At 49.7% G+C, this 230,686-nt stretch carries 207 protein-coding genes and 1 pseudogene (1 of these 208 only partly in view); 131 read left to right on the top strand and 77 right to left on the bottom strand.

Going from position 1 to position 230,686, the window contains the following annotated elements; translation table 11 throughout:
* The 5 genes from LK536_RS35385 to LK536_RS35365 all read left to right on the top strand — a co-directional run.
* Window positions 1-452: the 3' portion of an SIS domain-containing protein gene (locus LK536_RS35385; RefSeq protein ID WP_227794689.1), read on the top strand. It extends 655 nt beyond the left edge of the window; only the last 452 of its 1,107 coding nucleotides appear in the window; its start codon lies off the left edge, out of view; the stop codon is at window positions 450-452.
* A 15-nt stretch (window positions 453-467) separates the two neighbouring features.
* The gene (locus LK536_RS35380; RefSeq protein ID WP_120057422.1) at window positions 468-857 is read left to right on the top strand and encodes a PTS sugar transporter subunit IIA; all 390 of its coding nucleotides are present in this window, start codon (window positions 468-470) and stop codon (window positions 855-857) included.
* A gap of 33 nt (window positions 858-890) precedes the next feature.
* Window positions 891-1,316, top strand: a complete 426-nt coding sequence (locus LK536_RS35375) for a PTS sugar transporter subunit IIB (RefSeq protein ID WP_008723465.1) — start codon at window positions 891-893, stop codon at window positions 1,314-1,316.
* Window positions 1,317-1,342: 26 nt separating this feature from the next.
* A complete protein-coding gene (locus LK536_RS35370; protein ID WP_227794688.1) occupies window positions 1,343-3,235 on the top strand; it encodes a BglG family transcription antiterminator in 1,893 nt (630 codons plus the stop codon).
* Between the two features lie 116 nt (window positions 3,236-3,351).
* Complete coding sequence (locus tag LK536_RS35365; RefSeq protein ID WP_227794687.1) at window positions 3,352-4,494, top strand: acyltransferase family protein; 1,143 nt, start codon at window positions 3,352-3,354, stop codon at window positions 4,492-4,494.
* On the opposite strand, the gene LK536_RS35360 is transcribed toward LK536_RS35365, so the two are convergent.
* Genes LK536_RS35360 through LK536_RS35345 form a run of 4 tightly spaced genes read right to left on the bottom strand, consistent with a single transcriptional unit; the run spans window position 4,472 to window position 6,711 of the window.
* Window positions 4,472-4,657 carry a PspC domain-containing protein gene (locus LK536_RS35360; protein WP_008723471.1) on the bottom strand — a complete coding sequence of 62 codons (186 nt, stop codon included), beginning with the start codon at window positions 4,655-4,657 and terminating at the stop codon, window positions 4,472-4,474. The two genes, LK536_RS35365 and LK536_RS35360, sit on opposite strands and share 23 nt — an antisense overlap.
* 16 nt (window positions 4,658-4,673) lie before the next feature.
* A complete protein-coding gene (locus LK536_RS35355) occupies window positions 4,674-5,504 on the bottom strand; it encodes a DUF4097 family beta strand repeat-containing protein (protein WP_008723473.1) in 831 nt (276 codons plus the stop codon).
* The gene (locus LK536_RS35350; protein WP_227794686.1) at window positions 5,501-6,394 is read right to left on the bottom strand and encodes a DUF1700 domain-containing protein; all 894 of its coding nucleotides are present in this window, start codon (window positions 6,392-6,394) and stop codon (window positions 5,501-5,503) included. Before LK536_RS35350 ends, LK536_RS35355 begins: the two co-directional genes overlap by 4 nt.
* Window positions 6,391-6,711 carry a PadR family transcriptional regulator gene (locus LK536_RS35345; RefSeq protein WP_008723478.1) on the bottom strand — a complete coding sequence of 107 codons (321 nt, stop codon included), beginning with the start codon at window positions 6,709-6,711 and terminating at the stop codon, window positions 6,391-6,393. Before LK536_RS35345 ends, LK536_RS35350 begins: the two co-directional genes overlap by 4 nt.
* A 399-nt stretch (window positions 6,712-7,110) precedes the next feature.
* Here LK536_RS35345 and LK536_RS35340 point away from each other — a divergent pair, with 399 nt between their 5' ends.
* Complete coding sequence (locus LK536_RS35340) at window positions 7,111-8,046, top strand: AEC family transporter (protein WP_227794685.1); 936 nt, start codon at window positions 7,111-7,113, stop codon at window positions 8,044-8,046.
* On the opposite strand, the gene LK536_RS35335 is transcribed toward LK536_RS35340, so the two are convergent.
* Together LK536_RS35335 and LK536_RS35330 are read right to left on the bottom strand one after the other, a co-directional pair.
* Window positions 7,994-9,541 (bottom strand): response regulator, encoded by a 1,548-nt coding sequence (locus LK536_RS35335; protein ID WP_227794684.1) that lies wholly within the window; start codon window positions 9,539-9,541, stop codon window positions 7,994-7,996. The two genes, LK536_RS35340 and LK536_RS35335, sit on opposite strands and share 53 nt — an antisense overlap.
* Complete coding sequence (locus LK536_RS35330) at window positions 9,534-11,249, bottom strand: sensor histidine kinase (protein WP_008723485.1); 1,716 nt, start codon at window positions 11,247-11,249, stop codon at window positions 9,534-9,536. The genes LK536_RS35335 and LK536_RS35330 overlap by 8 nt, the downstream gene beginning before the upstream one ends.
* A gap of 206 nt (window positions 11,250-11,455) precedes the next feature.
* Here LK536_RS35330 and LK536_RS35325 point away from each other — a divergent pair, with 206 nt between their 5' ends.
* The 7 genes from LK536_RS35325 (at window position 11,456) to LK536_RS35295 (ending at window position 19,232) form a co-directional block, all read left to right on the top strand.
* A complete protein-coding gene (locus LK536_RS35325) occupies window positions 11,456-12,523 on the top strand; it encodes an ABC transporter substrate-binding protein (protein ID WP_227794683.1) in 1,068 nt (355 codons plus the stop codon).
* 103 nt (window positions 12,524-12,626) lie between these two features.
* Complete coding sequence (locus LK536_RS35320; protein WP_227794682.1) at window positions 12,627-14,135, top strand: sugar ABC transporter ATP-binding protein; 1,509 nt, start codon at window positions 12,627-12,629, stop codon at window positions 14,133-14,135.
* Between the two features lie 2 nt (window positions 14,136-14,137).
* Window positions 14,138-15,094 carry an ABC transporter permease gene (locus LK536_RS35315; RefSeq protein ID WP_227794681.1) on the top strand — a complete coding sequence of 319 codons (957 nt, stop codon included), beginning with the start codon at window positions 14,138-14,140 and terminating at the stop codon, window positions 15,092-15,094.
* 11 nt (window positions 15,095-15,105) lie between these two features.
* Complete coding sequence (locus LK536_RS35310; RefSeq protein WP_227794680.1) at window positions 15,106-16,101, top strand: ABC transporter permease; 996 nt, start codon at window positions 15,106-15,108, stop codon at window positions 16,099-16,101.
* Window positions 16,102-16,118: 17 nt separating this feature from the next.
* Complete coding sequence (locus tag LK536_RS35305; protein ID WP_227794679.1) at window positions 16,119-17,633, top strand: FGGY-family carbohydrate kinase; 1,515 nt, start codon at window positions 16,119-16,121, stop codon at window positions 17,631-17,633.
* Window positions 17,634-17,654: 21 nt separating this feature from the next.
* On the top strand, window positions 17,655-18,287 hold the full coding sequence (gene hxlA, locus LK536_RS35300; protein ID WP_008723500.1) for a 3-hexulose-6-phosphate synthase: 633 nt from the start codon (window positions 17,655-17,657) through the stop codon (window positions 18,285-18,287).
* A 78-nt stretch (window positions 18,288-18,365) separates the two neighbouring features.
* Complete coding sequence (locus LK536_RS35295; protein ID WP_227794678.1) at window positions 18,366-19,232, top strand: L-ribulose-5-phosphate 3-epimerase; 867 nt, start codon at window positions 18,366-18,368, stop codon at window positions 19,230-19,232.
* A gap of 110 nt (window positions 19,233-19,342) precedes the next feature.
* Here the strand turns inward: LK536_RS35295 and LK536_RS35290 are convergent, their stop codons facing one another.
* On the bottom strand, window positions 19,343-21,316 hold the full coding sequence (locus LK536_RS35290) for an oxidoreductase (RefSeq protein WP_227794677.1): 1,974 nt from the start codon (window positions 21,314-21,316) through the stop codon (window positions 19,343-19,345).
* 310 nt (window positions 21,317-21,626) lie between these two features.
* Between LK536_RS35290 and LK536_RS35285 the strand changes: the two genes are divergently transcribed.
* Entirely contained in the window at window positions 21,627-22,979 is a 1,353-nt protein-coding gene (locus LK536_RS35285) for a sodium-dependent transporter (protein ID WP_227794676.1), read from the top strand.
* A gap of 295 nt (window positions 22,980-23,274) precedes the next feature.
* Window positions 23,275-23,652 (top strand): DUF6465 family protein, encoded by a 378-nt coding sequence (locus tag LK536_RS35280; RefSeq protein ID WP_227794675.1) that lies wholly within the window; start codon window positions 23,275-23,277, stop codon window positions 23,650-23,652.
* Between the two features lie 90 nt (window positions 23,653-23,742).
* Here LK536_RS35280 and LK536_RS35275 read toward each other — a convergent pair whose 3' ends face one another.
* The 5 genes from LK536_RS35275 to LK536_RS35255 form a co-directional block, all read right to left on the bottom strand.
* The gene (locus LK536_RS35275) at window positions 23,743-24,915 is read right to left on the bottom strand and encodes a Gfo/Idh/MocA family protein (RefSeq protein WP_227794674.1); all 1,173 of its coding nucleotides are present in this window, start codon (window positions 24,913-24,915) and stop codon (window positions 23,743-23,745) included.
* Between the two features lie 5 nt (window positions 24,916-24,920).
* Window positions 24,921-26,000 (bottom strand): Gfo/Idh/MocA family protein, encoded by a 1,080-nt coding sequence (locus LK536_RS35270; protein WP_227794673.1) that lies wholly within the window; start codon window positions 25,998-26,000, stop codon window positions 24,921-24,923.
* 12 nt (window positions 26,001-26,012) lie between these two features.
* Window positions 26,013-27,293 carry a TRAP transporter large permease gene (locus LK536_RS35265; RefSeq protein ID WP_227794672.1) on the bottom strand — a complete coding sequence of 427 codons (1,281 nt, stop codon included), beginning with the start codon at window positions 27,291-27,293 and terminating at the stop codon, window positions 26,013-26,015.
* Window positions 27,290-27,805 (bottom strand): TRAP transporter small permease, encoded by a 516-nt coding sequence (locus LK536_RS35260; RefSeq protein ID WP_227794671.1) that lies wholly within the window; start codon window positions 27,803-27,805, stop codon window positions 27,290-27,292. The genes LK536_RS35265 and LK536_RS35260 overlap by 4 nt, the downstream gene beginning before the upstream one ends.
* A 69-nt stretch (window positions 27,806-27,874) precedes the next feature.
* The gene (locus LK536_RS35255) at window positions 27,875-28,954 is read right to left on the bottom strand and encodes a TRAP transporter substrate-binding protein (protein WP_227794670.1); all 1,080 of its coding nucleotides are present in this window, start codon (window positions 28,952-28,954) and stop codon (window positions 27,875-27,877) included.
* Window positions 28,955-29,145: 191 nt separating this feature from the next.
* Between LK536_RS35255 and LK536_RS35250 the strand changes: the two genes are divergently transcribed.
* Window positions 29,146-30,009, top strand: a complete 864-nt coding sequence (locus LK536_RS35250; RefSeq protein ID WP_227794669.1) for a helix-turn-helix transcriptional regulator — start codon at window positions 29,146-29,148, stop codon at window positions 30,007-30,009.
* Window positions 30,010-30,017: 8 nt separating this feature from the next.
* Here LK536_RS35250 and LK536_RS35245 read toward each other — a convergent pair whose 3' ends face one another.
* Window positions 30,018-33,023, bottom strand: coding sequence for an insulinase family protein (locus LK536_RS35245; protein ID WP_227794668.1), 3,006 nt, complete (start codon window positions 33,021-33,023; stop codon window positions 30,018-30,020).
* Window positions 33,024-33,765: 742 nt separating this feature from the next.
* On the opposite strand from LK536_RS35245, the gene LK536_RS35240 reads away from it, so the two are divergent.
* The 8 genes from LK536_RS35240 to LK536_RS35205 all read left to right on the top strand — a co-directional run bounded on the left by LK536_RS35240 (window position 33,766) and on the right by LK536_RS35205 (window position 42,709).
* Window positions 33,766-34,503: a Crp/Fnr family transcriptional regulator gene (locus LK536_RS35240; protein ID WP_008723514.1), complete on the top strand. Its 738-nt coding sequence runs from the start codon at window positions 33,766-33,768 to the stop codon at window positions 34,501-34,503.
* Window positions 34,500-34,802: a hypothetical protein gene (locus tag LK536_RS35235; RefSeq protein ID WP_227794667.1), complete on the top strand. Its 303-nt coding sequence runs from the start codon at window positions 34,500-34,502 to the stop codon at window positions 34,800-34,802. The genes LK536_RS35240 and LK536_RS35235 overlap by 4 nt, the downstream gene beginning before the upstream one ends.
* Before the next feature lie 178 nt (window positions 34,803-34,980).
* The gene (locus LK536_RS35230) at window positions 34,981-36,009 is read left to right on the top strand and encodes a BMP family lipoprotein (RefSeq protein WP_227794666.1); all 1,029 of its coding nucleotides are present in this window, start codon (window positions 34,981-34,983) and stop codon (window positions 36,007-36,009) included.
* Window positions 36,010-36,043: 34 nt separating this feature from the next.
* Window positions 36,044-37,564, top strand: coding sequence for an ABC transporter ATP-binding protein (locus LK536_RS35225; RefSeq protein WP_227794665.1), 1,521 nt, complete (start codon window positions 36,044-36,046; stop codon window positions 37,562-37,564).
* A complete protein-coding gene (locus LK536_RS35220; protein WP_227794664.1) occupies window positions 37,557-38,618 on the top strand; it encodes an ABC transporter permease in 1,062 nt (353 codons plus the stop codon). The genes LK536_RS35225 and LK536_RS35220 overlap by 8 nt, the downstream gene beginning before the upstream one ends.
* On the top strand, window positions 38,615-39,541 hold the full coding sequence (locus LK536_RS35215) for an ABC transporter permease (RefSeq protein WP_025484502.1): 927 nt from the start codon (window positions 38,615-38,617) through the stop codon (window positions 39,539-39,541). Before LK536_RS35220 ends, LK536_RS35215 begins: the two co-directional genes overlap by 4 nt.
* 13 nt (window positions 39,542-39,554) lie before the next feature.
* Complete coding sequence (locus tag LK536_RS35210; protein WP_025484501.1) at window positions 39,555-41,084, top strand: sulfatase family protein; 1,530 nt, start codon at window positions 39,555-39,557, stop codon at window positions 41,082-41,084.
* Between the two features lie 71 nt (window positions 41,085-41,155).
* Entirely contained in the window at window positions 41,156-42,709 is a 1,554-nt protein-coding gene (locus tag LK536_RS35205) for a sulfatase family protein (RefSeq protein WP_025484500.1), read from the top strand.
* A 47-nt stretch (window positions 42,710-42,756) separates the two neighbouring features.
* On the opposite strand, the gene LK536_RS35200 is transcribed toward LK536_RS35205, so the two are convergent.
* The 6 genes from LK536_RS35200 to LK536_RS35175 all read right to left on the bottom strand — a co-directional run bounded on the left by LK536_RS35200 (window position 42,757) and on the right by LK536_RS35175 (window position 48,397).
* Complete coding sequence (locus LK536_RS35200; protein WP_227794663.1) at window positions 42,757-43,524, bottom strand: hypothetical protein; 768 nt, start codon at window positions 43,522-43,524, stop codon at window positions 42,757-42,759.
* Complete coding sequence (locus LK536_RS35195; protein ID WP_227794662.1) at window positions 43,521-44,240, bottom strand: ABC transporter ATP-binding protein; 720 nt, start codon at window positions 44,238-44,240, stop codon at window positions 43,521-43,523. The genes LK536_RS35200 and LK536_RS35195 overlap by 4 nt, the downstream gene beginning before the upstream one ends.
* Complete coding sequence (locus LK536_RS35190; RefSeq protein ID WP_120057406.1) at window positions 44,241-45,068, bottom strand: ABC transporter permease; 828 nt, start codon at window positions 45,066-45,068, stop codon at window positions 44,241-44,243.
* Window positions 45,052-45,972 carry a molybdate ABC transporter substrate-binding protein gene (gene modA, locus LK536_RS35185; protein WP_120057405.1) on the bottom strand — a complete coding sequence of 307 codons (921 nt, stop codon included), beginning with the start codon at window positions 45,970-45,972 and terminating at the stop codon, window positions 45,052-45,054. Before modA ends, LK536_RS35190 begins: the two co-directional genes overlap by 17 nt.
* Window positions 45,973-46,230: 258 nt before the next feature.
* Window positions 46,231-47,253 carry a hypothetical protein gene (locus LK536_RS35180; RefSeq protein ID WP_227794661.1) on the bottom strand — a complete coding sequence of 341 codons (1,023 nt, stop codon included), beginning with the start codon at window positions 47,251-47,253 and terminating at the stop codon, window positions 46,231-46,233.
* Entirely contained in the window at window positions 47,246-48,397 is a 1,152-nt protein-coding gene (locus tag LK536_RS35175) for an AAA family ATPase (protein WP_227794660.1), read from the bottom strand. Before LK536_RS35175 ends, LK536_RS35180 begins: the two co-directional genes overlap by 8 nt.
* 281 nt (window positions 48,398-48,678) lie before the next feature.
* Between LK536_RS35175 and LK536_RS35170 the strand changes: the two genes are divergently transcribed.
* Entirely contained in the window at window positions 48,679-50,466 is a 1,788-nt protein-coding gene (locus LK536_RS35170) for a sensor histidine kinase (RefSeq protein ID WP_025484493.1), read from the top strand.
* A gap of 48 nt (window positions 50,467-50,514) precedes the next feature.
* Complete coding sequence (locus LK536_RS35165; protein ID WP_227794659.1) at window positions 50,515-52,131, top strand: response regulator transcription factor; 1,617 nt, start codon at window positions 50,515-50,517, stop codon at window positions 52,129-52,131.
* Window positions 52,132-52,135: 4 nt separating this feature from the next.
* Here the strand turns inward: LK536_RS35165 and LK536_RS35160 are convergent, their stop codons facing one another.
* Window positions 52,136-53,077: a hypothetical protein gene (locus tag LK536_RS35160; RefSeq protein ID WP_227794658.1), complete on the bottom strand. Its 942-nt coding sequence runs from the start codon at window positions 53,075-53,077 to the stop codon at window positions 52,136-52,138.
* 387 nt (window positions 53,078-53,464) lie between these two features.
* Between LK536_RS35160 and LK536_RS35155 the strand changes: the two genes are divergently transcribed.
* The 6 genes from LK536_RS35155 (at window position 53,465) to LK536_RS35130 (ending at window position 61,851) form a co-directional block, all read left to right on the top strand.
* Window positions 53,465-54,847 carry an ABC transporter substrate-binding protein gene (locus tag LK536_RS35155; RefSeq protein WP_227794657.1) on the top strand — a complete coding sequence of 461 codons (1,383 nt, stop codon included), beginning with the start codon at window positions 53,465-53,467 and terminating at the stop codon, window positions 54,845-54,847.
* A gap of 102 nt (window positions 54,848-54,949) precedes the next feature.
* A complete protein-coding gene (locus LK536_RS35150) occupies window positions 54,950-55,834 on the top strand; it encodes a carbohydrate ABC transporter permease (RefSeq protein ID WP_227794777.1) in 885 nt (294 codons plus the stop codon).
* A gap of 11 nt (window positions 55,835-55,845) precedes the next feature.
* Window positions 55,846-56,673: a carbohydrate ABC transporter permease gene (locus LK536_RS35145; RefSeq protein ID WP_227794656.1), complete on the top strand. Its 828-nt coding sequence runs from the start codon at window positions 55,846-55,848 to the stop codon at window positions 56,671-56,673.
* Window positions 56,674-56,696: 23 nt separating this feature from the next.
* The gene (locus LK536_RS35140; RefSeq protein ID WP_008723548.1) at window positions 56,697-57,104 is read left to right on the top strand and encodes a VOC family protein; all 408 of its coding nucleotides are present in this window, start codon (window positions 56,697-56,699) and stop codon (window positions 57,102-57,104) included.
* A gap of 29 nt (window positions 57,105-57,133) precedes the next feature.
* Window positions 57,134-58,474 carry a hypothetical protein gene (locus LK536_RS35135; protein WP_227794655.1) on the top strand — a complete coding sequence of 447 codons (1,341 nt, stop codon included), beginning with the start codon at window positions 57,134-57,136 and terminating at the stop codon, window positions 58,472-58,474.
* A gap of 50 nt (window positions 58,475-58,524) precedes the next feature.
* Complete coding sequence (locus tag LK536_RS35130; protein WP_227794654.1) at window positions 58,525-61,851, top strand: DUF5107 domain-containing protein; 3,327 nt, start codon at window positions 58,525-58,527, stop codon at window positions 61,849-61,851.
* Window positions 61,852-61,923: 72 nt separating this feature from the next.
* Here LK536_RS35130 and LK536_RS35125 read toward each other — a convergent pair whose 3' ends face one another.
* The 7 genes from LK536_RS35125 to abc-f form a co-directional block, all read right to left on the bottom strand.
* A complete protein-coding gene (locus LK536_RS35125) occupies window positions 61,924-63,330 on the bottom strand; it encodes a sodium:solute symporter family protein (RefSeq protein WP_120057398.1) in 1,407 nt (468 codons plus the stop codon).
* Between the two features lie 19 nt (window positions 63,331-63,349).
* Window positions 63,350-63,673, bottom strand: coding sequence for a hypothetical protein (locus tag LK536_RS35120; protein WP_227794653.1), 324 nt, complete (start codon window positions 63,671-63,673; stop codon window positions 63,350-63,352).
* Window positions 63,674-63,684: 11 nt separating this feature from the next.
* A complete protein-coding gene (locus LK536_RS35115) occupies window positions 63,685-65,046 on the bottom strand; it encodes a TRAP transporter large permease subunit (RefSeq protein WP_025484481.1) in 1,362 nt (453 codons plus the stop codon).
* A 102-nt stretch (window positions 65,047-65,148) separates the two neighbouring features.
* On the bottom strand, window positions 65,149-65,472 hold the full coding sequence (locus tag LK536_RS35110; RefSeq protein WP_008723558.1) for a DUF4387 domain-containing protein: 324 nt from the start codon (window positions 65,470-65,472) through the stop codon (window positions 65,149-65,151).
* Window positions 65,473-65,487: 15 nt separating this feature from the next.
* A complete protein-coding gene (locus tag LK536_RS35105) occupies window positions 65,488-66,858 on the bottom strand; it encodes an acyclic terpene utilization AtuA family protein (protein WP_025484478.1) in 1,371 nt (456 codons plus the stop codon).
* 368 nt (window positions 66,859-67,226) lie between these two features.
* Complete coding sequence (locus tag LK536_RS35100) at window positions 67,227-67,955, bottom strand: GntR family transcriptional regulator (RefSeq protein WP_008723562.1); 729 nt, start codon at window positions 67,953-67,955, stop codon at window positions 67,227-67,229.
* A gap of 168 nt (window positions 67,956-68,123) precedes the next feature.
* A complete protein-coding gene (abc-f, locus tag LK536_RS35095; RefSeq protein ID WP_227794652.1) occupies window positions 68,124-69,554 on the bottom strand; it encodes a ribosomal protection-like ABC-F family protein in 1,431 nt (476 codons plus the stop codon).
* A 610-nt stretch (window positions 69,555-70,164) separates the two neighbouring features.
* On the opposite strand from abc-f, the gene LK536_RS35090 reads away from it, so the two are divergent.
* Window positions 70,165-71,571: a PhoH family protein gene (locus LK536_RS35090; protein WP_227794651.1), complete on the top strand. Its 1,407-nt coding sequence runs from the start codon at window positions 70,165-70,167 to the stop codon at window positions 71,569-71,571.
* Between the two features lie 220 nt (window positions 71,572-71,791).
* A complete protein-coding gene (locus LK536_RS35085; protein ID WP_331472052.1) occupies window positions 71,792-72,157 on the top strand; it encodes a hypothetical protein in 366 nt (121 codons plus the stop codon).
* A gap of 143 nt (window positions 72,158-72,300) precedes the next feature.
* Here the strand turns inward: LK536_RS35085 and LK536_RS35080 are convergent, their stop codons facing one another.
* The 4 genes from LK536_RS35080 to LK536_RS35065 form a co-directional block, all read right to left on the bottom strand.
* Window positions 72,301-73,209, bottom strand: coding sequence for a dihydrodipicolinate synthase family protein (locus LK536_RS35080; RefSeq protein WP_227794649.1), 909 nt, complete (start codon window positions 73,207-73,209; stop codon window positions 72,301-72,303).
* A gap of 43 nt (window positions 73,210-73,252) precedes the next feature.
* Window positions 73,253-74,032 carry a sugar phosphate isomerase/epimerase family protein gene (locus LK536_RS35075; protein ID WP_227794648.1) on the bottom strand — a complete coding sequence of 260 codons (780 nt, stop codon included), beginning with the start codon at window positions 74,030-74,032 and terminating at the stop codon, window positions 73,253-73,255.
* An 11-nt stretch (window positions 74,033-74,043) separates the two neighbouring features.
* Entirely contained in the window at window positions 74,044-75,051 is a 1,008-nt protein-coding gene (locus tag LK536_RS35070; RefSeq protein ID WP_227794647.1) for a zinc-dependent alcohol dehydrogenase, read from the bottom strand.
* 71 nt (window positions 75,052-75,122) lie between these two features.
* Window positions 75,123-76,127 carry a LacI family DNA-binding transcriptional regulator gene (locus LK536_RS35065; RefSeq protein ID WP_008723574.1) on the bottom strand — a complete coding sequence of 335 codons (1,005 nt, stop codon included), beginning with the start codon at window positions 76,125-76,127 and terminating at the stop codon, window positions 75,123-75,125.
* Between the two features lie 481 nt (window positions 76,128-76,608).
* Between LK536_RS35065 and LK536_RS35060 the strand changes: the two genes are divergently transcribed.
* The 7 genes from LK536_RS35060 to LK536_RS35030 are packed head-to-tail and all read left to right on the top strand — an operon-like array spanning window position 76,609 to window position 83,290.
* Window positions 76,609-77,109 carry a TRAP transporter small permease gene (locus tag LK536_RS35060; protein ID WP_227794646.1) on the top strand — a complete coding sequence of 167 codons (501 nt, stop codon included), beginning with the start codon at window positions 76,609-76,611 and terminating at the stop codon, window positions 77,107-77,109.
* A gap of 31 nt (window positions 77,110-77,140) precedes the next feature.
* Entirely contained in the window at window positions 77,141-78,445 is a 1,305-nt protein-coding gene (locus LK536_RS35055) for a TRAP transporter large permease (RefSeq protein WP_008723579.1), read from the top strand.
* A 22-nt stretch (window positions 78,446-78,467) separates the two neighbouring features.
* Window positions 78,468-79,412, top strand: a complete 945-nt coding sequence (locus LK536_RS35050) for a Gfo/Idh/MocA family protein (protein ID WP_227794645.1) — start codon at window positions 78,468-78,470, stop codon at window positions 79,410-79,412.
* Between the two features lie 11 nt (window positions 79,413-79,423).
* Complete coding sequence (locus LK536_RS35045) at window positions 79,424-80,308, top strand: sugar phosphate isomerase/epimerase family protein (RefSeq protein WP_227794644.1); 885 nt, start codon at window positions 79,424-79,426, stop codon at window positions 80,306-80,308.
* A 22-nt stretch (window positions 80,309-80,330) separates the two neighbouring features.
* Window positions 80,331-81,446, top strand: coding sequence for a TRAP transporter substrate-binding protein (locus tag LK536_RS35040; protein ID WP_008723584.1), 1,116 nt, complete (start codon window positions 80,331-80,333; stop codon window positions 81,444-81,446).
* Window positions 81,447-81,494: 48 nt separating this feature from the next.
* The gene (locus LK536_RS35035; RefSeq protein WP_227794643.1) at window positions 81,495-82,307 is read left to right on the top strand and encodes a sugar phosphate isomerase/epimerase family protein; all 813 of its coding nucleotides are present in this window, start codon (window positions 81,495-81,497) and stop codon (window positions 82,305-82,307) included.
* Window positions 82,308-82,312: 5 nt separating this feature from the next.
* Complete coding sequence (locus LK536_RS35030; protein ID WP_025484463.1) at window positions 82,313-83,290, top strand: Gfo/Idh/MocA family protein; 978 nt, start codon at window positions 82,313-82,315, stop codon at window positions 83,288-83,290.
* 69 nt (window positions 83,291-83,359) lie between these two features.
* On the opposite strand, the gene LK536_RS35025 is transcribed toward LK536_RS35030, so the two are convergent.
* Window positions 83,360-84,262 (bottom strand): AraC family transcriptional regulator, encoded by a 903-nt coding sequence (locus LK536_RS35025; RefSeq protein ID WP_008723590.1) that lies wholly within the window; start codon window positions 84,260-84,262, stop codon window positions 83,360-83,362.
* Between the two features lie 220 nt (window positions 84,263-84,482).
* Between LK536_RS35025 and gnpA the strand changes: the two genes are divergently transcribed.
* Window positions 84,483-86,789: a 1,3-beta-galactosyl-N-acetylhexosamine phosphorylase gene (gene gnpA, locus LK536_RS35020; protein WP_227794642.1), complete on the top strand. Its 2,307-nt coding sequence runs from the start codon at window positions 84,483-84,485 to the stop codon at window positions 86,787-86,789.
* A gap of 147 nt (window positions 86,790-86,936) precedes the next feature.
* On the opposite strand, the gene LK536_RS35015 is transcribed toward gnpA, so the two are convergent.
* Window positions 86,937-87,596, bottom strand: coding sequence for a suppressor of fused domain protein (locus tag LK536_RS35015; RefSeq protein WP_227794641.1), 660 nt, complete (start codon window positions 87,594-87,596; stop codon window positions 86,937-86,939).
* Between the two features lie 261 nt (window positions 87,597-87,857).
* Here LK536_RS35015 and LK536_RS35010 point away from each other — a divergent pair, with 261 nt between their 5' ends.
* The 5 genes from LK536_RS35010 to LK536_RS34990 all read left to right on the top strand — a co-directional run bounded on the left by LK536_RS35010 (window position 87,858) and on the right by LK536_RS34990 (window position 93,160).
* Window positions 87,858-89,186: an ABC transporter substrate-binding protein gene (locus tag LK536_RS35010; RefSeq protein ID WP_008723596.1), complete on the top strand. Its 1,329-nt coding sequence runs from the start codon at window positions 87,858-87,860 to the stop codon at window positions 89,184-89,186.
* A gap of 94 nt (window positions 89,187-89,280) precedes the next feature.
* Complete coding sequence (locus tag LK536_RS35005; RefSeq protein WP_008723598.1) at window positions 89,281-90,186, top strand: carbohydrate ABC transporter permease; 906 nt, start codon at window positions 89,281-89,283, stop codon at window positions 90,184-90,186.
* 17 nt (window positions 90,187-90,203) lie between these two features.
* The gene (locus tag LK536_RS35000) at window positions 90,204-91,094 is read left to right on the top strand and encodes a carbohydrate ABC transporter permease (protein ID WP_025484460.1); all 891 of its coding nucleotides are present in this window, start codon (window positions 90,204-90,206) and stop codon (window positions 91,092-91,094) included.
* 35 nt (window positions 91,095-91,129) lie between these two features.
* Window positions 91,130-92,056 (top strand): nucleotidyltransferase family protein, encoded by a 927-nt coding sequence (locus LK536_RS34995; RefSeq protein WP_008723602.1) that lies wholly within the window; start codon window positions 91,130-91,132, stop codon window positions 92,054-92,056.
* A gap of 3 nt (window positions 92,057-92,059) precedes the next feature.
* Window positions 92,060-93,160: a phosphotransferase enzyme family protein gene (locus tag LK536_RS34990; protein ID WP_040382024.1), complete on the top strand. Its 1,101-nt coding sequence runs from the start codon at window positions 92,060-92,062 to the stop codon at window positions 93,158-93,160.
* A gap of 230 nt (window positions 93,161-93,390) precedes the next feature.
* On the opposite strand, the gene LK536_RS34985 is transcribed toward LK536_RS34990, so the two are convergent.
* Entirely contained in the window at window positions 93,391-95,523 is a 2,133-nt protein-coding gene (locus tag LK536_RS34985; RefSeq protein WP_227794640.1) for a helix-turn-helix transcriptional regulator, read from the bottom strand.
* A gap of 198 nt (window positions 95,524-95,721) precedes the next feature.
* On the opposite strand from LK536_RS34985, the gene LK536_RS34980 reads away from it, so the two are divergent.
* From LK536_RS34980 to LK536_RS34955, 6 genes and pseudogenes are all read left to right on the top strand, one after another.
* Complete coding sequence (locus tag LK536_RS34980) at window positions 95,722-96,840, top strand: ABC transporter substrate-binding protein (RefSeq protein WP_025484446.1); 1,119 nt, start codon at window positions 95,722-95,724, stop codon at window positions 96,838-96,840.
* A 154-nt stretch (window positions 96,841-96,994) separates the two neighbouring features.
* Window positions 96,995-98,086, top strand: a complete 1,092-nt coding sequence (locus LK536_RS34975; protein WP_008723625.1) for an ABC transporter ATP-binding protein — start codon at window positions 96,995-96,997, stop codon at window positions 98,084-98,086.
* Window positions 98,083-99,816 (top strand): ABC transporter permease, encoded by a 1,734-nt coding sequence (locus LK536_RS34970; RefSeq protein ID WP_050927351.1) that lies wholly within the window; start codon window positions 98,083-98,085, stop codon window positions 99,814-99,816. Before LK536_RS34975 ends, LK536_RS34970 begins: the two co-directional genes overlap by 4 nt.
* Before the next feature lie 4 nt (window positions 99,817-99,820).
* The gene (locus tag LK536_RS34965; protein WP_025484445.1) at window positions 99,821-100,930 is read left to right on the top strand and encodes an ABC transporter ATP-binding protein; all 1,110 of its coding nucleotides are present in this window, start codon (window positions 99,821-99,823) and stop codon (window positions 100,928-100,930) included.
* A gap of 181 nt (window positions 100,931-101,111) precedes the next feature.
* A complete protein-coding gene (locus LK536_RS34960; protein ID WP_025484443.1) occupies window positions 101,112-101,909 on the top strand; it encodes a GntR family transcriptional regulator in 798 nt (265 codons plus the stop codon).
* Window positions 101,910-101,986: 77 nt separating this feature from the next.
* Window positions 101,987-102,088: pseudogene (locus tag LK536_RS34955) on the top strand (DUF6783 domain-containing protein); the annotation flags it as partial.
* Here the strand turns inward: LK536_RS34955 and LK536_RS34950 are convergent.
* The gene (locus LK536_RS34950; RefSeq protein WP_329602183.1) at window positions 102,050-102,136 is read right to left on the bottom strand and encodes a DUF6783 domain-containing protein; all 87 of its coding nucleotides are present in this window, start codon (window positions 102,134-102,136) and stop codon (window positions 102,050-102,052) included. The pseudogene LK536_RS34955 and the gene LK536_RS34950 sit on opposite strands and share 39 nt — an antisense overlap.
* Window positions 102,137-102,205: 69 nt before the next feature.
* Between LK536_RS34950 and LK536_RS34945 the strand changes: the two genes are divergently transcribed.
* The gene (locus LK536_RS34945; protein WP_008723633.1) at window positions 102,206-102,361 is read left to right on the top strand and encodes an AAA family ATPase; all 156 of its coding nucleotides are present in this window, start codon (window positions 102,206-102,208) and stop codon (window positions 102,359-102,361) included.
* Entirely contained in the window at window positions 102,309-102,992 is a 684-nt protein-coding gene (locus tag LK536_RS34940; RefSeq protein ID WP_420315202.1) for an ATP-binding protein, read from the top strand. The genes LK536_RS34945 and LK536_RS34940 overlap by 53 nt, the downstream gene beginning before the upstream one ends.
* 110 nt (window positions 102,993-103,102) lie before the next feature.
* Here LK536_RS34940 and LK536_RS34935 read toward each other — a convergent pair whose 3' ends face one another.
* Window positions 103,103-104,368, bottom strand: a complete 1,266-nt coding sequence (locus tag LK536_RS34935; protein ID WP_227794639.1) for an ROK family transcriptional regulator — start codon at window positions 104,366-104,368, stop codon at window positions 103,103-103,105.
* Window positions 104,369-104,687: 319 nt separating this feature from the next.
* On the opposite strand from LK536_RS34935, the gene LK536_RS34930 reads away from it, so the two are divergent.
* The 7 genes from LK536_RS34930 (at window position 104,688) to LK536_RS34900 (ending at window position 113,483) form a co-directional block, all read left to right on the top strand.
* Window positions 104,688-106,181, top strand: coding sequence for a sugar ABC transporter ATP-binding protein (locus LK536_RS34930; protein WP_227794638.1), 1,494 nt, complete (start codon window positions 104,688-104,690; stop codon window positions 106,179-106,181).
* Window position 106,182: 1 nt separating this feature from the next.
* Complete coding sequence (locus LK536_RS34925) at window positions 106,183-107,139, top strand: ABC transporter permease (RefSeq protein WP_227794637.1); 957 nt, start codon at window positions 106,183-106,185, stop codon at window positions 107,137-107,139.
* 18 nt (window positions 107,140-107,157) lie between these two features.
* Entirely contained in the window at window positions 107,158-108,198 is a 1,041-nt protein-coding gene (locus tag LK536_RS34920) for a sugar ABC transporter substrate-binding protein (RefSeq protein ID WP_227794636.1), read from the top strand.
* A gap of 19 nt (window positions 108,199-108,217) precedes the next feature.
* Window positions 108,218-110,473: a glycosyl hydrolase gene (locus tag LK536_RS34915; RefSeq protein WP_227794635.1), complete on the top strand. Its 2,256-nt coding sequence runs from the start codon at window positions 108,218-108,220 to the stop codon at window positions 110,471-110,473.
* Between the two features lie 307 nt (window positions 110,474-110,780).
* Window positions 110,781-111,158, top strand: a complete 378-nt coding sequence (locus LK536_RS34910; protein WP_008723649.1) for a BlaI/MecI/CopY family transcriptional regulator — start codon at window positions 110,781-110,783, stop codon at window positions 111,156-111,158.
* A gap of 1 nt (window position 111,159) precedes the next feature.
* Window positions 111,160-112,935, top strand: coding sequence for a M56 family metallopeptidase (locus LK536_RS34905; protein ID WP_227794634.1), 1,776 nt, complete (start codon window positions 111,160-111,162; stop codon window positions 112,933-112,935).
* A gap of 80 nt (window positions 112,936-113,015) precedes the next feature.
* Window positions 113,016-113,483, top strand: a complete 468-nt coding sequence (locus LK536_RS34900) for a GNAT family N-acetyltransferase (RefSeq protein WP_227794633.1) — start codon at window positions 113,016-113,018, stop codon at window positions 113,481-113,483.
* Window positions 113,484-113,744: 261 nt separating this feature from the next.
* Here LK536_RS34900 and LK536_RS34895 read toward each other — a convergent pair whose 3' ends face one another.
* Genes LK536_RS34895 through LK536_RS34885 form a run of 3 tightly spaced genes read right to left on the bottom strand, consistent with a single transcriptional unit; the run spans window position 113,745 to window position 115,750 of the window.
* Window positions 113,745-113,909 (bottom strand): hypothetical protein, encoded by a 165-nt coding sequence (locus tag LK536_RS34895; protein WP_168164735.1) that lies wholly within the window; start codon window positions 113,907-113,909, stop codon window positions 113,745-113,747.
* 17 nt (window positions 113,910-113,926) lie between these two features.
* Complete coding sequence (locus tag LK536_RS34890) at window positions 113,927-115,243, bottom strand: cytosine permease (protein ID WP_227794632.1); 1,317 nt, start codon at window positions 115,241-115,243, stop codon at window positions 113,927-113,929.
* Window positions 115,244-115,264: 21 nt separating this feature from the next.
* Window positions 115,265-115,750 (bottom strand): nucleoside deaminase, encoded by a 486-nt coding sequence (locus tag LK536_RS34885; RefSeq protein ID WP_025484426.1) that lies wholly within the window; start codon window positions 115,748-115,750, stop codon window positions 115,265-115,267.
* A gap of 310 nt (window positions 115,751-116,060) precedes the next feature.
* Between LK536_RS34885 and LK536_RS34880 the strand changes: the two genes are divergently transcribed.
* From LK536_RS34880 to LK536_RS34825, 12 genes are all read left to right on the top strand, one after another.
* Window positions 116,061-117,011, top strand: a complete 951-nt coding sequence (locus LK536_RS34880; RefSeq protein WP_227794631.1) for a phosphate ABC transporter substrate-binding protein — start codon at window positions 116,061-116,063, stop codon at window positions 117,009-117,011.
* A 27-nt stretch (window positions 117,012-117,038) separates the two neighbouring features.
* Window positions 117,039-117,977, top strand: coding sequence for a phosphate ABC transporter permease subunit PstC (gene pstC, locus LK536_RS34875; RefSeq protein WP_008723660.1), 939 nt, complete (start codon window positions 117,039-117,041; stop codon window positions 117,975-117,977).
* Window positions 117,967-118,908: a phosphate ABC transporter permease PstA gene (pstA, locus tag LK536_RS34870; RefSeq protein WP_331472048.1), complete on the top strand. Its 942-nt coding sequence runs from the start codon at window positions 117,967-117,969 to the stop codon at window positions 118,906-118,908. Before pstC ends, pstA begins: the two co-directional genes overlap by 11 nt.
* Window positions 118,909-118,969: 61 nt before the next feature.
* Window positions 118,970-119,731 carry a phosphate ABC transporter ATP-binding protein PstB gene (gene pstB / locus LK536_RS34865; RefSeq protein ID WP_008723664.1) on the top strand — a complete coding sequence of 254 codons (762 nt, stop codon included), beginning with the start codon at window positions 118,970-118,972 and terminating at the stop codon, window positions 119,729-119,731.
* A gap of 74 nt (window positions 119,732-119,805) precedes the next feature.
* Window positions 119,806-120,468, top strand: coding sequence for a phosphate signaling complex protein PhoU (phoU, locus tag LK536_RS34860; protein WP_034577076.1), 663 nt, complete (start codon window positions 119,806-119,808; stop codon window positions 120,466-120,468).
* 374 nt (window positions 120,469-120,842) lie between these two features.
* Complete coding sequence (locus tag LK536_RS34855) at window positions 120,843-122,732, top strand: BglG family transcription antiterminator (RefSeq protein ID WP_227794630.1); 1,890 nt, start codon at window positions 120,843-120,845, stop codon at window positions 122,730-122,732.
* Window positions 122,725-123,135, top strand: a complete 411-nt coding sequence (locus LK536_RS34850; protein WP_025484409.1) for a PTS sugar transporter subunit IIA — start codon at window positions 122,725-122,727, stop codon at window positions 123,133-123,135. The genes LK536_RS34855 and LK536_RS34850 overlap by 8 nt, the downstream gene beginning before the upstream one ends.
* A 36-nt stretch (window positions 123,136-123,171) precedes the next feature.
* Window positions 123,172-123,651 carry a PTS sugar transporter subunit IIB gene (locus LK536_RS34845; protein WP_025484408.1) on the top strand — a complete coding sequence of 160 codons (480 nt, stop codon included), beginning with the start codon at window positions 123,172-123,174 and terminating at the stop codon, window positions 123,649-123,651.
* A 110-nt stretch (window positions 123,652-123,761) separates the two neighbouring features.
* Window positions 123,762-124,994, top strand: a complete 1,233-nt coding sequence (locus tag LK536_RS34840; protein WP_120058464.1) for a M24 family metallopeptidase — start codon at window positions 123,762-123,764, stop codon at window positions 124,992-124,994.
* Between the two features lie 26 nt (window positions 124,995-125,020).
* Window positions 125,021-126,625, top strand: a complete 1,605-nt coding sequence (locus tag LK536_RS34835; RefSeq protein ID WP_051400611.1) for a PTS system mannose/fructose/sorbose family transporter subunit IID — start codon at window positions 125,021-125,023, stop codon at window positions 126,623-126,625.
* 373 nt (window positions 126,626-126,998) lie between these two features.
* Window positions 126,999-127,766, top strand: coding sequence for a type IV toxin-antitoxin system AbiEi family antitoxin domain-containing protein (locus tag LK536_RS34830; RefSeq protein ID WP_227794629.1), 768 nt, complete (start codon window positions 126,999-127,001; stop codon window positions 127,764-127,766).
* Complete coding sequence (locus LK536_RS34825) at window positions 127,753-128,694, top strand: nucleotidyl transferase AbiEii/AbiGii toxin family protein (RefSeq protein ID WP_227794628.1); 942 nt, start codon at window positions 127,753-127,755, stop codon at window positions 128,692-128,694. Before LK536_RS34830 ends, LK536_RS34825 begins: the two co-directional genes overlap by 14 nt.
* A 284-nt stretch (window positions 128,695-128,978) precedes the next feature.
* Here LK536_RS34825 and fsa read toward each other — a convergent pair whose 3' ends face one another.
* Complete coding sequence (gene fsa / locus LK536_RS34820; RefSeq protein ID WP_008723684.1) at window positions 128,979-129,632, bottom strand: fructose-6-phosphate aldolase; 654 nt, start codon at window positions 129,630-129,632, stop codon at window positions 128,979-128,981.
* A gap of 398 nt (window positions 129,633-130,030) precedes the next feature.
* Between fsa and LK536_RS34815 the strand changes: the two genes are divergently transcribed.
* Complete coding sequence (locus LK536_RS34815) at window positions 130,031-131,320, top strand: AAA family ATPase (RefSeq protein ID WP_227794627.1); 1,290 nt, start codon at window positions 130,031-130,033, stop codon at window positions 131,318-131,320.
* Window positions 131,321-131,447: 127 nt separating this feature from the next.
* Window positions 131,448-132,032 (top strand): HNH endonuclease family protein, encoded by a 585-nt coding sequence (locus LK536_RS34810; protein ID WP_506092083.1) that lies wholly within the window; start codon window positions 131,448-131,450, stop codon window positions 132,030-132,032.
* Window positions 132,033-132,087: 55 nt separating this feature from the next.
* On the opposite strand, the gene LK536_RS34805 is transcribed toward LK536_RS34810, so the two are convergent.
* Both LK536_RS34805 and LK536_RS34800 read right to left on the bottom strand, forming a co-directional pair.
* On the bottom strand, window positions 132,088-132,837 hold the full coding sequence (locus tag LK536_RS34805) for a DeoR/GlpR family DNA-binding transcription regulator (protein WP_008723686.1): 750 nt from the start codon (window positions 132,835-132,837) through the stop codon (window positions 132,088-132,090).
* A 1-nt stretch (window position 132,838) separates the two neighbouring features.
* A complete protein-coding gene (locus LK536_RS34800) occupies window positions 132,839-133,705 on the bottom strand; it encodes an alpha/beta hydrolase (protein WP_227794626.1) in 867 nt (288 codons plus the stop codon).
* Between the two features lie 241 nt (window positions 133,706-133,946).
* Here LK536_RS34800 and LK536_RS34795 point away from each other — a divergent pair, with 241 nt between their 5' ends.
* The 6 genes from LK536_RS34795 to hemZ all read left to right on the top strand — a co-directional run bounded on the left by LK536_RS34795 (window position 133,947) and on the right by hemZ (window position 142,808).
* Window positions 133,947-134,471, top strand: a complete 525-nt coding sequence (locus tag LK536_RS34795; RefSeq protein WP_008723691.1) for an adenine phosphoribosyltransferase — start codon at window positions 133,947-133,949, stop codon at window positions 134,469-134,471.
* A 213-nt stretch (window positions 134,472-134,684) separates the two neighbouring features.
* Window positions 134,685-136,136 carry an extracellular solute-binding protein gene (locus tag LK536_RS34790; RefSeq protein ID WP_120058466.1) on the top strand — a complete coding sequence of 484 codons (1,452 nt, stop codon included), beginning with the start codon at window positions 134,685-134,687 and terminating at the stop codon, window positions 136,134-136,136.
* Between the two features lie 39 nt (window positions 136,137-136,175).
* Entirely contained in the window at window positions 136,176-138,134 is a 1,959-nt protein-coding gene (locus LK536_RS34785) for a sensor domain-containing diguanylate cyclase (protein ID WP_227794625.1), read from the top strand.
* 96 nt (window positions 138,135-138,230) lie between these two features.
* Entirely contained in the window at window positions 138,231-140,516 is a 2,286-nt protein-coding gene (locus LK536_RS34780; protein ID WP_025484401.1) for a RelA/SpoT family protein, read from the top strand.
* A 116-nt stretch (window positions 140,517-140,632) separates the two neighbouring features.
* On the top strand, window positions 140,633-141,274 hold the full coding sequence (locus LK536_RS34775; RefSeq protein ID WP_008723701.1) for an MBL fold metallo-hydrolase: 642 nt from the start codon (window positions 140,633-140,635) through the stop codon (window positions 141,272-141,274).
* 16 nt (window positions 141,275-141,290) lie between these two features.
* Window positions 141,291-142,808, top strand: coding sequence for a coproporphyrinogen dehydrogenase HemZ (gene hemZ / locus LK536_RS34770; RefSeq protein WP_227794624.1), 1,518 nt, complete (start codon window positions 141,291-141,293; stop codon window positions 142,806-142,808).
* Window positions 142,809-142,811: 3 nt separating this feature from the next.
* On the opposite strand, the gene LK536_RS34765 is transcribed toward hemZ, so the two are convergent.
* A complete protein-coding gene (locus LK536_RS34765) occupies window positions 142,812-143,708 on the bottom strand; it encodes a LysR family transcriptional regulator (RefSeq protein ID WP_227794623.1) in 897 nt (298 codons plus the stop codon).
* A 95-nt stretch (window positions 143,709-143,803) separates the two neighbouring features.
* Between LK536_RS34765 and LK536_RS34760 the strand changes: the two genes are divergently transcribed.
* The 12 genes from LK536_RS34760 (at window position 143,804) to LK536_RS34705 (ending at window position 155,242) form a co-directional block, all read left to right on the top strand.
* On the top strand, window positions 143,804-144,520 hold the full coding sequence (locus tag LK536_RS34760) for an AzlC family ABC transporter permease (RefSeq protein ID WP_120058468.1): 717 nt from the start codon (window positions 143,804-143,806) through the stop codon (window positions 144,518-144,520).
* On the top strand, window positions 144,510-144,824 hold the full coding sequence (locus LK536_RS34755; protein ID WP_008723708.1) for a branched-chain amino acid transport AzlD family protein: 315 nt from the start codon (window positions 144,510-144,512) through the stop codon (window positions 144,822-144,824). The genes LK536_RS34760 and LK536_RS34755 overlap by 11 nt, the downstream gene beginning before the upstream one ends.
* 152 nt (window positions 144,825-144,976) lie before the next feature.
* On the top strand, window positions 144,977-145,936 hold the full coding sequence (locus LK536_RS34750; protein WP_227794622.1) for a uroporphyrinogen decarboxylase family protein: 960 nt from the start codon (window positions 144,977-144,979) through the stop codon (window positions 145,934-145,936).
* A gap of 85 nt (window positions 145,937-146,021) precedes the next feature.
* Window positions 146,022-147,446 carry an ABC transporter substrate-binding protein gene (locus LK536_RS34745; RefSeq protein ID WP_008723712.1) on the top strand — a complete coding sequence of 475 codons (1,425 nt, stop codon included), beginning with the start codon at window positions 146,022-146,024 and terminating at the stop codon, window positions 147,444-147,446.
* A 154-nt stretch (window positions 147,447-147,600) separates the two neighbouring features.
* Window positions 147,601-148,470 (top strand): carbohydrate ABC transporter permease, encoded by an 870-nt coding sequence (locus LK536_RS34740; RefSeq protein WP_025484396.1) that lies wholly within the window; start codon window positions 147,601-147,603, stop codon window positions 148,468-148,470.
* 12 nt (window positions 148,471-148,482) lie between these two features.
* Window positions 148,483-149,325 (top strand): carbohydrate ABC transporter permease, encoded by an 843-nt coding sequence (locus tag LK536_RS34735; RefSeq protein ID WP_008723716.1) that lies wholly within the window; start codon window positions 148,483-148,485, stop codon window positions 149,323-149,325.
* 299 nt (window positions 149,326-149,624) lie between these two features.
* A complete protein-coding gene (locus LK536_RS34730; RefSeq protein WP_227794621.1) occupies window positions 149,625-150,470 on the top strand; it encodes a tyrosine-type recombinase/integrase in 846 nt (281 codons plus the stop codon).
* A 305-nt stretch (window positions 150,471-150,775) separates the two neighbouring features.
* Window positions 150,776-151,243, top strand: a complete 468-nt coding sequence (locus LK536_RS34725) for a hypothetical protein (RefSeq protein ID WP_227794620.1) — start codon at window positions 150,776-150,778, stop codon at window positions 151,241-151,243.
* Window positions 151,227-151,496, top strand: a complete 270-nt coding sequence (locus LK536_RS34720; protein WP_008723735.1) for a hypothetical protein — start codon at window positions 151,227-151,229, stop codon at window positions 151,494-151,496. Before LK536_RS34725 ends, LK536_RS34720 begins: the two co-directional genes overlap by 17 nt.
* 252 nt (window positions 151,497-151,748) lie before the next feature.
* Window positions 151,749-153,014 (top strand): histidine--tRNA ligase, encoded by a 1,266-nt coding sequence (gene hisS, locus LK536_RS34715; protein WP_025484383.1) that lies wholly within the window; start codon window positions 151,749-151,751, stop codon window positions 153,012-153,014.
* A gap of 15 nt (window positions 153,015-153,029) precedes the next feature.
* Entirely contained in the window at window positions 153,030-154,838 is a 1,809-nt protein-coding gene (aspS, locus tag LK536_RS34710) for an aspartate--tRNA ligase (protein WP_025484382.1), read from the top strand.
* Complete coding sequence (locus LK536_RS34705; RefSeq protein ID WP_008723739.1) at window positions 154,835-155,242, top strand: VOC family protein; 408 nt, start codon at window positions 154,835-154,837, stop codon at window positions 155,240-155,242. The genes aspS and LK536_RS34705 overlap by 4 nt, the downstream gene beginning before the upstream one ends.
* A gap of 182 nt (window positions 155,243-155,424) precedes the next feature.
* Here the strand turns inward: LK536_RS34705 and LK536_RS34700 are convergent, their stop codons facing one another.
* Entirely contained in the window at window positions 155,425-157,416 is a 1,992-nt protein-coding gene (locus LK536_RS34700; protein WP_120058475.1) for a sigma 54-interacting transcriptional regulator, read from the bottom strand.
* A 265-nt stretch (window positions 157,417-157,681) separates the two neighbouring features.
* Between LK536_RS34700 and LK536_RS34695 the strand changes: the two genes are divergently transcribed.
* From LK536_RS34695 to LK536_RS34660, 8 genes are all read left to right on the top strand, one after another.
* Window positions 157,682-159,322 (top strand): ABC transporter substrate-binding protein, encoded by a 1,641-nt coding sequence (locus LK536_RS34695; RefSeq protein WP_025484379.1) that lies wholly within the window; start codon window positions 157,682-157,684, stop codon window positions 159,320-159,322.
* Between the two features lie 145 nt (window positions 159,323-159,467).
* Window positions 159,468-160,433 carry an ABC transporter permease gene (locus LK536_RS34690; protein WP_008723745.1) on the top strand — a complete coding sequence of 322 codons (966 nt, stop codon included), beginning with the start codon at window positions 159,468-159,470 and terminating at the stop codon, window positions 160,431-160,433.
* Between the two features lie 4 nt (window positions 160,434-160,437).
* Window positions 160,438-161,346 carry an ABC transporter permease gene (locus tag LK536_RS34685; protein WP_227794619.1) on the top strand — a complete coding sequence of 303 codons (909 nt, stop codon included), beginning with the start codon at window positions 160,438-160,440 and terminating at the stop codon, window positions 161,344-161,346.
* 14 nt (window positions 161,347-161,360) lie between these two features.
* Window positions 161,361-162,401 (top strand): ABC transporter ATP-binding protein, encoded by a 1,041-nt coding sequence (locus LK536_RS34680; protein WP_008723749.1) that lies wholly within the window; start codon window positions 161,361-161,363, stop codon window positions 162,399-162,401.
* Entirely contained in the window at window positions 162,401-163,396 is a 996-nt protein-coding gene (locus LK536_RS34675; protein ID WP_120058479.1) for an ABC transporter ATP-binding protein, read from the top strand. The genes LK536_RS34680 and LK536_RS34675 overlap by 1 nt, the downstream gene beginning before the upstream one ends.
* 62 nt (window positions 163,397-163,458) lie before the next feature.
* Window positions 163,459-164,694, top strand: a complete 1,236-nt coding sequence (locus LK536_RS34670) for an amidohydrolase (protein ID WP_227794618.1) — start codon at window positions 163,459-163,461, stop codon at window positions 164,692-164,694.
* An 11-nt stretch (window positions 164,695-164,705) separates the two neighbouring features.
* Window positions 164,706-165,875, top strand: a complete 1,170-nt coding sequence (gene iadA / locus LK536_RS34665; RefSeq protein WP_227794617.1) for a beta-aspartyl-peptidase — start codon at window positions 164,706-164,708, stop codon at window positions 165,873-165,875.
* Window positions 165,862-167,058, top strand: coding sequence for a M42 family metallopeptidase (locus tag LK536_RS34660; protein WP_331472037.1), 1,197 nt, complete (start codon window positions 165,862-165,864; stop codon window positions 167,056-167,058). The genes iadA and LK536_RS34660 overlap by 14 nt, the downstream gene beginning before the upstream one ends.
* Window positions 167,059-167,111: 53 nt before the next feature.
* On the opposite strand, the gene LK536_RS34655 is transcribed toward LK536_RS34660, so the two are convergent.
* On the bottom strand, window positions 167,112-168,635 hold the full coding sequence (locus LK536_RS34655; protein ID WP_506092082.1) for a helix-turn-helix domain-containing protein: 1,524 nt from the start codon (window positions 168,633-168,635) through the stop codon (window positions 167,112-167,114).
* A gap of 300 nt (window positions 168,636-168,935) precedes the next feature.
* Between LK536_RS34655 and LK536_RS34650 the strand changes: the two genes are divergently transcribed.
* From LK536_RS34650 to LK536_RS34605, 10 genes are all read left to right on the top strand, one after another.
* Window positions 168,936-169,901 carry an isocitrate lyase/PEP mutase family protein gene (locus LK536_RS34650; RefSeq protein ID WP_008723760.1) on the top strand — a complete coding sequence of 322 codons (966 nt, stop codon included), beginning with the start codon at window positions 168,936-168,938 and terminating at the stop codon, window positions 169,899-169,901.
* Between the two features lie 17 nt (window positions 169,902-169,918).
* The gene (locus LK536_RS34645) at window positions 169,919-171,556 is read left to right on the top strand and encodes an ABC transporter substrate-binding protein (RefSeq protein ID WP_227794616.1); all 1,638 of its coding nucleotides are present in this window, start codon (window positions 169,919-169,921) and stop codon (window positions 171,554-171,556) included.
* 85 nt (window positions 171,557-171,641) lie between these two features.
* Window positions 171,642-172,595 carry an ABC transporter permease gene (locus LK536_RS34640; RefSeq protein WP_008723764.1) on the top strand — a complete coding sequence of 318 codons (954 nt, stop codon included), beginning with the start codon at window positions 171,642-171,644 and terminating at the stop codon, window positions 172,593-172,595.
* Window positions 172,596-172,600: 5 nt separating this feature from the next.
* The gene (locus LK536_RS34635) at window positions 172,601-173,488 is read left to right on the top strand and encodes an ABC transporter permease (RefSeq protein WP_227794615.1); all 888 of its coding nucleotides are present in this window, start codon (window positions 172,601-172,603) and stop codon (window positions 173,486-173,488) included.
* The gene (locus tag LK536_RS34630) at window positions 173,489-175,516 is read left to right on the top strand and encodes a dipeptide ABC transporter ATP-binding protein (RefSeq protein ID WP_227794614.1); all 2,028 of its coding nucleotides are present in this window, start codon (window positions 173,489-173,491) and stop codon (window positions 175,514-175,516) included.
* Between the two features lie 27 nt (window positions 175,517-175,543).
* Window positions 175,544-176,845, top strand: a complete 1,302-nt coding sequence (locus LK536_RS34625) for a Na+/H+ antiporter NhaC family protein (protein WP_227794613.1) — start codon at window positions 175,544-175,546, stop codon at window positions 176,843-176,845.
* 886 nt (window positions 176,846-177,731) lie between these two features.
* Entirely contained in the window at window positions 177,732-178,091 is a 360-nt protein-coding gene (locus LK536_RS34620) for an ArsR/SmtB family transcription factor (RefSeq protein ID WP_008723775.1), read from the top strand.
* A gap of 41 nt (window positions 178,092-178,132) precedes the next feature.
* Window positions 178,133-178,351: a cation transporter gene (locus tag LK536_RS34615; protein WP_008723777.1), complete on the top strand. Its 219-nt coding sequence runs from the start codon at window positions 178,133-178,135 to the stop codon at window positions 178,349-178,351.
* A gap of 69 nt (window positions 178,352-178,420) precedes the next feature.
* The gene (locus LK536_RS34610; protein ID WP_227794612.1) at window positions 178,421-180,346 is read left to right on the top strand and encodes a heavy metal translocating P-type ATPase; all 1,926 of its coding nucleotides are present in this window, start codon (window positions 178,421-178,423) and stop codon (window positions 180,344-180,346) included.
* Window positions 180,347-180,554: 208 nt separating this feature from the next.
* Window positions 180,555-181,364 (top strand): hypothetical protein, encoded by an 810-nt coding sequence (locus LK536_RS34605; RefSeq protein WP_227794611.1) that lies wholly within the window; start codon window positions 180,555-180,557, stop codon window positions 181,362-181,364.
* A 259-nt stretch (window positions 181,365-181,623) separates the two neighbouring features.
* Here LK536_RS34605 and LK536_RS34600 read toward each other — a convergent pair whose 3' ends face one another.
* Both LK536_RS34600 and LK536_RS34595 read right to left on the bottom strand, forming a co-directional pair.
* On the bottom strand, window positions 181,624-182,193 hold the full coding sequence (locus LK536_RS34600; protein ID WP_008723780.1) for a nitroreductase family protein: 570 nt from the start codon (window positions 182,191-182,193) through the stop codon (window positions 181,624-181,626).
* Between the two features lie 37 nt (window positions 182,194-182,230).
* Window positions 182,231-182,617 (bottom strand): metal-dependent transcriptional regulator, encoded by a 387-nt coding sequence (locus LK536_RS34595; protein WP_008723782.1) that lies wholly within the window; start codon window positions 182,615-182,617, stop codon window positions 182,231-182,233.
* 217 nt (window positions 182,618-182,834) lie between these two features.
* Between LK536_RS34595 and LK536_RS34590 the strand changes: the two genes are divergently transcribed.
* Window positions 182,835-183,002: a FeoB-associated Cys-rich membrane protein gene (locus LK536_RS34590; RefSeq protein ID WP_008723785.1), complete on the top strand. Its 168-nt coding sequence runs from the start codon at window positions 182,835-182,837 to the stop codon at window positions 183,000-183,002.
* 108 nt (window positions 183,003-183,110) lie between these two features.
* Here the strand turns inward: LK536_RS34590 and LK536_RS34585 are convergent, their stop codons facing one another.
* Genes LK536_RS34585 through LK536_RS34540 form a run of 10 tightly spaced genes read right to left on the bottom strand, consistent with a single transcriptional unit; the run spans window position 183,111 to window position 192,763 of the window.
* Window positions 183,111-183,857: a glutamine amidotransferase gene (locus LK536_RS34585; protein WP_120058484.1), complete on the bottom strand. Its 747-nt coding sequence runs from the start codon at window positions 183,855-183,857 to the stop codon at window positions 183,111-183,113.
* Between the two features lie 58 nt (window positions 183,858-183,915).
* The gene (locus tag LK536_RS34580) at window positions 183,916-185,214 is read right to left on the bottom strand and encodes a M20 family metallopeptidase (protein WP_227794610.1); all 1,299 of its coding nucleotides are present in this window, start codon (window positions 185,212-185,214) and stop codon (window positions 183,916-183,918) included.
* A 39-nt stretch (window positions 185,215-185,253) separates the two neighbouring features.
* Complete coding sequence (locus tag LK536_RS34575) at window positions 185,254-185,727, bottom strand: ureidoglycolate lyase (RefSeq protein ID WP_227794609.1); 474 nt, start codon at window positions 185,725-185,727, stop codon at window positions 185,254-185,256.
* Window positions 185,724-186,221 (bottom strand): ureidoglycolate lyase, encoded by a 498-nt coding sequence (locus LK536_RS34570; protein WP_120058487.1) that lies wholly within the window; start codon window positions 186,219-186,221, stop codon window positions 185,724-185,726. Before LK536_RS34570 ends, LK536_RS34575 begins: the two co-directional genes overlap by 4 nt.
* Window positions 186,222-186,233: 12 nt before the next feature.
* Window positions 186,234-187,337 (bottom strand): autoinducer 2 ABC transporter substrate-binding protein, encoded by a 1,104-nt coding sequence (locus LK536_RS34565; RefSeq protein WP_227794608.1) that lies wholly within the window; start codon window positions 187,335-187,337, stop codon window positions 186,234-186,236.
* A gap of 25 nt (window positions 187,338-187,362) precedes the next feature.
* Entirely contained in the window at window positions 187,363-188,328 is a 966-nt protein-coding gene (locus LK536_RS34560) for an ABC transporter permease (RefSeq protein WP_120058489.1), read from the bottom strand.
* A complete protein-coding gene (locus tag LK536_RS34555; protein ID WP_227794607.1) occupies window positions 188,328-189,290 on the bottom strand; it encodes an ABC transporter permease in 963 nt (320 codons plus the stop codon). The genes LK536_RS34560 and LK536_RS34555 overlap by 1 nt, the downstream gene beginning before the upstream one ends.
* 13 nt (window positions 189,291-189,303) lie before the next feature.
* Window positions 189,304-190,794, bottom strand: a complete 1,491-nt coding sequence (locus tag LK536_RS34550; protein WP_120058491.1) for a sugar ABC transporter ATP-binding protein — start codon at window positions 190,792-190,794, stop codon at window positions 189,304-189,306.
* Window positions 190,795-190,814: 20 nt separating this feature from the next.
* Complete coding sequence (locus LK536_RS34545; RefSeq protein ID WP_120058492.1) at window positions 190,815-191,750, bottom strand: carbohydrate kinase family protein; 936 nt, start codon at window positions 191,748-191,750, stop codon at window positions 190,815-190,817.
* Complete coding sequence (locus LK536_RS34540) at window positions 191,750-192,763, bottom strand: ADP-ribosylglycohydrolase family protein (protein WP_120058493.1); 1,014 nt, start codon at window positions 192,761-192,763, stop codon at window positions 191,750-191,752. The genes LK536_RS34545 and LK536_RS34540 overlap by 1 nt, the downstream gene beginning before the upstream one ends.
* A gap of 65 nt (window positions 192,764-192,828) precedes the next feature.
* On the opposite strand from LK536_RS34540, the gene LK536_RS34535 reads away from it, so the two are divergent.
* Complete coding sequence (locus LK536_RS34535; RefSeq protein WP_227794606.1) at window positions 192,829-193,599, top strand: DeoR/GlpR family DNA-binding transcription regulator; 771 nt, start codon at window positions 192,829-192,831, stop codon at window positions 193,597-193,599.
* A gap of 283 nt (window positions 193,600-193,882) precedes the next feature.
* On the opposite strand, the gene LK536_RS34530 is transcribed toward LK536_RS34535, so the two are convergent.
* The 5 genes from LK536_RS34530 to LK536_RS34510 are packed head-to-tail and all read right to left on the bottom strand — an operon-like array spanning window position 193,883 to window position 198,297.
* Window positions 193,883-194,995, bottom strand: a complete 1,113-nt coding sequence (locus tag LK536_RS34530; protein ID WP_008723786.1) for an ABC transporter substrate-binding protein — start codon at window positions 194,993-194,995, stop codon at window positions 193,883-193,885.
* 29 nt (window positions 194,996-195,024) lie between these two features.
* Window positions 195,025-195,822 (bottom strand): ABC transporter permease, encoded by a 798-nt coding sequence (locus tag LK536_RS34525; protein ID WP_025484362.1) that lies wholly within the window; start codon window positions 195,820-195,822, stop codon window positions 195,025-195,027.
* The gene (locus LK536_RS34520; RefSeq protein WP_474911676.1) at window positions 195,822-196,682 is read right to left on the bottom strand and encodes an ABC transporter permease; all 861 of its coding nucleotides are present in this window, start codon (window positions 196,680-196,682) and stop codon (window positions 195,822-195,824) included. Before LK536_RS34520 ends, LK536_RS34525 begins: the two co-directional genes overlap by 1 nt.
* A complete protein-coding gene (potA, locus tag LK536_RS34515; protein ID WP_008723792.1) occupies window positions 196,654-197,730 on the bottom strand; it encodes a spermidine/putrescine ABC transporter ATP-binding protein in 1,077 nt (358 codons plus the stop codon). Before potA ends, LK536_RS34520 begins: the two co-directional genes overlap by 29 nt.
* Window positions 197,731-197,763: 33 nt before the next feature.
* Window positions 197,764-198,297 carry a helix-turn-helix domain-containing protein gene (locus tag LK536_RS34510; RefSeq protein WP_008723794.1) on the bottom strand — a complete coding sequence of 178 codons (534 nt, stop codon included), beginning with the start codon at window positions 198,295-198,297 and terminating at the stop codon, window positions 197,764-197,766.
* A gap of 291 nt (window positions 198,298-198,588) precedes the next feature.
* On the opposite strand from LK536_RS34510, the gene LK536_RS34505 reads away from it, so the two are divergent.
* The 3 genes from LK536_RS34505 to rpiB all read left to right on the top strand — a co-directional run bounded on the left by LK536_RS34505 (window position 198,589) and on the right by rpiB (window position 201,312).
* A complete protein-coding gene (locus LK536_RS34505) occupies window positions 198,589-199,647 on the top strand; it encodes a lactonase family protein (protein WP_227794605.1) in 1,059 nt (352 codons plus the stop codon).
* 6 nt (window positions 199,648-199,653) lie between these two features.
* Entirely contained in the window at window positions 199,654-200,784 is a 1,131-nt protein-coding gene (aroC, locus tag LK536_RS34500; protein WP_227794604.1) for a chorismate synthase, read from the top strand.
* 87 nt (window positions 200,785-200,871) lie between these two features.
* Entirely contained in the window at window positions 200,872-201,312 is a 441-nt protein-coding gene (gene rpiB / locus LK536_RS34495; protein ID WP_025484358.1) for a ribose 5-phosphate isomerase B, read from the top strand.
* Between the two features lie 52 nt (window positions 201,313-201,364).
* On the opposite strand, the gene LK536_RS34490 is transcribed toward rpiB, so the two are convergent.
* Genes LK536_RS34490 through LK536_RS34480 form a run of 3 tightly spaced genes read right to left on the bottom strand, consistent with a single transcriptional unit; the run spans window position 201,365 to window position 205,162 of the window.
* The gene (locus LK536_RS34490) at window positions 201,365-202,792 is read right to left on the bottom strand and encodes a Na+/H+ antiporter NhaC family protein (protein ID WP_227794603.1); all 1,428 of its coding nucleotides are present in this window, start codon (window positions 202,790-202,792) and stop codon (window positions 201,365-201,367) included.
* A gap of 24 nt (window positions 202,793-202,816) precedes the next feature.
* Complete coding sequence (locus LK536_RS34485) at window positions 202,817-203,995, bottom strand: MalY/PatB family protein (protein WP_227794602.1); 1,179 nt, start codon at window positions 203,993-203,995, stop codon at window positions 202,817-202,819.
* Between the two features lie 30 nt (window positions 203,996-204,025).
* The gene (locus LK536_RS34480) at window positions 204,026-205,162 is read right to left on the bottom strand and encodes an aminotransferase class I/II-fold pyridoxal phosphate-dependent enzyme (RefSeq protein WP_506092081.1); all 1,137 of its coding nucleotides are present in this window, start codon (window positions 205,160-205,162) and stop codon (window positions 204,026-204,028) included.
* A 248-nt stretch (window positions 205,163-205,410) separates the two neighbouring features.
* Between LK536_RS34480 and LK536_RS34475 the strand changes: the two genes are divergently transcribed.
* Entirely contained in the window at window positions 205,411-206,070 is a 660-nt protein-coding gene (locus LK536_RS34475; RefSeq protein WP_227794601.1) for a helix-turn-helix transcriptional regulator, read from the top strand.
* Window positions 206,071-206,180: 110 nt separating this feature from the next.
* Here the strand turns inward: LK536_RS34475 and rbr are convergent, their stop codons facing one another.
* On the bottom strand, window positions 206,181-206,720 hold the full coding sequence (rbr, locus tag LK536_RS34470; protein ID WP_227794600.1) for a rubrerythrin: 540 nt from the start codon (window positions 206,718-206,720) through the stop codon (window positions 206,181-206,183).
* A 195-nt stretch (window positions 206,721-206,915) separates the two neighbouring features.
* Window positions 206,916-207,461, bottom strand: coding sequence for an NADH peroxidase (locus tag LK536_RS34465; protein ID WP_008723813.1), 546 nt, complete (start codon window positions 207,459-207,461; stop codon window positions 206,916-206,918).
* A 270-nt stretch (window positions 207,462-207,731) separates the two neighbouring features.
* Between LK536_RS34465 and LK536_RS34460 the strand changes: the two genes are divergently transcribed.
* Window positions 207,732-209,360, top strand: a complete 1,629-nt coding sequence (locus LK536_RS34460) for a DEAD/DEAH box helicase (protein ID WP_227794599.1) — start codon at window positions 207,732-207,734, stop codon at window positions 209,358-209,360.
* A gap of 271 nt (window positions 209,361-209,631) precedes the next feature.
* On the opposite strand, the gene clpP is transcribed toward LK536_RS34460, so the two are convergent.
* The 3 genes from clpP to LK536_RS34445 form a co-directional block, all read right to left on the bottom strand.
* Window positions 209,632-210,222, bottom strand: a complete 591-nt coding sequence (clpP, locus tag LK536_RS34455; protein WP_118708353.1) for an ATP-dependent Clp endopeptidase proteolytic subunit ClpP — start codon at window positions 210,220-210,222, stop codon at window positions 209,632-209,634.
* Window positions 210,219-210,659 (bottom strand): helix-turn-helix domain-containing protein, encoded by a 441-nt coding sequence (locus LK536_RS34450; protein WP_227794598.1) that lies wholly within the window; start codon window positions 210,657-210,659, stop codon window positions 210,219-210,221. Before LK536_RS34450 ends, clpP begins: the two co-directional genes overlap by 4 nt.
* Window positions 210,660-210,987: 328 nt before the next feature.
* Window positions 210,988-211,533, bottom strand: coding sequence for an NADH peroxidase (locus tag LK536_RS34445; protein WP_008723821.1), 546 nt, complete (start codon window positions 211,531-211,533; stop codon window positions 210,988-210,990).
* A gap of 220 nt (window positions 211,534-211,753) precedes the next feature.
* Between LK536_RS34445 and LK536_RS34440 the strand changes: the two genes are divergently transcribed.
* Window positions 211,754-212,599 (top strand): MBL fold metallo-hydrolase, encoded by an 846-nt coding sequence (locus tag LK536_RS34440; RefSeq protein ID WP_331472017.1) that lies wholly within the window; start codon window positions 211,754-211,756, stop codon window positions 212,597-212,599.
* A 156-nt stretch (window positions 212,600-212,755) separates the two neighbouring features.
* On the opposite strand, the gene LK536_RS34435 is transcribed toward LK536_RS34440, so the two are convergent.
* Genes LK536_RS34435 through LK536_RS34415 form a run of 5 tightly spaced genes read right to left on the bottom strand, consistent with a single transcriptional unit; the run spans window position 212,756 to window position 218,455 of the window.
* Window positions 212,756-213,802 (bottom strand): hypothetical protein, encoded by a 1,047-nt coding sequence (locus LK536_RS34435; protein WP_227794597.1) that lies wholly within the window; start codon window positions 213,800-213,802, stop codon window positions 212,756-212,758.
* A complete protein-coding gene (locus LK536_RS34430) occupies window positions 213,789-215,366 on the bottom strand; it encodes an MBOAT family O-acyltransferase (protein WP_227794772.1) in 1,578 nt (525 codons plus the stop codon). The genes LK536_RS34435 and LK536_RS34430 overlap by 14 nt, the downstream gene beginning before the upstream one ends.
* 14 nt (window positions 215,367-215,380) lie before the next feature.
* Window positions 215,381-215,608 carry a phosphopantetheine-binding protein gene (locus LK536_RS34425; RefSeq protein WP_118708345.1) on the bottom strand — a complete coding sequence of 76 codons (228 nt, stop codon included), beginning with the start codon at window positions 215,606-215,608 and terminating at the stop codon, window positions 215,381-215,383.
* On the bottom strand, window positions 215,608-216,945 hold the full coding sequence (locus LK536_RS34420) for an alanine racemase (RefSeq protein WP_331472014.1): 1,338 nt from the start codon (window positions 216,943-216,945) through the stop codon (window positions 215,608-215,610). The genes LK536_RS34425 and LK536_RS34420 overlap by 1 nt, the downstream gene beginning before the upstream one ends.
* The gene (locus tag LK536_RS34415) at window positions 216,938-218,455 is read right to left on the bottom strand and encodes an amino acid adenylation domain-containing protein (protein ID WP_227794596.1); all 1,518 of its coding nucleotides are present in this window, start codon (window positions 218,453-218,455) and stop codon (window positions 216,938-216,940) included. Before LK536_RS34415 ends, LK536_RS34420 begins: the two co-directional genes overlap by 8 nt.
* Before the next feature lie 329 nt (window positions 218,456-218,784).
* Here LK536_RS34415 and LK536_RS34410 point away from each other — a divergent pair, with 329 nt between their 5' ends.
* The 11 genes from LK536_RS34410 (at window position 218,785) to LK536_RS34360 (ending at window position 229,358) form a co-directional block, all read left to right on the top strand.
* Window positions 218,785-219,258 carry an RpiB/LacA/LacB family sugar-phosphate isomerase gene (locus LK536_RS34410; RefSeq protein ID WP_227794595.1) on the top strand — a complete coding sequence of 158 codons (474 nt, stop codon included), beginning with the start codon at window positions 218,785-218,787 and terminating at the stop codon, window positions 219,256-219,258.
* 33 nt (window positions 219,259-219,291) lie between these two features.
* On the top strand, window positions 219,292-220,107 hold the full coding sequence (locus LK536_RS34405; RefSeq protein ID WP_227794770.1) for a sugar phosphate isomerase/epimerase family protein: 816 nt from the start codon (window positions 219,292-219,294) through the stop codon (window positions 220,105-220,107).
* A gap of 28 nt (window positions 220,108-220,135) precedes the next feature.
* Window positions 220,136-220,969, top strand: a complete 834-nt coding sequence (locus LK536_RS34400; protein WP_227794594.1) for a sugar phosphate isomerase/epimerase family protein — start codon at window positions 220,136-220,138, stop codon at window positions 220,967-220,969.
* A gap of 33 nt (window positions 220,970-221,002) precedes the next feature.
* Window positions 221,003-222,505 (top strand): sugar ABC transporter ATP-binding protein, encoded by a 1,503-nt coding sequence (locus LK536_RS34395; protein WP_227794593.1) that lies wholly within the window; start codon window positions 221,003-221,005, stop codon window positions 222,503-222,505.
* A 133-nt stretch (window positions 222,506-222,638) separates the two neighbouring features.
* Complete coding sequence (locus tag LK536_RS34390) at window positions 222,639-223,607, top strand: ABC transporter permease subunit (RefSeq protein WP_506092080.1); 969 nt, start codon at window positions 222,639-222,641, stop codon at window positions 223,605-223,607.
* 8 nt (window positions 223,608-223,615) lie between these two features.
* Complete coding sequence (locus LK536_RS34385; RefSeq protein WP_227794591.1) at window positions 223,616-224,650, top strand: substrate-binding domain-containing protein; 1,035 nt, start codon at window positions 223,616-223,618, stop codon at window positions 224,648-224,650.
* 38 nt (window positions 224,651-224,688) lie between these two features.
* Window positions 224,689-226,416 (top strand): M14 family metallopeptidase, encoded by a 1,728-nt coding sequence (locus LK536_RS34380; protein WP_227794590.1) that lies wholly within the window; start codon window positions 224,689-224,691, stop codon window positions 226,414-226,416.
* Between the two features lie 21 nt (window positions 226,417-226,437).
* Window positions 226,438-226,734 (top strand): cupin domain-containing protein, encoded by a 297-nt coding sequence (locus LK536_RS34375; protein ID WP_227794589.1) that lies wholly within the window; start codon window positions 226,438-226,440, stop codon window positions 226,732-226,734.
* A 26-nt stretch (window positions 226,735-226,760) separates the two neighbouring features.
* Window positions 226,761-227,531, top strand: a complete 771-nt coding sequence (locus LK536_RS34370; protein WP_227794588.1) for a 3-ketoacyl-ACP reductase — start codon at window positions 226,761-226,763, stop codon at window positions 227,529-227,531.
* Between the two features lie 182 nt (window positions 227,532-227,713).
* Window positions 227,714-228,772: a substrate-binding domain-containing protein gene (locus LK536_RS34365; protein WP_227794587.1), complete on the top strand. Its 1,059-nt coding sequence runs from the start codon at window positions 227,714-227,716 to the stop codon at window positions 228,770-228,772.
* Window positions 228,773-229,049: 277 nt separating this feature from the next.
* A complete protein-coding gene (locus LK536_RS34360; RefSeq protein WP_420315201.1) occupies window positions 229,050-229,358 on the top strand; it encodes an arginase family protein in 309 nt (102 codons plus the stop codon).
* Between the two features lie 145 nt (window positions 229,359-229,503).
* Here LK536_RS34360 and LK536_RS34355 read toward each other — a convergent pair whose 3' ends face one another.
* Together LK536_RS34355 and LK536_RS34350 are read right to left on the bottom strand one after the other, a co-directional pair.
* Complete coding sequence (locus tag LK536_RS34355) at window positions 229,504-230,049, bottom strand: NADH peroxidase (protein ID WP_008723835.1); 546 nt, start codon at window positions 230,047-230,049, stop codon at window positions 229,504-229,506.
* A gap of 124 nt (window positions 230,050-230,173) precedes the next feature.
* A complete protein-coding gene (locus LK536_RS34350; protein WP_008723837.1) occupies window positions 230,174-230,590 on the bottom strand; it encodes a Fur family transcriptional regulator in 417 nt (138 codons plus the stop codon).
* Between the last annotated feature and the right edge of the window lie 96 nt (window positions 230,591-230,686).

Genomic DNA, 230,686 nt, shown 5'->3' with positions numbered 1-230,686 from the left:
TGGAAGCTGACAGCTTCACCTTCCTGGGATATGGGGCCAACTATGCCACTGCGGTGGAAGGCGGGTTAAAGCTTTTGGAGACCACATTAAAGCCTTGTATGAGTTATGAGTGCGAGGAGTTCATGCATGGCCAGAACCAGCCTGTAAAAGAAGGGACCGTGCTGTTCTTCCTGTGTCCCAGGGAACCGGAGAGGGACCGGATGGATGAGCTTGTCCTGTGGTGCAGGAGGCATACCCGTAACTGCTTCATGGTGGCGTCCCCGGATGACCCGGTGACGGACGGGCATTCCATTGTCAGTGATTTTGTGGAATGTGAATTCCTGACAGCCATTGAGTATCTAATCCCGTTCCAGGTCTTAAGCCATGTTGCTGCCAGGGATATGGGGTTAAGTTCCGTGGTAGCCAATCATGACAATGCGGGCAAAGAGCTGAATGTGCGGTTTGAATCTTAACATGGGGGACGGAATATGCAGTATATAATAGCAACCCATGGCAGGCTGGCGCTGGGATATGTGGACACCATACGCCTGGTAACCCAGGTGGAGGGACTTCATGCAGTGTGCGCCTACATGGAAGATTCAGAATTTCCAGAGGACATGGAGCGGCTTTTAAACTCCTTTGCGCCCGGGGAACCGGTCATCGTATTTACGGATCTTCTGGGAGGGAGCGTGACCCAGAAGATTATGGAGCTATGGGCCGGAAGGGAACAGTTCCAGGTATTTGCAGGAGTTAACCTTCCTTTTGTGATAGAGACAATCCTAAGCGGTTCCATGCCATCCAGGGAGAGCATGGAGGATATGCTGGAACGCTCAAGGGAACAGATGGTGTGGGTGAACGGGTTACTTGGATGCGGATGAAGGTTCAAACAGACCCTGAGGTATGTATGACGGATGATAAGACTTCTTCGTGTGGATGACAGCTTCCTTTATGGAAAAAAAGCGTTACTGTGGATAAATGCAACACGTGCTAAGGTCATTGTCTTAATTGACAATGGCCTTAGATTCGATTATTTTGCCCAGAGCCTCCTTAACATGGCCTGCCCTTCCCAGGCAGAGCTGGTGTTCATGGATGTGGAGGAGGCCAGGGCTGCGGCCGTGCAGTACAGGAACTCCCGGGAACCGGTCATCATGGTGGCTGGGACATTTTCCCAGCTTCTTAAGCTGGCGCCCAGTCTGGAGGGGCTGGTCCGTGTGAACGTGGGGAGCGTGAGGGAGAGTTCCTCGGATGAACTGCAGGCGTTAAAAAAACTGAGGGAACAGGACATGGAATTTGAGATACGCGATCTGCCGGAGGATGTCCCGGTCCGGCTGGAATAGCGGAAAGGTAACAGGCTATGTATTTGATGAAGCGTCATAAGCAGTATCTGCACCTGCTGATGGACAGGGAAGGACCTGTTACCAGCAGGGAAATGGCCCTGGAGACAGGTGTCAGCCTGAGGACCGTTAAAACGGATATGGCCAAGCTGAATGAACTTTTAAAAGATTATGATGTGCGCATTATGTCAAAACCGGGCGCGGGCTACCGCCTTGCCCCCAATGACGGAGGAGGGTTAAAGCCCCTCAGCCTGCTGATGGAACAGATGCAGTATGAGCGGTCTGACCGTATACCGGACACCGGGCCGGAACGGGTGGAGTATATTGCGGGGAAGCTGCTGGCGCTGGATTATTATATCACCATGGAAGAACTGAGGCAGATACTCTATGTAAGCCGTTCCACCTTAAACCAGGACATGAGGCAGGTACGCAGGCTGCTGGAGCTTTATGGGCTGAAGGTGGTCCACGCATCCCACAAGGGGATACGCCTGCAGGGGACTGAGACAGCGCTCAGGCGCTGTATGGCAGAGCTGTTTTTCCGGAATGAGGGGAAATGGGAGAAGACCCCGGGTACAGGCCCCGGTGAAGAGCGGATCAGCCAGATACAGCACATCCTTAAGTCCAGGGCGGACGCATTGTGCGTCAGTTATCCCGAAGCCGTGGTAAGGGAGCTGGCCCTCCAGATTTACATAGCGGCCCAGAGGTGCCGGTTCAGGAAGGAGGTGGAATTTGACAGCTCCCTTCAGGTATCCCGCCGGTTCATGGACATGGCGGTCAGTATCAGCGACGGGCTGCGGGAGACAATGGGCATTTCCATGCCTGATATAGAAATCCATAACATGGCCTGCATGCTCCAGTTCCGAAGCCTTAAGGAAGAGACAGGGCCGGAGGATGACCGGTTTGACTGCGTGATCCGCAGGATGTTTCAGAGGATAGAGGAGAAATTCGGCCTGCGTTTCTCAGGGCAGGAGCAGCTGGCCCATTACTTAAAGCTTCACCTGCCGCGTATGGCGCAGCGGTGCAGGAACCGTATCCTGATTGAGAATCCGGTGCTCAATGATACCTTCTGCAACTACCCGCTGGCAGTGGATGTGGCAAATGTGGCTGTCCAGATGCTGGAACAGGAACTTGACATTAAGGTGAATTCCAATGAGTTCGGTTATCTGGCTGTTTATTTTAACATGTGTATCGTCACGTACGGGGAACGGCAGAACAAGACGCTGATACTGGTTTGTCCCGGCAGCAGGGCGGAGTCGGTGATGTATTTTACAGAACTGCAGGCATTGTTTGGAAACTATGTGAACACGCTCCTGACATGCAGGGTGGATGAACTGAAGTCCATGAAGTTTACCGGCAATGAGGTGATTGTCTCAACCGTACCACTGCATTTCCTTCCCGGCTATGTCAGATGGATCCATACGGGCTGTAACATCGTGGAAAGCTTTTCCGATATCATGGAGGCCCTTACATCCCTGCCCCTGGAGTCCTTTAATATTGACGAGTTCATGGACCCCAGCCTGTGGGTGACTGGGGCGGAGGCGGACACGCCGGATACGTACTTTGAATATCTGTTTGACACCCTTTGCGAGATGCAGATGATGGACTTTGGGGAGGCAAGGATATTATATGAAAATGTGGAGCGGTTCGGTCAGGAACTGGGGAACCAGGTTGCGCTTATAAGGGCGGAGAACCCCTTCCTGACCCCGTTCGTGCACGTGACATTCACAAAGGAACCGTTTTTGTGGGAACGGCAGTATGTGAAGGTCATCATATTCATGAATGTGTCGGACGGCAGCTATGAGTTCAGGAATGGGATATACAGTTTCCTGGGGAAATGGTACCGCCATAAGGAGAAGATTGAGGAGAGTATACGGTGCCCGGATTTCGGGCGGTTCATGGAGGGGATAAAGGGGAGAGGATGAGTTACGGTGACCATGAGGTGGGCCACGGTGACCATGACAGGTTGCATTCACGTAATATATGAATTATACTATCCTACAAAGAATGATATGGAACCGTAATACCAGTGGAGGAACCTATGCCGGACATGAAAAATACAGCTCCCGCTTCCGGGAAACAGATAAAAGGAAATGCCATCAACATGCAGTTTGCCGTCCTGTCCGCCCTGGGCATGTTTTTCGTGGTGGACGGGCATTTAAATAACAGCTACCTGGATATCGGAGGCCTGTTCCCCTACTATTCCTTCCACATGCCGTTGTTCGCCTTCATATCAGGCTACTTTTTCCGGCCGGGCAGTGAGGCCGGTCTTAGGGCGTATGCGAAGAGGAAGGCGGTCCGCCTTCTGGGGCCTTACATGGTCTATAACCTGGTATATGGAATCATCACCCAGTTCCTTCACGGGGCCGGGTTTGCTTTTGGGGGAAGCCTGAACCTGTATAACCTGTTCATAGAACCGTTCATGACAGGACACCAGTTTGAATATAACCTGGCTGCCTGGTTTGTTCCGGCCCTGTTCCTGGTGGAGATGGCCAATGTGTTCCTGCGGCGTATCCTTGGGAAGGCGGCGGGGAATGAATATGCAGTTACGGCTGTGTATATGGGGATTGGTATAGGAGGCATCAGCCTGGCCTTAAGCGGCAGGTATGGGCAGGGCTGGCTGACCCTGGTACGGATGATGTTCCTGCTTCCCTGTTACCAGTGGGGCACACTGTACAGGCAGAAGCTGGAGGAAAAGGACCGGGTGCCCGGCATATGGTACTTCGGGGTCCTTATGACCATCCAGCTGGGGCTGGCCGTATGGGGGCGTCCCCTGATTTACTCCGTGGCTTTCTGCAACGGTTTTACAGGATATATCCTCCCTTACATAACAGCTGCCACGGGAACCGCATTCTGGCTCAGGGTATCCCGCACAGCGGCCGCTGCGCTGAAGGACAGCCCGGCAGTCCGCTATTTCGGAAGCCATACATACGCGGTGATGATGCACCACATCATGGCGCTGATGGCCCTGAAGACCGTGTTTGCGGCATTTGCCAAATATACGCCGCTGTTTTCCGGGTTCAGCTTCGAACAATATAAGGCAGACCTTTGGTATTGTTATTTCCCAAAAGACCTGCCTCAGTTCAGGGTATTTTATTTGCTGTGGGCAATCACCCTGCCCCTTTTGTTCCAGTATATACTGGACTGGATAAGGCAGCGTCTTAACCCTCGTCCAAGGGTATGATAAGGGCCGCGATGAAATAGGCCAGGATACCGGGGCCGGAACAGATGAAGATGGCCCATATCAGGCGCACGATGGTGGGGTCAATGTTAAAATACTCCCCGATTCCGCCGCATACCCCGCACAGCATTTTGTTCGTATTGGAACGGTATAATTTTTTCTCCATGGTAATTCTCCTTTATCTATACGCTATCGCTAAAGTTAACAGTTATTGAGCCAACGCCGCACTCCAGTTCCATGTTGTAGGGTGCGTTGTTGTTGATATGGGTTTCGTGGGACAGCATGGTATAGCTGGAACCGCCCACCCGAATGGTGCCAACGCCGCATTCAATCCTGTAATTATAATCCTGTTCAGGATTGGCCAGGTTCAGGGTCACATCCCCGACCCCGGTTTCCAGTTCCACATCCCCGGCCACTGTTCCGGTAAAGGTAACAGCGCCCACGCCTGTGTCAATATCCAGCTTGTTGGTGTGTATCTGGCTGAACTGGCATTCGGCAGCGCCTATGTCCACGGAAATCTTATCAAACTCATAGTCCGTGGGAACCAGGACCTCTATGCGGATATCCTCGCCCCGGCGGTGTTTCTGTTCCCGCTTGATTTTCAGGGTGTCCTTATCCATGTAGCACTGGGTGGCGTTGTACTTATCATTTACATTGACTTCTATCTGGGAAATGTCTTCCTTTTCATATACGCGCAGGATGCATTTATCCACGTCTATATCCAGTTTCCTTGTGGAGGAAAATGCACCGGGATCCTGGTCATGATTCCCGTCCGGCCGCAGGGTGTCCTCGGTCCAGCTGACCCAGCCTTTACCGGAATTCCAGGTATCGGAAAAATCATCATTCCATCCATGATCCATATAATCGTCATCATCCCATACCATGGACCAGATGCGCCGGGGCAGATAGCTTGAGTACCTGCCTCCCAGGGCCGCGGATACAGAGGTGATGCCGATTCCTGCCAGCAGGAGTATAAGTCCGGTCAGCGCGCAGATCTTGATAAATCTTTTCATGGTTTCCTCCTTCCGTGAAGCAGACGGTTCAGGCTATTGACAATGCTGCGTATGAGGAAAGGGATGAACCTTCCGTAAAACAACACCGCAAGGGCCAGTAAAAGCACTCCCACGCCCAGGAATATAAGGCCGGTTCCTGATATGAGGAATCCGTTTAACGGGTGCATGAATATATGCACGATTCCATAGGGCACCATGGCAACACCGCTTATGAGCATGGCGATGGTCAGGACACCGATGAGTACCAGCGCACCCACCAGGATGCCAATCAGTCCGGCCACAATCCCCAGTGCGCCTCCGCCGATGCCCAGCAGTGCGGGTACGGCTACGATGATAAGGATGATCCACAGGATTACCTTAAGGGGACCGCTGGTCCTGGGACGGGAGCTGCCGTGGCTTCCCTGTGCGCCGTGGGGATTATCCTGCCAGCTGCCGTGGCTGTCCTGTGTGCCGTGGGGATTATCCTGCCAGCTGCTGCCCTGTGAGCCGTGGACGTTATCCCGCCAGCTGTTGCCCTGTGCGCCGTGGACACTATCCTGCCAGCCATCCTGGCGTTCCCTGCCATCCCGGCGTGATTCCTGCCACTCCGGTTCCCTGCCCTCAGGCAGGTCATACCGCTTGACAACCTGATAATTGGGATCCCTGAAGCGCTCATCCTTATAGCCGCTTTCCGTAAATTCACCTCCGTCCTCCAGATTTCCTGCGATATCGGAGCGGATGATGGAGGCAATCCGTTCAGGACTTCCAAGCTCCCGTACCACATCGGCTTCACGGTCCGTCCCGGCTTCATCAAAGTAATCCATGTAATACTGAAGCGCGTCTTCCTTGTCTTCGTCCTGAATATCCTGTAAGAGATACGCAAGCTCCTTCATAAACTCATCCCTGGTCATAGGTTAGCCTCCTTAAATATCTGGGATATCTTCTGTGAATAAGTTACCCATTCACCCCGGTACAAATTCAGCTGTACCCTCCCTTTTTCCGTAATCTTATAATATCTGCGGTTCCTGCCGTCAATGGCCATGTCGTAAACCTCCAGGCAGTCCTCCTTCTGAAGGCGCCGGAGCACGGGATATAGGGTGGATTCGGATATGTCAATGGCGCACCTCACATCCTGGGTAATCTTGTATCCGTATGTTCCATCCGCATCCTTTGAGACCACAGCAAGTACGATTGCGTCCAAAAGTGCAGACCCTGTGTTGAATATCATAAGCACCCCTCTGTTCTGTTGGTTAAATATTATTTGTCTCGTCATATTATATGTCGTATAATATATTTATACTATACAGCATATAATATTATATGTCAATAAAAGAAAATAAAAGATATTCAAAAGATAATGTCATATTTTCTTAAGTCTCTTTATAAACTATTTAGTAACTGGTCAAACTTAGGTCACAAATCCCAGGTATACTTTAACCATAAACAAGCAGTCAGAGCTTTTCATATAGATGCACATATATATAAGCCGGTGGGATTGGCAGGAGGCCTTTTCTACCGGCTCAACCTATTTTCAGGGGGTTTTTGGGCGAACCGTTGAAAATGCATTGAAAATACGTAAGGAATCAGATACAATGGATGAATCAATGTAAATGAAGAAGGTATAAGAATGAATGCAGGAATTATTGCAAAGCAGATGCTGATCCTGTTCCTTATGATGCTGACCGGCTATGCCGCATATAAGAGAGGGATTGTATCCAGGGAAGGCGCCAAGAGCCTTTCATCTGCAATTATCAACATTTTTAATCCATGCCTGATAATCTCAGGGGTCCTGAACAAGACAATTACATACAGTACGGCCATGGTTACGGAGAATCTGGTTCTGGTGGCTGTCTTTTTTGTTGTGCTGATACTGCTCAGCAAAGTATTTGCCAGGATTATGGGGCTTTCCGCAGCAGAGGTCAACTGCTACCGCCTGATGATGATATTCCCCAACCTGGGATTCATGGGGATTCCGCTGGTACGCAGCCTTTACGGTGAGGAGGCAGTCATCTTTGTGGCATTCTATATTGTGGGATATAACCTGCTGGTCTATTCCTACGGCATCCTCCTGGCTATGGGGAATGCCCCGGCAGCTGAAGGACAGAAGCGGGAGCTGCCATGGAAAAAGGTGTTTAACATAGGGACAGGTGCCTGTGCCATCGCCATCCTTATCTTTGCATTCCATATCCGTGTGCCGGAGGTGATGGGAACATTCGTGGACAGCGTGGGCAATGCCGCAGTACCGCTGTCCATGATGACCGTGGGAATCATGGTGGCCCAGTCCGATCTTCGGGAACTGGTGACGGATAAAAAGCAGCTGGTGCTTTCCGCCATCCGCCTGCTGGTCATTCCTGCCCTCTGTATCCCGCTGATGAAGATGATTCCCGTGGACCCGGTGTCCTACGGCATATTCATCCTTCTCATGGCCATGCCCGTGGGCAGCGTGGTGATGATGGTGGAAAAGGAGTATGGGACAACGGACGGGAGCATTTCCGCGAAGAGCATTGCGCTTACCTCGGTACTGTCGGTGGTGACGATTCCGTTGGTGACGTATCTGGCGTAGGCGGGACCTTGTTCAGGTTCCTGTATTCCAGGGGCGACATCCCCGTGTTCTTCCTGAACAGCTGGCAGAAGTAGGTGGAATTCAGATATCCGGACTGTTCTGCTATCTGGGCAATCTTCAGGTTCGTACCAACCAGGTTCACCTTGGCAAGTTCCATCCGTTTCCGGATGATATGGTTGATGACGGTTGTCTTGCAGTTATTGGAAAAAAGGGTAGAGAAATAAGCTGCGTTTAAGTGTACATGCTTTGCAATATCCGCCACGGACAGGTTGGGGTTGGACAGGTTGGCTTCTATATATTCCATGGCAGCGTGCAGGATGACGGAGGTGTTGGACTGGGATTCCTTATTCAGATGCTTAATACAGTTTTCAAGGAAGCCGCACAGCCGGTCCTTAATCTCGGGAATCTCATGGCTCATATAAATCTTCACCGCATAGGAGGCGGCCTGGACCTTGAATTCATCGGTGTGTATGTGGTTTGACAGTTTGTAAATCAGGTGATTGGCAAAATCCTTGATACTGTACATATTCATCTGTCCTTTTGCCAGGAAGGCGTCCAAAAGCGCGGTGGAGCCATGGATGTCTTTGTAAAGGACTGCGGAAGTCATTTCCTTAATCTGGTCGTCAAACAGCGCATAATTGGCATTATATTCCTGACCGGCATAATATATCCTGTTGTCAGAAACAATATAGCGCAGGTTCATGGTGTCAGATGCCTCGTTCAGGCCTTCCAGGATTCCCATCAGTCCATGGTGTGGTGTGCTTACCGCCACGCAGTATCCGGTGTACCCGGACAGGTAGTGTTCAAGGTCTTTATGCAGGCGTTCCGTATAATTGGATAGTTTTTCAATGTCCTCATGACATAAAAGGAAGACATGCTGGAAGTTCACATTAGGGAAAAAGAACTCTCCGGGATGTTTTTTGATTGCCTGGAAATAAATTTCCGCATCCAGCATGTATTGGGAACCGTTCAGGGACATAAGCGCGGCGGTATAGTATTGATTCTCCAAACTGTCAATCAGGTCCGTATGACCGAGAAAACGGTCCGACGGATATTCACCCCTGAGGACACTGTTGAGGATGGATTTTTCCGTGATGATCAGTTCCTTCAGCTTCCGTTTATCCGTAATGCTGGCAGCCGCCTTTTTTACCACGGTCAGAAGTTCATCCGGGTTCAGGGGTTTCAGCATATAGCCATAGGCTCCATAATCCATGGCTGTCTTCACATAGTCAAATTCTTCGAATCCGCTAATGACAATCACGCATATATGGGGATAGGATTCCTGGATTTTCTTTAATAAATCCAGGCCGTCCATAATGGGCATCCGCACATCCGTGATGACAATATCCGGCAGGTATTGTTCCAGGGCCTCGAATGCCTCCTTTCCGTTTTTGCAGCTGGCTACCACGGAAAAGCCGTTTTCTTCCCATGGAAGTGCATTTATGATACAGCGCCGTGTAAATGGCTCGTCGTCAGCAATGAGTATTTTAAACAATGACAGTTCCCTCCTTGTCAAGCAGTGGTATTTTTATTGTAACCAGGGTGTATTGGCGGCAGCAGCTTTCTATGGTGATTCCGTATTCATTTCCGTTGGAGAGCTTTATCCTTCTGTTTATGTTGAAGATGCCGTATCCCAGGCCCTGGTCCTTTTCCGGATGCTTATTAATATCACACAGGAAAGCATTCAGTTCATCTACTTTTTCTTTTGGGATCCCAATCCCGTCATCCTTTATGCGTATAGTGACATGATTCCCGTCCCTGACCGCAGTTACAAAGATATTCCCGCTCTGTGAAGGCGTCTGCAGGATACCGTGCTGGATGGAATTCTCCACAACCGGCTGAAGTATCAGTTTAGAGCAGTAATAAGACAATATCCCGGGGTCATCGATTTCTATGGAATAGTTAATACCCTGGTCATAGCGCACCCTCATGATTTCCAGATAAATCCTCATATGTTCAAATTCATCCTTAAGGCTGATAAGCGTCTTACCTCGGTTTAGGGACAGACGGAAAAATGTGGAGAAATCCATTAAAGTATTAAGGGCGGATTCAGAATCCTTCATCCGTATCTGCCATGCAATGATATCCAGGGTATTGTATAAAAAATGGGGATTGATCTGGGCCTGGAGGGCGGCGTACTGCGCCTTGCGTATCTCCTTTTCCTCCTGCTTGGAATTCTCTATGAGCATATTGATACGCTGGAGCATGGTGTTATAACCGGAGTAAAGGGTAAGGATATCGGATATCTCGGTGTTGGTCTCCATGGGTTTATCAAGGGTATTCATTTTAATGTGGGCCATATTGGTGGCAAGTATTGATATGGGGTAGGAAATTTTGTTATAGATTCCCCGGGAAGTCAATACGAATGTGACAATGATGATGAGAAGCATCGCAATGAATATACATACCAGCTCAGGCGGGAATGACAGGTTCAGGTTGGATGGACGTGTGTAAACCTCCAGCTGCCATCCGTTGCTTAAGGGCTGGCTGTAACTGCCTGTCCCTGCCAGTGCCTCGTCTCCCAGGCGCCAGATGGGGGTTCCGTCCTGGGTGATCCTGAAATAGGCGGGCTGTGAGGATACGTAATTCAGGGCATTGTTAAGGGCGGTCTGGTTCAGTTCAATTGCAATGATCCCGTTCACCTGGTTGGTGCTGATGTTGACCAGGGGCATGGTTACCACATAGAGGTCTGTTTCCAGCCGCCGGAATATGTTTGATTTAGGAAGGTGCCACCATGTGACGGGGCCTTTGCGTGCTGTCTGGTAAAATGGATTATCTACGATATCATGTTCCAATAATGTAAAATTACCGGACTTAAACTTCCTGCCGTCATCTAACAGGATGGCCAGGGGAAGCTCCTCCTCGGCATAAGACTGTACTAAAAAAGATGTTTTACAGTTGATATCCACTTTCTCTTTGTAGAATTCCGTAGTCTCCCGTTCAATATCAGTCCTCAGCATGGTCTGGATGTCATAATTTTTCGCAATGGAAGTGCAAAGGGATTCACAGGACAGCAGCAGGTTATCCAGTGATTCGCGGTAGTACAGGGACATCCGGGTTACTTCCATGTCATTGAGGTAGTCTATCTGGGTCTTGTATATGTAGCTTAAAAATGTTGTGATGAACAGGACATACACCATGAATATGATTATCAGATAGCGGAACAGGGTTTGGTTGATGGAATGCGCATTTTTTATTTTCATGTAGATATTTCCTCTTTTAAATGTAGAAATATATGATACGAGTTCAGGGATATTATACCAAATGTCAATAAAATTTCCATATAATCTAAAAAATAATACATAATTGCCAAAAAAACTTTATTTATTATAATCAGAAACTCCTGTAATATATGGTTATCAAGCAAAACAAGCAACACAGTAAAAAACAACAGGAGGTAAGGTAAGTTATGTTAAAAAAGTTATGGGGTACAATGCTTGCAGTGACACTGGTGTCCACATCCCTGATGGGATGCTCCACTGAAAGCGCAAAACCTGCGGCAACAGAAGCAGCAGCCCAGGCGTCTGAGGAGAAGACGGCTGCACCGGCAGCTGAAACACCGGCTGGGGAGACCGGGGCAAAGGCATCGGAGGACGGAGGGGAAAAGAAGCTGAAAATCGGATTTTCTGAATCCACCTACTCGGGGGCATGGAGGGTTGCAGAGGTTGAGGATGTTACAAAATATGCGGAACTGAACGGATATGAGTTAATCATGACCAATGCGGATTCCAACATTGAGAAGCAGATTGGGGACGTGGAGGACCTGATTGCACAAAAATGTGACCTGATTGTAATCGTTCCCGTGGATGCCAATGCGGTGGCGCCTGCCTTTGAGGCATGTAAGAGCGCCGGCATCCCGGTAATTGATATGGATACCCAGTATCTGGACGGAAAGTGGAAAGAGGACTTCATCACAACCATCCGTTCCGACCAGTACCAGCAGGGACAGGGCTGCGCCGAGTGGACGGTGGGTCATGTGGGGGACAAGGACACCACGGTATTGGAAATCACAGGTAATCCGGGACAGTCCGATGCACAGAACCGTTCCAGGGGCTTTAATGAATATGTGGCTGACCACGGCAACATTAAGGTAATCCAGCAGAACGGGGAGTGGTCCAGGGCAACAGCCCAGGAGGTTGTACAGAATGTTGCCCAGTCAGGACAGAAATTCGATGTGATTTACTGTCATTCAGATGAGATGGCGCTGGGAGCGCTTCTGGGATTAAAGCAGGCAGGACTTAAACCCAACGAGGATGTATGGATTGTGGCGGTAGACGGACAGAAAGAGGCCCTGGACGCCATTAAGGCAGATGAAATCGGCGCCATCATCACATGTACCCCTAAGGGCGGGGACGTCCTCTTTGACTGTATCAACAAGTACTTTGCAGGCGATGAGCTGGAGGAAGAATACTTTGTCCATCAGTCTACAATCACCACCGAAAATGTGGACGAGTTGTATGAAGTAGAAGGATTCTAAAAACAGTATGGTCTGATTCATATGGGAACTGCCGGAAACAGTTTTGACAACAGGGATTGTGAAGGTAGTTCCCTTATTCTGTCTAAAAGGAAGAGGTGGATTTGTGGAAAAGGAATTTCTTTTGGAAATGAAGAATATAAAAAAGTCCTTTGCAGGCGTGAATGCGCTGAAGGGGGTTAACTTTAACGTAAGGAAGGGCGAAATCCATGCGCTGATGGGAGAAAATGGGGCAGGGAAGTCCACGCTGATTAAGATACTGACCGGTGTCTATCAGGCGGACGAAGGCGAAATCCGTATGGATGGACAGCAGGTACATATAACGGATGTGCAGAAGGCGCAGAAGGCCGGTATCAGCCCGGTCTATCAGGAGCTAAACATGATTCCGTACCTGAGCGTGGCTGAGAATATTTTCTTAGGGCAGTATCCGAGGAATAAATCCGGAAATATTGAATGGGATAAGATGTATGCCGCGGCTGAAAAGATACTGGGGGATCTGGACTTGGATATTGATGTAAGGGAACAGTTAAATGGATTCGGCACAGCGACCCAGCAGATGATTTCCATTGCCAGGGCGGCAAGCAGGGAATGCAGGCTTCTGGTGCTGGACGAGCCGACTTCTTCCCTGGATGGCAATGAGGTGTCCCAGCTGTTTAAGATTGTGAACAAGCTGAAGGAGAAGGGGGTATCCGTTATTTTCATTACCCACCGGCTGGACGAGGTCTTTGAACTGACTGAGAGCATTACCATCTTAAAGGACGGGGAATATGTGGGCACATTTCCTACCGCAGACATGACAAAGGAAGAGCTTGTCACCAGGATGGTGGGCAGGAAGGTTGTGGAAGGAAGCAGGACCAGGGCGGTCCGGGAGATGAAAGGGGACTATTTTATTGAGGCTTCACATCTTGCCAAATTCCCCAAGGTCAGGGACGTATCCTTTGGCATCAAACCTGGGGAAATCCTGGGGATAGCAGGTTTATTAGGTTCGGGAAGGACCGAGACAGCCCAGCTTCTGTTCGGCTTTAGCCGGATGGATGCAGGAACCATCAAGATAAATGGAAAAGACACAGTAATCGCATCGCCCAAGGATGCCATAAGTAAGGGGATGGCATTCTGTACGGAAAACAGAAGGGAAGAGGGAATCATTCCCTACATGTCTGTGAAGAACAATATCGTAGTATCATCCATGAAAAAAATATCCCGAGGGATTGTGATAAATAGGAAGCTGCAGAACAAGGTGGTGGGCAGTTATATCAGTGCATTGAAGATTAAGACGCCCAATGACAGGCAGAGGATACGCTTCCTGTCAGGAGGGAACCAGCAGAAGGTAATACTTGCCAGGTGGATGGCCACGGATCCGAAACTGATCATACTGGACGAACCGACAAGGGGAATTGATGTGGGGGCCAAGCAGGAGGTTGAGAAGCTGGTGCTGGACTTTGCGGCACAGGGAATCAGCGTGATTTATATTTCCTCCGAACTGTCCGAGCTGGTGCGCAACTGCGACCGGATCATCGTCCTCAGGGACGGACGGAATGTGGGTGAGATTTCGGGGGATGAGATTAAGGAGCAGAGCATCATGGCAATGATAGCGGCTGAGAGTGAGGAGGGTTAAACATGGCGGTAAAAAACAACAAGCTATCCCTGGGAGAGGTGCTCCAGAAGTATGGGGCGGTCATATTCTTCTTCCTGCTGTTTGGCTTCAACTGCTTTTATACCAATAACTTTTTTAGTATACAGACAGTCTGGAACCTGTTTATCCAGTCCATGCCGGTCATACTGATTGCCATGGGACTTACCCTTGTCATTGCCACGGGTAATATTGATATTTCCGTTGGTTCCGGCATGGCCCTTGGTTCTGTTATCTTTTCCTTTATCGTGAAGTCAGGAGGTAATCCGGTGGCTGCCCTGGCCGGGGCTGCTGTGGTGGGAATGGCTGCAGGGGCCTTCTGCGGCGTCATGGTTGCCAGGTTTGAGGTGGAGTCCATGATAACAACCATGGCCATGATGTATATTTTAAGGGGAATTGCCAAGGTGGCATCCGGCGGCACTCCTATCAGCTACAACAATTCATCGGTCTCAGCCCTATCTTATTACCGGGTAGGCGGTGTGGTGCCAATCCATGTGGTTTGCGTGGCCGTGCTCCTGGCTGTCATCCTGTTCGTCATAGAGAAGACTTCCTTTGGCGTGTATCTGGAGGCCACGGGGGATAACCGGACAGCTGCCAGGATATCGGGAATCAATGTGGTTGCGGTTATTTTGATTACATATGTGGTCAGCGGCATGCTGGCGACCCTTGCGGGTATTGAACAGTGCATCATGGTTTCCAGCGCGGACGGTTCCAGCCTGGGGCTGAGCTATGAGTTTGACGCAATCGCATCCACGGTTGTGGGGGGAACGCCCATGAGGGGTGGAAAGCCCAATATCATAGGAACCCTGTGCGGCGCCTTGCTGCTGCAGCTGATAGTGATCATGGTCAACATGAATAACATATATTATGCAATTTCCCTTGTTATCAAAGCGCTGCTGATTTTCGGGGCGGTTTATCTGCAGCGTGTTGCAACAAAGAAATAGAGGTGGCGGCTATGAACGGTATTCTAAAAAAGATAAGACAGAGATTCAATGGTTATGGAGTCATCGTGGGCGTTGTCATTGTCATGATGGTAGGAACACTGCTGAACGGGGAATCCTTTCTGACCATCAACAATATCAGCAACGTGGGGAGGCAGGCAACCATACGGGGCCTTTTGGCATGCGGCATGGCGCTGGTCATCATGTCAGGCTCCATTGACTTAAGCGTCAGCACTTTGTTTGCATTCAGCGGATTCCTGTCCCTGTATTTCAGCAATTATTCGGCAGTGCTGGCATTCGTGATACCCATGGCAGCGGCGGCAGGCGTTGGGTTCATCAATGCCACCCTGATTGTAAAAGCCGGCTTTCATCCTTGGATTGTGACCATTGCCTCCCAGCTTGGCATACAGGGAATCCTTCTGATGATGACGCGGGGGGATACCTACAAGGCAGTCCATATAAGTCCCGGGTTTGCCACATTCGGCAAAATCATTTTTTTCCGCTATATCAGCATCTATCTGGTGATTTTCATCCTGACCTTTGTTGTCTTTGCGGTCCTGTTAAAGAAAAGGTCTGCCTTCAGGAATATCTATGCAGTTGGGGGGAACGAGGAGGCTGCAACCATGATGGGTATTAATGTATATAAGACAAGGCTTCTGGCACATATGCTGTGCAGCATGCTGGCCTGTCTGGCCGGAATCCTTCTGGTATCCAGGACAGAGGCGGCGTACCCCCTGGCGGGCACCAGTTATGAGATGTATGCCATAGCGGCCTGCGCCCTGGGAGGTATCTACCTTACGGGAGGCAGGGGGAAGATTATGGGAGCATTTGCCGGGGCATGGATCTTGGGCTTCCTGAACAACATTTTCAACATGCAGTCCTATGTGAATCCGTTGTGGGAACAGGTTGTAACAGGGCTGCTGCTGATTATCGTGGTTTTCTCCCAGTCAGCGAATGCAAAACAGATTTTCAAAAATATAAAGAAAAGCACATCCCGTGTATCTGTGTGAGATAGGGAGGGACAAGGATGGGAAGATATGTAATCGGAGTGGATAACGGAGGAACCTTTATAAAGGCTGCCATGTATGATGAACATGGCAGCATGGTATCCCTGGCAAGGGAAGCCAGCCGGACCATGATTCCGGAGCCTGGGCGTGTGGAGATTGACCTCAATGAACTATGGGCCATTAACTGCAGATGTATTGCCCGGGTGCTGGCAGAAAGCGGGGTTCCTGCAGGGGAAGTGGAATGTGTGGGTTTTGCAGGACAGGGTAAAGGAGTATATGCAGTGGATTCCAGCGGTAATGCATTCAGGAATGCCATTACATCCTCAGACAACCGGAGCTGGGAGTATACAAAACAGTGGGCGGAGGATGGGACCGTGGATAAGGTACGGCCCATGACCTGCCAGGGGCTTTATACGTCCCATCCTGTTTCCATCCTGGCCTGGATGAAGGACCATGAGCCTTGGAATTACCAAAAAATCCGGTGGGTATTCTCCATGAAGGATTTCCTGGTATACCGCATGACCGGGCAGGCTGTGTCGGACTGCTGCAACCAGTCCGGAGGCAGTTTCATGAACCTGTTTACCGGACAGTATGAAAAAAGCATCCTGGAGTATCTGGGAATATCCGAGGTTTATGAAAAACTGCCGCCCCTGTACCAGCCGGCCGATGTCTGCGGCACTGTCACAAAGGAGGCGGCCGTACAGACAGGCCTTAAAGCAGGAACACGGGTGGTGGCAGGCATGTTTGACGTTGACGCGTGTTCTGCGGCCATGGGCATGGTGTCCGGTGACCAGCTGTGTATGATGGCAGGGACATGCAGTGTTAACGCATATCTTGGCAGGAAGCCGGTTACAGACAAAAACATAGGCCTTAATTCCTTATACTGTATACCGGGATATTACTTTATTGAGGAGGGATCCAACACTTCCGCAGGGAATCTGGAGTGGGTCATAAAGGCGCTGTACCAGGATGAAGCAGAGGAATGCAGCCGGAATGGGAAACGTGTATATGATCAGTTAAACCAGGCCGTGGAGGGCATAGGGCCGGAGGAGGGTAAAGTGGTGTTCCTGCCATTCTTAAACGGTTCCATGGACAGCAGCAGAAGCCGCGGGGTATGGCTTGGTATGTCGCCTCTGGATACCAGGGAGCACATGGTGAGGGCAGCTTATGAGGGAGTTGTATTCTCTCACCGGTATCATGTGGAACGGCTTTTAAGGACACGGGAAACACCAAGGGCCATCCGGCTGTCAGGCGGTGTCACCAAATCCGATGTATGGCTCCAGATGTTCGCGGACATCCTGCAGCTGCCCATAGAGATTGTGGACGGGGCTGAACTGGGGGCAAAGGGAGCGGCCATTGCGGCTGCCATCGGAGCTGGTTTTTACCGCGATTTCATGGAGGCATCCGGGGGGACCGTGAAGATAAAGAAGGCGGTCATGCCCAACCAGGGCAGGAAGGCTGTATATGATGGGAAATATGGCAATTTTATAAAGACCATGAACGCGCTTCATGGTCTGTGGGAAGACATATTCTAAAATGAAAAGGAGAAAAGGGACATGGAATTACAGGTTGCACTTGATTGCAGGGATTTATCAGAGGCACTGGCGGTAATGGAGGAAATCTATCCATACGTGGATATCGCCGAATTGGGAACGCCGCTTATGTATAACGAGGGAACCAGGGCTGTCAGGGAGATGAAGAAAGCATTTCCGGACGTGAAAGTGCTGGCTGATATGAAACTTCTGGACGGAGGATATGACATTGCCAAGATTGCATATGAGGAGGGAGCGGATATTGTCACGGTAGCCGGGGTCACCAATGATTCTGTGATTGCCAGGGCAGTGGAGGCCGCCAGGGAATTTGGAAAAGAGTGTTTTGTGGACCTGATTTCCGTGGACGATATTGTGCAGCGTGCAGCAGAGGTGGACGCCCTGGGGGCAGACTGTATCGGCGTACATACCTCACATGATACCATTGCTGGCGGGAACCAGGCGCCCACCAAGGATTTAAGCCGGATTAAGGCAGTGATAAAGCGGGCCAGGACGTCCATATCAGGAGGGATTAAGGCGGAGTTCATTGACGATATCGTATCCTTTGGACCGGATGTGGTGATTGTGGGAAGCGGTATCATGCTGGCTGAGGATAAACGGGGGACGGCTAAGATGATATATGAGGCAATCCATGGATAGATGGCGGGATACTGTGCAAAAATCCGGGGCAGGATGTGATGTTGCAGGGAACAGTGGCGTGACAGAGGTGTAAGGCAGATGTGCAGATTAGGACATTATTCATTGGGGCTTTATGAAAAGGCCATACCTATGGGGCTTCCCTTCCGGGATAAGCTGAAAGCCGCCAGGATGGCAGGATATGATTTTGTGGAATTGAGTATCGATGAGACGCCCCAGAAGCTGGCCAGGCTGGAACTGGGAAACAGTGAGCGTATGGGTGTGATACGGGATATGCATGACACGGGAATTGCATTTCGCAGCATGTGTCTCAGCGGGCACAGGAAGTATCCGTTGGGAAGCAGCAACAAGGAGACAGAGGCCAGGGGAATGCAGATCATGAAAGAGGCAATCGGGCTGGCCGATGATTTGGGAATAAGGATTATCCAGCTTGCGGGATATGATGTGTATTATGAAGCCGGGAATGAAGATACCAGACAGAGGTTTGCAGAAAATATATGTAAATCCGTGGAGATGGCTGCTGCGTATGGAATCGTCCTGGGATTTGAGACAATGGAAACCGAATTCATGAACACAGTGGAGAAGGCCATGAAATATGTCAGGATGGCTGACAGCAGTTTCCTTACGGTTTACCCTGATTTGGGTAACATCACCAATGCCGCGAAAACACATGGAACGGGCGTGGAGGAAGATATACGCAGCGGCAAAGGCCATCTGTGCGCCATGCATTTAAAGGAGACAAAACCTGGGGTATTCAGGGAAGTTCCTTTTGGAAGGGGCCATGTGGATTTTGAAAATGGAATCAGGACCGCTTGGGAATGCGGGATACGCAGGTATGTGACTGAATTCTGGGATGTGGGCAGAGGAGAGTGGGAGGAGGACTTAAAGCAGGCAGCGGGTATGATGAGGGGGATACTTGACAGGCAGGTTGTGATGGAAAGAACTTAATATCTGTTTCTGTAAAAAACAAGTATCCGGTGCCGGAAATTCAGTATTGGCATCGGATACTTATTATATTTGGAATTGGAACCGCTGGTTAATATCAGTCAGCTTCCTGCTTACTCCAGGCCGTAGGCCGCTTCAAATCCGCTTCTCACCGCACCCTCAATCCTGCCGGGCTGTCCCGCGTCGCCCACAACCATTACGTTCCCGCATATTTCCTTACATGCTGCTTCCAATGGATTGACAGACTTTACCCCCATGGCCAGGACCACATAGTCAGATGGATATTCCTCCTGTGTCCCATCCTCCAGGTGTTCCAATATGGCGGCGCCCTTCTTGATTTCCAGCAGCTTGGTTTTTGGTTTATATGTAACATCATATTTGGAGAGCTTATCCATGGCGTCCAGATAGTGCTGAACATAAACGCCCTGTCCGATGGTGTCTAACATTTCCACGATTGTTACCTCATTGCCCCTGGCGCAGAGGAATTCTGCTGTTTCAAGGCCGGTGGCGCCAGAACCGATGACGGTCACTTTTTTGCCCTCCAGTACCTTTTCATTGCAGAGCACCTCTTTAAAGGTGATGGCTTCCTCCAGGCCGGAACCAGGGATGGAGGCTGGTTTAATGGGGGTACCGCCTGTTGCCAAAACGATGGCATAGGGTGAATAGGAGGCAATCAGCTCCAGGTCGGCTTCCGTGTTCACAATTATCTGTACATCGTGCTTCTTGAACTGTGACAGCTCATATTCCACAATCCAGTCCATTTTCTCCTTGTGGGGAGGACGGTCCGCTATATTAATCTGGCCGCCCACACGTCCTTCTTTTTCCAGGATGACAACATGGAAGCCGCGTTCACCCAGGACGCGCGCCGCCTCCAGTCCGCCCACCCCTGCGCCAACTATCACGACCGTCTTTCCCGCACCATCTTTTTTATAGCCCGGATACCTGTGCTCCCGGCCTGCCCTTGGGTTCACCGCACATTTTACAGGGCCTTTTCCCGCAATGGTGTCGCTGACCAAGGTCTCAAAGCAGAATGTACAGGAGATACAGCGGTTAATCTCTTTCTCCCGGCCTTCGGCGGCCTTCACGGCCCACTGGGGGTCGGCAACCACTGCGCGTCCAAGTCCCACGAAGTCCACCAGTCCCTCTTCCAGCATTTTCTCGGCAAACCAAGGTTCCTTGACCATGTTCACTGCAATGACCGGGATATTAACGGCTTTTTTGACAGCCAGGATCCGCTGGCTGCGGCAGCCCTGGGGATAGGTGGTGGGTTCTGACAGGGAGTTGAAGGATTCATAGATGCCATTGGAGACATTGATGAAATCCAGGCCCATTTTTTCCAGTTCCTTACATACCTTCACGCCATCCTCCAGGGTCAGGTACTCCTGGACGCCATTTGGCGCCAGCAGTTCATCTACCGTGAGGCGGATGCCCAGTACAAAGTCATTCCCGCACTCCCTGCGGATGCCCTGGATGATTTCCTTTACAAATTGAAGGCGCTTTTCAAAGGAGCCGCCAAACCGGTCCGTCCTCTGGTTCGTATAAGGGCTTAAGAACTGGGAAATCAGATAGCCGTGGGCGCCGTGAAGCTCGATTCCATCCACCCCGGCCTTTTGCGCGCGCACAGCCCCTGCCACGAATTTGCCAATGATGGCCTCTGCTTCCGCTGTTGTCATCTCATGGGTTTCCTGCTGACAGACGCCACAGGGCTTGGAGGAGGAAGACCACACAGGCTCATCGCCGTTTAAGTTGGAAAATGTCTCACGCCCCGGGTGATGAAGCTGGGCAAATACCTTTACGCCCTCCCCGTGGAGCGCTTCCACAGCCCTGGCCATGGGGGCAATCTGTTCATCCCGCGCAACGCTGGCCTGCCATGGGGCAGCAACCCCGTGTTCATCGTCCACCCTGGTATTTTCCAGGACAATCAGCCCAACACCGCCTTTGGCCCGCTCCATCAGATAGGCAAGGAAATCCTCCCCAATGCACTGCCTGTCATCCGATACACCCATTGCCAGGGCACACATGACAATCCGGTTCTTAAGTGTTACATTTCCAATGTTTCCCTTTGAAAATAAATGCGGATACCTCATATTACTCTCCTTTCAACTCCATGATATAGGTAAAAAAACAAATAGAGGCCCTGGGACGTAAATGTTCCCCGAAGCCTCTCTGCTAACCTGATTATACAATGGCCGCCACGGGTTGTCAATAAAATAACATTTAAGAAAAGCTGGCCTGTCCGGTATGGTCGAACCCATATTCATCTCCCTGGCTAACCGGCTTTTTTACTTTAAAGCTTTGACTAATTGGTGTAAATGGGGTACTATAATAAAGATGGCCTGTCATCCGGGATACCAAAACGGATATGGGCCATGAAAATTTACACCTAAAGGAGAAGTTATGATTAAGCAGAGAAGTAAGGGGCCTGCATCAGCACCCGTACACCAGAATGGCGGTTTTGGCAGTAGTTTTGGGTTTGTACTGGCATGTGTGGGTTCTGCCGTTGGAATGGGCAACATATGGATGTTCCCGTACCGTGTGGGACAGTATGGCGGCGGGGCATTCCTGATTCCTTATATTTTATTTATCGTTCTGTTTGGACTGGTGGGGCTGTCTGCAGAGTTCGCCATTGGCAGGCGGGCTAAGACAGGCACACTGGGCGCATATGAATATTGCTGGAACAGGATAGGAAAAAGCAGACTGGGCTATATCCTGGGCTGGATACCGCTGCTGGGGTCCTTGGGAATCGCCATTGGATATGCAATCATCGTTGGCTGGGTAGTCCGTGCACTGGCTGGTTCGGTTACCGGGGCAATCCTGACCGAGGATGCGGCCGCCTATTTCAGCCAGGCCACGGGGAATTTCGGAAGCGTGCCCTGGCATGTGCTGGTTATTATCATTGCCGCATCCATCCTGATGTTTGGCGCCACAAAGGGGATTGAGAAGATTAATAAGGTTCTTATGCCTTCCTTTTTTGTCCTGTTTGCCGTTCTGGCTATCCGCGTGGCATTCCTTCCGGGCGCGGTGGAGGGATATAAGTTCCTGTTCACACCGGACTGGAGTGATTTACTTAAGGTGGATACCTGGGTCATGGCCATGGGACAGGCATTTTTCTCACTGTCCATTACCGGGTCAGGCATGATTGTCTATGGAACATATCTGTCTAAGTCGGAGGACATACCGAAGGCGTCCATCCGCACAGCCTTTTTTGATACGGTTGCGGCCATGATGGCGGCGCTGGCCATCATGCCGGCTGTATTTGCCTTTGGGATCAAGCCCAATGCAGGTCCGCCCCTTATGTTCATCACCCTGCCCAATGTGTTCCGGCAGATGCCCATGGGCCGTCTGTTTGCAGGCCTGTTCTTCCTGTCCGTGGCCTTTGCTGGTATCACAAGCCTGATTAACATGTTTGAGGCGGTCAGCGAATCCTGGCAGACCAGGTTCCGCCTGTCCAGGAAGACGGCGGTTGCCCTTTGCAGCGGGATTGCGCTGCTGGTGGGCATTTTCCTGGAAGCTGAGCCTAACGTAGGTTCCTGGATGGATTTCATCACAATCATAGTGGTGCCATTTGGCGCCGTGCTGGGCGCGGTATCCATCTATTATGTGCTGGGATTTGGGGAAATAGCCAAGGAACTGAAGGAAGGCCGGGAAAAGCCGCTTGGAAGCTACTTTGGCCCGCTGTCTAAATATGTGTACGTGCCGCTGGCCGTGATTGTGTTTATTCTTGGGATTGTGTATGGCGGAATTGGGTGATTGATGTTACTGTATGGATATTGCGGGAATGCCGTGGCCTGGGTGGGAAGTATCCGGGCCGCGGTATTTTTGTATCTATTACGCTGCATTCAATCAGCGGCAGTATAGCTGCATGAATAACTATTCATTCACTAAAATGCCGTACAACCAGCATGCGAATTAAAAAGTAAACCGTTAATGCTACCAGAAATCCACACATAACCAACCTCAATTTGCATATCCGCGTCATTGACAGATATTGGGGATAGGCCGTATAATTTTCATAGAAAATGTATAAACGAAAAGAGGAAACGGAATGGCAAGACCAAGAAGGAATACAGCTGCGGCTGCAGCAAAAGTGGATACAGCGGAGACAGTGCAGGCAGTTAAGGAAGTAAGCGCCGTGTGCGCTGCTGGGGAGAAGGGCGCTGTCAGCGCGTCCGGACAGAAGAACACTGCTTGTGTGGCTGAGGAGAAGAACACCACCCATGAGGCAGGCAGAACCGTGGTTGTGGAGTTTGCAGGAAAGCAGATAATGGCTAAGGATGTCCTTCAGAAAGCCGAGGAGGCCTATCTGGTGGCCCACAAGGATGTTGAAATCAAGACCCTGGAGCTTTATATTTCACCAGAGCAGAATGCGGCCTACTATGTGGTGAACGGCGAGGCATCTGAGGATTTTGTGGTTCAGTTATAATAAAAAAGAATGATATGTAAAACGCCGCCTGTCCGGGAAAAATTCCTGGCAGGCGGCGTTTCATATAGCTTAAAAGCATTTCATCCTTCATTATTTCCCGACATCCCGCCCCAAGGTAATCTCTATCTGTTCAAAATTCTCCACGTTTTTCGTCTTATCAAAGAAATGCGGCATTGCCGGAACCATGGTGGATTTGCGGTAGAAGGCGTCATCCGGGGTTAGTGGAAGGCTGACCGGACGTTCCAATACAGAGGATTTATAGATAGCCGCGATCAGTTCAATTGCCTTGCGGCCCTCCTCACCGCTGGTAAGAAGTTCCTCCTCTCCCTTTATGGCATGGATGAAATTCTCAATCTGGGCTGCATGGCCCTCACGTTTCATCTCAGGAATGGCATGATAGGCGCGTTCCAACTGTTCCAGTGCAGACCTGTCTTCTTCCGGGAATCCATTGGGCATGGCCCTGGAGGAGGCGGGTTCCCAGGGGATGCTGAGCTTCCCTTTATCTGTCTGGAAAATCAGTTCCTGTTTCTCACCATGGTCTACGATGGATGTGGTAATCTGGGCCATGGCATGGGGATAGTTGAACACGGCGACTCCCACATCCTCCAGTTCAGAGTTGTGATGTCCCACATTTTTCATGCATGCCATGACTGAATCTGGCATACCCATCATCCATTGGAGAAGGTCGATGTGGTGTACGGAATGGCTGGTGAAACAGCCTCCTCCCTCGCTTTCCCAAGTGCCCCTCCACCACAGGTCATAGTAGTTCTCACCCCTCCACCACAGGGAATTGACGGTTGCATGGGTTATACGGCCGCCTTCCCCGGTCTTAATCATCTGGTGGATTCTCTGCATGGGAGTCTTGAAGCGGTTCTGACACACAACGCTCAGCAAACGTGCATTCTTTCCGGCAGCTTCCAGCATGCGGTCACATTCTTCCAGTGAACCGGCCATTGGCTTTTCCACTAATACATGGCAGCCGCTGTTCAGGGCCTTGATTGTTTCCTCACAGTGCAGTGATGGCGGCAGACAGATGGATACGATGTGAATCCCGCTCTCCCCTGTGCCTTTGGCCTGGATGGCCTCTTCCAGGTTTTTATAGACACTGGCTCCTTTTATCCCCTTTTTCTCCAGCAGCACTGCTGCCTTATCCTCATAGATATCACAGACTGCCCTGATTTCGCAGTCTTTTCCGAATTCCTTGTACGCATCCATGTGAATGCCTGCAATGGCTCCGGCTCCAACAATTGCGATTCCTAACATCTGCTTCACCCCTCAATTTTTTCGGCCGAAAGCTCGGCTTTGACAGCCAGCTCGATGGCCTTGAATTCTATCTCCTGGTCAAAGGCCGTATGGGTCCTGTCTAGACAGTCCCTGATTAACCTTCCAAAAAAAGGAAATCCAATAAGGCCTGCTGCTTTGATATGGCGCTCCCCCTCGTGATTCACAAGGTAAATGTGATCTCCTTCCCGGTCATTTGCCACGTCCAGGTACTTGCGTATCTCTATGTATCCGTCTGTTCCGATAATCAGGGTCCTCCCATCGCCCCAGGCACCCAGACCGTCAGGTGTGAACCAATCCAGCCTGGAATATGCTGTGGTTCCATTATCACAGGTCAGCATCATATCCCCGAAATCCTCAAAACCAGGCGTATTTTTATGTCCATAGTTTGCCACCCTGCTTTTTTCCACCACCGCGTCCCTGGCGCCGGCATAGATGAGGATCTGTTCAATCTGATGGCAGCCGATATCCACAAGAATACCTCCATACCTGGATTTGTCAAAGAACCAATCCGGACGTGTGGACACAGATGCGCGGTGGGGGCCCCAGCCCATGATGTTGATGACGCGGCCAATGGCATTTTCTGATAGCAGTTTCTCCGCATATACCGCGGCTTCCACATGGCGTCTCTCGCTATAGTACACCGCATATTTTCTGTTATATTTCCTTACGGCCGCCTTGGCAAGTTCCAGCTGTTCCAGGTTTATGAGAGGAGGTTTGTCCGTGAAATAATCCTTTCCCCTGGACATGGCCTTTAATCCCAGGTCACAGCGTTCCGATGGGATTGAGGCGGAAACAATCATTTTTATCCTGTCATCGTCCAGTATCTCTTCCGGTGAGGCGGCCGGCTTTGCTCCTGGATACCGGCGGCAGTATTCATCCAGCTTCTCTTTGTTGGAGTCATATACCTTATCTATCGTGGCCCCGGCCTCGGTCAGTCCGTTGCTCATGCCATATATATGGCCGTGGTCCAGCCCGATTACCCCTACCGGAAATTCTCCTTTACCGCATACAGGGGAGGAAATTCCCTTGGGTGCATAGTTCTGCCCATCTGCTTTTATCTGCATGTCCATCCTCCTTTAGTTCAAAAGTCCAGGTAAAAATGTAACTATGCCTGGCAGGAATACCATCAGGGCCACGGAAACCAGGATGACCAGAATATATGGCATCAATGGTTTTACACTCTTTTCCAGAGGCAGTCCGGCCACGCCGCAGGCAATGAAGAGGAATGTGCCTACCGGCGGGGTGATGGCACCAATCTGCATGACAACCACCATGATGACGCCGTAATGTATTGGGTCGAAGCCAAAGGCATTGCCCACGGATACCACGATTCCTGCGAACATGGCAATGAGGATGGTAGGATCCAGGAAACAGCCCAGGATTATGAATACAATGATTAAGAACAAGGTTGCCAGGTATGGATTGGCAAGGGTGTTGACTGCAAAGTCCAGCACTTCCTGCTGCAGCTGCATACGGACCAGAACATTGGCAAGGACTCCGGCTGCTGAGATGGTCATGAATACTACCGCTGTTGTGACGGCAGAATCTATGATGATTCGGGGGAGGTCGCTGATTTTAAGCTTCCTGGATACGAAGAAGCCGTATACCAGTCCGTAGGCTATGGCCAGGACACCTGACTCCGTGGGCGTTACGATACCAAATACAATACCCAGCAGTATGATGAGCGGCATGATTAAGGCTCCCAGGGAATTCCAGAATGTTTTAAGGAAATGTTTCAGTGAAAACGTTTCAATGGGTATATTGTATCCTCTCTTCCTGTAGGATACATAATTCACGCTGCATTGCAGGATTCCTATCAGGATACCCGGAACCAGGCCGCCTAAAAACAATTTTGCCACCGGTGTTTCTGTATAGAAGGAGTAGAGGATCATGGCAATACTAGGCGGTATGATTGGGCTTAACATGGAGGAACCGGCTGTTACTGCAACCGCGTAATCCTTGTCATAGCCCTGTTTTTCCATGGCGGGAATCAGCATTCCTCCGATTGCGGATGCATCTGCCGCCCCGGAACCCTGGATACCGCCAAACAGCATGGAGGTCAGGATATTCACATAGCCAAGGCCCCCTTTGAACTGCCCCACTGCCGCATTGGCAAAATCCACCAGTTTATCGGTAATCTGCGCTTTCATCATGATATTGCCCGCCAGAATGAAGAATGGAATAGCCATCAGGGAAAATGAATTCACGCTTCCGAACATACGGATGATTACCAATGAGAACGGGATATCCATAGCCACGATAAATATGATTGCTGTTATCAATGTGGACATAAAAATTGGAAATCCCAGAAATATGAAAAAAAGCAGAACCAGAAATACAAGCAAGGCCTGGATCATTTCCCCACCACCCCTTCCTTCTCAGTGTGTTTTTCTTTGTCTTCCCTGGCAAACAGCAGGATGCCATATTCCAGCATCAGGTAGGAACATCCCACCGGTATGGATGCATAAAACCAGGCAATGGTTACACCAGGAAGATTCTGTAGCATGTTGGTGGTATTTTTCATCACATGCATGGTACCGGCATATGTGACGGACGCCAGGGCGGCCATGACCACAAAGATGGCGCATTTCTTTACAATGCGCAGCTGGGCCGGCGTCAGGAAACGGTCCAGGAAAAACTGGACGCTTAGGTGTGATTCCTGCTTTACCCCCACGCTGGCTGCCAGAAATGCCACCCAGACAGCCATAAGACGTATGATTTCATCGCCCCAGGCAAAGGGCTTTAAGTCTGCGGAAGTAAAATATCTGAGTACTATCTGTACAAAACTCAGGATTACGATATACCCCAGCATGCCTATGATTACCATGGAGCGGATTTTATCCAGAATCCAATATATCTTTTTAAACATGTCCTGTCTCCTTATGAAAATTGCCGCGCAGCAGAGTATGGATGCTCTGGCTGGACGGCAATCGGGATTTTACTTCTGCGCTTCAAGAATCATATCAATAAAGGTGTTCCAGTTATCGCCCTTTGCCCTATATTCTTCAAGCATAGGAGCGCATGCTTCCTTCCACTTGTCAATATCCGCAATCTCCGTGATGACAACGCCTTCTGCTTTCATGTCCTCCAGCGCCTTGTCATTATCCTCATCATCAATCCGGGCCTGGTAGGCAACCGTCTCTTCCACGGATTCCATGATAATCTGCTGAAGGTCTTCTGGAAGCGCATCATACCAGTCCTTGTTGAAGAAATACATGATACATGCCATACAGTGGTTGGTGACAGCCAGATTTTTAGCATTGTCCTGGAACTTCATGGAGTTAATCATGGATGGGGAGGCTTCCATACCATCCATTACCTTTGTCTGAAGGGCAGTGTAGACCTCATTCCAGTCCATGGTGGTTCCGGATGCGCCCAGACAGTCAAACATGGATATGTATACATTGTTAGGGCCTCTCATCTTCAGTCCCTTCATATCCTCCAGCTTAGTGACAGGAGTAACAGTAAGCATGTCCCTGGCGCCCATGGACTGTCCGCCGCAGGCAATGAATCCATGCTGTTCCAGTCTCTTGGAAACTTCCGGCTCCATGGCTTTGATTACCTTGCGGTATTCCCCGTTATCCTTAAACAGGAACGGGAATTCAAACATCTGCAGTTCGGGCACCCATACTCCAGGGCCGGTCCCCGGCGCGGCGGCTACCATCTCGAGCGCTCCCGCCTGGCACATTTCAACCTGCTCGGACTGGCTTCCAAGTTCATTGCCGAAGTTGGCTGTGGTCTTAATCCTGCCGCCTGATTTTTCCTCCACTGTCTTACAGAAGAATTCCAGTGCGCGGCCAATGGTTCCTGTCTGGGCCTGATTGGATGAGGTGCGCAGTTCGTAAACCTTGCTGCTATCCGTTTTTGTTTTCGTTTTTGGCGCTTCCTCCTCCTGTCCGGCCTGCGCTGCCCCGGTCTGCTCTGAGGCTGCCTGAGTCTGCGCTGGTTTGGATGAACACCCGGCCATCATGGATGCTGCCATTACAACTGATAGTGTCAATAATGCTGCTTTTCTCATAAATGTCCTCCTTTGAAACCTTATCATTTTGTTTGTCATAATTATAACAAATGCAGGTATCCTTTCCCATAGTTATTAATGCGGAATACATTGTGATAAGTGCTATTGTGATTATTGAATATTCATAATATTTTGTTGTGTTTATTGGGATTTAATGTTAAATTAGATAATAAAGAGGGGGATTTTAAGGTATGAAATTAAAGACACGTCCATTTTTAACACACTCATATCATTTGGACTGTGACTACCGTGTCATGGTGTATTCTGATGTCAGTAACCAGAATATCTATAGCCACTCCCATGATTTTTTTGAAATGTACCTTTTGATATCGGGAAGGATAGTGTACAGTACGGCCGGGTCTGCTTTTTATCTGCAGCCTGGCGACTTCCTGTTCATCAACCGCCATCAGGAGCATTTTCCTAAGATGCTGGATCTGTCCATTCCATATGAGCGGCTGGCCCTTCAGGTGTCCCCGGATGTGCTGCGGGAATTGTCTGTCGGCGGGGTGGATTTATGCGAATGTTTTACAAATGATAATTTCCGCGTGTATCATTATCCCCATGCCATCCATTCCAAACTGCGCCTGCTGTTGGAGCAGTTAATCGGATTGAATGACAGTGGGGATATCTATGGGAAACAGGTTCTGGGACGCTGTTACCTGGCCGAATTCTTTGTGGAGGTGAATAAACATAATCATGACCCACAGATATTCACCTTCAGCAGGGATAACAAAGAGATGGGGATCATGGCGCTGGTGGACCAGTATTTCAGGGATCATATGGACCAGCAGATTACAGTTGCACAGCTGTCGGAATATTTCTATATGAACAGGTATTACTTCATGCACTGGTTTAAGGAGATATCCGGCATGACCATTTATCAATATATCCTGCACCTGCGGTTAAATGCGGCAGAAGATATGATTAAGAACGGCGTTTCTTTCATAAGCGCCAGCCAGCAGTGCGGGTTTGGGGATTATTCTAATTACTACCGGTGTTTTAAGAAGGAGTATGGGGTGGCGCCCAGGGAGTACTTTAAAAGAAGGGAAGGATAGTCCCTGGTCTATGGCCGGTAGGCGATGATTTCATCAAAACACCCAGCACTCCTTTGTATTGCCCGTTCATTTCCCACTGTCACAATCGGCCCCTGTTCCAGTAAGTCATGGATGATCTGCGATGCCTCGGCCTGGTGCTCCAGCCGGGCATTTTTAATGTCTGCAATCATAAAGTTAATCTGATCCGTGTCAATTCCAGCCATGGCCCGGCGCATGTACCGCATGCGGTTATTCAGGGTTCCGGCAGGCGGCAGGGCCTGGGCGTAGGCGCTCAGGATATAGCCGTCCAGGTCCTGTTGTGTCAGGGAAATGTCCATAAGCGCCTTTCCGGTATTGGAGAACAGCTCCAGGGTGGATCCGACTTCAGGGTCAGCGGTGCTCCACAAGGTAAAATATCCGGCCGGAATGTAGAAGTCAATCCCGCTGTCATACGCCCCGCCCTGATAGCGTATGGCAGGCTTCAGGTATTTGTCCGCACACGCCATGAGGAAGGGAAGATGCCTGCCTTTAAAACCGGGATTTCCACGGAAATCCCCCATCATGCGGGTTTCCTGGGCAGGGGCGTCCACGCATATGGCCAGTTTCTGCTTTTGGGGCGGCAGGATGAAGGCCGTGTACCGGGCCTGCGTGGTATGACAGGAATCCTTGTTTGCCGTGGGCCTGGCGGTATCTGACTGTTTGGTATCATGTTCTCTTTCAAGTCTGGTATCATAATCTCTTCCAAGCATACCCAGCTGTCTTATGGCTTCCTGTTCCACTTCCCCTAAGGCATCCGGGTTTGCGGAGGCCATGAATGTGAAACGGCTTCCGGATAATATGGCAGTGGAAATATGTCGCAGTGTGTCTGTTACCTTTCCGGCGTATTCCGGTTCCTCCCTCAGTTTGCTGGCCACATCTTTCAGGAAATAATAAACGTCCTGACTGTTGAGCAGGTTCCTGAACCTGCACTCCTGCCTGATATAGCCTTCCGCCAGGCTGAAGGACAGGGAGGATGCCATATCAGCCCGGGACAGGTCGTAATCAGGGAGATATTTTTCAAGGATACGCAGTATGGTGGGAATGTCATCGTATTCCCCTCCGCCTATAATATCCAGGAGGAAATCCAGGCTTTCGGCAAAGTCCGCGGTGAGTCCGTACCAGAACACGGTCATCATGGGACGGCTGTCGGCTCCGGCCGCAGAATCCAGATAGAGTTCGTCAAAGGTGCAGTCGTGGAGGTATTCCTGTTCCAGGGTCTTTTGCTGCTCCACTGTATACCGGCTTGTATCCAGCTCCGTCAGCAGCATCTGATACAGGGACAGGAATTTAAGCTCATCCCGGGGGATAAGGCTTAAATCAAAGTATATCTGGTAGCTTCCGACCGCATCCACGCTGGAGGGAGCAGTGTAGCTGGTTATGGTCCCAAATTCCCTTTTTTGAAAAGGAGCACCCGGCCCAGGGGCCGGAAGGTCTTTTGGATGTATGAGGAAATCCATATTGCCCCAGTCCAGGGAATTCCACTGACGGAAGGACTCCGTGTCCTTACACAGGCGGCGCCGTTCATCCATGGACATGGAATCCAGTGTTTCCTTCAGGTATTGTTCCTTTTCTTCCTCCAGTGCTTCTGCCATTCCGGGGCAGGGAACCGTTACGACAACGGCGCTGGTTTCAGGGGTAAGCGCCCGGGAAGCCAGCATTTTAAGGATGTCCTGGCTGTTGTCACCGGCGAATCTGCGGGAGGCCGTTTCGTAGAGCTGGAAATAGTCTGTTTTGCCTGTCTGGCTCCAATACCTTCCGATTTCCTCGGAAATGTTAAAGCCCAGATGGGAACCTTCCCTGGTTAATGCATCGCTTAGCCTGTTTTCCTTCATGGCTGCCTGGTACAGTTCATGGGCAACGCCATGGGCGCTGATTTCCTGCAGTGCGGACTGGATGGTACGGCAGAACGCCTCCTTCTGTTCCTCATCCCCATTCCTCAGACGGAACCGCAGGGACGGGCCGGGCAGGAGAAGGTCCAGATATACCTCCATCACGTTGTTGATTCCGGCTTCCCTTGCGCACCGGTGCCATGGAGAGGTGTCGCTGTCCAGAATGTCTGTAAATAAATCCCAATATATCAATTCCTCCTGGCTGCTGCCTGTAAGGTCGATGGCATAGTCAATGATGGAGGCCTGTTCCCTGGGACTGTCCGAGTAGGCAGGACTTTCAGCGGTAAGGGAACGTTTGCCTGGGACGGGCATCTGGTCCATGGCAGATAACAGGGAGCGGTGCGTACCTGTATAATGGGACAGGTGTTCCAGGTCAAGGAATTCAAGCACTGCCCGGTAATCCATATCCCCGTAAAGCACCATCAGGCAGTTAGAGTAGTCATAGCATCGGTTAAATGCCTCTTTCACAAGTTCAAATGTAAGTTCCCTGTAATGGAGATGAAGTCTTCCAAGGAGATTGGAAGAGGGAAGTCCCGGATACAGGGCTTTTGCCGTGAAGCTGTCGGCATTTTCCTGAAGGTCCGTGAGATGGCCCCAGTCCTCGCTGAGTACAGTGCCCTGCATGGACAGGGGACCCTCCGGGTCTTCCAGCTCCAGACGCAGCGCCTCCCGCAGATAGAAATTCCTCTCCTTCAGCGCATCCGGCTCCTCCATGCAGCACAGATACACATCCACCAGTTTTATGAGCTGTTCCTGGCTCAGCGTACATATGGGGTAACAGGTATATGTATTATCCGTAAGCCCGTTCATGAAGGTGGAATAGCTCTTGCTGTCCATGTCAAAGAAAATATCCCGGCTGGGATACTTGCGGCAGGAGGACAAAAGGAGGTGTTCCAGTATGTGGTTGGTGTCGGTCTCGTCAAACTGAGGCGTCCTGTAAATCAGGTTAAACCCCAGTTCCGGGTCATCGTTCTGTATAAATAAAAGCCGGGCGCCGCTGCGGGCGTGGTAAAACTCCACGGTCCGGGCACCCAGCATGTGTATGAATCCAAGTTCAGTCACGGTGAATCCTGATACGGTTTCCCCGGTTCCTGGCAAAGATACCATGATATGTCTCCTTTCACATGCAAACCTCACTATACTATAGCATTTTGCCCGGGGGTTTTGCAAGGAGTACCTATCCACAAAAACAAGAACCGAAGTGAAGGACGCTATTTTTTATGCATGTAAACAGGAGTTATTACTGCACATAGCATGATTACAAAGGTAAATAAATCGCCATATGTAACATACATGAGCACCAGCCCCTTTCTTTTGTATGAGTAGGCGGCTGGACATATCGCCCCATCGGTTCCCCAGGTAAATATATTATATTGTCATGATGCTGCCCGAATTAAGTGCCGGGGCCTGTCTCATTCAATCTTTGTGGAATCATTTCCTCTATATACTCCAATAAATCCCAATGCCGATAATTGTTCAAGTAATAAAAGCAGTTTAATATAAGAAATATCCATATATAAAAGTATGGATTGGTGTAATCAGTTTGCCAATGAAAAAGTACCAAAAATATCGTAAGGCTGATTCAACAAAGGACCTTTTCAGGAACAGGTTTGAATCTGATAAAGGTTTATGTGACATGTGTCATAGCAAACCAACCACGGGAAGCAGGCACGTAAAGTGCAATATGCACAAAGAATACCAGATAAATTCAATAATTTGCATAAAAATCATTTACTATGACACGTGTCATAGCAAAATGGCATAAAGTCCGCTATGCTTAAGACAACGTAATGATTTGAACTTAAGAACTTGAATATATGGCCATATGGAAGTCTAAGGAGAGAATACGATGCGTGAAAAGACAGACAGTACTTTATTAAACGTGATACAGCTGGTAAACCAGGAGAGCAGCAGGGGAACCCTGGACCTGGAAATGATAAAGCCGTATCTGAATGAGTTCATCCGCGCAAGGTTTGTGCCAAAGGGAGGATATATAACCACGGAGGATGTCATCATTAAGCGGGTTTATTACATCATCACAGGTTCCTTTTATGAACTTCGTTCCTCTGAACAGGGCAAGACAAATCTCCTGTCCAGGAAGAAGGCGCCGGAGTTCCTGGGCGTTGACCGGGCAGTGAATCCAAGGAAGGCAAGCCTTTCCACCAACCTGGCCCTTGAACCCTGTATCGTATTGGAGATAGACACCAATTATTTTGTTAAAAGCCTGAAGGAAAACGGAGAGCTGGGGCTGGAAATCATTAAAAATATCTGTGCAAAGCTGTCCAGGGCCTCCTACCGCTCAGACCATATCCTGTTCCACACCACCGGGGAAAAGCTGATGCTGTATATCATCCGGTACTGGGAGGAATATCACACTGGGGGAAATGAGTGCACGGTGGACGTAAAGAACATGTATATTGCAGATGATATTGGCGTCAGCACCAGGACATTGTACCGGGCGCTGAATGAGATGAAGGACCAGGGGCTTTTAAATGTGGTCAGGGGAAATATTGTGGTGACTTCTGCACAGATCCAGATGATACGCAGAAGATGCGAAAGTTTTATGGAAGGTGGTGACCTGGAGTGAAGATAATGGAAATATCGCTGGCCGTGGCCGAAGAAAAACAGGATAAATGGTATGATGAGGGGCATTTTAAATCCCTGCTCACCTCACTGCTGGAAGAAGGCAGGTATCTTCAGTGCAGGTATGAGGGCAACATCCTGATCCTTTCCGGGGATGCCAAGGCAGTGTTTGACGAAAGCGGGAACATGCTGGAGCTTTACGACCTGAAACAGGATGCGCAGAAGAACCTGGCGGGCAGGAAGGAAGCGGCGGAACTGGAGTTTGAAATGATTTTATTGCTGTCGAAGTTTAATATGGAGTAATCCTGGCGCGGGGAATTGGAAACCGGATAAACAGAGAATATGTAATTTGCAGATGATGGGATTGAAGAAGATACAGCTAAAGAAAAATTCAGTATGAAGAAGTAGCTATAGCACACAGAGAAGGAGAAGCCATATGATGAAGGGACATTTACATAAAAACGTAATAGGTTTACTTACAATGGGGTTACTTACAGCCGCCGCCATGGTCATGACGACCGCCTGTTCCGGCAGCGGGAACGGCGAGGTAAAGGCGCAGGAAACATCCGGCGCAGGCGGAACGGACATCCAGGCCGCGTTCATCGTGGACCGGCTGGGGGACAATGCCGCCAATGATGAGAGCTACCGGGGTATCCAGGAGTTTGAGGCAAAGACCGGCATAAAGGTTACCACCGTGGAAGCGCCGGAGCTGCAGGACCACGAGATCAACGCCCGTACCTTTGCACAGGAGGGGTATGACCTGATCATAGATGCGACCTCCTTTACGTCGGAGATTTACGAGGCACTGGCGCCTGAGTTCCCGGACAGCCACTTTGTAATCGTGGACGGCACTGTGGACGGCCAGGACAATGTCACCAGCCTCCGCTGCCGTCCTGAGGAAGCCGCATTCCTGACAGGCGCATTTAATGTCCTGATGAACCAGGAACTGGGAGGCGGTAACAAGGCGGCCTTCATCGGGGGCATGAGGAACCCGGACCTGGAGCGTTCCCAATACGGTTTTACGGCAGGGGCTGAATATGTAGGAGGAGAAGCGATCGTTGTATATGTGGGCAATTTTACCGATGTTGCGAAGGGCAAGGAAATCGCGCTCCAGCTTTACAACAATGGGATGAAGCTGGTGCAGGCATTTGCTGGCGGGGCCGGGATGGGCGTTTACCAGGCAGCGGAGTCGGTTGGGGAAGGCGTCTACGCAATCGGGGGTGCGGCAGGCCAGTTTAACCTGTCAGATTCCATCATTGCATCCCAGGTAAAGCTTACCGGCAATCCAATCTACGATGTATGCATGGAATTTTACGAGGGCGGCCTTGAGGGCGGTATCCGGCAGTTTGGGCTGAAGGAAGGCGCTGTGGGTATCAAGTATAACCCGCTCCATGAAGAGGAAGTGCCAGGGGACATCAAAACACAGCTGGAAGAGATACAGGGAAAGATTGTAAGCGGGGAAATCGTTCCTCCGTCCAACGAGGACAGCTTTCATGCATTTGGGAAGTAAGGACATTTAACGCTCATAGCAAGGGGGAACATACATGGATCCTGCAGTTGATATGAAGGGAATCACCATGCGCTTCGGCAAGGTGGTTGCCAATGACAAGGTGGATTTTTCAGTGGAAAAAGGAGAAATCCTTGCCCTGGTAGGGGAAAATGGGGCAGGAAAATCCACATTAATGAACATTCTTTACGGTCTTTACATCCCCACGGAGGGTACCATCCACATCAATGGGGAGAAGAAGGTATTCCACTCAGCCATCGATGCAATGGCGGCCGGGGTGGGGATGGTACACCAGCATTTTATGCTGATCCCAAGGCTTACGGTTACGGATAATATTGTACTGGGCCAAGAGCCTCACAAAGGAATCCGTTACAGCCATGGAAAGGCCAGGGAGGAGGTCCTGGAACTGTGCAGGCAGTACGACATGAAGCTGGATGTGGACAGCCGGGTGGCGGACATTTCCCTGGGAATGCAGCAGAGGGTGGAAATCATAAAGGCCCTGTACCGAAGGGCGGACATATTAATCCTGGATGAGCCGACGGCAGTCCTCACGCCCCAGGAGATTGACGAGCTGGGACGGATGCTTCAGAAGCTGAAGGCCATGGGGAAGACAATCATCATCATTACCCACAAGCTTCAGGAAGTCATTGATTTCAGCGACCGGGTAACCGTGTTAAGACAGGGAAAATGGATTGGTACCGTGAAGACACAGGAGACCACCGCGGAAGAGATTACGGAAATGATGGTGGGCAGAAGCGTCAGTCTGGGCGGCGGTAAGAAAGAGGTCATGTCCAGAGAGGATATCCTGGAACTGAGAGGCGTTTCTTACCACAATGGACAGAAGGAAAAGCTGAAGGATATTAACCTGAATGTCTGTAAAGGGGAAATCCTTGGAATCGCAGGCATTGACAACAGCGGCCAGAAGGAACTGACCGAGGTCATAACAGGCGTCCTGAAACCGTCGGCGGGACAGGTCCTGCTGAAAGGGCAGGAGATTACGGGACATGCTGTCTCCGACATCAGGAAACAGGGCGTGGGCTTCATTCCCCAGGACCGCCACAGGCATGGGCTTGCCCTAAGCCAGAACATAAGGGATAACCTGATCCTGGGCTATCAGAGGGAGAAGGAATATAACCAGAAGGGATGTTTCTTCAATGAAAAGGCGGTCAGCCGCGATGTGGAAGAGAAGATAAAGGAATTTGATATCCGGCCCGCGGACATGCAGCTTCTGGCCCAGGGACTGTCCGGGGGCAACCAGCAGAAGATCATCGTGGCAAGGGAGGTCAGCCATGCAGGCAGCCTGATCATTGCGGACCAGCCCACCAGAGGCGTGGATATCGGCGCCATTGAACTGATCCACAAAACCCTGGTGGATGCCAGGAATTCAGGCAAGGCCGTGCTGCTGGTTTCCCTGGAACTGGACGAGGTCATGATGCTTTCAGACCGGATTGCAGTCATGCATGATGGGGAAATCATGAAAATCCTTCCGGGAAACCAGGCCACCAGGGAGGAAATCGGCCTCTTAATGGCAGGAGGAAGGATGGCAGAAGATGAATAAAGGAAAAAAGGAAATAATGGCAAATGTACTGACGCCATTGGTCATTATATGCATGGCCTTTCTGTTTGCCTCGGTGCTGATATTGTCGGCGGGCTTTAACCCCGTGGCGGCGTTCTACCACCTTTTTGCAGGCGCCTTTGGGACGAAAGCCAGCTTAATCAACACAATCAATAAAGCGGTTCCCATTGCATTTGCAGGATTTGCAGTGGCCCTTTCCAAGAAAGCGGGCATTTTCAATATCGGTATCGAGGGGCAGCTGATATTCGGGGCATTTGGCAGCGTGCTGCCGGGCATTTTCTTAAAGGGACTTCCGGCGGTCATCCATATACCGGTCTGTCTTTTATCGGGGATGCTGTTCGGGGCCGCCTACGCCCTGCTCCCCACCCTGCTTTTCGTAAAGCGCGGCACCAACCTGATGGTGATGGGAATCATGATGAACAACATAGCCAGCCTTGTGATTACATATCTGATCGTGGGACCATTTGCAGGAAAGAATGCAACGGTCAGTTCTACCGAGATGGTGGAAGAAAGCGCATTCCTGCCCTATATCATCACAAAACCCAACAAGCTTTCCATTGGAATCCTGATTGTGTTCGCAGTGGCGTTCCTTATGTGGCTGTTCATCAACAAGACCAGCATTGGCTACGAGCTTAAGATGTGCGGCGCCAACCGTCAGGCCGCGCGTTATTCCGGGATTAAGGTGACATTCTATATGACGGCGGCCCTTTTACTGAGCGGCGCCCTGGGCGGCCTGGCAGGGGGAGTGGAAATCCTGGGGAATTATCACAGGATGTATGACAGCTTTTCGCCCGGCTATGGCTTTGACGGCATCCCCATCGCCCTTTTGACGGGCGGAAACCCCATTGGGGTGATTGCGGGAGCGCTGCTCTTTGGCGCACTGCGTGTGGGGGCCATGAAAATGCAGACCCAGGTAGGCGTTTCCACTGAAATCATAACCGTTATCCAGGGAACCCTGGTGGTCCTGATTGCATGTGAGTCCCTGATCCGTTTCCAACTGTCCAGGGCCGGCAGGAGAAAGGAGGAAAAAGCATGAACTCCATCGTAACCGTAATGCTGATATCCCTTCTGCGCCTGGCAATCCCCATTGTCATCTGCGGAATCGGAAACATGTACTGTGAAAAATCCGGCGTCATGAACCTGGGCGCGGAAGGAATGATGATATCCGGCGCCTTTGGCGCGGTAGCAGGGACCTATCTCACCGGAAGTCCCTGGCTGGGGGTCCTGTGCGGCCTGCTTGGCGGCCTGGCGGTGGGATTTGCCCATGGGCTTATCTGCGTGGAGTTTGGCGGATACCAGAACATCAGCGGCCTGGGGCTTAACATGCTGGCGGCAGGGCTTACCTCCTTTTGCTGCAGGAGCCTTTTTGGGACCGGCCTGTCCCCCGCCGTGGCATCCATCCAGACAACGCCTGTTTTAAAGGGAATACCGGGAATCGGCGGTTTCTTACAGCAGTTTTCCCCAATCGCATATATCACCATTGCCCTGGTGGCTGTTTCCTGGTATGTGGTGAAATATACAACGGCCGGACTCCGCATGACCGCCATTGGGGATGACCCCCAGACAGCGGTGACGGCCGGCATCGATATATGGAAGATACGCATGGGCTGCGTGATGCTCTGCGGCGCCCTGGCAGGACTGGCAGGAGCCTATATGTCCATCGGACAGCTGAACATTTTCATGGAGGATATGACCAATGGAAAAGGTATGCTGGCTGTCATTGCCGTGAAGATGGGAAGGTGGGAGCCAAAGCGCATCGTGCTCATCGCCCTGCTGTTCGGGTTCTTTGACGCGCTGCAGCTCCAGCTTCAGATGAACAATGCCTTCCATTTCCCGCCGGAGTTAATCCAGACCATCCCCTTTGTGGTGGGCATCCTGATACTGGCCATGGACTCTGTAACGGCTACCAATCCCCAGGCGCTGGCCAAACCATTTTTAAAGAATAAATATAAATTCTAAGGAGCAGATAATTGTGAGCAGAAGACCCAATATTGTATATATCTTAAATGACCATCAGGCTTTTTACGGCCATGGCCAAAATGGAAGCCAAGGACCAAAACGTCCCTGTTTTGAGAAGTTTGCGGCCGAAGGCGCTGAGTTCACCAACACCTACTGTGTATCGCCCATGTGCGGACCGGCCAGGCGCAGCATGCTGACCGGGCTATATCCCCATACCCATGGCCAGGTGCATAATGAAAATGACCCGGAGTACAAACATGAGGTATACCTGGATAACCTGGCGGCCGGGGGCTATAAGAACTACTATTTCGGAAAATGGCACGCAGGCCCGGGCTGTGCTTATGACCATCACTGCGAGGGCTTATCCGAAACCGGATACGGCAACCCCTACAACACCCAGGAATATGATGATTACCTGAAACGCCGCGGACTTCCAAGGGCCCAGCACAGGATAGAGCGGGTGTTTACCCAGGACGACTACGATAAGAAGCATTATTTCCCCAAGCTTGAGGAGGGAAAGCTTTACCAGTGCGAGGATTTCTGGTGCGGTGAACATGCCGTGGGCGTGACGGTGACGCCTAAGGAGACACATGAGGCGTTTTTCCTGGCCAATCTGGCCTGTGAACAGCTAGAGAAGCTGGCAGGGCAGAAGGGAGGGGAGGATGACCGGCCATTTACCCTGAGGGTGGATTTCTGGGGGCCGCACCAGCCCTTCTTCCCCACCCAGGAATTTTTAGACTGGTATAAGCCGGAGGATATAAAGGAATATCCCAGCTTCAGGAACGACCTTCACGACAAGCCATATACGCTGAAAATGGAAGCCAACCGTCCCCTGGGCGATGGTGAGAACATTATTTATCCCAACCCTCTGCCATGGGAGGACTGGCAGCAGATCCTTGCACACTGCTATGCCCATGGATCCCTTCTGGACGCGGCAGGCGGCCTGGTGGTGGATAAGATTAAGGAGCTGGGGTTGGATGAGGACACCCTGATAATCTGGAGCACGGACCACGGCGACGCCATTGCCTGCCAGGGAGGGCATTTTGATAAGGACTCCCATATGGCACAGGAGGTGATGCGGATTCCGCTGGCCATGCAGTGGAAGGATGTGATAGAACCGGGAATCAGGTGCAGCGAGCTGGTATTTACCTGTGACATCCCGGCCACCATGGCGGACGTGTCCATGTGCGCCTTCACCAATCCCATTGACGGAAAAAGCCTGATTCCCCTGACCCGCACGGGACAGGAGGGAGAGGATGCAAGGAAGTCCTGGCGCAAGGAACTGATGTGTGAAACCTACGGACACGGCTACGGTGTGACCATCATGGCGCGTATGGTAACGGACGGACGGTGGAAATACGTGTGCACGGACCATGGGCTGGATGAACTGTATGACCTTGAAAATGACCCTTACGAACTTAAGAATCTTGCGCTTTTAAAAGAGTATGGGGCTAAGAGGGAAGAGATGCGGGATATGCTCCGCAGACAGCAGGAGCTGACAGGCGACCCGGTGGCCATGGATCAGCTGATTGTGTGTGCGTAGGGTGTGACGGCTGGAATGGATATACGGACATGCATTGACCGGGGAGGTTTCTATATAAAAGGAGAGATATTATGGCCGATACAAAAAAGATGAACATTATCATGATCCTCAGCGATGACCAGGGCAGCTGGAGCCTGGGAAGCTACGGGAATCCGGAAATACATACGCCTGTGCTGGACCGGATGGCCGGGGAGGGCCTGCGGTTTGAGAACTTTTTCTGCACCAGTCCGGTGTGTTCGCCGGCCCGGGCATCCATCCTCACCGGGAAAATGCCCTCCCAGCACGGTGTCCTGGACTGGCTGGGCGGCGGAGCCATCAACAAAGAAGACTACCGTGGATTTAAGATTGACTACAGCCATGCGGTTCCATACCTGGCAGACCCCGAGGCCAGCAAAGGCAGGCAGGTGGATGGAAAAGTGGGCTTTGAGGAAACCCTGTCCTACCAGAAGTACATGAATTTTGAACGGGGGCCTGTATCCTACATGAGGGACCATCTGTGTTACACGGAAATCCTGGAACAGGGCGGGTATACCTGCGGCCTTGCAGGCAAATGGCATCTGGGCAATTCCTATGAATCCCAAAAAGGCTTTTCCTTCTGGGAGGTCATTGCCAGGGGCGGCACCAATTACATGCTTCCGGAATACATGAGGAACGGAAAGCCGGTCATAGAAGAGCGGTACGTGACGGACATCATTACGGACGACGCCCTGCGGTTTTTGGAGGACAACAAGGAAAAGCCCTTCTATCTCAGCGTCCATTACACGGCGCCCCATGACCCCTGGCTCAAGGAGGACCAGCCAAGGGAGATATGGGACCTTTACAATGACTGTGGGTTTTCTTATATCCCCAACCCGCCCCGCCATCCGTGGCAGGAAGCCAGGAGGACCCAGCCTGACGATGAGAAGCAGCGCAGGGAGTACATCCAGGGTTATTATACCTGCGTGACGGCCATGGACAGGAATATCGGCCGGATCATGGATTATCTGAAAGCCAGCCATCTGGATGAGAATACCATGGTGATTTTCCTGGCTGACAATGGCTTTAATATAGGCCACCACGGCGTGTGGGGAAAGGGAAATGCAACCTTCCCGCTGAATATGTATGAGAGTTCCGTAAAAGTCCCCTGCATTATCTGGGGCGCCGGGGTCAGGGGAGGTAAGGTGAATGAGGCCCTGGTAAGCCAGTACGATTTATTCCCCACCATTCTTGACGTGACGGATACCGTGAACCCGCAGGTGGAACAGTATATGGATTCCCTTCCCGGGACCAGCATGAAACCAATCCTAAGGGGAGAAAAGGAACAGATACGGGATGAAGTGGTGGTATATGAGGAATACGGCCCTGTGCGGATGATCCGCGACGACCGCTATAAACTGGTATACAGGACACCCTATGGACCGCATGAGCTGTTTGACTTAGAAAAAGACCCGGATGAGGAGCACAACTGCTTCGATGCCCCGGAGTACAGAGGTATTAAGGCGGACCTGTTCCAACGGCTTGAGAAATGGTTTGAGGCTTACACACTGGAAAAGTATGACGGCCGCAAATTCCCCGTGAAAGGGGATGGGCAGATGGAGCGGCTGGAGAAGTATGGTACTGAGACAACGGTGTTTAAATCGTTTTGAGTTTCATATGCGTTGACTGAGCCTGGCCGTCGCATTCACATCTGCCGTCACTGATACCGGTCGGCAAAACACAGCCGCGGCAGCCCAAGGAGGGCGGCGGCTCCGGCCAGGGTCGTCCCATAGAATAATATCTTATCCTTCAGGTAAAGGAAGTCCACGATGCTTCCGTTACAGACCGTACTTCCCGTGCAAAGCACCAGATCCGCCCAGCTGCAGATGGACCGGCTTACACAGGGAATCCCTCCGTCCTCTACCAGGACGCCGTAGCGCGTCTGACCGATATTCACAGGACTTAAATCAGCCGCCCGCACAGGAAATTGTCCGGACAGGCGCTCCAACAGGGACGGTTGGTAGCCAATCAGTCCAATCCTGGGTTGTCCGTATACGCTGGAAATATACTCCGCCGCATCCGCCGCGCACTGCTCCGGGCCGTCGCACCGGCAGTGGACCGTACATTCCACCTTCCCCAGGTGTTTCATCACGGCGTTGAGGGCGGCAATGAACAATCCGCGGTCATGGGAATCCTTCTCTATATCCAGGGCGCATATATCCTGAAGCGTCCCCTTAAAAACAGAAGGCGCATCTGTAAATGCCTGCCCAAGGGCGCCCATGCATTCGGCCTGGACCATCACGTCCTTGCCTGTTATGATTGGAAAATCCCTTCGCTCAGTAATCCCGATGGCTTCCTCCGGGGTCAGGGAACGTGTATTGATTTCCACCCTTTCCTTAAGGATTCCCTCCTTTTCCAACAGTCCTGAGAATCTGAATTTTAATTCCCTGTAAAATGTATCCGCTGTAATTGCATCTTCTATCATATCCTTTGATTCCTCCCAAGAAATTGTTCAACTTCATCGCTATAATGTCCATCCATGAGCCTGTCTGCCAAGACCACGGCCTTCAGCTGTCCGTCCAGCAGGATACCTACCCTGTGGGCCAGCATCCGGGCCTCGGTGAAATCATGGGTGACAAAGATAATGGTACACTGGAAACGTTCATGTATCTTCTTAAGTTCCAGGTAAAGCTGCTGCCTGGTAGCAGGGTCCAGGGCTGAGAACGGTTCGTCCAGAAGAAGGATTTCCGGTTTAAGGGCCAGCGCCCTGGCCAGTGCGGTGCGCTGGCTTTCCCCTCCGCTTAAGGTGCCGGGATACTGGTTCCTGATATGGGTTATGGACAGCATTTCCATAAGTGCGCCTGCCCTCCTGCCCTGCTCGTCCTTGGAGAAGCCGTGCATTTTCAGGCCGTATACGATGTTGTCATAAACCTTCATATGCGGAAATAGTCCGTGGTCCTGGTACACAAAGCCGAGCCTGCGGTTAAAGGGTGGGATATCCATGACGTCAACGCCGTCATAAAGGACAGAACCGCCGTTTCCCGGGAACATGCCCCCTATGGCCTCCAGCAGAACGGTCTTACCGGACCCTGTACGTCCCAGTATAGCAAAGATTTCCCCTTTTTCAATGGTAAGGGACAGGGGATTCAGTGTAAAACTTCCCCTCTTCACGGTAAAATTGTGGATAAGGATCTCTTTCACTTAATGTCCCACCTGCCTTTCACGTCCATAGGGGGATTTCCCAAGAACCTGGGCCAGCGCCAGGGTACAGCCGGAAATCATCAGCATGAGCATGGCTGTTGCCATGGCCGTTGGATTATTCCCGGTTGAGATGCTCAGATAGATGCTGCCTGGCAATGTCTCGGTTTTAAAACGGGTCACGCCCACCAGCATAAGGGTTGCCCCAAATTCCCCTAAAGCCCTGGACCAGGTCAGGATGAAGGCGCTGGTCAGGCTGCCCCGGCACAGGGGAAGGAGGATGGTAAGAAAGCATTTCCAAGGGGAGGCACCCAGGGTCTGTGCGATGAATTCAAGCCTTTGGTCCGACCCTTCAAAGGCGGTCCGGATTAAGCGGACCGCATATGGAAGGTTTACAAGGATATGGGCCATCACGATTCCCGCAGGTGAGAAAACCACTTTGAACCCTTGCTCCTTCAGCCATTTACCGGCAGGTGAAGAAAAGATGATAAGAAGGCTGAGTCCCAGAAGGATATAGGGAAGGGAGAGGGTAAGCTCAATCATCAGGCCGGACAGACGTTTAAATGGCATGTCTGTCCGTGTAAGGGCGTAGGCAGTGGGGAGCGCCAGGGCCATTACGATGACAGTGGATATACTGGCAGTGACAACGCTGAGACGGAAAGCGGATAAGATTTCCTCTGAACGTATGGTTTCGGCAAAGCAGGGAAGCCCGCTGACCATGACAGCGCTGATTGCGCTGCCGATGAAGAGTATCACCAGCAGCGCGGTCCCGATGGTTATGGCTGAGAATAAATCAAACCGTTTACGGCGTTTCCTATTCCACAATCTCATATCCGTATTTCATCCATATTTCTTTGGCGGCGTCAGTGTTTAAGTACTGGTTGAATGCATTAAGGGCGTCCTTATCCGAAGCGCAGCTTAAGGAAGCGGCAGGGATGGTCTTGATGTATGGTTCCAGGTCTTTTGTGTCCACGATTTCCACGCCCTGCGCGTCGCAGTTCTCCTTCCAGACAATGGCTGCATCGGCCTCGCCCGCTGCCAGGGCAGTGGACATCTGGGGCGCTGTGGCCGTGGTTGCCTCAATCTGCACCTGGTCAAAGATACCGGCATCGGTCATGGCCTTTTTGGCAATCTTGCCGATGGGAGTGGAATCCACATCCCCCATGATAAGACTTACGCCATCCCCGGCCAGGTCTGATAATCCCGTGATATTCTTGGGATTGCCGCTCTGCACTGCCAGGACGGGGATATGTTTAACCAAATCTTTTTTGCTCTCTACATAGGATTCCACCGGCTTCAGTTCATCCCCGGAGCCGGCAACAAACATGTCTCCTTCCTCGGAAGTGGTTATCTGTGACTGGATCTGGCCCGCGTTGGCATAGGTGGCATTTACCTCGCACCCCGTGGCGTTTTTGAATGCATCGGCGATTTCCTGGAACGGCTTTGTCATTCCGGCGCCGCAGTATATCATCAGGGTGTGGCCTGTGAGGTCGGGCAGGTTGGGAAGTTTTGCGGGCTTGGAAGTGTCTTTGGATGTATCCGCGCCAGACTGGCTGGTGCCGGATGCGCTGCTTTCTCCGGGAGCAGTGGTTTGTGCCGGTTCAGAAGTCTCCTGATCCTGGACCTGGGGCGTGGCGGCTGCCGGGGAACCGGCCTCATTGCCCTTTGCGCATCCACCTAATACGGATGCAATCAGTGATGCAGCTAAAAAAAACGCGACTGTTCTTTTTTTCATTGTAATACCCTCCAATTAGTAAATATAGTAATATTTACCATATTATAATGGAAAAGCGTTATTGTCAAGAAAGAATAACGGAAAACAATTTTTAAGGATATCACGAAATCATCCAAAGAATATTTAAGGAAAGGACAAACCGCTGTGGCAAAAATGAAGCAAAGCCAGAGGGAAAAACGCCTTCCGAATTTGCTTTCTGAAAGGCGTTTTGTCTACAATCTGTTGGGACAGGGGTATCTCCCTAATCCCAATCAGATACTATCTCATTGTTAAAGTAAAATTGTATTCTGCAACAAAGAAAATACAAGTATTTAGCACCCAAATAAATCCGTTTATTGTATCTTTACTAGAGGAATTCTGTATTTTTAAAATCTCTATAAAATCTATTTTGTCAAAACAGTCCCTATAGTCTTTTTCTTCTATTTGGTACTGTCCTTTCTGGATTCGGTTGGCCTTACAGATATTATGTAGAATTATCTGCTGAAAGATTTCCCGCATATATTGCCAGTAGGATTCTCCTCTATGTGCATATCCAAGTTTTGATATGATATCTAAAAACTGATATTTTGCGGTTGGTAACCTTTCATCCTTGATTACTTCCTGTAATAATTCCTGCAATACCACCTCAATATTCTTGTAATCAGAGATGGATAGAAGCGCATTATAACAGTTATATAAAATCTCCGTATTGTTTATGTCGAAGCGTTCGCTTAAAAGTTCCATAACTTTATGAGGAAACTCAACTGATTTTGCAATTACTGTTTCATTCCTGACAAGTCCCTTATACATAGCGCCCGGCTGCAGGGATACAGGTATTTTCCGCTCTGCATAATCCAAATCCGGCAACGCAATGAGATGTTGATAGGATTCAATCATTGGGTAGTTGATATACAATTTTCCTGTATCGGCAACATCCCTGAAATAGTTCTGCATCTCTAAAATCTTTGATTCGGAAAAGTTTGTATCATGACGTTCATAATCAAAAATCAAGATAATATTTGTAAAATCTTCTTTATGGCGGAGTGGATTCAATCTTTTCTTTTTGCTTATTACAAAAGGCAGATCAATATCGTCATCAATCCATTCCAAACCATATTCCTTAACAATGTCATCATAAAGCATGTATATGTTTGTACCATAAATCCATACATCGTTGATGTCAATCCGGATTTCAGGAAAGCATCTGAAAATAAGCCAAAACAACTCATTTTTCTCGTGCTTTCCCTCCACTATAATCAGACTTTGACCACGTATTCTGGTTTCACCTGTATAATCATTCATATTTTTCAAATTCTCCAGCGATGTACATTTTTTCAAGATTATGACCTTCCCGCAATTCTCTTAATGTAGCATTACAAAGAGCGGTCAGTGTCCCACTGCTTGATAAGATAAATAAGCAATCCGGTCTCATTAATCGGTTTGTCATCAGGTTGGTATTATGGGATGTCATGATTATCTGGCATTTCGGATAATTCCTTTTGAAAAATTTAATAACATTCTCAGCCATTTCATAATGATAAAAGGCATCAAATTCATCTAAATACACAAAAGAGGAACTTCTCAAGGTAGAAACAAATCTGCGATATAAATTGGTTAATGCCAGAGTACCGCTTGATGCATTTTTATAAAAAGGAATTAATTTATCATGGGAGAAATATAATTCCCTCTGTCCGTCTGGTAACTTTTTTAAAACCAGCTTACACTTAATTCCCATTGTATTAAGGAACTGCTCAAAATCCTCCAGATTGTCTTTCGCTTCCAAAGATTCAAAAAAACTGTCATTAAATCTAGAGAATCCAAACATTATGGTATTGCTTACTTTCAGCATTGTCATCCGTCTGATGAATTCAGACATTTTAATCAGCAAAGAATCATTTTTTAATGCTGTATTATTGATAATCCATCGTAAAAATGGTAACTTGAATTCCATTACATCTTCAGTTATGTTCCCATCATCCAATGACTGTAAATAACGGCCAATACTGGCAGTTTCCGCATTAATGAATTTAAGATTATCAAAATTGTATTTATCTTGGTAAAAGCTGCATTTATATATAGATATCCCATCAATAATTAACTCCTCATCGCGCAGATCAAAGTTTGAAAACCTGGTGTATCTATAAATGATTTCGTTATTATCAAATTGAAATGAATATGAAAAAGAGGCAAAATCTTCTGTTGCATCCGCATTAATAAAGATATCCTCATTTTTATATCCAATTTGAAATAACATTTTGGTTATGTCCATTATTGCATTTCCTAAATTTGTCTTTCCTGTTGCATTTCTTCCATAAATTATCATTTTACTAAGTATACCATCTGATATACAATCCGTACTGAACTGATAACCGGCGATATCCTCAAAGTTTATACTGATTTCATCCTTGAAATTTTTATAATTCCGTAACTTAAATGCTTTAAGCATATTATATGCCTCCTCTCAAGCATTATAATGATTAACCTATTCCATGAGTACAGTATAACCAATTTAATGACCATGCGCAACGGTCATCCGTAAAAAAATTACGGCATTATTTGACAAGGAGTGAAGCTTGGTATTATGGTATTTGGCCGCCGTAAACCATCTGCTATGATCCGGCTTATGCAGTGGGACCATCCCCGGACTTGTAAAAATCCAGGAAATACCGTATAGTAAGATTTAATATCGGGGTCTGCACATACAGCATTTAAGGCGGGGGAAAGCGTATGAAGGGATTGATTAAACAGCTAAAGTACAGGTTTTACCGTCAAAGCATTACGAAGAGGATCATCATTGTGATTACCATGCTCAGCATCCTGTCCAATGCGGTGTTTGTTGGAAGCGTATTCGTAATCATGAAGAACCAGCTGTTCAACAAGACAAAGCTGGATCATGAAAAGGACATTACCATGCTTGAAAAGGAACTGGAGATGTTCTTTAACGGAATCCGCAATGATGCGGTGTCCGTTCTGGTCAGTGACAGCTGCCAGACCCTCCTGTCCGATTCCGAAGAATTCCTGTCATCAGACACCGCGGTCCAATACCGCAAATACAAACTGATGCAGGGCACCATCATGAGCACCATAGGGCAAAGGCCGGAATACAATACCATTGCATTTTACGACCTGAATGGAAACTGCTATGCGGATGACCGTCTGATAGAATCCCAGGGATACCTTCTGCAGCAGCAGGAACGGGTCAGGGATTTCCTGGATTCAGATAAGAATGAATCTGTTGCGTTTATCCATAAAAGCCCATGGAGGAAGAAAAAGGAAAACGATTTTAAAGACTGTATCAGCTACCTGCGCAAGGTTTACAATAAGAACAAGGGACAGCTGATTGGCGTGGCGGAACTGGAGATACCCAACGAAGCCATTAAGGAGCTTTACAGGCCCATCATGGAAAACGGAAGCAGTATTTATCTTGTAAGCGGGGACTGCGTCCTGTCCGCAGGGGAGCCTCACATGCTTTACAGGAACCTGGCCACAGAGAACTGGTATGCACGTCTGAATCAGGAACAGCCGGAGGATGGGATGCAGATATTAAAGACCAGGAAGAATATTTTCTTTCAGAAACAGTATGCTGAATTTGGCTGGAGGATAGTGGACGAGGTGCCGACATACACATACATGCGCGATGTACAGCTGTACGCATTCATCGATATAATGATAGGCATACTGCTGCTGTTTGGCAATCTGTACATATCCAGGATATTGATTGCATCCATCACAAAGCCCCTTAGTAAAATCACCAACACAATCGTTGATATCGGAAAAGGCGATTATAACCAGCGTGTCCATGTTAAGGATGGCGGGGAGATTGGCACGTTGGCCAACGAGTTCAACCGGATGGTTGACAAAACCGAATTGCTCATGGAAAAAATCATTGAAAAGGAGGAGGAAAAGAGGGAATCAGAGCTATCATTGATCCAGATGCAGATGACCCCCCACTTTTTCTATAATATCCTGGAAAGTATCTGCGGCCTTATCGTGATGGATGATAAACGGACTGCAATCCATACCATCAGCCTTCTGTCCGGTTTTTACAGAGGGGTGCTGAATAAAGGCAAGGAGATTATTTCCATCGAAAAGGAATTGGATATTGCGGTCAATTATCTGGAAATCATGAAAATCTGCCATCCGGATAAATTTAAGTATGTGATTGACTGTCCTAAACCAGTTAAAAAGCAGAGCATCAATAAGCTGACGCTGCAGCCGATTTTGGAAAATGCCATCCATCATGGCTTTGACCAGATGCCGTCAGGAGGAATGATCTGTATTGCAGGAAGGCTGGAGGATCATAAGGTGATACTGGAAATCAGCGATAACGGAAAAGGGATTGGGATGGATTGTTTAAATGACAGGGACAGGGAGAAGGGGTTCCATATGGAGAGCTTCGGACTGGCCAATACGGATGAACGGATTAAACTTTATTTTGGCAGGGAATATGGAATATCCATCGTGGGGCAGCAGCGGGGAACCAGAATCAGGATTGAACTTCCCGCAATGGAATGAATTTACAAACACGCTTTTAGGTAAATAGTAAAATCAGGGGGAATGGGAATGCTCAAGGTAATGGTTGTGGATGATGAAATGCTGATCCGGAAGCGAATTATTCTGGGATTTGATTGGGAAGCCATGGGGTATGAAATTGAAGACGAGGCAGGGGATGGGGCAGGTGCCCTGGAGCTTTTTGCACAGAAGCAATATGACCTGGCCATTGTGGATATTGCCATGCCTGGCATGAATGGGATTGACCTGGTTAAAAAAATCCGGGAACTGCAGTATCAGACCCATATTATCTTTCTTACAGGCCACAGCGATTTTAAATACGCGCAGCAGGCAATCCAATACGGGGTTTATGATTATATCCTGAAGCCCATCCATGAAGAAGAGTTCATAGCGGTCCTGAAGAAACTTCACATAAAAATCGAAAAGGAAAACAGCCGGGCAGTCCTGTTTAACGAACTGGAGAAAAAGAAGGATTATATGGATGCGGTACTGCAGGCCAAGATCTTCAGCGATTATCTCCATGACGCCTCCAGACAGGATTTGGAGGAACTTATAAGGGAGTCCTTGGGGGAAGCGGGCATATGTGATGAAGATGCATACAGGATCATACTGCTGCGCATGGATCTGTTCCTGAAGGAACATGTGGAACCTTCAAAACAGGTAGAAATCGTACAGGAAGGCTGCAGGGGTGTGATTGGGAATCAGCCCTGCCTGGCTGTCTGTGATATATATGAGGATTATATGATTTTAATCCTTTCCTCGAACCATGACGGAAGGACAATCATATGGAAACAGGAAATCGAAAAGCTGACAGATGTTTTATGTAAAAATACCGGAGGCAGTGTACAGTGCGGTATCAGCCTTCTGCATAGTGGCACCGCACAGATGGGGAATGCGTATGCAGAAGCTTTTTCAGCTTTAAACAACGCTAAGATCCTGAAGGAAAAAACCCTTTCCTACCAGGTGGTAAAGGATAGGAAGAATATATATTATAAAATCCCCAATCAGGAGCTGAAGGACCTTCAGTATCACATAACGAAAAACAATTTTAAGGGCTGTCAGGAAATCATACGGAGAATCTTTAAGGAAATGACGGACCGCTGTGTGAACTTTGAATGTGTGGTCATGAACGTGAACCGGCTTTTCATGGAGATGGTGGATGCGGGTGTGGTTTCTGAACTGGATATCAGGCGCCTTCTCAATGGACGTCATGGGGCGGAACAGGTGCTTGATAATATGTCGGATATGGAAGAGATGGAGGAATGGTGCGGGAATGTGATCTACACTCTTCTGGAAGGGGAGATAAGGCTTTCCCTGGAAAGCAGGAGCCTGCCGGTTGTGGAGAAAACCTGCGGATATATCAGGGACAATTACAGGGACCCCGGGATGACCCAGACCCAGATTGCGGAGTCCATGTGTGTTTCGCCTTCCTACCTGAGCGGAATATTTAAAAAGACCATGGGCGTGACCATGGTCCAGTATCTTACCATGGTCAGGATGGAGGGCGCCAGGGAACTGCTGCTGGAATCTGAATATGATGTAAAGGATATTGCCGAGATGGTTGGGTATCATGACGAATATTATTTCAGCCGGTGCTTTAAACGCCAGTATGGGCTGTCCCCTATGCAGATCAGGAAGTTTTCGGATTCCAGGAGGATACGGACTTAGGGAATCAGCCATTATCCCCCGGATGGGTAAGCTTGTTATATATCTGTTCTGCACTGATTCCAGGATTATGGAGTATCAGATTATATATCCCCTCAATCACGGGCAGCGGTTCCATAAGGTCCTCTGCGATTTTGACTGCTGCCTGTCCCTTCCCTACTTTCCGCATTACCAGCGTTATCAGCTTTGTGTATTCCCCCTTCATGACACCTTGGCGCAGCCCGTTCTGGATGCCTTTTTCTATTCCGAGTATTTCCCGTTCCTCCAGTTTATCTGCAAACAATTCCATTAAAGCGTCACACATTTCCCGCACCTCCTGATATGTTTCCCAATTTGCCCGGATGATTAAATCCATGGCTGTTTCATATAACGGATTACGTTCCATTCCTTTATATGCATTTGCCAGTATCTCGATATCCTCATGCAGCGAAAGTCCGCTTCTCAGCCGGCTCAGCCACATATTATCTTCCTTTGACAGTTCCCTTATGACCAGGACCTGCACTGGGAACAAAAGGCCACGGATATAGTAGATTCCCGGATACTCCATCTCCATATCCACATCATAGGCATTCCTCAGATACGTTGAAAGCTTTCGGGGAAAATGCTCACCGGCCAGCGTCACTGTCACGTCTGACGGCAGGATTTCCATAACCCGTTCCGTGTTGGATTGGAAGATACATGCATACCCCATTACTTTGTAGAAGTCATTAACATTGACGTAATCCTTCATGGCTTTATATTCAACCACGTTATACCGGCGGAATATACGGCCGATGTTCTTTTGTATTTCCCTGCAGGATTCTTCCTTAACCACCAGGACATCAATCTGCAGTGGTTTGCGGGTCAGATTATACTCCGCATAGAACCTCAGGTAGTTCCTGTCTTTTCCAAGTTCAATCTGCAGCACGGCAAAGAACGCCGGATGCCATTGAAGCTTCCTTTTATCCATTCTCTTCTCCTTCCATTATAATAAAAACGCCCCTCATCTTCAATAGGTATTCTGAGGCATTCCCTGACACGCTGGATTTGTAACACACTGATATTCTGGCCGAAGAGGCCCAAACAGTACCGGATGCGGTACCAAAGACTGTCCTGTTAAAACCTCCGGGACAGCTGGAAGATTATTAACATCGGCAGAAGCCGTAAAGAATTCATGGATATAGTATAACCAATCAGATAACTGTACGCAAGGGCTGCTATAAAAAATTTACCAAAATGTACAAAAATACTCCATGGAAGTTTGATGTATAATTGTATATTATTAATTTATCACAAAAAGCCATGGCGATTTAGAAGGGTTAAATACAATGTGTACAATGATGAAGGAGAAGGGGATATGAAAAGAAAAATTACAGGAATGCTCATTGCATCAGCGCTTGCATGCTCACTTTTAGCAGGATGCCAAAAGGCGGATCCATCAGGCAATACCGGCACACAGGCGGGCGGGACCACTGCTGCGGGGACAGAGGCCCAGACGTCAGCCACGGATAAGGACGCGGTTAAGGTAAGGATCCTGACACGGTTCAGCAATCCTGATAGTGTACGTGAAAAATATTTTATGGATATGGTCGCAAAATTCCAGGAAGAGAATCCTGACATTCTTTTAGAGGATGTTTCCATTTCAGATGAGGAATCCCATGATACATTATTTAAGACATCTGTTGCAGCGGGCGACCCCATCGAGGTATTTAACTTCCTTGGATACGCGGCAAACCTGGACTATGTGAAGAACGGGGTGCTGGCGGACCTTTCCGGATTAATGGATGAGGATCCGGCATGGACTGAGGACTATATCGATGCCCTGTTTGCACCGGTGGACTACAGTGATTATGGTGTGGAAGGTATTTATGGAATCCCCAATGCACCTTATGGGGTCTGCTGTTTCTATAACAAGGCGTTGTTTGACAAGCTGAATATGGAGCTTCCGGAAAACTGGGAGGCAATTGAGAAGGCTGCGCCAATCCTGATTGATAATGGATATATCCCGATGGCGTTTGGCGCAAAGGATAACTACAGGGCAGGACATTTCCTGACAGCGCTTTCCATGAAGTATTATGGGGACCAGCTGAAGACAGATTTAATCAACGGGGATACGGCATGGAACAGCCCGGAAACGGTTGTATTAATTGACATGATGAAAAAATGGTACGATGAAGGGATTTTTGGAAGCAACAACCTGGCATATGATGCCAATGGGGAGCTGGCGAAACTGGAGAGCGGGGAGGCTGCCATCATTTTCTCAGGTTCATGGAACATTGCCACTGTAAATGAGTTTGAGAATGCATCTGACATTGTATGCAAAGGATTCCCGTACTTTGAGTCCAAGCCGGAATTTAAGGATGAGTGGATGGGCGGACCGGATGATTTCATGTCCATGACAGCCAAACCAGGGGATGACAATTATGAGGCTTCCGTGAGGGTGCTTAAGTTCTTTACTTCCCAGGAGTACTGGCAGGGACTGTACGAGGTACAGCAGGGCGGCGGAACATTCCCTGTGAAATTTGACGAGACAATAGAAGCAGATCCATTGACAACGGAATTTAATGAGTATTATTCCAGGGCGACCAATATGATAGGTGAAATCGAACAGTTTTCGCCCATGACCTCCCTTTTGGATACGGTCAGGACGGAAGTCACGACCATATTTGCAGGCGATTCCGCAGACGATATTGCGGACCGCATCCAGGCCGAGGTTGAGGCCTACGATGCAATGCAGTAGCCGGAGTCCAAAAATCTGCGCAAAGCTATATCAGGCATACGGTATGACGGGAGGAAAACCTCCCGTCAAAATTACAAAAGGGGGTGTCCGCATTTGAATGGCGTGACAAACAGGCGGCGCAGGATGGAGTGTGTGCTTCTCAGCCTGCCGGCGTTCCTGCTTTATTCTTGTGTATTCATATATCCGATGGTTTCCGTGTTCCGCCTGTCGTTTTTTAAATGGAACGGAATACCGAATTCACCGCTTCAGTATATCGGGCTGAGGAATTATACGGCCTTGTTCAAGGACCCGAAGTTCTTTACGGCCCTGACCAATGTTGGGATTTTTGTACTGTCCGGTTTTATCCTGATCCTTCCTGTTTCGCTGTTCCTGGCATCGGTAATCCAGTCAGAAGGCAGGGGAAAGCGTTTTTTAAAGACAAGTTATTTCATGCCCCAGGTCATCAGCCGTACAGCCATAGCGCTTATGTGGTATTTCCTGCTGTATCCTGAGGGCGGCCCCGTGGCAACCCTTATGGAATCCATTGGATTTCATGATATCAATGTAAACCTGCTGGGCAGTAAGACATACGCCATCTACGCCATTACATTTATTAACGCATGGACCTATGCCGGTTTTAATATGCTGATATTTTCAGCGGGCCTGACCGGTATCCCGAAGGATATTTATGAAGCAGCCGTGGTAGACGGGGTTACGCCCTGGCAGAAGTTCCAGTATATAACATTCCCCATGCTGAAGAACAGTTTCCAGATATTTACCTTAAACTGCATCATCGGTTCCATCACCACCTTTGAAATGGTCTATGTCACCACGGGAGGCGGCCCTGGAAATGCTTCTGAGGTATTCGGGACCCTGCTGTACAAGAATGCTTTTACATACAATAACTACGGTTATTCCAATGCCATGGGTTCATTCCTGATTGTGGCGTCATTCCTTGCCAGCGTGCTGCTGACCGGATTGTTTGCAAAAGCCAATCAGGATGATTAGGAGGTAAGGCCATGAAGAAATGTTCCATAGGTAAGGTTATCTACTGGATATTGGCGGTATTGTTCAGCGCTGTTTTTATTTATCCTGTTTATTTTACGGTGATATCTTCATTTAAGAATAATAATGAGATATGGAACACCATGTTTGCCATGCCGTCCGCCGTGGAATGGGGGAACTATATCTCGGCTGTCTTTGATGTGCAGATCATCAGGGCGGTAGCCAACTCATTTTTGTTTTCCATCGGCGCCTGTGTGGTAGTCATACTGTTGGTGACCATGGCGGCATATGTGGTGGCAAGGAAGCTTTTAAAATGTACAGGGTTCCTGCGGCTGTATTATCTGCTGGGCCTGATGATCCCGCCCTATGCCATGCTGATCCCCATTGTGACCATGTTTACCACGTTTCACTTAAGGGACAGATACCTGCCCATGATTTTCCTGTATGCGGCAATTAATTTCCCCATGAGCTTTTATCTGATAACTGGTTTTATCACCAGTATCAGCAAGGAGCTGGATGAGGCGGCCATCATGGATGGATGCAGCACGTTCGGCATTGTGTTCAGGATCATATTCCCCATAGCCAAGCCGGGTATATTCACAGGCGCGATCATGGCGTTTCTGGCAGTATACAATGAGCTGGTGTTTGCCAACACGCTGCTGACCAGCAAGGCCATGAAGACAATCTCCGTCCGCCTTCTGGGCCTTCAGGGGGAGCGCTTTACCAGCTACGGTCCCATGTTCGCAGCTATCGTCATGTCCATCGTGCCCATACTCATCATTTACCTGCTGTTCCAGGAAAAGATTGAGGGCGGCGCCGTGGCCGGAGCAGTCAAAGGATAATAAGGTTAAACAAGGAGGATTTTATGGTTAAGATAAAGGGTTTGCAGCATATAGGAATCCTGGTGCCGGATGTGGATGCGGCAGCCGGATGGTACACAGGGAAATCCGGTTTCCGTAAAAAGGCTGAGTTCATGGCGTCAGGAAGCCGTGTGATTTTTGTATATTCCCCGGAAAGCGGGGTACTCTGTGAACTGATAGAACGTCCCAAGGGAAGCGGTGAAGCAGAAGAGATAGAAAAAAATGGAGGCAGGATTGACCACATTGCCTATGAGGTGGAGGACCTGGAAACGGAATTTGAAGAGGCAAAGGCATGCGGTATGGAAATCATAGAAGGAATCGAACAGGTGCCGGAATTTTGGGAAAATGGATTTGCATATTTCCTGGTGTACTCCCCTGGCGGGGAAAAAGTTGAGTATTGCAAGGTTCTATAAGTAATCATCATAGCAAGGAGGAAACCGTAATGAGGAAGATGAAGGCGAATATCGTGCCGCTGCGTTTCCAGGATGCGGACGAAAAGGAATTTTACAGGATATTGGATGCTTTAAAGGAAATATATCAGGAGGAAGTGAGCTTTCTGGAGCCGCGGACGGCTGGCGATGAACTGCCTGAGGATGTGGATGCTGTGCTGTTCCCGGTTATGTGGACCAATGTATATACGGAAATGGACAAGCTGTTAAGGACCATCCATGTGCCGTCCATCGTGCTTACCACCACGGTGGGGGTATCGCTGATGTTTGACTGGGAAGCAGTGGCGTATATGAAGCAGAAGGGCCTTCAGGTATTCAACCCCCACAGTGTGGAGCTGGCGAAAACCGTATTTAAGGCCCTGGCCCTTAAGCGTGATATGAAACACCAGAAGTTCCTGGTATTCCACGATTCAAAGGGAGAGGGACTGATCCCGGAACAGTTTAAGATATTTTATTGGTGGAATGATGAGTGTATCCGCGACATGAAAGAGAAATTCGGTATCACCATTGTACATAAATCATATAAGGCCCTTGGGGAAAAGGCCAGGCTTATTCCTGACGATGCGGCCAGGGAGGAGATGGAACGCTGGGATTTCCATGAGGAGGTCCCCTATGAGCGCCCGGTCCTGTCTGCAATCAAGCTGTTCATGGCAATCCGCGACGAGGTGGATGCGGAGGGGGACGTGGTGGGCTGCGGCGCCAACTGCCTGAATGAGGGATTCTTCAGCGAGACAACACCCTGCCTTGCCTGGAGCCTCCTGTATCAGGACCGGGGGATTTTCTGGGTATGCGAAAGCGATACATCCTCCCTTATGACGGAATATCTCATAGGAAACACCATTGACTGTTCCCTGTTCACCACAAACATCTATCCCTTCCTGTCAGGCATGCCCGCCCTTTCCCATGAAAAAATCCAGGAGTTCCCTGATGTGGCGGATCCGGATGACCATGCCCTTCTGGTACACTGCGGTTATCTTGGCTGTGTGGCCCAGGCAATGGCAAAGAAATGGACCCTGCGCCCGCCGGTTTTGGGGTGGCATTCCTGGAACATAGTGGGGGAAAACTCCATTGTGGTTGATGCTGAGGTGGAAACAGGGGATATTACCCTGTGCAAACTCCGTTCTGATTTTAACGGCCTGTTTGTGGAAAAAGCAGTGCTGGAGGAGTATGTTCAGTATCCTGGCTCTGATTGCCGCAACGGCGGCCTGATACGCGTACCGGACGGATATAAACTGATGGAGGATATCTGTTCCCATCACATGGTTGTGACAACGGGTAAGAGAACCTGCCAGATGAAGGCGGTTGCTGAGATATTTGGTCTGGAAGTTTTTTGATATTTGATGTTTATGGAATATGATTAATGACCACATGGAGGAGCGTATACATGATTGGGAATGGAGAAGTCAAGGTATGGGAGGAATCCGTGGTGATTCCCACTTACAAGGTGGGGAAACCCAATAAGAATCCCATGTTTCTGGAAAAAAGGGTTTACCAGGGAAGCTGCGGCAAGGTATACCCTTATCCTGTAATAGAAAAAATATATGATGAGAAAGAAGACGTGACATACAGGGCAGTCTATTTGGAAAATAAATACCTGAAGGTCATGATACTGCCGGAACTTGGGGGCCGTATCCAGCGGGCCTATGATAAAACCAATGGGTATGATTTTGTTTACTACAATCACGTGATTAAGCCCGCTTTGGTGGGACTTTTGGGACCGTGGATCAGCGGAGGCATTGAATTCAACTGGCCCCAGCATCACAGGCCCACCACCTTCATGGAGGTGGACCGTATGCTTTCAGACAACCCGGACGGTTCCAAATCCGTGCTCTGCAATGACGTGGACCAGATGTATGGGACAAAAGGGATTGTCAAGTTCACCCTGTACCCGGATAAGGCGTATATAGAGATAACGGGCCAGTTATACAACCGCACCAATATGCCCCAGACATTTCTCTGGTGGGCCAATCCCGCTGTTCCGGTAAATGACAACACCCAGTCCATCTTTCCGCCGGATGTCCATGCGGTCATGGACCATGGAAAAAGGGATGTGTCCAGGTTCCCCATAGCTACCGGGGTCTATTACAAGCATGACTACAGTGAGGGCGTTGACATTTCCAGGTATAAGAACATCCCTGTTCCCACCTCCTATATGGCTGAGAAGTCAGGATTTGACTTTGTGGGAGGGTATGACTACGGCGTGGGGGCTGGCGTCCTTCATGTGGCGGACCATCATGTATCGCCGGGGAAGAAGCAGTGGACCTGGGGATGCGGGGATTTCGGAAAGGCATGGGACCGGAACCTGACAGATGAGGACGGCCCGTACATTGAACTGATGACAGGCGTGTTCACGGACAACCAGCCGGATTTCACATGGCTGAAGCCTTTTGAGGAAAAGGTATTCAGACAGTATTTCATGCCCTATAAGGGAGTCGGGGCGGTTAAGAACGCTACCATACATGGGGCGGTTAATTTTGAGGTTTCGGATGGCCGGGGCAGGATTACGGTTTATACAACCTCAGAACATCCGGCGGCCGGACTGGAGGTGCTTTTTAAGGGGGAGAGGATATTTAAGGAGACTATTGCGGTCAGCCCGGAAAAGGCATATACAACCTCAGCAGCCTTAAAGGGCGGGAAGGATACGGATTACACGGTACGGCTACTGGATGAACAGGGAAACATACTTGTGGCATACACGCCTCTTGAAGAAAAAATACCGGAACTTCCATCGCCCGCAGAAGCAGCCAAGGACCCAGAGGAAATCATGACCAATGAGGAACTCTACCTCACAGGCCTGCATATTGAACAGTACCGCCATGCCACGTATCTGCCGGATGATTATTATCTGGAAGGGTTAAAACGCGACCCGGGCGACATAAGGATTAACACGGCGTACGGCAGCCTGCTGTTATCCAGGGGCCTTTTTGCAGAAAGCTGCGGATACTTCAGGAAGGCGGTCAAACGGCTCACATGGAAAAATCCCAATCCTTATGACAGTGAAGCCTATTATAAGCTGGGGCTGGGACTTTTCTGCCAGAAGCAGTATGACCAGGCATATGATGCCTTTTATAAGGCTGCCTGGTCCAATGAACAGCAGGAGATGAGCTATTATTATCTTGGGGTTATCGGGTGTATCAGAAAGCAGTATGCGCAGGCGCTGGAGCTGGTTGATAAGGGTCTGGTGAAGAACTGGCACAATATAAAGGCAAGGGGGCTTAAGGCGGTCATCCTCAGGAAGCTTGGCAGGACCCGGGAGGCAGGGGAGTGGATCAGGGATAACCTGGCCATTGACCCCTTTGACTATGTCTCATTGTCAGAGATGGTTTACGGTTTGAGGGAAGAGGGACGGGAAGAGGCGGCAGCTGTCCTGAATGGCCGGATGCGCGGATTTCCCGGCAATTACCTCCAGCTTGCCAGGGATTACGCTGAGGCAGGATTTTATGAGGAAGCAGCCCATGTGCTGAGGAACTGCGATGCCTGCAGGGAGGATGCTCTGTCCGGCTATTATCTTGCCTGTTATGAGAAAAAGGGCGGTATGCCCATAGAGGATGTCAGGGCGCTGTATCAAAAGGCGGAAGCGCGTGATTCCTATTGCTGTTTTCCGAACAAACTGGAGGATATCGAAGTCCTCAGGGATTGTATGGAGGTCCTGCCGGATGCGTCCTATGCCCCATATTATCTGGGAAACCTGTATTATGATAAAAGGCAGTATGAGGAAGCAGCAGGATTATGGGAACGGAGTGCAGGGAAGAATCCGGATTTCCCCACGGTCTGGCGGAACCTTTCACTGGCATATTATAATCATATGGATGAGCCTGATAAGGCCCTGGCTGCGATTGAGAAAGCATTTGCCCTTGACCCAACAGACAGCCGTGTGTTCCTGGAAATGGACCAGCTGCATAAAAAGCTTCAATATACGCCTGGACAGCGTCTGGAATATTTCGAAAAATATAAGGAAACAGCCCTGGAGCGGGACGATGCATGCATTGAATACATAACCCTTAAGAATTTTGTGGGACACCATGAGGAAGCATATAAGATTTTAACGGAGCGGAAGTTCCACCCTTGGGAAGGCGGGGAAGGAAAGGCAGCGGCACAGTATGTCAGCGCATTGGTGGAAATGGCAAAACGGGAGATTTCCAGGGATAACTATGCCAAAGCCCATGAACTGCTTAAGAAGGCGCTGGTATATCCGGAAAACCTGGGCGAAGGGAAGCTGGAAGGAAGTAAAGATAATAATATCAATTACTACCTGGGTGTGACGGCAGAGGCCATGGGGGATAAAAAGGCTGCCATTGAGTACTACGAGGCAGCGTCCGTCGGCTCTGACGAGGTGGCTGGTATGATGTACTACTACGACCAGCCGGCCGATATGATACTGTACCAGGGGCTGGCAAAGTACAGGCTTGGAAAAAAGGCAGAGGGAAATGCCAGGTTCTATAAGCTGATTGATTTTGGCGAGCAGCATGTGAGGGACGAGGTAAGGATTGATTATTTTGCAGTGTCCTACCCTGAGCTTATGATTTATAATGAGGACTTCACCAGGAAGAACATGGCCCACTGCCATTATGTAATCGGACTTGGCAATCTTGGCCTTGGAAATATGGAAAAGGCCAGGGAATCCTTTGAAAGGACATTGGCCCTGGACAAGTCCCACAACAACTGCAGGCTGCTTCTGAATGGAATGGACAGACAGGATGACCGTGTATAAATACGCCGGATAAAAGGGTGTTGCAGAACCGTGTGATATGCTGGTTCTGCAACACCCGTCTGCATTTAACCGCTATCTGGCACAGGAACAGGTATCACCGCTGTTTTTCCTCCCGTCCACATACCCGGCCGCCATAATCACCAGACCAACACCCATCCCCAAAAACAGAGGGTCAAAGGGAAGGCGGATGAACACCGACCCGGCCAGCACACACAGGGGACCTGCGATGATGGACAGGACCGCGTATCTGGCGGGAATCCGTCCGGGCAGGAACAGGGCGCCGGACATGGGCAGGAACAGGACCGCGCCACGCAGTCCCATGGACATGAAGCTCCACTGGAGGATGACAGACTGCAGGTCCCCCATGGTGAAGACCACGGCCGCAAGCAGCACGGCCACAATGGAAATCCGGGTACAGGCCAGTTTTTTCCTCTCGTTCCGGTCAAGGCCCAGAGGGGATTCCAGGTTGCTGGTAATGATACTGCTGATTCCCAGGGTCAGGCCTGCCCCGCATCCGATGATGGCGATGAGAAGCACTGCCAGGAAAATACCTGCCAGGAAGCCAGGCATGTAGAGCATGATGAACTGGGGAAATGTCCTGGCGGCGTCCATGGCCGGGAAGAGCATTTTCATGTAAATCCCAATATATACCCCGCCCAGCCCGATGGGAGGGATTAACAGTGCGCTGGCCAGGGCGCCCTCAACAGCCGCCCGGCTGCTCTTGGCTGACAAAACGCTTTGGGCATAGGTCTGTGTGGACAGGACCCCGATCATCAGGGACAGGGCCGCACCGCCGTCCACCCCGGCGCCGCGTGCAAACAGGCTGAAGTAACGTGCTGCCGGAAGGCTTTCATACAGGTCGTTAAAGCCGCTGGTTTTCCTGAATACAATGGCCACGCACAGGATGGCGCAGGCATAGAGCAGGACGGTCTTGATAAGGCCGATGGTTCCCGCGCCCCGCATCCCGCCGAACACCACATAGCATACCATGAGGCCCGCCACCAGCAGTGCGCACAGGAAGGGAGGCAGGGGCAGAAGCGCTCCTAACAGCGCCATGGCTGACAGAAGCTGTGCGATAATGTTCAAAAATATGCCCAGCGCGCCCAGGACAGAGGTGAGAAGCCCGGCCTTATGGCCGTATTCATGCTGTATCATCTGCTGTAAGGTCAGGTATCCGCTTTTGCGCATGGGCCTGGCAAAAAACAGGGCCAGGAACAGGCAACCGATACCGCCGCCAAGACAGAACCATAAGGAGGAGAAACCATATTCGAAGGCCAGCTGCGAGGTGGCCACGGTGGAGGAACCTCCTACCAGGGTGCCGATAATGGCGCCTGCAACCATGACAGAGGAGGACCTGCCGCCTCCGATTGCAAAGTCGCTGGCATTCTTCACCTGGCGGCCGGAGTGGATTCCCACCCCGGCCATGATGAATAAGGTCAGCAGCGCGCCTGATAAATGGGGTAGTCCTAAAGTAATCATTTATATCCGCTCCCTGGTATTATTTTTCGTTCTTATCTTTCTTATTGGCCTGGTCCAGATTGCGCTTTAAGTCTTCTTCTGCTTCCTTTTTGTCCGCTGTCATGGACAGGGCCTGTTCCTTTCCAAAGTACATGCCAATCAGTCCAAGGGCCACGGATATGCTGGTCAGCTTAATGATCATCGGGAAGAAGGTGCCTTTAATCATAACAGCCAGGGCAGCGCCGGTCCCGCCGCCAATGATAAGGGCAATGACGAAACCGAAAAAGCAGGCGGCTCCGGCAAAGATGGATATGTAAGCGCCCCAGCCAAAGAGCTGGTAAAGTATTTGGGAACCTTTTTTCATACCGATACCTCCTATACAACCCACAGCGTGGGGATGATTCCGATGAGGAAAAGAACACTGAGCAGATAATGCAGGACACACCAGATAATGCAGTTCTGGGTGGTTTCCTTCATGGCCGAGCCTGAGATCCCCATGGCGGTATACATACACAGGGCCAGGGGAGGGGTCATGCCTTCCATTGCGCCGCAGATAACGGGAAGCAGGCCTGCAATCAGGAACGGGTTGGCGCCTGCGCCTGCCATGACAGAGACAATGGCAGTACCGAAGATGGCTACCTGGGAGGAGCCCGGAAGTATCATGCCCAGGACTGCGGTAAACAGCGGGATGATCAGGGCCAGGGGCACCAGTCCCAGTCCCCATCCGGATATCATGGCGCCGATGTTGGCCCCCACGTTAAGGGATTCAAACAGGTTGCTGATACAGTAGGCGAAAAAGATGGTGGCTGCAACCGGAACAATGGACTTGGTTCCCTTCTGGAGAAGGGCTGCAATCTGTTTTGGCCCCACCTTCATGTTCCTTCGGATGATGAACAGGGCATACACTGCCGCGATGCCGGGGGTAAAGAGCAGTACGCAGCCGGACAGGGCGGATGCCCCGGCAGAGGTGAGACGGCTGGTAAAGAAATTATCTTTTAACAGGGCATCCAGAAGGAAGGGGAGGAGGATGACCACGGGTATCATCATGGAGCGCCAGCCTCTTCGCATGGCGTCACCGAATTTTGGCACCTGGCTGGCTGGCAGGGCCTGGATCTTGTGGTATTTACAGAAGAAAAAGATGGTCAGCGCGCGCTGGATGATGAACCAGAGGGATATGCCCCACATAAGCAGCCAGAACTGGGACATTGCGTACTTCTCATCCCCGTACAGGGTTGTCAGGATGCCAAAGGAAGCCACGATGATGCCGGAAGGCGGAATCATGTTTCCCATGGTGCTGGACGCCATACAGATATTGGAGGCCAGGTAGTCGGGAAAGCCGCTTTGTTTCATGGAAGGGATGGTGAAGACCCCGGTGGCAGCCACATTGCCCGCAGCGCTGCCGGACAGGGCGCCCATGAAACTGGACACAAGAAGCGCCACATAACCGGTGCCGCCTTTAATGCGTCCAAAGATGGACAGGACTACTTCCACACAGGCATCGATTACTTTGGTCCCTGTAAATATCTGTGCCACGACCATGAAGGCTACAATGGCGTAAAACAGGGTGTTGGTGGATGTCTTGTATACAAATTCCCATGCATGGCTCCACTGGTTGGTCATGGCCAGCATGACAATGAAGCCGGCCAGCATCCCTTCATAAATCGGACGTTTCAGGACGATAAAGAAGATGCAGATGGTGATTAGCAGCGCGGCCAGGTAGACAAGCTCGATTGGCATTGCTTTCCTCCTCTCTTATTTTAAAAATTGCCGGTTGTCACCAGTTATTTATACAATACAGAACCTGGTACAGCCGGCAACTACTCAGAATTTATGCAGCCTTTACTCCACGGGGATTTCTACGTCCAGCAGAGGCGGATACTGTTGGCAGCCAAATATGTCACCCTCCCCAAAGGAACCGGAGGGACGCAGACGGTTGATGGTGAATTTGATTGCGTAACCCGGGTCAAATTCCACGAAATCAGCAATACGGCTGTCCGGTATACCGAACAGTTCCGCCACGAATGCACGGTTGAGCACACCGCTTTTTTTAACCAGTTCATAGTTTTCCGGGTCACGGAAAATAATATCAAAGGTGATTCGGTCCGTACCGGCATTCTTGCTGCGGATTGTTTTTGCCAAATCAACAAGTTTCATTGTCTTCATAGTTTCGTCCTCCTTTTATTCACCGATTTCAATCATGGAAACAGGGAACAGCTCCAACGGGTCATCCACTTCCACGGTATGGTCCATGGTCCAGGTATAGGCATCGGAAATCTTGGTAACTTCATCCAGGATAAATGCAGCAGTTCCCGCGGTTCCCTTAACCTCAGGCAGCCTTGCGTAGAAAATCTGGCGCATGCCGATCAGGGTGACTTCCTGTGCCAGGGCATCGTCATCCGCAACGCCTTCCACTACGATTAACAGTTCATGGGACTTGGTTTCCTTAATTGGTTCCATGTCGCCCATGACGCCGTTCTTACCGAAAATCCGGTAGCTGAGCTCATATTTATCATCGGGATGGCGCTCTGCAACCTGGGATTTGGCCCAGTCGATTACCTTGTCAATGTTCTTGATTGTATATGGGTCGCGCACGCCTGCAAGTCCCATGTAGCGCTTTCCTATGTAGCCGGAACCTTCCAGTTTTACCTTAACCCTTCCTTCAATTGGTATGAACTTCGGATTGGTGATACGGCAGGTCTTTTCGTCAAACTGTTCATATGCGCATTCGCTCATATCCAGGCAGCCTCCGGCCACATATTCATAATACGGGTTGGTCCGCTCATACATCGCATGTCCTGCCACGGAAGCAACGGTACAGCGCTGGAACGGTGCCATGGCGGTAACCTTCACATCATCCTTTGTGATGGTTCCGATAACGGATTCCTTGGCGCCGTAAGGCTCGCAGCAGAAGGATGCGCACTCCAGGACCTTGCCTGTGTAATATGCGATGTTCTCCGGGAAGCCTTCATAGATAGCAGCTGATGCAAAGACGCAGGCATCACTGGTACGTCCGCCGATGATGACATCCGCCCCCATCTCCAGGGCTTTGATGAATGGATGCACCCCGGATACGGCCACAATCCTGGTGGTGGCGTCCAGCTCCTCCATGGTCAGGTCGGTACGGCTGTTCAGGCCTTCGATTGTCTCACCGGCCAGCATCTTCCTGCGGAGATATTCCTTATCCACTTCAGAATAAAAATAAGCCAGTTTGAACTTCTTTAAATTATGCTTCTTCGCCATGTCGCGGATCATCTCAACATACATATCCACACGGCTGTTGGTTCCGGTATCGCCTGCGGAGCCGATGATCATGGGCACACCCTGTTCGCGTGAAGCCAGCAGCATTAATTCCAGGTCATGATACTGCCAGTCCGGATGGCTGGCGCATTTGTCCATACCCAGAGGCACCGGGCCGATATCGTCACTGCCGGAATCACAGCAGTAATAGTCTGGTTTTGTTTCTGCACCGATGTAAAAACTTCCTTCCTTTGTGGGGGCAAAGCCCAAATGTCCATTTGGGGAAATAATTCTCAGAGTGTCCTTTCCCATGGTAATCCTCCTTTAAGATGTGTTGTTGATATAACTTGTTATTACAAGATATACCAAGAATAGCACACAAAAATGGTGATGTCAAGATGGATATTTGTATTTAAATACTTGGGAGTGCCAATTTTTCAAGTATAAAATTGTGATATATGCACAAATGATATGACAAGTCTGGTGTTTTATATCCAACTTGTAATATCGAAAACAGGGCTTGAAGGGTTGCGCAAGGTTATGGGGAAATTAAAAAGGGGCATTATTGCAGGTAGTTGTATATGATTATGCTATATTCATAGAAAAAGGGCCGTATCCACGATTTTGGATACGGCTGATTGTTTCATACAGGATATGTAATTTTCAATTATGACCCCGTCCTATAGCTGCCGCTGCAGATGGAAGGAATATATATCGGACCGGTAATATCCCAGTTTATACTCCATGGCAGAGCCGTCCGCGGCATAATAAACGGATTCCAATACAATCAGTGCCTTATCCTTGGGCAGCTCCAGCACTTGTGCCAGCCCGGAATCAGCATTAACAGCGCCGATGCTCTGTTCCACCCGGAACATATCCACGCCAATCCTGGCATACAGGTCATAGGTTGAAAATGCGTTGCCGGATTGTTCTGCATCCTTGGCGGCCTGCCACATACGCTGCCCTATGTCCGGGGGGAAGAAGGAACGGTAATATACAACCGGCGTGTGGGTGGCGTATCCAATCAGGTTCAGGTTGGATACAGTCCCGCCCAGACGGCTTTGGGCTGCTTCATCCTGGAACTCAGGGGAAAATGACTGGATGCACGTGTGGCCCTTCAGCCCTTTCTGCTGCAGTACCCGGCTAAAGCTGATGATTTTGTTCAGTTCGTGGTTAATGGCAGGCGGCTTTACAAAGGTGCCTTTCCCGTGGACGGAAAATGCCATGTCCTGCTGTATCAGCAGGTTCAGGGCCTGGCGTACCGTGATACGGCTTACATCATACTGCTGGCACAAGGTACTCTCGGAAGGCAGCTTGTCTCCAGGATTGTATTCGCCCTGCTGAATGGCCTCTGACAGCTGCCTTGATATCTGGAGGTACATTGGAACACTTGAATTATGGTTAATCATGATTGTGACCTTCTTTTTCAAAAATCTCAGATTATCATAACATGTCATGATCTTTTGTACAAGCTGATTTTTTAAACCACAGCTCCCATGACGCCAGGAGTACGCCGCAGACAGTGATGACATACTGAATCCATGCCCGGTCACCCGGCGGGCCGGATGAGGGCGGCCCTATCTGTGGACAGGCGCCACTGTCCCATCCCCCACCCGGAATACCTCATCGGCCAGGTGTTCCACCAGGGTCCTGTCATGGCTGACAGCCAGAAGCGTGCCGTCATAGCTTTCCAGCAGACGCTCCAGTCCCTCCATGGTATATATGTCCATATGGTTGGTGGGTTCATCCAGGATCATGAAATTACAGCCCGACACCAGTACCTTGGCCAGGGCTGTCTTCACCCGCTCCCCGCCCGAAAGCACGCTGACGGCTTTAAACATGTCATCCCTGCTCATGTAAAGGTTGGATAACACGGCCCTGCATATATGCTGGGGATAGACCGCGTCCGCGGTTACATTTTCCAGTACGGTCTTTTGTGGGTCCAGGGTGTCCTGGTCCTGGGAAAAGTAGCTGACCCGGGCTTCTGAGGTGATGAATGTGCCTGGGGCATGTTCAAGGAGGGCCTTGATCAGGGTGGACTTGCCTGCCCCGTTGGTTCCTGTGAGGAAGGTCCGCTTCCCGGATTCCACGTAGAGGGTGGCATGATCCAGGACATAGTTGTCACCGTAGTTCACAGTCAGTTCCCTGACCGTGGCCGCATATCTGGCGCGGATGCGTCCTGCATCCGGCAGCTTCATGGATACATGGGGAAGCTCGGCCGGTTTTTCCTTTTTCTCCAGATGTTCCAGCCTGCTGATGACGGCTGCCTTGTTGCTTTGGACGTGACCCTGCTGTACGGAAGCAATGCCTTTGTAGAGCATCCATTCGCTGCTGCCCATGCGCTTTGGCGGCTTTGCCATTGTCTGGCCTTTCCGCTGTAGGGCATCCGCGGCTTTTTCCAGGTGCCGTTTTTCTTTCTGGTACTGTTCATACTCAAACTGCTGGAAATTCCGTTCCCTGTTTTTCTGCTGGCTCCAGTCTGAATAATTGCCGTCAAATACCCGTATTTTTCCGTCCTCCAGTTCCCAGATCTTGTTGCATACCCGGTCCAGCAGTGTACGGTCATGGGATATCATAAGAATGGCGCCCCGGTAACCGGCCATCATCTTTTCCAGCATTTCCACACCGTCCACGTCCAGGTTCGTAGTGGGTTCATCTGCAAAGAGCAGGGGAGCATGTCTGGAAAATGCAGATGCAATGGCAAGGCGCGTCCGCTCGCCCCCGCTCTTAACCGCGCTTTCCCGAAGCTTCATCTGGCTGATGAAGCGTCCGTCCGGCTCACCGTCCGGATCCCCTGACTGCAGGATTTCCGCGATTTCACAGTTTCGCCTGATAATCCCTTCATCGCAGGCAATCCTGCCTGTCAATACCCCGAACAGGGTGGATTTGCCTGCGCCGTTGCGGCCGATAAGGCCAATCCTTTCCCCGTCCTCAATTTCCAGTTTTTCAATATCCAGTACGGTCTGGATGCCGTACTCCTTCCTTATGTCCTGTGCATTTAATAACAAAAAAATCCCTCCTAAACGCACTTCGTTCAGAAGGAATCCAGATTCTGGGCAATACCGTGGCTGAAACCCGGGACAACGCTGCGACATACCGGTACCGCAGTATGGAAACGCTGCAAAAAGTAAATGTACCAGGTTAAATGTGTATAGGGTGTCCGGATTACGGTCCTGTATAAAATATGGCCCTCTGAAACAATGATTCCCAATGACTGAACGAAATGATGAAAATGCATAAGAATAAATGCCTGTCTTACCACGGCCTGTCTTGCCATGGAAGCACAGGATCATATCCATGCTGTCATTTGCTGCTGTTCAATCATTTAATAATCATATTTCAGTTAGCCACCTTTCTGCTGTTGGAATCGCCGCATGCACACAGTACCGCGGCAATTCCGATTATAGGGGAAGTAAGGATGGATGTCAAGAGGGGAATTTTAAATGCTGCGCCGCGGGAAGTTCAAATGCTGCGCCGTGATGCGCAGATATTTTACAGTCCTTTTACAGGGCAGTGGTTACATGGATTCCTGATATCCGTTACAATTGGTCCATAAGACGTCATATCCTGCGGATGCAGGCCCATGTGCCTTATAAATAACGGGAAGGAGTCCTGTCAATGATTAAAACCTATGTAATAGACACCAATGTGCTGATACAGGCCCCCTATGCGGTCAACTGCTTTGAAGATAACCAGATTGTACTGCCTGTGGCAGTGCTGGAGGAACTGGATAACCTGAAAAAAGCCGATGGGGAAAGAGGCGCCAATGCGCGCAAGGCCATAAGGATCCTGGAGGAACTTCGCCGGAACGGGGATCTGCTGGCCGGGGTGGGACTGGAAAGCGGCGGGAGCCTGCGGGTGGAGAAGAACTTTGTGGATGTGACGCTCCCGCCGGATCTGCCGGATGACAAGATGGATAACCGGATACTGAAGGTGTGCAGGGGGCTTGCGGGGCAGCTGGGGGCGGATAATCTGGCTGATGACATACATCAGGCCCGGCAGGTGATTCTTGTGACCAAGGATATCCTGCTTCGGATTAAGGCACAGATAATCGGGATACGGGCAGAAGATTTTATTACGGAACAGGTATCGGACAGGGACGGGCAATACACAGGGCGGGCAGAGGTGTATGCGCCCGAGGAAAGTTTTAAGGATTTCAAGAAAAAAGGAATCCCGGTCAGCGCCGTTTATATGGCGGACCAGGACGGCCATTGCAGCACGCCCAGTCTATGGGAAAACCAGTTCATCATGATAAAGGCAGACCAGTCCTCCAGGAAAACGGTTCTGGGGCGTGTGCAGGGGGAGCGGATTGTGGCCCTGGATTATAAGAAAAGCAAGCCTTATGGCGTTGCTCCCAGGAATTCCGGCCAGTATTTCCTCCAGGAAGCCCTGATGCAGCCTGCGGAACAGGCGCCGCTTGTCATTGTAAAGGGGATGGCTGGCACGGCCAAGACATTTTATACCTTGGCGGTGGGCCTTGAAAAACTTCTTAACAACCCAACGGGCGAATACCGGAGAATCATCATCAGCCGTCCCAATGCCCAGTTCGATACGGATATCGGTTTCCTGCCGGGGGATGAGCAGGAGAAGATATCACCGCTGATGCGGCCCGTCATTGACAATTTGGAGCAGCTGATTGATTCCTGCGAGGAAAAAAGGTATGAGAATGAAACCGAGTTAAAGGGCAAGGTGGATGAAATCTTTGACAGGGGATTAATCCAGGCAGAGGCCCTTAACTTCATAAGGGGGCGTTCCATTGTCCGGACCTATCTGATCATCGATGAGGCCCAGAACATGACCCCTGCCCAGGTCAAAGGCATCATTACCCGCGCAGGCAAAGGCACTAAGATCATCCTGTTAGGCGACCCCAACCAGATTGACCGGAATTTCCTGGATGAGCGCACCAACGGGCTTAGTTATGCGGCTGAACATATGAAGGGCAGCACGCTGTGCTGGCAGATTACCCTGACCGCAGATGAATGCGAGCGTTCCCTGCTGGCCATGGATGCGGTCAAACGGATGTAGGGGACAGCTGTCTTAAAAGCCGGCGCCTGTTTTCTAAAATTACCATTAAGAATCACGTCCTCACATTGATTTATGTACTGATTTGGGTTATAGTTACAGTCATGTAGTGCTGTCCATGGTATACACAAGAAGGCATGGAACAGGAAGACGTGAAAGGAAATGGATGAGGATGAACCGTTTTAGGGAAAGATTTCAGCGCTTTATGATTGGCAGGTATGGAATGGATCAGTTGGGGCAGTTCATGGTGACAGCGGCGCTGGTGCTGATAGTCATCAATCTATTGATTAGGGCAGCTCTGCCGTCCATGATACTTGATGTTTTGGAATTGGCTCTTCTTATTGGGATGTACTTCCGTATGTTTTCAAAGAACATCGGAAAACGTTATCAGGAAAACCAGGCGTATATGGGGATGCGTTTTTATATTACGGAATATTGGCGCAAACTGAAGTTCCGGTTCAGTGAGGGACGCAGGTACCGTATATTCAAGTGCCCTAAGTGCAGTCAGAAAATCCGTATTCCAAGAGGGCATGGGAAGGTGAGCATACATTGTCCTAAGTGCGGGACGGATTTTGTTAAGAAGACATGAAATGACATCGGAATCTTTAGGCAGGGAAGCGTACCGCCGCAGGTACGCGGTCCCTGCCCTATTTCTTTCCCATACCGCAGCAGGATATAGCCTCCCCGCCCGGATTCCACCCATAATCAGATGCACCTTATCATCCGCATCCCTTAGATCCCTACAATTTCCCTATAATGGTTTTCTTTCAAAGCAGCCATCAGTATTGCTTCATCGCTGGCAGACAATGCCTCCATCGGGGCACGCATCTTAGAAGTCCGTATGATTCCCTCCTCGCGCAGTACAACTTTATAAGCAGATATATTGTTTTTTGCGCACAGGATGCCGTTCAGTATATTGGTCCTTCGTTGGAGACGGATGCAAAGGTCTTTGTCATTGGCCTGTATTGCTTTCCAAAGGGCGGCGTAATGCTCGGGGATTACCATGGAATTGCCGGAAACGGTTCCGTCACCCCCTACGGCACATACGGCATGGAAGAGGTGGTCGGGACCTACCAGGACGGAGAACGTCCCTTTGTTAACCAGCATGAACTTTTGGATTAAGGTCATATCAGGAAAACTATATTTAATGCCGATTACATTCTTACAGCGGGATGCAATTTCCTGCGCCACATTTTCATTGATGTCATTCACGGAATTCTGAGGTATCCCGTACAGATATACTGGAAAATCATCAGGGACGCTGTGGGCGACTGTAGTGTAGAAATCCACCAATCCCTGGTCTGACAGCTTAAAGTAGGAGGGGGTCACTACACCGATGCCGTCTGCGCCCGCCTTGACGGCGTGTCCGGCCAGATCCAAAGTATCCTTCAACGTCATGGCCCCGGCATGGGCGAATACAGGAATACGCCCTGCTGTTTTGCGGATGACTGTTTCCAGGATGGCCTTACGTTCATCTATGGAAAGAAGAAGCATTTCGCCTGTGGTACCGCAAGGGTAGATACATTGAAGTCCGCCCTGTATTACATGTTCTGTAAGGTTTTCCAGGGATTCCAGGTCCACATGGTCCTGATTATCAAACGGTGTGATGATGGGAACAACAGTACCAAATAATTTATTCATGATTAATTCCCTTTCTTAATGTGTGGACTGTGACGGTTCCGCATCAGGAACCGCAGTCTTTTAAAAATCTAAGGCTTTTTGCTGCCTCTGTCAAATAATCATCATAATCGGTTGCTTCGACGGCCATGATGCCCTGATAGCCCGCTTTCTGCAGCGCCCTAAAATATGACTTATAGTTAAAACCATCGCCATTCAGGGGAAACTTCCTCCGTTTTCCCAAGGGATAGTCAATATGGGCATGCCGTATGGAGGAGGCATATCTTCCGATGGCTTCCAAATCATCACCGGAAGCCAGCATATGGCGCAGGTCGCACATAACGTGGCAATTTTCCACACCCGTCTTTTGGGCAAATGTCACGGCTTCTTCTATCGTGTTCATGTAGTTGGAATTGGCAGGCCCCAAGGGTTCCACGGCAAGGACGATATCATATTTATCCAGAATCAGACATATCTCCCGCACCAGGCTGATTACCGTCCCGCAGGCACCTTCCCTGTCATTACAATGCTCCGGGATACTTCTGCACCTGCCCGCGCCAAACGGTACCAGCCGGGCCCCTAAAAGAGAGATACGGCTGGCCGCCTTTTCCACATGTTCAAGCCAGTATGACCTGGAAAAATCTTCTGAATGGAAACGTTCTGTCAGAGGTATCAGGCCGGAAAATACTTCAAAGCTTAACGTGGATGCGTCGGCCTTCTCCAGAAGGCGCTTGAATGCGTCATCAGGCAAGGCATTTATTTCACATATATCCAGTTCTGCGGTATCAAAACCAGCCTGTTCAATTAGTGGTATATGGCGTATGAAGCCGAAACACCCGAATCTCATGGTCATCCCCCTTACAGGTAAGCTGGCCACCTTAGTATGATGCCCAGTGAATCCTTATCCCAGCTGAGAAGGCGTTCATACATCTTCTCGGCATCCGTCCAGGGAACCATGTCCGTAATCAGGGGTTCAACCGTTACGGTTCCCCGTTTAATCAGGTTCAGGAAACAGGTGGTATCATCCTCATAGGTCCAGAAGTGGGGATAGGACTGCTTTTCAGGTACAGAGAAAACAGCATGGGCGCCAATCAAGGTAATGGACTTTTTCTGGATATGGGTATAAAAATTAAAATCAGTTATTCCACGGGGACAGCCGATGATGGAAACACGGGCATAATCAGCGGCGGATGCACATGCCTCGCTCATGACTTCCGGAAATCCTGTACTTTCCAGTACCACATCAGGTCCTTTTGAACCGAGTACAGGGGCTAAAAGTCCGTTCAGGGAGGTGCCGGAATTATTAAATGCATAATCTGCGCCGCAGGCTTTGGCGATGTCCAGCCTTTTCTCAATCCGGTCAACGCCAATGGCCGGAAGGGCGCCGGAGGCTTTGGCAAATTGGAGGGCAAGCTGTCCCACAATCCCCAGTCCGATGACCAGTACGCTCTCACCCAATTCAATCCGGGCTTTTCTCACACCCTGCATGGAAGTCTGGCCAAGGCCTGAGAACGCAGCATATTCAAAGGGGACGCCATCGGGAATCCGGGCAACCCTGCTGGCCGTTACATTTCCGATTTCCCTGTGTCCGACATCCACGGCAAAACATGCAACCTGGTCACCAACTGAGAATCCGGTGACATTACTTCCGGTCTTTTCAATGATACCGGCACAGCAATAGCCGGGCACATAAGGAAATTCCTGGTTTGAGTTAGGAAGCGCAAGAATATGGGCGCGCTCTGTCCCCGGACTGATCATGGTAGCAGCCATGCGGACCTGTACCTCATCACTTTTCGGGTCTGTTATATCTACATCCAGCATGCGGACTTCGCCCTTTGATACGGCAACAATACCTTTACATTTCATGGAAAATACCTCCTGGATGATACCGGATGTGCCTGTATGGCAGTACATCGGCACCATATGCATAAGTAAGATTATTTGTGGCGGTTTACGCCGCTGCTTTCACGGATTACCAGCTCATAGTCCAAAATATCCTTAAGGGAATCTAAGGGAGCCCCATTCATGAGCTTAAATAACTTTTCAAAGGCTGTCTGTCCTATAAGGAATTTAGGCTGGCGGATCGTGGTAAGAGCGGGTTCAAAAATTGAGGAGAATTCTATATCGTCAAATCCGACCACTGAAAAATCGTCCGGTACCTTTAATCCTGCATTCTTTAAGGCTTTCAGGGCTCCAATGGCCATGGTATCGCCCGCGGCAAATACAGCTGAGATTGGTTTCCCTAATTCCAGGAGATTATTCATCTGCCTGTATCCGCCTTCTATACTGGGCTCATCGTAACAGACCAGCTCCAGATCAATGGGCAGGCCATGTTCTGCCAGAGCGGATATATAACCATTAAACCGGTCCCTGTACAGCAGGGCTGTGGGGTGGCTTGTCAAATGGGCGATATGGGTATGGCCCTGTTCAATCAGGTATTCAACAATCTTCTTAGCCGCGCTGATATTGTCAATGGTGACATTGGGCATGTCGGAATTGTCCAGGTATTGGCACGCGACGACAATGGGGTATGCATTGGCAACTTTGTCCATCAGGCTTTTCGCAATATTGGCTGACAGTGAAATGACGCCATCCACCTGCTTCTGTAAAAGGGCATTAAAGTAATAGGTTTCCACGTCGGGCCTGTTATTCATGTTGGCAATCAGTATCTGGTAACCGTACTTCGTGGCAGTGTCCTGAATCCCAAAGAGGATTTCGTGGAAAAAGGAGTTGCCGATGTCAGGCACGATAACGATTACAGTCTTTGTGGACTGCTGGCGCATCTGACGTGCAAGGGCGTTTGGCTGATAGTTTAACTCCCTGATTACCTTTAAAACCAAATCCTTCGTGTCTTTTTTTACATTAGCCTCGTCCCTTACCACTCTTGATACGGTGGCAATGGAGACTCCTGCAGCCTTAGCAACATCTTTTACAGTAACCAAAATGTATCCCCCCTTAGTATATTGGAGTATGGTCAGTAATGAACGAATTGAAATGTAAACGTTATCAATATCCATAAACCCTTTAAGGAGAGCATAGCAGACCCAAAGGAAAATGTCAATATGTAAAGAAAAAGAGTGGGGGCATAATAAATACATGGCATTAAATTAAGGTATGTATTTTGAAAAAGAAATGAAAATTGTCAATAATACACAAAAACAAATAACAAAATATAGATAAAAGTGACATAATACTTACTATTGATTTTGTAATAGCGGTATGATATAGTAAAAATATGAAATGTAAACGTATTCATAAAAATATCAATACTCTTGTGGAAAAATGAATCGGAAGGGGGTGTATAAAGCATAATAATGAGAAAATAACAATAAATATGTGGAAATCCATCAAAAATAACAGCTTGGATATTTGGTTTTGGATGTAAAATGTAAACGTATTTATGAGCTTGTGAGGAGAAGAACAATGAATGAAAACAAAAGAGGAGTTTTCTCAGCAATAGACAAGGTGATAGGGGGATTTGAAAAGTATGTAAGTGTGTCCTGCCTTGGCATCATAGCCGTCATTGTACCTGTCCAGGTGTTTTTCCGATATGTCCTTCAGAGAGGGATTTTGTGGGCCAATGAACTGGTTACAATACTTTTGGTATTGGTGGTCATGCTGGGTTCGGCCCTGGCGTTCAGGGAGAAGTGCCATACGGATATCCAGGGATTTGTAAACAGGGCGCCAAAACCTCTGAGGATTACGGTAAGGATCATGACGAATCTGATAACCCTTACATTCCTGGCAGTCATCCTCTTCAGTTCCATCGTACATGTAAAGGGGCTTGGGGCGGCCAAAACGGCAGTTCTCAAAATTCCATGGAGTATCTGCTATCTGGCCATAACCCTGGGAGCCGTATTGATGATTTATGAGTTTTTGAAAGTCATGAAGGAACGCATTTTAGAAGAACCTGCAGAGGAATAGTACGGTCATATGGTTGGGAGGTAAAGGTTACATGATTGGTGTTACTTTAATAGTTATGATATTTGCGCTTATTTTATTGGGGGTTCCTATATTTGCGGCCCTTGGGGCAACCGGGACCATGGGACTCATATTCCTCCAAAGCCGTTCTGCCCTCGGGGGGATATCCTGGATTACCATTCCCCAGTCCATATACAGTGGGATTGCTTCCTTTCCCCTTCTTGCAATCCCGTTTTTCATATTTGCCGGGGAAATCATGAACAGGGGAAAAATTACGGAAAAGCTGATTAAATTCGCGCTGATGCTGATTGGAAGGATGCCCGCCAGCCTGGCCCAGGCCAATATCGTGGCGAGTATGTTTTTTGGAGGGGTAACAGGCTCTGCCCAGGCGGATACATCTGCAATAGGCGGAATGCTGATACCTGCCATGATTAAAGAGGGCTATTCAAAAGAGACAGCCGTGGCGGTCACAGCCAGTTCATCAACAGTCGGCCCTATCATTCCGCCGAGTATCATGATGGTCATCTATGGCGTATGCGTGGGAACTTCCGTTGGAGCCATGTTCCTGGGCGGATTCATACCTGGACTTATGGTGGGACTTGGGCTTATGACGGTGGTGGCGCTCCAGGACAGGACCATGCATTTTCCGAGACGCACTGAGAAGATGACATGGGAAGAAAAGAGGCAGACATTTGCAGATGCCATTTGGCCGTTAGGAATGCCGATCATAATTGTGGGCGGTATCCTGGGCGGGGTATGTACACCCACGGAAGCCGGTGCTGTGGCGGTGGTGTACTCCATGCTTGTGAGCATGTTTGTGCTGAAAACAGTTACGGTGAAGGATATTGTGCCTATGCTTTACAAAACCATCCTTCAGACTTCTACTACCCTGATGATTATATCTGCGGCAAAAATCGTGAGCTATGTCCTGACTGCGTTGCAGATTCCCGCCATGATGGGGGCATTCATGGCTTCAGTTACATCCTCTCCGTATGTATTCATGCTGATGGTCAACGTGCTGATCCTGATTCTTGGGATGTTCATGGACGGAGGCGCCAGCGTAATCGTGCTTGCTCCGATTCTCGCCCCTATCGCAGCACAGTTCGGTATCAACGATGTGCATTTCGGCGTTGTGATGGTATTGAACCTGATAATAGGCTGCGGGACCCCGCCGTTAGGCGTGTGTCTGTTCCTGGCCTGCAATATTGCAAAGTGTCCAGTAGAGAAAGGCGGGAAGGCAATATTACCCTATGTCCTGGCAGAAGTAATCGTGCTATTCCTCATTACATATTTCCCGTTTTTTGTGACGGCGCTTCCGGGAATGTTCGGCTATATATAAATAATTGAGAAGGAGAAATCAAATGGAAGAAAAGATTAAGGTTGCAGTGATAGGGGTGGGCGCAATCGCGCAGATTGCCCATCTTCCGGTGCTGGCATCCAGGGATGATGTGGAGATTACTGTAGTATTGGCTAAGCATCCCGAACATGCCCTGGATGCGAAACGCCAGTATGGGGCAGTCCATGCAGTGGAAACCATGGAAGCGTTAATGGAATTGAGGCCGGACTGTGCATTTGTGCTTTCGCCTAAAGCAAACCATCCTGAGCAGGTTGTTAAGTTATTGGAAAACGGTATTTCCGTGCTGTGTGAAAAGCCGCTTGCCATGACTTTAAAAGAGGCGGAATGGATGGCTGATACCGCACGCAGGACAGGCAATATGCTGATGGCTGGATTTAACCGGCGGTTTGCCCCGGTATACAGAAAAGCCAAGGAAGCATATGGGGACACCGCGCCGGATGTGGTAATAGCCCAGAAGAACAGGCCTGCCTCCGAGTATAGGGCCACGCTGGAAAATGCCATCCACATGGTGGACCTGATGCGGTATCTCTGCGGGGAGTGTACGGATGTTCAGGCCCTTGCCAAATATACAGACCCTTATTATGAAACGCTTGCCACGGCGCAGCTCAAGTTTGAAAATGGTTCAGTGGGAATACTGGTAGCCGACCGGGCATCCGGGCAATGGGTTGAAACAATGGAGATACATGGTGGTAATAAGAGTGTCTATGTGAACTCGCCAGATGATATTACTGTAGTGGACGGGGAACAGGCCCATAAGACAACCATGACACCCTTGGCCATGGGCTGGGCAAGGGTAGAGGATAAACTAGGGTTCAGAGGGGAGATTGATCATTTCTTTGAATGCCTGAAGACTGGACAATCACCCCTTACCAATGGAGAAGATGCATACAGGACACATGAACTGATGGACCGCATATTAAAGAGCGCGGGTCTGCCGGATCTGTCATAGGGGGGAAGCATATGGAATTGATTGCAGGACATACAATGGGGACTCCGGAATACACGGTGGAGGAGGCTATGGAGCTGTTTGCCGGAATCGGTCTGGATGGAATCGAGATAGTGGTTCAGGATGATTACAGATGCGGAATCCCCAATCACGTTGATGAAGTGTATTTACAGAAAATTAAAGATGCGGCAAAACACAGTAATATAAGGATCATATGCCTTACACCGTATTATTGCAGGTTTAATGACCTGGATGATGCTGTACGCGAATCCGATATTGAGGGTGTGAAGAAGGTCATTGATTATGCCGTTTTTTTGGGGGCTGAGTATGTCAGGATATATGGAGGCAGCTTTGCGCAGGAAGAACAGGATGGGGACGGAGAGAAGGAACGCCGTTTGGTGGAGGCCATGAGGATTTTGGGGGATGTGGCTGCCGCAAAGAATATCACACTTGTATTGGAGGACCATTTCAATACCATGACTGTGACGGCCAGGCGCGCGGCAGAGATTGTTGGCAGGATAAACCACCCGAATGTAGGCATATTGTATGACCAGGTTAACCTTGCCTTCGTGGGTGGGGAGGAATATGAGGAGGCCATTGAGCTTCAGAAGGATTACATACGGTATGTCCATGTGAAGGACCTGATCTTTAAGGGGGATGCAAGGAAATTTAAAGCATCCAGCGTTTCCCATGTCAATGAGGACGAAAGAATTGTAAGCTCCAGGGTTGTGGGTGAAGGAATCATGGATTGGAAGGCAATCGTAGAAAAGCTGAGGAAATCGGGGTATGAGGGATGGTATTCCCTGGAATATGAGCGGAGATGGCATCCTCAGGACCTTCCGATAGCTGATGTAGGAATGAAAAACAGTGCCGAACATTTGAGGAAATGTTTAAAATAAAAATGAAAAGGAGAAGGTACTTATGAAAAAAACAGCAGCAATATTAATGGCAGCAGGTATGGCAGCAATATCACTGACGGGATGTCTTGGCTCTTCCGCTAAACCGGAAAAAGCCACGGCTGCCCAGACAACAGCGAAGGCTGAAGAGACGGATGCAAAAGCGGAAACATCCGGGGGAGAATCCGAGGCAGCGTCAAAACCAGCTAAAGATGCGGTAATATTAAAATATTCAGCAACCTGCCCGCCGGTTGGCACACAGGCCGATGGGGCGCTGAAATTGGGGGAACTGATAAAAGAGTATTCCGGCGGTGAACTGGTGGTGGAATTTTATCCAAGTTCCCAGCTGGGAGATAAAGTGGAGACCCTGGCAGGGCTTCAGAACGGCACCATAGAATTTACGGAGCTGGCAGCTACGGATTTATCTTCCTATGATGATATATGGTCTGTGTTCTCACTCCCATATATGTTTGACAGTGGCGAGCAGGCGGTTAAGGTCCTGAGCGACCCGGAGGTAGCAGCCATACTTGAAAAGTCCGCAGAGGATTCAGGGTTTAAGATTATTTCATGGTGGAACTTTGGTGAGAGAAGCATCCTTAACGCAAAAAAACCGGTGACCAATCCGTCTGACCTTAAAGGGCTGAATATCCGGTGCATGGAGAATGCCGTCCTGGCCGGTACCATTAACGCCATGGGAGCAACCGGTGTTCCTATGGCATGGAGTGAGGTATACACGGCTGTACAGCAGAAGACCATTGATGGTCTGGAGAATTCCATTCCGGTCATTACGTCCAATAAGCTGTATGAAGTCGCAAAATATTTTTCCAAAACAGAACAGTTTATCATTCCTGACCCCATCCTGATGAGCAAGGCCGTATACGACAGCCTGACGCCGGAACAGCAGCAGGCCATTGATGAAGCTGGTAAACAGATGGATATTGAATGGAACGAAAAAATCTGGCCGGCAGCCATGGAAACAGAGGTTACGGTACTGACGGACGCAGGAGTGGAGATCAATGAGGTTGACAAAGACTCATTTAAGGCTGCGGTACAGCCGGTTGTTGATGAATTCCTTAAAACGGCGGATGAGGCTTCTGTAGCATTATATGAAACCGTTAATACTGTTAAGGCAAAATATTGACAGATGGATGGGCGGTGTATTTCCGCCCTTTCCTCCGGGAGGATATGAATGATAAGCAGTGTTGTGATTGCGGAACGTGGAGAAAAGGACAGTCCATTCCCATTGACAGGAAATATAATGGAAAACATCCAAAAAGCATCAGGATATGGCTTTCAGGGAGTAGAGCTCCAGATAGAAAATCCAGGTGATTACAAGGGTATCCTGAAAGATGCCCTGGACCATGCCCATATGATGGTGACATCCATAGCAACAGGCCTGTCCTGCAGGAAAGGCCTGTCCATGTCTTCTGCCGATATTGCAATCAGGCGGAAAACAATGGTCAGACTGAAGGGATATGTGGATCTGGCAGCAGAGCTGGGCATTGGTATCATCATACATATTGGGCTTATAAGAGGAAAAAGGGAAGATGGGCAGAATATAGGGCAGTATATGGGATATTTTGAAGAAGGCCTGTCTGAACTTGCGGAATATGCGCAGAAATACCGGGAAGTGATTGCCGTGGAACCTCTCAGCCATCGTGACGGAAACATGCTCAATACATGGGAGGAAACCGTGAAGGTATTGGAACGGATTCCCTTTTCAAATCTGGGGATGTCCCTGGATTTATATCATATGCGTATGGAAGAGGCTGACATGATGGAAACCCTGAGACAGTATGGGAAATGGACCCGGATTGTACAGCTGATGGATGAAAACCGGTGTTTCCCGGGAGCGGGAATGTTCCGGTTTGAACCATTCCTGGATTGGATCCGGGAATACAGGTATGATGGTCCTGTTGTTATGGAATGTATTCCAAGACCGGATTGTAAGACTGCCGTGGGACGATGGCTGGATTTCTACCATCAATATTTGGGAGGGTGAAGAAAATGAAGGATATACATGACATAAGGACAGCGTTTCTTGGGGTCAGCCACTGGCATGTGCCCTTATACATGAGGGCTGTGGAACAGGACGGGCTCCAGGTAGTGGCTGTTTCGGATGAGAACCAGGACATGGCAGCCGGTTATGGGGAAAAGCTGGGATGCAGGGTCTATAGGGATTACAGGGAACTGCTGGACAGGGAAAAACCAGACTTTGTCTTTGCCTTTGAGAAACACTGCAATATGCCGGAACTGGCTGGAGAGATAATTTCCAGGGGCATTCCGTTTACCATCGAAAAACCCTTGGGCCTATGTGCCGGGGATGTAGGACGGGTAATGGGACTGGCCAGGGAAAAGGATGTGTTCTGCGCCATTCCGCTTACATGGCGGTACAGTGATATAGCAAAGCAGTTAAAGGCGGAAATACAGCCGGAAGATATACTGCACATATCATTCAGGTTCATAGCAGGTCCGACCGGCAGATATCTGGCAACATCCCCCTGGATGCTTGATAGGAAAGAAACCGGTTCAGGCTGTATGACCAACCTGGGAGTGCATTTTATCGACCTTGCATTAATGCTGACCGAGAGTACATCGGCACAGGTGTTGGGGAGCATTTTCCAATATGGTTCAGAGTACGATATAGAAACGTATGCAGCAGCACTTTTGAAAATGCCTGGCGGCAGCTCGCTGGAGATAGAAACCGGCTATGCATACCCAATGGATGAAAAGAGTAAGCGTGATAACCGGTGGAATATTGTAACCAGGAAAGGCTATTATACCATGGGGGACGGATACTTTGAATTCAGGCGTCATGGGGAAGCCCCGGTGATGGTGCGCATGGATACGGATTCAGATTCATATTACCGGATTTTTGCGGTAGAATCCATACGGGAATGGCTGGAGGGGAAGGAACCTTCAGTCGGCCTGGGACATCTCCTCAATGTGAGAAGGATATTAGATGATATTATAGATAAAGCATGATGTGTGGGCGGCATCCATATTAGCCGCTGGAAAAAATCATGCCATTTTAGGAAGCCGCAGGTATCATACCTACGGCTTTTCCGACAACAGACGGATAGAAGTGGCATACTCCGACGGTGTCATGGCAGTCAGCTTTTTAAACTGCCTGGAAAAATAATGGATGGAGGTATACCCCAGCTTATCCGAAATCTGCGTAAAGTTCAGCTGCTGGTCCCGTATCATCTGCTTGGCGGTGTCAATCTTCATGGTGGAGAAGAATTCAATCACCCCGCAGCCCTGGGCATCCCGGAACAGCTTCTGGAGCTGGGAACGTCCCACCAGGTTATCCTTGCAGATCTTATCAATGGTAAGCTGCTCGTTGATATGCTCTTCCATGTACTGGACAATCCGGTTGTAGGTGTCATTGCCCGTGCCGGGCTTGGCCGGAAGCAGATGGTTTGTGCGCACCGGCAGGGGATAGGAGAAGTACCTCCGGTACAGGTGGATCATCAGCTGTTCCAGATAATGGCTGATGAGCTGGGGCGCTCCAAAGGAGGCCGGCTTTTCCAGGAAAACCAGCTTTTCCTGATACGGGTCATCCAGCCGTCCGTCAAAGGTGTTGCGGGCTTCCACAATGACCTTTGCCAGCAGTTCCTTCTCCGTATCCTGTACGGTCATCAGCTGGTTTTCAAATGCTTTCATGCAGGGCGAATGGCAGTCAAAGCCAATGACCACAAGGCTGGGGGAAATACGCCCATTGGTCAGCACGTTGTGGAACTCGTTGGGCTTGTGGAACAGGATATTCCCCTTTTTAAGCGCCAGCTGCCGGTCCCCGGCAACCGCCATGATCTCGCCCCGGTCCACACACACCAGTTCCCAGAAGTCATGGCTTTCCCCCGGAAAGGAAAAGTCGCTCATATACTGGAAGTAATGGACCGAGATGATATTTTCAATGGTGATGCTGTTCTCCAGATGTACGCTTTCATAGGCCATGGCACACTCCTCTTTTCATTCATGATTTAATCTGAGTATATCACACATTTCTCCTGGATAAAATACGATTATACAAATAAAACAATAGAATGTACAAATATAATTGGCCTGCCCGTCTTGCCTGCAAAGGGCAATTTGTTTATACTGAGGATACAGGAAAATGCAGGGATATGCAGGGATATACAGGAATATGCAGGAAGATGCAGGAGGAAGAAGCCATATGTCTAAGACAAAGGGAAGGGTGACACTGCCCAGTGAATCTGATTTTCTGGATGAGACAAAAGAACTTCTGGAGCGGTGGGGGGCGGATGCCATCCGCGACAGTGACGGGACAAAATTGGACCGGGATATCAAATCACTGGATGCAAAGATTTATACGACGTATTTTGTGGCAAGAGGCCATAATGAATTTGCCAGGGAACACATGGATGAATGCCAGCAGCTCTATCTTATGTCTAAACGGCATACGGCTGCGGGGACGCGGTTGAGGATTGACTTCATGGACGGATATTTCAACCAGCAGGTGGTGCCGGATTTGGACCATGACCCGAAGAAGTGGTGGGAAGTCATGGACAGGACTGCCGGGCAGGCGCTGCCTCCTGAGGAATGGGACCTGTCCATGGAGGAGGACCTGTCCATGGAGGAGGACCTGTCCATGGAGGAGGACCTGTCCATGGGGGGGAATCTGTCCGTGGAGGGGAACCCGTCTGCGTCCGGCGGACAGCCCGGGGATGGCGGAAAACTGACAGTGGTGATTCCCCATGCAGAACCGTTCCATGAGTATACGGTGTCGTTTCTCGTATACGCCATCTGGGATCCCACCCAGATGTATAACCATATTACCAATAACTGGGGCGATAAGCCCCATGAGATACCTTTTGATGTGAGACAGGATGCGTCCGGCGCATTTGCCAGGGAATATCTGGTACAGTGGCTGAAGGATAACCCGGACACGGATGTGGTGCGGTTTACCACATTTTTCTATCATTTCACCCTGGTATTCGGAAGTGACGCAAAGGAAAAGTTCGTGGACTGGTTTGGCTATGGGGCAACCGTATCCGTGAAGGCGCTGGAGGAGTTTGAGAAGGAATACGGCTACTCCCTCAGGCCGGAGGACATTGTTGACAATGGGTATTATAATTCCACATTCCGCGTGCCCACCAGGCAGTACAGGGACTATATGGACTTCATCCAGCGTTTTGTGGCGGGAAAGGCCAGGGAACTGGTGGGACTGGTACATGAGGCCGGGCGTGAGGCAATGATGTTTTTGGGCGACAACTGGATCGGCACCGAGCCGTACGGCAGGTATTTCCCTGAAATCGGCCTGGACGCAGTGGTGGGAAGCGTGGGCGGCGGAGCCACCCTGCGCCTGATATCCGATATCCCGGGGGTGAAGTATACGGAAGGCCGTTTCCTGCCCTACTTTTTCCCTGACACCTTTTACCAGGGAAATGACCCTGTGCCGGAGGCGGTGGAAAACTGGCTCTGCGCCCGCCGCGCGCTGATGCGCAGGCCCGTTGACCGCATCGGATACGGAGGATATTTAAGCCTGGCTTATAAGTTCCCCGGGTTTGTGGATTACATAGAAAAAGTGACCGATGAATTCCGGGAACTGTATGATAACATTGCAGGCAGCAGGCCGTACTGCGGCCTTAAGGTGGCTGTGCTCAACTGCTGGGGACGGCTGCGTTCCTGGCAGCCTTATATGGTGGCGCATGCATTGTGGTACAAGCAGACCTATACGTATTTCGGCATACTGGAGGCCCTCAGCGGCGCAGGCGTGGATGTGTCCTTCATAAGCTTTGAGGATATCAGGCAGGGCGGTATCCCGGAAGATTTGGATGTCATCATCAATGCGGGTGACGCGGGCACGGCCTGGTCCGGCGGGGACGAGTGGCTGGATGGAACACTGGTGACCGCCATCCGCAGATGGGTATACAACGGCGGGGGATTTGTGGGCGTAGGCGAACCCTGCGCCGTGCATCACAATGGACGGTTCTTCCAGCTGGCCGATGTGCTGGGGGTGGATAAGGAACTGGGGTATACCTTGTCCACGGACAAGTATTATACAAAACAGGCCCAGGGCCACTTCATAACAGAGGATATGGAAAACAGTAAGGTGGATGGGGATGACGGCGTACCACATATTGATTTTGGGGAGAGCATGAAAAATGTCTATGCCCTTGACGGGGATACCGAGATTGTGGAATATTCAGACTATGAGGTCCACCTCAGCGCCCATGGATACGGAAAAGGCCGCGGCGTATACATTGCGGGCCTTCCATACAGCTATGAAAATACGCGTATCCTGCTGCGCAGCATGTATTATGCCGCTGGCAGGGAAGGGGATATGAAGAAATGGTATGCGGATAATATCTACTGTGAGGTCCATGCCTATCCGGAAACCGGGAAGTATGCGGTGGTGAATAACTCCAGCAGACCCCAGGTAACCACGGTCTATGACGGCCGGGGAAATGCAGCCGGAATGGAAATGAAGCCCTGTGAGATACGCTGGTTTTCCATGTAAATGACAAAAGAAAAAAGGGGACGCGGCTGCTGATAGTGGGCCGCGTCCCTTTGGGTATCCCTCCCCTTTTGGGTATTCCTCCTCTTTTGGGTATCCCTCTTCTTTGGATATCCAGGGTTTGTTTTAAAATCCAAACAGGCCAGATGCCTACAGATATGATTTTGTCCTGTCCATATCCGTTATCAGATTCGGATTCTCCTCTTTCATACGCTGAAGCAGAAGCCGGATTTTATCCGTGCGTCCATGAATGGACTGGAACTCCTGTTCCGTTATGCCGACCAGCTGTATGAACCCTGTTTTCCCATAAACTGTATCCTGTGTCAATGCCTCGGTATCAGATACGGTCACCAGCGCGGTAATGGCGGATCCTGTCCCGATATGGAGGGATTCGCCGTTGCCGGCAATGTACTGGTATGGTTCAAAGAATTTCTTTTGTGTATAGGTATACCGTGCCAGGTTTGACAGCATGCTGATGGCCCAGAGGCAGTCTTCCGGCGTCTGCGCCTTCAGCTTGATTGTCATTTCGTAGCCCCATCTGTTCCATTCGCCCCCAAATGCCTTTTCATCCGCATAGAGTTCCGTCATGCCATAGGTGACAATATGTTTATACCCCTTTGGCGAATCATAAATGGAATACCCGTCCAGATACTCCCTGCCGCCAAGCATTGCCCGGGCGGCCATGTTTGTTGCATAATGCCTGGGATCCTGTCCCGGATAAAGCCGTTCAAATTCCTGGTCAATGGCTTCCCAGCCCGGCGCCCATTCAGAATCATCTTTTAATTTTTCCATAAATTCTTCTTTCGTCATATGGCCCTCCGCGTTAGCTTTCCTTACTGTTATTTTACCATACGGACAGTCTGCCTGCAATCTACAGATGACTGTGAGAAATGATACATGTGATGGCGGGGGGAGTCATATATTTGTATAATATATATAAAAATAGTCTTATCGTACAAATTTAATAATCAATAGTCCAAAGAATATAATGTGCAATTTTACTATACTAAGGGTATCAGAAATGTATTTGAAGGGACAAAAACACAAATATATTCAAGGAGGAAGTATTATATGAAAAGAAGGAAATTATGGGCACTGGCACTGACAGCAGCAATGGTCGGCTCACTGACAGCCTGTGGAGGCGGGTCCAAACCAGCGGAGACAACCGCGGCACCGGCAGCCGCAACCACGGCAGCAGATAATTCTGCAGCAGCCGATACCCAGGCGCCGTCCGGCGACGGAGGAAGCCTTGTATACTGGTCCATGTGGGAAGCCACCGAGCCTCAGGGCAAGGTCATCAAGGAAGCAGTTGACCAGTTCTCAGCAGATACGGGAATCGCGGTTGACCTGCAGTTTAAGGGACGTACCGGTATCCGTGAAGGCCTTCAGCCCGCACTGGACGCAGGAACCAATATTGATCTGTTTGACGAGGACATTGACCGCGTGAACAAGACATGGGGCGCCTACATCATGGACCTGGAAGAACTGGCCAAGGCCAATGATTATGAAGCCACGGCAAGCGCAAGCCTGATGGGGGCCTGCCGGGAAGTAGGAGATGGAACCTTAAAGTCCATTCCTTACCAGCCTAATGTATTTGCATTTTTCTACAACCAGTCCATCTTTGATGAGGCCGGTGTGACCGCAGTACCCACCACATGGGCGGAACTGGACGCCGCATGCCAGAAGATTAAGGATGCAGGCTATACACCGATTACATGTGACGATGCTTATATCCTCTGCATGTTCGGATATCATATGTCCAGGATTAACGGATATGATAAGACCTCCGATATTGTAAAGAACAACAAGTGGGATGATCCATCCGTCCTTGAGATGGCTAAGGCATATGAGGATTTCGCCAACAAGGGATATTTCTCAGAGGGCATTGCCTCCAACGTATGGCCGGCAGGACAGAACCAGGAACTGGCCATGGGCACCGCGGCCATGTACCTGAACGGCTCCTGGCTTCCCAACGAGGTTAAGGATATGGCCGGGGATGATTTCCAGTGGGGTTGCTTCAGCTACCCGGCGGTTGAGGGCGGCACGGACGGCACGGAAGCAGCTAACTTCGGCGCACAGGTACTGGCAATCAACAAGGATTCCAAGAACGCAGAGGCTGCATTCCAGCTGATTACATACTTAACCAAGGGCGAATTTGACAAGAAGCTTTCCGTTGAGTCAGTAGGTATCCCTTCCGATTCAACCAATACCGAGTGGCCTGCACAGATTGCATGCGTGCAGCCGGTCATGGAAAGCCTGAGCACACGTTATCCATGGGCAGCAGGCGCAGAGGACAACGTGGATATGACCCCAATCATCAAAGAGAACATGATGAAGCTCTGCGGCGGTTCCATTACAGCGGATGAGTTCGTAGCCAATCTCCAGGCAGCAGGCAAATAACAGAATATCACGGTAACAGCATCATTGAGGTGGCATCGTCTAACGCTGCCACCTCTTTTACACGTTTCATCAAGTAAAATAAGGAGGCACTGGTGTGAAAAGAAACAAAGGAATGATATTCGCGTTTATGACACCGGCGGTGGTGATGTTTATCCTGGTGTTCCTTTATCCTATCATCAGGACGGTTCTGATGAGCTTTTTCAAGATAGAGGGAATCACGGATTCCATGTCAAAATGGACCTTCACCGGAATTGACAACTACGTTAAATTGGCCAACACCACATTGTTCCGCATGTCCATGTGGAACCTGGTCCGCATATGGTTTATCGGAGGCATTATCGTCATGTCGCTGGCGCTTTTGTTTGCAGTCATCATCACCAGCGGCATCCGGTTCAAGAGCTTTTTCAGGGCCATGATTTACCTGCCCAATATTGTCAGTGCGGTTGCCCTGGCAACCATGTGGCTGCAGTATGTATACAGCCCCAAGTTCGGACTTTTAAAGTCATTTTTCACAGCCATCGGGCTGGATTCCATTGCCAAGATACAATGGCTGGACAACGACCATAAGTTCATGGCGCTGCTGCTTGCGTACTGCTTTGGCATGGTAGGTTACCATATGCTGATATTCTCCAGCGGTATCGAGAGGATCAGTGACGAGTATTTTGAAGCGGCAACCCTGGACGGCGCCAATAAGTTCAACCAGTTCCGCTACATCACACTGCCCTTGCTCAAGGGCGTGTTCAGGACGAATATTACCATGTGGAGCGTCACAAGCGTTGGATTCTTCGTGTGGTCACAGCTGTTTTCAACGGTTACGGCTGATACGCAGACCATCACGCCCATGGTTTATCTCTATATGCAGATTTTCGGCGCGGGAAACAGTGTGACAGAGAGGAACTCGGGTATCGGTGCGGCGGTTGGCGTCATGCTGAGCGTGTGCGTGGTTGCCGTGTTCTGGCTGTGTAATCATCTTCTGAAAGATGATGATCTGGAATTCTAAGGGAGGGGGAAATGTATATGTCAGGAATGTTCGGTAAGAAAGAAAAGAGATACAGTGAACCCATCCGTTGGAAGAAGGAGCTGAAACTGGCGCCTGGTTATCTGCTTCTGACCCTGTGGATTTTCTTTACCCTGGTGCTTTTGGGCTGGGTGCTCTGCGCCAGCTTTTCCACCACCAAGGAGATATTCTCCAACAAGCTGCTGGAGAGCGGGCTTCATTTTGAGAATTATGTGAAGGCATGGGTGAACTCCGATGTGTCCACCATATTCTTTAATTCGCTGTTTTACTCCATTGTGTCCTGCACCATGCTGATTGTCATATGCGCGCCTGCCGCTTATGCACTGTCACGTTTTGACTTTGTGTGCAATAAGCTGATACAGACGGGGCTGGTGGCATCCATGGGTGTTCCTGTGGTCATGATCGTGCTTCCGCTGTTTGCAATGGTGGCAGGACTTAACATCCTTAATAATGTGGCTGCCAACAGGGGCACGCTGATTTTCCTGTATATCGGCATCAATGTGCCATATACCACCATATTCCTTACCACCTTTTTTGCCAACCTTTCCAGGGCATTTGAGGAGGCGGCTGCCATAGACGGCTGCCCGCCGGTAAAGACCTTCTGGCTGATCATGCTTCCTATGGCCCAGCCGGGTATTGTGACCGTGACCATTTTCAACTTTATCAACATCTGGAATGAATACTTCATTTCCCTGATATTTGGTAACTCGGATAAGGTGCGTCCTGTTGCGGTGGGATTGTACTCCATGATTAACTCCATGAAATACACAGGAGACTGGGCCGGTATGTTCTCGGCCGTTGTCATCGTTTTCCTGCCCACCTTCATCCTGTATATTTTCCTGTCTGAGAAAATCATTGCAGGTGTCACGGGCGGCGGTGTTAAGGGTTAACCACAAAATGAATCGAGTGAAAGAAGGACGAAGACATGGGAAAAAAACCGGTACTGGTGATTATGGCGGCTGGTATGGGAAGCCGTTACGGCGGGTTAAAGCAGATTGACCCGGTGGATGAATATGGCAATATCATCATTGATTTCTCCATTTTTGATGCAAAACAGGCTGGATTTGAGAAGGTTATCTTCATTATCAAGAAGGCCATTGAAACGGAATTTAAGATCCATATCGGCAACCGTATCAGCAGGTATATGGACGTGGCCTATGTGTACCAGGAGGTGGATAAGATCCCGGAAGGGTTTGAGGTGCCGGAGGGCCGCGTGAAACCATGGGGCACCGCCCATGCAGTGCTGTGCTGTAAGGATCTGATTGACGGCCCGTTTGCAGTCATCAATGCGGATGACTACTATGGGAAGGAAGCATTTCACATGATTTATGACCAGCTGGCATCGGTGGAGGATGATGACAGGTACCAGTATACCATGGTCGGCTACCAGCTCTACAACACCCTGACAGAGAATGGACATGTGGCAAGGGGCGTGTGCTCGGTGGACGGGGAGAACCACCTGGCGGATATCCATGAGCGCACAAGGATTGAGAAGCATGGCAGCCTGGCGGAATATACGGAGGATGACGGGGCCACATGGGTTGGACTGCCGGAATCCACCATTGTATCCATGAACATGTGGGGATTTACGAAAAGTATCCTGGGCGAACTGGATGGACGGTTTGGGGCGTTCCTGGAACAGAACCTGCCTGTTAATCCGCTGAAATGTGAGTATTTCCTTCCATTTGTGGTGGATGAACTGCTTAAATCAGGCCGGGCAGAGGTCACTGTGTTAAAAAGCGTGGACCGCTGGTACGGCGTTACTTACAAGGAAGACAAGGAAATGGTGGTAAAGGCCATAAAAGGACTGAAGGACAGCGGGCTGTATCCACAAAAACTGTGGGAGGATTAGGTGATGAGTGCAGAACTGGAGACATGTATACTGGAGGAAGCGGCGGGGGCGTTTGCCACGGACGGTGGAATAGTAAGCTGTGAGCGCTATGGAAGCGGGCATATCAATGATACATTTAAACTGGTGTGCGGCCGTCCCTATATCCTTCAGAGGATGAACGATGACATTTTTAAGGACCCGGTGTCCCTGATGAAGAACATTGAAGGGGTTACCACCTTCTTAAGGCAGGAGGTCATTAAACATGGCGGGGACCCTGACCGGGAGACCCTGAACCTGGTAAAGACCAGGGACGGCGGTACATTCTATATCGACAGTGCGGGGAATTACTGGAGGATGTACCTGTTTATCGGAGGCGCAACCTGCTATAACCTGGTGGAGAAACCGGAAGACTTTTATCAGAGCGGCAAGGCATTTGGCCATTTCCAGCGCCTGCTGTCTAAGTATCCGGCCAGGGAACTGACCGAAACCATACCTGGCTTCCATGACACGCCAAAACGGTTTGAACGGTTTAAGGAAGTGGTGGGGCAGGATATCTGCCACAGGGCTGCCGGGGTGCAGGAAGAAATCCGGTTTGTCATGGACAGGGGAGCCGACATGGGGCTGGCCATGGATATGCTGGAGAAGGGGGAGCTGCCCTTAAGGGTAACCCACAATGACACGAAGCTTAACAATATCATGATTGACGATCAGTCAGGCGAGGCAATCTGCATCATTGACCTGGATACGGTGATGCCCGGTCTTTCCATCTTTGATTTTGGCGATTCCATCCGGTTCGGCGCCAATACGGCAGAGGAGGACGAGACGGATTTAAGCAAGGTATCCCTGTCCCTGCCGCTGTTTGAAATTTATACAAAGGGATTCCTTGAGGGATGCGCCGGAAGCCTTACCGGGAAGGAAATCAGGATGCTCCCACAGGGCGCGCGGCTCATGACGCTGGAATGCGGGATGCGTTTCCTGACGGATTATCTGGAAGGCGACACTTACTTTAAGATTGCCAGGGAGCAGCACAACCTGGACCGCTGCCGTACCCAGTTCGGTCTGGTGGAGGATATGGAGAAGAAGTGGATGGAAATGGAACGGATTGTGGATTCATTCTGTGGATGAAGCGGGTTTTGTGGATAAAGCGGGTTTTGTAGATAAAGTGGGATGTGTGTATGAAGCGGAATGTGCGGATGAAGCATGATCCTGCGGTTAAAGTAGACTCTGCGGATTAGCAGGATATGAAGGATAAGGACGGCTGCCTGGGGATGTGTAGTATCATCCCGGCGGGGCCGTCCTTTTTATGGCAGTATCCAGCGGTTATATGCCTCCCTGTGCCAGGTTTATCCTGCCCTTCACCCCGCCCGGTACGTTGCCGGGGTAATCCCCGTAAGCTTCTTAAACAGCACATAAAAGTACTTAATATTCGAGAACCCCACGCTCTGGGCAATCTCCTCCACTGACAGGTCGGTCTGGCGCAGCAGGCGCATGCTTTCCTCCAGTCGGCAGGTATTGATATAATCGTTGATGGAACGGCCGTAGGAATTCTTGAACAGCCGACCCAGATAGGCGTTGTTCATCTGGATCATATCCGCAATGCGCTGGGAGTTGAGGCTGCTGTCGTGGTAGTGTTCCTGGACGATGCCCTTGATCTGTTTTGCCAGTTCGGAGTATTTTTCCGCCTTTTTCTCGCTGTAATTCTCACAGATGGCCACAAATGCGCGGTCAAATGCCTGATCTATCTCGTCCAGGTCCTTAATCTGCTCCAGGGATTCCGGCAGCAGTTTCTGGCTGTCCTTTAGCAGTTCAGATGAAAATTCATTCAATATATTGCAGATGGTATCCTCGGCCCGGTTGAGGATGTACTGGAAGTCATCATACCTGTAGTTGGCAATGGTGTCGCGGATTTCCTGCCATTTGGCCCTGCTCAGGTCCAGACTGCCGGACTTGAGGCGCACAATCAGGTCCGTAAAATCCCGGGTGGTCACGGTGTTGGCGGAAGCCTTTGTGAAAAGCGCTTCCTCCGGAACCAGCCGGTCCTCCTGGTTCAGCACCAGGCTTAACCTGCGCAGCTCATGGAGATTGGAGGAATGCACCGGCAGACTGTCAAAGTCCGTGAACAGGACGCTTTGGAACAGGCGGCAGTCCAGTGTCCCTGACAGGTACAGGGCCAGGCTGTGATAGTCTTCCTCCGATTGGTAGACGCCGATGCAGGCATAAATATGGGAGGATTTGGTGACCACCAGCTCGGGATGCTGCTTCTCCACCAGCCCATAGATGTCCTTTCTGTGAAGGGCATGTATCAGCATAAGCCCAAAGGGACCTTCCATATCTTTAAACAGCCGTGCAGATGATAGGGAAAGCTTACCTGCCAGCATATCATAAAAAATCTGTTCCAGGCTGGTGCGCTCGGACCTGGACACCACGGCATCAATCTGCTCCTTCAGCGGAAGGGGCGGGGTATCCTGGACATCTGCCTCATCCCCTTCCAGGAACTTGTTGATGGTGGTGATGGCGTCCTTCATTTTCAGCATGGGCATCAGGGCGTAAATCAGCAGGATAAGCAGGGCGCAGCCAAAGACAGAGATTAATGTGACCATAAAATACACGACAATCTGCCGGAAGTATAAAAGGCGGGGCAGGGCTTTGGACAGGGAGGAAATCTTCATATAGGTGTGCCCGGTGGTCAGGGATTCATAATACATGCAGATTTCCTTTTTCTTTTTGTTGATAAAATACCCGCTGTTTTTTTCAATTGTAATAAGCGGATAGTAGTCCGCATACTTTTCAAGGAGCGAATCGCTGGCCGATACCAGCACGTCTCCTTTTTTATTGATGACAATCAGGTCCGAGGACGGATTGGAAGCCAGCAGGGCCCGCTTGTACCATTCGCTTTTGACGGTGATGATCAGGGTGCTGGGTTTGGGGGAACCATTGGGATTAATCTCATAAAACATGAAGGTATAAAATTCCCGTCCCTCAGGTCCCTCCTCATGGCTGTAAATGGGCTTAAACCGGTTTTCGTTGGTGCGGTTCATCAGCAGTTCCCGGATCTGCGTGTTCCTGTAGGTATCGATGGACTGGTCCGGGAAGGACGGGTCTGTGGAGTATACCCGGTTGGTATATCCGTTATGGATGATGATGGACTCGGCAAATTCCGTGGAACTTAAGGACGTGTTCAGATCCCTGGTCATGTATACGCGGTCCGTATTGGAAAACGAAGCAGCGCCCATCATGGTTTTAACTGCATTGGAATAAAAAAGCTGCATCCCATAGTTCACAATGGATGAATTGATGGTTTCGGTCAGGGTATCAATCTGGATGGCAAAATCCCGGTTCAGGTCTGAGATGGAGTCGTAGGTGATGCGCTCAAAGATGCGGAACAAGGTGAAAAAGACAGCGGAAAGCATCACGATAAATCCTGTGCCAAAGGCCAGGATGCGGATTGCCTGTCTGATTTTTTTCGATTCATATACCGGTTTATTCATATTTTTACCTTCCACAGTATCGTTTAATTTTTGTAAGGTTTAAAAATTGTACATCGGTTTACTTCCGCATTTTTCATACTTTACATAGTTTAGCATAAAATTTACAATCAAATCAACTGCAAAACAAACAAATTGCACAAGGGAATGTGAAAATTATCCCAGATGCAAAAATTAAACGTATTGAGGGAGGTATTATCTATGAAGAAAACATTAGCAGTTATCCTGGCATCAGCAATGGCAGTGTCACTGACAGCCTGCGGCGGTTCCAAGGCGCCGGAGACAACGGCGGCAAAGACCGAGGCCCCTGCAGCAGATTCCAAAGCAGAAGACTCCAAAATGGAAGATAAGGCAGAGGACACCCAGGCAGCCGGCGGCGATGCCCAGGCGGCTTCTGACGCATCCGGCAATGTCATGCTCTACTCCTCCATGCAGGAAGACCAGCTTATGGCCATCAAGGAAGGGTTTGAAAAGAAGTATCCTAACATTAAGATGGATTATTACTTTGCAGGAACCGGCAAGGTCATCACAAAAATCGCAACCGAGCACCAGTCCGGGCAGGTGGCGGCAGACGTTATATGGGTAGGAGACCCGTCTGACTACATAGGATTTAAGAAGGAAGGCATTCTTGCAAAATACTCCTCTCCGGAAGCAGGCGCCATTGCGGATAAGTTCATTGATTCAGAAGGATATTACACCGGGGCGCGTATGATGAACATGTCCATCGGATATAACTCATCCCTGGTCACGGAGGAAGAGGCCCCCAAGTCATGGAATGACCTGCTGGATGCCAAGTGGAACAACCAGATTGTCATGACAGACCCGTCTTCCGCCGGAACAACCAAGTACTTTGTAGGGGCGCTGCTTTCCAGCCCTGACTACGGCGAGGAGTATTTCCAGAAATTAAAAGATAACGGATGCGAGCTGGAGTCCGGCACGACCGCAACCCATAACCAGGTAGCGGCCGGGGCTTATAAGGTCGGCATCATGCTGGATTATGTGACACAGAACCTGATGGATGAAGGCTCACCTTTGGGCTTTACGTATATTGATTCCGACCTGGTATCCATCTTCTCCCCAATCGGTCTGGTGGAAGGATGCGCCAATGAGACAAACGGAAAGCTGCTGTATGATTTCATCCTTTCCAAGGAAGGCCAGGAAATCCTGGTTGAGAACAACCTGCTCTCTGTAAGGGATGATGTTGACCAGAAGGGCGCAAGCGTGGAAGATATTGCCAAGGCAGCCATGACAGTTGACCTCCAGTCCCTGTCTGATAATTCAGACCAGATCATCGACACATTTGACAAGATTTTTAAGTAAGGATATGGGTATGGATTCCAGGCAGGAATCCGGGTAAGGAACGTAAGTGTATGGATGCGGGGCCGGAAGAAGTTCCGGCCCTGTTAAATGTAATGGATTAAATTAGATGGATTGGATTAAATGGATTGGAATATAAGGGACAGGAGGAACTAGAATGGCCAGTATCAAGTTTGACAACGTATCTTTTGCCTATGGGGACAATCAGATATTAAAGAACTTTTCCCTGGACGTGGATGACAGCCAGATCATGTGCCTGGTAGGCCCGTCGGGATGCGGAAAAACCACATTAATCCGCTGCCTGCTGGGATTCAACAAGCCAAGTTCAGGGGAGATATGGATTGGGGACCGGTGTGTGTTCTCCCAGGCAAAGCGCATTAACATCCCGCCGGAGCGCCGCGGCGTGGGCGTGGTGTTCCAGGATTACGCCGTGTGGCCCCATATGACGGTCCTGGAAAATGTCTGCTACCCCATGAAGAAACGCAGGATGTCCAAGGCGGAGATTAAGCAGAAGGCGGAAAATGCCTTAAAGCAGGTCCGCATGACGGAATATGCCAATTATCTGCCCAGCCAGCTTTCCGGAGGGCAGCAGCAGCGTGTAGCCATTGCCAGGGCATTGGTCAGCTCGGATGCGGTCATTGTCATGGATGAACCGATTACCAATCTGGACGCCAAGCTCCGTGAGGAAATGCTCATCGAGATACGGCAGATCCAGAAGAACATAGGCACCACGATTTTTTATATTACCCATGACCAGGAGGCGTCCCTGCAGCTGTGCGACAAGATGGCAATCATGAACCAGGATGGGGAGCTGTGCCAGCTTGGAGCGGACGAGGACATCATCCTCAGGCCGGCCAACCGGTTTGTGTTTGAGTTCATCGGCGTGTCCAATTTCTTTACACTGAGCAAACTGGGCAGCGACTGGTGCTTTGCCGGGAACAGGAAGCTGGTATTTGACGGGGAGGTTCCTGCGGGATTTGACAGGCAGGGGGTTGTGGATATGGGGGTCAGGCCCAACAATATCACCTTTGACCCGGCTTCGCCTGTAAAGGCAAAGGTAAAGCGCTCCGTATTCCTGGGGAGTGAATACGATTATTTTGTGGAGTTTGACGGCAGGGAGGTCCGTGTCCAGAAAAATGCTTTTGACGCCATGCATACAGGCGCAGTGGAACAGGAAGGGGATACGGTTGGACTTAGGTTCGTAAGTCCGGAGTTTTATCCCGCTGCCGGAAAGGAGGAAGCCGTATGACATTCAGGAGAAAACGCGCCATGACCAGCGGCTCGGAGCTGGCCGCCATGGAGGGCAGGCGGTTCGGCCTGGACCAGGCCATGACAGGTTTAAGCTTTGTACTGCTGCTCATCATTGTGGCAATTCCTATTTTCATGATTGTGTACAATGCATTTTTCTATGAGAATAAGTTTGATATCAGCCTTTTCATATCAGTCATAGGAAATGTAGATAACCTGAAGGCAATGTGGAATACAATCGTGATTGCCCTTGCAGTTACTTTATTCGGGACCATAATGGGCCTGTTCTATGCATGGCTTCTGGGACGGAGCGATATTCCGGCCAAAGGCTTCATGCGGGCCATGTTCACCATCCCTTATATGTTCCCTCCGTTCTTCGGGGCCATGGCGTGGGATCTGCTCTTTTCCGGCAGGGCCGGTTACGTGAACAAATGGCTGATGGCCACCTTCCATCTGGCCAATGCGCCCATCAACATCAACAGCATCGGCGGCATCATATTCGTGGAGTGTTCTTATTACTTCCCATTTGTATTCATGCAGGTGGTAAGCGCGCTGGAGCGCATGGACCCCACGCTGGAGGAATCGGCCAGGATTGCAGGCGCGAAGCAGGGCCAGGTCATTGCAAAAATCACGATTCCGCTTGTAAAGCCCGCCATATCCGCAGGCGCGCTGCTGATACTGATTTCCTCGCTGGCACATTTCGGCGTGCCTTCCATCCTTGGTTTTTCCAAGAATATTTACACGCTGCCAACCATGATATATGCACTGATTTATAAATCCTCGGGAAGCTTTGAGGGAATCCGGCAGGGCGCGGCCCTTTCCATCCTTTTGGTGGCGGTGGTGTCTGTGGCCCTGGTAATCCAGAAGCGGGTGTTAAGTTCAGGCAGCTATGATATCATCAAGGGCAAATCCATGCGGCCCACGCTCATTAAGCTTAGAGGGGCAAAGTACCCCCTGCTGGCATTTGCCTGCCTGACACTGGTTGTCATTGTCGTGGTCCCGCTGGTGATGATATTCCTGGTAGCCCTTGTAAATGCATACGGACTGCCGCTTACGCCGGAGAACTTCTCACTGAAGAATTATCAGAAGGTGCTGACCTCCCCGGCCACCCTGGATTCCATCAAGAACTCGCTGTTCCTGTCCGTCACGGCCGGAATCGTGTGTATGTTCTTAGGCGTCATGGTTGCATACGTTATCAACCGGATTAAGCCAAAGGGGAAAGGCGTCCTGGAAATCCTTTCCGTGCTTCCGTATTCCATACCGGGCACGGTGCTGGCAATCGGCGTCATCCTTTCCTGGTCCGGTTCCATTTTCGGAATCAAGCTTTATAATACCATTTGGATCATCCTGGTGGCATACATGGCAAGGTATCTGTCCTTCTCCATGAAGAGCGCGTCCGCATCCCTGCAGCAGGTGAACTCGTCCCTGGAGGAAGCGTCCAGGGCCTGCGGCGCATCCCATACAGAATCCTTAAAGGATATCACCCTGCCCTTAATCCGGCCGGCCATGGTATCGGGCTTCTTCCTGATATTCCTTCCGGCCATGAGGGAGCTGACCACATCCATCCTTCTGTACGGGCCGTATACAAGGACATTGGGCGTGCAGATCTACTCCCTGCGCGATGCGGGCATGATACCCCAGGCGTCCGCCCTGGCATCACTGGCAATCCTGATCATTATTATATGTAATACAATTGTTACGCAAATCACCAAGGACAGGAAGGGAGCGTAAGATTATGGCACAGGAACAGGTAATATTACAGCATGTTACAAAACGCTTCACAACCAGAACCATGGGCACGGTTACGGCGGTGGATGATTTTAACCTCAGCATAAAGGAAGGGGAGTGCTTCTCCTTCCTGGGGCCTTCGGGCTGCGGCAAGACCACCACGCTGCGTATGATAGCCGGGTTTGAGGATCTGTCAGAGGGGGAAATCCATCTCTGCGGGAAACCGGTGTCGGTCAAGTCAAAGAATCTGTATGTGCCGCCGGAGGAGAGAGGGCTTGGGATGGTGTTCCAGGCATTTGCGGTATGGCCCCATATGAATATATTTGACAATGTGGCATTTCCCTTAAAAATCCAGAAGGTCAATAAAACGGATATGACAAAGCGGGTAAAGGAAGCTCTGCACCACTGCAGCCTGGATGGGCTGGAGGAGGTTTACCCATCCGACCTTTCCGGCGGCCAGCAGCAGCGGATTGCCCTGGCCAGGGCAATTGTCACTAATCCCAGGGTCATGCTTCTGGATGAACCCCTTTCCAATCTGGATCCCAAGCTTCGGGAATCCATGCGTTTTGAGATTAAGGAGCTTCAGAGGAAGTTTAATTTTACCATTATCTTCGTCACCCATGACCAGTCCGAGGCAATGGCCATATCGGACCGGATGATGGTCTGCGACATGGGCAGGATCATGCAGATTGACACACCGGAGAACCTCTACAGGAAACCTAACTCCAGGTTCGTCCACAGTTTCCTGGGCGAATCCACCTTCATGGATGTGGTCATCAAGGACAATAAGGCATATCCCAAGGGGGATATGGGCCAGTCCTTAAACCTGGCGGTTCCGGCTGATGCGGCCAGCGAGATGGTGGTGGCCACAAGACCTAACGCCATCCGGCTCACATCGGACCGGGGCTTCAGGACCCATGTGGAGAAGAGGATATTCCTGACAGACAGGACCGAGTATCTGGTGCCGGTGGGGGAACAGCTGGTGAAGGTGGAGACGCCCCACCGGGTGGTATTCTCCCCGGGCGAGGCCTGCTGCATCGATATCGCCGACCCCATGTGGTATCCGCTGGAAGATAAGAAGGCGGAGGAAGAGAGGATTAAGAGACAGCTGGTATGATGGGATGATTTGATACTGAAGGATTAGCTGCCGCCCGGCCTATTTACGCCGGGCGGTATTCGTGCATGCCGTCATGGGCCGCACCCTGTTCTGTATGGACAGGGTGCGGCTTATTTTGGTAGCCAAATGATTTGTTAGGGGGTATAATGGGGAAAGACAGTATATTTGCAGGAGGGGACAGATGACGGAGGATAATATGGTGGATTCCGTACCCAGAAGGGTCAGGAAAACCGATTTAAAATCACAGGTGGAAGAAGAACTTGTCCGCTTTATAAAACACATGGACCTGGCTGTCAACAGGAAGCTGCCAAGGGAGGAAGAACTGGCCCGGATGTTAGGCGTCAGCCGCATTACCCTGCGCAGCGTTCTGGATGATCTGTCTGCCAAGGGCATGATATTCCGCAAGCACGGGAAGGGTACATTTGTCAACAGCAGCTTCTTTGAGATGAAGGCCAGCTTTAACCCGGTCATGCATTTTGCAGATATGATAAGGAACAGCGGCTATGAGCCAAGGGTGGAGATGATTGACCATCAGATTGTGAAGGCGGACCGGGATGTGGCCGGACGTCTGGAGATAGAAGAGGGCAGCGACGCGCTGGTGTGCGATAAGATATTCTACGCGGACAAGCAGATATGCGCTGTTACCAGGGACTATATCCCCCTTTCATACCTGAACGGGGTGGATATGGCGGAGCTGGACCGCTATGTTAATTCTGTATTCTATTTTATGTATAAGGCCAGCGGCAAGAAGCTGGAGTGGGATAAGGTGGAACTGAACGCGGTGTACAGCCGGGATGACGCGCTGCTTGACCGGCTCTTAAAGGCGGCCGGGATTGGGCCTAAGGCGTTCCTGCTGCTTAAAGGGGTAAACTTTGACGAGGAAGGCACCCCGGCTGTGTATACATGGGAGTATGTGGATACGGAGATACTTAAATATAGCCAGATCCGTAAGAGGATTCTGCATTATGAGGATGTGTAGCGGGGGCAGGGGCACTTGGGGAAACCAGGTGCCTAAGAGCCTGTTTGAAAATTCATTCCCGCCGTCTGCCCTAAGGAATCCACCAGAGGTACCCCCTTAGGACAAAGCACGCCCCACTTCGCGGTATATTTGGCCCCGATTCAGTCAGCGTAGCCCGCTACGCCTCCATCATCGGGACCAAATCTCCCACAAAGTGGGACGCACAGCCGACGGAAAGCAATTTCCAAACACGCCCTAGATTGCAGTTTTTGTAAAGTTGGTACTGAAAAGGGTATCAGCTTTTTTGATGTTGTAGAATGTATTTATTCTTTGATGAGGTTCAACGCGTACCGGGCTGGGAAGATGTGATTAATTCGTTTCGGGTAGATTTGAATTGTGATATTTACATTACAGGTTCCAATGTTGGACGGTATTTATTCGACAGTAATTATGCGGGATATTTTAGAACGTGAAAATCGAAGAGGACAGAAACGTATCACAGATCCGATTCTGCTGAAAAAGATAGTCATGTTCCTCGCTGATAATATCGGCAGCAGTATTTCCGTTTCTTCAATCGGGAATATACTTGTGAATGTGGGCTTGTTAGAAGGTGGAAAGCGCAAAGGTACACCGAGCGCACATACGGTTCAGGCTTATGTGAACGCATTGCTGGAAGCGTATTTCTTTTATGATATTAAGCGGTTTGACATTAAAGGGAAAGAGTACCTGCGTACCCTTGGAAAATACTATATTGTTGATATTGGACTGAGAAATTATCTGCTCGGATCCAGAGACCGTGACAGCGGTCACGCATTGGAGAACGTGGTGTACTTTGAATTACTTCGGAGAGGTTTTGATGTTTCCATCGGAAAAGTGGATAATTCAGAAGTTGATTTCATTGCGGCAAAACCGGACAATAAAATATATATCCAGGTAACGGAATCCATGACAAGTGATGATGTCCGCCGCAGGGAATTGGCCCCGTTGCAGAAAATCAGAGATAATTATAAGAAGATAGTGTTGTCTTTGAATACCGGAATGGATTCTTCTTATGAGGGGATTAAGTCTGTTAACCTTATAGATTGGTTGATTGATGATTGTTAATATATATCAGATAATGGGATTTTAAAGAGATAGACTTTTTCTATCGATGGAGGCACTTGGAAAAACCAAGTGCCTTTTTGCACGGCTCCGGCTGGACAGGGCCGCCAGATTCATACGGTGAACTCCAGATCTTTAAAATACTGGTCAAAGCAGAAGAAGGCAGCCCCCTTCATCGCAAAGTCCAGCTGGTCCGGATAGGAGCTGGTCCCGTATGAGAAACTGAAGGTCAGCTTCATCCGGTTCTGGATATTATGAAGGGACAGGTGGTTGATGTTTTCCTCCAGGCTTTTCTGGAAATAACTTCCTGAGTTGGCGTAAATGCCCTGAATGATGATTTCATCGGGGTCATATGTTATCTGCATATTATAAATCAGCACGGTAAACTGCTGGATGACATAATCCAGATGTTTCCTGGCCAGGCTGTCACCGTCGTTGGCTGCCTGGAACACCTCCTGTATGGTCAGGGTGGAAAGGTCCCCGCGGCTCAGGGACGAGACTGCGTGGGTCTTTAAGTCCCGGCAGATCCGCCTGAGCATCGGTTCCCTTGATACGCTGGTTTCAAAGCAGCCGTAGTTGCCGCAGTTGCAGCGCTCGGAAAAGGTGTAATCCGTGGTGAGGTGGCCGTATTCCCCTACCAGGCCGGTCAGCCCGTGGATCAGATGTCCCATCCGCAGCTGGCTTCCGCCCACGGTGCTGCTGCAGAAAAGGGTGATTATATTTTTGTTACGGCGTTCCGGGCATTCCAGCAGCTCATAGCAGCCGTGGAATCGGCTGGTATTGTTAAGGTAGAGCGGTGCGCTGATACGGAGCCGCGCCCTGATATCCTCGATTACATGAAGTTCATTCCCCCACTGCGGCGAAAGGATTGGACGTGACAGGATGCCCTCTTTGTGCAGGATGATGCCCGCGCATTGGAATACAATGCCGCAAAGCCGTCTTTCATCCAGATTGTTCTGTTCCATGACCGAAGAAATCTGCCGGGCCAGGATGGAAAGGACCTCCTCATACGGATATCCTTCCTGGACAGTACAGGACTCCATCGCTTCCCCAAGAACGTTGTAGTTCATATCATATAGCTGGCATAAGCAGAATTCATGGGAAAAATATGCAGTTATCACATATCCGTAATCCGAGTTCAGGGCATACATCTCCGGCTTCTTGCCGCCCTGATTGGTGGATTCCCCTTTACCGACAGCGTGGATGATGTTCATTTCGGTGAGGTTGTTGAGGATATTCGTGATTGCTGTTTTGCTTAAGGAAAGCACCTGTGCAATATCACGGACAGCCAGGGTGGGGTGGTTCCGGAAAAGCTGTATGATGGACTGATAATTCTGGCGCCTTAAATCAATGGGCTTTGCACCAATATTTTTACTCATAGGGTTACCTGCTTTCTTTCTGATATTCTGCCTTTCTTATATTATCCCTAATTTATTAAAAAAAGTCAATGTAAAACAAGAAAGTTATTCAACAAAAATGTAAAACAGGTCACTGCTTGTTATTGGAAATGAACGAAAAATGCAAATATAGGCGAATGTGCAGGCGAAAATACTGGCAGGAACATAGATTGAAACATACCTGGTCATCGTAATTAGACAATTTAATTGGAAAACTATATTGACAAACTACAACGGAAGCAGTAAAATACAATCAGCAAGAGGATAAAACTGTATAAGGAAAAAGGAGGGAGGGCATGAAATGCATGAAGAATACGTACTGGAGCTATCCGGCATAACAAAGACCTTTCCGGGGGTCAGGGCACTGGACCGTGTAAGCTTCCAGGTCAGGAAGGGAACCGTACATTCACTGGTAGGCGAGAACGGGGCCGGTAAATCCACGCTTATGAAGGTAATCAATGGGATGTACAGGGCCAATGAGGGGACTATTTCCGTACGCGGGAAGGTGGAGAACATCACCTCGCCGGGAATAGCAGAAGGTCTTGGGATTGCAATGATTTTCCAGGAGCTGGTTTACGTTCCGGGTCTGACGGTGGCGGAAAACCTGTGTCTGGGACATCACCCGGTTACGGGGCTGGGACTGGTGGACTGGAAGAAGATCAACAGGGATGCCCAGGAGCTTTTGGACAGGGAGCAGATTGATGTGAAGGCAACTGCAATCATGGCAGAGGTGTCCATCTCGGACGCCCAGATGATTGAGATTGCCAAAGCCACCAATAAGGGGGCGAATATCGTGATTATGGACGAGCCTACATCCTCGCTGACCCAGCATGAGTCTGAGCGCCTGTTTAAGAAAATCCGGGAACTGCGGGAAAAGGGATGTGCGGTCATCTATATATCCCACAAGATGGAAGAAGTGTTCCGGATGAGTGATTACATAACCATCATGCGTGACGGGCACAGCGTCCAGACAGGCCCTATCAGCGGGTTTGATGAACAGAAGGTAATCTCAGCCATGGTGGGGCGTTCCGTGGAGAACATTTACCCGGAGAAGCGGGGAGAGCCGGGGAAGGTACTGCTGGAGGTAAAGGATATGAATGCGGGAAGGACCTCCCGCCATATCAGCCTGAACCTGCGCGCAGGTGAGATTGTGGGCATGGCCGGACTGGTAGGCGCGGGCCGGACGGAAACCGTGCGGGCCATATGCGGCCTGGAACCCTTTGAGTCAGGGGAAATCATTTTGGACGGCAGGACATACACGGGCATGACCGTGAACCAGGCCATTGAAAATGGACTGGTAATGGCCACTGAGGACAGAAGGAAGTACGGGATTATTCCCTGCAGGAGTATTAAGGAGAATATCTCCCTTCCCAACCTGAAGGAACTTTGCAGGTCTGGTTTCATCAATCAGAAAAAGGAACAGGGCCTGGTGCAGGCGTATTTTGAGCGTCTCCGCATAAAAGCCAACAGCATGAATGTGGATGCATTCACGCTATCAGGCGGTAATCAGCAGAAGCTGGTATTAGCCAAATGGCTGATGTCCAATCCCAAGGTGCTGATCCTGGATGAACCTACCAGGGGAATTGACGTGGGCGCCAAATATGAGATTTACGAGCTGATGAATGAGATGGCAGAGGCGGGAATGGCAGTCCTGATGATTTCCTCAGAACTTCCCGAGCTGATCGGCATGTGCAGAAGGATTTATGTAATGGCCGAAGGCGAGATTAAAGGGGAACTGAAGAATGAGGAAATCAGCCAGGTAAGCATCATGCGTCTGGCCACAGGAGGGGAATAAGATGGGAAAGGCAAGCAGTAAACAGGCAATTAATTTTGTGACAAGATATAGTATTTATTTTATTACTTTAATTTTCATGGTCATCTGTACCTGTATGAACGACAGGTTCCTGACCGTAGAGAATATCATCAATATACTAAGGCAGATTTCCGTGTATGCCCTTTTGGCATTCGCAGAATCCGTGTGCATCATCTCGGGGAACCTGGACCTTGCGGCAGCATCCACCCTTGTGTTTTCAGGGTGTATGTCCATCTTTGTATACACGGCAACGGAATCCCTGCTGCTGGCAGTGCTTGTGGCGGTTTTGGTAGGCGTGATAATCAATACGGTATCCGGAATAATCGTGGCATATTTTAACATTCCCCCTTTTGTGGCGACCCTTGGCATGCAGATGTCCGTGCGCGGCGCCGTATATATGCTGACGGGCGGCATGACAATCACGGAGACAGGGGAGAACTTTAAAGTAATAGGCCAGGGATATGTGGGGCCGGTTCCCAACCCGGTGCTGATCATGCTGTTGTGCGCAGTGGTATTCTGGGTGTTGTTAGACAGGACGCGTCTGGGGCGGAATTTCTATGCGGTGGGAGGAAACCGCGAGGCTGCCAGGGCTTCCGGCATCAGCCTGCGCAAATATACAATTTATGCATACATGGTGGCAGGCGCATTTACAGGACTTGCGGGAATTGTTTACTGTTCCAGGATTAATGCCGGAACACCGGCCGGGGCGCAAGGGTATGAAGGACTGGGAATTGCTGCCGCGGTCATCGGCGGCATCGGATTTGCAGGAGGGACAGGCAATGCATGGGGAGCGGTGATTGGTGCGGTTGTAATCGGCATCATTAATAATATCCTGAACCTGATGGGGGTAAATTCCTATATGCAGCAGGTAATCAACGGCCTGGTGATTATCCTGGCAGTTGGTCTGGATACGTTCACCCGTTCAAAACGTACATCATAATAAAGGAGAAGGAATCATATGAAAAAGAAAATCGTGTTACTTTTGGCAGCAGTAATGGCAGTGGGTATGCTGTCGGGATGTGGAAAGAAGGGGAATGCACCGGCGTCAGGGGCTGTACCGGCAGAGGCGTCCGGCCAGGAAATGGCTGTTCCCGAGGGGCTTGCGGGAACAAAGGTGGCGTGGGTTACGATCCAGTCCGATGCATGGCATCACCAGACCGCGGTAAAGGCCCAGGAGCTGCTGGCAGCCAATGGATTTACCTGTGACTTATTCGACACAAACGGGGATGACGCCAAGGGCCTTGAATGTCTGGAGCAGATACGCACGGCGGGGGATTACGGGCTGGTCATCTATGCCTGCAATGTAACGCAGCTGGATGCCTTTAAGCAGCTGATGGATAAGGGCACAAGCGTTGTCATGTATGCCAATGATTTTGAGGATAACCACGGCGTGGTCTCCACCTGGGTATGTTCTGAGTATGACCTGGGTTACCTGGTTGCTGAGAAGGCGGCCCAGGAACTGCCGGAGAACGCCAATGTGGTGCTCTTAAGGGGGATTGAGGGCTGGTCCGGTTCCGTGATGAGGGGCAAGGGCTTCCATGCGGCCCTGGAGGATGCCGGACGTGACGATATCACAATCCTGGATGAGAAATTCCAGAAGTTCCAGAAAGCAGATGCCATGACCTGTATGGAGGATTGGATTACTGCTTACGGCGACAAGATTAACGGCGTTGTTTCTGAAAATGACGATATGGCCCTGGGAGCCATTGAGGCCCTGCGTGGAGCCGGTATGACTGCCGACGCCGGCCATGTGCTGGTATATGGCATTGACGGTCTGTACCAGGGATGCAAAGGCATCAAGGAAGGTTCTATCCAGGCATCCGCATATCAGGACTCCAATGACTATGCAGAGGCGGCCCTTGAACGGATACAGAAGCTGGTAAGCGGGGAAATGAAGCCTGGGGACTGTGAGGATCTGACATTTGACGCGGCTTATATTGACAGCTCCAATGTGGATGAATTCCTTACTTATTATGAAAAAGCCGGTATGGCACAGTAAAGGAAAGATAATGGGTAATATGAAGAAAGAAGATTTTGCAGATCCAAAAGGAGTTTTGGAGTACAACGAGGCCCAGTCCCCTCTGTGGTTCTGGAATGACAGGCTGGAAAAAGCAGAGCTGGAAAAGCAGCTGTCCTTAATGACTGAAAAAGGGATTACATGTAATGCCCCCCATGCAAGAACCGGGTTTGAAGGCGGTTATCTGGATCAGGACTGGATGGAGCATATGCAGACCGTCATTGATTACAAGGCACGGCACGGCGAGACCATGTGGCTTTATGATGAATTTAACTGGCCTTCCGGGATTGCCAATGGGGAGGTGACAAAGAACGAGGAGCTGCGCGAAAAGTATCTTTCGATTCAACGTTTTTTCGTGCCTGCCAATACAAGGTTCCGCATCCAGCCCACCATGCTCAGGGAGATGAACCTGGATGTCAAGGAATACATCACGAATGATTATCAGGGCAAAAAGGACATTGACAACCTGTTTGTCTATGACGCAGGCACAATGGAACCGCTGGATGTCAGGCAGTTTCAGCCGGATGATGACTCGGGTCATCTGTTTAACCTGTCGGAGAATGATTTTGAAATCATCAGGGACAGGGATACGGTGGTATTCGAAGCCAAGGTGCTGACAGAGCTGTTTCAGAAGGAAGGATTTTATGACCCTGACTACCTGAACCCGGATGCAGCTGACAAATTCATTGAAGCCACATACGAGGCATATCATGAACGGTTTGCAGATGCATTCGGCAAAGTCATTACCGCGGGCTTTGATGACGAAAGCAGGTTCTGCCATGCATTTCCATGGACTGGCAGCCTTCTTGCTGCATTCGAGGATAGATACGGCTACCGGCTTGAGGAGCGGCTGCCTGACCTGGTCCTGCCGGGAGTCAGGGCTGGCCGTACCCGCTGCCATTACTTTAACCTGATAGCGGATATGTACCGGGATAATTACCATAAGAGGCTTCGGGGCTGGTGTGAAGCCCATGGGATAGACTACTGCCCCCACCTTCTGGGAGAGGAAAATGTGGCTGCCCAGGTCCGGTATAACGGAGAGCTGATGCGCCAGTTCCGTGAGATGACAAGGCCGGGGGTGGACCATCTTGGTAAAGGAATCGGAAGCTTAAACATCCGTTTTGCGTCCTCGGCAGCCGAGGTATACGGGAAAAAGGGGCTGGCCTGTGAGGCCTTTGCGGCCAATGGATGGGATCTGACCTTTGAGGAATACATCCGCACCATTTCCTGGCTTTATTCCCAGGGGGTAAATACCATTACGAACCATGCATTTTTTTACTCCATCCGGGACGGGAGGAAGGATGACTGGCCTCCTTCACAGTTTTTCCAGTGGAAGGGCTGGGAGAAGATGGGGCAGGCCAATGCCATGTGCCGCAGGACCTATGGCATGATTAAGGACAGCGTAAGGAAGACAGAGGTCCTGATTTACCATCCGGTAGAAAGCTTCTGGCTTCATTATATCCCGGACCAGGGATTTACCCATGGCTTCCACATGGGGCCGCTGATTCAGGGAGAACAGGCGGCGCACATTGACAGGCAGGAACAGATATTGTTAAATGAACTGCAGGAGCATAACAGGGATTTTACCGTGTTCCCCTCTGACGCCACGGACCAGTTCAAGGTGGAAAATGGCAGGCTGGTAAATAAAAATACAAACCAGCAATACGCTGCATTTGTCCTGCCCATGTGCCAGGTGCTTCCGCTGGAGAGCGCCAGGATGCTGGAGGAATTTGCTGCCCAGGGCGGCTATATCGCAGTGATGGAAACAGTCCCTGAATACAGTATGATGGAAGCCCAGGATGGGGAGCTGAAGGAAATCATGAAGCGGATCATGGATGCGCCCAACACATCATTTTTTGAGGACATGGACACAAAGGCGCTTCTTATGTGGCTTTTGGAGGCTGTTCCCCAGGGTATGAGGATTGTGGAAGGGACAGACGGTCTAAAGAAGAATTTACTTCACTATCCGGACTGGGTGATTGACCCCTATATCCATACCGGGGAGGATATGAGCGGAGTCTCATGGACTGCATTTGAGGACCAGGGAACAAAGTATTATTTTGTAAATTATACGGATGAGGTACAGGAGATAACCGTGCAGGTGTGTTCCGGAATCCTTCCGGAAATCTGGGATACATATACAGGAGCCATAGAACCTGCCCAGGTTGTGGAGGAGAAAAGGGATGGAAATGGAACGCAGTATCAGATCCGTATGAGACTGCCGAAGGACTACGGGGTATTCCTGGTTACAGGATAAATACAGGTGAAACATGTGGATTCATCATGATATCTGAATGGATTGTAATATCTGAGTCAGATATAAAATCCAAATATATGGTTGACCAACAGACAACGCCGCCCAACATGACATCATGGGCGGCGTTTCTGCATGATAGCTGGCATAGGGGCGGATGGCGGAAGTATTATCAAAGATTTCGAAAGCATTTTCAAAAAGTTCGGAAGTATTATCAAAAATCTCAGAATCATTTTCATAAATACCTTGACATTGATTTAAGACGGATGTAGTATAAAAGAAAGACAATTGTCTTAAAGGAGCTGATTCTATGGAAAAGTTAAAAAAACTGCCGGACGCAGAGTTTGACGTGATGAAGGTAATATGGGACAATGAGCCGCCCGTGACCACCACATCTGTCAGGGAGCAGTTAGGAAAAGAAAAAGAGTGGAAGATACAGACCGTTGTTACCCTTATGCTCCGTCTGGTTGAGCGGGGGTTCCTGCGTTCTGAAAAACATGGAAAAGAGCGTACCTATTTCCCGCTTGTAAGTAAAGAAGATTACCTGAAGTTTGAAACTGGCAATTTCATGAAGCAGTATCACAACAGCTCTCTTTTTAACCTGATTAACACCTTGTATGATGATGAGGCCCTTACGGACAAGGATATTGACGAGCTGTTGACATGGGCCAAAGAACGGAGGAATTAATATGCAGGGCTTTCTGATTACGCTGGCGGTATGCTCCGTTACCATGTCGGCACTTGCACTTTTTTACATGGCAGTAACCCCGTTTCTGGCAAAGCGCTATTCTGTAACAGGCCGTTATTATACATGGCTTGTGATTGTGCTTGGGCTGATTATCCCGTTCCGCCCCCAGACTGGCAACGCAGTGGTCAGGGTCCATGTGCCGGTCCATCCGGCGGCGCCTGTTATCCGCACCGGGACAGGGATACCGGAGGCCATGCCTGTTGATTATCTGCCCTCCACCCTGCCGCACATGACTGGGTGGCAGATTACGGCGGTAATATGGATGGTGGGAATGATTGCATTTCTTATGTATCATATGATCCGGCATTACCGTTTTTTGAAATTAGCGGCCAGGTGGAGTGAAGACGTCACGGACAACCGGACCCTGACGTTATTACAAAACCTGAAAGCGGGGATGGGATTATCAAGGCCCATGGGACTGAAGGTTTGCGGCAGTATTGGGACCCCTATGATGGTAGGCTTTATAAGCCCGCGTATACTGCTGCCCAAAGCGGATTTTTCAGAAGATGAACTCTGTTTCATCCTGAAGCATGAACTGATACACTACAGGCGCGGGGACTTATGGTATAAATGTCTGGTACTGGCTGCAACCGCCGTCCATTGGTTCAATCCCATTGTTTACATGATGGCAAAGGCCATTGATATCCAATGTGAATTATCCTGTGACAAGGAAGTCATACGCAGTGCGGATCCGGATGTACGGCAGTATTACAGTGAAACAATTATCGGTGTGGTCAGGTACCAATCGGGACATAGGACCGCGCTGTCAACTAATTTTTATGGATCCAGGCAAAGCCTGAAGGAAAGGATTGTTTCAATTATGGATATGAGTAAAAAGAAATCAGGGATTGCGGTTCTCTGTGCCGCTTTGGTACTCACCCTGGGTACGGGTTCTGCTTTTACGGCAAAGGCGGAGACAAAGGGAACGCCCGGACCTATAAAAGAAGATATCGTGGTTTCCCCAGAGTTTTCTTATGGTTACAAGTTCCACCCCAACCCTGAAACCTATGCCGTATATTCATCCTATGGGATTACTGTTTCAGATGATGGGGAAATGCTGCTGTATAACGGGGAGAGGGTACGGCTTTTTATGGATGGACATTCGGATGCGGAAGCCTTCTTTTTGGACGAAGCAGGTACAGTTAATCTGTCTGTCAGCAGGAATGCATCCGGCAATATTACCGGGATTGAACGTATCTCAAGGGAAAAAGCGCAGGAATACTGTTCTGCTTTCTTTGCCGATGACCGTAACACTCAAGCCCCCAACTCTCAGGACCATTCTAAAAAAGTATCGCAGGATATGGATGGCGGAGGAACCCAAGATATAGAAGAGAATGAAATAAAGAGTATAGCAAAGGATACAGCAGCAGAAACAACGGTTGATATGGCAGGCAAAAACAAATTTAATCAATATTCATCCTATGGAATCACTGTTTCAGCAGATGGTCAGATACTATATTATAATGGCCAGCGTGTAAAACTTCTTGCAGATGAACTGCCTGACGGTTCTTTTGAATCATTCTGGTATGACGAAGCAGGAACCGTCAGTTTATCAGCCATAAGGAACTCAGATGGCCGGCTTACTGATATCAAAGGCATCTCGGAAGAAAAGGCGCAGGAATACCTTAAGAGGGCAGATGGGAATAATCAGGATGTTTTGAAGGGGCTGGATGAAAAAGTAGAAAACAGGATGAAGGAGTTATTTCCGGGGGAATGATTAGTCAGGCGGCTATATCAGGATAGGATTTATCATACAGGTCAGATTGAAATGTTATATTTTGAAAGGAAGTGATTGCAATGATAATGGTAACAACCGAAAGAATGTCCATATTCCCAATTTCTGACGATGAAATGAAATTAAAAATCGAGCAGGAAACCAACGGGGAAATGAAAAGGGCATACATGGAAATGCTTGCCGGCTGTAAAAAATCACCTGAACAGCGTATTTGGCACACCATATGGTTCATGCAGCTTAACGATGGTAGCGGACAAATCGTTGGGGACCTGTGCTTTAAGGGATTAAATGATAATGGGAGCGTAGAAATCGGCTACGGAATGAAAGAAGATTATGAAGGCAGGGGGTTGATGACAGAGGCTGTTACCGCCATGGCTAAATGGGCAATCACTCAAGAGGGCGTATCCTGTATTGAATCAGAAACCGATTCCAACAACATTGCTTCACAAAGGGTCCTTCTGAAGGCAGGGTTCGTACCAACTGGGGTGATGGGGGAGGAAGGGCCAAGATTTGTATGGACGAAATGCTGAATACAGGTTTATAGGCGGGATGATGAGCCTTCGTTTTAGTTATGTAATATGTGGCTGAAACGGCAGACATCAACCAAAGCATGGTTTTAATATTTATCCTACGAAAACAATAATGCAAAAAAAGATTCGTAATGTTTCAGGGGGCATCCTCCCGGACCAGAAACCGTCCGGGAGGATGCCCCCATAAGTGTATAAGTGTCTATCTGTCAAGGCAACCGGATTCCCCATCTGGCTGCCTTCATGTTCCCATTCAGTCCATACTTATGGCTGCCACCTGGAATACCCATATATCATAATCAGGATGCTTACAACCAAAAGAGCATTTCCTGTATGGATGAATACAGGATTCTCAGCCAGGCATCCCATAAAGGAGCCAATGCCCATAATCACGGTGCCGATCAACGCGCTGAATTTATATCTGTCCATCTGATATCCCCCTCTTTCTATGCTTCTTCTGCCAGGTTAGTGGTTACCCGCTGCTTACTTACAGCCATAAGCGCGGTATAGAGGACTGCCCCAAGTATGATTCCGTTTAAGGATGGAAGTCCGAAGGGAATCATGTACACCAGCGCAATGGAGATGGCCCAGGTAATCCATGGAACAGGATTCCATTTGCAGAAGCTGGCTTTATCGTAGGCAGCATAGCGGCCTTTATGTACCAGGAAGTAATCGGAAAGGATGATTCCTGATAAGGGCGGGACAACGGTTCCCAGTATGTTCAGGAATGTGAACAGGAAGCCGATTTCGTATGGTCTGGTCAGGGTTGCCAGTGCGGACAGCACCAGCAGGATTGCCAGCATTTTCTTGCGCTCCATCTTGAATGCATTGGAAAGGTTCAGGGATGTGGAGTACAGGTTTGCCGCGTTGGTGGTGAAGATATTGGTTGTCATCAGGATCAGGCTTGGGATGACCAGGCCGAATCCCAGAAGGATGACCGTCAGGTCGCTGTTCTGCATGGCAATGGCTGCAATGGCGCCGCAGACAATCATCAGGATGTTGCCGCCCAGAAGCCCGGTAAGGGTGGCGGAGACAGCTGCCTTTGTGTCCTTGGCATACCGCATGATATCCGCAATACAGGTGGCTGTGGACAGGACCCATGTGCCGATGACAGCCGTGATGCCTGTGAACAGAGGCATGTCAGAGGATGGAACGTAGGCAAACAGGGCATCCATGCCGCCGATGACGCCTAAGGAGCGGATGGCTGTTGCAATGGACAGGAATACAATGGCCGGGATTGCAATATAGCCAAGAATGGTAATTGCGCCTATGCCGCACATGGCAAAGATTCCCATGACAATGGCGCTGACAGCCATACAGATACCTTCTCCTACCTGCCCCATATGGAACACCTGGGCCACGAAATGTCCGTAGGTGGCGGCCTGGATGGTGTACCAGCCCAGGTTCACCACAGGCACGAAGATGGAAGCCGCCTTGGAGCCGGTGGAGCCAAAGCTGTACCTGGTCAGCAGTGCAAAGGTAAGCCCTGTCTTACAGGCGATGATACTAATCAATACCGCAATGATGCTTAGGAAAACGTTGCCTCCCAGTGTGGCCAGTATGATATGTTTAAAATCCATGCCGGCTGCAAGACCGCCGCCAGCCATCATGCTGGTTATTACAAATACAAAGCCAGTCCATACAATGGTTAGGCTGAAATAGGTTTTTCTCTGATCCGCAGGTACGGCGCAGCGGGAAAATTCCGTGTCCGCGGCCTGGTTCTGGTTCTGCTGTTCCATCTCATATCCTCCATTCCAATACATGATTCAGTTCCTGAACACGTCTTAGTTATTCCAATATCCCTCATGCACACCGGCAATCTCTTCCACCAGCTCCGGGAACGGACCCACAACCTCAATCTCCTTCTGTCCCCTTGCAAATACCTCACGGCAGGGCAGGTCAAAGGTTGGGTTCTGGGGGTCGGCCCCTGTGTGCGCCAGCAGGTCCTTCTCAGACATGCCATACACCACCCGGCCGATGCCGGCCCAGTAAATGGCCCCGGCGCACATGGCGCAAGGTTCTGCCGTGGTGTAAAGGGTACAGTCTTTTAAGAATTCCTTGGAATACTGCTGGGACGCCTTTTCTGCCACCTGTGTCTCTGCGTGTCCCGTGCATTTATTCTCCGTAATCTCCACATTGGGCTGTTCCAGCAGGATATTGCCTTCCTTATCAGCAAGAAGCGCGCCAAAAGGAGTGTTTCCTCCTGCCCGTGACTCCCTGGAAATCTCAGCGCAGCGTTTTAAGTTCCTGATATCAATTGATTTGTCCATTGTATCCTCCATATTTTTCTTTTAAAGATAAGAGGTATTACCTCATATCTATTTTCTGATATAAATTTATCATAATCTCATAGGGATGTAAATGTCTAATGTGTATAAGGAAAATAAAAAAAATTGTGCACTTTAGCTAAATACACATGGGTATTGCGGCTTTACGCAGATTTTACAAAATCTATACCATACCTTGCTTTCAGCAAATGTAAAACTTTTGTATACTCCAAAATGTAATCGGAAGTACAAAAAGAAAAGACGAAGATGAAAACGTATTTGAATTTCGCAGAAAAATCGGAGGCAGAGTATTATGAAAATGAACAGCAAAAAGATAATGGCACTTATGGGTTCTGCAATGCTTGCAATGGGAATGCTGGCAGGATGCGGGAGTTCTGCAGGAGAGACAACCACGACGGCTCCGGCCACCACGGCAGGGTCAGTAACAACAACCGGGGCACAGGCCGATACCAGTGAAGCGGCAGGGACATCCGAAGCAGCCGGTTCTGAAGCAGCAGCAGACTTAAGCGGTTCCATCAGTATGGTAGGTTCCACATCCATGGAGAAATTCGCCAATGCGCTGAGCGAGTCCTTTATGGAGAAATATCCCAATGTAACGGTTACAGCAGAGTTTGTTGGTTCCGGCGCAGGTGTTGAGGCGGTTTCCAACGGCACGGCGGATATCGGTAATTCCTCCAGAAACTTAAAGGACGAGGAAAAGGCCAACGGCGTTGCTGAAAATATCGTTGCAATCGACGGAATCGCAGTTGTGATTGACCCGGCCAATACGGTAGAGGACCTGACCAAACAGCAGTTATCCGATATATATGAAGGAAAAGTGACAAACTGGAAGGATGTCGGCGGCAGCGATGCACCAATCGTAGTGGTTGGACGTGAATCAGGTTCCGGTACAAGAAGCGCATTTGAAGAACTGTTAAAGCTGGAAGACATCTGCAGATACAGCAATGAACTGGACAGCACAGGCGCTGTCATGGCAAAGGTTGCCTCCACACCAGGCGCCATTGGATACGTGTCCCTGGATGTCCTGGATGATTCCGTAAAAGCCCTTAAACTGGAAGGCGCAGAACCGACAGAAGAAAACATCAAGGCAGGCAGCTATTTCTTAAGCCGTCCCTTCGTAATGGCAACCAAGGGTGAGATCAGTGAGCAGAGCGACCTTGTAAAGGCACTGTTTGACTACATCTACTCAGACGAAGGAACGGAAATCGTAAAGTCCGTCGGACTGATTGCAGTTGACAAATAATCCGGATATGAAAGGAGACTTACCTGCATGAGAGCGGACACATTTTCCATACGTTCCCATCATGGCAGCAAGTCCGCAGTCGAGAAAGCTGCACAGGCAATCTTCACCGCCTGCGGCTTTTTCGCTGTGCTGGCTGTTGCTTCCATAACATTATATATGGTCATCAGCGGTACGCCTGCGCTGTTTAAGGTGGGTATACTGGAAATCCTGTTCGGGACATTATGGCAGCCCGCGGCGGCTTCCCCCAGCTTCGGTATCCTGTATGTCATACTGACCTCTATTGCAGGAACATTCCTGGCCATCCTGATCGGCGTTCCCATCGGCGTCATGACAGCCATCTTCCTGGCGGAGGTGGCGCCAAGGAAGGTGGCGGATGTTGTCCGTCCCGCCGTGGAACTGTTAGCAGGCATCCCGTCGGTCATCTACGGACTGCTGGGCATACTGATACTGAATCCACTTATGTATAAACTGGAACTGATCATCTTCAAAGGTTCCGAAAGCCACCAGTTTACCGGGGGCGCCAACCTGATATCCGCGGTGCTGGTGCTGGCCCTGATGATCCTTCCCACTGTAATCAATATAAGCGAATCCTCCCTGCGGGCTGTGCCGGGCCATCTGAGGAGCGCGTCCCTGGCCCTTGGGGCAACGAAGATCCAGACCATATTCCAGGTTATTGTCCCGGCGGCAAAATCCGGTATCATCACAGCAATTGTACTGGGGACCGGAAGGGCCATCGGCGAGGCCATGGCCATCAGCCTGGTGTCGGGAAGCTCGGTAAACCTTCCTCTTCCATTTAACTCCGTGCGTTTCCTTACAACCGCCATTGTGTCGGAGATGGGATACGCGGCCGGACTTCACAGGCAGGTGCTGTTCACCATCGGCCTGGTCCTGTTCGGGTTCATCATGTTCATCAATGTAAGCCTGACCAGGATCTTAAAGAAAGGAGACAGGAAAAATGACAGGTGATATGACCGGAAACATGACAGGAAATGCGGCATCTGATATGGCGGTCCGGGCCAACCGCAGATCCACGCTTCACGAAAGCATATACGGCAGGCGTGTGAGAAGCTCGGATGTAATCCTCACCGGCGTCATCTACGGATGCGCGGCCTTTTCCATCCTGCTGCTGGCAGGAATCATGGGATATGTATTTGTGCGCGGGATACCCCATGTGACCTGGTCGTTTTTAAGCACTGCCTCCAGCGCCACCAAAGGGACCTTCGGTATCCTGGGCAATATCATCAATACCCTCTATGTCGTGGCCATAACCCTGCTGATTGCAACACCTATCGGAATCGGTTCAGCCGTATACTTAAACGAATACGCCAGACCTGGAAAAGTGGTGCGCCTGATTGAATTTACAACAGAGACATTGTCAGGCATCCCCTCCATTATCTTCGGCCTTTTTGGAATGGTGTTCTTTGGAAATACCTTAGGCCTGGGATATTCCATCCTTACCGGCGCCCTCACCCTTACCCTGATGATCCTTCCGCTGATTACCAGGACCACCCAGGAGGCCCTTAAGACCGTGCCGGACAGCTACCGCCACGGCGCCCTTGGAATCGGGGCCACCAAATGGTACATGATACGCACCATCCTCCTGCCAAGCGCCATGCCCGGAATCCTTACCGGGGTCATCCTGGCAATCGGGCGCATCGTGGGGGAATCCGCAGCCCTTCTGTTTACCGCGGGAAGCGGCTACTACCTTCCAAAGAACCTGCTTGGGAAGATACTGGAATCAGGAGGAACCCTGACCATCCAGCTGTACCTGTTCATGCAGAAGGCGAAATACAATGAAGCATTCGGAGTGGCCGTGGTCCTGCTGGTAATCGTGCTGGGAATCAACGGGCTGGCCAAATACCTGTCCCATAAGTTTAATGCGGAAAACCGTATCTGATATGGAATGTCACAAGAGACATGCAGGGCTGGACGCCTGAAGTCAGACAAGGAGAGAGAAGATGGAAACAAAGACCAAGATATCAACCCAGGACCTGAACCTGTATTATGGCGAGAACCACGCCTTGAAGGATGTCAGCCTGGATTTATATGAAAATAAGATAACTGCCTTTATAGGCCCTTCAGGATGCGGCAAGTCAACCTACCTGAAGACCCTGAACCGCATGAATGACCTGGTGCCCGGTGTGAAGATAGAGGGAAGCGTGCGTCTGGATGACGAGGATATCTATGATCCCCAGGTGGACACCACATTGCTCAGGAAGAAGATTGGCATGGTATTCCAGCAGCCCAATCCATTCCCCATGAGCATATACGACAATGTGGCATACGGTCCACGGATCCACGGCATTAAGAACAAGGCCCAGCTGGATGCCATTGTGGAACAGAGCCTTAAGGGCGCGGCACTGTGGGATGAGGTGTCGGACCGATTGAAGAAGTCGGCCCTGGGCCTGTCCGGCGGGCAGCAGCAGCGTCTGTGCATCGCAAGGGCGCTGGCAGTGGAGCCGGAGGTGCTTTTGATGGATGAGCCGACCTCGGCCCTGGATCCCATTTCCACCCTGAAGATAGAAGACCTGATGGATGACCTTAAGAGCAAATATACGGTTGCCATTGTTACCCATAACATGCAGCAGGCCACCAGGATTGCGGATTACACGGCGTTCTTCCTGGTTGGGGAAGTGGTGGAATACGCTGCAACCGACGAACTGTTCACCATGCCAAAGGATAAGAGGACAGAGGACTATATCACAGGACGTTTTGGATGATGGGGCAGGACTGCCATTGTATGGATATGTGCAGTGCAGGGTTGTAAGCGTGCATAGAAAGAAAGGAATCACAGATGAGTGTAAGGGTAACTTATGAGCATGAGCTGGGAGAGCTTAAGCAGGATTTAAAGGAAATGGCCCACATGGTGGAAAGCGCCATTGAACAGACATTTACGGCATTTGAGGACCAGGATTATATGATGGCAGAGGATGTGATTAAAGGCGACCGCACGGTGAATGACATGGAGCGGGCCATTGAGTCCAGATGCCTGTCCCTGATCCTCAGGCAGCAGCCGGTTGCCAGCGACCTGCGCCAGGTATCCACCGCCCTTAAGGTGGTAACGGACTTAGAGCGCATCGGCGACCATGCGTCGGATATCGCGGAACTTATCCTGCGCATAAAAAGCGAACACGCATACCACATTGTAAAGCATCTGCCGGTGATGGCGGCCTCGGCCCAGAAAATGGTCCACGACGCAATCGAGGCATTCATCGCCCAGGACCTTACGTCAGCCCTGGAAATCATTGACCGGGATGACGAGGTGGATATGCTTTTCAATCAGGTAAAGACAGATGTCATCGAGCTGCTTAAATCAGCTCCCGGCCAGGCGGACCAGGGAATTGACCTTCTGATGGTTGCAAAATACCTGGAGCGGATTGGCGACCATGCGGTGAATGTGTGCGAATGGACGCAGTTTTCCAAGACCGGGACGCTTAAGAATGTCAGGATTATGTAACAGATAAAAACACCCTCAGTCCTCCTTATACACGATATAAGGAAAGGACTGAGGGTGTCCGTGTATTTATGGACCAATTTTTGTCACTATAGTCAAAACGCTTCTATCCTGTAATCTATATTCAATTTCCATCTCACTGGCATCAGCTGTCTGTTTCTGCAAATTATCCCTCTGTCAATTCATTTTATTAAAATTTCAGTACAATACGAATCACTGCCTGGCTATCTATATTCTGTCTGGATTCCCTAAAGCCATATAATAGGGCATTATCGGGTGTATAGCCGTGTCCATAATAATGTGGACATAATTACAAAAGGCCCCCGCCTTAATTTTTCTCAGGTGCATTGCTATAATTCTAGCTAGGAGGATGATGAATGAATAAAAGGCAGATATCATTTATGAATATGCTTTTAAGCCATGACCAGGAGTTCCTGCCCATTGACTTTTACGCTGGTGAGCTGGATACCTCGTCGAAGACACTGCGAAGGGATCTGGAACAGGTGCAGAAGTTCCTGGATGAGTTCGGGGCAGTGATAGATAAGAAAAGCGGTGTGGGAATCCGTCTCAGGATAGGAGGGGAGCAGAAGGGAAAGCTGAATAACCATCTGTCTTACCTGGCCTATGCAGGACAGAGCGCAGGCGGGCAGACCTGGGAAAAGGATTCCAGAAGGATGGATATTGCCCTGAACCTGCTTCTGTATTCAGATGAATATACATCGCTGGCATCCCTGGCCTATAAGTATTATGTCAGCAAGAGTACAATCCACAGTGATTTCATGCATTTGGAAAAACTGTTCGGACGTTTTTCACTGCATATAAGGAAGACAATGGACGGGACCATCATTGCCGGTGAGGAGCGGGACATACGCCAGGCAGTGGTGTATATCCTTTCCCGGATATTAAATCCCAATGCGGCCCTGGTAAGGAACGGGGAAATGGCAGATGACGCAAGCCTGCCCCACCCGGATACGCTGAGCACGGTCCTGGACATATTCAGGGAGGACGACATCTGTTTTGTGAACCAGCTTCTTGGACGGATGGAGGAGACGCATGATTACAGGTTTGATGACAGTGAGTTTGTGAATGTATCCCTAAATCTTCTGGTTATGGTATACCGCCTGAAAAACAGCTGCGTCATGGAACCGGAGGCAGGCACATCGGGATTCCAGGGAGGATTGGCAGGGCCGCTGGAAAATGAAGTGGAAGAGGTCTGTAACAGGATATGGGGGCATTATCACATGGAGCTTCCTCTGCCGGAGCGTGTCTGGCTGAAGAATATATTCCTGCTGACACATATGTTTGAGACAACCGGGGAAAACGGAAACGGGGATGAGGTGTTCCGGCTGTTCTGTGAAGATTTCATCGATGCATTTACCACCATCACCAATATAAACTTAAGGGAAAACCCTAGCTTCTGCGAAAATGTGATTTCCCACATCAACCTTATGCTGAAGCGTCTGCTGGGCCGCACGCCTGCCAGCAATCCGCTTATGGAGCTTCTGATCAAGGATTATCAGAGCACGCTTAATGTGTGCAGGATCATCTGCTGCATACTGGCCAGGAAGTTCGGCCTTCCTGAACTGAGTGTGGACGAAATCAGCTTTTTAATGCTCTATATCCTGGGGGAAACCGTGAGGCAGTCCGAGCATGCCAGGGTGCTGTTTGTGACGGATATGACCAAAAGCATTGCCAACCTGACCAAACTGAGGCTGCAGCAGAGGTTCCCGCAGTGGAATTTTGATACCTGCGCCAGCGACGGGTACCGTACGGCCAAAAGGGAGTCCTATGACTTCTGCATATCCACGGCCATGCTGGATACGGATGAGCATTCCATACCGTATGTGTTTGTCTCCCCCATACTGGAAAACAGGGATTTTAAGAACATCCAGGAACTGTTCTGGAAGACCAGCGAGAGTACATCCGTGTATCACCTGGAACTCATAAGGATCATCAATGACCTGCATGATATCGGGTGTGATATCAGGGCTTCGGACAGCCCCGTTGACAGGGCGGGCAGTGAGTTGATCCGGATATCCGCTTTAAAAGGAATCCAATATATATATTCAGTTAATGGCCTGAAAAAGAATCATTGCATATTTGTCCTGGACAGCCCGGGGACACGCATAAGGGAGGTACACATAGATATGTGCAATCTGGATTTCATGCTGTTTTCTTCAAAAATCGTATATCTGCTGGACAATTGTCCGGATGATGTCATACCAGGTTTTATCAATTATTTAACGGGAGGAGAGGCAAATGTTTAAAATCATACTTTTCATGCATGGAAGACTTGCAGAAGAATTCATAAGGGCGTCTGCGCTGGTATTTGGTGAACAGAAGGAGATGGAGGCTTACAGCCTGGAACTTGGCTGCGATGTGGACGGGTTAAGGTACCGTATTAAAGAGTCCATCCTGCAGTCGGAAAGCCGGGGACAGGAAGTCCTTGTGCTGACCGACCTGATGAACGGAACCCCCTTTAACACCATGATGCAGCTGCAGGGGGAGTGCGGGTTCAGCCACTTTACAGGCGTGAACTTCCCGCTTCTGCTGGAGGTCCTTAACCGGAGGATGTCCCAGGATATGGCAGGCGCGGTAAAGGGACTGGAGGATGTGGCAAAGGGCAGTATCTATGACTGTGATGCATTTTTGCAGCAGATTGCGCTTTGATGACCAAAGGTATATATGTGAAAGGAGAAGGTTTTTATGAAGAATATTTTAGTAACCAGGATTGACGACCGTTTAATCCACGGGCAGGTGGTGACTGCATGGATTAAACAATATCCCATCAATAAAATCCTTATTATTGATGACGAGCTGTCCAGGAACAAACTGATGGAGCGGATTTATAAGGCAGCTGCGCCCGTGGGCGTGGAGGTCATGATCATGGATCAGGAGCATGCAAAAGGCTTTCTGAAGGAGGCGCCCCTGGCCAAGGAACATATCATGGTACTTGTAAAGGTGCCGCAGGTACTGGAACGTCTGCTTCAGTCAGGCGTGGGATTTGACAAGATCATCCTTGGAGGGATGGGGGCAAAGCCCGGCAGGAAGACATTTAATAAAAATGTTTCCGCCAATGAGGATGAGACGGAGTGCTTCAGGAGGATCATTGACAGCGGGGTGGAGATTTATTACCAGCTGGTGCCAAGTGAGAAGGAGGTCAACATAAGGAAACTCTTATCCTGAAACAGGGTGTCTGAAACAGGGTGTCTGAAACAGGGTGTCTGAGACAGGATGCCTGAAACAGAGTCCGGTAAGAGGAGTCAACCATATAAGAAAGATGGAAGGAGCAGATTATGAATGAATTTCCGGATTACTTAAAATCCTTTCCCAGAGAGGAATATGAAGCCCATGTAAAAAAGCTTCAAAAGGAGATGGAGGCAGAGGGGCTAGATATGCTTCTGCTGTCATCCCCTGAAAATATATTTTATTCCACGGCGTACCGTTCGTGGTATACCTCCAGCCTGTTCCGGCCCGTGCTGGTATTTGTCCCTAAGAAAGGGGAGCCGGCTATTTCCTTACGGATACTGGAAAAGTCAACGGTCAGGAATGTGGCATGGTGTCCCGCCATTTATGCGGCTGGTACAAAATCCAGGAATCTGGGACCCCTTAATTCCGAAGGACCGGTTGATGCCATGAGACAGTTCATATCCAGCCTGGATTACCCGGTTAAGACGGTTGGGCTGGAAGCCGGGGACGGGCAGCATTATTTCTGGTCCCTCAATATTTTAAAGGAGCTGGTGGATGCCTTTGACGGCCTGCGCTTTGTGGATGGGACCGTGGCAATCCAGAAAGCCCGTATGGTAAAAACAGGATGGGAGATTGACCGGATACGGACAGCAGGATACGTGACGGAACAGGCAATCCGGGATACCTTCAGCCAGATCCGTCCCGGTATTACAACGGAAAAGGAGATTGCAAGAGGCATAGCCAGCCGCATGACGGCGGGGGGAGTGGATAAGATTTCATATCTCACCGTGAATTCAGGCAGGGATAAGTACCATACCTTCAACAGCTATGCCACGGACCGGATTGTTGACCACGGGGATATCGTGCTTGTGGATATCAGCGGCCATATTGACGGATATGCTTCTGACCTGACCCGGGTAATGTATCTGGGACATACGGCCCCGGAGCAGTATGTGGAGATGGCGGAAACAGCCAGGGAATGTGTGCATGCCGGCTTCCGCATATTAAAGCCGGGAATTCCAGTATCGGATATTAATAAGGAAATAGAGGGGTATCTGAGAAAATCCAGGTATGGAAGCCAGGTGGTACATTCCAGCGGACATTCCACCGGATTGAACGTGACGGAGTATCCCAATATCAGCGACGACTGCTGCGAGATCGTGCGGCCGGGAATGGTCTTTGCCCTGGAGAACGGGGTTTATCCATATGATTTGGAAAAGGGGGCGGGAACGATATGGATATCCTTCCGTATGGAGGATGAGGCGCTGGTAACGGGGCAGGGAGCAGAGTGGCTGTCCGGACCGGGCAAAGCACTGTATACATTGGGAGATTTTTGTTGACATGACAAAAGAAGGAGGTTACGAGTATGATCATTATCCAAGCTTTATTAATTGCAATTGCGGCCAACCTGGCCAGCGGCAGGGTCTGGAGCCCCATCACCTGGCCTTTCTGTTATCCGCTTATTAACGGTACCGTGGTGGGACTGATACTGGGGGACCCGCTCCTGGGCCTTATGGCAGGGGCAACCATTAACCTGGCTTACATAGGCTGGATTTCCGCAGGCGGCACCATGCCGTCCAACATCGGTATCGCAGGCGTGTACGGGACCGCCATTACCATACTGGCCAAGGCAACGCCGGAGCTGGCCATCACGCTGGCCATCCCCATCGGGCTTTTAGGCGTGCTGCTGTGGAACCTTCAGATGACACTGAATGTGTTCTGGGTACACCGTCTGGATGCAAATGCTGAAAAGGGTGAACTGAACAAGATATTCTTTAATGCATGGCTGTTCCCCCAGCTTACGTCCCTTGTGGTCAATGGAACCCCTGCTTTCATCCTTATGTTTTTAGGCGGGGATTTCTTCAACCGTCTGCTGGGCCAGATTCCCCAGGGATTTGTCAATGCGCTGAGCGTGACCGGCAACCTGCTTCCCGCACTTGGCGTTGCCATGCTGCTTAACTATCTGGGCAAGAAAAAAATGATTCCCTACTTCGTAATCGGATTTTTCCTTACCACCTTCCTGGACCTTGGAATCATGGCTGTGGCCATCCTTGGGGCGTGTGTGGCAGTGATTGTCTACTATGCGTCTACGGAAAAAGCGGCAGAGGAATATGTGGAGGCTGTGGAGGAAGCACCAAAACAGGAATTGAAAATCAGGCTGCGCAAATCAGATCTGGTGAAACACTGGCTCATCGGACTTGGCGCAGAAGTTGGATATAACTATGAAAGAATGCAGGCATCCGGCAATGTGCTGGCCATGCTTCCTGTGATTAAACGGCTTTACACGGACCCTGAGGACATCAAGGCCGCATTAAAACGCTACCTGGTATTCTTTAACACGGAGCCGTCCTTTATCGGCAACGTGATTCCCGGCATCTGTGCTTCCCTTGAGGAAGAGCGGGCCAATGGCGCGGATATATCGGATGAGATGATTAACGGACTGAGGACGGGCCTCATGGGACCGCTGGCCGGGGTCGGGGACAGCCTTGCAGGCGGCATCATCTATCCAATCGCGGTATCCCTTGGATGCGCCCTGGCCCTGAAGGGCAACTTCTCAGGCCCAATCCTGTTTTTCGTAATCTTTACCGGAATCATGCTGGTGCTGGGCTACAACCTGTATCAGATGGGTTATAAGCAGGGAAGCGTGTCCGTCATGAATATCCTGGGAGAAGGCTCTGGCTCCATCACACGCCTTACGGACGCGTTCGGAATCCTTGGCCTGATGGTAATCGGCGCAATGGGCGCCCAGAAGGTACTGGTGTATGTGCCTCTTCAGATTACCGTGGGCCAGACAACGGTTATCTTCCAGGATGTACTTAACGGCCTTCTGCCCAATATGCTTCCTTTCGGCCTGATAATCGGCACCTGGATGCTGCTTAAGAAAAAGGTATCTCCTGTCCTGGTTGTGCTGATACTCATGCTGGTGGGTATTATAGGATACTATGTTGGGGTGCTTGGGATTGCGGTATAGGGCGCTGCTTAGCGGAGGCTTTTGAAATCCTACCAGAATAAAAGAGAGGGATGGATTTCCCTGGATGGAACAATCGTGCTTGATATTAAATGTTTTATAATATTTTATACTTGCCAGAGAGAAAATCTTTGGCAAGTTTTTTGTTGTGTAATTCATTCTTTCTTGTAAGGAAAGAATAGGAATATGTCTAAAAGGAGGTATTTCCTAATAGGGATGTCATATTAAAATGCAGACAAAATGGTTTGGATATAAGCTATATTGACAAAATAATAAACTTGACAAGTTACAGATATTGATGTACTATTGGTTTAAAAATATAATAAAATAGTTTGTATAAAAACCAAATTGAAATAATAATAAATAGAGGTGGACTATGAAGCTATACTTTGAATTACTCAAGATGCCTGTATTTACAGTCGAAGATGTAGATGCCTTCTATAATAATAAGGATAGTGCCCGTTCTGCAATAAAACGTTTAAGGAAGGAAGGAATGGTAGAAAAAATCCGAAATAACATGTATACCTGCATTAGTGGAGAAACAGGTGCACCTGTGGCAGACCGTTTTCAGATTGCAAGTCATATTACACCAACTTCCTATATTTCCCATCATACTGCTATGGAGTACTACGGAATAACGGATCAGGTCTTTTATGATGTATATGTTTCTTCAGAAACCAGCTTCCGGGATTTTACGTTTGATGGTTACACTTATCGGTATATTGCTTCCAAAAACCCTGAAGGAATCGAAAATCCTCCGTATAGTGGTGGAATTGCTGTTACGGACATGGAACGTACAATAGTAGACAGCATAAAGGATATGGATAAGATTGCCGGAATTGAAGAGGTAGTGCAGGACATTGAAAGTGTTCAGCGAATGCAGGAAAAAAGGCTGCTGAAGTACTTAGAGTTATATCAAAATCAGTTTTTATACCAGAAGCTTGGATATTTACTTTGGGAGCACAAGGAAAAGATGGGACTTTCAAATGATTTTTTTGAAAGCTGTAAAAAGCAAATAGGAAAGAGTAAGCGCTATTTGACGCGCAATCAAGAGGGCGGGCGATATGATGATATTTGGAAATTGATTGTTCCAATTGAATTGCATGATATGAAGAATGGGGGAATGATTGATGCCGATATATAATAAAATGGAAATTGGGCGCGTGGCACAGCAATATGGATTTGTAAGGGATACTTTTGAAAAAGTGCTTCGTTTGAAGGAAATCCTGAAGTATATGAATGAAGAAGAATATTTAAAGGAGCATCTGCTTTTAAAAGGTGGGACAGCGATTAACCTGACGATATTCAATCTTCCGCGATTATCTGTGGACATTGACATGGACTATACGCCTAATGATATAAAAAAGGATATGCTTGAAGCCAGGGAGAAGATAACTAAGTTGATTAAGGACTATATGCAGGCAGAGGGTTATCATCTGTCAAGTGGTTCAAGATTTACTTACAGTCTGGATGCGTTTTATTATCAGTATCAGAATTCCGGTGGGAATAGGGATATGCTTAAGATAGAATTGAATTATTCCTTACGGGCGCATATATTGGAGCCGGTAAGGAAACCTATTCTTCCAGAGGCTTTTAATGATGGTATGCTTATTCGCATGGTTGCGCCAATGGAGATATTTGCAGCAAAGGGAAATGCACTCATCAGCAGGGCTGCAGCTAGAGACTTGTACGATTGGGGAAATCTGATTGCAGGGAATATGTTTGAAAATGATAAGGACATATTTCGTAAATGCTTTGCCTTTTATGCGACAATATCTGTGGAAACAGTAAATAAAGATTTTGATACATCAGCAATTGACTCTTTGAAATTTGATAAGATTCGAAGAGATTTGTTTCCGGTTCTCAGAAAGAAGGATAACTTTATGCTGGAAGAGAGAAAACAACAGGCGAAGGCCTATATTAAAGAGTTGATGCAGATGACGGATAAAGAAAAAGAATACATAGAACGTTTTATTGCAAAGGAATACGTGCCGGAATTGTTATTTGAGGATGCAGCGATTGTGGAGCGATTAAAAAAACATCATATGGCGGCTTGGAAATGCCAGCAATAAGAGGACTTTACATGACCTGTGGGAATGGAAACCTGCTGGCCTTATTTTTTGAATTTTTCTCGGCTTTTACCATAAAAATTCCGGTGGAATCTACTTAGGAAGGCAGAAGGAGGTAATGCCATATGAGTATAGGGAACAAGCAACAACTCCCTTAGCGGCAGAAACACACCTTACCATTTTCGGGAATGGGGGATAATATGTATGAACGGGAAACGAAGAGATAATAAAAACGCCAAAGGCTTGTACAGATAGCCGTCAGCGTTTTTATATGGACTCTTATTCAATTATTCCCCAAACACAGCCCTGTAATCAGCCTGGAACTTCTCGATTCCCTGGTCGGTTAAAGGATGCTTTGTCATCTGCTCAATTACCTTATAAGGAACAGTGGCAATGTCGGCGCCTGCCTTGGCACAGTCAATTACGTGGATTGGGTTGCGCACGCTGGCTGCGATGATCTCAGTCTCGATGTTGTGCATCTGGAAAATCTCGGTTATGTCGTAGATTAAGTCGATTCCCGGCATGGAGATGTCATCCAGACGGCCCAAGAACGGGGATACGTAGGAAGCGCCTGCACGTGCGGCTAAGAGGGCCTGGGCAGCGGTAAATACCAGTGTCACATTGGTCTTGATGCCTTCTGCTGTCAGCACCTTGCAAGCCTTTAAGCCTTCAACGGTCATAGGAATCTTAACAACCATGTTGGGATGGATGGCGGCAATCTCACGGCCTTCCTTAATCATGCCCTCGGCATCAACGGTGGTTGCCTTAACCTCGCCGCTGATTGGTCCGTCCACGATGGAGGTGATTTCCTTAATCACTTCTGCAAAATCCCTGCCTTCTTTGGCAATCAGGGATGGGTTGGTGGTTACGCCGCAGATGACGCCCATGTCGTTTGCTTTTCTGATGTCTTCTACATTGGCTGTGTCAACAAAAAATTTCATAGTAATTACCCTCCTAAAATATCCCGGACAGTGTCCCTGCCCTTCTCCAATTGTTTTCTAAGTGTATTATAGCGCATATATATATGATGTCAAGCAAAATAATGCAAAAAAATGCGTTAGTATGCGATTTTTATATATTCACGCTGAATGAACACGTAAAAGGAAAAGAAAATACCGCATAAGTAACGCAAACTTCGGCATAATGGCATGATGGGACGGAATAAACGATTTCAAATCGCTAGTATGCTTGTAAATATCATGAGGATATAGGTAAGTTTGAGTTGGATTTTGAGGTATGTCTATGATATACTTTTTATGTGATAGAAGGCATGACGGTATAAATTATATGGTAATATGGAATAATTTCAGTGACATGTGGTTTGGTTGAAGGAGCAGGTATGAAGATAGATAAACTGATTTTAAAAGACTTTCGTGGAGTTAGGGATTTGGAATTAGATTTAAATGGAAGAAGTTCTATTTTTTTGGGGATTAATGGTGTGGGCAAATCAACGGTTTTGTCTGCAATCAACCTGTTATATGCGAACATTATTAACCGAATTGTAAAACAGAGATTTAAACAGTCTGTTAATCTGGAGTTAACAGATATAAAATGTGGGAAGGCGTCTGCAACCTTAGCGGCAGATTTTATATTTGGGAATGATACGGACAGATATCATTATTACCGAAAAATTACACATGATAATAAGAGAATCCATAACTTGGATCAGTTAGAGGCATTAGTAAATCATTTCGATGAATTATATATTGGGGATAGTGTGGTAGATGAGGACAATAACCTATTGCAGCTTAATCCGGATTTTAACTGTCCTATTTTTGTGAATTATGGGGTTAACCGTCTGGTTATAAAAACACCGTTAAGAATCAGAAAAGGGGAAGGTTTTAATCAGTATTCAGCCTTTGAACGTGCAATTGAAAGCCAGATTGCTTTTGGAAAACTGTTTGAATGGTTTTTGGAGCAGGAACTTTATGAGACGCAGGAGCAGAAGCGGAATCCGGAGTATGAGGATAAGTCATTGAAGGCAGTAAAGAAAGCAATGCTGGCAATGCTGGACGGATATGGGGATATCCATATTGCAGCAAGGCCTTATTCAATGAGAATAACAAAGGAGGAGGAAGTACTGGATATCCTGCAGCTTTCGGATGGGGAAAAGTGCACATTGGCATTATTTGGCGACTTGGCCAGAAGGCTGGCATTGGCTAATCCATCATTGGCTAATCCCCTTTTGGGAAGTGGAGTGGTTCTTATTGATGAAGTGGAACTGCATATGCACACGTCATGGCAGCGGAAAGTCATTAATGTGTTAAAAGAAATCTTCCCTAATATACAGTTCGTTATTACCACACATTCTCCTCAGGTACTGGGGGAAATAGGTGATGATTTTAACATATTCTCATTAGCAAAAAATAAAGATGTAATCAAATGTGAGTTAATTCCGGCTTTATATGGAGTGGATTCCAATACTGTGCTGGAGGATGCCTTGGGAACAGATTCCGTAAGCAGGGAAATTAAAGAAAATGTAGATAAGATGTATGGATGCATTGAAGAGAAGGACTTTGACAGGGCTGAAATATTGGCAGATTTAATAGATGAGTGTACAATTAACCGCAATGTGGATACAGTGAGGGCCAGGATACTGATTAAAAAGGGGAGAAGGCAGAATGCATAAGATTGAAAAGAGGGCCGAACCAGGGCATTTTTCAAAATGGAAGTCGGGATATGCGGCTGAACATGGAAGGCAGCCTGTGTATGAAGACTTGGCCAATACCTATGAATACGGACTGCTAAAAAAGGAATTGGTGAAGGAACAGGGATATATCTGCTGTTACTGTCAGAATCGCATTGGGAAGTCTTCAAAGCTGGATGACTGTAATATAGAGCACTTTAAGCCCAGGCACCCGGACAGGGGCACATTGACACCGGAAGAATGTGATATATGTGAAAATGCACAGTTGAGCTACGATAATATGTTCGCATCCTGTCTGGGAAAGCTGCAGGATGATATAGACCATTGTAATCATAAAAAAGATAATTGGTATGATTTTGAACTTTGTATATCCCCTGCCAGTGATGAAATCAATTCATTATTTGGATTCCATTTTAATGGAAAGATGATTGCACTTAACAATAATCCATGTGGAACAGCAATGAAGGACCATCTTAATTTAAACACATATATATTATGTGAACAGCGGAAAGCGGCATTTACAGCAGTACTGGAGAATGAATTTGATGAAGATGAGCTGTTGCAGGATGATACATATATTTTAGATACAATTGCAGATTATGGAAAAATGGACGGGAATGGGAAATATTCCCCCTTTTGTTCCATGATTAGATATTGCCTGAAGGAGTATTTCGGAAATGTTTTATCAGCATGATAAAGAGGCAGGCTGCAGTATGATTACATATACTGCAGCCTGATTTCATATACTTTTATATGAAATCCAACCCCTTATTCCGATAGTCCACCGCCATCTCCCCGGACACATCGCTGTCCGTGATCAGGGTGGTAAATGCCTCAATCCCGCACACATGGTATCTGGATACGGTATTCAGCTTAAGCGGGTTGACAAGGGCGATGACCCTTCTGGAGGTCTGGATCAGCTGGCGCTTGATGCTTACCTCATCCGGGTAGGGGATGGTCATCCCGTACTCGGGATGGATGGCGTAAACGCCCATGAAGCACAGGTCCGGGTGGTAGAGGGCTGCCTGGCTGGCGGCAATCTCGCCCACATTGGTCATGGATTCCTTTAACAGGGTGCCGCCCAGCACGATTACATCCACCTGCTCCTTCATGGAACAGGCGTGGGCAATGGAGTAACTGTTGGTCAGCACGGTCAGCTTCAGGTTATTAGGGATGCTTTTTGCAAACTGAAGGTTGGTGCTGCTGCCGTCAATGGCTACCAGCTGGTCCTTTTCAAGGAAGTCCAGCGCCTTGGAGGACAGGCGCTGCTTCAATTCCACATCCGTGGTTTCCCGGTCAAAGAAGTTGATGACCGGCCGTTCCATGGGGATGGCGCCGCCGAAGACCCGCTTTACCTGGCCCTTCTGGTCCAGATCCAACAGGTCGCGCCGGATGGTGTCCTCCGATACATTGAGTTCCACTGCCAGCCGGCTGACCACCACCTTGCCTGAGGTGTGGAGTTTGTTCAGTATCAATGCCTGACGTTCTTCTTTTAACATATCATTCCGTCCTTTCACCGGTATTTGGACCGTGTGCCACCCATTCCCTGGCCAGGTTTATCCAGCCCTGGCAGTGGGGGACCAGGCAGTCTCCTGTATGGTCGGATACCTCCTCCGTTGCAAGGGACAGCCCGTGGCATCCTTCCGGATAAATGTGCATCTCCAGACTCACCCCGGCTTTCCTCAGGGCGGACGCGAAGAGCAGGGAATTTTCCACCGGCACGGTCTGGTCCGTCCAGGTGTGCCACAGGAACGTCCTGGGCACGTGGGGACCTGCCTGATGCTCCAGGGACACCAGCCTGCGCATGGCCGGATCCTGGTCTGCTCCGTCGCCTAAAAGCTGGGAAAAGGAGCGCTGGTGTCCGTATTCCCCGGATGTAATCACCGGGTAACAGAGTATCATGCCTCCCGGCTGTATCCCTTCAGCGGTAAGGCCAAGGGGCTTATAGAGGAATTCACGGTTCCACATGGTTCCCATGCACCCTGCCAGATGGCCTCCTGCTGAAAATCCGCAGACGATGATTTGGGAGCTGTCAATGCACCATTCCCTGCTGTGGGCCTTTATGAGTGCCATGGAACGGGCCAGTTCCATGAGGGCAAGGGGAAATATTTCAGGAGCCACATGGTAGTGGAGCACGAATACCTGGTATCCGGCTGCCAGGAATTCCATGGCCACGGGCTGGTCTTCCCTGGGGGATACGAAGCCATAACCTCCGCCGGGGCAGATGACGATTGCCGGGCGGAGACGCCCCGGGGCCTGGGGCATGGGGGAGAGAAGATAGGCGGTCAGGTCCGCGGCGTCCTCTGTGGACCGCCGGTATCCGCATTCCTCTGATGTGACCGTGATTTTATAATGTTTTATATCCATAATGATCTTAACCGTACCTTTCTGGAAAGTCCCGCACAAATACGCAGAAAAAAGCAGCTTCCAGTACCATTATACTGAAAACAGGCGCACCCTTCAATAGACAATCGTATTTGCGTTTCAATTGGGAGATAATATGGCGGGCCGCCCCGCCCCGCGGCACCCAAGTATGGGCTTTACAGCCTGACGGGAACCAAGTATAATGGTTATGGAAGAAACTGAATTCGGAAGAGAGGTAACAAAAATGAAGAAGTTGGAAGAGTATGTAAGAAGCATACCGGATTTCCCGGAGCCGGGAATCATTTTCCGGGATGTGACCAGCATCCTGCAGGACGCAGACGGACTGTGCCTGGCAGTGGACAGCCTGATTGATATGGTAAAGGACCTGGATTATGACCTGGTGGTGGGGCCTGAATCCCGCGGCTTTATTTTTGGTGTACCGGTTGCCTATGCGCAGCATAAGGGCTTTGTACCTGTGCGCAAGAAGGGTAAGCTTCCTTGTGAGACCATTTCCATGGATTATGACCTGGAATACGGCCAGGCCACCATTGAGATGCATAAGGATTCCATCAAGCCCGGCCAGAAGGTGGTGATTGTGGATGACCTGATTGCCACAGGCGGCACAACAGAGGCAATCATCAAGCTGATTGAGGAGCTGGGCGGCAAAGTAGTGAAAATCTGCTTTGTCATGGAACTGGCAGGACTTAAGGGCAGGGAGCACCTTAAGGGGTATGATGTGGAATCTTCCATCATCTATGAGGGCAAATAGAAGATAGACGGATGACCGGATGAATAGACGGATGACTGGATAACCGGACAGATGACTGAACGGATAGCCGGTAACAGAAAAGCCTTATTCCTGTGAAAGGGGAGGCTTTTTTTAATTGTATACAGGAAAAAAGGACGGATAATTCCTTGAACAAAGCCCCCTGTCGTAGTACAATAAGAATAATATTTTTTAAAAAGTAAAGGAGTAGGCCAAATGGGACAAAAGAAAGCAGGAATTGCAGCGGCAGTATGTATGATGTCCATTTCCCTTATGCTGGGGGCATGTAAAAGCGGTGTGCCGGCGGACAATGCTCCGAAAACGGCAGAAACAGGGCAGGGGGAATTAAAGCTGGTATTCTGGCATTATTATAACGATGCGCAGAAGCAGTATCTGGACCAGCTGATTAAGGAATATAATGAGACTGAGGGCGCGAAGAAGCATGTTGTGGTGGAGGCTTCCAGCCAGGGTTCCATCGGGGACCTTACCAACAAGATAGACCTGACCCTTAATGGATCCACCAATGACGTGGAGATGGCCAACATGTCCCTGGCCTACAGGGATATGATTGTGGGCGTGGTAAATAAACACGGGGAGAGACTGGTGGATGCCGGCGGTTACCTGTCAGAGGATGAACTTTCGTGGTACAACCAGGCATATCTGGAGGAAGGATATATCGGCGGCAAGCTTTATATACTGCCCTTGGTCAAGTCCACGGAACTGCTGTTGATGAACCAGACCCGCCTGGATAAGTTCCTGGACGAGAATCCGCAGTATTCAATTGATGACATGTCTGACTGGGACGGCCTGGAGCAGATGGCCCAGGGGTATTTTGAATGGACGGACAACGCCACACCTGATGTTGACGGGGACGGAAGCCCTTTTATCGGTCTGGATAACCTGGCTAATTATTTTATAGCCATGAACCATGCCATGGGTTCTGATATCTATCATTACGATCAGGACGGCGCTTTTGTGGCGGATTTAAATGAAGACTATATCAGGCGGTTATTCCTGAATTATTATATTCCCTTTACCAAGGGATATTATGGGGCCAGCGGCAAGTACAGAAGTGATGATATCAAGCAGTCCGTACTGGCGGGATATGTGGGTTCGTCCTCCAGCGTACTGTATTTTCCGGATGAGGTTGCGGACCGGGACGGGAACATGGTCCCTGTGGAAATCGGGGTTTATAAGTATCCGGTGCTGGCTGGAAGCCGGGAGACAGCCATCCAGCAGGGAGCGGGCGTGGTGGTATTCAACCGCAGCCAGGAAGAGAACCGGGCCAGCATGGACTTTATCCGCTGGCTGACGGTTGACAGGGGATTTGAACTGGCTTCCTCCATGTCCTATATGCCGGTGGACCATGAGCCCATGACACAGGACCAGGAAAAACTCATTGAAAGCCCAAAGGTCTTAAAGGGCATTGAGGTTGGACTGGAGCAGAGCAGTACCTATCAGATGGTATACGGATTTGATTTTGAGAATTCTTATGATGTCAGGAATGACCTGAATGATTGTTTCAGCAGTTCGCTTAAGGAGGGCCGTGCAGAATTCCTTGGATATCTGGATCAGGGAATGTCCATGGAGGAAGCCGCGAAAGCCATGGAATATGACAAGAAGGCTGAGGCGTTTTATGAGCAGGTAGAAGCTATATTTGGACAGTAGTGACTGCCCCGTTTTCCTGCTGGAATGGAGATTCGTCCTATGAAGAAATATTTGTTAAGCAATAGGGTGCGGAATGCAATCTTACTTGCCATCCTGCTGCAGAGTGTCATATTTGGTATTGGCCTGGTGGTAACCGGCACATTTTCCGGGACAGCCAACCGTCCGTATAAAGTAATGGAGTCTCAGGTGTCTGAAAAGAACTCCCTGCTGTCAGGTTATATGAACAATGTGCTTCTGCTGTCCAATACCATGGAGAAAGAACTGGGACGGATGTCAGATGAGGAGGAAATCCAGAACCGGCTGATTGATAACCTGAACCATGCTTCTTCGGCAGATGGGATATTTTATATTAATCTGGACAGCCGGGAGGCGCTGGTATTTCACGATGGCGAACCAGATATCTATTCTTCCACTTATGGCGATATCAGCTGTGTGATTGGACACCCCAAAAGCAGCTATTCCATTGCCCTGGCCAGGAACTGGAGGCCCAAGCTTTCGGACGGGAACTGGGCTGATGCAGAATATTACTGGGATAACAGAAGTAATGGCGGAACCTGGTTCTTTACCGATGAATGCATATATTATGTACTGACCCAGGAAAAGAAAGGGAGCCGCCTGATTATGGGACTGGAAATCAGCAGGAATATGCTGGACACATATCTCAAACTGGACAATCCCCCTTATAAAGGTATGTCTGTCCTGCTGCTTTCAGACGGGAATATCAGATACAGCGTTGACCCGGAGATGGAGGGCACTGGGTATGCATATGATGAAAAGACCGGCCACATCTCCCTGAACTATAAAGGAACGGCCTATGACGGGGTGCGGAGCGTGCTCCAGACCTATGGCTACATGGACGGAGGGGCAGTGTATGTGGCGGCCGTATGCCATCATTCGGAGCTGGCGGCCCTGTCTTATTCCACGGTCATCATGGTGGCGGGGGTATATCTGTTTTCCATTATAATCGCAATGATTTTTTCCTATATCGCCATCTGGATGGTGTTAAAGCCAATCCAGAAGCTTCAGGAGGATATAACGGACCAGAAGCCGGAGGAGGTTCATTTTAAGGAAAGCGGCATTGTGGAGATTGACAGGATACACCAGGCGTTAAATGACATGGCTGCAAAGCTGGAACAGAGTTATTCCAGATATTCCTTTGCCATGGAGTCCGCAGGGGATAATGTGGGAAGCTTTGAATACCAGGACAAAGCCGGAAAGGTCAAACTCAGCCCGTCCATCTGGCACCTTCTGGATATCCGGCCGGACCGGAGGAAATCGGTGGGGGAGATGGATTATAAGCAGTGGCAGGATATCCTTGGGAGCATGGAACGCATTGAAGAACTGGAGGATGGCTATTCCTTCCTGGACCAGGGCGGGAACAGGCGCGCCGTCTCCATCCGTCAGAGGACCGAGGAAAATGGCGTGTTCGGTATGGTGATAGATAAGACGGATGCGTATAAGGAGATTGTGCGTCTCCGGAACATTTCCCAGCATGACCAGCTGACGGGGCTGTATAATGCGGCTTATCTGAAAAAGGAAGGCCAGAAGATACTGGATGATAACAGGAACCTGGTCAATGCCCTGGTGTTCTGTGACCTGGATAACCTTAAGTATATCAATGATAACTTCGGCCATGAGATGGGGGACCGGTACTTAAAGGCCATGGCAGACATGCTTGCTGATATGGCGGCCCCGGAACAGTGCGTTGCGGTGCGCCTGTCAGGGGATGAATTCGTACTTTTCTTCTACGGATACGGCGACCGGGAAACCATCCTTAATAAGGTAAAGGAGGGATATGAACAGCGTCCCTTCATACAGCTGCCTGACGGGACAAGGCATAGGATCAACGCATCGGTGGGACTTGCATTTGCCCAGAGGGAGACAGAGCGCATGGACGATCTGATTAACCGTGCGGACAGGGCCATGTACCGTGTGAAGCATGGCAGTAAAAACGGGATAGCAGTGTATGATAAGTCAGATGAAGCGGGGCCGGTATAGGGTCCCGCTTAGGTTTTTTCCATCCTACCCTTGCTTTTTTACATAAAAAAAATTATAATGTATCTTGACTATCCATAGGAAAAGGTGACCGCAGATATGGCAGAAAAGGGAACAAAAGAAAAACTGGATATTGAACTGGAAGCTCCGGCGGACTTTACAAGCCCTGAAGAACTGTATCAGGACCTGATTAATACCATCCGTAAATACCATCCGTCCGATGATATTACCATGATTGAAAAAGCGTACAGGATTGCCAATGAGGCGCACAAGGAACAGAAGCGCAAGTCAGGCGAACCGTACATCATCCATCCGCTCTGTGTGGCCATTGTACTGGCCGACCTTGAGATGGATAAGGAAACCATTGCCGCTGGGCTGCTCCACGATGTGGTTGAGGACACAATCATGACCCTGGACCAGCTGACCAAGGAGTTCGGCTCCGAGGTTTCATTTTTGGTGGACGGGGTTACGAAGCTGACCCAGCTTAACTGGGACAAGGATAAGGTGGAAATCCAGGCAGATAACCTGCGCAAGATGTTCCTTGCCATGGCAAAGGATATCCGCGTCATCATCATCAAACTGGCTGACCGCCTGCACAACATGCGCACCGGACAGTACTGGAAGCCGGAGAAGCAGAAGGAAAAAGCCAGGGAGACCATGGAGATATATGCGCCCATTGCCGACAGGCTGGGTATTTCCAAGATTAAGATTGAACTGGATGACCTGTCGCTTAAATTCCTCAAACCGGATGTTTATTATGACCTGGTGGAAAAGGTAGACCTGCGCAAGGATGCCAGGGAGGCCTTTGTCCAGGAAATCGTGGATGAAGTTAAGAACCATATGAAGGAAGCTGGCGTGGACGCCACGGTTGGCGGAAGGGTGAAGCATTTCTTCAGTATCTATAAGAAAATGGTGAACCAGAATAAGACACTGGATCAGATATATGATTTATTTGCGGTAAGGATCATGGTGGATAACGTGAAGGACTGTTATGCGGCCCTGGGCGTGATCCACGAGATGTATAAACCTATCCCCGGGCGTTTTAAGGACTATATTGCCATGCCCAAGCAGAATATGTACCAGTCGCTGCACACCACCCTGATCGGCAGCAATGGGCAGCCCTTTGAGATCCAGATCCGCACCTATGAGATGCACCGGACAGCGGAGTATGGTATCGCGGCCCACTGGAAGTACAAGGAGAGCGGCAGCGGCCAGGTAGCGGCAGGCAGTGAGGAGGCAAAACTCAGCTGGCTGCGCCAGATACTGGAATGGCAGAGGGATACGGATGATTCCAAGGAATTCCTGAGCATGGTCAAGGGTGACCTGGACCTGTTTTCGGACAGCGTATACTGTTTTACCCCATCCGGCGATGTGAAGACGCTTCCCAGCGGTTCCACTCCTATTGATTTTGCATACTGTATACATAGTGCAGTGGGCAATAAGATGGTGGGGGCCAGGGTCAACGGCAAGCTGGTGCCCATAGAGTATGTAATCCAGAACGGCGACCAGCTGGAGATCATCACGTCCCAGAATTCCAAGGGGCCCAGCAGGGACTGGCTGAATATTGTCAAGAGCACCCAGGCTAAGAATAAGATTAACCAGTGGTTCAAGAACCAGATGAAGGATGACAATATCGTCCGGGGCCGTGATTCCATTGAGCGCTACTGCAAGGCCAAGGGGATTAACTGGTCTGAGATAAGCAAGCCCGAGTTCATGGAAAAGGTCATGAACCGTTACGCGTTTAAGGACTGGGATTCCGTCCTGGCGTCCATTGGGCACGGCGGCCTGAAGGAAGGCCAGGTCATTAACAAGATGCTGGAGGAGCGCGAGAAGAAATTAAAGCGCGAGATCACGGATGAGGATGTGCTCAACGGCATTGCGGACACGGCCGGACGTTCAGGCGAGGCAACGGTGCGCAAGTCCAAGAGCGGCATCGTGGTTAAGGGCATCCATGACCTGGCAGTGCGTTTTTCCAAGTGCTGCAACCCTGTCCCGGGAGATGAAATCGTGGGATTCGTAACCAGGGGCAGAGGCGTATCCATCCACCGCACGGACTGCATCAACATGATTAACCTGCCTGAGGATGAGCGGGGCAGGCTCATTGACGCGGAGTGGCAGATGGCCGAGGGCGCTACCAACAACGAGCAGTATTCCACGGAGATTAAGATATTTGCCAATAACAGGATTGGCATGTTTGCCGATATATCCAAGGTGTTCACGGAAAAACAGATTGACATCACCTCCATGAATGTGAGGACCAGCAAACAGGGCAAGGCAACCATCATCATGACGTTTGATATCCACGGCACGGAGGAACTGAACCGTCTTACGGATAAGATACGCCAGATTGAAGGGGTGCTGGATATTGAGCGTACTGCCGGGTGATGGGGATATGTCCGGCGATGCCTGATACAGCCAGGTGATGCCGGATATGTCCGGCGGCAGGCATCTGATGAAACGTACCCGCCAAAGACGGCTGCCATATGGAAAGGGGAACCGATATGAGTGATATGCGTGTTAAGACATGTGTGCTGGGAGCGGTAAGCACCAATTGCTTCCTGGTCTATCATGATACTACAAAGGAGGCCGTAATCATAGACCCGGCCGATAATGCACATTATATCCTGAATAAATGCAGTGAGCTGGGGATTTCACCCAGGGCAGTGCTTCTGACCCACGGTCATTTTGACCATATCATGGCGGCAGAGGATTTACGGCGCACATTCCACATTAAGATATATGCTTCTGAGACAGAGGACGCCATGCTGGCGGATGGGGGACTTAACATGTCGGGAAGCTGGGGCGGCATGCAGACCAGCTTCCACGCGGATGTGCTGTTAAAGGACGGGGATGAGCTGGATTTAATCGGATTTTGCTGGAAGGTGATAGAAACGCCGGGTCACACATCCGGGTCGGTTTGCTACTATGTTCCCGGGGAAGAGGTGGTCTTTGCAGGGGACACCCTGTTCTGCGAATCCTATGGGAGGACGGACCTTCCAACGGGAAGCAGCAGCCAGATTGTGGATTCCATCATAAACAAGGTATTCCATCTGCCGGACGATACCATGGTATATCCGGGACATGGGGAGACAACCACCATTGGCCATGAGAAGCAGAGCAACCCCATTGCATTTTACAGATAATGAAAGCAGGACTTATATGATTGGATTATTAATACAGGATAATGCATATGAACAGGACATCAGAGAACTTCTGATGTCCTTTTATCCGGGTGAAACCTATGCCCATGAGGTTAAGGATGAACTGGGATTTTATGTGGAGACAAGGCTGGGGCAGGGGGAAATCTCGGTCCTCATATGGGACAGGGACGGAGGCCGGGACGGGATGGACCAGGGCGGGGCCGCGGCCCTTCCGGCCGGACAAGGACCTGAGGAAGGGAATCCGGTATCATGGAAGCTGTCAGTGAGCCGTACCGGGGCATCCGACCTGTCCGACCACTCAGCAACCAAGAACGTGGTTAAGAAAATGTTCTACCAGATGCTTATGGAGCGCACGGGAACAGGGCTCCCCTGGGGGTCCCTCACAGGAATCCGTCCCACCAAGATTGCCCTTACCAGGCTGGAGGAGGGCTGGGATGAGGATGCTATCCGTTCCTTCATGAAAGAAACCTACATGGCCAGTGACGAGAAGATTAACCTGAGCATCGAGATTGCTGCCAGGGAAAAGAAGCTGCTTGAACCCCTGGATTATGAGCGGGGTTACAGCCTTTATGTGGGGATTCCCTTCTGTCCCACCACCTGCCTGTACTGTTCCTTCACCTCCTATCCCATCAGCAAATGGACGGGGCGCACAGGGCTTTACCTGGAGGCATTGTTCAAGGAACTGGAATACACCGCAGGGAAAATGAAGGGACGGCCTCTGGATACCATTTATTTTGGAGGCGGCACACCTACATCCCTTCCGGCGGAGGATATCCATGCTATCTTATGTAAACTGGAAGATCTTTTTGATACGGGACATGCCCTGGAATTTACCGTGGAGGCCGGGCGGCCGGACAGCATAACGGAGGAAAAGCTGAAGGTGCTGAGGAACCATGGCATCACCCGCATTTCCATTAATCCCCAGACCATGAACCAGAAGACCCTGGACCTGATTGGACGCCGCCATTCCGTGGAAATGGTTAAGGAGCGGTTTTGGATGGCAAGGGAGCTGGGCTTTGATAACATTAATATGGACCTGATCATGGGACTGCCTGAGGAGGATATGGACGATGTGCGCCATACACTTCATGAGGTAAAGGAGCTGGCGCCGGACTCCCTTACCGTCCATTCCCTGGCCATTAAGCGGGCTGCCCGCCTTAACATGTTCAGGGAACAGTACGGGGACCTGAAAATCAGCAATACGCCTGAGATGATTGACCTGAGCGCTGCCTGCGCCAGGGAGATGGGGATGGAGCCATACTATCTCTACCGCCAGAAGAACATGGCCGGTAATTTTGAGAATGTGGGATATTCCCTTCCTGGCAAGGCCTGCATCTATAACATCCTTATCATGGAGGAAATGCAGACCATTGCCGCCTGCGGCGCCGGAACCACCACCAAGGTGGTATTCCCGTCTGAAAACAGGCGGGAGCGGTGCGAGAACGTGAAGGAAGTGGAACAGTATATCAGCCGGATTGACGAGATGATAGGGCGCAAGGAGAAAATCCTCCTGTAATCCCTATATCTTAAAGTAGTCCAATATATAATCGATGAAATATCGGCTGGCTATGGGAAGCACCTTCTTGTTCTTGTACACAAGGGCCAGGGTGCGGGTGACTTCGGGATAGATGGGTTTTGTCACTATGTTCTGGTGATATCCTTCTAACACCAGGTCATAGAGGCTGGAGACGCCCAGGCCCTGTTCCACCATTGACATGATGGTGTAGTCATCCACCACCGTGTACTGTATGTTGGGGTTCAGCCCGTGCCGGTAGAAGGCGGACAGGGGGACGCTTAACTCCACCCCTTCATCCAGCAGGATGTAGGGCAGGGATGCCAGGGTCTTCAGTGAGATGGATTCCTCCCCTGCCAGATAGTGGTCCGGGGGAAGGACGGCCTGCATGCGGTCCGTACACAGGGGGATGATGGTAAGCCTGGAGGTGACGTCCGGGTTGGTGAAGCCAAAGTCAACGCTTCCCTCAGCCACCCACTGGCAGATGCTGGTGTAATCCCCCTGGCGCAGGATGAACTGCACGGAGGGGTACATTTTCTTAAAATCCTTTATGAATCTGGGGAGCCAGGTACGGCTGACGCTGGTAAATGTCCCGACGCGTATCAGGCCACGTTCAAGGCCCTGCATCTCCTGGCATTTCACATCCAATTCACGTCTGGCATTGCTGACGGACTGTATGTAAGGCAGATATTCCCTGCCGTCCGGCGTCAGCTCTGCGCCGGTCTTGGAGCGGAGGAACAGGGGGGTATTCAGCTCGTGTTCCAGCGTGCGTATCATCTGGCTCACGGCAGACTGGGTATAGCCTGACTCGGCCGCTGCCTGGGTAAAGCTGCCTGTTTCCACAATTCTTATAAACACATCGTATCGGTTCATGGGCTTCTCCTTTAATCGTTCCTTAAACATAAGACAACCTAATGTATCCATTATAAACTTTCGTTTTTCTTATTTCAATACCGGAGTTATAATAAAGCCATCACAAAATTTGAGTGGGAAAAACAATGGACACAAAGAATATGTTTTGGCTGAAAAAGGGAATACATGACGGGATACCCATTGCCCTGGGGTATCTGTCCGTGGGCTTTACCCTTGGCATCACGGCCCGGCACGCAGGGCTTACGCCCTTCCAGGCAACCATTACCAGCTTGTTCATGAATGCTTCGGCAGGGGAATTTGCAGGCTTTACCATGATTTCTGAGAAGGCCGGATATGTGGAGGCCGCAATCATGATGCTGATTATCAACGCCCGGTATCTCCTGATGTCATGTGCCCTGAGCCAGAAGCTGGGCAGCGGCGCGTCCGTGCTTCACCGCATGCTTATGGGATATGATGTCACGGATGAGATATTCGGCGCATCCATCATGGTCCCGGGAAAGCTGAACCCGCGCTATTATTATGGGATGATGCTTATATCCATGCCCGGCTGGGCAGCGGGGACATGTCTTGGCGTGGTTGCGGGGAACGCCCTTTCAGAGGGGATTGTAAGCGCCCTGGGTGTGGGGCTTTACGGAATGTTCCTGGCGGTAATCATACCTCCGGCTGCCAAGGAACGGGTTTTGGGCGTGCTGATTGCCATTTCCATGGCTGCCAGCTATGCCATGTCCATACTGTGCAGCGGTATCTCCCCGGGGACGCGTATCATGATGCTGACCATCATCATAGCAGGGGCTGCAGCCATACTGTTCCCCATCAAGGAGGAGAGGGAAGATGGAGCATAACGTATATATCTACATATTGGTCATGGGCGCGGCCACTTACCTGGTGAGGGCGGTTCCGCTGATTTTCATCCGGCATGAGTTAAAGAATACGCTGATCCGGTCATTTTTATATTATGTGCCGTATGTGACGCTGGCGGTGATGACATTTCCATCCATCCTGGGGGCCACCAGAAGCCCTGTGGCGGCCCTGGCGGCCCTGGTTACAGGAATCCTTGCCGCGCTGGGCGGAGGCGGGCTTCTGAAGGTGTCTGCGGCCTGCTGCATCGTGGTTTATATAAGTGAAAGGATTTTGCCTGTATTGTGAAAAACAACAAGGCATAAGTTGGGAAATGTGTCACAAATGGTCGAAATGCACATGAATAATTCCGAATATATTGAAAAATTCACATATCTGTGATATTATTTAAAAATGAAAAAAATATATTCGGTAAAATAAATATAAAGGAGTAAAGGGACGTGAAGAAGAGAGAACGAGTTTTTGCGGCAATGAAGAATCAGCCCGTGGATAAGATCCCCAGTTATTTTACCATGCATTTTCCAAGGGAAGTTGCGTTCGGCGAAGCAGCTGTGGAGGAACACCTCAAGTTTTTTAAGGAGGTAAATCCGGACATCCAGAAAATCATGAATGAGAACCTGGTTCCCAATATGGGGTCCATTAAGACGCCGGATGACTGGAAGTGCATCAGGAGCATTTCCCTGGATGACAGGTTCATGCAGGATGAGATTGAACTGGTGAAACGTGTGCTGGACCGGTGTGACATGGATGCCTATAACATCGGCACACTCCACGGCATCGTGGCCTCCACCATCCACCCCATTGAACCGGATTACGGTTATATGCCCGTAAGGCAGCTGCTGGTAAGCCACCTGCGCCAGAATAAGGCCCCGGTGCTGGATGCCATGAAGCGGATTGCCGACGGACTGTGCCAGCTGGCAGGGAAGTTCGTGGAGCTGGGACTGGACGGAATCCTGTATGCGGGTCTGGGCGGGGAGCGTTTCCTGTTTACGGACCAGGAGTTTGAAGAGTACATAATGCCGTTTGATAAGCAGATCATGAATGCATGTCTGGAGGCGGGAGGGAACAACATCCTGCATATGTGCAAGACCGATGTGAATTTTGACCGCTATAAGAGCTATAAGGGCCTTTATACCATTGCCAACTGGGGCGTGTATGAGGCGGGCCTGAGCCTGTCAGAGGGACGCCGGATATTCACGGACTGTGCCATCATGGGCGGGCTTTCCAACCATATGGGTCCGCTGATTGAGGGCACTGCGGATGAGATAAGGGAAGAGGTAAGGCGCGTGGTGGCTGAGGCCGGAAGGACCGGGTTTATCCTGGGCACGGACTGCACCATTCCCACAGGGACATCCTATGACCGCCTGAGGATTGCGGTGGATGCCCTGGAAGGGCTGTAAACACTATGTGGCAGCCGGATTCATGTAAGCAATATGATGTTAATATAAAAGCCATGGAAGACCATGGTGGGAGGGAGATTTTAATATGAAGAAACGATTTTTATCAGCAATCCTGATTGGCTCAATGGTGCTGTCGGCAACGGCCTGCGGCGGCGGTTCCGGTTCAGACAAGCCCGCGGATACGGCGGCGCCAAAGGAAACCCAGGCTCCGGCAGCCGAAGGAAGCAGCGAGGCGGCAGGAGAGGACAAGAAGGCGTATCCGGACGGCACCATGACCATTTACGCCTATGGGCAGCCCCAGTACCTGCAGATTTATTTTGACAACTGGCTGGAGCGCAACCGCGACATCGCGCCAGGCGTGAAGATTGAGATTGTCCAGACCAAGGATGTCAATGATGCCCGTGAGAAAATCAGCATGACATACCTGTCCGGAGCCATGGACGACCTGCCCACAGCAACCATGATAGACCCTGTCAGCCTCATTGACCTGGCAAAGGGCGGCATTGTGATGGATGTCACGGACGACATCTCGCCGCAGGTGCCGAATATGGTTGACGGCGCATGCAATGACGCAACCCTTGGCGGGAAGATTTACGGCTATCCTGATTCCGTGCGCCCGCAGCTGTTGTTCTATAACCAGAGGATTTTTGACAAGTACGGTGTTGACCCTGCACAGATGGAAACCATCGAGGGCTGGATTGAAGCCGGACGCCAGTTAAAGGAAAAGAGCAATGGCAGTACATACCTTTCCTACATTGACCCAACAAGCCGTACCTGGCGTTATTACGGACGCCGCGGCCTCATGCCTCAGGCGGACGCCCATATCTGGGATGACCAGGGCAATGTGGTCATCGGAAGCGACCCGGGGGCCAAGCTGGCATTTACCACGCTGGATACCCTTTGCCAGGAAGACCTGCTGTTTAAGTCAGCCATCCTGGAACCGCCAATGTATGATTCCATCCGGGAAGATAAGATTGCAACCTTCTATATCGGCGCATTCTGGGATGAGTTCCTGCGCCTGAACGTACCTGAGACAGCTGGTGACTGGCGTGTGATGAAAGCCCCTGTGTTCAAGGAAATCGGTACAGGCGGGGCGCCTGTTTCCCAGTACTGGGCAGTCATCAACAATCCGGATGATCCGTATACATCCCTGTTCCAGAAGCTGTGGTATGATTTCCAGTTTGACAATGACGCCCGTAAGGAATGGGTCAATGAGGTTGAGTCCCAGAACGGACCGTATGCCAACCCGGTAGCCCTTTCCATGCTGGAAGACCCATTCTGGAAAGAACCATCTGATTTCTACGGCGGCCAGTCCTTCAGGGAAATGGAAGGAAAGGGACTTGAGAACAGTTCCAAGAACCTGGTTGTGACGCCACAGGATGCGGAAGCAGACACCGTTATAAGCGCTGAGCTGGAAAAATATGTTGCAGGCGATCAGAGCATGGACGATGCGATTGCAAATATGCAGAAGAATCTGGAAGCGAAGATTGGAAAGGCAACAATCGAATAATGCTTTACCTTAGGGCAGACAGCTGGAATGTATGTTCAGACACGCCCCAGGAGATTTGACCTGAGGAGAGTTGGATGGCGCGGCACGGAGCAAGGCACTGAATCAATCCGTGCCGCGCCTGTTATATTTATATGAGAAGAAGGGGTGGCTAATCATGGCTAAATTTCTAAAACGGTACCGGTATCCTTATCTGTTCATCATGCCCTTTTTTATTCTGTTCCTGGTGTTTCAGCTGGTTCCCAATATCTGGACCGTGTATATCAGCCTGACAGAGTGGAACGGAATCGGGGAGCCGCGGTTCACCGGCGTGCAGAACTACAACATGCTTTTTAAGGATTATATGTTCTGGGATGCGCTTACGAACACGGTGATTTACTGGATTACAGGCGTCATACTGATCCTGGCCCTGGGGCTTCTGATATCGGGGCTGCTTAACTATAACAGGCTCAGGGGCAAGGCGTTTTTCAAAAGCGCTACCTATCTGCCTAATATCTGTGCCGTTATTGCCATGGGTATTATTTTCAGCATGCTGTTTGAGAAGAATACGGGCCTTATTAACGAGGTCATCTTTTCCATGGGCGGAAGCAAGGTGGACTGGCTTACAGGCACCAGATTTTCCAAGCTTCCGGTCATTGCGCTGAACGTGTGGAGGAATACCCCGTGGTTTACCATGATACTGCTCTCCGGACTGCTCAATATATCGCCTGAGTATTATGAGGCGGCAAAAGTGGATGGGGCCAATGCGTTCCAGCGCTTTTTCAAGATTACGCTGCCCTCCCTGTCCAACGTCATGTTTTTCTGTTTCATCACACTGACTGCTGACAGCTGGAAGATATTCAACGAGCCATTCATGCTGCAGGGACCTGGCACGTCCAACGTATCCTTGTTCCAGTACATGTATGAGTCTGGTTTCAATGTGTTTAAGCTGGGATATGCAAGTGCAATCGGCTGTATGCTGACGCTTATCCTGCTGATTGTTTCCATTATCCAGTTCATCATACGCATGAAACAGGGCGAAGTATAAGGAGGTGGGTGTATGGGTTACAGAACAAGAAGGCAGCTGGTGGATATACTGGTACATACGCTGCTTATCATCATAGTCATATTTTCCATGTTCCCAATCATATGGATGTGCTTGATTGCGCTCAAAGGGGCGGGGGAGAGCGTCAGCGGATTCAACTCCCTGATTCTCAGGAATCCTTCCCTTGGGAACCTGAAACGTCTTTTTGAACTGCTTCCTAATTTCTGGAAGAACTTTTATAACAGTGTGTTCACTACATTTTTCGGCACGGTCACGTCCCTGTTTTTCTGCTCCCTGGCTGGTTTTGCATTTGCAAAATATAAGTTCCCGGGCAATAAGACGTTGTTTTATTTCTGCGTGGCAACCATGCTGATCCCGCCTGAGGTTGGTTCAATCCCCATGTTCCTGGTCATGAGGAAGATGGAGCTGATTAACAGCCTGTGGTCCCTGGTCATCCCAAGGATGGCAACTGCAATCGGTATCTTCTACATGAGACAGTACATCATGGATGTGCCGGATGAAATCATCGAATCGGCCCGCATAGACGGCTGCCATGATTTTAAGATTTATACCAGCATCGTCATGCCCATTATCAAGCCCGCGCTGGCTTCCTGGGGCATCCTGACCGTCATAGCCAGATGGAATGACTTCTTCTGGCCCCTGATTTTCCTTCGCAAGAGCGAGAAATACACCCTGATGGTGGCAATCACCATGCTCCCCTTCAGCGAGGGCATGTCCACGCCGTGGCCTGTCACCATGGCCGGAACCGCCCTGGCAACCCTGCCGGTCATTGTTATTTTCATTGTGCTGCAGGCGTTCATGAAGGATGGGCTGACTTTGGGGGCGGTGAAAGGGTAGGTGTGCCTGGTGCGGCCTGGATTTAGGTTGAGGATGGATTGAGATTGGTCTAAGGATATAAGGGCAGCATGACTCATAGGAGGTTATGCTGCTTTTTGGATATTGTATATAAACAGGGAAGAAGCACACCGGATACTAAAAATCATCCGGTGTCTTTTATTTTTCACGCCTGTCTTTTCCATACCTCCCCCTCCTGGAGTCCGCATCCGGTTTTCCTCCAGCCATTCGTATAATCATTTTATTTTGGGCAATATAAGTATAAAATGGATTATTACGATAATGCAAAAAGGAGGATTTATATGCAGGAAAACAAAATAATCAAGAATGATATACTTGATTTTAAAAAGTATCTGATTAACATGGAACGCTCTGCACGGACCATTGACAAGTATTGCAGGGATGTTGCGGCTTTTATACAATATCTTTCTCCTGGGGAAATGGTGACCAGGGAAAAAGTCATAGAGTATAAAAGCTATCTGCAGGGGTCTTACAAGGTATCAAGCGCCAACTCCATGCTGGCTGCGCTGAACTGCTTTTTTCATTATAAGAACTGGGACAGGTACAGGGTAAGCCAGTTCAAGGTACAGCGGCATCTGATGGGAGGTGAGGAGCGCAGGCTTACCAAGGAAGAGTATGCCAGGCTGGTGACAACAGCCCTGTATCTGGATAATCAAAGACTGGCCATGATTATGGAAACCATAGGAAATACGGGGATATGCATAAGTGAACTGCCTTTCATCACGGTAGAAGCCCTGGATGCGGGGCGGGTGGAAATATATAATAAAGGAAAATTCAGAACCATCTTCCTGATAGAGAAACTGCGGTGCCGCCTGCGCGGATATTGCCGTGAGAACGGCCTGACTTCCGGCCCCGTGTTTGTCACGTCGGGAGGTATGGCCGTAAACCGCAGCAATATATGGGCGGAGATGAAGCGGCTGTGCATAAAGGCCGGTATCCCGGAACAGAAGGTATTTCCCCACAATCTCAGGCATCTGTTTGCCTATACCTATTATGGGGTTGATAAGGACCTGGTCCATCTGGCAGATATACTGGGGCACTCAAGTGTTGAGACTACCAGGATTTATACTATTTCCACAGGGGAAGAGCAGCAGGAGGCCATGCAGAAAATGGAAATGATTATATGAAAAACAGGAACGACATAATACATATTATGTCGTTCCTGGATTTAGGGACAAAAGTACGATACGCATGATAATTAAGATATATAGAAGCATATCCGTTAACGGATACGAAATAAATATTGTCTGACATTCATTTTGTGGTATAATGTATTTATGAATTTTAGTTCACAGCATAGGATTTAAGCTGGTTTTCTCTGTTTTAAAACATAATATGTATTATGTCGTAAAGCAGGCTGTCCGGCTGATGTAAAGTAATACTCAGCCACGCTCTGAAGGAAAGGAAGGATTATATGGAGGATAGGGAGATAATGAATGGTAATGGAATGAAAAAAGAGACAGGCGGACAGGACAGTCCACAGTGTGGAACTGCCACTCAGCAGTGTGGAACCGTCAATCCGCAGTGTGGAACTGCCACTCAGCAGTGTGGAACTGTCAATACGCAGTGTGGAACTGCCAATCAGCAGTGTGGCACCGCCAGTCCGCAGAGTGGCACCACCGGTCTGCTGGAAGACCTGGCCGCGGGTCTTGAGTGCATGTACCTGTCAGACCTCAGGTACGGGTATAGCCAGTCCGCCCTGCGTTTCGTGCTGCCCCACATAAATCCGGGGAAGTACAGTACCGGGGAATGGAACCAGGCGGCCGGATATATCATGGGAACGGCCTGCGCCTATCCGGACGGCGAGGCGGCGAGGGAAGCCCTTGTGGCATTTTCGAGGAAAAAGGCTGACGACAGGATGTACGGGAGCCGGGAGGACTGGTATGGAAACAGGGACTGATAGAATCCAGGTGTGCGTCCGGCTCAAAACAAATGAGGAGGACAGCCTGTGCGGGATTGCCTCTGTCAGGATATGTGACGGGATTACCATATGCGGCATCAGGATTTATTACTGCAGGGAGAGATTGAGTGTGGTTTATCCATACCTGGTAAACGGAAAGAAAAGGCTTCCGGTCCTGGTGCTTGGCAAAACGGCGAAGGAACGGCTGACAGCCCTGATTCTGGACGCGTATGAATATGAGCGCCTTAAATGATATGGATGCCCCAAATACTATGGATGCCCCAAATGATATGGATGCCCCAAATGATATGGATGCCCCAAATACCATGGGTGCCCCAAGAACCATGGATGCCCCAAATAAGGGATAGACATGCCAAAATTCTTCGATTCAATGGTTAATTTGTGTGAAATACATCTTATTTCCTCAAAACACTTGCAAAATCGTGAAAGTTAATTAAAATATATGTATTGACTAAAATCAGAACGATAGAATGGGAGAATGCATATGGCATTGGCGAAGAAACCGGTTACCGGAATGAAGGATATCACTCCTGCGGAAATGCAGATCCGCGAATATGTGATGAATCAGATTAAGGAGACATACAGGGGATTTGGGTTTTCACAGATAGAGACTCCCTGCGTGGAACATATAGAGAACCTGACCAGCAAGCAGGGCGGGGATAATGAGAAGCTTATCTTCAAGATCCTGAAAAGGGGGGACAAGCTGAACCTGGAAGCCGCCGGGGGCGAGAATGACCTGACGGACAGCGGGCTGCGCTATGACCTGACCCTTCCTCTTTCGCGCTATTATGCGAACAATGCGGCGAACCTGCCAAAGCCCTTTAAGGCATTGCAGATGGGCAGCGTGTGGCGCGCCGACAAGCCCCAGAGAGGGCGTTTCCGCCAGTTTGTCCAGTGCGATATCGATATCCTGGGCGATGCCACCAGCCTTGCTGAGATAGAACTGATCCTGGCCACCACCACGGCCCTGGGTAAGATCTGCCCGGACAATGGATTCACGGTGAGGATCAACGACAGGGAAATCCTGCGAGGCATGGCACTGTTTTGCGGGTTCCCGGAGGAATCCATGGACCAGGTATTCATTATCCTGGACAAGATGGATAAGATTGGCTTTGAGGGCGTGGAAAAGGAACTTCTGGAATCGGGATACCGGAAGGAAAGTGTTGACACATATCTGGACATGCTTAAGAATGTCACAAAGGACGCAGCAGGTGTGCGGGCGCTGGGCGACAGGCTTAAGGAAATCATGCCGTTGGAGGTAAGTGAGAACCTGGCCCACATCATGGACACGGTCACTGAGGTGGCGGAAGCTGAGTTCGGACTGGAATTCGATCCCACCCTGGTACGCGGGATGTCCTACTATACAGGAACCATTTTCGAGGTATCCATGGAAGGCTTTGGCGGCTCTGTTGCCGGAGGGGGACGGTATGATAAGATGATTGGCAAGTTCACGGGCATGGAGACACCGGCCTGCGGGTTTTCCATTGGATTCGAGCGTATTGTAACCATTCTTCTGGATAATGGGTTTGAAGTGCCGGGCGCATCGGATAAGAAAGCATTCCTCTTTGAAAAGGGTGTGGACAGCGCTGCATTGGCCGGTGTGATCCGTGAAGCCATGGCAGAGCGGAGAAAAGGCGTCCAGGTCCTGGTTGCCCAGATGAATAAGAATAAGAAGTTCCAGAAGGAACAGCTTAGTAAAGAGGGATACACTGACTTTAAGGAATTCTACAAGGAAAGCCTGAAGAAATAAAAAGGAGATAATATCATGGCAGAATCAATGATGGGTTTAAAGCGGACCCACAGATGTACAGAAGTAACAACCGCTGATATCGGCCGGGAAGTGACCGTTATGGGATGGATCCAGAAGAGCAGGAATAAGGGCGGGATCATATTCGTGGATTTACGCGACCGTTCCGGTATCCTGCAGATCATATTCGAAGAGAGTGACTGCGGTGCAGAAAACTTTGCAAAGGCAGAGAAGCTGAGAAGCGAGTTCGTGGTTGCCGTCACTGGCCGTGTGGAAGCGCGTTCCGGCGCTGTTAATGAAAATCTGGCCACAGGCGCCATTGAAGTAAGGGCGCACTCCATGAGGGTGCTGGCAGAGTCTGAGACACCGCCTTTCCCCATTGAGGAAAATTCTAAGACCAAGGAGGAGCTTCGTCTTAAGTACCGTTTCCTGGATCTTAGAAGACCGGATCTCCAGAGAAACCTGATTACCAGAAGCAGGGTGGCAACCCTTACCAGGGCATTCCTGGCAGAGGAAGGATTTCTTGAGATTGAGACACCGACCCTGATTAAGAGCACGCCTGAGGGCGCCCGCGACTATCTGGTGCCAAGCCGCGTGCATCCGGGTTCCTTTTATGCGCTCCCCCAGTCACCCCAGCTGTTTAAGCAGCTGTTGATGTGTTCAGGTTATGACCGTTATTTCCAGCTGGCACGGTGCTACAGGGATGAGGATCTGAGGGCGGACCGCCAGCCTGAGTTTACACAGATTGACATGGAGCTTTCCTTTGTGGATGTGGATGATGTGCTGGATGTGAACGAGCGTCTTTTACAGAAGCTGTTCAAGGAAATCTGTAACTTTGACGTACAGCTGCCCATTCAGCGCATGACCTGGAGGGAGGCCATGGACCGCTATGGCTCTGATAAGCCGGACCTGCGTTTTGGCATGGAGCTTAAGAATGTGTCCCAGGTTGTGAAGGACTGTGAATTTGTAGTGTTTAAGGGCGCTCTGGAGAACGGCGGTTCCGTCCGCGGCATTAACGCAGAGGGACAGGGCCATATGCCAAGGAAGAAGATTGACGCCCTGGTGGAGTATGCCAAGGGATTCGGTGCCAGGGGCCTTGCCTATGTGGCGATTGCAGAGGACGGTTCCTTTAAGTCCTCCTTTGCCAAGTTCATGAAGGATGAGGAGATGAAGGCCCTGATTGCCGCCATGGACGGAAAGCCAGGTGACCTGTTGCTGTTTGCGGCTGACAGGGATAAGGTTGTATTTGATGTGCTGGGCAACCTGCGTCTGGAGCTGGCAAGACAGCTGGACCTGTTAAAGAAGGATGACTTTAAGTTCCTTTGGGTAACGGAGTTCCCGTTACTTGAATATTCAGAAGAGGAAGACCGCTATGTAGCCATGCACCATCCATTTACCATGCCCATGGATGAGGATATACAGTATATTGATACGGATCCGGGACGTGTGCGCGCCAAGGCTTATGATATCGTGCTGAACGGTGTTGAGATGGGCGGAGGTTCTGTCCGTATCCATCAGGCGGATATCCAGTCCAAGATGTTTGAGGTGCTGGGCTTTACGCCGGAGCGCGCCAATGAGCAGTTCGGTTTCCTGTTAAGCGCATTTAAGTACGGTGTGCCGCCCCACGCCGGCCTGGCTTACGGCCTGGACCGCGTTGTCATGCTGATGGTGGGCGCTGACAGTATCCGTGACGTTATCGCATTTCCTAAGGTTAAGGACGCATCCTGCCTTATGACGGAAGCGCCGGGCGAGGTGGATGAGAAGCAGCTTCAGGAGCTGGGGATTGAGATTGCGGCTGAGGAAGCTGTCGGGGTAGAACCAAAATGAGATTAGGGGCAATCGTATTAGATAGTGATAATATTGAAGAGTTGTCTGATTTTTACGCAGCAATGTTAGGGTGGACAAAAAGCAGCCAGATTCAAGATGGAGAAAAGTGGATTACTGTAACAAAAGAGGATTACAGTGAAACGCCCTTATTATTTCAAGAAAACCCTGAATATAAAAAACCAAAATGGCCGTCAACCAAAGAAGAGCAGCAGCAGATGATACATTTGGATTTTTATGTCCGCATGGATGAATATGAAAGTAAAATAGAACATGCAGTTAAGTGCGGGGCAAACATGATGGAATGTCAATTTTCAGATAGCTGGAAAGTAATGACGGATATTTCAGGCCATCCCTTTTGCATGATTCCAATACCAGACGATATATATGAACAGAGGTATGGTTAAATCAGCAGCACAGACAATGAAATGAAGATGAGAATGTCCACAGGGACAGGCAACGCGCCTGTGGACATTCTCATTTTACTTTTAAATATCCTGTTGTCCGGATTGCTATATGCTACCTCAGCCTGCCGCCGCCATCCACATAATAGCCGTCCGGCGTCTGCCGGTCTGCATACATGGCGCTGTTACCCCCGGCTTATGAGGATTCCCAGTTCCGTGGCCTCACATCCGCCCCTGGTGCGGTGGACCTTGATATATCCTGCATCCGCCAGCTTCCTTAAGACCGTGCGGATCTTTCCTTCCGTCAGGCTGACGCCCTGTTTCCTCAGCTGCTCCATGACCGTGCTGCGGCCGATGCGGGGATGGGAGATGATCAGGGAGAGGATGTGTTTTTCTGTCACGTCAAGGGAGGTCTGACGGCTCAGTATCTGGTTCAATATGTAGCCGGGCAGGTCGCCCAGGGGGATGGGTTCCCGCTGGTAGATGCATGAGAAGTAATTGCTCAGGTTGTGTATCTCCTGTGCGTTGCCCGGCCAGTCGTACTGCTTCAGGAAGGCTGTCAGGTTGCCTGTCAGCACGTCCTCCATGACAAGGGAGGGGTCCTTGAAGGCATCCCTGAGGAAGTTATTCAGCAGGAGGGGGATATCGTCCCTGCGCTGCCGGATCGGCACCGTGTTCAGGGAAAATGTGTTCAGAAGGAAGAACAGGTCATCTAAGAAACGCCCCTCCAGCACCAGGCTGTATAAATCCGTGGTAGTGGTTGCTATCATCCGCACATCCAATGACAACGGCCCGGAACTGCCGATCGGCATATAATATCCATTCTGAAGCACGTTCAGCAGCAGCTGCTGCGTCTGCAGGGCAGTGTGCTGGATTCCGTTAATAAGCAGTGTCCCACGGCATGCGGCCTGGAAGGCCCCAATATGCCGCCTGGTCCCAAGGGATGCATTTTCCTCAGTCCCCAAAAGCTCCGCCTCAATGCCGGATGGATTCAGGGATGAGAAGTTCAGGGAAATGAAAGGTCCGTCATGCCGTCTTGAATTGCGGTGGATGGCCTGGGCCAGCATTTCCTTTTCCGTGCCGCTTTCCCCCTGGATGATGACCGGGAAATCATTGAGGGATATCCTGCGGGCCGTGTCAAGAAGATGGGACTGGGTAGGGTTCCTGGTAATCATGTTGTTGAAGTCATACAAGGGCCTGGCGCGGAACGGGAAAGCGGTTCCCGAGGACCCGGACGCCTGCTCCTCACAGACGGAAGCATGCATCAGGTATAACTCGGCCTTGGGATTCAGGCTGAACTTCTGGAACCACAGGCGTATGCGCCCGTGCCCCGGCTGGCTGATGATGGTTTCCCTTGTGTTGGGGAAATCGTAATCAATCCCGTAGGAACGCAAAAGCGCACAGAAATCACAGCCGGACAGGTTCTTCTCCTTAAATCCTGTCAGCTTGCGGAAGGGCTGGTTCACCATCTTGATCATCCCGCTTTCATCCAGAAGGCAGAATCCTTCGGATACATTGTCAAGGATCATCTGGGTAATCTGTTTCATATCCAGGGCGTGGCTCAGCTGCTGGTTGGAGAGCTTTAATACCTGTACGATGTGGCTCATATAATTCCTGGTCACCTCGTCGGCCAGGCTGGTGGGCAGATGGAAGCAGGCAATGATTTCGTTGATGGTGGAGATATCCACTACCCGGTTGCCGATGTCGATGACCGTGGTGAGGGTGGAAGGAACCAGGTGCAGCTCCCCGGGGGTAACCCCGTAATGGATACTCTCATCCGGGTTGGTGCAGCCAGGATACCAGGGAAGGAAATGGTATTGGGAGAAACCGAATTCCTGGAGCTGTAATATGACCTCGTCCGCGTTGTTTTCCGTATCATTGATCAGATAGACGGAGGAGCCGGGAGGAATCTGGAGGATCTTGTGAAGATAGGTATGGTTGAACGTGCGCATGCAGACCAGCTGGTATACATGTTCAGGAATCGGATAAGGCAGATTATCCTTTATGTTTTCCGTGGAAAGCAGGATACAGTCCGCATGGTCCAGGATCTCGGGGGTGATATCAGCGCCCCTGGCGGACTGGATGGTCAGGTACTGGTTAAAAATAGAGGACAGATAGGACGAGATTCCTATTTTTGCCACCGGATTGTTGGTTAATATCAGTAATTTCTTTTTCATGCAAATGCCTCCTGTATATTAGGTTGATTATATCCCATAAAAATAATTTAAACAACCTAATACGTTAATAAAATAAGAAATACAGGAAAGTAATAAGGTTTTTATCCCATAGGATTTGACAGCGGTACGTTAATTCATTAAAATTTAAGGAAAGCAAGGCGCTTTTTCGTACGATGCAGGTGCGCCCTTGCTTTTTCTTTATCATCAGGAAGTGATGGGGATAGGAAGAAGGGCAGTTGATTTTAAGAAAAGGAGGAGTATTAGAATGAAAAAAAGAACATTATCTTTATTGGTTGCTGCAGCAATCACTGCAGGATGTCTTGCAGGCTGCGGCGGGGGAACCACCGGCACCACCACAGCAGCAGGAACAGGGGGGACAAACGGAGCACAGGCAGATGCAGGCGCCTCACAGGACAGCGCCTCAGGAAAGGACAGCCTGGTAATCGCCATGGCCTCGGATATCCTGTCCATGGATCCATATAAATATGACGAGGGACCCACCAACCAGGTGATGCTTCATATATATGAGGCGATGTTGATGCAGGACGCGGATATGAAGTTCCAGCCATGTCTGGCTGAGAGCTGGGAGACTTCCGACGATGGCCTGACCTGGACCTTCCACCTGAGGGAAGGCGTTAAGTTCCATGACGGCGAGGAGATGGACTCCGCTGACGTGCTGGCCTCCATAAAAACAGCTATGAACCCGGACTCCCCATCAGCCTTCAGCGGCTACACCAGTACCTTTTCAAAGGTTGAGGCGCCGGATGCACATACAGTCACCATTACCACCGACACACCCAACCCCCTGATGCTGTTCCATGTGGCTCAGATTTACGTGCTGAAACAGGAAAATGTAGAAGGAAAAACAGAGGAAGAAATCTCTGATGTGGTAGTGGGCACAGGACGTTATAAATTTGTGGAGCAGGTTAAGGAGGACCATCTGGACTTAACGGCGAACGAGGATTACTGGGGCGAGGTGCCGGAGATTAAGAATGTACGGTTCCGTCCCATCACCAATGAGGCGACCAGGACAGCCACCATGCTGACCGGGGAAGTGGATTTCACCATTGATATCTCCGTGCGTGATATCGACAGGCTGGATGGTACGGACGGCATCAGCGTGTTAAGGCAGCAGGGCCTGAGGGAGATTTACCTGAACCTGGACAGCCGTGAGGATTCACCCCTGTTCCCAGGACAGAAGAACCCCATGTCAGACCCCAAGGTCAGACAGGCCATGTACCTTGCCATTGATGAGGACACCATCATCAAGAATATCATGAACGGATGCGCATTTGAAATGAATTCCATCATCCCGGAAAACTATGTGGGATATACCCCGGTGGAGCGTGAGAAATATGACCCTGAAAAGGCAAAGCAGCTGCTGGCCGAGGCCGGATACCCGGATGGCTTTGAAGTGACCCTGGATGCGTCCAATGACCGTTATATGAACGATGAGCAGATTGCCCAGGCGGTTGCAGGATTCCTGGAGAAGGTGGGAATTAAAGTCAACCTGAACCTGATGCCGAAATCCAATTTCTTTACCTACATCAAACCTGCGGAGAATAAATCCATGCTGCTTCAGACCGGATGGGCGGATGCTTCCGGCGACGGCCTGTCCCTGCTGCACGACATGCTCCGCACATATGACAGGGAATCCGGGCAGGGCACTGTTAACAGGGGACACTACTCCAATGCGGAGGTGGATGCCCTTATCAGCGAGGCATTTAATGAATTTGACGATGCCAGGAGAGGCGAACTGGTAGCAAAGGCAGAAAAGATTGCAAGGGATGATTATGCGTACATCCCGCTGCACTTTGAGCAGGATACATATGCAATCAAGGATACCCTTAACTATACTCCAAGAATGAACAAGTATGTGCTGGCCTGGGAATTTTCCTACAAATAAGGGATTTGGCACCGGGGCGTGTCTGGATTCCCAAACAGGCCCTGGATTAAGACGGTAAGAGGGACTGCTGCAAAACAGGAAACCTATTTTTTGCAGCGGTTCCCTTTTTGTAATCCGGCCCATGATAAAGACGAGGTGAATCAGAGTGTTAAAATATATTGTTAAGCGGTTTGTGCAGATGATAGTGGTTCTGTTTGTGGTCTCCATACTGGTATTCATGCTGACGAATTTCATCGGGGACCCGGTGGACATGCTGGTGCCGGAAAATGCAACAGTGGAACAGGTGGAATCAGCGCGGGCAAGGCTGGGCCTTAATAAGCCCCTTCCCGTACAGTATGGCATTTTCTTAAAGGATGTGCTGCACGGTAATTTCGGCAAGTCCTACACCTATGGAAAACCAGCCATGGGCCTGATCATGGAGCGTATGCCCGCAACCCTTGAACTGGTTGCCATAGCAGCCCTTCTGGTGCTGTTCATTGCCATACCCCTGGGCGTTTATGCGGGGGCTTATCCCAAACGCAGGAGCAGCAGGATCATCATGTCGGGTTCCATATTGGGGATTTCCCTTCCCTCCTTCTGGGTGGGCATGATGATGATTTATATCTTTGCGGTCATGCTGAGGGCGCTGCCGGCATCGGGGCGCGGGAACACGGTAAATGTGCTGGGGGTTAATTTAAGCGTGTTTGCACCGGGAGGGCTGCGTTTCCTCATCCTTCCGGCCGTGACGCTGGCCCTTACCAATGTGGCCACGACCCTGCGTCTTACCAGGTCCGGAATCATGGAAAACATGCGCCAGGATTATATTAAGTTTGCAAGAGCCAAGGGGGTGTCCTCCAGAAGCCTGCTTTTCGGGCATGCCTTAAAGAATGCCCTGATTCCGGTCATCACCATCTTTGGCATGGATCTGGGCAATATGATTGCTTTCACCACCATCACTGAGACCATCTTTGCCTGGCCCGGCATGGGTAAACTTCTGATTGACGCCATCAACAAATCAGACCGTCCCATAATCGTGGCGTATCTCATGACGGCTGCCTGTATGTTCGTGGTGCTGAACTTTGTGGTGGATCTTCTCTATACATTGGTTGATCCGAGAATAGAATTGAGGTGATGACATGGAACATGAAGTACGTGCAGAAAAAACAAGCTGGTGGAAGCATTTCCTGAAATCCGAGTTTTTCTACCATTATAAAAATAATCTTCCTGCCATCATCGGCAGTATCCTGGTCCTGTTTGCCATACTGACAGCGGTTGCAGGCCGTTTCCTGGCGCCTCAGAATCCATATGACCTGACCCAGATAAGCCTGATGGATTCCTATCTCCCTCCGGCCTGGCTGGACGGCGGTAAACTGTCATTCCTGCTGGGCACGGATGAACAGGGAAGGGATATTTTAAGCGCAATCATCTACGGAAGCGCCAGTTCCATCATGATTGGCCTGGTGGGCATGGCAGCCTCCTGCTGCATCGGCACCACCCTGGGGCTGATTGCCGGATATTTTGGCGGGAAGGTGGATGCGGTCATCATGAGGATTGCGGATATCCAGCTGTCCTTCCCGTCCATGCTCATTGCGCTTTTTATCATGTCCGTGTTCGGCAGGGGCGTGGGAAAGCTTTTGATTGCCCTTACCATGGTGGGGTGGGTCACCTATGCCAGGACGGTAAGGGGCGAGACGCTGTCTGTTAAGAAGATGGAGTACGTGGAGGCGGCCAGGACCATCGGACTGCCCAACCGAATCATCATACTGAAACATGTGCTGCCCAATGTAGTTAATTCCATCATTGTGCTTGCAACCATACAGATTGGCAACTTTATCCTGACAGAGGCTACCTTAAGCTTCCTGGGAGTCGGGGTGCCCATTACGGAACCGTCCCTGGGACTGCTGGTAAAGACCGGATTTGACGTGCTGTTTTCCGGGCTGTGGTGGGCTTCCGTATTCCTGGGCCTGTATATCATGCTCATTGTGTTCGGCATAAACCTTTTGGGGGATTTCCTCAGGGATGAGCTGAACCCCAATCTGAAATAAGCGAGGTGGCTTTGATGGAAAATAATATTTTACTGGATGTCAAGGGCCTGAAGACCTATTTCCATACATTTAAGGGAGTGGTAAAGGCTGTGGATGACGTAAGCTTTACCCTGAAGGAAGGGGAGATACTGGGGATTGTGGGGGAATCAGGAAGCGGGAAATCCGTGACCAGCTTCTCCATCCTGAAGCTGGTGGAGGATCCCGGCGTGGTGGAAGCGGAGCAGATCCTGTTTGACGGCAGGGATTTGAGCCGGGCCAGCGAAAAGGATATGATAAAGATAAGGGGCAAGGACATTTCCATGGTGTTCCAGGACCCCATGACATCCCTGAACCCGCTGTATACCATACAGAGGCAGATGGAGGAGGTTCTGATCCTCCATGAGCCTCAGATGAACGCGGTCCAGAGAAAGGCCAGGTGCCTGGAGCTTTTATCTGCCGTGGGCATTCCCAATCCCCAGGAGCGGTTAAAGGAATATCCCAACCAGTTTTCCGGCGGCATGAGGCAGAGGGTAATCATTGCCATTGCACTGGCAACCAATCCCAGGCTTCTGATTGCAGATGAGCCTACCACTGCGCTGGATGTGACCATCCAGGAGCAGATACTGGAACTTATGAGGAAACTTGTGAAGGAGCATAATACGGCCCTGATCCTGATCACCCATGACCTGGCCGTGGTGTCGCAGATGGTGGACCGCATCAATGTCATGTACTGCGGCAAGCTGGTGGAGACAGGCAGCACAGAGGACATCGTGTCCTTTAACGCACATCCCTACACGGAAGGGCTGTTAAATTCCATCCCGAAGCTGTATGAGGACAGGGACCGTTTAGATTACATACCGGGCATGGTGCCCAATATGTTCGAACTGCCGGAGGGCTGTTACTTTGCGCCGCGGTGCAGGTACTGCCAGGAAATATGCAGGCATCAGCAGCCCGCGATGCGGGAGGTGGGGCCGGGACACCTGGCTGCCTGTCATTTCCCATTAAAAAAGAAGGATGACGGGAACAGGGATGCAGCTGTCAGCCCGGCTGCGGCCAGAACGGAGGAGGGTAAATGATGGAACCATTGATTGAAGTCAAAGATTTAAGCCAGGAATTTCATCTGACCAAGGGCCTTCTCCAGTCACTGCGTCTGGAAAAGGGCAAGATCGTGAAACAGGACAAGGTGGTCCACGCGGTCAACCAGGTGAGCTTCCGGATTGAAAAAGGCGAGGTGTTCAGCCTGGTGGGGGAATCCGGCTGCGGGAAATCCACCACGGCCAGGACCATCATACGGCTTCTGGAGCCATCGGGCGGACAGGTGCTGTATAAGGGCGCGGACATCAGCCATTTAAGCGCCCATGAGCTTTTGCCTTACCGCAAAAACATGCAGATGATTTTCCAGGACCCCTATGCCTCCTTAAACCCAAGACAGCGTGTGGAGGAAATCATCATGGAGCCCATGCTGTTCCATGGGATTGCAAAGGATAAGAAGGATGCAAGGGAACAGTGCATGGATATATTGAACCGTGTTGGGCTGCGGCCGGAACAGGCCGGACGGTATCCCCATCAGTTTTCAGGCGGACAGAGGCAGCGTATCGGCATTGCCAGGGCGCTGGCGGTAAGACCGGAGTTCATTATCGCGGATGAGCCGGTGTCTGCCCTGGATGTATCCATACAGGCCCAGATCCTGAACCTGCTGATGGATTTAAAGGATGAGTTCCATTTCTCATGCCTGTTCATTGCCCACGACCTTTCTGTGGTACGCCATATCAGCGACCGTCTGGGAGTGATGTACCTGGGGGCCATTGTGGAGGTGGGGGATAAGCATACCTTGTTTGGGAATCCCCTGCACCCCTACACCAAGGTGCTGTTTTCAGCCGTGCCCACCGTGGGGGAGAAACCGCTGGTGGAGCACATTGACGCAATGGGGGAGATTCCCAGCCCGGTAAACCTTCCGGAGGGCTGCTTTTTCTGCGACCGCTGTCCGTACGCCGTGGACAGGTGCAGAAGGGAACGCCCGGCACTCAGGGAAATCGAACCCGGACATCAGGCGGCCTGCCATATATTGTAAGCTGGATGGAGTACGGAAACCTGCTTTGAAAAGACATGTAATTAAGAAAAGAGGACAATGAGATGGAACCAGGACAGCTGAGCGGGGACAAAAAGGCCATAGCTGATAAGATAGACAGTATACGGGAGGGGCTGGTCAGCCTGTCCCACGACATCCACGCGCATCCGGAAACAGGATTTCAGGAATATCACGCAGTGGAAGCGGTAGAGGCATTTTTAAAGGGGCAGGGAATGGTGATGGAGAGGGATTACTGTCAGCTTCCCACTGCATTCCGTGTTGTGAAAAAGGGCAGGGGAGATGGCCCGGTGGTGGCATTCCTTGCTGAATACGATGCCCTCAGGGGGATAGGGCATGGCTGCGGCCACAATGTAATTGCCGCCTGCGCCGTGGGGGCGTTTACAGGCTTGGCTTCCCTTATGGAGTCCTGTGACGGGGAGATATGGCTGATTGGGACCCCGGCAGAGGAAGGCGGGGCCGGAAAGGTGCTGATGCTGGAGCGGGGAGGCTTTGACGGCGTGGATTTCGCCCTTATGATGCATCCCACAGGCGGCGGGGAGGCGTATAACTATATCAACCGGGGCGGGAGGGCAAGCGGTTGTGTAACGGTTTCCTTCCATGGAAAAGCAGCCCATTCATCCACTCCTGCTTCCGGCATCAATGCGCTGGGTGCGGCCATCAGTGTCTTTAACCAGATTGACATGATGCGCCCCACATTCCAGATTCAGGATAATATCAACGGGGTCATACTGGATGGGGGGACGGCGGGGAACATCATACCGGAGTTTTCCAGATGTGAGTTCTGTATACGCGCGGAAACCATGAAACGGGCAGAGGAATTGATTAATCTGATTAAGGGGTGCGTGAAGCGGGCAGAGGAGCTGACAGGCGCATGGGCTGAGACAGAGACAGAACCCGTCTACGCTGAACGGTATCCATGTCTTCCCATGTGCGAGGCGTTCAGGGACAATATGGGGCGTTTAGGAATCAGCATGTGCAGCCCAAAGCCAGGGGAGCTTTTTGGTTCCTCGGATATAGGCAATGTGTCCATCCGGATCCCGGCCATCCATGACTACCTGTCCATCACGGATGATGCTTCCATCGAAGCCCATTCATCTGGATACGCCAGGGCGGCAGCCGGGCCTGAGGCGGACAGGATCTGTATCCTGGGGGCCAAGGGGCTGGCCATGACAGGGCTGGACCTGCTGAAGGATAAAGGCCTGAGGGAGAAAAGCATTACATACCATAAAGAGACAGTCCCCTCCTTTTATGGTAGAATAGAGAACGGGAATTACGATTAAGGAGAGGAATCATGATAATAATAAGACAGGCCGATGTGTACAATCCCGAATACCTGGGAAAGAAGGACGTACTCATATGTGGGGAATCAATAGAAGCGGTGGGTGACCATCTGGAGGTTGGATGTGGCTGTCAGGAGATAGATGGCAGGGGGTGTCTGCTTGTCCCGGGATTGATTGACCAGCATGAGCATATTATTGGCGGCGGGGGAGAGGGAAGCTTTCGCACCAGGTCGCCGGAGATACAGCTGTCCTCCCTGATTGAAGCAGGGATTACCACGGTTCTGGGTCTTCTCGGAACCGATGACATGACGAGGAGTGTGGAGAACCTGGTGGCCAAGGCCAAGGCCCTGAAGGAAGAAGGAATCAGCGCATATGCCCTGTGCGGGGCCTACGGATACCCCTCCCCCACCATCACAGGAAGCGTGAAGAAAGATATTGTTTTTGTGGATGAGATCATAGGCGTGAAACTGGCGCTTTCAGACCACCGGGCGCCCAACATATCCACGGAGGAATTGATCCGGCTGGCAAGTGACGTGCGCACGGCCGGAATGGTCAGCGGTAAACCTGGAATCATCGTGGCGCATATGGGCAGCGGCTTCCGGCGCCTGGAACAGATTTTTGACGCGCTCAGGCGGTCGGACATACCTGTAAAGACGTTCCATCCCACCCATATGTCACGGACAGAGGAGCTTTTAGAGGATGGGTTCCGCTTTGCCAAAATGGGAGGATATGTGGATATCACCTGCGAGGATATACAGCGCATCCCCGAAGGAAAGCTGGGCACGGGGGCCATGCTCCGGCTCCTGGATAAGGCCAGGCAGGAAGGCGTGCCCATGGACCGTCTGACATTCAGCTCGGATGGACAGGGAAGCTGGTCCAGCTATGATGAATACGGACATTTAAAGGAAATCGGTGTCACGGATGTGGGGAACCTGTTCCGCCAGTTCAGGCATCTGGTATTGGAGGGCGCAGTGGACCTGACGCAGGCCCTTTCCTTCTTTACCTCAAATGTGGCAAAGGCGCTGGAGATTTATCCGAAAAAGGGATGTATTGCCAAGGGCGCGGACGCGGATGTGCTGCTGCTCCGTCCGGACCTGGCCCTGGATACGGTGATTGCCAGGGGCGCCATCATGATGCGTGATGGGAATGTACTGAAGAGGGGGACATATGAACATGATTGATATTGACATGATCAGGGACCTGTCCAACGCCTTTGGCCCCAGTGGATTTGAGGAAGAGGTCGTAAAGGTAATCGGGAGATACTTAAAGGGGATGGAAGTGGACAATGACGCCATGAACAATGTCTATGCATGGTTCAGGAAGTCCGGTCCCACGGACGCGGGGCATGGGACCGGGAGCGGGGGTCCCGGGGATGCATGCTCCGGGGATGGGTATTCCGTGGATGGGTGCGCCAGTAATGCATGTTCCGGGAGAAAGCCGGTCATCATGCTGGACGCCCACACGGATGAGTGCGGTTTCATGGTGCAGGGAATCATGGACAACGGCCTGCTGTCCATGGTCATGCTCGGGGGGATGGACCTGTCCAGCCTTCCGGCCCACACGGTCCTTGTCCGCACAAGGAGCGGAAAAAAGGTAAGGGGAATCATCACGTCCCGCCCCGTACACTTCATGACGGAAAAAGAAAGGAACGCGCCTCTGGACATAGAAGGCATCTATATTGATGTGGGGGCATCCAGCAGGGAGGAGGCAGAGGAAACATACGGCATCCGTATTGGGGATCCGGCCGCCCCTGAGGTGGCCTTTGATTATGACGGGGACCATGGGCTTTGTTTTGGCAAGGCCTTTGATAACCGCATGGGCTGCGCCTGTATCATCCATACCATGCGTGAACTGCAGGGGATGGACCAGGAACTGGCGGTGGACGTGGTGGGGGCCTTTGCTGCCCAGGAAGAAGTGGGGATGAGAGGGGCCTGCGTGACTGCGGCCAGGATCCAGCCGGATTTAGCCATTGTCTTTGAGGGCTCCCCTGCAGATGATTTTTACTATGGAAGGGAGAAGGCCCAGGGCGTCATGAGGGCGGGGGTACAGATACGGTGCATGGATAAGAGCTATATAACCAATCCCGCATTCCTGGCATATGCCCATGAACTGGGTGAGGAAAAGGGCATCCCCTGCCAGGATACGGTGAGGAGGGGAGGCAGCACCAATGCCGGTAAGATCAGCCTGGCAGGACGCGCGGTCCCCACGCTGGTGCTGGGGATTCCCAGCCGCTATGTGCACAGCCACTATAACTTCTGCGCAGTGGAGGATATCGAAGCCGCGGTCAGGATGGCTGTGGAGGTCATCCGCGGCCTTGATAGCCGCAGGATCGGGCTGCTGATGCACAGGGATATCCTGGAATGATGAAGAAAGTCAATATAAGTGCCCTGTATGGCTGGAAAGGCCATACAGGGCACTTATTCATATTCACGGTGATGCATGTGGACAATCTGAAGTCCCATCTCAATCTCCAGCCGTATATGGCTGTCATTATAATCGCAGTCCAATATCTGGGCAATGCGGTCCAGCCTGTTCAGCATGGTCTTATAGTGGATGAACAGCGATTTGGCTGCCTTGGCCGCGTTGCAGTTGGCTGAATAGTAGGCAGTAAGGGTGTCCACCAGATTGGTGTTGTATTTCCGGTCATGGCCCTGCAGGTGTTTCAGGCAGGCCGGTATATAGTTTTCAGCGGCTTCCCTGGCCGGTATGTTGCCCAGCAGGCGGAGTATGCCCAATGTTTCATAGCATATGATGGATTCATCTGTGGTGTGGGCGATTTTCAGCGCTTTTAATGCGTCCTCATAGCTTTGGCTGATATCGGAAATCTGCTGCTGCGTGGTCCCGATTCCTGAATACATTTTCTTGACGATTGATTTTGTCTTCAGCAGATGTTCTATCTGCTGGCAGGTGGCAATGGATTTCTTTTGCGCTGCATCCGGGGATTCAGGAGGAAACTGCCCTATCATATAAAGGCTGTCTGAGGAAGCGCGCAAAAAGTAGTAATCATCAGGATGATAATAATGGATCATGAATTCCAGTATCTCATAGTAAACAGCTGTCCCTATCTTTTTCTGGCTGCCCCATGCAGCAAAATCCAGATAAATCACGATATACAGGCGTTTGTCCTTAAAGCCAAGGAGGCCGGCCCATTCTGTTATGGTTGCGGGATTCAGGCGGCCTGAGTTGGTGATGGCGTCCATCAGCCCGTTGCGGCTCCGGTTCACAACCGTGAAGACAGACTGGCGCATCTCGTATTCAATGGCCAGCGCGGAGATGACTGTTTTAAGCGCGGAATAAAACAGGGGGTCCGGCGGTTCCTTGCAGTTTCCCACAATCAGGAATTCGATTATCTCCCCAAACCGGTACAGGGGTATGATAAGGCAGGTCCCCATGTCCTTTCTCAGGATTTTCCCCATGTACACGGGGCTTTGGTCCAGATGTCCGATTACCTGGGAATGCTCCGGAAGCTGGTCAAAGAAATCCGATGACGACATCATATCGGTGGGATTCATGGTGGGTTCAATCACCATCACCTTTTTCTCCAGGTTGGAGGTGATTGCCTGGAGCAGGTCCCTCATCCTGATATGGTAGCCGTTCTGAAGCGTTTCCAGGAAACGCTGGGTTAAGACAAGCTGGTACTGGGACTCAAGAATCGGATACAGGTCCGGGCAGGACCTTGTAAGCAGGGTAAGAATATGGCATAAGGAGCTTACACCTACATCCACATAGGATAACATATTAAAATCATCTGGAACCGGGCAGGTTTTGCGCATGGAAGGACCTTCCGCATAATCATAGAGAATGAACAGGCAAAGGTCCGGCTCTGCCATATCCTCAGGGAGCTGGACGGGTTTTCTCAATACGCAGATATGATGGAATGTCTTCTCTGATGCGGTTAACGGATATATGGATGAATCTATGGTAAATTCTGCCAATAGCATTTGGGCTGTGTGAGGGATAATGGAAAAATTCAACGAAAGCTCTCCTTTATGTCCGGCCATCCGGCCATGCCGGGCGGCCCTGTATCCTGTGGGTCGTTATCAATGGTAAGTCAATTGGAAGGACCGCGGCTGCGGCCGGTTATTTTACATACTATTATTATGATACTAAATTAATAGTGAGAAAAGAATATCCAACTAGGATAATAATACACACATATTTATAGAACAGTGTTCCATTCTCGCCAAAGTGACTATATGGTATTATAAAAAAAACGAAAACGAAAGGCGGTATGTAACAAAATGGCTAAGAAAACCCTAAGGGAATATATGGATCAGAACGAATTCTTTTATGTCCCGGAAATTTATGATTGTATCTCCACAAGAGCAGCGGAAATGAATGGGTTTCAGATGGTTATGATTTCCAGCAGTGATTTCGCATGTTCCCAGACCGGCATACCGGATTTGAACCTGTTGTCCGTAGATGAGTACTGTCATATGATAGAGCGGATTACCTACATGACGGACATGCCCCTGTTTGTGGATGCGGATGAAGGCTTTGGGCGTCCGCTGCAGACCTATCACGGATGTAAACGCATGGCCAGGGCAGGCGCTGACTGTATCCTGATTACGGACGGCAACGACCTGAGCCGCCCCGGTCTTGCCACCATCCAGGACGCATGCAGGCGGCTGCGGGCTGCAAAGGACGGAATGGAGGGAACCGACTGTCTTCTGATGGCCAGCTGCAAGCATGAGGTGGACGAGGACTTTGACGGTTTTGTGGAGCGGTGTGAGCGGTATATTGAAGCGGGTGCGGATATCATATGCCCCCTGGAGATCAACCGTTCCAAGAAGTACGGAGGCAAGCTGGGCGCTGCCAAAAAGGTGGCGGAGCATGTTAAGATACCGTTCTGGTACCCGGACCTGGATCCGGGCGATAAGGCGGAGGACGCAGAGGACCTTCTGAAATGGGGATATCATTTTACAGGAATCCACTATTCCTTCCGCTCAGCCATGTACGCCATGCTGGATACGGGGCGCCATGTGTTTGAAACCCGTACCAATGATTATGTAATGGAACACTATGACTATACCGGATATCATTTTTACTATTCACCCATGACCTGTTTCCTCAGTGATGGGAAATGGGCGGACCTGGAGACCAGGTATGTGGATAAACCGGAAGACGCATTGGCAGTGCGCAAGCAGAAGGGGTTCTGCGGACCCACTGACAAGCTGGTACCGGATAATGAGTTAACGCAAAGGTAGAGAAAGGGAGGATTAGGATGAGAAAGTGTATTTCGTTGGTAGTAGCGGCAGCATTGGCCGCCGGTTTGCTGGCGGGCTGCGGGGGCAGCGGTTCCGGCTCCAAAGGACAGGAAGGCACGGCAGCGGCCGTAAGCGGTGAATCAGCAGAAAGCGCGGCAGGGCAGATGGAAGCAGCTTCTGATGCAAAGGCAGGAGGAACATTGAAAATCGGTGTCAACACGGAATGCGTACATACCATGCTGAGCTTTGACCTGACCGGCGCCGGGGTGGACTATTATTATTCCTGGCCCGTGTACGAATCCCTGTTTAAGCCCAATGCAGAGGGAACCGTGGACCCGTGGCTGTTAGAGGATTACTCATATGACCCCGAGGCATTGACCTATACGTTCCATGTGAGGAAGGGGGTTACCTTCTCGGACGGCACTGTCCTGGACGCGGAGGCGGTCAAGTGGAACCTGGACCATTACCTGGAGGTGGGCGCTAAGGTAGAGGCGCTTCTGTCATCCATTGAATCCGTTGAGGTGGTGGACGAGTATACGGTCCAGTTGAACCTGAACAAGTGGAGTTCCATCCTGCCATATGCATTTTCAAGGGAATGCGGTTATATGTTCTCGCCGGACTTCTTTGAGAAGAACGGGGAGGAGTATTATAAGGAACATCCCTGCGGCACAGGCCCGTTTGAACTGACAAGTTGGGATTACGATGTCTCCAAGACCTTTACCAAGAGGGACGATTACTGGGGCGGGGACGTGAAGTTGGACAGTGTGGAGTATATCATCTATAAGGATGCCCTTGTATCCAGCGCTGCCCTCCAGTCCGGGGAGATAGACGCAATCCTTGCCCTGAACGCGGAGAGCGCGGACGCGCTGAAGGCTTACGGCTATGATATCAAGACCTGTTCCGTAAAATCACATTCCTATCTCCTGTGCTTTAACTCCCTGAATAAGACCGGGGATGACCCCACAGGGGACCTGAAGGTACGCCAGGCCATCTGCCATGCAATTGATACGGATGCGCTGGTCCAGGCGGTCTGGGGAGATTACGGGGATGTGAGGAACCAGTTCGGCGTTGGGACCCACTATTATAGTGAGGATGTGAAGGGATATGACTATGATCCTGAAAAGGCAAAGGAACTGCTGGCCGAGGCAGGATACCCGGACGGCTTTGAGATTTCCCTGAAAACAGAGGAAACCTCCGCGCTTAAGAATGCAGCAACCATTATCCAGTCCTATCTTGCGGAGGTGGGGATTAAGGTGAACCTCAGCATTTTATCCGGCGCGGACGCCAATACGGCTGAGGCAGGCTGGGGTGAGGGAATGTGGCTCCACGGCTCCAGCGTGTATGTCAGCGTTCCCATGCAGATGGCCTCCATGTTCCGCCAGAACCTGACCGGACATGTCCTTGGCATCAACAACCTGCTCCGTCCGGATGACGTGGAGGCGGCCCTGGCAACCTCTGTCATGGCGGCGGACGAGGACGAAGCAGTGAAAACGGTGGGCGAAGCCAACCGCCTGTTAACAGATGAATACTGTATCGTATATAATCTGGCAGAGGTTGCGACCCTCTTTGCCGTCAACGATTATGTGAAGGATTCAGGAATCGGCGAGGTGTTCTATTCAGTTGCGGACCTGGGAAATGCCTGGCTGGATAAGTAAACAGGATATGATGTAAATACTGCCGGCCGGGAGCAATCCAGACCGGCAGTTGAATAATAAGAAAGATATTTGATGAGGGCGTAACATGATAAAATATGTTGGGAAGAAAATCGCCACAGCGGCAGTGCTGATCCTGCTGGTTTCATTCCTGGTTTTCATCCTCATGCAGAGACTGCCGGGAGATCCGGCAACCATTGCATTGGGGGATGCGGCCAGTGCTGAGGCGATTCAGGATTACAGGAACTCCTACGGGCTTAATGACCCGGTTTTAGTCCAGTACTGGAACTGGATAACGAATATATTCTTAAGGTGGAACTTCGGCAAATCCATACTGAATGCAAGGGATGTGACGACTTATATCAATGAACGGCTTCCCAATACAATCTCCATCGGGCTTCCGGGTCTTGTGTTTGGCGTGCTGGCCGGGATTATAGTGGGTATCATCTCCGCTGTAAAGAGGGGGACCTGGATTGACCAGGGGCTGACCCTGATTGTTAACTTTTTCCTGGGCGCACCGCGGTTTCTGGTTGCCATATTCGGCGTCATCATCCTGGGGCTGCAGATGCACCTGATACCCCTCCAGGGCTATACGGCGCCCTGGGTGGATTTTGGGGAATATGTACATAAGGCGTTCTGGCCGGTTGTGGTCAATGCCATCTATACCACCGCCATCCTGGCAAGGCAGACCCGCTCCAACATGCTGGAAGTGATTAACCAGGATTATGTGAGGACGGCGAGGGCCAACGGACTGTCGGAACATAAGATTATTTTCAAGTATACCCTTAAGAATGCGCTGATACCTGTAATCACCATTATAGGACTTCAGATGCGCAATATTGTTGCAGGCGCGGTTATTATCGAAAATGTTTTCAATATACCAGGAATCGGACAGATGCTTGTATCAGGCATCCAGCAAAGGGACTATTTTATTGTCCAGGGCTGTGTGCTGATCATATCTATGGTTACTGTATTCTGCAACCTGTTTGTGGATATCGCATATGGGTTTATTGACCCGCGGGTAAGAAAGTCAATGGGGTGATGAAAATGGATAATGATTTCGCAAAACTGCAGCGGGAGACACGCAAGAGGAACAGGAAGCAGGCCCTGGGCATCTTTTTCGGACGCGGTATCATCGTGAAACTGTGCACGGTGGTTGTGGTGGGCTTTATTTTCATGGCTGTATTCGCTGACTGGATAACGCCCTATGACCCTGCTGCCCAGAACCTGGTGGAAAAACTGCAGACTCCGTCGGCCGCCCACTGGCTGGGGACGGATTTCCTTGGAAGGGATGTGCTGAGCCGCGTCATATACGGCGGCAGGGTGTCCATGTATGTAAGCCTTCTGTCCGGCTCCTTTGCCGCTGTCATCGGCATCGGCCTGGGGCTGGTGGCCGGATATGTAACCGGTATGGTGCGCAGGGTAATCATGGGGATGACGGATATCATACTGAGCATACCCGGAATGGTGTTCACCCTGATCATAGCGGCAATCATGGGAACCGGCGTCATGAGCCTTACGCTGGCAATCGGGATCGGCATGATACCCACCTATATCCGCATGGTAAACGGGCTGTTGCTTTCCCTAAAGGAAAATGATTATATTGTGGCATCCAAGCTGGTGGGAAGGCCGGAAAGCAAGATATTGCTAAAGCATCTGCTTCCCAATGCATTCCCGTCCCTGATTGTACTGTATACAATTAACCTGGGCAATGCCATCATGACGGAATCGTCCCTGAGTTATCTGGGGGTCGGCATCAACCCGCCCACAGCCACCTGGGGCAACATGGTATCCGATGCCTATGCGTACCTTTTACAGGCGCCGTGGCTGGCAATGATTCCGGGAATCTGTATTATCATACTGATTATTTCATTTAATGTTGTAGGAGATGGCCTCCGTGATGCGCTGGATCCTCGGTTAAGGGGGAAGTTGTAAATGCCTGAAAAATTATTGGAAGTAAATCATTTAAGGACCTCTTTTTTTACGGCTGAGGGAGAGGTCAAGTCGGTCAGTGACGTATCCTATTATGTGAACCGTGGGGAAGTCATTGCCATTGTGGGTGAAAGCGGCTGCGGCAAATCAGTGACGCAGATGTCGGTGATGCAGCTGGTACAGACACCGCCGGGAAGGATCATCGGCGGGGAGGTGATGTTTGACGGGAAAAGCCTTCTGGAGTACGATGCAAAATCAAAAGAAATGAGGGCTATCCGGGGCGCCGGGATATCCATGATATTCCAGGAACCCATGACCTCCTTAAATCCAGTGCTGACGGTTGGGGAACAGCTGTCGGATGTCATATGCACCCATTCCCATCTGAGCAAAAAAGAAGCATGGAAAAAGGGGATAGAGGCCCTGGCCGCAGTCGGCATACCGGAGCCTGAGGCCAGGATGAGGTGCTATCCCTTTGAGATGAGCGGCGGCATGCGCCAGAGGGTAATGATTGCCATCAGCGTGGCCTGCGACTCCAAGCTGATCATTGCGGATGAGCCCACCACTGCCCTGGATGTGACCACCCAGGCGCAGGTCATGGACCTTCTGATTGACATGGTCCATAAGTATAATAAATCCCTGATCATCATCACCCATAACCTGGGACTGGTGACCCGGTACGCCCAGAGGGTTTATGTGATGTATGCCGGGAAGATTGTGGAATCCGGTACAACGGAAAAGATACTGACCCACCCGGAACACCCATACACCCTGGGACTTCTCAAATCCGTCCCAAGGCTTCAGGATGATAAGGATGAGGAACTGGTGCCGATTATGGGAGCGCCGCCCGTGCTTTCAAAGCTGCCCCAGGAGTGCGCCTTTCTGCCAAGGTGTGTATATGCCTGTGATACATGCAGGAAGGAAAAATGCCCGGAATTAAGGCAGGTAGGGGACGGACACTTTGTGGCCTGCCATAGAAACGTGAGGGAAAATGGAACCGGCGCGGCAGGCACCTCCAAGGCGTCCGGGACTGTCAGGGAGGATGCGGGGGAAAAGGGAGAGATCCTTCTGAAGATAGAAGGGCTTAAGATGCATTTCCCTGTAACAAAAGGTGTGTTCGGGGTACATGCGGGAACCGTGAAGGCTGTGGATGACATATCATTTACAATCAGGAAAGGGGAAACCTTCGGACTGGTAGGGGAGAGCGGATGCGGAAAGACCACCACAGGCAAATGTATCCTGGGAATCAATCAACCCACGGACGGCAGTATCTACTACAAGGGCAGGCAGATAGCGGGCATATCCGCCCGTGAGTTTGCCCCGTACAGAAGGGAGATACAGCTGATTTTCCAGGATCCTTACAGCTCCCTGGATCCCCGTAATTCGGTCTATTCCATTTTAAGGGAGGCCATTATCTGTGACGGGGTCAGCAAGACCCAGAAGGAGATATCGGACCGCATCCATGAACTGCTGCGGATTGTGGACCTGGATCCGGGCATGAGCCAGAGATTCCCCCATGAGATGAGCGGGGGGCAGAGGCAGAGGCTGGGCATTGCAAGGGCACTGGCCTGCAACCCGGAGGTCATCGTATGCGATGAGCCTGTATCGGCTTTGGATGTGTCCATTCAGGCCCAGATCATTAACCTGTTCAAGAAAATCCAGAGGGAACTGGGAATCACCTACCTCTTCGTGGCCCACGACCTGGCGGTGGTCCGCCACATAAGTGATAATATCGGTGTGATGTACCTGGGGCATCTGGTGGAGGTCACAAAATCCTCCGACCTGTATGCCAATCCCATACATCCGTATACCCAGGCCCTTCTGTCGGCAGTGCCGATTACGGATTACTATGAAGAGCAGAAGAGGGAGAGAATCATCCTCCAGGGAGAGGTCCCAAGCCCCATGAACATGCCAAAAGGCTGTCCCTTCCACCCGAGATGTGCATACGCCACCGAACAGTGCAGGAAGGAAGTGCCAAGGCTTAGGGAGGCCGGAGGGGGCCATCTGGTTGCATGCCACTGTGCAGTGCATTAAAAAGCAGGAAAACAAGGAGAAACAATTATGGCGGAAGCAGTAACATTGCTGGTTTTTGTGCTTATGCTTCTAGGATGTGTCTTGACAGATATTTCCGTGATATATGCATTGATAGGAGGGCTGGCCTGTTTTAGCATCTATACCTTATACAATAAATATCCGGTTTCTGAGCTTGGGAAAATGCTGTGGAAAGGGGTGAAGGATTCCAGGACCATACTCATTGTATTCATACTCATCGGCTTTCTGACCGCTGTCTGGAGGGCGTCCGGCACCATACCGTGCATTGTCTATTATTCAGCGTCCTCCATGGCGCCCAGGTATTATCTGGTGCTGACATTCCTGCTCTGCTGCGGGATGTCGGCTCTGACCGGCACTTCCTTTGGGACCGCGTCCACCATGGGGGTAATCTGTGCAAGTATTGGCAGGGCCCTTGATATACCGTCCGTGTACATCGGCGGCGCGGTCATGTCCGGCATTTATTTCGGTGAACAATGTTCCCCCATGTCTTCCAGCGCATTGCTGGTCTGTGAACTGACGGATACGGACATCTACGTGATTATCGTAAAGGTCTTACGGCAGGTGTTGGTTCCGCTGCTTATTACGGCCGCATTATACCTCTATCTAGGCAGGGGGTGGGGGAACGGGGCCGCAGAGGTGGAAAGCACCAGGATATTTACCTCCGCTTTTTATCTGGCTCCGGTTACGCTGCTGCCGGCAGGAATCATCATCCTGTTCTCCCTGTTCCGGGTCAGGGTGGAGCTGACCATGCTGGTCAGTATTGTGGCGGCGGCCGTAATCTGTGTGGTTTACCAGGATATGGGAATCGTCCAGGTCATGGACATCATGGTGCGGGGGTATCATGCCGGGGATATAAAGCTGGCGGCGCTGATTGACGGGGGAGGGCTTAAATCCATGGTAAGCATCGGGGCCATTGTGGCAATTTCATCCGCCTATTTTGGGATTTTCAGCGCCACCAACCTGCTGTCCAACCTGAAACAGTGGGTGCTTGACCTGGCATGCCGCAGCAATGTTTTCTTCGTGACAGTGGTGGTTTCCTTCATTACCTGTGCCATCAGCTGCAACCAGACCCTGGCAACCATGCTTACCTGCGAGATGACCAAGACACTGACGGAAAAAAAGGAGACACTGGCAGTGAACCTGGAGATGTCGGTCATCGTGATTGCCGGCCTCCTTCCCTGGAGCATTGCATGCGCGTTTCCCCTGTCAGTGGTGGAGGCGCCAAAAGAAAGCCTGATATTTGCAGTGTATCTGTATATGGTACCCTTGTGGATGGTCCTGAAGTCATTTTTCTTAAAACGCAGCAAATAATATGTTTATCAGTAAAGGGCGCATTTCCGTATGGAATGTGCCTTTTTGATGTGTCCTTTTTCATATATCAGCATTCAGACATGGATGCAGCCCAAACTGCTTACGGCGGTTATATCTATGTTGGGGAATGGGACAGGGATTATATTTTGGTTTAACCCTATAAGTCAATCAACCGCATCCAAAACATTACCCAGGAACTAATCCGTGAAATGGACGACGGCTAAGGTAATTAAAAGCAGCCCTATGCCTATACATATACATAGTTTCTCTTTCCTGATTTCTTTTTGAAAGAAAAGAAGCAGGTCTCCCGAATGGTTGGCTTGATTATGACGGCCCAAAATCGTATATAACAATAGAATGAATGACAAGAATACTAAAAATATCAGGATTCGTTCTTCGATGGATGGAATCAAAAACTGCCCTATTACCATGCACAATATGGTGGCAAAATAAACTATTTTATTTTGACCATACTGGAAAGAAAGCCCATTTTGATAATTTTTATATATTACTTTTGCAAAATAAATTATGGAAGATACTAAAAACAACAGATAAATTATCATCAATAGCCCCCCGTTCATAATCTGCCCCGCACAAAATGGGAACAATGTACTGCTTCCTGTAAGATTAGCTAAATTGTAACAAAGTAAAATATAAAGTGCAATATGTATACATAAATACTAATTAAAGTGTAATAAAATATTTGTTTTTTATACACGTTAACCATATTAATGCTATCTAAAATCGTGAAAATTATTCCGTAATAATTTTTTTGTGGATTCATAAAAAAGGGTTGACATTTTTAAGATTCAGCATATAATGTAGATATAAACATATGAACAATCATTCATATGAACAGACGTTTAAAAAGAAGGGGGTTAACCGCATGGCAATGAATGACGTGGAGTGCTGTGACTTTTACCAGGTCCATGAGGATGTGGTGAAGTCGGTCACGGCTAAGATGCCGGATGAAGATGAGCTTTATGACCTGGCTGAGATATTCAAGGTATTCGGCGATTCTACCAGGATTAAGATCCTGTATGTGCTTTTCGAGTCGGAGATGTGTGTATGCGACATTGCACAGCTTCTCAACATGAACCAGTCAGCTATTTCCCATCAGCTGAAGATCCTGAAGCAGAACCGCCTGGTGAAGAGCCGCAGGGAAGGCAAAGCCGTGTTTTATTCCCTGGCGGACGGACATGTAAGGACCATTATCAACCAGGGTCTGGAACACATTGAGGAATAGGTAATATTTTTATAATAATATGATAAATGGAGGATATGATAATGAAAAAGAAATTCAAATTACAGGACCTGGATTGCGCAAACTGTGCAGCTAAGATGGAGGAAGCCATCAAGAAGATTGAGGGCGTGGCAGACGCCAACGTAAGCTTCATGACCCAGAAGATGACAATCGACGCAGAGGAAAGCAGGTTCGATGAAATCATGAAGGAAGTCGTGGCTGTATGCAGGAAGGTTGAACCGGACTGCATCATTCAGATGTAAACTCTGTCAGGTGGCGCCTACGCCTAATAAAATGGAGCAGGCCCTGCCTGTTCAGGAAAGGAAATCATTATGACAAAGAAACAGAAGGCAATGCTATTGCGGATCATAGCCACGTTCATCGTATATATCCCTTTGGCGGTGGCGGACCATATGGAGGCGCTGCCGGAGGGACTGGGTACCTGGGGGAAGCTGGCGGTCTACCTGGTTCCCTATGTGCTCATTGGATGGGATATTGTATACAAAGCATTCCGCAACATTAAGAACGGCCAGGTTTTCGACGAGAACTTTCTTATGTCAGTAGCCACCTTTGGCGCATTTGGGATAGGAGAGTATTCAGAGGCAGTTGCAGTCATGCTGTTTTACCAGGTAGGCGAACTGTTCCAGAGTTATGCGGTAAACCGTTCCAGGCAGTCCATCACGGAGCTTATGGACATCTGTCCTGAATACGCCAACATTGAGGAGGACGGACAGCTTAAGCAGGTGGACCCGGATGACGTACAGGTGGGCGATATCATCGTGGTTAAAGCCGGGGAGAGGATTCCCCTGGACGGCAAGGTGGTATTCGGTGACTCCATGGTGGACACCTCGGCCCTTACCGGTGAATCGGTTCCAAGGAAGGCCGGAGTGGGTGATGATGTCATCAGCGGCTGTGTCAATGGAAGCGGGCTGCTCAGGGTGCAGGTTACAAAGGAATTTGATGATTCCACGGTTGCCAAGATCCTGGAGCTGGTGGAGAATGCCAGCAGCAAGAAAGCGCAGGTGGAGAACTTCATCACGCGTTTTGCCAGGTATTATACGCCCATAGTTGTGATCGCCGCCGTGGTACTGGCGGTCCTCCCGCCCCTGCTTTTGGGGCAGTCATGGTCTGAGGGCGTAAGAAGGGCATGTACCTTTCTTGTAATCTCCTGCCCCTGTGCCCTTGTCATATCAGTGCCCATGAGCTTTTTCTCAGGAATCGGCGCAGCGTCCAGAAGAGGCGTGCTGGTTAAGGGAAGCAATTATCTGGAAGCATTGTCCCAGATGGATACCATTGTATTTGATAAGACAGGAACGCTGACTAAGGGTGAGTTTAAGGTGACGGAGATTCATTTGGCGGATGGGAGTGTGCCTGATGGGAATGCAATTGGTGTAAATACAGCGGACGCAGACCTGTCCGGGGAAAAGCTTGGCCTTCTGGAACTGGCGGCCCTGGCGGAAAGCTATTCCGACCACCCCATATCCCGCTCAATCAAGGATGCCTGGGGCAGTGCCATTGACATGAACCGTGTATCTGACACGGAGGAGATTTCCGGTCATGGGGTAAAAGCAGTCATAGACGGTCATGTGGTCCTTGCAGGCAACAGCAAGCTGATGAAGGAAATGCAGGTGGGCTACAGGGAGTGCCCCAGCATCGGCACCGTGGTTTATGTAGCGGAGGACGGTGTGTTTAAAGGTTCCATCGTGATTTCAGATACAATCAAGGAAGAGGCATATAAAGCCATCCATGACCTTAAGAAGGTAGGCGTCAGAAGGACCGTCATGCTTACCGGTGACAAGAAGGAAGTGGGCGAGGCTGTTGCCTCCCGTCTGGGGCTGGATGAGGTCCATGCAGAACTTCTGCCCGATGGGAAGGTGGCCAAGGTGGAAGAGCTTCTGGCAGGCCTTCACGGCAAGGATAAGCTGGCATTCGTGGGGGACGGCATCAATGATGCGCCGGTGCTCTCCAGGGCCGATATAGGAATCGCCATGGGAAGCATGGGTTCCGATGCGGCTATTGAAGCAGCGGACATCGTCCTTATGGACGATGACCCGTCCAAGATATCGGATGTGGTGCGCATATCCCGCAAGACCATGTCAATCGTCAAACAGAACATTATATTTGCACTGGGAGTCAAGGCCATCGTACTTTTGATGGGAGCCTTTGGAATGGCAAATATGTGGGAAGCCGTGTTTGCGGATGTGGGCGTGTCTGTGATAGCAATCCTGAATGCAATGAGGGCTTTGTCATTAAAATAATGTGTAGGGAAGTGCGTGTATTGTGAAGCGGGAATCAGGGCTTTGCATTGCACGCACTTTTTTTGTGAGATGGTTCAGATGGAATGGGTGATTAACCGCTTTTTAGGGGACAGGGTCTGCCTGCGGGAGTTAAATTTATTGTTGGTTGGATAGGATGGGTGTATAATACTTCTATCTGAGGATGGGGCGTGTTGGATGGAGGGAATGGATGGAGAAGACAGGACATGAAATGGAAGAAAAAATGGAGGAGGATATTCTTATAAAAGCGCCTGCCATTACAAGGGTTGTGGGCATTATTGGACTGTTATCCGGCTGTCTCATGTCATTTTGGTGTTACCAGGATTACCTCAATGGGAATGAGACTGCTTCTGTGGGCATTGCCCTGGGATTCCTTATGATTCCGGGAACCCTGGGTATATGGCTTTTATGTTATAGCTTCCGGCTTGTCCGTGTGAAAGGGGAGGAAATCCTGTTCCGGGATTTCCTGCTGCGGAGGCATTTTTACCATATGGATGACATATGCAGGGTGGAATGGGAAGCAGACGGTTGTGCCTTTATGGGGGAACGGGGAAAGCTTTTCAAGGTTTATGATTATGGCTGTTCCTGCGAAATGTTACTTGAAGAATTGGAGATGCGCGGTGTGGAGGTGGACATACCGGGGCGGGTATTCGGCTCAACCGGAATTGCCGCGTCCCACCCATGTCCTGACAGGCGGCATTTTACGGTCCGGTTTACAGCATGGTCCGTTCATGCTGTGGGAAGGCTGGAAGTAAAGGGAAGGGAGATATCGGTTCATAGATGGTTTGATAAGGATATGGTATTTCCTGTAACGGATATAAAGGAAGTCCGGATCAAGGTGAACAAGGAGGGCAGGATGTTTGCCTGGATTTACCTTAAGAATGGCAGGCGCCTGGCTAAGCTGAGCAGTATTGTGACGGATGGCAGGGATGGTAACTGTGTGTTTGCATTCCTTCGCCACCAAGACCATTACCCCACAGGCCCCCCAATGTGCGGATGACCGTGATGAAATGGGCCATATATCTGGCGGATATTTTTATTTTAATCCTGCGCCGGAACGGGTAGTGAAGGGCATACTGGATATGTTCCTAAACATGGTAAAAAAGAAGAAAGTTAAATTACAAAGCCATGTATGCCTGCCGGAAGACTGGATGAGGGGAGGGCAGGGGCAATAATCTGTCCTGATCATGCAGTTAATACAGCCTTGGGCAAATAACGGTGAATATGGCACCCGCTATTTACACAAGGCTGTACGACTACTAAATCAGGATATCATCCAGGCTCCGTTTTGGCACATAGTGGATTTGATTTTTGTCCCTGTAATAGGTCGTGCTTCCATCCTCATTCAGCGGCACCAGCACAACCTCCTCCTTTGGCTTTCCAAGGGCCAGGACCAGGCTGACGGAATACTGTTCCGGGTTCAGGTCCAGAAGCTTTACAAGTTCGGCGCGGCGGCAGTTTCCGATGATACAGCCTCCGTACCCCTTTTCCACGGCGCTGAGCATGATGGTCTGGGCCGTGATGCCTTCATCCCACTGTCTGTTCTTACCGATGGACAAATCGCAGACCATGATGATGTATGCGCTGGGCCGTTCGCCCGGCGCAGGGCCGTCCCAGTCCTTTAAGGCAGCGGCCCATCCGATGGTTGGGAAAATCCGGGCGCATTCTTCCCTGTCACATATAATCTTATACTTTAATGCCTGGGAATTGGCTGCGCTGCCCGTAATCCTGGCAGTATCCACCATATCCTTAAGTTCCTCATAAGGTATGCGCTCCTCCTCATAAAACCTCCGGTAGGAACGACAGCTGGCAACAAGATCTTTTATCATGGCATTGTCCTCCTTGCATGGCATGCTGTGTTATCCGCTACATATTCTCCGGCAGTTCGTGCCCCTGGGTAATATGGCGTTTGATGGCCTCGAACGTGTCTGCGCTCAGTACATGTTCCATACGGCATGCGTCCTCGGCCGCTGTCCTGGCATCCACACCCAGATAGATAAGCCAGCTGGAAAGCATGGTATGCCGTTCGTACATGGTATCTGCAATGGACTGGCCCGCGGCAGTAAGGGTAATATACCCATGCTCATCAACCAGGATATATCCGTTTTCACGCAGGTTTTTCATGGCCACACTGACGCTTGGCTTGGAGAAATTCAATTCATTGGCAATATCGATGGAACGTACACAGGGCTTTTCCCTGCCAAGCATTAATATGGTTTCCAGATAATTTTCTGCTGACTCCTGTATCTTCAATGCGTAAACACCCCCGTAGTTTTGTCTGATACCGCAAGGCGGTACCGGCTGGTCATCCTTAAGTGTAACATATAAAAAAACGATTGACAAGAGAGTTAGAAAGTGTTAATCTGAGTATGAAGTTAGAAATAACTAACCATGGACGTTTTAACGGCTGCACGGATGTTTTTCCGGGCGACTGGGATGGATGACAGATCAGATAGAAAGGAGGATGGATATGAATCTCCCAACCTTTGTAATATTACTTATATTGGCCGTGGCTGTAGGCGCGGTGGTGCGCAAGATGATAAAGGATAAGAAGGCCGGCAAGGGCTGCTCCGGCTGTTCCGGCTGCAGCGGTGGATGCTGTGGCGGGCATCAGGATATGCATATGGAGCGTAAATAGGCAGTTTGGATAGGATGCAGATAGGGAATGGACAGATAACGGGATTGGATCCGGCAGGCGTACGTATGCTTGACCGCCGGATTCAATCCCGTTCTTACTATATTGTATTTATTTATCCGTGAGCCATTTTGCCAGATTGCAGAAGATTTTCCCATATCCGGGCCATGTACAGAATTCAGGGGGAGCCCAGTGGGGAGCGCAGTCCGTTGTAAATGCAGCGGAACGTCCCTTTCCATATTTGCCAAGTGCAATGAAAGGATTATCCTCTACCTTAACGGGGACGTCTGCTTCCGGTTTGGCAATGGTTTTGTTATAGCCCAGTATAAGAGGCCACTCCATGTCAATCCCGTTTAAAATCTCATGCTCCGCCGCTTTAACCGGGCGTACACCCTCGCAATGTTCCATCCGGTCATCCGTTGGAAGAATCCGGACAGGGAGTACATCCTGGACAGGGGTGTCCTGCCATTTTCCCTTGGCATCAACCCCGGAAAATGTGAGGTAGCCTCCAATCATTAAGAGCGCTCCTCCCCCGAGGACGTAATCTTTAATAAGACTGCACCGGTTAGGCTGGATTTTGCTCTTGGTAAAGGTAAGTGTGGGCAGGAGCAGCGTGTTGGCGCCTATGTCCGATAGTATGATAAGGTCATATTGCCTCAATCCATCCATGGTGAACGGAAATTCCTCTGTGGCAAGATGGTTGGGTAGGAAGGTGAATTCGTAGCCTCCTTCTTCCAGCGCTGCCTTAAGGTACTTTTCGCCTGTTTCATATACTGAAGTATAGAAAGCGTCAACCCCCTTTACGTGGGTTGTATGACTCATCCATGATTCTCCTGCAAGCAGGATGTGTTTTGCCATTTTACACCTCTTTTCTGTCCTGTCCTCATGGACTTTTTAACGTTCAAAAGGGCAGGGGTTATTTACACCAATTGATGATCATTGCCGCAAGCATTTTAATACTGGTGATGTATTGGTCCAGTTCGATATATTCGTCTGCCTGGTGTGCAATAAGGGGGGAACCGGGACCGAAGTTGATGGTGGGAATCCCTTGATGTACGTACCATCCCATGTCAGAATGGGCGCCCAAACCATTAACCGTAACAGGGGATTGGACTGTTCCGGCGCCTTCGGCCATGGCTTTTACAAACGGTCCGTCAGCAGGCGTCTCGGCACAGTCTGCATCCAGAAGCCACTGCACATGGGGCCTGTTTTCCCTAAGCCACTCATCAGTATCAGCCACCTTATCCACAAAATCCTCGATTTCCTTCTTGATCCTGCTTCCCCGGTAATGTCCGTCCAGATCCTGAGGCAGGTACTGGGCGTCAAAGATGATTTCAGCACTGCCTGCATAGGCTGACGGATATTCCCCTGCATGTACGCCTGCCACGAGAAGCTGGCAGGGAATTTTCATGAGAGGATGGGTTTTTCTGGTAGCCCAGTACCGGTTGAAGTTGTCGATTTCATTCAGATAAAGCTGCAAAAGTTTTACAGCATCCACACAACCGCCCTGTGACCAATGGGACTGTGCCATCTCAATGTGTCCTGCCCTGCCGGGGATTATGATTTTACCCCACAGTATGCCCCGGCACATGGGGCCGATTTCCAGGTTAGTAGGCTCTGTCATGATGGCGCCGTCGGAATGGATTCCTCTGTGGACATAATCCAGACTTCCCATTCCCCCCGCTTCTTCATCTGGTACCGTATTTACCTGTATATCTCCCCGGAGTTCAATATTACTTTCGATAACAGCTCTTGCAGCCATGATCATTGCTGCAATACCGCCTTTCATGTCGACGGCACCCCGTCCATACATCCTGTTTCCTTCAATCGTGGCGCCAAAAGGGTCCCTGGTCCAGCCTTCGCCCACTTTTACAACATCAGCGTGGCCTGTCAGGAGCAGGGAACGGCCATTGCCGGTTCCCTGGTAACAGGCATAGAGGATAGGCCTGTCATGCATGGGGCGCCCTTCATAATAACCGGGATAATCCTTGTATTCCTTAAGAAGGCCGGAATCTGTTTCCCAAAGCGTTACGTCAAACCCCAGCTCTTTCAGGCTTTTTGCAAGAAACTCCTGAACCTCTTTTTCCGTGGTATATTCCTGATAGTCAGAAAACCATGGATTGATACTTGGTATCCTTATTAACTGCTGCAGGAATCCTACTGCCAGTTCCTTATTTTCATCTATCCAGGTTTCAACCCGTGAAAATGTATCCATATGTAGTATCCTTTCGGTATTCTGATATGCCGGGCACGGTTACAGGGTAACATCCACGCAGCCGCCTTCTACGGGCTGGAATACAGCCTTTTCATCTGTTTCAAGAGAAAGGAAATAGTAGTAACATGAATCACCGTCCGCACATCTGCATGCATCATGCCAGATTCCCCGGTCCATCACAACCAGCTCTCCGGGAGAGATGATGAATGCCTTTATATCCTGGGCCTGGGCATGCCTCTGAGGATCAGAATCCGCCACTGCCAGTATAAGGGGCTTGTCCCCACATACAATCAGTTCTGTTGTCTTTGTGTGGCGTTCCATGGTATCAACTGTAAAAGGCATTCCCTTTACCATGGTAAAACCAAAGTGGGCCACATCATCCATACATACGTCCGGGGTCATCCAGGCCTTCCAGCCTCCGGTTCCTGTCCTGGGAGCGCCGTCCATTACTTTGTAGTATGTCCCGAAAGGCTTAAAATTCGTGCTGTTTACCGGAACTGCTTTTATTTTCATATGCCGCCTCCTTGGTGAACGAGAACATGTACCGGTTCAGGGCTGACCTTAACCCATTCAGTTTCCCTTGAATCCGGTGCTTTGTTGGTTGCCATGAAATAATACATGGTGTCCTTGTCAATGCCGTGGTTTGCATCGTGCCAGATGCCCTTTGCCAGGACCGCAAGATCTCCCGGCTTTAAGATGAATGCTTTCACATCCTCAGCCTCAGGATGGTTTTCAGGGTCGCTGTCCGCCACGGTCAGTACCATGTCACCATCGCCGCAGAACTGAGGTTCTTCGGTGAGAAAATGGCGTTCCATGCTGATGCTGTCAAAATCCCCAGCCTTGCAGATGGTGATGCCAAAGTTCATTGGTTCATCTGTATGGAGTTCCTTAAGCATATATGCGGTAAAGTCTTCACTTTCTGTTTTGCGTTCCTCAAATACATTGTAGTATCTTCCGTAAGGCGCGAAATTATCTTTGGTAATCCGTTCAGCCTTGATTGTTTTCATAGGGCATCTCCTTTATGAATAGTTATATTCATCGATATTTTCAGGGGTCAGCAGGATACAGCCGTGGTATACTTTGGTTCCATCCTCGATTTTTATATCTACGCCTTCAATTGTAAAGGTGGCGTCAATAGGCTTTCCTTCTGCCATGGCCGCGAGTACATAGCAGGCCACTTTACCTGTCTCTGTGGGGTTCCAGCTGAGGACCTGTTTTAATACGCCGCTCTTGATATAAGGACGGCACTGGTTGGGGAATCCGATACCTGTGACTGCAATCTGCCCTTCCTTTACTTCCCCGTTGCTGATGGCCTGTGTAATTGCCTCTGCTGCCTGGGGGGCTTCTGCGCCTGCAAATCCCAGGATACCCTTTAAATCAGGATAGGTGGTCAGCAGGGTCTGTGCATTAGCAAAGGCAGTCTCGTTGTCATCGTCTGAGTTGACGGTGGTCACAATTTCAATGTCTGGGCAGTTCTCTTTCAGATAATCGGTTGCGCCTTCCACCTTGGATACCTGGTTTTCAGCACTGAAGGAGGCCACCATGAATGCCAGTTGGCCTTCCTGACCCATTTCCCCGGCAATCATTTTCCCTAGTTCCTGCCCCATGGAATAGTCGGAGTCCGGACATACAAGATAAGACCTGGTGGAGTTGGGGGCGTCTGTGTCAAAGGTGATGGTATTGACCCCTTTGTCCTGGGCCTCTTTAATGGTTGCACTGATTGCCTCCGCGTCATTAGGGGCAATTGCCAGTCCGCCGATACCCTGTGCCAGCATATCCTGGATCATGCTGATCTGCTGGGCGGAGTCCGTGGTTGCAGGACCGTTAAATACAGCTTCATAGCCAAGGGTTTTGGCTGCTTCCATAATGCCTTTTTCGGCAGAGGTCCAGTAATCAAAACCTACGCTTTTCGGGCAGAAGAACAGCTTCCTGTTTATTTCGGAAGTCCCGCCGCCTGCCTGTGTGCCGGAAGCCGCAGTATCTTCAGGACCATGCTCTGTCCCACCCTGGGATGTCTGAGGAGCATTGGAAGCCTGGGTGGCAGCTGTCCCATTGCTGCATCCTGCTAAGAGTGCGCCTGTCAGTACCATGGCTGTCATTGTTGCTAAATGTCTTTTTTTCATATTGTACCTCCTTAAGATATGTTAATTAGTTTTTCTTTTTAAAGTTAACTGCGGATACTATGATAAGTACTCCAAGGATAACGGTCTGGAAGATAGCGGAAACCCCCATGTGGTTCAGCCCGTTCCTCAGGGTTGCGATGGTTATGAAGCCTAAGAGGGCGCCGATCATGTTGCCGGAACCGCCTGCAATGCTGATTCCTCCAATCAGAAGGGAGGTAAGGGTATCGGTGTCATAACCGCTGGCAAATTTAGACTCGGCACTTGCAAACCTCATCAGCATGAATGCCGCTGCAATGGCAGCAACCGCACCGGACAGGGTGAACATGATGAACTTAATCTTATCCGACCCAAGCCCTGAATAGACACTGGTCTTGGGATTGTATCCAATGGCGTGTACACGTATGCCGAAACTGGTCTTCTGCATGATGAAGATTGCTATCATGAAAATAACTACCATGAATATAAAGCTGACAGGCATACCCAGAATCCGGATATTTGCACAGGACAGGAACTGCTGGGGAAGCCCGCTGACAGGTCTGCCGCCGGTGAGGATGTTGCACACGCCTCTTAACATGACCTGCGTGCCAAGTGTTGCCACAATGCCGGCCAGATGCATCCTGGCCACCAGGAAACCGTTAAGGCTGCCGATTGCGGCCCCGATTAGTATGGTTATCAGCACTGCCAGCCAGATATTCATTCCTGTTTTTAACAGCCTGGCCAGGGAGATGGCACAGACTCCCATTACAGAACCGATGGACAGATCAATATTACCTGTCATCAGGATGATTGCAAGAGGGATTGTCACCATCCCCAGTTCTGCGGTCTGGCGCATCAGGTTCTGGAAGTTGGCCGCAGTGATGAAGAATGGAGTCAGCATGGCAAATACGCTGGTTTGGATGATGAGATAGACAGCCAGCAGGACAATATTTTTATTGCCATCCTTTTTTGAGTAATTCTTTATTCCTGTAACAATCGAGTTTACTGCCCCCATCAGTTCTCCCCCTTTCTTCTCTCGCGGGCGTTCAGGACATTGAGCACCAGGGCAATCAGGATGATGGCTCCTGTAATTGCGTCAACCCAGTATTCAGATACCTTAATCTGGATAAGCCCGTTGTTGATGATGGTAATCATCAGCATGCCGATGGCTCCGCCAAGCAGGGTGCCCTTTCCGCCAAAGTTCACACCGCCTGCAAGGGCAGCTGCCAGAACCGTGGTCCCAAGGGTGGTGCCTGTGGATGACGGGTTGATTGCCCCGTAGGAGGACGCATACATGACCCCGGCAAAGCCGATAAGGGCGCCGCAGATGGTGTAGCCAATAAGCTGTATCCTGTCGGAACTGATGCCGCTTAAGTCAGCGCCTTGGGGATTGGTGCCCACTGCGTATATCTTCCTGCCTGTATTAAAATATTTCATGAACACGGTCATTACAATCAGCAGGAGCATTGCCATCCAGAACAGGTTTGATATGCCAAGCAGCCTGCCGGCGCCAATCCTGGTAAATGCTTTGGGAAACTGGTTTACCCAGTATCCTCCGGTTATGACCACAATCAGTCCGCGGAACAGGTAATTGGTGGCAATGGTGGTAACAATGGCAGGAACCCTGCATTTTGTTATGATAAGTGCGTTGATGAAACTGAACAGCATGCCCAGCGCCACGCCTGCCAGTATACATAGGACGACGGGAATGCCTAACTTTACCATAGTACCGGACACTGCCCCGGCCATGGCAAGGATTGCCCCTGCAGACAGATCAATGCCATTAAGAATAATTACAATTGATATTCCCAGAACACAGATGCCGTTTACTGCGTACTGCTGCAGGATCAGCCTCAGGTTGGTGGGAGTGTAGAAGTTATCTGAAAACAGGGAAAAGAAGATGAATACCAGAAGCGAGAAAGCTGCAACGATAAACTCCTGCCTTTTCACGATTTTCAATATTTTTGCCTTATCCATGTGGTTTCCTCCCCTAAATACGCCCTGATGCCGCTTTCAGCAAAGTATCCTGCCCGATTTCTGTTTTTGAGAAGCTGCCGGTAATATGGCCCCTGCACATGACTGTGATGGTGTCGCTTACCCCCATGACTTCCGGAAGTTCGGAGGATATGAATAAAATTGCCAGGTTGTTGTTAGCAAGGTCATCAATCAGTTTGTAGATTTCACTTTTGGCGCCCACGTCCACGCCTCTTGTGGGTTCGTTTAAAATCAACACCTGGGGGTTACGGTCCAGCCATTTGGCCAGGACGACCTTCTGCTGGTTTCCTCCTGAAAGCCGCATGACTTCCTGGGAAGGTGAGACACATTTAATCTTCAGGCTCTCAACGGCAGCCTTTACCCGGGTCTCTATCTTCTTATAGTTAAGCATGACCCTGCCGTCATAGGAATTTAAGTTGGCCAGGATGGTGTTCTGGCTGATTGGCATATTTACAATGATTCCTTCCTGCCTTCTGTCAGATGGAACATATCCGATTCCGGCATTCATGGATTCGTTGATGCTTTTCATCATCAATTTCCTGCCGTCCATCAAGACGCTGCCCTGTATGGGCCGCAGGAGTCCCATGATCATTTCCGCTGTCTCAGTCGCGCCAGACCCTGCAAGGCCGTAGAGTCCCAGGACTTCCCCGCGGTGCAGTTCTAACGAGACATCATGGACCCCATGCCCGCTCAGGTTCCTTACCTCAAGTATGGCCTCCCCGGCCGTACGCTGGGAATGGGTATAATAGTTGGTGATGCTTTTTCCAATCATCTGGGAAATGACTTCATCAATCCGCCCTGCTTCCATTTCCAGGGTGCTGACCTTTTTTCCATCCCGCAGGACTGTCACACGGTCACAGATCTGTTCAATTTCCTTCATCCTGTGGGAGATATAGATAACCGCAACGCCCTTTTCCTTCAGCACACGGATGACTTCAAACAACTTCCCCACTTCATTTTCCGGCAGGGCGGCCGTGGGCTCGTCCATAATAAGGACACGGCAGTTGGATGAAACAGCCTTAGCTATCTCCACCAGCTGCTGTTCCCGTACGGACAGAAGCCGTTCCGGCATTTCCACATCAAAGGAAGCACCTAAATCCCCAAGGACCTTTTTGGCATCGTCCCTCATCTTTTTCCAGTTGACAACCCCGAAGGAATTGCGGTATTCCTTTCTGTCCAGGAAAATATTCTCTGCAACAGACAGATTGGAAAACTGGTTAAATTCCTGATGTATGATGGAAACACCGGCAAGCCGGGCTTTGCCCGGATCGGAAAAATCAACTTCCCTGCCATCAAGGAAAATCTGACCGCTGTTTTTTGTGTAGACACCGGTTATGATTTTCATCAGTGTCGATTTACCGGCGCCGTTTTCGCCCACAAGTCCATGGACTTCGCCGCTTAGTACATCGAAGTCCACGCCCTTTAAGACTTCATTTCCAAAGAAGCTTTTCGTAATCCCCTTTGTCTTTAGAATTTCCTGTCCCATAGCATTTTCCTTCCATTGTCCTAATAGTACCTGGTTACCAGTTCTTCTATAAAGCTTAAATCGTTGACGCCGCCCTTGGGACCATACTGTGTAACGGAGTATCCGCCTGCCGTATTGGCGAACAGGGCGGCCTCCCGTATGCTTTTTCCCATAAGGAGATAGGTGATGAAGGAACTGTTGAATGTATCACCTGCCCCGGTTGTGTCAACTACCTGCTGTTTTATGGCGGGGGTCCGGAAGATTTCGTTTTTTGTGGCGGTAAGGCTGCCCTTTTCGCCCAGGGTGATAGTGGCTATTTCCACACCCCTTTCAAACATTTCTGAAAATGCTTCCTCTTCACTGCGGTTCCCCTTTATTTTTTCAAACCCAAATTCATTAAAGAACAGCACATCACCCTTATAAATCAGTTCCTTGTCGCAGACATCCACGGTTGAGGCTTCAATATCAAAGACCAGCCTGACATGGTGGCTCTTCAGGTCATCCACAAATTCCATGTGGTTCCTGATATTTTTTAGTTCAACAGGCGTTGTGTAGATATAGGATGCATTCCTGAATGTGTCCAGTTCACTGGCTTTTATATCAAGTGCCGGCTTGTGGGGTTCAACTACCAGTATGGTGCGCTCCTTGTCAGTCAGTATGATGATTGTCCTGGCGTCCGGGATATCCTCACGGTAGCGGAGCAGTTCTGTCTTCACACCGTGGGCTTTTAAATCATCAACAATCATGTCCGTCTTTCTGCTGTTGCTTTTCAGGGTATCCACAAGATATGTATGGACGCCGTATCCTGCGAATACACAGGCCGCATTGGGAATCATGCCCCCAATCATATCTTCCTTATAGTCCACCATTGCCTTGCCGCCTTCCAAAGGCCAGGTATCTGCCGTATAGTACTCGTCCAGGGCGGCGGCGCCTATGGCAATGACATATCTGTTGTCAGGTTCTGTATTACAGGCCATCAATAAAACTCCCTTTCAATATCATGTGCCAGTCCCTCAAGGTCAAAATCATTTACTTTATTGATTAAAGAGATATATTCGTCCGGTATGTTGCCCATTCCGTAAAGTGCGCCTGCAACAGCGCCCACCATGGTGGCAACCGTGTCCGTGTCGTCCCCGATATTAACGCCCATTTTTATAGCGGACATAGGGTCGCCAGGGGTAGCTGCAAGAATACCGAATACACATGGGATGGCTTCGGTTGCCATTAAACCTGCGCCTATGATATTCCTTAATTCAAGCATGGCGCTCTCCCAGTCGGCTCCCTTCTTACCAATTTCCACTGCAAGACTGATCCTCTTTTCCACGGATGGGGTGGCCAGTCTGTGGGCAATCCTGGAACTGTCCTCAAACCCCTTATGTGCTCCATAGATTCCTGCCTCGATTACCTCATTAAGGGTGGCATTATCCTCCATTGCTTTTGCAACGGCTGCTGATATGGCCGCTGCGCCGGAGATGGCCACATTATTGTTGTGTGTAGGCATGCAGATGGTGATGGTGTCTTGTACGGCCTTGTCCAGATTGCCTGGATTAATCAGGCCTACCGGGAAAATCTTCATGCCGGATCCGTTGGTGGCCCTTAAATTATCAGCGGCAATATAGGCCTTTGGATTTACGGTTTCCTCGCCTTTGAGTTTCTTGATGGCGGCTTCCGTGGTGGGGCCGGCAAACCGGAAGAACTGAGGATAGGAAGCCCAGGTGAAAAGGGCTTTTTTGGCTACCTCCGCATCCACAATGCCCCTGGAGGCCACCAGCTCCTTTGCTGTAAAATAAGCAAGGCTGAAGTCGTCCGTAACTGTGCCGGCATCGTATCCCCGTGCAAAGCAGTCTGAAGGCGGGGTGATGATTTTATCCACATAGCCCCCGAAATCCTCTTTAATCCTTTCGGCGCTCCGTGTCTCGGTTGCAGCTCCCATGGCATCCCCAACGGCAGCTCCCATGATACTTCCTAAAATTTTGTTGTACTTGCTCATTATTTTTCCTCCTGATATAATAAATTGATATTGCTTTTTAATTTTTTGTATACTATATTTATGGTATGTCAAAGAGTACACGTATATCGGAAATCGAAAAACTATTATTTGAGGTTGGTTCTGTTGAGGTCTCGCACCTGAGCAGCTTTTTTCATGTCTCGGAAATGACCATACGCCGGGATATCAATATGCTGGTGTCCCAGGGGAAGGCTATCCGCACCCACGGAGGGGCCACCATACCAACTGAAAAGTATATTGACGGAGTGGCGTTTACTTCCCGTGCAAAGGAGCATATTGCAGAAAAAAGGGCAATTGCCATGGAGGCGGTCAAATACCTGAACCCAGGAGATAACGTATTCATTGACGACAGCTCCACCTGCCTTCGGATGGCGGAGTTCATACCATACAGTAAGCCACTGATCATAACGACAACATCGTTGACCGCAGCCCTTGAATTTAACGAATGTACAAAGTGTACCGTGTTCTCACTGGGCGGGGAGCTTCATAAGACGGCCCACTCCTGTTTTGGCCCCATAACACAGAACCTTATTAAGTCAATGTATTTTAAGACTGCATTTCTTGGCTTTTACAGCATCACGAAGGATGGGCTGATTACTACCAACAGTGTCAATGACCTGGAGATAAAGAAACTGATCATGCAGCATTCTGAAAAAACAATTGCTTTGATTGACAGCAGTAAAATCCATGAACCAAGATTTTTCCAGCTGGGTACCATTGCTGAAATGGATGCAATCATCACGGATGCAGGTATCTCTGAAGACTTTGCGGGCTGCTGCAGGGAAAACCATGTGGGATTGACAGTTGTAAATGTTTGAATCGTGCGATTTATGTTTGAATTATAATCGAAAAAAGAAATATAGTCAAATAAAATATAGGCAATATTGCGGTAATGGAAGGGGGATTTTAAAGGAGTTTTGGTATATAGTGCACAAAACATGTCTGGTTGAATGAAGAAAAAAGTTTTTATATTCATTAATATACATATAAAAATGTTTATTCGAACAATATAGAACAGAAATTTCTCTTTTAAGAATGGGTACAGAAAAAAGAAGAGCGGCAGGGAATGGGGAATCCATTCAATGCCACTCTTCTATATATTTATTCAGACTTAATTTCCTTCCACATATCATTATAAATCATATCCACATCATCCCCAAGATACTTGATGATCTCACAATTAGGCAGGCTGTTTATATCAGGGAACAGGGCCTTGTTGTTTTTCAGCTCATCATCCAGAAGGTCATAAGCGCCCTTGTTGGGGGTTGCGTAGGTGATGTACTCGAAGTTTTTCTTGGCAATGTCGGGGCGGCACAGGAAGTCAATCCACTTTTCAGCATTTTCCTTGTGCTCTGCGTTGGCGGGGATGACCCAGGAGTCAATCCAGTAGTTGGTGCCTTCTTCGGGAATCACATATTCCAGGTCATAATCCAGACCCTGGTCGGCAACTGCTTCCTGGATATAGAGCATTTCCCCGGAATAGATAACGCCCACAGCGGCCTCGCCGCCAATCATCTTATCCCTTACCTGGTCAATGACATAGGCCTGGACCAGGGGTTTCTGCTCAATCAGAAGGTCACGGGCCTTGGCCAGTTCATCCGGATTGGTGGAGTTTAAGGAATATCCCTCCATCTTAAGGGCAACGGTGAATGCATCCCTTACGCTGTTCTGCATGAGGATCTCTCCGCTCAGGCGCTCATCCCACAGATCGGACCATTTGGTGGGGGCGGGTACGCCTAATTCCTCCAGGCGCTTGGTGTTGTAGAGGATTCCCATGGTGCCCCAGCAGTAAGGCACGGAGTACTTGTTCTCAGGGTCAAAGCCCTTGGAGATGTCCAGGTATTCCTGGCCGATTTCTTTGTAATTGGGTACATTGTCAAAATTAATCTCAGCCAGCAGGTTGTTCTGGGCCATGCGCTGGATCATGTAGTCGGAGGGACATACCACATCGTATTTGACCGCGCCTGCCTCAATGACAGGGTACATTTCCTCGTTGGTCTCAAACACATCATAGACAACCTTGATGCCTGTCTCGTCCTCGAACTGGGAGATGACGTCCTCGTCAATGTATTCGCCCCAGTTGTAAACATTAAGCTTGTTGTCTTCTTTACCGCCTGACTCAGAGGAGCCGGATTTGCCGCAGCCCGTGATCAGGGCGGCGCTGAGGGCTGCCAGGGATACAGCGGCAAGGGTCATTGTCATTTTCTTTTTCATAATTGTTCTCCTTTTAAATCTAAATGAAGTTATGCTTGTTCCGGCTTCTTGATGGACCGGAAGTTGACAAAAATCAGAAGAATCAGCACTGTCAGGAAAATGATGGAGGACAGTGCATACATGGACGGCCGGATGCCGCGCCGCACCTCGCTGTATATCAGGGTGGACAGGGTGTTGATGCCCGCGCCCTTGGTGAAGTGGGTGATGATGAAGTCATCTAAGGACATGGTAAATGCAAGCAGGAAACCGGAGAGCACGCCCGGCATGATATCCGGGAACACCACCTTGAAGAACGCGTATATGGGTGAAGCGCCCAGGTCCAGGGCCGCTTCATACGTGTATTTGTCGGTCTGCTTAAGCTTTGGCATGACGCTTAATATGACATATGGTATGTTGAATGTAATGTGGGATATCAATACGGTCTTAAATCCCAGGGAAATGCCAAAGGCGATGAATGCCAGCATCAGGGAAATGCCCGTTACGATATCAGCGTTCAGCATGGGTATATTGGTAATGCCCATCACAACGGTTTTGGGTACCGCCCTCATGGAGTTAATGGAAATGGCGGCAGCCGTACCGATGACGGTGGCAATGAGCGCGGATACAAAGGCAATGACCAGGGTGGTTGTCAGCGCGCTCATGATGGAGCGGCTGTCGAACATCTGGGTGTACCACTGTAAGGTAAACCCGCCCCACTGTGTCCTTGACTTGGACTTGTTAAAGGAAAGCACCATCATGGTCAGGATGGGGGCGTACAGGAAGATAAGTATCAGCACCATATAAAAATCAGATACGATTTTGCGCAATGCTTTTGAACCTTTTGTCATCAGAATGCAGTCCCCTCTCCGTTTTTATCGTATTTGGCAATCATGGCCATGCTGATAAGGATGAAGACCATGAGGACCAGTGAAAGACCGCTGCCCAGGTGCCAGTTGCTGCCCCTTGTGAACTCCTGTTCAATGACATTGCCTATCAGCAGTATCTTGCTTCCTCCCAGCAGGTCGGAGATGACGAAGGTGGTTAAGGAAGGGACAAAGACCATGGTAATGCCGCTTATGATCCCGGGAATGCTTAAGGGGAACCATATCCGGAGGAAGCGCTGGAAGCTGTTGGCCCCCAGGTCCATGGCAGCGTTTATGATGTTGTCGTCTATCTTGGACAGCACATTGTAGATGGGCAGTACCATAAAGGGCAGGAAGTTATAAACCATGCCCAGCACAATGGCGGCAGGGGTATTGATAAGGGACTGGGCGGGCAGATGCAGCCAGCCAAGTATCCCGTTGATGACCCCGTTTTTCTCTAATAATGTCTGCCAGGCCAGGGTCCTGAGGAGGAAATTCATCCACATGGGAAGGATGAATATGAACACAATGAAACCTCCCGCCGCAGCCCCGCGTCCCCGGAGTATCATGGCCAGGGGATAGGCCAGTAAAAGACAGAGCACCGTGCTGATTAAGGACAGGCCCAGGGACAGCCACAGCGCCTTGGCGTGGTCTGCCGATGCAATGGCAATGACATTGGATATGGTCAGGGAACCGCCCTTGTCCGTAAGGCCGTACCATACAATCATGGCCAGCGGGATCAGGGTGAAACCCGCCATCCAGAGCAGGTATGGTCCGGATAACAGCGCCTTGCCGATGGCGGCGCCTTTTTTCTCACTATTCATTGACTCCCAGCGCCTCCTCATCTTCAGAAGCAGGCTTATTCATGATCTGGATCTCAAATGGCTCCACATGGATGCCAACCTGCTGGCCTACCGGGAACATGTCGGTGGAATGGACCAGCCACTCAAAGCCGTCCGGCGTGGTCACTTCCATCTCATAGTGGACACCCTTGAAGATTAAGTGGGTCACCACGCCCTGAAGCGTGCCGTCCTCGGGCTTTACAAGGTCAATGTCCTCAGGGCGGATGACAACGTCCACAGGTTTATTATTGCCAAAGCCCTTGTCAACGCATACGAACCTGGCGCCAAAAATTTCTACCAGCTCATCCCTGACCATGGTGCCGTGCACGATGTTGCTTTCGCCGATGAAGTCGGCTACAAAGGCATTTTCCGGCTCATTATAAATCTGTTCAGGGGAACCCATCTGCTGGATATAACCCTGGTTCATGACCACGATGGTATCCGACATGGTCAGGGCCTCCTCCTGGTCATGGGTCACGTAAACAAATGTGATGCCCAGTTCGTTCTTAAGACGGATTAACTCGTACTGCATATCCTGGCGCAGCTTTAGGTCCAGGGCGCCCAGGGGTTCATCGAGCAAAAGCACCCTTGGCTCGTTCACGATGGCCCTTGCAATGGCAATCCGCTGCTGCTGGCCGCCGGACAGGGAGTCCACGGTACGCTTTTCGTAGCCGGACAGATTCACCAGCTTCAGGGCGTATTTAATCTTGTCGTCAATATAGGCCTTGGACTTGTTCTTGATCTTCAGGCCGAAGGCAATGTTTTCCGCGATATTCATATGGGGAAACAATGCATATTTCTGGAATACAGTGTTAAGCTGGCGTTTGTTGGGAGGGATTTTTGTGATGTCCTGTCCTTCAAACATGACTTTTCCCGTGTCCTGTGTAGTAAAGCCGCCGAGGATACGCAGGGTAGTGGTCTTGCCGCAGCCGCTGGGGCCAAGCAGGGTGACGAAGCTGTTCTCCCGGATGGAAAGATTTAAGTCGTCCAGTACCAACTCACCGTCAAAACTTTTGGATATATGCTGTAAATCAATCAATGGCTGGCTCATGATGAATTCGTTCTCCTTTTATCGTAATAGTAATCAGAAACTTGGCGGTGAGCTTACCCACAGCAGCAGCGCGCCGTTCTTGCTTGTAAGATAGTGCTTTTTATCTGAGGTGAAATAAAAAGATTCACCTTTTTTGGCCTTGTATGTCTTGGTGCCGATGTGGATGGAAATACTTCCCTGGAGCACATAACCGAACTCCTCGCCTTCATGGGGATTGTCCGGGTAGGTGGAGCCGCCTGGCTTCAGCGTCAGCAGGATGGGTTCCATCATGTTTTTCTGTGCATTGGGTATGATCCATTTGATTTCATTATTCAAGTCTGTGTCGATTTTCTCAAAATAATCCTGTTTTCCGAACACAATCTGTTCGTCCGGGGTTTCAGTGAAGAAATCGCCGATGGTGGTGCCCAGGCACTGCAGGATATCCATCAGGGTGGCGATGGATGGGGAGGTCAGGTCACGTTCCAGCTGCGAGATGAAGCCCTTGGAAAGCTCTGCCCGGTCCGCCAGTTCCTCCTGGGTCAGGCCCTTGAGCACCCTCAATTCCTTTAATTTATTTCCGATATCCATGGAAAACCTCCCTGTCTTAAAGAAGTATGCCCGTAAATTGCCGCCTGTGGGCATCCTTTAAATATATGAACAAAAAGTTTACAAATACTAACTGACTATAAAAATAAGCAAAAAGTTTAGTAATAATAAACAAGCGCGAATTTCATTATACATTAAATTAATGGTATGTCAATACCTTTTCGCAAAGTTATGGGCAACAAATTCACAAATATCTGGTTAACAAATTCACAAAATTATGTTATGATAATTTTAGTTTGAAAATGGACGCGAAACAGGGAGGTACAGACAGGTATGAACGGCAAATATATGGCATATGTTGGATCCTATTCCTATACCGGAAAAGCAAAGGGAATCACGGTATATGATGTAGATGTGGAAAATGGTGTATTTAAGGAGCGTTGCGAGATGGAAGTGGACAACTCCTCCTATGTGATTGCTTCCAGCGACGGCAAAACCCTGTATTCCATTGCGGATGAGGGCGTGGTATCTTTCCGCATCCTGCAGAACGGAAGCCTGGCCAGGTTAAACAGTTCACCCATACGCGGCATGAGGGGCTGTCATCTGTGTACGGACATGGAGGACAAGTACGTGTTCGTGTCCGGCTACCATGACGGCAAGACCACGGTCCTGAGCCTGAATCCGGACGGCTCCGTGGGCGAGATCGTGGACGAGGTATACCACAAGGGCTATGGCAGTGTGGCAGAGCGTAATTTCCGTTCCCATATAACCTGTACCAGAAGGATGCCTGACGGCAGATATGTGCTTTCCGTTGACAATGGAACGGACCAGGTAAAGGTATACCGGTTCAATGAGAAGGACAAGAACCTGGTCCAGGTGGATGCAATCCACTGCGACCTGGAGTCCGCACCAAGACATTTCCGCTACAGCTCGGACGGCCGTTTCATCTATCTGATGCACGAACTTCAGAATGTGATTAATGTATATTCCTATGAAACCGGGGACCGGGCGCCGGTCATTGAAAAAATCCAGACCATCTCCACCACCGCCACCAGGAACCCGGGCAACCTGACGGCCGCATGTGCCATGAGGCTGTCGCCGGATGAGAAGTATGTCTATTGCACCAACGCGGGCGAGAACACGGTAAGCATCTACGGCAGGGACGAAGAGTCAGGGCTTCTCACCATGATTTCCTGCCTGCCTGTAAGCGGCGAGTATCCCAAGGATGTGGCCATTTTCCCGGACAACAGGCATATTGCCTCCATCAACCATGACAGCGGAAGCATCAGCTTCTTCAAGGTGGATTATGAGAAAGGGCTTCTTGTGATGTGCGGGCGCAGCCTTCATGTGAACCAGCCCAACTGCTGTGCCATTGCCAGGATTGGAAGGTAGGCGCATATGGCGGGTTCGACATTTGGGACAATATTAAAGGCATCGGCCTGGGGGGAATCCCATGGCAAGGGAATCGGCGTGGTCGTGGACGGATGTCCGGCCGGCCTTCCCCTTGATGAGGCGGATATCCAGGCATATTTAAACAGAAGAAAACCAGGACAGAGCAAATTCACCACGGCCCGGCAGGAAGGGGACGTGGTGGAAATCCTTTCAGGGGTATTTGAGGGCAGGACCACCGGTACGCCCATCGCCCTGGAGGTGCGCAACACGGACCAGCGTTCCCATGACTATGGGAATATCATGGATGTATACCGTCCGGGCCATGCGGATTATACCTTTGACGGGAAGTATGGGTTCCGGGATTACCGGGGAGGCGGCCGTTCATCGGGCCGCGAGACCACGGCGCGGGTGGCCGCGGGCGCCATTGCCTGTAAATTCCTGGGGACCCTGGGAATCACGGTGAGGGCGTATACAAAATCTGTCGGCAGTATTGAGATTGATTACGGTTCCTTCCGGATGGAGGAAATGTGGAATAACCGTCTCTACATGCCGGATGCAAAGGCGGCCCGTAAGGCGGAGGCTTATCTGGAGGAAATGATGGCAAGGAAAGACTCCTGCGGCGGTGTGGTGGAGTGTGTGATCCACGGCATGCCTGTGGGCGTTGGGGAGCCTGTGTTCGATAAGCTGGATGCCTGTCTGGCAAAAGCCATGCTGTCCATCGGCGCGGTGAAGGGCTTTGAGATTGGGGATGGCTTTGAGGCGTCCAGGTCCCTTGGCTCTGTCAACAATGACGGATTCAGGATGAGCGGTGAAACGGAAAACAAGGGCCTGCTTTTTACGGACAGGATAGTCAAATCCAGCAACCATTCAGGCGGGACCCTGGGCGGAATCAGCGATGGAAGCGATATAGTGATGCGGGCGGCATTTAAACCCACCCCGTCCATTGCACAGGGCCAGCACACGGTCACCAGGAATGGCCAGGATACAGACATAGAGATTAAGGGACGCCACGATCCCATCATCGTGCCGAGGGCAGTGGTGGTGGTGGAGGCCATGGCCGCGCTGACGGCGGCGGACCTGCTGCTGCAGTCCATGACGTCCAGGCTGGACCGGATCCAGGAGTTCTTTGGAAGATAGACGGCCTGCAAAGGGAATGGATTTATGAACACGCCCTGGGTGTATAAGATATATAAAATGATATTGGATTAAAGATAGGAGAGAATTATGAAAATCGCAATTGGCAACGACCATACAGCAATTGAAATGAAGGAAATCATCAAGGAATTCGTGGAGGGTAAGGGATATGAGGTCATTGACCTGGGAACCAACTCCACCGAGAGCTGTGACTATCCTGTATACGGCGAGAAGGTAGGACGCGCGGTTGCAAGTGGGGAAGCTGACCTGGGAATCGCTATCTGCGGAACCGGTGTGGGGATTTCGCTGGCAGCCAATAAGGTAAAAGGAATCCGCGCATGTGTGTGCAGTGAACCGTATACGGCCAAGCTTTCCAGGATGCACAACAATTCCAATGTGCTGGCCTTTGGTGCCAGGGTGGTGGGAAGCGAACTTGCCAAGATGATTACCGAGGCATGGCTGGACGCTGAATTTGAGGGCGGAAGACATGAGCGCAGGGTGAATATGATCATGGATATTGAAAATTCATAGGATTTGTTTTGGGGAAGTGTGAAGTGGGGGCAGGAAAATGCCCCCACTTATTTTATCTGGCTCTTTTTCTTATCCATAATGGATGATATTTAACTTCGTCATCTTTATGTAAAAGGCCGATTCCAAGAAAAGCGTTAATCAGCGCGACAATCGGGCTTAAGATACACAGGAAGACGAATGGTATGAATTCCTGGACCGTAGTCCCCAGCAGTACTCCGTAGCCGATGACCCAGGCGCTCCAGGGGATGATTGCGGCAACCATGGTACCTACATCCTCCAGGGTACGTGACAGCACTGCCCGGTGGATATCCATCTCATCGCAGGCATCCTTAAATGCTACTGCAGTGATGGCAATCGATGGGTACTGGCCCCCGGTAAGGCAGAGGATAAGGGAAGAAATCATGACGCCCACCAGAATACCGGCCGGGGTATGTACCTTTTTTGTGATGCCTTTTACCAGCACGGTAAGCACCTTCATTTCCGTAAAGAGACCGCTCAACATGCCGCACACCAGCAGGATACCGACCAGTGAAAGCATGCTTACGAAACCGCCGCGGTTCACCAGGGTGTTTACCGCCTCAACACCTGTATCAACAGAGAAACCGTTCATGATGAAGCCAAGGTTATCTACAAAGCTGAAGCCCTGTATGAACATGGACCAGAGAATGCCGGATCCAATGCCGATGCCGAAGGTGATGAATGCCGGGACTTTTTTAACCGAAAGCACCAGGACCAGGATTACAGGGAGCAGGTTCAGCACTGTAATATTAAAGTTGGATGACAGCCCGTTTGTCAGTTCACTGACCGCAGCGGTATCGATATTCCCGGAAGCACTCAGGCCAAGGAACCCATAGAGTACCAGGGAGATAAGTGTACATGGCACGGTGGTGTAAAACATGGACGTGATATGTTCAAATACGGAAACCTCCGAGGCTGCCGCTGCCAGAAGTGTTGTGTCGGAAAGCGGACTCATTTTGTCACCGAAAAATGCGCCGGAGATAACAGCGCCAGCAGCCATGGCAACCGGAATGCCAAGCCCCCCGGCCATTCCGCACAGGACAACCCCGATGGTGCTGATTGCGCCCCAGCTGGTACCGGCGCAGACTGCCATGAACGCCGGAAGGATAAAGCAGATTGGCAGGAACAGTTTCGGGTTGATGATCTGCAGGCCATAGTAAAGCATGGTAGGGATACAGCCGGATGCCATCCATGACGCTACCATACAGCCTACCAGCATCATGATTACCGTTGACGTGGAAATCGTAGTGATGCCGGATGCCATGGCCTTATCCATGGAGTCCCAGGAGTATCCCATGTACGCCCCATAAATAATCATCAGGAATACGGATGCCAGGATGGCAATCGCCACTTCGGCCCCTGCATAAATCAGGGCAATCAGGAGCACAATGGGGGCTAGGAATCCAAACAGCGCGCGGCCCATTGTCATTTCTTTCAGTTCAGAAGCTTTCTTCTTACTCATAAACGTTCCCCTCTCATATTAGTTTTATAGTCCCTCATCAAAAACCTTCTTGATTCTCCTAAGAGCTTCCTTCAGCATCTTATTTGTCACTGCATAGTTAATCCGGATGAAACCTTCCCCCTCCGGGCCAAAATTCCCTTCCCCGTCATCCAGATGGATATGTGCTCTTTCCATAAAGAACGCATCCAGTTTCCTGGTGCCGATACCGGCTTTCCTGCAGTCAATCCAGAGAAGGAAACTGCCCTCCGGTTTATAAGGGATGAGCGGAAGCCGGTTCTCTTTGATGAAATCCAATATCTCCTGCAGATTCCGTTCCAGGTATTGGGTTAACTCCTGCATCCACTGATCCGCCCCGCCCTTCATGATTGAAGTGACTGCTGCAATGGCAAAGCTGTTCACCGCATAGCCGAATGAATAGGCGGTAATCTGACGCATCCAGGCCTTTTGCATTTCACTGTCTGCAATCGTAACAATTGCGTGGGGCAGGCTCATGATATTGTATCCTTTACTGAGGCTGACAATCTGCACGCTGATTCCCTGCGCCTTTTCGTTGACAGCAAGGATTGGGATATGCTTATGGTCTTCATAGAGGATCAGCCCATGAACCTCATCCGATACAATTGTCACACCGTGTTCCCAACAAATCCCCACAAGCCTTTCAAGCTCCGCCCTTGTAAAGAACCTTCCGGTAGGATTATGGGGGTTTACCAGAAGGTAAACAGCAGGATGGAACTGCTTTATTTTCGCTTCAAAATCTTCAAAATCAATTTCATAATGTCCATTTACCGGCTTCAGGGCATTTGATACCAGCCGGCAGTCCGCTCCCTCGATTGCCCAGTGTATGGGCCTGAACAGGGGCGTCTGGATAATCACTGCGTCGCCTGGTTTTGCATATATGCCAAGGGCCATCCTCACCGCGCCAACCGTGCTTGGCACGTTGCTCAGCCATTCCTTTTTTACATCCAGGTGATAATTCCTTTGATACCAGCCAATGACGGCATTGTAATACTCTTCAGGGTGCTGCCTGTAGTTGTAACAGTTTTCCTCAGCAACCGGAAGCAGCGCCTCCCGCACACATGGCGCACATTCATAATCCAGGTCCGCGGTTCCCATGCCGATTACGTCATCCGGCATGTCCGGCATGTCCCAGCGGTAGGAACCGTTTTTCCGGTGGTCCAACGTTGTATCAAAATTATATTTCATTAAAACTCCCCTTCCTGTTATTTAATTCAGTTATGAACGATGGTTTGCGCAAAAATGTTCCAGCCGTTTCAGGCCCGTCCTGAGATATTCCGGGGACGTGCCCAAATTCACACGTATGAATCCCTTTCCTCCTTTTCCGAATAGTTCTCCATTTTCCACAACCATATGTTCTTCCTCTTCAAGCTGATATGCAAGCTGCCGGCTCTCTAATTTCAGTCTTCGCATATCAATCCATGCAAAGTAAGTGGAGTCTGCTAAAACCACATCGGCCTCCGGTATATGGGCTGCACAATATTCTGAGACCATCCTGTGATTTTCGCTTATCAGGGACATCAATTGTTCTGTCCAGGTGCCGCAGGCCGTATATGCCGCAACCGTTGCAGCAATCCCCATTATATTAATTCCGTAATTTAAATCACACTTAGCAAGGGAATCCTGATACAGTTCAAACATCTGCGGATTTTCGGTCACGACATATGCAAACCGCAATCCCGTGGTGTTATATGATTTACTTGTAGAATAAAGCGTCACCGTGCGGTAGGATATTTCCTTGGACAGGGACGCGATGGGGGTATAGCCTGTCCCTGGGAACAGCAGGTCGCAGTACACATCGTCCGACATGATGAGGACATCATTTTTCAGGCACAGGTCTGCTATTTCCTCCAGCTCCCCCGCTGTCCAGGAACGGCCCACCGGGTTATGCGGATTACAGATCCAAAGCATCCGGACGCCGCTTTCGAGGCACGCCCTCAGGGCTTCGGGATCAATGTGATATTCATTATTTTCTAACTGTAATGGACATTCAATTACCTTGCGTCCATTCATTGTAATTATCTGCCTGAAGCAAAAATGTACCGGTGTCAGGATAACAATCTTATCGCCGGGGGACGTAAGGACATCCAGTGCGTTCCAGGCTGCCATATAGATTCCCACATTGACGGACACACACTTTTTAGCGTCAACCTTCCAGGAAGAAATCTCCATGAGATGTGCCTGTATGGCGTCATAGAATGTGTCCGGTATGTAGGGATAGCCCAGATGACCGTTGCGGGCAATTTCGCTGATTGAATCCAGTATGGGCTGCGGGGACCTGAAATCCATATCTGCAGTCCCCAGGCTGATTAAATCATCGTAACCCGTGCGTTCCTTTTCATATTCCCATTTCATCCGGGGTAAAACTGTTTTTGAAATATCCGTTATTCCATCCATTTACGTTTCCTCCAGAGAACATATAAGGATTGTTCCTAATGACCTTGACTGGTTTCCTACATGCAGTATAGCATATGAAATATATTAACGTCAATAGTATATTTTAACGTCAATGAATAAAATTAATTTCATTGCAATTTATTTTATGAAATGATATAATAAAAAAAACTCTGAGTCAACAGAGTGTTTTTGAGGTGGTGGATAGAATGAAATTAACTAAGACAGACAAATTAATCCTGGAATCCTATGCATCCATGCTTACAGGCCTTTCGGCATACCTTGGTTCAGCGTATGAAATCAGCCTTCACAGCCTGGAAGACTATCAGCATTCCGTTATAAAGATATTGAATGGTTATCACTCCGGAAGGCACATAGGGGCACCCATAACGGATCTGGCCCTTAACATGTTGACCCGGATTCAGGAGGACAGTGATATTGACCTTGGCTCTTATTACGCTTACAATACCATAAACCGCTCCGGGGAGCGTTTGAAGTCCTCAACTATTCCCATCCATGGGGAAAACAATAAGATCATTGGTCTGATATGCATAAACTTTTATCTGGACTCTCCGCTTTCTGAGATTTTAGAGTCTTTATCAGCGAAGAAAGAAGCGCCTGAGTTGAACGAACATTTTTCAGCCAATGTAAATGATACCATCATGAATCTTGTCAGCGAGGCCAAAAACCAGGTGATGTTCAACAGCAGTATTCCTGCGGTCAACAGGAACAAGGCATTGATTGAAGTGCTCTATGAACAGGGCGTATTCAATATGAAAGATTCAGTCCTGCAGGTTGCGGAAATCCTGGGTATATCAAGGAATACCGTGTATCTGCATCTGCGCAATATTAAAGAAAAAAATAAATAACAGTGTTTGGGTTCCATAGAAAATGCTCCCTTCCGGGGAGACAGGTTTTAATCTGTCCACTTGTCTTCCTGGAAGGGAGCACGTTACTTTTACTATCTTATGGATATGTATTAATAATTCTCAACTTTCCTCTCAAAGTAAGCCTTTGGATGGGCACAGCACGGACATACCTCAGGAGCCTCGTCGCCTTCGTGGATGTAACCGCAGTTCCTGCACTTCCAGCCTAAAGGAGCGTCACCCTTGAAGGTCTTGTCATTCTTAAGGCTCTCTAACAGCAGATTGTATCTTCTCTCATGGGCAGCCTCAACCTTTGCAACCAGTTCAAACTTAACAGCAAGCTCTTCAAAGCCTTCCTCCCGTGCCTCCCGTGCCATACGTGCATACATGTCGGTCCACTCATAATTCTCACCGGCAGCAGCATCAGCCAGGTTCTCTTCCGGGGTTCCGATTCCGTGAAGTTCCTTGAACCACATCTTAGCATGCTCTTTCTCCTGGTCAGCGGTTTCCAGATATAAAGCTGACATCTGCTCGTAGCCTGCCTTCTTGGCTGCAGATGCATAATATGTATACTTGTTGCGTGCCTGTGATTCTCCTGAAAATGCGTCCTTTAAGTTCTGTTCGGTTTTAGTTCCTGCATATTTTGATACCATAAATGTACCTCACCTTTCTCATTAGAATAGTATATTGCCGTTTCTTATTTCTAATTCTTATTGTAACGTTTAATTTCAAATATTTCAATCCATATTTTAACAATACTTTGTTTGTAACCCTTCGGAAGGGGGCAGGCAGCCTTGGGGAGACTGCCTGCGTGTTTAAAGGAGGGTTCTATTGATTATGCTAAATGATTAGCCGAAATATCTTTCTAACAGACCTGCAAATGCCTTGCCGTGACGGGCCTCATCCTTAGCCATCTCATGGACCGTGTCATGGATTGCATCCAGGTTCAGGGCCTTGGCCCTCTTAGCCAGGTCGAACTTACCAGCGGTAGCGCCGTTCTCGGCAGCAACCCTCATCTCCAGGTTCTTCTTGGTGGAGCTTGTGACAACCTCGCCTAACAGCTCAGCGAACTTAGCTGCGTGCTCAGCTTCCTCATATGCGGCCTTGGCCCAGTACATGCCAATCTCAGGATAACCTTCCCTGTGGGCAACCCTGGACATGGCCAGGTACATGCCGACCTCAGAGCACTCGCCCTCGAAGTTAGCCCTTAAATCCATCATGATATCTTCAGGAGAACCCTGGGCAACGCCAACCTCGTGCTCACATGCCCATGCCATCTTATCGGATTCCTGCTCTTTGAACTTGGATGCCGGGACACCGCACTGTGGACACTTCTCAGGTGCATTCTCGCCTTCGTAAACATAACCGCATACTGTACATACCCATTTCTTCATAATTTATATTCTCCTTTTTCCTTTTTGATTTATGTGCTTTAATTAATAATAGTAATTGTTACTGATATTAATATAATACATTAGAGGGGAAATGTCAATAGTATTTTAGGATTTTTTTACGCTAAAGAGAATTTAAATTTCTATTTCATTAACCGGGAAACTGTGATAAGATTAAAATTCACATGTTCCGCACAGGATAACGACAACGATGAACCGCATGCCTTTGGGCCGATTCACCGCGTACAATAAAAAGAAAGAAGAAAATACAAGATGAATTTTGATGAATTACAGTTATCTCCGCTACTCTTAAAAGCCCTGGATCAAAAAGGATATATCAAACCATCCCCTATCCAGGAGCAGGCAATCCCATATGTACTGAATGGCCAGGATCTTCTGGGCTGCGCCCAGACAGGAACCGGGAAGACAGCGGCATTTGCCCTGCCAATCATACAAAACCTGATGGAGCGTCCCAAAAACAGGCAGAAGAAGAAGCCCGTCCGCGCCCTGATTCTGACGCCAACAAGGGAGCTGGCGCTGCAGATCCATGAAAATATAGAGGAGTATGGAGCCGGCACCCCCATCAACAGCGCAGTCATCTTCGGCGGCGTTTCCGCCAAACCCCAGATCCAGTCCCTGCGCCGCGGCATTGATATCCTGGTGGCCACCCCCGGAAGGCTGCTGGACTTAATCGGACAGCATGAGATAGATCTGTCCTTTGTGGAAATCTTTGTGCTGGACGAGGCCGACCGCATGCTGGACATGGGGTTCATACACGATGTAAAGCGTGTAATCACCCTGTTGCCGAAGAAGCGCCAGACCCTGCTGTTCTCCGCCACCATGCCGGACGAGATTCAGGCCCTGGCCGCGAAGCTGCTGCACAACCCGGTCAAGGTGGAGGTAACCCCGGTCTCCTCCACAGTGGATCTGATTGAAACCTCCCTTTACTATGTGGATAAGGCTAACAAATGGCCCCTGCTTGTGCATCTGCTGGAACACGAGGATGTGTCCTCCACCCTGGTATTCACCCGCACCAAGCACGGCGCGGACCGGGGGGCCAAATATCTGAATAAATCCGGCATAACTGCCGCCGCCATCCACGGGGACAAATCCCAAGGCGCCAGGCAGACCGCCCTCAGCAATTTTAAATCGGGCCGTCTCCGTGTCCTTGTTGCCACGGATATCGCCGCCAGGGGCATTGATATCGAGGAACTGTCCTGTGTCATCAATTTCGACCTGCCCAATGTCCCTGAGACCTATGTCCACAGAATCGGCCGTACAGGGCGCGCCGGGCTGGGAGGACGGGCGATTTCCTTCAGCGACATTGAGGAAAAGGCATATGTGAAGGATATTGAGAAGCTGACCGGCAAGACCATTCAGGTAATCGGGAATCACCCCTATCCCATGGAAGTCTTTGAGATTGCGCCTAAGGAGGAACGGAATTCCAGGCAGGCGAAGGGGGTGGGGAAGGGCGCGGGTTCCAGACGGGCCACGGATTCTAAACGGGCCACGGATTCTAAACGGGCCACGGACTCCAGACGGGCCAAGGATTCCAGACGGGCCACGGACTCCAGGCGGGACACGGATTCTAAACGGGCCACGGACTCCAGATGGGCCGCGGATTCCAGACAGGCCACGGACTCCAGAACGGCCGCGGATTCCAGACGGGCCAAGGCCTCCAGAACGGCCACGGATTCCAGACAGGCCACGGACTCCAGAACGGTCGCGGATTCCAGACGGGCCACCGCCTCCAGAAAACAAACAAGCGCTGGAAAACCGGCCCTCACCCAGAGCCAGTCATCCCCACAGAAGACAAGGCCTTCCGGCAAGCGCTCCCATGCCCCCGCCCCGCTTCCAAGGAGAAGCAGCCAAATGGCAATCCGGACGCTGCATTCCAAATAAATTCAATCCAATCCGTTCACCACATACAACAAAGGGGCTGTGGGTTAATACCGATTTTTAGCCCTTGACATTTAAGGGAGAGATACCTCTGTAGAATTCAGGCTTTTGTTAAGCCTTGAACCTCTACAGAGGTATCTCTTTTTCCGGATTGATTTATTTTAGGACGCAAAAATCCCTTGTTTTGATTTTGCCAGTGCTTCCGTTTCCCTATTTCCCAGCAGTCCCATTCTGCCGTCTTATGGATTATCATGTGGAACACAGGGGATGTCAATTACCGCCTGTCGATTATTTTGTCAATCAGGCCATACTCCACGGCTTCCCCTGCAGACATATAATAATCCCGCTCCGTATCAGCGGCAACCTGTTCAATGCTTTTTCCTGTATTGTCTGCCAGGATGCGGTTCAGGCGCTGTCTGCTTTTAAGCATATGGTCTGACACGATTTTGATATCGCTGGCCTGGCCCTGTATGCCGCTGCCATGGATGGCCGGCTGGTGAATCATGATTTCAGCATTGGGCAGGGCCAGACGTTTTCCTTTTGTACCGCCCGCCAGCAGGAAAGCTCCGAAGCTGGCGGCAAGTCCGATGCATATGGTGGACACATCACACCGGATGAACTGCATGGTATCATAGATGGCAAACCCTGCCGTGACCGAGCCGCCGGGGCTGTTGATATAGAGCTGGATGTCCTTTTCCGGATCCTGGGCCTCAAGGAACAGCATCTGGGCCGTAATCAGACTGGCTGAGACATCGCTGACTTCCTCGCCGAGGAATATGATACGGTCTGACAGCAGTCTTGAGAAGATATCATAGCTCCGCTCCCCGCGGCTGGTCTGTTCAATAACATATGGTATTGTACTCATGCCGCCATTTTACCTCCACATATGCCGCCGCGCCGTGAGATGCAATGCATGGAACGCAAGACGGCAGTAGCAGCCGGACTGCCAAGTCTGATTCTGGGAAGCCTGGGGACAAATACGCCATTCTTTCTATATGTCTGGGGCGTGCACAGATAAAACTGGCTGAATGCAAGGGTAAATGCCTGTTGGGAACCGTAGCGTGCCTCGTAAGCTATTTCTACAATGGGTTTATCGGTTTCTGCCAGCTTCCTGGCCGCCAGCGTCAGCCTCCGGCCCTGTATATATTTGTATATCGTATATCCTGTGTTATCTGCAAATACCCGGGCAATATAGAATTTAGAGTAATTGAGTTCCTTTGCAATCTTATCAAGGGGTATATCTTCTTCCAGATGATTCTCGATGTAGTCTGCTATCTTTTCAACAACGGTCTGATTCGTCATATGGGACATTCCTTTCTGCGCAGATGGCGGGTATGGATTTTCAGACATCCCCATTATTTCTGCATATGTTTTTAGTATAACATGGATTGCAGAAGGCGTCTTAATAGAAATTGCCCTGATTTACAGGTCTGATTTGCAGGTTATCTGCGGGGGGTGGTGGGCAGTGGGATGCATAGCTGGCGGAAGGCAATTTTAAGACATATCCTTAGGTCTATGCATTCTAACGGTAAAAAACGGCAAAAAGCGGAAAAAAATCCGGTGCCGGGAGCATCATATCATGCCCCGGACACCGGATGATTCCTGTTACATATTAATTTGAATGCTGAAATTAACCGAAGTATCTCTCTAACAGGCCTGCAAATGCCTTGCCGTGACGGGCCTCGTCCTTGGCCATCTCATGGACCGTGTCATGGATTGCATCCAGGTTCAGGGCCTTGGCTCTCTTAGCCAGGTCGAACTTACCGGCAGTAGCGCCGTTCTCGGCAGCAACCCTCATCTCCAGGTTCTTCTTGGTGGAGTTTGTGACAACCTCGCCTAACAGCTCAGCAAACTTAGCTGCGTGTTCAGCTTCCTCATATGCGGCCTTGGCCCAGTACATGCCAATCTCAGGATAACCTTCCCTGTGCGCAACCCTGGACATGGCCAGGTACATACCAACTTCTGAACACTCGCCCTCGAAGTTAGCCCTTAAATCCATCATGATATCTTCAGGGGAACCCTGTGCAACACCAACCTCATGCTCACATGCCCATGCCATCTTGTCAGCTTCCTGCTCTTTGAACTTGGATGCCGGAACACCGCACTGTGGACATTTCTCAGGTGCATTCTCGCCTTCATAAACATAACCGCATACTGTACATACCCATTTCTTCATAATCAATATTCTCCTTTTCCTTTATCTATATTTTATTTAATTAATAATAGTAATTGTTACTGATATTAATATAATACAAGGGGGCGAAAATGTCAAGAACATTTTTAAAATTTTTTATAAAAAAGCGGGAAGAAAAATCGCTATAAAAAGAGTTATGATTACTAATATGAAGTTATGACACGAAGGGAGTTGTTTGACATATCTGTGCGCTGATATTAGAATGGAACATGTTAAGCAATGTCCGTTTATCTTTGGCGGGAAGGCGCGTTTCACAAATCATCATTTAGAGGCAGTCATGAATATGAAAAATTGGTTTACCATTGAAAGGATTGATAGCGATACCTTTGCTATAAGTGAATATAGGCATTGGGAAGAAACACATTGCTATCTGTTATGCGGGAAAGAAAAAGCTGTTTTAATTGATACAGGTTTAGGGATTGGCAATATAAGGGAAGCTGTTGACAGCCTGACTTCGTTACCTGTCATGGTGATGACGACCCATGTCCATTGGGACCATATAGGCGGTCATGGATACTTTGAAAATATTGCAGTCCATGAAACGGAGAAGGACTGGCTGTCAGTCAGATTCCCCATACCTCTGCAAATGGTGAAGAATAATCTGACGTGCAGACCTTGTGAGTTACCGGAGGATTTTTCCATTGATGATTATCAGATTTTCCATGGGACACCTAAGAAAGTTTTTCGTGAGGGGAATTGCATGGATTTAGGAGACAGGACGCTGAAGGTCATCCATACTCCCGGACATTCGCCGGGGCATTGCTGCTTTTATGAACCGGACAGAAAGTATTTATACTCCGGCGATTTGATATATCGCGGATGTCTTGATGCATTCTATCCCACCACTGATCCACAGCAGTTCTTTCAGTCTGTAAGAAAAGTCCGGGCCTTAAGTGTTAGCCGGATTCTGCCGGGACACCATCAGTTATATGTCCCTGTCACGATGATTGGAACGATTGAAAAGGGATTCGAAGGACTATCAAATGAGGGAAAGCTGGCGCAAGGGAATGGCATATTTGATTTTGGGGAATTTCAAATCCATATATAGGTGTAAATTGTTTGGCCGCTCCAGCTGTGGAGCGGCCATGTTTGTGGAGCGGCCATGTTTGTGGAGCGGCCATGTTTGTGGAGCGGCCATGTTTGTGGAGCGACCATGTTTGTGGATCGGCCGCGCGCCTTTACGGTCCCTGGATGCGGGGAACATTTACTGGAACAAAAAATACGTTCCCTCATCCATATTCCCTGATTCCAGATCCGTCAGGAACTGTCCCAGCAGTGTGCTGAATTCCCCGGCTTTTATCCCGTCCATATGTCCGTCATAGTCCCAATACCCTTCCATGGAGCGGTCCATCAGCTCCGGTTTCAAGTAATTGAAATTATAATATGCAAGCCCCCAGCCGTTCATGAGCTTAGTAAAATATTCATGGGACTGGAGATAGGATTGGCTGAACTGGTTTAAGGTGTCCTGGGGAACCGGGGTGGTGATTACAGTGAGCCGGATTCCATTTTCACGGCAGTACCGCCCAATCCTGCCAAAATACCGGGCTGCCTTTTCTTTTACCATGGTTTCATCCCAGGGGATGTTGTTATAGGTGCCTTTGTCCTCCCCGGCCACACGGTCCCGGTAGATAAATCCCCGTCCGCCGTAATGACCCACCGGGATATCCAGGATGGACGGGTCATAATCTTTATAGGCTGCGCTTTGCTTTTTCCTTATATTTTCCGGTATCTGTGCGTACAGGTTCCTGTAATAACTCCAGGGGGCCAGGGCAGACCGGAAATCCAGGCCGGTTATCTTATCCATGAAATAGGAGGATCTTGCCTTTGATACCGGGAAGTCCTGATAGAAGAATATCTGTGTGGAGCCGTTTCGCTGTTCATTCATCCAATAGGATGGGTCCAGTTCGTATACCACCTGGGAAGGGGACTGGGTTTCGCAGGCCAGCTTTAAAAGATGATACATATCATCCGGATAGGCGTCCGCCATGCACAGGCTTACGGAGCTGGTTCCGGCGGCCTGGTCAACCGCGGCAGGGTCAATCCCGTACTGTCCATGGGAGGTGCCGATGAAAATGGTATCATACTGCTGCCCGTTCCTCAGATTGTGAAGGTTAATCCTCACGGAACTGGGAGGGATAAGGGCATAATTAAGCAGCATGGTAATGCACACGCAAAGGGCAAGGAAGAAAAATGCCCGGAGTATTGCCCGGAGCGTACCGGAGCGGGGGGAGGGATCTTTAGAACTGTGCATAAATAAAACCTCCTCCCGTCAGATTAATCTGTCCCAGAAGCGGGATTGCAAAAAGCAGCATCAGATATATGCCCCATCTGGCGGCCAGGGGCTTTTTGGCGAGGGAACAGCGGATTTCCACCTGATTTTCCTGAAGGAGGCTGACCGTGAATAATACCCCGCATGCCAGTATCAGGGCCAGATAATCTTTTTTATCCAGACCCAGCCTCATCAGGGTTCCGTCCGTAAGGGCGGAGAAGGAAAAGCCTGTTACCGTGTTCTTCATCATGATAAAGGCCGCCTTAAGGTCCTGGGCCATGTCAAAGTACCAGCTTATATTGACCAGAAGGAAGGTCCTTGCAATCTGGACCAGGCCCCAGGCTTTGGATTCCGTTGGGATGTGGAGCGCCAGGGCCGCCTTCTGGTACAGGGGGGCGGCCAGGTTGCCCGCGGCAATGATGATTCCGTTATACAGGCCGTAAACAATATATTTCCAGGCCGGCCCGTGCCATACGCCGACCAGGAAAAACACCAGCAGGTTAGCGATACACACCGGGAGCACCCGCCCGGCATGCCTGCCGAGATTCTTCTTGCAGTATTTACTAAAACGGTTCATCCCCTTGGACAGGGAAAATGGATAGAACACATAGTCCTTCATCCAGGTGCCCAGTGTAATATGCCAGCGGTGCCAGAAGTCAGAGATGGAACGGGCGAAATAAGGCCGTTTGAAATTCTGGTCCAGGGAAATGCCGAAGCATTCAGCCGCCCCCATCACCACGTCCATACCGCCGGAAAAGTCGCCGTACAGCTGGATGGAATAGCACAGGACCCCCATAATGACCGCAATTCCTGTATAGGCTTCATAATTGCCAAACACCTCATTCACCACAACCGCGGCCCGGTCCGCTATGACGATTTTCTTAAAATATCCCCAAAGCATCAGCTGCAGGCCCCGTTCAACACGTTCCAGGCTGAATTTCCTCTGGCTGAACAGCTGGGATGCCAGCCGGTCATAACGCCCGATTGGCCCCTGCAGGATCTGCGGAAAAAATGAGACGAACAGGGCAAAACGGAACAGGTTGTGGTCAGGGGCATATTTTCCCCTGTATACATCAATCAGATAACCCATGGACTGGAAGGTATAAAAGGAAATGCCAAGGGGCAGTATCAGTTTCCCCAAGGCAAAATCAGTCCCAAACAGCTGGTTGACGTTCCCCACTGCAAAGTTCCTGTATTTGAGCACGGCCAGAATACCGAAGTTTATGAGGAGGACGGCAGCTGCAATCCACTTCTTGTTTCGTTTGTAACGTGCTTTCACTGCTTTTTTCTGTTCCGGCGTTAACGGGGGTGTCTGCCCGTTAAGTTCCCTGTCCATCTTCACGTCCAGATATTCCAAAATCAGGCCGGCGAGGAACGTGGTGACTGTGGTGGCCAGGATGAATACAACGGCCGTTGTCCCCGAAGCCAGATAAAAAATGTAGCTGAAAAGAAGAAGCCACACCCATTGCAGCCGTTTAGGGATTACATAATATCCCAGGATGGCAACGGCCAGGAACAACAGGAAGTTCATTGAAAGAAAAGACATCATGCCCTCCCTTGTTAATTATCCCTGAGACGTTCTACCATGTTCCAGAGGGCCTGGGCGGAATTAAAATTATCCGGCACAATATCCACAGGTGATATTTCAATCTCAAATGCATCATTTAGTTCGCTGACAATAGAGAGGATGTCGAAGGAATCCAGATATCCCTCATCAATCAGCCCGGTGCAGGTCTTAAAGTCAATGCTTGGTTTGATGTCCTCTAAAATTTCTAATAATTCGTCCATTATGAATTCTCCTTTTTTATACAATCTTCAAAATATTGGATGCTGCCGTCGTTTATCGGGCTGGTGGGAAGCGCGCCCCGGACCAGCTTCAGTCCTGTCCCCCTTTCATAGGTCAGGACGGCCGGAAGTCCGCGGCTTAAGAATAGATAAATCCCCTCCGTCACTGCGTATGCCCCGATTCGGTCAAATACCAGCATATCCCCGGTCCTTAAGCCGGACAGGGGCAGGTTCTTGACCAGCATGTCCCCTGAGGTGCAGAGGGAACCGCATACCGTCCACTGTGTGTTTTCACCGGGGATATGGTCCGCAGGCATACCCTGGGAAATGCTTTGGGGAAGGTGGCGGATGGCCGGGATTTTCATGGCCATGGCCTGTCCGTAATAATTCACATGATTAATACCGCCGTCTACGATACAGTAATCCTGCCCCTGGTTCTGCTTGGTATCCACTACCCGGGTCACATAACTGCCGCAGGGCGCGGCCAGGAAACGGCCTGCTTCCAGGGAAATGCTTCCCTTAAACGCCATGGCGTCAAGTGCCGCCCTGAAATCTGCCAGCATGGCGTCCTCGTCCACCGGGGACTCCCCCTCAAAGTAAGGTATATGGAAACCCGGTCCATATTCCAGTTCACGGATTTCGTACTGCAGTTCGTCCCGTATCCGTGCCAGAAGGGCGTCCAGCCGTTCCAGTTCCTTATGGATCTTGCCGGATTGCTTTTTCTGGGTTCCTGAGTAGTACTGGAGTCCGGTAAAATGCAGATGGGGATATGCGTTCCGCCTTTGGATTACGGAAAGGATTGTCTCCTCATCCATGCCAAACTGGTTCCCGCTGGTCAGGCGCAGCAGCACACGCAAAGGACTCCCCTGCGCCTGGGCGGCGCAGGACTCTAACAGCGCCAGCTGGCTTAGGGATTCGGCAGTATAGGTGTCAGGGCCGGGGCTTCCGGCGGCAGGGCCGGGGTTTTCGACAGCCGCGCCACAACTTCCGACACCGCCCACGACCTCCCTGATATGAGCCGCCTCCTTATTAACGCCGGAGAGTACAATCTTCTCCGGGGGCACACCGGCCCTCTGGCATATGGCATATTCGCCGGGAGAGCACACCTCCAGGCCGTCCGCTTCCTGAGCGGCTGTCCGGGTAAAGAAGGGATTGGCCTTCATGGCATATATGATTTTAATATCCTGTCCAAGAATCTCCTTCATATGGCGGATGCGCAGGGCGAATGCATCCAGGTCAAACACATAGGCAGGCGTTCCCCAGCCGGCGGCCTGCCGTAGGATCTGTATATCCAAATGCTTCCTATCATTCATCCCACTCATCTCATCCATCTTACCCATAAAGCCTCCTTAATGCCTGGCGGTCCACCTTGCCGTTTTTTGTAAGGGGAAGGGCGGGCAGGTTCACATAACGGTTAGGGAACATGTACCGTGGAAGGAGATGTTCCAGCCCGGCGGCAATCATTTTCTTATCCGCCGTCCCTTCGTAGAAGGCGGCAATTTTATTTTTCTCTTCCAGGAAAATGCAGACAGCCCGTCCAACCCCGCTGACAGTCTCGAGCGCGGCTTCAATCTCACCCAGTTCAATTCTGTGGCCCATGTGCTTAATCTGGAAATCCCTGCGCGCATGATAATATAGTAACCCGTCCTCACCGTAGTACGCCATGTCCCCGGTGCGGTAGATGGTTTCAGGATAATCCTGGTTCAGGGGATTCTGGACAAATGCAGCCGCTGTCTTCTCCCTGTCCCTGTAATATCCAAGGGCCAGCGCGGTTCCTGACACGCACAGTTCCCCGCAGATGCCCGGCTCTGTGATCAGGCGGTCATCCCCGTCCAGGAGGAACACCTTTTCATTGGGAAATGGAAGCCCGATGGGGATATGGCTTCCCGGTTCAAAGTCCCGGTCCACCACATGGTATGTGCAGTTACATGTGATTTCCGTGGGGCCGTACAGGTTTACAAACATGGCATCCGGAAGGTAACTGCGCCAGGTGTTCAGATGTTTCACGGGCATGACCTCGCCGCTGAACAGGACCTTGTCCAGGTGTTCAGGCACGCGGTAGGTGAAGCCGTTCAGGGTGGTGATGATGCACAGGGCAGAGACGGCCCATATGGCTGTGGTTATCTTCTTATCGCAGAGGTAGTCCAGAAGTCCTGTGGGAATGGAAAACAGACGCTTTGGGATGATTTCCATGGAAGCCCCTGTCTTCAGGGTTGAATAAATATCCTTCACGGAAACATCAAAATCAAATGGCGCCTGGTTGCCAATCACATCCCCAGAGGTTATATGGAACATTTCCGTAAAATGCTCCATAAAGTCGATGACAGAACGGTGTCCCACCACCACGCCCTTGGGGGTTCCGGTGGAGCCGGAGGTAAAGATTCCGTACAGCGGGTCCGTATCCATGGCCTGTCCGCGTATGGAGGCAAGGAGCAGGGGGTCCTCCGCATCGCTTCCAAGGGACAGAAGCATTCCCATATCAAGGATTTCCCCTGCAAAGGAGATTGCGCCTGCCGCCTTCAGGCTTGGGCTGTCGGCAATCATGATATCGGCCTGTAAGGTGTTAAGGATGCGGTTCAGCCGTTCGGACGGCTGCCCGGCATCCAGATAAATATAAAAACAGCCCGCATGGACAATCCCCATAAAGGCTCCCAATGTATAGGCATTCTTTTCTGTCATGACGGGAATGGGCCGTCTGGGGCCGGTCTTCCTGCCGAGAAAGCTTCCAATCCGTCTGGACAGGGACAGAAGCTCTTTGTAAGTCAGTCTTGTATGTTCATCGGAAAAAGCCGGTTTATCAGGATATGCCTTTTCTGATTCCTCAAGATAGCACAGAATATTTTGTATCAATGATAAGACCTCCGGTCCGTATGGATTTTTGTGCTTAGTCTAGCACAGAAGGAGAGCAGATTCAAGGGAATTATTTCTGAAGATTCTATGACGGTTGGTTTGGGATGTTTAAGCGGTGGTGGGGAGGGGGATTATGTAAAACGTTTTATTTATAACATGATGTGAATTATGTATAATAAAAATGATAAAAAAATATTATTTTTGTAAGAAAAATAAATATATCTAGCAAATATATTGACAATTAGCAGATATAAATGCTAGAATTCGAAATAAGAAAGCAAACGTTTTAGTAAAACGTATGCGGGCGAAAAAGTAAGGAGGTATAGAACGTGAAGGTAGTAATTGCATCGGATTTTTCAGGTTATAGGTTGAAGGAGGCAGTGAAAGACCATATCCGTTCTCTGGGATATGAGATTGAAGATAGAGGGGCCCAAAGCGAGGAGGATGGTACTTTATATTTTGACGCATCCGAGAATTTGGCTAAATGCATCCAGGAAGGAAACGCAGACAGAGGGATTGTGATTTGCGGTACAGGAGCTGGTGTCAGTATGATTGCCAATAAGTTTAAAGGGATTTATGCGGTGGCATGTGAAAGTGTTTACACAGCGGAAAAGACTTCCTTGATTAATAATGCCAATGTCCTTGCCATGGGTGAGAAAGTTGTCAGCCATGCCATGGGGGCTGAGATGGCTGAGAAGTGGCTGGCGGGACAATGGTGTGAAGGCTTCGAACCCCAGAGAAAGGCAAACAATGAAAAGGGGTATGCCCGGCTAAAGGCAATAGAAGAAGAGAACTATAAGTGATGTAAGTTTCCCGAAAGGAGGAACAAGAGGGTGATGAAATTCAGCGGAGGGGTTACGCTGCAGTATGATACTCCTTTTTCACCGTTTTCCGCCGAGGATTATGAAAAAGGATTGGACTGGCTTGCTGAGGAAGGCTTTGATGGAGCAGAACTGTGTATATCTGATTACGAGGGTTTGGATGTAGGAAAGATAAAGGCGGAGCTTGAGAAGAGGAATCTGGGATGTTCCACTATCTCTACCGGACAGTCAAGGACAAGGGAGGGGATTTCACTTCTGCATGAAGGGGCCGCATTGAGGATTGCCCAGGAACGGATGAAGCAGCACATTGATGCAGCGGTAATTTTAAAAAGCCGCGTCACACTGGGGCTTCTTCGCGGAATCGGAGAGGCAGGACAAGAGGAGAGGGACGCCTCCATTCTTGCACGGAACCTGGACCCGATCATTGATTATGCCGGGCGGAGGAATGTGACAATAATCCTGGAGGCAATCAACCGCTATGAGACGTGTCTGCTTAACGGTGCGGATTCCCTTATGGATTTTATTGGGACAAAGCTTGGTAACCCTGCATCTGTAGGTGTTTTATGGGATATATTCCATGCCAATATTGAGGACAGGGATTTTGCGGAAGCCATCGAATGCATGGGAAAGCGTTTGAAACACGTGCATATAGCCGATTCCAACCGCTGGTTCCCGGGCCATGGGCATATTGATTTCATTCCCATTGTTAGAAAACTGAAGGAAACCGGATTTGACGGGTATATGTCGTACGAGTGCTTTAACCTTCCATCTGTGGAATACATACGCAGCGAGTCGGGCAGGTTTGTCCGGATGCTGCGGGATATAAAATAATATATGAATCATGAGGAGGTATTTTAGTATGAAAAGGAAACTTGGTGTATGTGAGTGGTGCCTTCCCGTACAGGGAACTGCTTTGTGGAAACGGTTAAAGAATTGTGGAATTGATTCCATCCAGATTGATACAGGGCTGTACGAGGCGGGAGTGCCCCTGATTTTTCCGGAAGTCAGGGAGGCATATCTGGAAGCTGCCCGGGAAGCGCAGATAGAACTTTGCAGTGCAAGTAACATGAGCCTGTGTGATTATGGAATGGTTCATCCGGAGTCTGATTCCGCCTATGCCGCCTGCAGGGAAATCATTCAGAAGAGCATAGATGCCCTTTCTGCCATGAACATACCACTCTTAATGGTTCCCAGTTTCTTTGACGGGGAGATTAAGGATGAGGATGGATTCCGGAATACTGCGAAGATGCTAAAGTGGGCCTGTGAGTATGGGGCTGATAAAGGTGTTGTCATCTCCTGGGAAAACGGGATGTCGGTGGAAGAGAACCTGAGAATGATTGATATGGTTGGCAAGGACAATTTCGGACTGGGGTTTGACAGCCAGATGCCTCATGCATGTAATGGTTATTATGTTCCGGATATGATACGGCATCTGAAAGGACATATCAATATGCTCCATATTAAGGACGGCAAGGGCTCACAGATGGAAGGCGCAGAACTGGGAATGGCCCATTACGGGGACGGGGATACAGATTTTAATGAATCAGTAAAGGCACTGAAGGAAATCGGCTACAGCGGCTGTATTGTTACGGAAAACAGTTATAATGACAGGATTTTTTATCAAGGGGACGGGAATCCCTTCGGCTCTGTCAGGGAGGATGTAAGACGCTTTAAGCTGGCATTTGCAGACTGACCATGAAAGAAAGAATGGAGGGCGGTTAACCTAATGGGGGAAGCGATTGAACATTTAAGGATAAAGCACATATCGAAGACGTTCCCGGGAACAAAAGCTCTGACAGATGTCTACCTGAGCATAAAACCAGGTGAGGTCCGCGCATTGGTGGGTGAAAACGGCGCAGGTAAATCCACCCTGATGAACATCATCGGAGGCGTGCTGCAGAGGGATGACGGTCCTGGGGAAATGTACATAAGCGGTGAAAGGGTAGAATTCAAAACACCTGCAGATGCAATTAATGCCGGGGTGGGATTTGTTCATCAGGAACTGAGTTTATTCAGTCATCTGCCCGTGTCGCACAATATATTCGTGGACCGGCTTCCGATGACAAAATGGAACACAATCGATAAAAAGAAGCTGCACAATGATGCAAAACAGCTGTTGGATTCATTTAACCTGCCAATATCCCCGGATATTGAAGTGGGAAAGCTCACAGTGGGAAACCAGCAGATTATTGAAATCATACATGCGGTATCACTGAATGCTAAAATAATGATTTTTGATGAACCTACATCGTCACTTTCAGAGAGTGAGGTTGAAATCCTGTTTGAAATCATTGAAAAGCTGCGAAAAAGCGGGGTTGGCATCATTTATATCACCCATAAGCTGGGAGAGATTTTCCGAATCTGTGACACAGTCTCCGTACTCAGGGACGGACATATGGTTGCGGAGTTTGAAGTCAGGAATACAACCACACAGGAATTGGTCAACAACATGGTTGGCCGTGAGATGGATGACTACTTTGTTGAAAAAAGCTCAGGAATCGGAACGGAAATGTTCCGTGTGGAAGATTTTAAACTAAACAGTAATGACATCCCAATCAACTTCAGCCTGAAGCGCAATGAGATACTGGGCTTTTATGGATTGGTTGGGGCAGGAAGAAGCGAGCTGCTTCGGGCGGTCTGCGGTATTGACCAGAAATCCCAGGGCAGTGTTTATCTGGATGGGAAACCAATCAGGATTAAGACATATCAGGACTCCTTAAAAAACGGCATAACATATCTTACAGAAGACCGTAAGAAATTAGGTATTTTTGCAGGCCTATCTGTTGCACAGAATATTTATGTTTCTGATATGTGCCGTAAACGAGGTGTATTTTTGGATAATACCAAGGAATATGTCAATGCCCGGGAACTGGCTAAGACAAATAATATCAAGACAAGCAGCGTTGATGAAGCAATCATGAACCTGAGCGGAGGCAACCAGCAAAAGGCAATATTGGCGCGGTGTCTGAAAATCAATCCAAGGATTATTATTCTGGACGAGCCTACCAGAGGTGTTGATGTTAATGCGAAGGCAGAAATCCATAAGAGGATAAGGGCATTTGCAGAGCAAGGTGTTGGTGTGATTGTGATTTCGTCTGAGATGCCTGAGATTATGGGACTTTGCGATGAGATTATCATCATGTACGAGGGCAAGGTGACAGGACAGGTCTACGGAGATGACATATGTGAACAGAAAATTATCCAATATGCTACTGAGGTTTATAACTGAGAAACATGGTGAGATAAGGAAATTTTGAATACGCTGTTGGAGGTGCGATGTGTCTGTAGTAGATAAAAGTAAAAAGGTATTTAAATCACGTGAGTTTGTTATAATCTGCATTATTCTATTTATTGGAACCCTTATGAGCTTTGCCCAGGAAACATTTTTCACAATGAGCAATATGATGACAATTGCCATGGGTCTGTGCGCAGATGGGTTTGTGGTAATCGGCTGTGCGCTTATCCTGATTGCAGGTGAGATTGACCTTTCAGTTGGCTCGGTCCAGTGTCTGGCTTCGGTACTGGTAGGCGCTTTTTACAGCAGAGGAGTCAATATATGGATTGCAGCCATTCTGGCAATCCTGCTTTGCAGCTGCATGGGCTGTATTACAGGCGGAATTATTTCAAAGCTGGGCGGCGCGTCATCTGCATTTATCATCACACTTGGTATGCAGGGGGCTATCCGCGGCTTGTGTTATATCATTACAAAAGGAACATCCATTACAGTAGTAGGGGACGGCCTGGCTTCATTTAAGTTTTTAGGAGGAGGTTATATCGGCTCCATCCTGCCAACCTTCTTTGTCCTGGTCATGGTTGCCATTGCAATTTCACATTACCTGCTACGCAATACCAAGTTCTGTGCAAAGACGTACTTTATCGGCAGCAATGTGAATGCAGCTGAACTTGCGGGTATCAAAGTAAAGAAGATGAGGGTTTTCCTGTACATGATTTCAGCCATGACAGCTGCCATAGCAGGTGTATTGTGCACAGCAAGATTTGGGGTTTCTTCCCCAATCCTGGGCCAGGGGGCTGACGGACGTGCAATCACGGCGGCTGTTATCGGCGGGACATCCATGAGCGGCGGCGAAGGCGGGATTTTAGGCGCGTTTTTCGGTCTGATTTTAGTCCAGCTGATTTCAAACTCCCTGATCCAGATGAATGTTTCTGTTTACTGGCAGGATTTCATAAGCAACATGCTTCTGATTACGGTTATTGTTGTTGACGCCCTCAGCCGCAATTCCAGCCGAAGGAAGCTGTCAGGTTATGTAAGCTATATGCATGATATGTTTACCAATAAAAAAGTGAGTGGGGCAGAAAAAGGAAAGGTATAGGTATTATTATGAGGAAACGACTTTCGATTTTATTATTAGCGTTATCAGTAGCCATGATGTCCATGACCGCATGCTCATCCAAGGGCAGCTCTGAAACAGCGGGAACAACGGCCGATGCAGGCACTGTAGCCGCAGATGGTGCAGAAGGAAAAAAAGACGTATCAAGCCAGAAATATATCTTATGTACATACAATTCAACGGAGTATTTTCAGAGACAGATCTGGGCTGGATTCCAGCAGGCAGGAGAGATGCTGGGGGTACAGACCGAACTTGTGGGCGATACCGGCGAGGATGTAATGAAATATTTAACCCGTCTTGACAGTGCCATTGCCATGAATCCGGATGGTATTTCCGTTATGTGCCTGGATGGGGATGCTTATGTGGATGGTATTAATAAGGCCATGGATAAGGATATTCCCGTGGTTACCATTGCACCGGATTCACCAAACAGTAAACGTATTTCCTTCCTTGGCGTTAATAATGTGGAAATCGGTAAGTTTGGCGCCTCTGTTGTAGGTGAAGCCGTTGACGGAAAAGGAGAGGTCCTGATTCTGACCAAACTGGGAATCCCGGACTGCGACCAGATGATTTCCGGATTTGAGCAGTATGCCGCTGAAAATTACCCTGACCTTAAAACCCTGGTTGTTCCCGCGTCCCTCGACCTGACTGACCAGACATCAAAGGCGGCTTCGGCAATTTCAGCAAACCCTAATATTAATGCTGCGTATTGCCCTTTGGGCTGGCAGGCGGTTGCGGTTTACAAGGCTTGTGAGGAACTGGGTATAGAGCCCTTCCCGATTCTGGGCGCGGACTGTGAACTTGCCCAGTTGGAATTAATCAGGGACGGCAAGCTGCTGGGAACCGTGCGCCAAGGTACGTCCACACAGGGATTCTGGGCATGCCTCAGCCTGTATTTGCTGAATAATGGCTATATTACCCCGGAGCATTTTCCAAGCACCATATATAGCGGATATGACCTGATTGACCAGAGCAATGTACAGGAAGAGATTGATTTCTACCATAAATTTAACGACGGCCAGTAACAGAAAGTAAAACCATAGAGAAAGGAACAATATAAATCATGAAAAATCCAAGCTGTGTTAAGTATTACAGGTATGATGAACTGACGGAAATCCTCCGCCAGTATGAAAAAGAATATCCGGACATCGTAAAGATGGAATCCATCGGAAAAAGTTACGGGGGCCGTGATATCTGGGTGATGAAGGTTACTGATTTTAGCACTGGGTGTGATTTGGAAAAACCGGCCTATTATGTAGATGGCAATGTTCATTCGTTTGAGGTATCGGCATCCGCCACATGTCTGTATATCCTCCATTATCTGGTTGAGAACTATAAAAAGGAAAAACTTGTCACAGAAGCCATTGATACACGGGTATTCTATATCATACCGCGTATTGACCCGGACGGTGCGGAGTGGGCCCTTGCCGACAAGCCGAAACTGGTCCGTTCCAGCATCAGGCCACATCCCTATGATGAGGAGCCGCTTACAGGTCTTCTGGAAGAGGACCTGGATGGTGATGGCCGTATTCTGTATATGCGCATAAAGGACCATAACGGACTATGGAAAAAACATCCTGAGTATCCGGACCTTATGATCCGCCGTGACCCTATCGAGCATGACGGTGAGTATTACCGCATTGTACCGGAAGGCATGATTGCCAATTATGACGGTTCCACCATTGATGTGCGCAGTATATTCGGTTTGATTAACTGGCCCAATGGCCCGTGGCCCAAAGAGGCAATTGACATTGACAAGAATTATCCCAGAAGATGGGCTAAGATGACAAAGCCGGGTGTTTCTGCTGGCTCTTATCCCACAAGTGAACCGGAATCACGCGCAATTGTGGAGTTTATCATCGGTCATCCCAATATTTCACAGATTGCCATGTTCCACACCATCGGCAAGGTACTGTACCGTCCAAGTGACGACCTTCCTGACAGCATGATGTATGAGGAAGATATGCGTGTATTTAACCTGACTGGTTCTAAAGGCACGGAGTTAACCGGTTATCCCCACCAGAGCTTTTATGAAGGCCTTCATGCGCCGGAAGAGGACTGGGATTATTATCCTGGTGATTCCGTGATGTGGGTATATGAGGAGCTTGGAATCTATTCCTGGATGGTGGAACTGTGGCAGCCTCTTTCCATGATTCCGCGGGATAAACCTTATATCCATCATGAGTGGTTTAAGGACCACACCCCGGAAGAGGATGTGGAAATCTACAAATGGGCCAAGGATAACTTCGGAAATAAATCGTACGTTGAATGGTATGAGTATGACCATCCCCAGCTGGGCAAGGTAGAACTGGGAGGCTGGGACTGGATGTGGACCTGGTTGAATCCGCCCCTTGAATGTCTGGAAAAAGAGATTGAAGGCTTTCCTAAGTGGGTGGTATGGAACTCATTAATCACACCGAAGCTGGAAATCCGTGATGCAGCTGTTACAAACCTGGGTGGGGATAACTATAAAGTACGCCTTGTGGTTGAAAATACGGGCTACATGTCTACCTATGCATCAAGGATGGCCCTAAAGCAGAATATCCGCGGTGTTGTTGCGGAAATCGGTATTCCGGACGGCGCTTCTTTTGTACGGGGCATGGAACGTGAGGAGATAGGACAGCTGATGGGACGTTCTGCCAAGGATGCAATGGTCAACCCAAGACAGGGAAGCACCGATGACCGTGCACTGGTGGAGTGGATCATCCATGCGCCGGAAGGCGGGACTGTCAAGCTGCTTGCACGCCATGAGAGGGCTGGCACGGTCAGGACGGAGCTGGAATTAAAGTAACGGGTGAAAGAAGGGATTGATATGGTTATGGATAAATATGTATGGGTCCGCAGACCCAGTGAACAGCAAAGGGCTTTATTGGAAACCTGTCCCACATGGCAGCATGACCCCGATCAGTGGACCTGTTCCGATGAGGCGGAGGAGGAAAGCTTCCTTGTTGTTGAAGGCCGGGCTTATGTGGAATTGCAGGACGGCACACGTTTCCGTTTCAGCGCAGGGGATCTTGTTACCTTTCCTGTGCACAAGGCGGGGGACTGGACCTGGGTGGTTGAAGAGAAGATAAAAAAGCACTATATATATGATTTAAAAAACAACTAAATAAATTCAAACAGGAGGTTTTTAATATGAAGAAAACAGCAATTGTCACAGGCGGAAGCAGGGGAATCGGACTTTCCATCGCAAAGCAGCTTGGACAGGATGGATTCAATGTTGTTATTGTTGATATAAATGACAGGGCTGATTATGAGGATAATTTAAAACAGCTGGATGAAGCCGGTATTGATTATCTTTATATCCAGGGGGATATCTGCAATGGGGCTGACCGCGAAAGCGCCGTGGCGGAAGCAGTTGGCAGGTATGGCGGTATCCATGCCCTTGTGAACAACGCAGGCGTGGCTGCCAATGGAGATGACCTGCTTGAGGTGTCGGAAGAGGAATTTGACCGCGTGGTTGGCGTGAATACCAAGGGTACCCTGCTCTTTACGCAAAATGTTGCCAAGCAGATGATAAAGCAGCCATATGATGGTAAGAAGAGGGGGACGATTGTCAATATCTCATCTGGCTCCGGCTGGGTAAGCACACCGGAGATTGGGGTTTACTGTGTATCCAAGGCTGGTGTATCCATGCTGACCACCTTGTTTGCTGACCGTCTTGCCGCAGAGGGAATCCTGGTAAATGAAGTAAGGCCTATTCTGATAGCCACAGCAATGGCGCTGGACTGCTATGATGAGATGAACCAGATGGTCGAGGATGGCCTGTTCCCGATTGCAAGATGGGGACTTCCGGAGGATGTTGCCCAGGCTGTCAGCGCATTCTGCTCAGACGAGAAATTCCTTTATTCTACCGGAAATTTTGTTAATATAGATGGCGGTTATCAGATACCAAGGATGAAGTAGTCCAAGGCCAGGTAGCTGCAAAATGGTAAAAAGAAAACAGTCATAGTCGTGTGGACGTATATCGGTTTACATCTGAATACTTTTAATGTTATAATGCCCCTGGTGTCCAGAGAATAACGTTCTTTGCATGCCAGGGGCAAATAGATTATATGTTTTACAATTATTAGAAATGAGTGTATTTTATGGAGAAGAGAAAAACCATTGTAGACGTGGCCGCTGCTGCCCAGGTTTCAACCGGCACTGTACACCGTGCCCTGTATGGAAAACCAGGCGTAAGCGAAGAAATGCGCAAAAAGATTTTGAAAATCGCCTGGGAAATGGGGTATCAGCCAAATCAGATTGCATCATCCCTGAAGAAGAAGCCGTTGAGGATCATTGTGGCTTTTCCTAATCCCATGGAGGATAACCGTTTCTTTTACGGTGAAGTCTGGGAAGGTTACAGGGAGTTCAGGAAGGAAATGCAGTTCTATAACTGTGAAATAATTGAAGCGCCTTATGATTACGACGGTATCAATGATTTTGCCACGAATATAAAGGGCATTCTCCGGCAGTATCAGGGCAAGGTGGACGGAATAATCAGCGGAGGCAAGATGCTGGAGGCAGATATTGATATTGCAAACCGCCTTCACGAAAGTGGTATCCCACTTGTTCTGGTAAGTGAGAACGTGGAAAAGATGGAGTATCTATGTTCAGTCCAGTCAGATCATGAAACGGATGGTAAGATGGCGGCGGAACTTCTGATGGCCCAGATTCCGGATGGCAGCCAGATACTTGTGGTTGCAGGCGATGTGCTGCTGACTTCTAACCGGCAGAATATGTCAGGATTTAAAAGCTTTATCGAGCAGTCAGGAAGGAACCATCCTCTTATTAAGATATATGGCTATGAATCATTTGACGGGGTCCAGGAGCGGATACTGGATGTCCTGAACAATAATCCGGACGTGAAGGGAATGTATTCGGTTAGTGCAAGAGGAACACTGTTCCTTGCCAGGGCCGTGGATAGTCTGGGACTTAAAGGGACAATACGGGTCATTGGAAGTGATATTTATCCAGAGAGCGTCCGGTATCTGAAGGAGGGAGTCATACATTTCATCATTGACAAATCTCCCAGAAAGCAGGTACAGGTTGGATTAAACCGGCTTATGTCATACCTTGTCCAGAGAAAGGAACCCCTTGTAAAAGACGAATACCTTACATCTATCATCGTATGCGGCAGTAATGTAGATAAATATATAACTTGAGATTGGCAGCATTTCAAGGAGGGATGAAAATGCAGACAATGTCTGGGATGCCCCCGGGGATAACAACCTACATGAATCTTCCTTATTGCAAACAACCTGAAAATCTTGATTTTGTGGTGGCAGGGATTCCCTTTGACACCCTGACCTTAAAATCAATATATTGCAATACCTGACAGGGCATTCAGTTCAAGTGGGGATGAGGGGAAACCTGCCCAGTGAACACACCCATGATTTTGCAAAAAAACCGGTATAGACATGATTACAGCTACCGGACCCCATGCAATGGGAATTGATGAAGCTGCAGGGAAAATCCGTCATTAGCTTTATGGGGTTCATGGACCCTGCCTTTGCGCCGGGAGCAGCAGGCCCTGCTGTGGGCGGCTTTTCCATGGCGGAATCCCAGAAACTCCTGAGACTATGTCTTGCCGGTCTGGATATAGCGGGAATGGATTTGGTCGGAGTATCACCCCTTTATGACCCTGCGGAGACAACTTGTGTGGCGGCAAGGGTAATCTTGCGGGAATGTGCTGCAATCCTGTCTTATAATAAGAATGTGCGGAAAGGGTATATCCGGCCAGGCCTATGAAAATCTGCTGAAATAAGCTACAGCCAGCAGCACATGTGAATGATGGAATTCTATATTTAAGAATATAAAAAAGGGATGCCGCAGACCAACCTGCATTGGTCCTACCGCATCCCTAAAAATGACTGACAATTCTTATGATTGATGATTAGCCGAAGTATCTCTCCAGCAGGCCTGCAAATGCCTTTCCGTGGCGTGCCTCATCCTTAGCCATCTCATGAACGGTGTCATGGATTGCATCCAGGTTCAGGGCCTTGGCTCTCTTAGCCAGGTCGAACTTACCAGCGGTAGCGCCGTTCTCAGCAGCAACCCTCATCTCCAGGTTCTTCTTGGTGGAGCTTGTGACAACCTCGCCTAACAGCTCTGCAAACTTAGCTGCGTGCTCAGCTTCCTCAAATGCTGCCTTCTCCCAGTACAGACCAATCTCAGGATAGCCTTCCCTGTGGGCAACCCTGGACATAGCCAGGTACATACCGACTTCTGAACATTCGCCTTCGAAGTTAGCCCTTAAATCCATCATGATATCTTCAGGGGAACCCTGTGCAACGCCAACCTCATGCTCACATGCCCATGCCATCTTGTCAGCTTCCTGCTCTTTGAACTTGGATGCCGGAACACCGCACTGTGGACATTTCTCAGGTGCATTCTCGCCTTCATAAACATAACCGCATACTGTACATACCCATTTCTTCATAATCAATATTCTCCTTTTCCTTTTATGGTTTTCATTTTATGTTCCGGACATCAGATGCCCGGAACGAAGTGTTTGCTTGTTACCAATAATAGTAATCATTACTGATATTGATAATATAAATCATTTAAGCCGGTTTGTCAATACTTTTATCAACTTTTTTTCCCAAACAATTCTTGCAGCGGCCGTAGAACAGTACATAGTGGCTGTCAATGATACCTGGGGCGCAGCTTTGGGCATCCTGGTTCAGTTCCTCAAGGGCTCCCAGGTCCATGTCGTAAACCTGGTTGCATTCAGTGCACACAAAATGATAATGCTGCCGGGTATCACCATCAAAATGATCGGCGCCGTCCCCACAGGTCAGCTTCCTTATCTCTCCGGTTTCAACCAATAGGTTCAGGTTACGATAGACTGTTCCCAGGCTGATGTTGGGAAATTCTTCACGGATGCTGGCGTATAGGGCGTCTGCCGTAGGATGGTCATGTCGGTTCATCAGACTGGCTTTGATGGATTCCCTCTGACGGCTATACTTTAAAGTTTTCATAGCATCTCCTTCTATAGAATATAATAATGATAACAGTTACTATTTGTATTCTATCAGATATCATACCCTATGTCAAGGCGCTTTGCGGATTATCTG

This window comes from Clostridium pacaense (genome assembly GCF_020709765.2).
GTDB classification, from domain to species: domain Bacteria; phylum Bacillota; class Clostridia; order Lachnospirales; family Lachnospiraceae; genus Enterocloster; species Enterocloster hominis.
This window is presented reverse-complemented; position numbering and strand designations above follow the sequence as displayed.

What these genes read in the sequence shown, in the direction of transcription:
- LK536_RS35010 (WP_008723596.1), top strand. Translation starts at nt 87,858, where the DNA reads ATGAAAAGAAGGAAATTATGGGCACTGGCACTGACAGCAGCAATGGTC.
- LK536_RS34575 (WP_227794609.1), bottom strand. Translation starts at nt 185,727, where the DNA reads ATGAAAATAAAAGCAGTTCCGGTAAACAGCACGAATTTTAAGCCTTTC.
- LK536_RS34465 (WP_008723813.1), bottom strand. Translation starts at nt 207,461, where the DNA reads ATGAAGAAATGGGTATGTACAGTATGCGGTTATGTTTACGAAGGCGAG.
- LK536_RS35215 (WP_025484502.1), top strand. Translation starts at nt 38,615, where the DNA reads ATGAACTCCATCGTAACCGTAATGCTGATATCCCTTCTGCGCCTGGCA.
- LK536_RS34845 (WP_025484408.1), top strand. Translation starts at nt 123,172, where the DNA reads ATGAAGAATATTTTAGTAACCAGGATTGACGACCGTTTAATCCACGGG.
- LK536_RS34790 (WP_120058466.1), top strand. Translation starts at nt 134,685, where the DNA reads ATGGGACAAAAGAAAGCAGGAATTGCAGCGGCAGTATGTATGATGTCC.
- LK536_RS35055 (WP_008723579.1), top strand. Translation starts at nt 77,141, where the DNA reads ATGATTGGTGTTACTTTAATAGTTATGATATTTGCGCTTATTTTATTG.
- LK536_RS34450 (WP_227794598.1), bottom strand. Translation starts at nt 210,659, where the DNA reads ATGACGAATCAGACCGTTGTTGAAAAGATAGCAGACTACATCGAGAAT.
- LK536_RS35060 (WP_227794646.1), top strand. Translation starts at nt 76,609, where the DNA reads ATGAATGAAAACAAAAGAGGAGTTTTCTCAGCAATAGACAAGGTGATA.
- LK536_RS35165 (WP_227794659.1), top strand. Translation starts at nt 50,515, where the DNA reads ATGCTCAAGGTAATGGTTGTGGATGATGAAATGCTGATCCGGAAGCGA.
- hisS (WP_025484383.1), top strand. Translation starts at nt 151,749, where the DNA reads ATGGCATTGGCGAAGAAACCGGTTACCGGAATGAAGGATATCACTCCT.
- phoU (WP_034577076.1), top strand. Translation starts at nt 119,806, where the DNA reads ATGAGTGTAAGGGTAACTTATGAGCATGAGCTGGGAGAGCTTAAGCAG.
- LK536_RS35285 (WP_227794676.1), top strand. Translation starts at nt 21,627, where the DNA reads ATGATTAAGCAGAGAAGTAAGGGGCCTGCATCAGCACCCGTACACCAG.
- rbr (WP_227794600.1), bottom strand. Translation starts at nt 206,720, where the DNA reads ATGGTATCAAAATATGCAGGAACTAAAACCGAACAGAACTTAAAGGAC.
- LK536_RS34830 (WP_227794629.1), top strand. Translation starts at nt 126,999, where the DNA reads ATGAAGCTATACTTTGAATTACTCAAGATGCCTGTATTTACAGTCGAA.
- LK536_RS35180 (WP_227794661.1), bottom strand. Translation starts at nt 47,253, where the DNA reads ATGAATGATTATACAGGTGAAACCAGAATACGTGGTCAAAGTCTGATT.
- rpiB (WP_025484358.1), top strand. Translation starts at nt 200,872, where the DNA reads ATGAAAATCGCAATTGGCAACGACCATACAGCAATTGAAATGAAGGAA.
- LK536_RS35240 (WP_008723514.1), top strand. Translation starts at nt 33,766, where the DNA reads ATGCGTGAAAAGACAGACAGTACTTTATTAAACGTGATACAGCTGGTA.
- LK536_RS35360 (WP_008723471.1), bottom strand. Translation starts at nt 4,657, where the DNA reads ATGGAGAAAAAATTATACCGTTCCAATACGAACAAAATGCTGTGCGGG.
- LK536_RS35370 (WP_227794688.1), top strand. Translation starts at nt 1,343, where the DNA reads ATGAAGCGTCATAAGCAGTATCTGCACCTGCTGATGGACAGGGAAGGA.
- LK536_RS35350 (WP_227794686.1), bottom strand. Translation starts at nt 6,394, where the DNA reads ATGACCAGGGATGAGTTTATGAAGGAGCTTGCGTATCTCTTACAGGAT.
- LK536_RS34985 (WP_227794640.1), bottom strand. Translation starts at nt 95,523, where the DNA reads ATGAATAAACCGGTATATGAATCGAAAAAAATCAGACAGGCAATCCGC.
- LK536_RS35080 (WP_227794649.1), bottom strand. Translation starts at nt 73,209, where the DNA reads ATGAATAAATTATTTGGTACTGTTGTTCCCATCATCACACCGTTTGAT.
- LK536_RS35130 (WP_227794654.1), top strand. Translation starts at nt 58,525, where the DNA reads ATGATTGGGAATGGAGAAGTCAAGGTATGGGAGGAATCCGTGGTGATT.
- LK536_RS35125 (WP_120057398.1), bottom strand. Translation starts at nt 63,330, where the DNA reads ATGATTACTTTAGGACTACCCCATTTATCAGGCGCGCTGCTGACCTTA.
- LK536_RS34545 (WP_120058492.1), bottom strand. Translation starts at nt 191,750, where the DNA reads ATGGCCTGTAATACAGAACCTGACAACAGATATGTCATTGCCATAGGC.
- iadA (WP_227794617.1), top strand. Translation starts at nt 164,706, where the DNA reads ATGATAATAATAAGACAGGCCGATGTGTACAATCCCGAATACCTGGGA.
- LK536_RS34475 (WP_227794601.1), top strand. Translation starts at nt 205,411, where the DNA reads ATGAAATTAACTAAGACAGACAAATTAATCCTGGAATCCTATGCATCC.
- LK536_RS34610 (WP_227794612.1), top strand. Translation starts at nt 178,421, where the DNA reads ATGACAAAGAAACAGAAGGCAATGCTATTGCGGATCATAGCCACGTTC.
- LK536_RS35000 (WP_025484460.1), top strand. Translation starts at nt 90,204, where the DNA reads ATGTCAGGAATGTTCGGTAAGAAAGAAAAGAGATACAGTGAACCCATC.
- LK536_RS34835 (WP_051400611.1), top strand. Translation starts at nt 125,021, where the DNA reads ATGATCATTATCCAAGCTTTATTAATTGCAATTGCGGCCAACCTGGCC.
- LK536_RS34350 (WP_008723837.1), bottom strand. Translation starts at nt 230,590, where the DNA reads ATGAAAACTTTAAAGTATAGCCGTCAGAGGGAATCCATCAAAGCCAGT.
- LK536_RS34670 (WP_227794618.1), top strand. Translation starts at nt 163,459, where the DNA reads ATGGAACCAGGACAGCTGAGCGGGGACAAAAAGGCCATAGCTGATAAG.
- LK536_RS34645 (WP_227794616.1), top strand. Translation starts at nt 169,919, where the DNA reads ATGAGAAAGTGTATTTCGTTGGTAGTAGCGGCAGCATTGGCCGCCGGT.
- LK536_RS34755 (WP_008723708.1), top strand. Translation starts at nt 144,510, where the DNA reads ATGGAGCATAACGTATATATCTACATATTGGTCATGGGCGCGGCCACT.
- LK536_RS35145 (WP_227794656.1), top strand. Translation starts at nt 55,846, where the DNA reads ATGAAGAAATGTTCCATAGGTAAGGTTATCTACTGGATATTGGCGGTA.
- LK536_RS34535 (WP_227794606.1), top strand. Translation starts at nt 192,829, where the DNA reads ATGTCAAAGAGTACACGTATATCGGAAATCGAAAAACTATTATTTGAG.
- LK536_RS34580 (WP_227794610.1), bottom strand. Translation starts at nt 185,214, where the DNA reads ATGGATACATTTTCACGGGTTGAAACCTGGATAGATGAAAATAAGGAA.
- LK536_RS34760 (WP_120058468.1), top strand. Translation starts at nt 143,804, where the DNA reads ATGGACACAAAGAATATGTTTTGGCTGAAAAAGGGAATACATGACGGG.
- LK536_RS34920 (WP_227794636.1), top strand. Translation starts at nt 107,158, where the DNA reads ATGAAAAAGAAAATCGTGTTACTTTTGGCAGCAGTAATGGCAGTGGGT.
- LK536_RS35205 (WP_025484500.1), top strand. Translation starts at nt 41,156, where the DNA reads ATGGCCGATACAAAAAAGATGAACATTATCATGATCCTCAGCGATGAC.
- LK536_RS34585 (WP_120058484.1), bottom strand. Translation starts at nt 183,857, where the DNA reads ATGGCAAAACACATCCTGCTTGCAGGAGAATCATGGATGAGTCATACA.
- pstA (WP_331472048.1), top strand. Translation starts at nt 117,967, where the DNA reads ATGACAGGTGATATGACCGGAAACATGACAGGAAATGCGGCATCTGAT.
- LK536_RS35090 (WP_227794651.1), top strand. Translation starts at nt 70,165, where the DNA reads ATGATTAAAACCTATGTAATAGACACCAATGTGCTGATACAGGCCCCC.
- LK536_RS34705 (WP_008723739.1), top strand. Translation starts at nt 154,835, where the DNA reads ATGAGATTAGGGGCAATCGTATTAGATAGTGATAATATTGAAGAGTTG.
- LK536_RS34395 (WP_227794593.1), top strand. Translation starts at nt 221,003, where the DNA reads ATGGGGGAAGCGATTGAACATTTAAGGATAAAGCACATATCGAAGACG.
- LK536_RS34405 (WP_227794770.1), top strand. Translation starts at nt 219,292, where the DNA reads ATGAAATTCAGCGGAGGGGTTACGCTGCAGTATGATACTCCTTTTTCA.
- LK536_RS34825 (WP_227794628.1), top strand. Translation starts at nt 127,753, where the DNA reads ATGCCGATATATAATAAAATGGAAATTGGGCGCGTGGCACAGCAATAT.
- LK536_RS35220 (WP_227794664.1), top strand. Translation starts at nt 37,557, where the DNA reads ATGAATAAAGGAAAAAAGGAAATAATGGCAAATGTACTGACGCCATTG.
- LK536_RS34905 (WP_227794634.1), top strand. Translation starts at nt 111,160, where the DNA reads ATGCAGGGCTTTCTGATTACGCTGGCGGTATGCTCCGTTACCATGTCG.
- LK536_RS35140 (WP_008723548.1), top strand. Translation starts at nt 56,697, where the DNA reads ATGGTTAAGATAAAGGGTTTGCAGCATATAGGAATCCTGGTGCCGGAT.
- LK536_RS34525 (WP_025484362.1), bottom strand. Translation starts at nt 195,822, where the DNA reads ATGACAAAAGGTTCAAAAGCATTGCGCAAAATCGTATCTGATTTTTAT.
- LK536_RS34995 (WP_008723602.1), top strand. Translation starts at nt 91,130, where the DNA reads ATGGGAAAAAAACCGGTACTGGTGATTATGGCGGCTGGTATGGGAAGC.
- LK536_RS35160 (WP_227794658.1), bottom strand. Translation starts at nt 53,077, where the DNA reads ATGGATAAAAGGAAGCTTCAATGGCATCCGGCGTTCTTTGCCGTGCTG.
- LK536_RS34735 (WP_008723716.1), top strand. Translation starts at nt 148,483, where the DNA reads ATGGGTTACAGAACAAGAAGGCAGCTGGTGGATATACTGGTACATACG.
- LK536_RS34850 (WP_025484409.1), top strand. Translation starts at nt 122,725, where the DNA reads ATGTTTAAAATCATACTTTTCATGCATGGAAGACTTGCAGAAGAATTC.
- LK536_RS34485 (WP_227794602.1), bottom strand. Translation starts at nt 203,995, where the DNA reads ATGAAATATAATTTTGATACAACGTTGGACCACCGGAAAAACGGTTCC.
- LK536_RS34375 (WP_227794589.1), top strand. Translation starts at nt 226,438, where the DNA reads ATGGTTATGGATAAATATGTATGGGTCCGCAGACCCAGTGAACAGCAA.
- hxlA (WP_008723500.1), top strand. Translation starts at nt 17,655, where the DNA reads ATGGAATTACAGGTTGCACTTGATTGCAGGGATTTATCAGAGGCACTG.
- LK536_RS34355 (WP_008723835.1), bottom strand. Translation starts at nt 230,049, where the DNA reads ATGAAGAAATGGGTATGTACAGTATGCGGTTATGTTTATGAAGGCGAG.
- LK536_RS34445 (WP_008723821.1), bottom strand. Translation starts at nt 211,533, where the DNA reads ATGAAGAAATGGGTATGTACAGTATGCGGTTATGTTTATGAAGGCGAG.
- LK536_RS34880 (WP_227794631.1), top strand. Translation starts at nt 116,061, where the DNA reads ATGAAAATGAACAGCAAAAAGATAATGGCACTTATGGGTTCTGCAATG.
- LK536_RS34565 (WP_227794608.1), bottom strand. Translation starts at nt 187,337, where the DNA reads ATGAAAAAAAGACATTTAGCAACAATGACAGCCATGGTACTGACAGGC.
- pstC (WP_008723660.1), top strand. Translation starts at nt 117,039, where the DNA reads ATGAGAGCGGACACATTTTCCATACGTTCCCATCATGGCAGCAAGTCC.
- LK536_RS34510 (WP_008723794.1), bottom strand. Translation starts at nt 198,297, where the DNA reads ATGGATATCGGAAATAAATTAAAGGAATTGAGGGTGCTCAAGGGCCTG.
- LK536_RS34480 (WP_506092081.1), bottom strand. Translation starts at nt 205,162, where the DNA reads ATGAAATGGGAATATGAAAAGGAACGCACGGGTTACGATGATTTAATC.
- LK536_RS34945 (WP_008723633.1), top strand. Translation starts at nt 102,206, where the DNA reads ATGTATTTATTCTTTGATGAGGTTCAACGCGTACCGGGCTGGGAAGAT.
- LK536_RS34635 (WP_227794615.1), top strand. Translation starts at nt 172,601, where the DNA reads ATGGATAATGATTTCGCAAAACTGCAGCGGGAGACACGCAAGAGGAAC.
- LK536_RS34745 (WP_008723712.1), top strand. Translation starts at nt 146,022, where the DNA reads ATGAAGAAACGATTTTTATCAGCAATCCTGATTGGCTCAATGGTGCTG.
- LK536_RS35345 (WP_008723478.1), bottom strand. Translation starts at nt 6,711, where the DNA reads ATGATATTCAACACAGGGTCTGCACTTTTGGACGCAATCGTACTTGCT.
- LK536_RS35050 (WP_227794645.1), top strand. Translation starts at nt 78,468, where the DNA reads ATGGAAGAAAAGATTAAGGTTGCAGTGATAGGGGTGGGCGCAATCGCG.
- LK536_RS35380 (WP_120057422.1), top strand. Translation starts at nt 468, where the DNA reads ATGCAGTATATAATAGCAACCCATGGCAGGCTGGCGCTGGGATATGTG.
- LK536_RS35225 (WP_227794665.1), top strand. Translation starts at nt 36,044, where the DNA reads ATGGATCCTGCAGTTGATATGAAGGGAATCACCATGCGCTTCGGCAAG.
- LK536_RS34550 (WP_120058491.1), bottom strand. Translation starts at nt 190,794, where the DNA reads ATGGGACAGGAAATTCTAAAGACAAAGGGGATTACGAAAAGCTTCTTT.
- modA (WP_120057405.1), bottom strand. Translation starts at nt 45,972, where the DNA reads ATGAAAAAAAGAACAGTCGCGTTTTTTTTAGCTGCATCACTGATTGCA.
- LK536_RS34370 (WP_227794588.1), top strand. Translation starts at nt 226,761, where the DNA reads ATGAAGAAAACAGCAATTGTCACAGGCGGAAGCAGGGGAATCGGACTT.
- LK536_RS35275 (WP_227794674.1), bottom strand. Translation starts at nt 24,915, where the DNA reads ATGTTAGGAATCGCAATTGTTGGAGCCGGAGCCATTGCAGGCATTCAC.
- LK536_RS35120 (WP_227794653.1), bottom strand. Translation starts at nt 63,673, where the DNA reads ATGAAAAAAGGTTCCCAAATACTTTACCAGCTCTTTGGCTGGGGCGCT.
- LK536_RS35245 (WP_227794668.1), bottom strand. Translation starts at nt 33,023, where the DNA reads ATGGTATCTTTGCCAGGAACCGGGGAAACCGTATCAGGATTCACCGTG.
- LK536_RS34765 (WP_227794623.1), bottom strand. Translation starts at nt 143,708, where the DNA reads ATGTTTAAGGAACGATTAAAGGAGAAGCCCATGAACCGATACGATGTG.
- LK536_RS35040 (WP_008723584.1), top strand. Translation starts at nt 80,331, where the DNA reads ATGAAAAAAACAGCAGCAATATTAATGGCAGCAGGTATGGCAGCAATA.
- LK536_RS35155 (WP_227794657.1), top strand. Translation starts at nt 53,465, where the DNA reads ATGAAAAGAAAAATTACAGGAATGCTCATTGCATCAGCGCTTGCATGC.
- LK536_RS35230 (WP_227794666.1), top strand. Translation starts at nt 34,981, where the DNA reads ATGGGGTTACTTACAGCCGCCGCCATGGTCATGACGACCGCCTGTTCC.
- LK536_RS35015 (WP_227794641.1), bottom strand. Translation starts at nt 87,596, where the DNA reads ATGACGAAAGAAGAATTTATGGAAAAATTAAAAGATGATTCTGAATGG.
- LK536_RS34560 (WP_120058489.1), bottom strand. Translation starts at nt 188,328, where the DNA reads ATGGGGGCAGTAAACTCGATTGTTACAGGAATAAAGAATTACTCAAAA.
- LK536_RS35250 (WP_227794669.1), top strand. Translation starts at nt 29,146, where the DNA reads ATGAAATTAAAGACACGTCCATTTTTAACACACTCATATCATTTGGAC.
- LK536_RS34965 (WP_025484445.1), top strand. Translation starts at nt 99,821, where the DNA reads ATGGCACAGGAACAGGTAATATTACAGCATGTTACAAAACGCTTCACA.
- LK536_RS34915 (WP_227794635.1), top strand. Translation starts at nt 108,218, where the DNA reads ATGAAGAAAGAAGATTTTGCAGATCCAAAAGGAGTTTTGGAGTACAAC.
- LK536_RS35110 (WP_008723558.1), bottom strand. Translation starts at nt 65,472, where the DNA reads ATGAAGACAATGAAACTTGTTGATTTGGCAAAAACAATCCGCAGCAAG.
- LK536_RS34935 (WP_227794639.1), bottom strand. Translation starts at nt 104,368, where the DNA reads ATGAGTAAAAATATTGGTGCAAAGCCCATTGATTTAAGGCGCCAGAAT.
- LK536_RS34940 (WP_420315202.1), top strand. Translation starts at nt 102,309, where the DNA reads ATGTTGGACGGTATTTATTCGACAGTAATTATGCGGGATATTTTAGAA.
- LK536_RS35030 (WP_025484463.1), top strand. Translation starts at nt 82,313, where the DNA reads ATGAAGGATATACATGACATAAGGACAGCGTTTCTTGGGGTCAGCCAC.
- LK536_RS35190 (WP_120057406.1), bottom strand. Translation starts at nt 45,068, where the DNA reads ATGAGATTGTGGAATAGGAAACGCCGTAAACGGTTTGATTTATTCTCA.
- LK536_RS34460 (WP_227794599.1), top strand. Translation starts at nt 207,732, where the DNA reads ATGAATTTTGATGAATTACAGTTATCTCCGCTACTCTTAAAAGCCCTG.
- LK536_RS35365 (WP_227794687.1), top strand. Translation starts at nt 3,352, where the DNA reads ATGCCGGACATGAAAAATACAGCTCCCGCTTCCGGGAAACAGATAAAA.
- LK536_RS34890 (WP_227794632.1), bottom strand. Translation starts at nt 115,243, where the DNA reads ATGTATTGGAATGGAGGATATGAGATGGAACAGCAGAACCAGAACCAG.
- LK536_RS34805 (WP_008723686.1), bottom strand. Translation starts at nt 132,837, where the DNA reads ATGTTAAAAGAAGAACGTCAGGCATTGATACTGAACAAACTCCACACC.
- LK536_RS34505 (WP_227794605.1), top strand. Translation starts at nt 198,589, where the DNA reads ATGAACGGCAAATATATGGCATATGTTGGATCCTATTCCTATACCGGA.
- LK536_RS34855 (WP_227794630.1), top strand. Translation starts at nt 120,843, where the DNA reads ATGAATAAAAGGCAGATATCATTTATGAATATGCTTTTAAGCCATGAC.
- LK536_RS34900 (WP_227794633.1), top strand. Translation starts at nt 113,016, where the DNA reads ATGATAATGGTAACAACCGAAAGAATGTCCATATTCCCAATTTCTGAC.
- LK536_RS35035 (WP_227794643.1), top strand. Translation starts at nt 81,495, where the DNA reads ATGATAAGCAGTGTTGTGATTGCGGAACGTGGAGAAAAGGACAGTCCA.
- LK536_RS34815 (WP_227794627.1), top strand. Translation starts at nt 130,031, where the DNA reads ATGAAGATAGATAAACTGATTTTAAAAGACTTTCGTGGAGTTAGGGAT.
- LK536_RS35115 (WP_025484481.1), bottom strand. Translation starts at nt 65,046, where the DNA reads ATGCCAATCGAGCTTGTCTACCTGGCCGCGCTGCTAATCACCATCTGC.
- LK536_RS35325 (WP_227794683.1), top strand. Translation starts at nt 11,456, where the DNA reads ATGTTAAAAAAGTTATGGGGTACAATGCTTGCAGTGACACTGGTGTCC.
- LK536_RS34625 (WP_227794613.1), top strand. Translation starts at nt 175,544, where the DNA reads ATGGCGGAAGCAGTAACATTGCTGGTTTTTGTGCTTATGCTTCTAGGA.
- LK536_RS34530 (WP_008723786.1), bottom strand. Translation starts at nt 194,995, where the DNA reads ATGAAAAAGAAAATGACAATGACCCTTGCCGCTGTATCCCTGGCAGCC.
- LK536_RS34675 (WP_120058479.1), top strand. Translation starts at nt 162,401, where the DNA reads ATGGAACCATTGATTGAAGTCAAAGATTTAAGCCAGGAATTTCATCTG.
- LK536_RS34730 (WP_227794621.1), top strand. Translation starts at nt 149,625, where the DNA reads ATGCAGGAAAACAAAATAATCAAGAATGATATACTTGATTTTAAAAAG.
- LK536_RS35315 (WP_227794681.1), top strand. Translation starts at nt 14,138, where the DNA reads ATGGCGGTAAAAAACAACAAGCTATCCCTGGGAGAGGTGCTCCAGAAG.
- LK536_RS34740 (WP_025484396.1), top strand. Translation starts at nt 147,601, where the DNA reads ATGGCTAAATTTCTAAAACGGTACCGGTATCCTTATCTGTTCATCATG.
- LK536_RS35260 (WP_227794671.1), bottom strand. Translation starts at nt 27,805, where the DNA reads ATGTTTAAAAAGATATATTGGATTCTGGATAAAATCCGCTCCATGGTA.
- aroC (WP_227794604.1), top strand. Translation starts at nt 199,654, where the DNA reads ATGGCGGGTTCGACATTTGGGACAATATTAAAGGCATCGGCCTGGGGG.
- LK536_RS34680 (WP_008723749.1), top strand. Translation starts at nt 161,361, where the DNA reads ATGGAAAATAATATTTTACTGGATGTCAAGGGCCTGAAGACCTATTTC.
- LK536_RS34540 (WP_120058493.1), bottom strand. Translation starts at nt 192,763, where the DNA reads ATGAGCAAGTACAACAAAATTTTAGGAAGTATCATGGGAGCTGCCGTT.
- LK536_RS34600 (WP_008723780.1), bottom strand. Translation starts at nt 182,193, where the DNA reads ATGATAAAAGATCTTGTTGCCAGCTGTCGTTCCTACCGGAGGTTTTAT.
- LK536_RS35355 (WP_008723473.1), bottom strand. Translation starts at nt 5,504, where the DNA reads ATGAAAAGATTTATCAAGATCTGCGCGCTGACCGGACTTATACTCCTG.
- LK536_RS34720 (WP_008723735.1), top strand. Translation starts at nt 151,227, where the DNA reads ATGGAAACAGGGACTGATAGAATCCAGGTGTGCGTCCGGCTCAAAACA.
- LK536_RS35295 (WP_227794678.1), top strand. Translation starts at nt 18,366, where the DNA reads ATGTGCAGATTAGGACATTATTCATTGGGGCTTTATGAAAAGGCCATA.
- LK536_RS34570 (WP_120058487.1), bottom strand. Translation starts at nt 186,221, where the DNA reads ATGAAAACAATCAAGGCTGAACGGATTACCAAAGATAATTTCGCGCCT.
- LK536_RS35070 (WP_227794647.1), bottom strand. Translation starts at nt 75,051, where the DNA reads ATGAAATGTAAAGGTATTGTTGCCGTATCAAAGGGCGAAGTCCGCATG.
- LK536_RS34385 (WP_227794591.1), top strand. Translation starts at nt 223,616, where the DNA reads ATGAGGAAACGACTTTCGATTTTATTATTAGCGTTATCAGTAGCCATG.
- LK536_RS34795 (WP_008723691.1), top strand. Translation starts at nt 133,947, where the DNA reads ATGAAGAAGTTGGAAGAGTATGTAAGAAGCATACCGGATTTCCCGGAG.
- LK536_RS35170 (WP_025484493.1), top strand. Translation starts at nt 48,679, where the DNA reads ATGAAGGGATTGATTAAACAGCTAAAGTACAGGTTTTACCGTCAAAGC.
- pstB (WP_008723664.1), top strand. Translation starts at nt 118,970, where the DNA reads ATGGAAACAAAGACCAAGATATCAACCCAGGACCTGAACCTGTATTAT.
- LK536_RS34910 (WP_008723649.1), top strand. Translation starts at nt 110,781, where the DNA reads ATGGAAAAGTTAAAAAAACTGCCGGACGCAGAGTTTGACGTGATGAAG.
- LK536_RS35375 (WP_008723465.1), top strand. Translation starts at nt 891, where the DNA reads ATGATAAGACTTCTTCGTGTGGATGACAGCTTCCTTTATGGAAAAAAA.
- LK536_RS34895 (WP_168164735.1), bottom strand. Translation starts at nt 113,909, where the DNA reads ATGGACAGATATAAATTCAGCGCGTTGATCGGCACCGTGATTATGGGC.
- LK536_RS34695 (WP_025484379.1), top strand. Translation starts at nt 157,682, where the DNA reads ATGAAAAAAAGAACATTATCTTTATTGGTTGCTGCAGCAATCACTGCA.
- LK536_RS34700 (WP_120058475.1), bottom strand. Translation starts at nt 157,416, where the DNA reads ATGAAAAAGAAATTACTGATATTAACCAACAATCCGGTGGCAAAAATA.
- LK536_RS34620 (WP_008723775.1), top strand. Translation starts at nt 177,732, where the DNA reads ATGGCAATGAATGACGTGGAGTGCTGTGACTTTTACCAGGTCCATGAG.
- LK536_RS35305 (WP_227794679.1), top strand. Translation starts at nt 16,119, where the DNA reads ATGGGAAGATATGTAATCGGAGTGGATAACGGAGGAACCTTTATAAAG.
- clpP (WP_118708353.1), bottom strand. Translation starts at nt 210,222, where the DNA reads ATGAGTACAATACCATATGTTATTGAACAGACCAGCCGCGGGGAGCGG.
- LK536_RS34785 (WP_227794625.1), top strand. Translation starts at nt 136,176, where the DNA reads ATGAAGAAATATTTGTTAAGCAATAGGGTGCGGAATGCAATCTTACTT.
- LK536_RS34420 (WP_331472014.1), bottom strand. Translation starts at nt 216,945, where the DNA reads ATGGGTAAGATGGATGAGATGAGTGGGATGAATGATAGGAAGCATTTG.
- LK536_RS34925 (WP_227794637.1), top strand. Translation starts at nt 106,183, where the DNA reads ATGGGAAAGGCAAGCAGTAAACAGGCAATTAATTTTGTGACAAGATAT.
- LK536_RS34775 (WP_008723701.1), top strand. Translation starts at nt 140,633, where the DNA reads ATGAGTGATATGCGTGTTAAGACATGTGTGCTGGGAGCGGTAAGCACC.
- LK536_RS34930 (WP_227794638.1), top strand. Translation starts at nt 104,688, where the DNA reads ATGCATGAAGAATACGTACTGGAGCTATCCGGCATAACAAAGACCTTT.
- LK536_RS34685 (WP_227794619.1), top strand. Translation starts at nt 160,438, where the DNA reads ATGGAACATGAAGTACGTGCAGAAAAAACAAGCTGGTGGAAGCATTTC.
- LK536_RS34400 (WP_227794594.1), top strand. Translation starts at nt 220,136, where the DNA reads ATGAAAAGGAAACTTGGTGTATGTGAGTGGTGCCTTCCCGTACAGGGA.
- LK536_RS34885 (WP_025484426.1), bottom strand. Translation starts at nt 115,750, where the DNA reads ATGGACAAATCAATTGATATCAGGAACTTAAAACGCTGCGCTGAGATT.
- LK536_RS35025 (WP_008723590.1), bottom strand. Translation starts at nt 84,262, where the DNA reads ATGGCCTATGAAAGCGTACATCTGGAGAACAGCATCACCATTGAAAAT.
- LK536_RS34425 (WP_118708345.1), bottom strand. Translation starts at nt 215,608, where the DNA reads ATGGACGAATTATTAGAAATTTTAGAGGACATCAAACCAAGCATTGAC.
- LK536_RS35270 (WP_227794673.1), bottom strand. Translation starts at nt 26,000, where the DNA reads ATGCAGATAAAAGCAGATGGGCAGAACTATGCACCCAAGGGAATTTCC.
- LK536_RS34390 (WP_506092080.1), top strand. Translation starts at nt 222,639, where the DNA reads ATGAGCTTTGCCCAGGAAACATTTTTCACAATGAGCAATATGATGACA.
- LK536_RS34590 (WP_008723785.1), top strand. Translation starts at nt 182,835, where the DNA reads ATGAATCTCCCAACCTTTGTAATATTACTTATATTGGCCGTGGCTGTA.
- LK536_RS35280 (WP_227794675.1), top strand. Translation starts at nt 23,275, where the DNA reads ATGGCAAGACCAAGAAGGAATACAGCTGCGGCTGCAGCAAAAGTGGAT.
- LK536_RS35340 (WP_227794685.1), top strand. Translation starts at nt 7,111, where the DNA reads ATGAATGCAGGAATTATTGCAAAGCAGATGCTGATCCTGTTCCTTATG.
- LK536_RS34640 (WP_008723764.1), top strand. Translation starts at nt 171,642, where the DNA reads ATGATAAAATATGTTGGGAAGAAAATCGCCACAGCGGCAGTGCTGATC.
- LK536_RS35085 (WP_331472052.1), top strand. Translation starts at nt 71,792, where the DNA reads ATGGATCAGTTGGGGCAGTTCATGGTGACAGCGGCGCTGGTGCTGATA.
- LK536_RS34840 (WP_120058464.1), top strand. Translation starts at nt 123,762, where the DNA reads ATGAATGAATTTCCGGATTACTTAAAATCCTTTCCCAGAGAGGAATAT.
- LK536_RS34555 (WP_227794607.1), bottom strand. Translation starts at nt 189,290, where the DNA reads ATGGATAAGGCAAAAATATTGAAAATCGTGAAAAGGCAGGAGTTTATC.
- LK536_RS34490 (WP_227794603.1), bottom strand. Translation starts at nt 202,792, where the DNA reads ATGAGTAAGAAGAAAGCTTCTGAACTGAAAGAAATGACAATGGGCCGC.
- LK536_RS34520 (WP_474911676.1), bottom strand. Translation starts at nt 196,682, where the DNA reads ATGAGGAGGCGCTGGGAGTCAATGAATAGTGAGAAAAAAGGCGCCGCC.
- LK536_RS34630 (WP_227794614.1), top strand. Translation starts at nt 173,489, where the DNA reads ATGCCTGAAAAATTATTGGAAGTAAATCATTTAAGGACCTCTTTTTTT.
- LK536_RS34655 (WP_506092082.1), bottom strand. Translation starts at nt 168,635, where the DNA reads ATGCTATTGGCAGAATTTACCATAGATTCATCCATATATCCGTTAACC.
- potA (WP_008723792.1), bottom strand. Translation starts at nt 197,730, where the DNA reads ATGAGCCAGCCATTGATTGATTTACAGCATATATCCAAAAGTTTTGAC.
- LK536_RS34960 (WP_025484443.1), top strand. Translation starts at nt 101,112, where the DNA reads ATGACGGAGGATAATATGGTGGATTCCGTACCCAGAAGGGTCAGGAAA.
- LK536_RS35255 (WP_227794670.1), bottom strand. Translation starts at nt 28,954, where the DNA reads ATGAGAAAAGCAGCATTATTGACACTATCAGTTGTAATGGCAGCATCC.
- fsa (WP_008723684.1), bottom strand. Translation starts at nt 129,632, where the DNA reads ATGAAATTTTTTGTTGACACAGCCAATGTAGAAGACATCAGAAAAGCA.
- LK536_RS35310 (WP_227794680.1), top strand. Translation starts at nt 15,106, where the DNA reads ATGAACGGTATTCTAAAAAAGATAAGACAGAGATTCAATGGTTATGGA.
- LK536_RS35200 (WP_227794663.1), bottom strand. Translation starts at nt 43,524, where the DNA reads ATGATAGAAGATGCAATTACAGCGGATACATTTTACAGGGAATTAAAA.
- LK536_RS34440 (WP_331472017.1), top strand. Translation starts at nt 211,754, where the DNA reads ATGGAACATGTTAAGCAATGTCCGTTTATCTTTGGCGGGAAGGCGCGT.
- LK536_RS35290 (WP_227794677.1), bottom strand. Translation starts at nt 21,316, where the DNA reads ATGAGGTATCCGCATTTATTTTCAAAGGGAAACATTGGAAATGTAACA.
- LK536_RS34430 (WP_227794772.1), bottom strand. Translation starts at nt 215,366, where the DNA reads ATGTCTTTTCTTTCAATGAACTTCCTGTTGTTCCTGGCCGTTGCCATC.
- hemZ (WP_227794624.1), top strand. Translation starts at nt 141,291, where the DNA reads ATGATTGGATTATTAATACAGGATAATGCATATGAACAGGACATCAGA.
- LK536_RS34360 (WP_420315201.1), top strand. Translation starts at nt 229,050, where the DNA reads ATGCAATGGGAATTGATGAAGCTGCAGGGAAAATCCGTCATTAGCTTT.
- LK536_RS35105 (WP_025484478.1), bottom strand. Translation starts at nt 66,858, where the DNA reads ATGGGAAAGGACACTCTGAGAATTATTTCCCCAAATGGACATTTGGGC.
- gnpA (WP_227794642.1), top strand. Translation starts at nt 84,483, where the DNA reads ATGTCTAAGACAAAGGGAAGGGTGACACTGCCCAGTGAATCTGATTTT.
- LK536_RS35075 (WP_227794648.1), bottom strand. Translation starts at nt 74,032, where the DNA reads ATGAGATTCGGGTGTTTCGGCTTCATACGCCATATACCACTAATTGAA.
- LK536_RS34365 (WP_227794587.1), top strand. Translation starts at nt 227,714, where the DNA reads ATGGAGAAGAGAAAAACCATTGTAGACGTGGCCGCTGCTGCCCAGGTT.
- LK536_RS34980 (WP_025484446.1), top strand. Translation starts at nt 95,722, where the DNA reads ATGAAGAAAACATTAGCAGTTATCCTGGCATCAGCAATGGCAGTGTCA.
- LK536_RS34725 (WP_227794620.1), top strand. Translation starts at nt 150,776, where the DNA reads ATGAATGGTAATGGAATGAAAAAAGAGACAGGCGGACAGGACAGTCCA.
- LK536_RS34650 (WP_008723760.1), top strand. Translation starts at nt 168,936, where the DNA reads ATGGCTAAGAAAACCCTAAGGGAATATATGGATCAGAACGAATTCTTT.
- LK536_RS35045 (WP_227794644.1), top strand. Translation starts at nt 79,424, where the DNA reads ATGGAATTGATTGCAGGACATACAATGGGGACTCCGGAATACACGGTG.
- LK536_RS34780 (WP_025484401.1), top strand. Translation starts at nt 138,231, where the DNA reads ATGGCAGAAAAGGGAACAAAAGAAAAACTGGATATTGAACTGGAAGCT.
- LK536_RS34605 (WP_227794611.1), top strand. Translation starts at nt 180,555, where the DNA reads ATGGAGAAGACAGGACATGAAATGGAAGAAAAAATGGAGGAGGATATT.
- LK536_RS34970 (WP_050927351.1), top strand. Translation starts at nt 98,083, where the DNA reads ATGACATTCAGGAGAAAACGCGCCATGACCAGCGGCTCGGAGCTGGCC.
- LK536_RS35135 (WP_227794655.1), top strand. Translation starts at nt 57,134, where the DNA reads ATGAGGAAGATGAAGGCGAATATCGTGCCGCTGCGTTTCCAGGATGCG.
- LK536_RS34800 (WP_227794626.1), bottom strand. Translation starts at nt 133,705, where the DNA reads ATGGATATAAAACATTATAAAATCACGGTCACATCAGAGGAATGCGGA.
- LK536_RS35330 (WP_008723485.1), bottom strand. Translation starts at nt 11,249, where the DNA reads ATGAAAATAAAAAATGCGCATTCCATCAACCAAACCCTGTTCCGCTAT.
- LK536_RS34975 (WP_008723625.1), top strand. Translation starts at nt 96,995, where the DNA reads ATGGCCAGTATCAAGTTTGACAACGTATCTTTTGCCTATGGGGACAAT.
- LK536_RS34615 (WP_008723777.1), top strand. Translation starts at nt 178,133, where the DNA reads ATGAAAAAGAAATTCAAATTACAGGACCTGGATTGCGCAAACTGTGCA.
- aspS (WP_025484382.1), top strand. Translation starts at nt 153,030, where the DNA reads ATGGCAGAATCAATGATGGGTTTAAAGCGGACCCACAGATGTACAGAA.
- LK536_RS35265 (WP_227794672.1), bottom strand. Translation starts at nt 27,293, where the DNA reads ATGATCCAGGCCTTGCTTGTATTTCTGGTTCTGCTTTTTTTCATATTT.
- LK536_RS34435 (WP_227794597.1), bottom strand. Translation starts at nt 213,802, where the DNA reads ATGCACAGTTCTAAAGATCCCTCCCCCCGCTCCGGTACGCTCCGGGCA.
- LK536_RS35175 (WP_227794660.1), bottom strand. Translation starts at nt 48,397, where the DNA reads ATGCTTAAAGCATTTAAGTTACGGAATTATAAAAATTTCAAGGATGAA.
- LK536_RS35100 (WP_008723562.1), bottom strand. Translation starts at nt 67,955, where the DNA reads ATGATTAACCATAATTCAAGTGTTCCAATGTACCTCCAGATATCAAGG.
- LK536_RS34990 (WP_040382024.1), top strand. Translation starts at nt 92,060, where the DNA reads ATGAGTGCAGAACTGGAGACATGTATACTGGAGGAAGCGGCGGGGGCG.
- LK536_RS34380 (WP_227794590.1), top strand. Translation starts at nt 224,689, where the DNA reads ATGAAAAATCCAAGCTGTGTTAAGTATTACAGGTATGATGAACTGACG.
- LK536_RS34660 (WP_331472037.1), top strand. Translation starts at nt 165,862, where the DNA reads ATGAACATGATTGATATTGACATGATCAGGGACCTGTCCAACGCCTTT.